The sequence below is a fragment of the Terrirhizobium terrae genome, assembly GCF_030323265.1.
GTDB lineage: Bacteria > Pseudomonadota > Alphaproteobacteria > Rhizobiales > Rhizobiaceae > Neorhizobium.
Genome location: NZ_CP104992.1, coordinates 2,730,407 through 2,960,271, shown reverse-complemented (window position 1 = coordinate 2,960,271; position 229,865 = coordinate 2,730,407). Strand labels below are relative to the sequence as shown.

Here is a 229,865-nt window from a genome sequence, read left to right as displayed (position 1 = left end):
CCGAAGACGTAGAGCCGCAGATCCGTGCCCGCATAACAGGCAAGGAAGAGGCTCCGGCCGACCCGACCGCTGATCCGACGCCAGGTCAGGAACTGCCGCCGGTGGGTGACGCACCTACAACAAATAATTGACGCAGTGTTGCGCTTGATGCAGCGCTAATCGTCACCATTTGTGGTAACATTCGAATTCAGATAGAGAGCGGGCTGGCTCCGGGAATGTTTTCCCGGCCGGCCTTTCCATTTTCCGAAAGGGCACGGGCTCACAATGGACCAGTCGGCTTCGCAGACTTTTGACGTCAACCTCTCCAACGAATGGGAGGACGACACGCTTCACGAAGAATGCGGCGTGTTCGGCATCCTCGGCCATCCGGATGCGGCGACGCTGACGGCGCTCGGGCTGCACGCCCTGCAACATCGCGGCCAGGAAGCGGCCGGCATCGTCTCCTTCGACGGTCTGCGCTTCCATTCGGAACGCCGCATGGGCCTTGTCGGCGATCATTATACCGACCCTGCGACGCTCGCCAAACTGCCCGGCAATATCTCGATCGGCCATGTCCGTTATTCGACAACCGGCGAAGTGGCGCTGCGCAACGTCCAGCCACTGTTTGCGGAACTCGAAGTCGGCGGCATCGCGATTGCCCATAACGGCAACTTCACCAATGGCCTGACGCTCCGTCGCCAGCTGATCGCCGGTGGCGCCATCTGTCAGTCCACGTCCGATACGGAAGTCGTCCTCCACCTCATCGCCCGCTCCCGCTATTCCTCCACCGCCGACCGCTTCATCGATGCGATCCGCCAGATGGAGGGCGGCTATTCGATGGTCGCGATCACCCGCACCAAGCTGATCGCCGCCCGCGATCCCACCGGCATCCGTCCGCTGGTCATGGGCGAACTCGACGGCAAGCCGATCTTCGCGTCGGAAAGCTGCGCACTCGACATCATCGGCGCGAAGTTCGTCCGTGACGTCGAAAACGGCGAAGTCATCATCTGCGAGATCCAGCCCGACGGCTCGATCTCGATCGACGCCCGCAAGGCCGGCAACGGCCAGCCGGAGCGTCTCTGCCTGTTCGAATATGTCTACTTCGCCCGCCCTGACTCGGTCGTCGGCGGCCGTTCGGTCTATGTCGCGCGCAAGAACATGGGCATCAATCTCGCCAAGGAAGCCCCGGTCGAAGCCGATGTCGTCGTGCCCGTGCCGGATGGCGGCACGCCGGCAGCGCTGGGCTACGCACAGGAAAGCGGCATCCCGTTCGAATACGGCATCATCCGCAACCACTATGTCGGCCGTACCTTCATCGAGCCGACCCAGCAGATCCGCGCCTTCGGCGTGAAGCTGAAGCATTCGGCCAACCGTGCGATGATCGAAGGAAAGCGCGTCGTGCTGGTCGACGATTCTGGTCGTGCGCGGCACCACCTCGCTGAAGATCGTGCAGATGATCCGCGACGCCGGCGCCAAGGAAGTACATCTGCGCGTCGCAAGCCCGATGATCTACTATCCGGACTTCTACGGCATCGACACGCCGGACCGGGAAAAGCTACTCGCCAACCAGTATGAAAGCCTGGAAGCGATGTGCAAATATATCGGCGCGGATCTGCTTGAATTCCTGTCGATCAATGGCCTCTACCGCGCCGTCGGCGGCGAGGATCGCAATGACGCGCGCCCGCAGTTCACCGACCATTACTTCACCGGCGACTACCCGACCCGTCTTCTCGACAAGGACGGCGAGGCCGTCGGCCGCAAGGTCTCGCTGCTCGCCAGCAACGGATAAGCCCCTGCGACGGGTTAGCCCGTTTCCAACCGGTGGCAAAAGCTTTAGAAGGCTGCGGAAACGCAGCCTTCTTTTTGGGCGGCCGTAAATACGGGAACGGGAAGAGAGCATGACCATCGATCTTAAAGGCAGGATTGCGCTGGTGACGGGCGCCTCGCGCGGCATCGGTTATTTCACCGCGCTGGAACTCGCCAAGGCCGGCGCGCATGTGATCGCCACCGCCCGTACGGTGGGGGGCTCGAAGAGCTCGATGATGCCATCCAGGCTGCCGGTGGTTCGGCCACGCTGGTGCCGTTCGATCTGTCCGACATGGAAGCGATCGATCGTCTCGGCGCTTCCATCTTCGAGCGCTGGGGCAAACTCGACATTCTTGTCGCCAATGCCGGCATTCTCGGCGTCATCGCGCCGGTCGCCCATGTGGAGGCCAAGATATTCGAACGGGTGATGACGACCAATGTCACGTCAATGTGGCGGCTGATCCGCTCGCTTGAACCGCTGCTCGTCAAGTCCGACGCCGGTCGCGCTCTGCTGCTCTCCTCCGGCGTCGCCACCAATCCGCGCGCCTTCTGGGGCGCCTATGCGATGTCCAAGGCAGCCGTCGAGACGATGGGCCGGATCTGGGCCGAGGAAATGGCCCATACGCCGCTCAAGATCAACATGGTCAATCCGGGCGCCACCCGCACGGCGATGCGCGCCCAGGCCATGCCGGGCGAAGATCCGGAAACCCTGCCGCATCCTTCCGAGGTCGCCCGGAAAATCCTGCCGCTTGCCTGTCCCGAGATGACCGAAAGCGGCCGGCTGTTTGTCGTGCGTGAAAACCGCTTCGTCGATTACCAGGTACCGGCCTAAGTCCTGACCAGATGAGCGCTTTCGGCATGACTTTGACCGCGGCTCCGCTAGTTTGACGACAATCGGTCATCGCGGAGCCTGCCCTTGTCGCCTGAACACCTGATTGCGCAATATGGCGTTCTCGCCGTCTTCCTCGGCGCTGCTTTCGAGGGAGAAACCGCCGTTTTTCTCGGCGGGGTCTTTGCGCATCGGCATTTCATGACATGGTGGGAGGCAGCGGCTGCCGCGACCTTCGGTTCCTTTGCCGCCGACCAGGCATGGTTCTTCGCTGGGCGCTATGCCAACCGGCTCACCTTTGTCCAACGCTTCCTCAAGATGGAGGCCGCCACCAAGGTGAGCCGCCTTCTCGAAGCGCATCCGACCGGCTTCATCCTGTCCTTCCGCTTCATCTACGGCATGCGCACGGTGAGCCCGGTGCTGATCGGGCTGTCGGCCGTTCCTGCCCTGCGTTTCGTCGTGCTGAATTTCATCGCCGCGGTCGTCTGGGGCACTTTGATCATCACGATCGGCTATCTGTTCGGCAATGCCGTGGAGGCGCTTTTCGGACGATCGAGGCTGCACATGCATCTTCTAATCATGCTGGTGCCGATCGCCTTTGCAGTCGTGCTCGCGGCTTTCGCCTCACGTCGATGGATGCATCACAGATTGAAGACAGTCGAAGCGCCTCAAGGGCAGAAGCATCCGCGGTAAAAAGGAGCGAGGAAAGCTCAGACTTCCGCCAGCCTTGCATGGGTATCGACCACGCGTTCGAGCAACAGGTCTTCGTCGCGAACACCCAACTGATAGAAACGAATGGCCATGGCTGCCAATCGCATGGCGGCAGGGTCATGCTGGGAGCGGCCCGTCAGCCCGCGGGCGATCTGATAGATATGCGCCAGCTTCCTGAGCTCGTGCGGCTCAAGCGGGGTACCAACGAAAGTGGGTCTTGGGTTCATGCCAGCCTCGGACCATTCATCAGATAAAACTAATATGTCGAATCACTAAAAGTCCGCCAAGCGCCTGCGAGAAGATTGCTTAACCAAAAGTTAAACCGGGAGTTTAACCCACAAGGAATTGCGCCTGCCCATCGGCCATCCGCCCTTGACCAAATCGGCGGGTCGCGCCATAAACCTTGCCATGAACACGGCGATTTCCATTTGTGGGAAGATTATCCGCTAGCGCTTGGCGCTGGTCCGGCCGTTTTCGTCTCTCGAAAAGCCTTGAAGACAAACGCTCCGGTCCGGTACCGGTCGATGCATGCCGTTTGCAGGTTGGGAGAATTTTTCTATGAGCGTCACGCTCAAGCTACACAATACCTTGAACCGCGAGAAGACGGCCTTCCGGCCGATCGATGCCGAAAACGTGCGCATGTATGTCTGCGGCCCGACGGTCTATGATTTCGCCCATATCGGCAATGCCCGCCCGGTCATCGTGTTCGACGTGCTGTTCCGCCTGCTGCGTCTTGTCTATGGCGAGGCGAAGGTGACCTATGCGCGCAATATCACGGACGTCGACGACAAGATCAACGCCCGGGCGCTGCGCGATTTCCCGCACCTGCCGCTGAACGACGCGATCCATGCGGTGACGGAAAAGACGGCGAAGCAGTTCCACGAGGATGTGGCGGCGCTCGGTTGCCTGGAGCCGACCGTCGAGCCCCGCGCCACCGACAATATCGCCCAGATGATCGACATCATCGAAAAGCTGATCGCCCGCGGCCACGCCTATGTGGCGGAAGGCGAAGTGCTGTTCGACACGAAGTCGATGACCGATTACGGCCAGCTTTCCAAGCGCCCGCTCGACGAGCAGCAGGCCGGCGCGCGCGTCGCAGTCGATGCCCACAAGAAGAACCCGGGCGACTTCGTGCTGTGGAAGCTCTCCTCTCACAACGAACCCGGCTGGGACAGCCCTGGGGCCGCGGCCGTCCGGGCTGGCATATCGAATGCTCGGCCATGAGCCAGCGTTATCTCGGCGAGGTGTTCGACATCCATGGCGGCGGGCTGGACCTGATCTTCCCGCACCACGAGAACGAGATCGCTCAGTCGCGCTGCGCCCATGGCACGCAGGTGATGGCGAACATCTGGATGCATAACGGCTTCGTGCAGGTCGAAGGCCGCAAGATGTCGAAGTCTGAAGGCAATTTCATCACCATCAACCAGCTGCTCGCGACCGACACGTTCGGTGGCCGCCAGTGGCCGGGCGAAGTGCTGCGCCTCGCCATGCTGATGACCCATTATCGCGAGCCGATCGATTTTTCGATCAAGCGGCTGGAAGAAGCCGAGCGCCTGATCGCCAAATGGCCGGCGGTCGATCCGTCCGAAATCCCGGCGGATACGGCCCCTGCCCGATCGTTCTCGATGCGCTGGCCGACGACTTGAATTCGGTCGCCGCCGTGCAGCGCATCCACGCGCTGGCGCAGGAAGCCAATGCCGACAGGACGTTGCTGCCGATGTTCGCGGCAAGCGCTGCCCTTCTCGGCATTCTCCCGAAGAAGACCGAGATCGATGAAGCGCTTGCCAATGCCGTCGACGCCCTGGTCGCGATGCGGCTCGAAATGCTGAAGGCGAAGAATTTCGCAGAAGCCGACAAGATCCGCGACGAACTTTCCGCCAAGGGCATCCAGCTAAAGGACGGCAAGGATGCAGCGAGCGGCGAACGGGTGACGACCTGGGAGGTCAAGCGGTAGGATGTTTTGGGCAGCGGCAAGAGTTACCCCCTCTGCCCTGCCGGGCATCTCCCCCACAAGGGGGAGATCAGCAAGACGCGGCCTCCCCGCCCAAAAAGAACGGTTGCTTTTTGGGGACTAGCCAAGCGTATGAGAACGGCAAACTCAGCCTTGGATTGAGATTGCGGCTTAGCTACTATCCGATCTCCCTCCTTGTGGGGGAGATGCCCGGCAGGGCAGAGGGGGTATCCGGCGCTCAGCGTTGATGACAAAGGAGCATGACTTGCCGCATGCCCCGATTTCACCAAAGCTTCGCACCAACGCCAAGCACATGCGCAAAGCCATGACCGAAGCAGAACTGAAACTCTGGAACTCCATCCGTGCTCATCGGCTCATGGGGCTTGGCTTTCGTCGCCAATTGCCCATCGGCGGCTATATTGTCGACTTCGCATGCTCCACTCACCGACTGATTGTAGAAGTCGATGGCTCGCAGCATGGCAACGACCGTGACCTTCGTTACGACGCCCTCAGAACACAACGACTGGAACAGGATGGCTGGACCGTTCTGCGCTTCTGGAATGACGATGTCGTCAAGGATATCGATAGTGTCTGCCTACATATCCTGACGGTGGCCGGAGAGGTTCGACCATGACAGCTTTCCACAACGGCGGGTGCCAGTGCGGCGCCGTGCGTTATCGGGCGGAAGGCGCGCTCGGGTTTCCGCATGTCTGCCATTGCCGCATGTGCCAGAAGGCGGCGGGCGGCTATTTCATGCCGTTCGGCGGCGTCATGCGCGAGAACTTTTCGCTCACCCGCGGCGAGCCGGCATGGTTTCAGTCGTCGGAAACGGTGCGACGCGGCTTCTGCGTCGAGTGCGGCACGCCACTCTTCTATGATGGCGGAGCGGATCACATCAGCATCACGCTAGGATCGCTCGATGAGCCCGAAAGCGTGAAGCCTGAGGTCCAGACGAACCTTGGGCGCAAGATGCCGTGGTTCGGCGAGCTGGATGTCCTGCAACACGACGGCAGCTTCGACATGAAGCCCGAGGATGAGGCCGCGATCGCGAAGAGCAGTCGCCAGCATCCGGATCACGACACCGAAACCTGGCCTCCACTTCCGTCCAAGGCACGGCCGGAGGAGCGGACATGACCCATCATCTCCATACCGGCGGCTGCCAATGCGGCGCGATCCGCTTTCGCATAGAGGGCAAGCCTGGACAGTCGTCGATCTGCCATTGTCGCATGTGCCAGAAGGCATTCGGCGCCTATTACGCGCCGCTCGTCTCGACCCGTGGCGCCACCTTCACCTGGACGCGGGGCGCGCCAAAATATTTCTCTTCGTCCAATCACGTGCGCCGCGGCTTCTGCGACAACTGTGGCACGCCGCTGACCTACGAGGCGGCGGACGGCTTGGCGATCTCGGCGGGAGCGTTGGACGATCCGTCGAGCCTGCCGCCGTCGATGCAATACGGCGTCGAGGCGAAGGTGCCGTTCGTCGATCACCTCGGCGCGCTGCCTGCGCATCACACCATGGATGATATCGCGGAAGCCCCTTCCTCGCCGATATCGTCTCGAACCAGCATCCCGACCACGACACGGAGACGTGGCAACCTGTTGCCGCCACCGGCGGCGTCACCAAGGAGGACAGCGCATGACGGAATCTGCAAGATCAGCACAAGAGAGATCCGGCGGCTGCCAGTGCGGCGCCGTGCGTTTCCGGATCCGCGGTGAACTCGGCCGTGCCTCGATCTGCCATTGCCGCATGTGCCAGAAAGCCTTCGGCGGCTTTTTCGGCCCGCTTGTCTCGACGTCGGAAAATGGGGTCGAGTGGACCCGCGGCGAGCCGAGATACTTCCAGTCCTCCGTCAATATCGATCGCGGGTTCTGCGAGAACTGCGGCACGCCGCTCACCTATCGCCACCCGCAGGGTCTGGAGATCGCCATCGGCGCCTTCGACGAGCGGGATGATCTGGCACCCCAGGTCCAGGTCAATCACGATTTCAGGCTGCCCTGGGTGGAGAAAATCTTCGACGCGCCAGTGCATCGGGATACCGATTATTACCAGCGCCAGGAACAGATCATCTCCTTCCAGCACCCCGACCACGATACCGAAAACTGGCCTGCAAAGGGCTTCACCTATGATGCCTACCGAAGTTCTGCGCACGCTCTATCCCGCCACGACGGCCTACGAGACGGGCACGCTCGATGTCGGCGACGGCCATGTGATCAACTGGGAGCGCCATGGCACAAAAGGCGCCAAGCCCGTCGTCTTCCTGCATGGCGGCCCGGGTGGCGGCATCACGCCGATCCAGTCTCGCCTGTTCGATCCGCACCTCTACGACATTCTTCTCTTCGATCAGCGCGGTTGCGGGAAATCGACACCCTATGCCGGCCTCGACAACAACACGACCTGGGATCTGGTCGCCGACATCGAGCGACTGCGCGAGATGGTGGGCGTCGAGAAATGGCAGGTCTTCGGCGGTTCCTGGGGCTCGACGCTGGCGCTTGCCTATGCCGAGACCCATCCCGAGCGCGTGACGGAGCTTCTGCTGCGCGGCGTCTATACCTTCACCAAGGCCGAACTCAGCTGGTACTATCAGTTCGGCGTCTCGGAAATGTTCCCTGATGCGTGGGAGGCCTTCGTCGCGCCCGTCCCGGAAAACGAGCGCCACGAGATGATGCTCGCCTATCACCGCCGGCTGACGGGTTCGGACAAGGCCGAGCAGATCCGCTGCGCCAAGGCATGGAGCACCTGGGAGGGCTCGACCATCACCCTTCTGCCCGATCCGGCAATGACGGCCGGTTTCGGCGAAGATCATTTTGCCCTCGCCTTCGCCCGCATCGAGAACCACTATTTCGTCAATGCCGGCTGGCTGGAAGAAGGCCAGCTTCTGCGCGATGCGACGAAGCTCAAAGGCATTCCCGGCGTCATCGTGCATGGACGCTACGACATGCCCTGCCCGCTGAAATATGCCTGGCAGCTGTCGAAGGTTTGGACCGATGCAGACTTCCACATCATCGAGGGCGCGGGGCATTCGGTGTCCGAGCCTGGCATCACCGACCAGCTCATTCGCGCGACGGACAGGTTCGCGGGAAAGAGTTAGCCTAACCCGAAAGAACGGGGAGGAGGAATAGATGAGTGAGCGTTTGAGCGGCGGCTGCCAATGCGGCGCCGTCCGTTATTCCGTTCAAGGCGAGATTGCCGAACGCGCCATCTGCCACTGTCGCATGTGCCAGAAGGCCGTGGGCTCGATCGTCTGGCCGTTCCTCACGGTCAAGGTGAAGGATGTCACGTGGACGCGCGGAACTCCTGCTCTCTACCGGAGTTCGGCCGCCGGTGAGCGCGGCTTCTGTGGCACCTGCGGCACACCGCTCAGCTTCCAGACTGTCGGCGGCACCGAAATAGACCTGTCGATCGGAAGCCTCGACGATCCGTCCGCCATCAAGCCCGACCATCAGTATTTTACCGGCACCCGCATGCCTTGGTTCGATGAGCTCGCCGGCCTGCCGGAGAAACCAAGTTCTGCCTCACCCGAAGATATCGAACGGCGACGCCCCTACCAGCATCCCGACCACGACACCACAGAATGGCCAAGACCATGACCTCCGCCCCGACCACCAGAGACCGCATCCACCTCTTCGACACCACGCTTCGCGACGGGCAGCAGACACCCGGCGTCGATTTTTCCGTCGAGGACAAGATCGCGATTTCGGCGATGCTCGATGAGTTCGGCTTCGACTATGTCGAGGGTGGATATCCCGGCGCCAACCCGACCGACACCGCCTTCTTCAGCCAGAAGCGGACGACACGCGCGAAATTCGTCGCCTTCGGCATGACCAAGCGGGCCGGCATTTCCGCCTCCAACGATCCGGGGCTCGCCACGCTGCTGCAGGCAAAGAGCGACGCGATCTGTTTCGTCGCAAAGAGCTGGGATTACCATGTCGCCGTCGCGCTTGGCTGCACCAACGAGGAAAACCTCGAATCCATCCGCGACAGCGTCGAAGCCGCAAAGTCCGCGGCCAAGGAGCCGCTGGTCGATTGCGAGCATTTCTTCGACGGCTACAAGGCCAATCCGGCCTACGCGCTTGCCTGCGCCCGCACGGCCTATGACGCCGGTGCCCGCTGGGTCGTACTCTGCGACACCAATGGCGGCACGCAGCCGAACGAGATCCGCGAGATCGTGGCTGCGGTCATCGCATCGGGCATCCCGGGCAGCGCACTCGGCATCCACGCCCATGACGATACCGGTCAGGCGGTTGCCAATTCGCTGGCCGCCATCGAGGCCGGCTGCCGGCAGGTACAGGGCACGCTGAACGGCATCGGCGAACGCTGCGGCAATGCCAACCTGATCACGCTGATCGCCACGCTCTGTCTCAAGGAGGCCTATGCCTCCCGCTTCGAGACCGCGATCGACCCGGAGCGGCTTACCGGGCTGACGCGCCTGTCTCATTCCTTCGACGAACTGCTCAACCGTTCGCCCAACCATCAGGCGCCCTATGTCGGCGCCTCCGCCTTCGCCACCAAGGCCGGCATCCATGCCTCGGCGCTGCTGAAAGACCCGCGCACCTACGAGCATGTGCCGCCTGAAAGCGTCGGCAATTTTCGCAAGGTCATGGTCTCGGATCAGGGCGGCAAGTCGAACTTTATCAATGCCCTGAAGCGCCGCGGCATAGAGGTCGCCAAGGACGATCCGAAGCTCGACCAGCTGATCTCGATCGTCAAGGAACGCGAGGCCTCGGGTTATGCCTATGAGGGCGCCGATGCGAGCTTCGAGCTGCTGGCCCGCCGCACGCTCGGCGTCATTCCGGACTTCTTCGACGTCGACGGTTTCCGTGTGATGGTCGAGCGTCGCTTCGACAGTTTCGGCCGGGTAAAGACGGTATCGGAAGCCGTGGTACGGATCGTCATCGATGGCGTGCAGCATATGTCGGTGGCCGAGGGCGACGGCCCGGTCAACGCGCTCGACCTCGCGCTGCGCAAGGATTTCGGCAAATACCAGAACGAGATCGACGACCTCGTGCTCGCCGACTTCAAGGTGCGCATCCTCAATGGCGGTACCGAGGCGATTACCCGCGTCCTGATCGAATCCACCGATTCGAGCGGCGTTCGCTGGTGGACGGTCGGCGTGTCGGAAAACATCATCGACGCCTCGTTTCAGGCGCTGATGGATTCGGTCATTTACAAGCTGATGAAGAACCGCCAGCTGGCGGGAAAGATCGCGGCGGAATAGCCTCCGCCGCGATACCATTTATCGACGGGATCGCCCGCCCCTCAGCCTTTGACCGACCGGTCGAGAAAATCCTGCATCAGCGGCGCAATCACGTCGAGCTTGTCCTCGAGAGCGAAATGACCGGTGTCGAGGATATGCAACTCGGCGTGGGGAAGATCCCTCATGTAGGGATGAGCCCCCTCTTCCGGGAAAATGTAGTCGTTCTTGCCCCAGACGATCAGGGTCGGCGGCTTGCGCTCGCGGAAGAAGGCCTGGAATTCGGGGTAGAGCGGCACGTTCGTGCCGTAGTCATGAAACAGGTCGAGCTGGATATCGCTGTTGCCTGGCCGGTCGAGCAGCGCCTGGTCCTGCAGCCAGTTGTCGGGGCTGATGCGCGACAGGTCCTTGACGCCGTCGGTATACTGGAACTTGGTGATATCGAGCGTGACGAGCTTGCCCAGTGCCTTGCGATCCTCATCCGAACCACTCTTCCAATAGGCCTTGATCGGATCCCAGAATTCCCGCAGGCCCTCCTCGTAGGCATTGCCGTTCTGCACGATCATCGCGGTGATCCGTTCCGGATGCTTGAGCGCCAGCCGGTAGCCCACAGGCGCACCGTAATCCATCACATAGATCGCATAGCGGTTCGCGCCGAGCTTCGTCACAAGCTTGTCGACCAGGTCGGCATAGTGGTCGAACGTATATTTGAACGTCTTGTGGTCCGGCGCATCGCTATAGCCGAAGCCCGGATAATCCGGCGCGATCACGCGGTAGCGATAGGCAAGAAGCGGGATGAGGTTGCGGAACATGTGGGACGAGGTCGGGAAGCCATGCAGCAGCAGCACGACCGGGCCGTCCACCGGCCCTGCCTCACGGTAGAACATGTTAACGCCGTCGATCGTGGCATTGCGATAATGCACGGTAACCGGTGCGGGGCGGACGCTAGCAATCTGATCCATTTCAGTTCTCCAAGTGGTTGACATTAAACCCAAAACTTTTGACGCTGAGGCGTATCTCCGGCCAGTGGCGCGAGCCCCTAGACAGGAAGACGAATGGACCGCCTCGAAGCCATGTCGATGCTGATCGAAGTTGCCGACACAGGCAGCTTTTCCGCTGCCGCACGCAGCCTCGACGTGCCGGTCACCACCCTGACCCGGAAGATCTCGGATCTAGAAGCGGCACTCGGCGCGAAACTCCTTCTGCGCAGCACCCGCCGGCTGGACCTGACCGATGCCGGGATCACCTATCTCACGGCCGCCCGGCGGATCGTCGAACAGGTGAACGAGGCTGAGCGGGAAGCCGCCGGCGAGTTTACCGCGCCGAAGGGACGGCTGGTCATCACCGCCCCGGTCCAGTTCGGCCAGCTTCACGTCCTGCCCGTCGTCGCCGACTTTCTGTCGCTGTTTCCCGAGATCGACGTCAGCCTCCTCCTCATCGACCGCAACGTCCAGCTCGTCGAAGACCATGTCGACATGGCCGTGCGGATCGGCCGGCTGCCGGACAGCTCGATGATCTCCACTGCGATCGGCACGATGCGGATGGTCACCTGCGCCAGCCCGCGGCTCCTGGGGGCGCACAGCATGCCCGCATCGCCGAAGGACCTCTTGCCGTTTCCTGCCGTCGCGGTGGACGGGCCGATGCCGCAATCGGGCTGGCAGTTCCGCGACCAACACACCAAGTCAAACCTTTCCGTTCCCGTCACCCCTCGCCTGACGGTCACCACCGTCGACGCCGCAGTTCGTGCCGGTATTCTTGGCGCCGGCGTCATCCGCCTGTTCCACTATCAGGTGGCCGAGGCCGTGGAGGCCGGCACTTTGAAGATCATCCTTCAGGACTACGAGCCGGAGCCTGTGCCGGTCAGCCTCGTTCACGCTTCGCGCGGCCAGATGCCGCTCAAGATGCGCAGCTTCCTGGATTTCGCCGCACCTCGCCTGCGCGCCGTGCTTGCGGAACTCCAGGCGCTCAAAGCTTAGCCTCATCCGGATTGGCCTTGCGGACGTCCAGCCGGGCGCGAAGCTCGGAATTTTCCCTTTCCAGTTCGGCAAGCCGCTCCTGCATCGGGCGAACTGCTGCCGCGACCTCCTTCTCCGTAAAGCGCGGCGTGATGTGCTGCGGGCAGTTCCAGTCGAAGGCTTCCAGCCGCAGCCTGAAAATCCGCTCCGGCTTGCCGCGATAGTCCGGTTCGTGGACGAGAGCCGCAAGCGCCGGATCAGCGTCGAGCGCGACCTTCTCGACATGGGCATAAATCTTCAGCCGGGCGCGGCGCGGATAATCCATCAGGAACAGGCAGGCGCGATCGTTGGCGGCCAGATTGCCGGTGCTGATATACTGGCGATTGCCGCGATAGTCGGCGAAGGCGAGCGTCCTGTCGTCGACCAGCTTGAGGAAACCGGCGGGCCCGCCGCGATGCTGCATGTAGGGCCAGCCGGTCTCTGAGACGGTCGCCATATAGAAACTGTCGCGCTCGGCGATGAAGGCTGCCTCGCTTTCGGTGAACCGGTCCATCTCCCGGTGGCCCCCAAAATTATCCCAGAACTGATCCGCGCCCATCTCGGCCTGTGCAGCCCTGACACTCGGTGTCGAGGCGATATCCAGAAATCCGTAGGTCATGATCTCCCTCCGTCGAGCGGGCCCGCATTACTATCTGCAAGTCCGCCGGTGTGTTGGAGAGAATATGCTTCCTTTCCGCGATAGTTATAATCGGGAAATTTTGGAGATCATCTCTCCGAAAATCGGTTAGATGATCTAGGTAAGGCTACTCACCATTGCCGCTTTGCCCTTGGCATTTGAGCAAGTCCTTCCATATCTCCTTAAAGGATTGGATTGCCGGATAGCCGTATGTGACTGATCAGCCTCTGCAACATCCCTCCCCTGCGATGACCGGTGCCCGCGTTGCCCGGCCCGCCATCGATGAAGAGATCAGCCGGAGCTATTTCGACGCACCCGTCTGCCGCAATTGCGGCAACTCCCTCCATGGGAAATATTGCGAGGCCTGCGGCCAGAAGAAGATCGACCGGCTGGGTACATCGCATCTGCGCGACGAGGCGTGGGAGAAGATCCGCGTATTCGAAGCGGATATGGTCAAGTCGGCGCTCAAGGTCGCGCTGAAACCGGGAACCGTGGCGCGGGAATATGTCTATGGCCAGCGCAAGAGCCACACCCATCCCCTGAAACTGCTGCTGACGGCGATCGTCGTGCTGCTTATCGTCATCGCGCAGACGGACTATCTCGGCACCGAGGACGAGACGCTGAGCAAGGCAATCGAACTGGTGAAGACCTATTCGAAATGGTCCTTCTCGCTCGGCCTCGTCGCGGTGCTCATCGCGTCGAATATCGTCTTCCGCTTCCGCCAGCCGTTCAACTTTTCAGAACATCTCGTGCTTGCGGCCTATACGCATTTCGTCATTCTCGTCGCCAGCATCCTCAACATGACGCCGTTGCTCTTCGGTGCCACGGCGGCCGAGGTCGCGGCACATCGGGGCTATTCCGGGCTCTATATGGGCTGGGTCGAGGCGGGCATCGTGTTTGTCGCCTTCGGCCAGTTTTTCGCCATCGACTGGCGGCAACAATGGTGGTGGCCGCTGATCGGCGCCGCCGTCTTCTACCTGGCCAAGCAAAGCCTGTTCTATCTCTACGCCCGCGCCGTCATCCGCATCGTCATGGCGCAACTGTCCTGAGGAGGGCAGAAAACCAAAGGGAGGTCGCATGAAAATCCTGTCTCTTACCGCCGGCGTCGCCGCGGTAGCACTGTTCGCGGTCCATGCTCAGGCGGCCGGTTCAAGTGGCCCGTCCGGCGGTTCCCTATGGCCGACGGCGCAGGACAAGGCGATCTGCGACCCGATCTTCTCCAGGCTACAGCAATCGGATCGCGGCATGCTGATGGCACAGGCCGAACTGCCTAAACCGGCAGCCGAGGAGAGGTCAGCAAAGACAAGCCGAGCGAGGAGGAATTGACCAAGGAGCTCTCCGCGATGCTGCAGGCCTGCTCCTACGACGGCAAGGCGCTGAAGGTGGATGCCAAGGCGATGACCGGCTCGACGGAGGCGGAAGGTACTGCCGCCGTCGGCAAGATCATGCGCTTTACCGGCCTGCCGCAGAATTTCACCGTCATGGAAAGCGACGTGCCGAATGCGGCGGCGATCATCGTCATGGGCGATGACGGCATCCCCAAGCGGGTGATTGCCTATAACCGGCAGTTCATGAGCGATGTCGCCAAGGCGACCGGCACCAGCGACTGGCCGGGCACCTCGATCCTCGCCCACGAGATCGGCCATCACCTGTCGGGCCACACCCTGATGCCGGGCGGCAGCCAGCCGCCGATCGAGCTCGAGGCGGACAAGTTTTCCGGCTTCGTGCTGTTCAAGATGGGCGCCACTCTGCCCGATGCGGAAAAGGCGATCGCGACTCTTATCCCGGAAGCCGACGGCCCGACCCATCCGGGACGGCAGAAACGGCTGAAGGCGGTGCAGGCGGGCTGGCTGCAATCCTGCGAGCAGCAGCAGGCCGACTGCGGTGACGACACGGTAGTGGCCGCTGCCGAGCCGCGAGCACCAATCGCCTCGCAATCGGCCGCGCCTCAACCGGCGGCTCCGACCATGGCCAGGGCGCCCTCACCCGCGCCTCAAGCCGCGGCGCCGGAAACGGCGGCGGCACAGATGCCCAAAATTCCCGGTCCGCTGGATATCGAAATGCCGAGCCCCAATGGTGGAAAGGTTATCGGCCCCGCCGTGATCGACCAGATCCCGAAGCTCGCCGCCGATGCAGTGCCATCGAAATTCGACCGGTTCGTCTATGACGATGTCGGTGTCTTCGACCCCGCCGTCAGAGAGAAACTGGAGACGATTGCCTACCAGTTCGCCGCCGCCGCCAATGTCGAGGTGGTCACGGTCGTCACCAAGGATCTGCAGGGCCGTGATCCGGATCAGTATGCGCTCGACTTCATGCACCAGATGCGCGTCGGCAAGATGGATGTCGGCAATGGCGCGGTTCTGGTCGTCGCGTCGAACGATAAGAAGGTCGGCGCGGCACTCGGCCCGGGCCTGCGTGTCCTGTTCGAGAACGACGATTCACCGAAGCGCCGCCTCAATGACTTCCTCAAGATCGTCGATGGCGGTGGCGAGCCGCAGCGGGTCAGCTCGACGATATCGGGCGCGGCCTACCGGATCATGAACCAGGCCAAGACCCAGCAATGGCAAATCCGCTATCCGACCTTCGCAGCCTATGACGCGGCCGACCGGAAGATCATGGAGGAACGCAGCAAGGCGACAACGCCCTATGATCCAGCCAAGGACCCGGTCTCGAACGCGCTTCTACGGTTGCAGGCGACGGTGATCAGCAAGAGCCCGGACATGAACGACAGCAGCTTGATGGTCAACGAGCCGCGCTCGCGTTATGTCGGCCCGGCCATGCAGGTGCGCACGGATGATGGCCGCGACATCGTACTCTACGTCAATCATGCGGTCCCTCAGCTGATGCCTCTGCCGCTGGAGGAAGGAAAGCGCTATTCCTTCATCGCCCGCGACACGATCCTGAGATCGGGTGCACCACAGCTGGACCTGCTCAGCTACGATAGGCTGGACTGAAGCTCGCGTCAGACCTCGTCGAAGGACAGCCCCCAGTCTTCCTCGCCGTACCATTCGTTGCCCGTCGGCGGCGTCTGCCAGCGAAAGCTCCGCACCCTGCGCAGGCCCCGGCCGCGAAAGGCTGTCTCCAGGGCTGCATGGCGGCCGGGCGGAGTTGCCTCCTGCCCCTCACCCCAGATGAAGCCGACGGGTTGCAGGAAGCGGGCGCCGAAGCCGCGCGCCTGGCGGTCGATCATCAGGAAAGCGGCATAGCGGGAAAAACCGCCGCGGCGACCGTCGACGACGGCGGGCGTGCCCAGCGGAAACAGCAGACGGCCGGAAACCGCCAGATTGTCGACCCAGCGGGCTGGCGGGTGGTCGAGGGCGAAATTGGCATAGACAACGTCGGCATCCTGCTTCGGCCAATCGGCTGCATCGCCCTGGATCACCTCGACATTGGGATATCCCGAGAGATTGGCCTTCGCCGTCTCGGCGAGCCCCGCATCGTATTCGATGGCGATCACGCGGCCCGAAGGGCCAACGAGTTCAGCCATGATCGCCGTATAATAGCCCGTGCCCGCCCCCAGATGCAGCGCCGTCTCGCCCTCACGGATGCCGAGCGCGTGGAAGGATGCCGCATGCAGCGATGGCATGCCGTTATTGATGCCGCGGGCAGTATCTAGGCCGACCAGGACATCTTGATAGAGAACGACGGGATCGGTCGACGACACCGCCTGATAGCGCGTGCCGTCGCTGAAGGACCAGGGCGGCGGGCCGACGAATTTTTCCCGCGGCACCCGCGCAAAGGCGGCCATCAGGCGTGAATTGCTCTCCGCGCCGATCCTAGCCAGAAGCTGCAGGGCATAGACCTGGCGATGCGCAGGCTGATCGTCGATATCCATGGCAGCCCCCAAGAGATGTTCCCGGCATGATGGCAGGATGGATGAGGCCGTTCAATGCAAGGTTCACGTAAATGAATTGGCGGCCGGGCGGCTAATCCTGTATTGCGGCAGCAAAATCACAACAGACTGCCGGAAACACTTCAGGATCCCAGCCATGGCCACCGACACCACCCAGCCTGCCGCCGCCCCTCCGGCGGCCCAGAACGAGGACACGCCGCGCGGCTTCGCATTCGGTCTCACGGCCTATTTCCTCTGGGGGTTCCTGCCCTTCTATCTGAAGGCCGTGGCGCATCTTCCGGCGATGGAAGTACTTGCCCATCGCGCCATCTGGTCGGTTCCGGTGGCCGGCCTCGTGCTGATCCTGCTCCGCCGCACGCAGGATGTGCTTGTGGCATTGAAGAACCCACGCATGCTTGGCATGGCCTGCGTCACCGCGGCCTTTATCACCGCCAATTGGGGCATCTATGTCTGGGCGGTCGCCTCCGGACACGCGCTCGATGCAGCCCTCGGCTACTTCATCAACCCGCTGTTCAGCATCTTCCTCGCGGCCGTCATCCTGAAGGAGCGGCTCGCCCCTCTGCAGATCGCGGCGATCGGTCTTGCGGTCGTCGGCGTGGCGATCCTCACCTGGGGTGCGGGCGGTCTGCCCTGGGTCTCGCTGGCGCTGACCTTCACCTGGGGCTGCTACGCACTGTTCCGCAAAACGCTGCCGATCGGACCGAACCAAGGCTTCTTCCTCGAAGTGCTCCTGATCAGCATTCCGATGCTGCCCTATGTCATCTATCTGCAGGTAAGCGGGCAGAGCCATTTCTTCGTTGGCAACGGCTTCGATACCACGATGCTGGCGCTCGCCGGCATCGTCACCGCGGGGCCGCTGATGATCTATGCAAACGGCGCCAAGCTCCTGAAACTCTCCACCATCGGCATCATGCAGTATATCGCGCCGACGATGATCTTCCTGATCGCAGTCTTTGCCTTCCACGAGCCTCTGAGCATGATCAAGCTCGGCAGTTTCGTGCTGATCTGGGCGGCACTCGCGCTCTATACCGTCGCGATGCTAAGGCAGCTGCGCGGGAAATAAGGAGAACCACCTTTGCAGATGAGCGACATTCCCTTCGGCACGACCGACTGGTCGGACATCGAGCCGACGGAACACAAGGGCGAGACCGGCCACTCCACCTGGCGGACCCGCCATTTCGGTGGCATCCGGGTGCGCGTCGTCGACCACTCCCCGGGCTATCTCGCCGATCACTGGTGCGAAAAGGGCCATATCCTCTTCTGCCTCGAAGGCGAGCTGCATACCGAGCTTGCCGACGGCCGCGTCTTCACCCTGAAGCCCGGCATGAGCTATCAGGTGGCCGACAAGGCCGAGCCGCACCGCTCCTATACCGAAGTCGGCGCGAAGCTTTTCATCGTCGACTGAGCATCCTCGGCGTCATCCTCGGCTTGTCCCGAGGATGACGACAGAGATCTCTCTACGGCTCTTCACTCGTCCAGAGGCGACATTCAATCATCCCCTCAAAGCTTTGAAATAACCGCCTCTTCGCCATCGGAAGAGGCTTTCGCCTCGTCGCGTTCCAGGATCGCCGGTACGATGTCGTCGACCTCGGAAATGACGAGCGGCTGGACCAGATGGGCGCGGTGGATGAAGCCCTGCTCGCGCATGTGGGTGACCAGCGAGAGCATCGGATCCCAGAAACCTTCGATATTGGCGAAGACCATCGGCTTCTCGTGACGGCCGAGCTGGCCCCAGGTCATGATCTCGACGATCTCCTCCAGCGTGCCGATGCCGCCCGGAAGTGTCACGAAGGCATCCGAGCGTTCGAACATCTTGTGCTTGCGTTCGTGCATGTCCTTTGTGACAATCAGTTCGTTGAGCTGGCCGAGCGAATGGCGCGTCGCCTCCATGTCGACGAGGAATTCCGGGATGATGCCGGTCACCTCGCCGCCGTTTGCCAGGACGCCGGCGGCGACCGCACCCATAATGCCCTTGGTGCCGCCGCCATAGACGAGCCTGATTCCGTGCGCCGCTATGGATTTGCCGAGAGCGCGGCCGGCCGCGATGAAGGCGGGATCTCGTCCGGGCTGGGAGCCGCAGTACACGCAGATGGATCGTATTGGCACAGTTTTCTCCATTGGGCATTTCAACGCGCGCGACGCAGGCGCCGCCAAACGCGAAATTGACGGGAAAAGCCCGCAAGAGCAAGGCTTTATGACGCGAAAAGCTTGTTAAGACTTGAGGAACAGGCTAATCGGGAAAGTAGCGGAAGATCCGCCTGAAGAGGCATTCGATGATGAAGAACCGTGCCGGCTGGCTCGCCCTGATTGTACTTGCCATTGCATCCCTGCTGATGATCTTCGTCGTCATGCCCAGGATCAACAATGACGGCAAGCCGATCGGTGAGGCGATCAATGCCGCCGGGGATGCCGTTAAGGATGCAGTAACCGAAGGCAAGGCACCGGACGCAGCCGAAAAACCGGCGGAGACCGCCAAGGCAGATCCGCAGGCCAGTGCACCAGCCGCGACGCCGGCCTCTCCCGCACCAGGCTCTTCGGCACCGACTTCCCCGGCATCGGCAAGCCCGGCGGCACCTGACGCTTCCGGCAATGGCGCTCCCGCCGCCAGCACGCCTTCCGACACAGCCACTGCCGCGGATGTCCCGACCTTCGATGTGCTGCGCGTCGAGCCGGACGGCTCGGCCGTCATCGCCGGACATGCTGCACCTAACTCTACCCTCGAAATTACCAACGGCGCATCCGTCGTTGCCAAGCTCGATGTCGGCCCGAGCGGCGATTTCGCTGCCGTGCTCGACAACCCGCTGCCGCCCGGAGACCATCAGCTTGTCCTCAAGGCTACTGCCAAGGATGGCAAGGTGACGACGTCGGAGGAAATCGCCACAGTTTCCGTCCCCGCTGACAAGAGCGGAAAGCTGCTCGCCATGGTCACCAAGCCCGGCAAGGCGAGCCGCCTGATCGCGGTTCCGCAGGAGCCCGGCCAGGCTGCCTCCACGGCACAGCCCACCACCACGCCGTCGACCGACGCCGCTTCCGCAGCTCCGGCTGGCGCCGAGACCTCTGCTCCCGCTGCCAACCCTGCCGCCACTGCCCCGGCGACCGCCGGCTCTCAGGATATTGCGTCAGCTGCGGCCGTACCCGCCCGCCCGACCACTGCCAGCGAAGTCCAGATCTCCGCCGTCGAAATCGAGGGCTCGAAGATCTTCATCGCCGGCGTGGCGAAATCCGGCATCCGGGTCCGCGGATCGGCGGACGGCTCGGTCGTCGGTCAGAGCCAGGCCGGAAATGACGGCCATTTCGTCATCGAAGGCAGCGCCAACCTCACGGTCGGCGATCACCGCATCGCAGTCGAAGCGCTCGGCTCCGCCGGACAGGTTCTGGTTCGCGTAGAAGTTCCGTTCAACCGCCCGGCAGGCGAACAGGTCGCCGCCGTCGCATCGCCCTCGCCGGCGAGCCCGGCCACCTCGACCGATGGCGGTGCGTTCGACAACCTGCGCAACGAACTCGCCAAGGCATTCTCGCTGCTCAAGGCCCTCTATGCCGAAGGCAAGGAACCGAGCCTGGAATCGATGGCTGCCGCCCGTTCGGCGACCGGCATCGCGCTGCAGTCCCTCTCCGAATATCGTCTTCCGGCCGGCGCGCCGGTCAGCGCAACCGATGTCGTTGGTGCGGCCGCCCGCAGCGCCGGCGCTGCGCGCCAAGCACTTGATGCACTGCCGCGCGATGTCGCAGCCGTCGGCGAAGCCCTCAACGACCTGACCCGGATGATCAGCGAAGCCATCGGACCGGCGCTTGCACGTCAGTTGAACGGCGAGCAGCCACTTGCCGACGCCTCCACCGGTGGCGCCCGGATGATCGAACAAGCTCCACTGACGCAGAGCGAGCGCAGCTCCGTGATCATCCGTCGTGGCGACACGCTGTGGCAAATCGCGCGCCGTGCCTATGGCCAGGGCGTGCGCTACACGACGATCTACCTCGCCAACGAGGCGCAGATCACCAATCCGGACATCATCCAGCCCGGCCAAATCTTCGGCGTTCCGAGCGACTACCGCCCGGATTCCGAGGAGCTGCACCGCGAACGGTTGATGCACCGCAAGGGCTGATCCGACAGGTGGATATCTGGCGCCACTCGGCGTCAGGGACGGGGACGATTCTAGGCTTTCGCGAAATTCTAGCCGAGATAAATCAACGGCTTGTCGTTTTTCGGCGCGAATTTCGTCCCCGTCAAAAAGCCTATCCCCATAATTGCCTCGTCATCGGATGGGAAACCGGGTTCGCGAGCCGGAAATGCCCACCCGGCTCGTCCCTGGCTTCAGGGGCGCGGTTTCCGATGATGGCTGTAGAGGTTTGACGGGAACTGACACCTCTCGAAAGACCTGAAAACGGCCGGGGCAGGCGGAAAGCCTATACATACCAAACCCATGACATCACCGCCTGCCCCTCCCTTTACACTGCACCGGACGATCGCCCGGGGCGCTGTGTCGGCGTGCCGTGAGCAAATTCAATGGGAGGCGGGACAGGCTTCCAGCGGCACCTGGCTCGCGGCTTTTTCACGCGCCAGAACCTGAAAACGGCCGACCTTGTCGAGCAGCTTCTTGCGGGCGAAATGCAGCCTGACATTGTTCAGCGACTGGCTCGCCGCATAGATCTTGAAGAAATGCTTCTCGCCCGTGCCGTCGATGCAGAAGATCTCCTCGCGACCGGATCGATCGGTGATGACGAAGTTGCCAGGATTGATGTCCATGAGCACGACGTGGCTCTCGCGGCATCGGTCGAAGAACTGGTCGACCAGCCGCAAATGAGCCTCGGTCAGGCGCCCCGAAAAGATCAGCTGAGTAAGGGTCGGTGAAAGCTTGCCGTCTCGATTGGCGATGCGTTCCACCAGCAGGCCGAGGCCGTTGGACGTATGGGTCAGGCCGAAGATGCGCGGAATGGGCAGGTCGAAGCTCTCGTCGCTGTTCACCTTGCGCGCCTGTTCCAGATATTCGTCGATCTCGCGGTGAAAGGTCATATAGGCGCCGAACCGCCGGAAACGGCGCAGCCACTGCATCTTGCGCGAACTTTTGCGCGCACCGCGCTCGCCGCGTCCATGCGCCTTGACCACCTTGACCAATACGTCGGGATCAGACGGGTTCTGGTAAATCTCGCGCTGACTGCCTTCGGCGCACTTTGTCCAGAAAGACAGATCAATGTAGTGCTGCATGGCACGCGTTCTCCTCACGCGTAATGGTAGTGGAGTCGCCCGAATTGTGAAGATCTCATGACCGTTTAATGACAATGGAAACGAGACTGCGTGGCATTGCCGACACAGAGGGCCGATGCCATCGGCATTTCAGAGGGCTTATGGTCTGATCCCGCATGGCCACTTCTCCCGTGATCACGGGAGCAGGACAGCCCGCGGTCTGATCGCAAGTCTCGCGCATGCCATGCCTGCAACCATCTCGCTATTGGCAAGAGTCTATTTCAACCGGCGCAGCACTTGGCAGACGAGGAAAAAATGGTTTCCAGCATCAATTCCGTCCGAGTCTGGACGCAACAGATTGCGCTCAAGGCGTTCAACGAAGCTTTGAGCGAGAAAGATAGCGGCACCTCCAGCTCGTCGCTCGGCTCTCTCGCCGATATGCTTTATGCCTCCAGCGACCACGATGATGAAGACGACACGGCGCTATCGTCTCTGATCACGAGGCTGCAGCAGCAGGCGATGACCGGTGGCGCGGAAGCTGCCGACGAGATCGGCGGCTCGGTGGAGGATATCTCATCCGACGCTTTCATGAAGGCACTGCAGCAGAAGATTGACGCACTGGCCACCAGCCCCGATACGAAGGCTATGGCTGAGGCGATGCAGGCGGCGCTTGAGGCAGGCACGCTGATCGTGACGGACGTTGTTGCCGGCGAGCAGATCAGCGGGCGCGACGTTTCCGATAAGAAGGACAGCACCGACAAGACGGCTTCCTCCGATAGACCATCGTTCGCCGACAAGACCACCGCCGCAGAGGAAACGGAAACCTCGCAGGACATCACCGCCGTGGAGACTTCCGACTGGAGCGCTTATCTGCGGGATCATCTGAAGCGCGATCCCTATGGCAAATACGTCCGCAGCGACAACGGTAGCCATATCGACAAGGTGAGCGGCGCCAGTTCCTATTTCGGCATGATCGGCGATACCTATTACTATCTGTCTTGGACCACGCCGAAGCCTGCTCCCGACGTAACGATCCAGATCTGACCGGGTTGAGCCTGCCAGGGTAATTTTGGAGAAGGCAGCTCGCCAGCGGCTGGACGCTCGCCGGACCTTGGCGTCCCTGCAGAAATCGGCGCATTGCAGGCAAACATCGCCCGCGATGCATTGCATCACGACCTTACGCCGCCTATGTCCCGGGAGCGCAAGCCTCTGCGCCCCGGAGTTCATTCATGGCAAGCAAGAAGAAGATCGTATCGGCGGATGACGGCAACCCGCTCGGTACCCTGGTCAACCTGTGGCCCTATATGTGGCCAACCGGTCGCGCGGACCTGAAGGCCCGCGTCCTTTGGGCCACCTTCTTCCTGCTTCTCGCCAAGCTCGTGCTGCTTTCCGTCCCCTATTTCTTCAAATGGGCGACGGATGCACTAAACGGCAAGCTGGACATGGCAGGCATCCTACCCGCCTTCCTTCTCGGCGCCGTCGTGCTGGTCATCGCCTATAACTTCACGCGCATCCTGCAGGTTGGCCTCAACCAGCTGCGCGACGCGCTGTTTGCATCCGTCGGCCAGTATGCGGTGCGCCAGCTCGCCAACAAGACCTTCATCCACATGCACCAGCTCTCCTTGCGCTTCCATCTGGAGCGCAAGACCGGCGGACTGTCGCGCATCATCGAGCGCGGCACCAAGGGTATAGAGACGATCGTCCGCTTTACCATTCTCAACTCGGTCCCGACGCTGATCGAGTTCGTGCTGACGGCGATCATCTTCTGGGCGGCCTATGGTTTCTGGTATCTCGCCGTCACCGCCGCAACGGTTGCTGCCTATATCTGGTTCACCATCAAGGCCAGCGACTGGCGCATCGCGATCCGCCGGACGATGAACGACAGCGATACCGACGCCAATACCAAGGCGATCGACTCGCTCCTGAACTTCGAGACGGTCAAGTATTTCGGCAATGAGGAGATGGAGGCCAAGCGCTTCGACGTCTCCATGGCCAAATACGAGAAGGCCGCGACGCAGGTCTGGACCTCGCTCGGCTGGCTGAACTTCGGTCAGGGCGTAATCTTCGGCCTCGGCCAGGCGATCATCATGATCATGTCGGCGCTCGCCGTGCAGCGTGGCGAACAGACGATCGGCGACTTCGTCTTCGTCAATGCGCTGCTGATGCAGCTGTCGGTACCGCTCAACTTCATCGGCTTCGTCTATCGCGAAATCCGCCAGGGCCTGACCGATATCGAGCAGATGTTCGATCTTCTGGAAGTGGAAGCCGAAGTCGTCGACCGCCCGGATGCGAAGGCGCTTGCGCTCAATCCGGCCACCACGGAAAAAGGCGCCATTGCCTTCAAGGATGTGCGTTTCTCCTATGATCCGGCCCGGCCGATCCTGAAGGGAATTTCGTTCGAGGTGCCGGCCGGCAAGACGGTTGCGATCGTCGGCCCGTCGGGCGCCGGCAAGTCGACCATCTCCCGCCTGCTCTACCGCTTCTACGACATCCAGGACGGGTCGATCACCATCGACGGGCAGGATGTGCGTGACGTGACCCAGAAATCGCTGCGCGCGGCGATCGGCATGGTGCCGCAGGATACGGTCCTGTTCAACGACACGGTCGCCTACAACATCCGCTACGGACGGCCTGGCGCCTCCGAGCCGGAGGTTCAGGCAGCGGCCGAGATCGCCCAGATTGACACATTCATCAAGCAATTGCCCGATGGCTATGACACGATGGTCGGCGAGCGAGGGCTAAAACTTTCCGGTGGCGAGAAGCAGCGCGTGGCGATCGCCCGCACCATCCTCAAGGCACCGCCGATCCTCATCCTCGACGAAGCGACCTCGGCGCTCGACACGACGACCGAGCACGAGATCCAGTCGGCGCTCGACCAGGTCTCGAAAAACCGCACGACGCTCGTCATCGCACACCGACTTTCGACCGTCATCGGTGCCGACGAGATCATCGTGCTGCGTGCCGGCGAGATCGCCGAGCGCGGCACCCATGCCGAACTGCTGGCGCAGGACGGCCTTTATGCCTCGATGTGGAACCGCCAGCGCGAAGCGACCCAGGCAGAAGAACATCTGCGGCAGGTGCGCGAGAGCGACGACCTCGGTGTCGTCACCCGCGGCAAGCCTGCTGCCGAATAAAATTGGAAAAACAGGGCGGAAGAACCAACGTGAAAAGACAGATCGACAAGCGCATGCTGATCCTGGGCGGCCTGGCGCTCGCCTATATGCTCATACTGATCTTTTGGGGTTCGCCACTATTGGCGTTGTCGACCTGGCTCGGATTGGTCGATCCGGCCAAGGTCTGATCAGGGGCCAGGGTCGGGGTACGTCTCAGGCGCCGCGGCAGCATTCTGCCACAGCGGCTTTCCACTGCGCGCATCGAGCCAAAAGCTCTGCGGTACCGTCAACATCCGTGTCCTTCGCACGCGGAACCATCAGCTCACCGGCGCCGACAGCGCGGTAGAACTGATCGGCATGCGGCTTGTGCAGCTTTCTGACCTTGCTCGCCCGGTAGCTTTCATGGGCGGACAGAAGGATGCGATTGAAATCCGGCGCGGACACGCCATCCGCCTTGCGCAACTGCGCGATCAGCGGATCTGAAATGATGTCGTCGAAAGAGAGGTCGCTGTACATATTCGTGCTCCTTGACGATTAGCTCTAGCAGCAACGTGCGACAGCCAAATTGCAAAATGAGGGCCAAAAGTGGGCACGCAGGAGGCATTTCGCAAGAAGACAGGTGTCAAAACACGACATCGGAGCGATTAAATCGCTGACGGAGCAATCCGCTTCAGGCGCGGGACAAGCCGCGCAACGTCTGTTACTCGCCGCTCAAGCCATCGACGAGTATGCGATACTGAAGGCCATCGGAAGATTATCTGCGGGGAGACGTATAGGGACGGCGTTCGCGATAACGCCGCTGGCTCCAGACTGTATAGACGACGGCTGCAATCACAATTGCAATGTCCACCATCGCTACGAGGCACCAAGTCACATCCATATGCACTATCCGCTTTCATGGCTCATTCAGGGCCACCCAGGTGCTGTTCGTCCCACTTATACTTTTCTTTGGGCTACCAGACCTTGATTTCGATCACGGGTCCGGTGCCACCCCTATGTAACAAGGATATGACACATACTGCAAGTCTTGAGCCCGGTCCTGGGGATAAATGCGGCCGATGTCGCGGCGAGCACAGTAAACGGATCTTGAACAAAGCCAAACAAAACAGGGCTTGCCGCCGGCAAGCCCCGCATTTGAAGTTTGATTTCAATAAAGCTCAGAGGCCAATCTTCAGGGTCGCACAAATGGAGAGCTTCGAAGCCTTGAAGCGCTCGGCGCGGATCGCAAGCTCGGCGAGATTACCTTCCGCATCATCAATCGGTTTGCCATGCTTCAGCAGACGATAGCCCTGCGGTGCCAGGATCGACCAGACGAATGCCGGCCATTCTGCCGTGTCCGTGTGACCTTCGCTGATCGCCAGCAGAAACAGCTGTTCGAAACGGTCGAACTCCAGACCACCTCCGGTGACCGGTGATGCGAGAAACTGCAGGTCGTCGCTCTCCTCGGCACGACGGCAGACCGCCCGGTTGAAGGCCTGGCAGGCGACAAGCCTTTCCTCTTCCCCATGCTCCGGCAGACAGGGCTGCAGAGAGCGGGCGCCGACCAGCACAATCAGCGCGCGGGTGAGCTGGTCCCAGGAAATAGCCGAGCCGATGCCCGGTTTTCCGAGCAGTTGCCGCACGGTCAGCGGGCCATCGGCAAACGCATCGAGGATCGGCTTGTAGATATGTTCGTGCAGCTCCGTGGCCCCCTTTCGGCCAAGGACGGTCATAGACACATATTCGCGTGCTACCGACAGCGCAAAGCGCGTCTGGAGCCAGACACCCGCCGCGCTGCGGAAGGAATGCGGCAGCGTACCCTTGGCAAAGATGTCGGAGCGGAAATGCTCATTGACGATGACATCCCTCAGGCCTTCACGCCGTACCGGATCGGGTTCCGCATTGAGAAACGCGGATTGCGTGTCGGTCAGTGACAGCTCATCAATATGATCGAGCAGGTTGATCGTGCCGACGTGGCCGAGCTTGGCCGCGGAAAGCTCGCTCGCCACATCCTCGAAATAGAAGGGCGTCCAGTCGCGATTGAAATATTCGTGGGCCAGGTAGTTGCGCGACATCGGCATCATCGTCGTCAGCCGCGACGCGACATTGGGGTTTTGCAGGAAATAGCCGGCATTCACATTGGTCAGGCTCTTGGCGAATTTCATCGCATCGTCGATCCCGAGAACAACGGGACCGCCAGTCCTGGCCGCCTGATCGACGAGGATGCGGCGCAGCGGCATGACCGGCGCCCAGCCCGGCATGGTGTTGTAGCTCAGATAGACGAAGCCGCCGGGTTTGAGCCTGCGGCGAATGAACTCGACCACCTGTGCGCGCGCTTGCGCCGACACCCAGCTGTAGATGCCGTGCAAGGCGATGATGTCGAAACCTTCGGCGGGCAGGGTCTGTTCATCGATGAAATCTGCAAAATCGTGCTCGTAGAAATGCACGTTCTTCAGTCCCGCCTCCTCGGCAAGCGCACGCGCACCGATGACATGGGCCGGATTGAAATCATTGGCATGGATCTCGATGCCGGGGTTTGCCGCCGCCAGCAGATTGGCGGAAAATCCCTGGCCGCAGCCCAGTTCGCAATAGGTCAGTTTATCGAGCGACGGGCCGAACTTACGACCTTGCGACAAGGCCGCAAGCGCCATGATGGTGGGGGTAAGTCCCCTGTAGAAGCCGTGCGTGTAATCAAGGCCTTCGACATAGCCGGATGTCCAATGGTTCAAACTATGAATCTCTCAAATTCCGCCGCCGGAAGCGGCTGCAGTTTCTCGAACCTCCCACCGCAGCCTTAGCCACTGCAGGGTCGATTCGCGCTTCAAGTCTGTCTTTCGAGGGGTCACTTCGCCGTGTTTGCAGGGGATAACCCACCTGCCGCCAAGCAAAGCGGCTGACATTTCCGGCATCGGCCTGCGCAACCATTTGCCGAAAAATGGGTTTTTCTGTAGTCAGTGCGCACTGACATTCAGGAGACACTCGCTTGATCAACCTTTTCGACACCATCCGCAACACGCTCGTGCCGATCCACAAGGAAGGCTATGTCTTCGTCGCGATCTTCTTCGTCGTGTCGCTGGTACTGGGCTATTTCGCCGAGCCGCTGTTCTGGATCGGCCTCGTGCTGACACTCTGGTGTGCCTATTTCTTCCGCGATCCCGAGCGCATGGCGCCGCAGGATGACGACCTGATCGTCAGCCCGGCCGATGGCCGCATCAGCCATGTCGCCATGGTCGTGCCGCCGCCGGAACTCGGTCTCGGCGTCGAACCGATGCTGCGCATCTCGGTGTTCATGAACGTGTTCGATTGCCACATCAACCGCGCTCCGGTGCGCGGCGAAGTGTCGGTCATCGAGTATCGCGCCGGCCAGTTCGTCAATGCCGAACTCGACAAGGCAAGCTCCGACAACGAGCGCAACGGCCTCGTCATCGACAGCCGTCATGGCAAGGTCGGCGTCGTGCAGATCGCAGGCCTCGTCGCCCGCCGCATCGTCTGCTGGGTCAAGCCCGGCGAGCCGGTCAATGCCGGCGAACGCTTCGGCCTCATCCGCTTCGGCTCGCGCCTCGACGTCTTCGTTCCGGAAGGCGGCCAGCCGCGTGTCGCGATCGGCCAGCGCGCGATCGGCGGCGAAACCGTCCTTGCGGAATTCGCATCCGCCAAGGGCCCATCGCTCGGCCGTCGTATCTGACGCACCGGACAAGGACGCACCCAGGACGCACACGGAGGAGAGCCCGTATGGACACGCCCGAAGCATCGCCCGCACCTGCGACCGAACAGAACCGTTCTACCGATGAGGCCCGAGGCCCGCGCCTGAGGGAAATTCCCTTGAGGCTTATGGTCCCGAACCTGATCACGGTTCTGGCGATCTGTGCGGGCCTGACCGGCATCCGGTTGGCCTTCGAAGGGCGCTACGAGCTCGCCGTCGCCATGGTGCTGCTCGCCGCCTTCCTTGACGGGATCGACGGTCGAGTGGCGCGCCTCCTCAAGGCGACATCGAAATTCGGCGTGCAGATGGATCTCGCTTGCCGACATCATCAATTTCGGTGTCGCCCCTGCCCTTGTCTCCTATGCTTTCCTGCTCGACGGCGCCCGCTCGCTCGGCTGGATCGCGGCCCTGCTCTATGCCATCGCGGCAGGCCTCAGGCTTGCCCGCTTCAACGTCATGGAGGATCGCGGCATCAAGGCGCCGTGGCAGTCGGAATTCTTCGTCGGCGTGCCGGCCCCGATGGGCGCCATGCTCGTTCTGCTGCCGGTCTATCTCGGCTTTCTCGGCGTCGAGCAGACGAAATTCTTCGTCTATGCCAGCGTCGCCTATACGGTTCTGATCGGCTATCTGCTCGTCAGCCGCCTGCCCGTATGGTCGGGCAAATCGACCGGCGTTCGCCGTGACCTGATGTTCCCGATCCTGCTCGGCGTCGTGCTCTACGTGGCGCTCTTGATGAGCTACACCTGGGAAGTCCTGTCGATTACCGTCGTTGCCTATCTCTGCGTCCTGCCGTTCAGCGCACGGGCGTGGAAACGGCGCTACGGCACCATCACCATCGAGGACGATGGTCCGGCTCTCTAAGAGCCTCGCCTGCCCACATGAAGCGTTTGCTGCATCGCACTGATTTTGCTGCGCTGCAGCCCCAGCTTGCGGCAAGTTGCCACGCCTAATCTTCTTCGATCGCAAAGGGTCCGGAAAGCCATTATTCCGCCCCGATTGCCGGCGAGATGCGCCGGCCCGCAGAGACGCGGGACAAGAGATTCGAGAGGGAACGAACGTGAGCAAGGAAACCAAGAAGCCTGAACCGGAAGCCAAGCAGGACATGAGCGTGCATTACCGCCCGCTCGGCCTGAAGGCCGTCGCCGCAGCGGCAATGATGCTGAAGCGCAAGCCGAAGCTCACCCCGGCTCGCTAAAAGGCCTCAGGCTCCGCGCAGGAAACTGACCAGCAGCCCCAGCGCCAGAAGCCCCATGACGATGCCGATCAGGCAATCCAGCACGCGCCAGGCCGCCGGCCTGGCGAAGAGCGGTGCCAGGAACCGGGCTCCATAACCGAGACCGAAGAACCAGACGAAGGACGCGATCGCCGCGCCGATGCCGTAGGCTACCCGATTCCCGCCCTCGTAGGCCGCCGACAGGCTGCCAAGCAGCACGACCGTATCCAGATAGACATGCGGATTGAGGAAGGTGAAGGCAAGGCAGGTCATCACCGCCGCCTTCAGCCCCATGCTTTCCGGCGTGCCGGCCACCATCGCGCCCGGCTTTGCCGCTCGTCTGAAGGCCATGGCCGAATAGGTCGCCAGGAACAGTGCGCCACCCAAGGTCACCACCGAGATCAGAGCCGGCGACTGCGAGACGATTGTGCCGAGGCCGCCGACACCGGCGGCGATCAGCAGCGCATCCGAGGCGGCGCAGATCAGGCAGAGAATGAAGACGTGGGAGCGGATCAGCCCCTGACGCAGGATGAAGGCATTCTGCGCACCGATCGCAATGATCAGCGAGCCGCCAAGGGCAAAGCCGGACAGGCCGGCCGACAGGAAATTCATGGGAAAAATCCGGAAAGGGAATGGAGGATAGATGAACGGGAGGCTCTGATCAGAAGAGCGACATCTGAGACGGGTCCTTCCCCGATTTAGGCGGCTTTTCCTCAGGCACCGCGACAGCCACCGGCTTCTGAACATCAGGCCCCATGTTGGAGACCTTGTTGACCAGATCCGAGACCGGGATCGCCTCGAAGAAATCGTCGTCCACCGGCGCCAGAAGATCGGCGACCTGACGCGGCTCCTGCGTCTTGCATTCCAGCCACCGCTCGAAGTCTTCCGGCCTGATCACCACCGGCATGCGCTCATGAATGCCGCGGATGGCACGATTGGCCTTGGTCGTCATGATCGCTGCCGTATCGACCTCGGAACCCTCCGCCGAAGACCAGGTTTCCATCAGCCCGCCAAAGGCGATGACGCCGCCATTCTTCGGCCGGATCCAGTAGGCCTGGGACTTCAAGCCGCTTTCCTGCGGTGGCCGCTTCCATTCGTAGAAGCCCGACGCCGGGATGAGAGCACGGCGATGGCGCATCGCGGCGCGGAAGGACGCCTTGTCGATCGCCGTCTCGGAGCGGGCATTGATGAGCAGCGGAAAGTCCTTCATGTCCTTGACCCAGCCGGGGATCAATCCCCAGCGAGCTAGGACCGCCTTGCGCTCCGGCAGATTTGAGCCCGGCTGACGGTCCGCCTGCGTGACGACGAGGATAGGCTGCGTCGGCGCGATATTGAACCGCGGCGGAAAACCGTCGTCGAAATCGGCGACACCGAGCGCGCCAAGTACATCCTCCGGCGTCTGGGTCAGGGCGTAGCGTCCACACATGGAATCTAGATGGCATCGGGCTTGAAGGCGGTCAAGAAGAGCGCCTGCCCGAAATCAGGCGCTACGCGGCCCGAACAGGATGATCGCGCCCCCAATCAGGCAAACGAACATGCCCGTGATATCCCAGCGATCCGGCGAACGCGCTTCAATGCCCCAGAGCCAGAGGACGGAGGCGACGATATAGATCGCACCATAGGCCGCATAGGCGCGACCCGCGGCCTCCGCCGGCACCAGTGCCAGAAGCCAGGCAAACAGCGCCAGCGACACCATTCCCGGAGCCAGCCACCAGACCGATCTGTCGAGTTTCAGCCAGGCCCAGAAGGCGAAGCAGCCGGCAATCTCGGCAAGGGCGGCGAAGGCGTAAAGGAGATAGGTTTTCATCGGTGGCCTTGTGGGTCTGTAGCTTAAGCGCTACATTTTCACATCATGGAGATCCGGGAAACCAAAATCTACGCGGCGTGATTTGCCAGGCTCAAAGACGAGCGAGCGAAGGCGAGGATCAACGCGCGGAGCCTCCGACTTTCTCTCGGCAATCCCGAGGACGTGAAGCCGGTCGGTGCCGGCGTCAGCGAAATGCGCATCGATTACGGCCCGGGCTATCGGGTCTATTTTGTCGGCCGAGGCCGGACGTTGGTCATCCTTTTGTGCGGTGGCGACAAGTCCAGCCAGTCGGCGGACATTTGCTTCCGCCAAAGCGCTGGCATCGGATCTGGAGGATGAGCTATGACTATCGAGACAAAAAAATGGGACATCGTCGAGCATCTCGACAGCGACGAAAAGATCGCCCTGTTTCTCGAAGCCGTCTTTGAGGAAGGAGATCCGGGGCTGATCGCCGCCGCGATCGGCGAAGTGGCCCGCGCCCGCGGAATGAGCCATGTGGCCAAGGAAGCCGGCCTGTCGCGCGAAAATCTCTACCGCGCCCTGAGCGATGGCGGCAATCCGGAATTCGCGACCATCCTAAAAGTGATGCGGGCTATCGGCTATGACCTGACCATCGTGCCCCACGCCGCCGAATGATGGATCACTTCACCATGCCCTCTCCCCAGGCCGCATCGTCGGCCATCCTCGAACGCGATGGCCGGTTCCTGCTGATCCGCCGGATGAACCCACCCTCGGCGGATCTCTTCGCCTTTCCGGGCGGGCGGGCCGAACCGGGCGAGACGCCAGCGGAAACGGCACTGCGCGAATTTCACGAAGAAACAGGGATCATGGCCCGCAATCCCGTCCTCTTCGCCACCTACGACCTGAACGGCGACAAGGACGACAAGCGCCACTTCTTCCTGTCCGTCTTCAAGGTCGAGGCAGATATCCACACCCAAGCAATAGCAGCTGACGACGCGGCCGATCCGGGCTGGTATACGGTGGAGGAGATTCGCACCCTGCCGGTTCCGGCCAGCGTGCTCGAATGCGCCGAGAGGCTGGAGAAGGAAAGACGCGCGGGGTAAAATCACATCCGACGCGTTTTACACTATCGCCGCCCCAAGGCCGCCTGTTAACTTTAATGCCCAAGGACTACCGTTTGAAATCTGTCGCCTGCCTTGCCCTGTACATGCTTCTCGCACTGAACGCGCCACTGGCCGCCCAGCAGTCGAAGAAGCCGGCACCTGCTGCAGACGCGACCACCGCGGCACCGGCAAGCCCTGCCCCGGCAGCGGATGCAAGCAAGCCCGCGCCCTACGACGCCCAATTGATGCGGCTTGCCGAAATTCTCGGTTCTATCAGCTACTTGCGCACGCTTTGTGGAGCGCCGCAGGAAGACTGGCGGGCCTCGATGCGGCAATTGCTTGATTCCGATGCCGGCAACGAACCGGCCCGTCGCGAGCGGTTGACCGCGTCCTACAATCGCGGCTATCGCTCGTTTGCGTCCCTCCATACCACATGCAGCGCCTCGGCGCGCACGGCGGAAGAGCGATACCGTGCCGAAGGCGCAACACTTGCGACCGAAATTGCCGCACGCTTCGGAAATTAGAGGATTATTTACCTCTTTCGCCGGGAGGCCGTGTCGTTTTGATAAAAGGCTGTTAGAGTCATTAACGGCGCAGTAATCAAAACACGCACCGAGGACAGTGAGTATGCAGACAGGCCGCAACGACATCGATGACATGATCGTCCACGAAAAGATGCAGGTTGCCCTGGAATACCAGAATGACGCCTGGGCCGACGGCCGCGCAGACGGTATCGAACCGGAAATCATCGCGGACGCCGCAATCGCCTTCGCCATGCGCGAGACGATCTCGCATCCATGGCGAACAGGGCGCAGAAGCCATGCTTGAAGCACTTCGCGATCGCATGCTGGCGGGCGAGTTCTCCCCAGAGCGCATCGTTCAGTAATATTCGGGCCTCCCATGAGGAACGTATTTCGACCGAAATTCCTTCTATCTCGGGCTCTGGCGTCGGCAGCCTTGCTTTGCCTTGTGCCACAGATGCTTTCATCTCATGCGTTTGCCTCACAGGAGATCGCTCTTCGTAGCCTGACCTCCGACAAGCTTGCTCTTTCCGATAACGCCCTGCGTCCGCAGGTCGATGATGGCGCGGCACCGGCAGAAGCTCCCCTGCGCCAGGCTTTCGAAGGCGCAACGACTCCCGACGCAGATACACAGACAGAGGGCGAGACCGGCGAGGAGACGCCAGCAGCTCCCGAGGCGCCTGCAACACAAGCTGCAGAACCGGCACCGGATGCAGCCGATGCACCCGCCGCTGAGATCATCCGCGATCTCTCCACTCTGCCCGAACCGGTGCGCCAGATGCGCGAGCGCCTTGTCGAGGCTGCCGCTTCCGGCGATATCGAGCGCCTGCGCCCGCTGATCGAAGGCACGCCGAAGCCGCCGCAGATCATGAGCAACGAGAGCGACGATCCGGTCGATACGCTCAAGAACTTTTCTGGTGATCCGGACGGCCAGGAAATCCTCGCCATCATGCTGGATGTCCTGTCCACCGGCGCTGCCCATGTCGACACCGGAACGCCCGACGAAGCCTATGTATGGCCCTATTTCGTCGGCAAGCCGCTCTCGTCTCTCACGCCCCCGAACGGGTTGAGCTGCTGCGCATCGTCACCGCCGGTGACCTGATGGGCATGGAAGAGACCGGCAACTACAATTTCTACCGCATCGGCATCTCGCCCGACGGCCAGTGGAAATTCGTCGCCGGCGGGGATTGAGCCCCACTTTTACGGCATCTCGCGCCTGTTCTTTCGTCATGCTCGGGCCTGTCCCGAGCATCTGCGACGCCGCAAAGTCTTCGACGTGATTGGATCCTCGGGACAAGCCGGAGGATGACGGCGTGGGCGGCGCCAGAACCTGACAGCCGCACTCTTTTCCTACTGCGCCATGGCGATCAGGCGGCCGCTCGACGGCTGGTGCAGGACATCCATCTGGACATCGTAGATCCGCGCCAGTTCTTCTGTCGTCATGATATCGGCGGGCGTGCCGTGGGCAATCATGCGGCCGCCGCGGAGCGCGACGATCTCGTCGCAGAAGCGCGCCGCCATGTTGATGTCGTGCAGAACGGTGATGATGCTGATGCCCTTTTCGCGGCACAGATCATGGGTCAGCGAGAGAACTTCCAGTTGATGGCCGATATCGAGTGCCGAGATCGGCTCGTCGAGCAGCAGGCAGGCCGCATCCTGGGCGACCAGCATGGCCAACCAGACGCGCTGGCGCTCGCCGCCGGAAAGATTGTCGACCATGCGGTCGGAAAAATCGCCGATGCCGGTCAGCTCGATCGCTTCCTCGACCTTCTTCCTGTCCGTATCGCCGAAGCGGCCGAGCGCGCCGTGCCAGGGATAACGGCCGAGCGCCACCAGTTCCTTGACCAGCATGCCGGGGGCAGCCGGCGTGCGCTGCGGCAGATAGGCGAGCCTGCGGGCGAAGTCGCGATTGCCCCAGTCATCCAGCGCCCTGCCCTCAAAGACGATCTTGCCGCCGGTTGGCGGCTGCTGGCGGCCGACCAGCTTGAGCAGTGTCGATTTTCCCGAACCGTTATGGCCGATCAACGCGATCGAACGGCCCGGCTGGAGGTCGAGCGTCAGCGGGTGAAGCAGGGTGCGGCCCTCAACAGCAAAGGTGACGTCGGACAGGGACAGAAGCGGCGCGGCAACATCCGCCGACTTTTGCTGGGCATTAGCGTGCATTTTGACTTTCCGAAGGGGCTTAAATTCGAATATGGAGAACTCGGCTCATGTTTGGCCAATTTATCGCAGGCGGTCAACCACAGCGCCGAAGCCTTCCAGAGAACCGATAATGCTCAGCCGTTTCTTCAATTATTACCGCCCCTACAAGGGCCTGTTCCTCCTCGATTTCAGCTGCGCGATCTTATCGGGTCTGCTTGAGCTCGGCTTTCCGATGGCGGTGAAACTGTTCGTCGACCGGCTGCTGGTGACGCAGGAATGGGTACTAATCGCGCTCGCCTCGGTGGCGCTGCTGATCTGTTATGCGGTCAATACCGGCCTGATGGTTGTCGTCACCTATTGGGGCCACATGCTCGGCATCAATATCGAGACCGACATGCGGCGCGAAGCCTTCAACCACATGCAGAAGCTTTCCTTCCGCTATTACGACAACCAGAAGACCGGCCATCTCGTCGGCCGGCTGACCAAGGATCTGGAAGAGATCGGCGAAGTCGCCCATCACGGGCCGGAAGACCTGTTCATCGCCATCATGACGTTTATCGGCGCATTGGCGCTGATGATCTCGGTCAACTGGCAGCTGGCGCTGATCACCGCCCTCGTCGTGCCGCTGACCGCCTGGGTGACGAGCCGTTACGGCGCGCGCATGAGCCGCAATTTCCGCAAGCTCTTCGAGCGCGTCGGCGATTTCAATTCCCGTATCGAGGAGAATGTCGGCGGCATGCGCGTGGTCCAGGCCTTCGCCAACGAGACCCATGAACGCACGCTTTTCGAGCGCGACAACCAGAATTACCGCAGCGTCAAGCTGGAAGCCTACAAGATCATGGCCGCCAGCGTTTCGCTCAGCTACATGAGCATGCGCCTGACGCAGATGATCGTGATGATCGCCGGCGCATGTTTCGTGCTGAACGGCGAACTGACGGCGGGCGGCTTTATCGGCTTCCTGCTGCTGGTCGGTGTGTTCTTCCGCCCGGTCGAGAAGATCAATTCGGTCATCGAAACCTACCCCAAGGGCATTGCCGGTTTCCGCCGCTTCACCGAGCTTGTCGATACCGAGCCGGATATCGCCGATGCACCGGATGCTGTCGCCGTCGACAATCTCAAGGGTGCCATCGAATACAAAAACGTCTCCTTCGGCTATGCGGAAGGCAAGCCGATCCTGAAGGATGTCAGCCTGACGATCAGCCCCGGCGAGACGATCGCCTTTGTCGGCCCGTCAGGTGCCGGCAAGACGACGATCTGTTCGCTCTTGCCGCGCTTCTACGAGATCGGCGGCGGCGCGATCACCATCGACGGCATCGACATCCGCAAGATGACCAAGGCGTCGCTGCGCCAGCAGATCGGCATCGTGCAGCAGGACGTCTTCCTGTTCGGCGGCACGATGCGGGAAAACATCGCCTATGGCCGGCTCGGTGCCAGCGATGCGGAGATCATGGAAGCGGCCCGTCGCGCGCGGCTGGAGGACATGATCGCCGCCCTGCCGGATGGACTCGACACGGTGGTCGGTGAACGCGGCGTCAAACTGTCCGGTGGGCAGAAGCAGCGCGTGGCGATCGCACGCATGTTTTTGAAGAACCCGCCGATCCTGATCCTGGACGAGGCCACCTCGGCGCTCGATACGGAAACCGAACGGGCGATCCAGCGTTCGTTGTCGGAACTGGCCGTCGGCCGCACCTCGCTGATCATCGCCCATAGGCTAGCGACCATCCAGGGCGCCGACCGCATCGTCGTCATCGACGGCAGCGGTATTCTCGAACAGGGAACGCATCAGGAGCTGATCGCCCGCCGCGGCGCCTATAATCGCCTTCATGCGGCGCAGGTCGGTGCCTGAGAGCGACATCTCCAAGGCCAAGGTTGAACGCGAGTCGAAAACTTGATAAAAGAAAGCAGGATTTCAAATGACCGAGGCGTGAGGGGCTGGAGCATGGCGTTTCAACCGAGTATGCGCAACCAGATCGAGGGCTTTTCAGTCATCGGCGGCCTGCGCAGACGGTATTGGAACGGCATTACCGCCGATCTGTGGGACGTGGAATGCGCCAGCTACGCTGGCGGCTACTATGTCGCCCGCGATCCGCGGCTCTTCATCCTGCTCGATCAGCGCGGCCGCGGCCGTCCTGCCATCAAGCGCACGGCGCGCGAAGCAGGCCTGCCGCAGGATTCACGGCTCAGCCCGATTTCCTATATTCCCGCCGAGATGGATCTCTGGGCCGATATCAAGGATGTCGAATTCGTCCGCCATCTCGATATCCATTTTCATGCCGATACGGTTGCACGCCGGCTCGGCGAGGATTTCGATCCTCAAAGACTGAAAGAGCCGCAGCTGCTTTTTGCCGATACACGAATCACGGCGCTGGCGGAGCTGATCGCCGCCGAGATCGACAACCCGGCGCCTCTCAACGACCTCTATGGTGACGGGCTGGCGATGGCGCTTCTCATCGACGTGATGAAGCTCGCCAAGGTCGAGCCGCGCAAGCGCGGTTGCCTGGCCCCCTGGCAGATCAGGCGTGTCACCGAATTCATCGATGCGCATTGCCTTCGCAATATCAGGCTCGAGGAACTGTCGACCCTTGTCGGCCTGTCGCAGTCCCATTTCAGCCATTCGTTCAAGGCTTCCACCGGCATGGCGCCGCACGACTGGCAGATGAATGCGAGGCTTGGCCGGGCCAAGGAACTCTTGAAATCCAGTGAGCAGCCACTGACGACAATCGCCACGGAGACGGGTTTTTCCGACCATGCGCATTTCAGCCGCGTGTTCCGCAAGCATGTGGGCGTTGCACCGTCGCAGTGGAAAAAGTCACAGTTCGCATAAAAGATGCGAGCAATCGCGCAAAGCAGTGAACTTTGCCCAAAATCATTCAAGTCTCGCGAATTAGAGCAAGCGAATAAGTCAAATCTGAGTTAACCACTCATCTTATTGTAGGCCGCATGAAAACGCGGCACGCGTGGGGCACAGAATGAAGAAATCGATCAAGTCTTCGGTAATGAGACGCGGCCTGTGGACGGGCGTCGCCATGGTAAGCCTTGCTGCGGCCTGGGCCGCGCAGGCGCAGGACGCAGCCACCGAGGGCCAGAACGGCACAACGCTCGCGCCGATCGTGCTCCAGGGCGAAGGCGAACAGGGCGGCACCGGTCCGGTTCGCGGCTATGTCGCCAAGGAAACGACCACCGGCTCCAAGACGGATACGCCACTGAACGAAATTCCGCAGTCGGTTTCCATCGTCGGCGACGAAGAAATGTCTGACCGCGGCGTGACGGACAAGGTCGACCAAGCGTTACTATATACGCCGGGCGTATTCGCACAACCTTACGGCTCCGATCCGGATACCGACTGGATCTATGTGCGCGGCTTCAATGCCAGCCAGACCGGCCTGTTCCTCGACAATCTGGCTCTCACCAACCACGCATTCGGCAACTTCCAGATCGATCCGTTCATTTTGGAGCGCGTCGAAGTGCTGAAGGGCCCAGCTTCCGTCCTGCTTGGCGGCGCCAATGCCGGCGGCGTCATCAACATGGTGCGCAAGCGCCCGACCGACGAGCCGTATTTCTACACGGAGATCGGTATCGACAGTAATGGCAACGGTTTCGGCGGCTTCGATTTCTCCGACAAGGTGATGGGCAGCGATGCCGTCAGCTACCGCCTGACCGGTAAGCTTTCCGGCGGTAACGGCTATTCGGACGAACAGGACGACATCCGTGGCGTCTTCATGCCGCAGGTAACGTTCCAGCCGGATGATGCAACCAGCCTCAACGTATGGGCCTATCTGAGCCACCTCGACCAGACCCATACCTCGAACGGCTTCCTGCCCTATTCGGGCACGGTGGTCAGCAACCCGTTCTTCGGCAAGCTGGACCGCGACGTCTATCTCGGCGACGAGGACTTCGATATCGGCCGCACGACCCAGGCCATGGTCGGCTACGAATTCGAACATGAGTTCGAAGGTGGCTGGAAATTCACGCAGAACCTGCGTTACGCCCATCTCAACAAGCATGAGCGCCAGCTTTATCCGTTCGACTTCGACTCGCAGACCGATGCGACCATCCTAATGTATGCCGACGACGTTCGTTCGAGCGCGGACTCCTTCAACGTCGACAATCGGGTTGAGAACGAATTCGATCTCGGCGGTGCGAGCCACAAGCTGATGGCCGGCATCGACTACCGCTACTACCGTCTCGACAACGACCAGTTGGCAACGCCCTTCGGCGCTTATCCGACGCCCGTTGACCCCAACAATCTGCCTTACAACTTCCCGCTCCCGCCACTGACGCCGTTCGTGCACCAGCTCTATACAATCCATCAGGTCGGCGTTTATGCCCAGGACCAGATCAAGTTCGGTGACGGTTGGATCGTGACCCTGAATGGCCGCTTCGACTATCTCGACAGCGAAGTCGATGACCTGCTGGGCACCAGCGACTCCTCGCTCGACGATACGGCATGGAGCGGTCGCGCCGGTTTGGCCTACGAGTTCGACAACGGCCTGACCCCCTATGTCAGCGTCGCCACCTTCTTCAGTCCGCTGGTCGGCACCAGTGCTGACGGTGCCTTGAAGCCGGAAGAAGGCGAACAGTACGAAGTCGGCGTCAAGTACGAGCCTACCTGGTTCGACGGCGTCATCACCGCCTCGGTCTTCCAGATCGACAAGGAGAACTACACGGTTTCCAACCCCGCAACCTTCCTCAGCAGGCAGCTCGGCGAAGTACGTTCACGCGGCGTCGAACTCGAAGGCAAGGTCAATCTCGACCAGAACTGGAAGATCATCGCTTCCTATTCCTACACGGATCTCGAGTTCACCGACAATCCGCTGGATCCGGCGCTCAACGGCAATACGCCGCTGCTCGTGCCGAATTCGCAGGCTTCGCTGTGGCTGGACTATACCGTTACGGATGGCCCGCTCGCCGGTCTCGGCCTCGGCGCTGGCGTCCGCTATCGCGGCAAGTCCTGGACTGACGACGCGAATAACTTCCGTGTCGATGATGCAACGGTCTTCGACGCCGCAATCCGCTACGAAAAGAACGACTGGAAGGCATCGCTCAATGTGACCAACCTGTTCGACAAGGAATATGTCGCAGGCTGCAACACGACCTCGTTCTGCGGTTACGGCGAAGCGCGTACCGTTGGCTTCAAGCTCAGCAAGGTGTGGTAAGTCGCCTGCCGGAAACGGTAAGTTGACAAGCCAACTCAAGCTTATAAGGAAGGCCCTTCGTGGGCCTTTCTTTTTGTCATCGGAGACCGACTTGCATCGTCCCTATCCGTTCTCCCATTTGGGGCTTTCCAGGCGGGCCTTCCTGATGACTGCCGCGACGCTGGCAGCCGCATCCACGACTTTGGGCCCATCCTTGGCGCAGGCGACATCCGCCAAGCCGACACCGCGGACGGCGACACTCGACTGGGCGCATCTGGAAACGCTTCTGGCGCTCGGCGCCAATGTCGTGGCCGCGCCTGAACTGCGACAGTTCCGGGACATAGCCGTCGAACCGGCCACACCCGACACCGTGGCCGATCTGGGTCTGCGCGGCCTGCCCAATCTGGAGACATTGTCCTTCGCCAAGCCGGACATGATCTTCAATTCCAACTTCTATGCCTGGGCCGATCCGCTTCTCTCGGGCATCGCGCCGACTTACAATTTCGGCGTCTATGTGCCGGGCGAGGATCCCTACCTGATGGCGCAGAAGGCGACGGTGGCGATCGGTGATCATCTCGGGACATCCGATGCGGCCGCATGTGTTGCCGAAGTCAACGGCCGGCTGGATGCGCTGCGGCGGCAGCTTTTCATCGGTGACGGGCGTCCCGTGCTGCTGATCAATCTCGGCGATGCACGGCATTACCGGGTGTTCGGAGCGGACAGCATGTTCGGCTCGGTGCTGACCCGTCTCGGCCTGGAAAACGCCTGGACCGGTGCGACCGCCTATTCCGCCTCGGCCCCCGTCGGCATCGAGACGCTCGCTTCCATGCCCGATGCGTGGATCGTGATGATACCGCCCCATCCGCTCGATGCCATCACGGCGCTGGAACGCGGCGCTTTCTGGAACGCGTTGCCGGCCGTGCGTGAAAAGCGCGTCATCACCGTCGGTTCGATCAATCCCTATGGCGCTCTGCCGGCAGCACGCCGGTTTGCCGAAGAAATTGCGAAAGGCCTGACTGATGGCTGGAACGGTTAGTCTGCGCGCTCCCAACAACGTTGCGGGACGGCCTGTCCTGTCGGCGGTTGCCATCAGTCTCGCCTGCGTCGTGATGCTGGCACTGCTCGTCGTCAGCCGTCCGACCGTACCCGGCGACCCCGCCACCGCCGCCATGCTCGGCGACATCCTCCTGTGGAACAGCCTCCTGCCCCGCGCGGTCATCGCGCTGATCTGCGGCGCGGCGCTCGGGCTTGCCGGGGCATTGTTGCAGCGGGTGCTGCGCAATCCGATCGCCGACGCCTCGACGCTCGGGATCGCTGCCGGTGCGCAGCTGGCTCTGGTTGCGGGGCTTGCCATCTCCCCGCTCCTCGCCGGGCTTTCCCGTGACGCCGTCGCTTTCGGCGGTGGCCTAGCCGCCGTCGCTCTTGTGCTCGCTCTCTCCTGGCGGCAGCGTTTCGATCCGGTGACCGTCGCGGTGTCCGGCCTGATTGTCAGCATGATCGTCGCCTCGGTTACCATCACGCTCATCCTCGCGCGCGGCGAATATGCGATGTCCGTCAGCATCTGGGGCTCCGGCTCGCTCAGCCAGCAGGACTGGCAGGGCGTGATTTCGCTTGCCCCCGCCTGCTGATCGGCGCGATCGCAGCACTCGTGCTCGTGCGACCGCTCAACGTGCTGGCACTCGACGATGCAAGCGCCAAGAGCCTCGGCATGTCGATCATGGCAATCAGGCTGGCAATCCTGCTGCTCGCCGTCTGGCTCGCCGCGTCGGTGACGGCGACCGTCGGTGTGATCGGTTTCCTCGGGCTCGCGGCTCCCGCTATTGCGAGGCTCTGCGGTGCGCGCACCACCGGCCAGGTGCTGATCGCGGCACCCTTTGCCGGCGCTGCACTGCTTTTCCTCACAGACGGGCTCAGCCAATTGCTCGGTCCCGGCTTCAACGATCTGGCGCCTGCCGGTGCCGCAACTGCGTTGATGGGCGGCCCGATCCTGCTTCTGCTTCTGCCACGGTTGCATGCCATGTCGCCCGTCACCGCCGATGCCAACCCCACTGAGCGACGCCTCGCCCGACCGAATGCCTGGGTCGTCGGCATGGCTGTGGTGATCGTCCTGCTGGTTCTCGCCGCATTGACCATCGGCCCCTCGCCTTACGGCATCGCCTTATCCTTCGGCGCGCAGCTTGCCGAACTCGCGCCCTTCCGCCTGCCACGCATACTGGCAGCAGGTGGCGCAGGGCGCTTCTTGGCGGCGCGGGCTTCATCATGCAGCGGGTGACCGGCAATCCGATCGCCAGCCCCGAAGTGCTCGGCGTTTCGGCCGGCGGCGGTGCCGGGCTGGCGGCAACGCTCTACACGTTCGGCGCCGCTTCACCCGTGGTGATGCTTCTCGGCATGGCAGCCGGAGCGCTGGTCGTCTTCGTCATCATGATCGCGATTGCCGCAAGCCGCGAGCTTTCCGCCGAACGGTTGCTTCTCTCCGGCATCGCGATGAGCGCCATCTCGATGGGCATCGTCTCGATCGTACTCGCGCAGGGCAGCATGAATTCCTTCATCCTGCTCATGTGGATGGCCGGATCGACCAACCGCGCCGGTGTGTTCGAGGCCTGGACCTCGCTTGCAGCGCTCGCCTTATTCACCGCGCCGCTGTTTTTCATGAGCCGCTGGCTGACCGTCCTGCCGCTCGGCGGGGTAATTTCGAAGGGTGTCGGTATCGGGTTGACCTCTTCGCGGCTGACGCTTGCCGTGCTGTCGGCGCTGATGACGGCGGTCGCCTCCTTCCTCGTCGGGCCGCTCAGCCTTGCAGGCCTTGTCGCGCCGCATCTGGCGCGGCTGATCGGGCTCACCGGCGCACGCCAGCAATTGCTTGCCTCGCTGATGATCGGCGCTGCGATGCTGATCCTCGCCGACTGGCTGTCGCGCGTGGTCATCTACCCCTATCAGGTGCCGGTCGGCGTATTTGCCGCTTTGATCGGCGGCCCTTATCTTCTATGGCTTCTCGCACGCATGGAGAAACGATCGTGAACGCTGTTACCTCGCCCTGGCCTTCACCCTCTCGGGCACCGCCGTTCCGGCTGATGCCAGCGAGATGCTGACCGAAATCTGCGAGCATTTCGTCGACCACGCGGAGGTATTTCGCGATGGCGATCATGTGACGCTGTCGAGCGAGATCGGCGAAGCGCATATATCCAAGGTCAGCGAACAGCTCGATATACGGCTTGCCTGCCCGACGGCCGACATGCTGTCGATGACGCGGGCTATCATCGCCGAGCATCTCTTCATGTTCGCCGGCGACGATCCGCTGACGCTCGAATGGGCCGACAAGCCGAAGCCGGCCAAGCTTTCGAACCTCAGCGAGATCACCGTTGTTTCGGCCGAGAACGTCACCCCGCGCATGCGCCGGCTGGTCGTGTCCTGCGAGGACGCCGAACGCTTCGACACGACCGACGGCCTGCATGTGCGCCTGCTCATGCCGCCGAAGGGCCGCGACCCGGTCTGGCCGGTGACGCTTGCCGACGGCCGCATCGGCTGGCCGGAAGGCGAGGACGAGATTTCCGTCCGCTACTACACGATCCGCAGCCTCGATCTCGAGCGCAAGCAGATGGCGATCGATTTCGTGCTGCATGACGACTGCGGCAAACGCATGCCGGGCGCTGAATTCGGACTGACGGCTCAGCCGGGCGATCGCGCGGCGCTGCTCGGCCCGGGTGCAGGCGGCATGCCGGTTGCCAAGGACCTGATCCTTGCCGGCGACGAGACCGCCCTTCCCGCCATTGCCCGAATGATCGAGTTGGCGACACCAGACGTGAAGGTTCATGCGATCATCGAAGTGGCCGACAAGGCGGAAGAACAGGCTCTCGCCTGCGCATCCGAAAACTTCTCGATCGAGTGGCTGCATCGCAACGGCACCGAGGCGAGCACGGCCGGACTGCTGGAGCCTGCGATCGCCGCGAAGCTTGACGGGCTCGGTCCGGACACGTTCGTCTGGGTTGCCTGCGAGAAGAACGAGGCTCAGTCGATCCGGGCGCGGCTGAAGGCGCATGGCCTCGAGCGCAACCGGATGAGCTCGATCACGTACTGGCGGCGCGGCTACACAGACTAATTGTTCGCGTTCTGTCGGCCCGCCGCTCGCGGCTTGCCTCGTCTCCCGCGAAGACTTATCTCGAGGCTAAGACAAAGGGATTCGGCTGCCATGACCAACGCCTATCTGCCGACACGGCGCTTCATCCGCATTGCGGGCGCCGATGCGCGGGATTTCCTGCATTCGCTGATCACCACCGACGTGGAAGGCCTTGCCGAAAACGAGGCCCGGCCCGGCGCGTTGCTGACGCCGCAGGGCAAGATCCTCTTCGACTTCCTGATCTGGAAAAGCGGGGATGGTTTCGTCATCGAGACCGAAGAGAGCCAGCGCGACGCGCTGATCAAGCGGCTCACCATGTACAAGCTGCGCGCGGCCGTCGAACTCGCGGCTCTCCCCGACGAGGGCGTCACGGTTTTCTGGGATGACGAGGCAACGAAGGGCACCATTACCGACAGCGGTTTCGCCAAGGCAGACATCGCGGTTTCCCGCACGCCGGGCCGACATGCCGATGGTGCGTCGGAAGCCTATCAGGCCCTGAGGATCGCAGCGGCGCTTGCCACGTCCGGCGACGACTACGCATTGCAGGACGCCTTTCCCCATGACGTGCTGCTCGACAAGAATGGCGGGCTCTCGTTCAAGAAAGGCTGCTATGTCGGCCAGGAGGTCGTCTCCCGCATGCAGCATCGCGGCACCGCACGTCGCCGCGTCGCGACGGTGACGGCCGAAACCTCCCTGCCCGCTTCCGGCACCGAGGTCACCGCCGGCGGCAAGCCGGTCGGGACGCTTGGCTCGGTCTCGGGCAACAATGGGCTTGCCATCGTGCGCATCGACCGCGTTGGCGATGCCATTGCGGCAGGCGTGCCGCTGATGGCCGGAGAGACCGCCGTCTCCATCGAACTGCCCGCCTGGACGGGCCTTGCCTTTCCGACCGAAGCCCAAGAGGCTGAGACGTGAGCCTGACACCCGGCACCCGTGCCTGGCAGCGGATGCTGTCGGGCCGCAGGCTCGACCTTCTCGATCCCTCGCCGCTCGATGTCGAGATTTCCGACATCGCCCACGGGCTTGCCCGCGTCGCCCGCTGGAACGGCCAGACGCGGGGAGATCACGCCTTTTCCGTCGCCCAGCACTGCCTTGTCGTGGAAGAGATCTTTCGCCGCTGCAATGCCGGCGCCGCAGCCGATGCGCTGCAGATGACGCTGCTGCATGACGCGGCGGAATATGTGATCGGCGACATGATCTCGCCGTTCAAGTCGGTCGTCGGCGGCGGGTACAAGACCGTCGAGGCGCGGCTGGAGGCGGCGGTGCATATCCGCTTCGGCCTGCCGCCGCACCCGACCAAAGAATTGAAAGTGCTGATCAAGAAGGCCGACACGATCGCTGCCTATTTCGAGGCGACCGAGCTTGCCGGCTTCACGGCGGCGGAAGCGCGAAAATTCTTCGGCCAGCCGCGCGGCATCACCCGCGACATGCTGCCGATCGAGCCGCTTGCGGCCGTAGAGGCGCAGCGCCTGTTCGTTGCGCGCTTCGAGGCGATCGAGGCCGAGCGGCTGGCGGTGAAGGTTTGATGACCGAGACATCCGCCCGCATCATCGTCTGCCCACTTGCCAGCATCGCCGAGACGGCGGTGCGCAATGGTGCCAGGGAAATGGTCAGCCTGATTGCCGAGAAGCAGGATTTTCACCGCCCGGGTGTCATTCGTGCCGATCGGCATCTCAAGCTTGCCATGAACGATATCGGCTTTGCCGGCACCGGCGGGCTGATTGCTCCGAGCGAAGCGCATGTGGCAGACCTGATCGACTTCGTGCGCGAGTGGGACCAGTCGGCGCCGCTGATCGTTCATTGCTGGATGGGCGTGTCGCGCTCGCCGGCGGCGGCGGCAATCAGCATCCTCGCACTCCAGCCGGATGAGGACGATTTCGCACTGGCCAAACGCCTGCGCAAGGTCGCGCCCCATGCGACGCCGAACACCCGGCTGATCGAAATCGGTGACCGCATGCTCGGACGCGGCGGACGGCTTGTCGAGGCGATGAAGACAATCGGCCGCGGCGCCGAGACGGATGGTCGCGCCTCTTTTTCGATAGAAGTGAAAGACTTTACTTCCCCGCAAAGTTGAAATTCTTGTTTTATATATAGAAATATAAAAAATACTGGCGATTTACCTTGACCTCTCCGCCCCATGCGCCAATTAGGGGCGCAACGGAAAGGAGCGGGTCAGGTATGGATCAGGCATCGGAATTCGTCGTCGCAACGAGAACGGCTCTCGCGCAGCTGACGGCCCTGGGGGTTCAGTATTCCTTCTCCGTCCTTGGCGCGATCATTCTCCTGATCCTCGGCTGGCTCGTGGCCGGACTTCTCAGCCGCTGGGTCTATAACGGCCTGTCGCGCGTCAGCGGCATCGACGCGACGCTGTCGCAGTTCTTCTCCAATATCGTCCGTTACGCGACGCTGATTCTCGTCATCGTCATGGTGCTCGGGCAGTTCGGCGTTCAGACGGCCTCGATCCTCGCGGCACTCGGCGCGATCGGCCTTGCCGTCGGCCTTGCGCTGCAGGGCACGCTGCAGAACATCGCAGCCGGCATCATGCTTCTGGTGCTTCGTCCCTTCCGCGTCGGCGAGACGATCGAGACAAGCAGCGTCAACGGCACGATCGTCGATGTGGGGCTGTTCGCGACGGAGTTGCGCACCGCAGACGGCGTCTATCGCCTGGCGCCGAACTCGACGCTGTGGAACGTGCCGATCACCAATTACAGCCGTCTTGCCACGCGCCGCCATGAAATCACCATTGCGATCGGCGCGGACGAGGATGTCGACGGGACGGAAAGCGAGCTGATGAAGCTTGCAGCCGCCAACGACAAGGTTCTGAAGACGCCGGCGCCGACCACCTATGTCTCCGAGTTCGATTCCGGCAGCGCCAAGGTCACTCTTCGCTACTGGATCAACGGCAAGCAGTGGTGGGATGTGAGCCGCGACATGACCAAGTCCGTCAAGCGGGCCTTCGATAAAACGCCGGAGGAAACGACGGCCTAAAAGATCCCTCTCCATCAGCCCCCGTATGGCGCGTCCCGGTAAGAGCGGACCTCCGCAGCTCCATTCGAGCGCGGACGAGCCGGGGCCAGACGGGCATGATGGCAAAGGATGTATCGGATCCGGTTTACGAGGAACCGGATCCGATACCAATACTCCGATTTGATTGAATGCCTGCCAAGCGGCGCCGGAATAGAGGGCATCCGCTGCAATTTCAGATGTAGGCCATATCGATACCGCCGTAGCCCAGCTGCAACGCACCTGCCCGATGACTTGAGCCCTCAGGCTGAACGTCACACAGGAGCAGAACATGCGCGTAAACCTCAACGGCACGGAAATCTTCTTCGAAATCGTCAATAGCGGCTCGCCTCTCGTCGAAAGGCCGGCGGCCAAGCCAACGGTCTTTGCGCTGCATGGCGGGTTGGGTTTCGACCACGGTTATCTGAGACCCGGTCTTGATCCGCTTGGCGGCATCGCTCGCATCGTCTATGTCGATCTCAGGGGCCAGGGGCGTTCCGGACGGCCACCGCTGGAAACCTGCACGCTGGAACAGATGGCCGATGACATCGTCGATCTGGCAGCACTGCTCGAGGTCGACAAGCCGATCATTCTCGGCCACTCCGCAGGCGGCTTTGTTGCGATGAAGGCTGCGGCGAGACATCCCGATCTCGTCGGCGGCCTGATCCTGGTCGGAACGGTGGCAACGCTGACGGCGTCCGCTACCACCGACTGCGCCTCCGACCCCAAGCTTTCCGACCGCGCCTCCGTCGAGGTGGTCCACATTGCGGAACGATATGCCAAGGCACCGCTGACACCGACAAGCGCGGAAGAATACCGGGCCTATGTGCGGCCCTATACCGGCGCTCCCGACTTCATGGATTCGGTGGCCGAACTGCTTCTGCTCAGCTCGTTCGAGTTCGGCATGCTCAAGCATTTCCGCGCCAAGCTCATCCCGACCTATGACGTGCGCGACGAGCTTGCCGCGATCCGATGCCCGACGCTCGTGCTTTCGGGGCGCTTCGACTGGGTTTGCCCACCGAGCGCGGGCCGCGATATCGCGCGTCGGATCAGGGGTGCGGAATTCGACGAGTTCACGAATTCCGGCCACTATCTTTTCTCGGAGGAGCCGCAGACGTTCCAGGCGACAACATTCAGGTTCCTCAGGAGCCTTACCGGGGCATTCCACGACGAAATGGCGTGAATGACGTGGTGCCGATGCGCGACGGGATCGGGCCGAGCACGTGATGGGCTGGGCTCGGGTGCGATCCGCTTCATCGTTACTACGAGGCGAGCCGCACCACAGGCAGAACGACTTTTCTGTTGGCAGATTTAATAGCCTGCACAAAGGCTTGAAAGGCTTCTTTCTTCCGACACATGTTCCTATACATTCATGAGGAGTGAATGCGGGGAGCAGGCGTGTATTTGATCGACATCCTTCTGGTCATACTTGTGTTTTTCCTTCTGTCGCAGAATCGCAAGGTTTCCGCGCGCGTCGACGGGCTGGAGAAAGAGCTCGGCGAGGTTAAGCGGCTGATGGCCGAAGGAGTAATCCCGGCTGCAGCGCCGGCAAGCGCCCTGCCCACGGCTTCGGAGATTGAGGCTCAGGCCGCGGAAAGCGCCACGGCCGATCAAGTGCAGGCCGAGGCCGCGACAGAGGGCGATGGCCGCGAGCCGATCGCGGAGCCACCCGAGACCACGGACGCACCTGTTGCGCCGTCTGCGCCAACGCCAAAACCGCGCCCGACACGGGAAAACCTGGAAAGCTATCTCGGTGCCCGCTGGCCGGTCTGGGTGGGCGGCGTGGCACTCGCCTTCGGCGGCATTTTCCTCGTCCGTTACTCGATCGAATCCGGCCTGCTCGGACCCGGCACGCGGCTGACGCTGGCTGCCCTGTTCGGCCTGCTGCTGATCGGTGCCGGCGAACTCGTGCGGCGCCGGGCGATGCCCAAAATCTCCGAACTGTATGCCAATGCCATGATCCCTGGCGCGCTGACGGCGGCCGGCAGCGTGACTTTGCTAGGCACGGTCTTCGCGTCTTACGCCTTCTACGGCTTCATCGGCCCCGGCACGGCTTTCGTGCTGATGGCGCTCGTGTCGCTCGCCACCGTCGCCCTGTCGCTGCTGCATGGACAGGCGCTTGCGGGTCTCGGGCTGCTCGGCTCGCTGATCACGCCGCTTCTCGTCGCGACCGAAGATCCCAACCCCAACGCGCTGTTCCTCTTCCTTGCCGTCACCTGGATGGCGGTGAATGCCGCCTCGCGTTTCCGCCGCTGGACGGTGGTGCCGATGCTCGCCAATATCGGCACGGGGCTTTGGGTCCTGCTTTATGCCGCCGCCGGCACCGACTTCGACCCCGCACCTCCGACGCTCACCATGCTGGCGATGATCGCCGGTACTATCTTCCTGTGGCCCGGCAAAGGATATGCGAAGACCAGCCAGCCCGGCTGGCGGGCGCTTCTGGCGCGGCCGCCGCTGAAGATCACGCTGTCGCTGTCGATCATGATCATGCTCGGCGCACTCGCGACTGTCGCATCGCAATCGGTCTATGGCGTGCAGAACGGGCTCGATCCACTCTTTGCCTTCCTGGCCGTGACGGCGGCGCTGGCGGCACTCGGCGCGGCTCGTGCCTATGCCATCTGGCCGGCGCTGATCGCCGCCGGCGGCGCAGTGCTCGGCATTCTAGTCACTGCGCTGTCGCTGCTCGACTATGTCGCGCCGGAGGGACCGGACGGCACGCCCGTGCCGCTACCTCTTTCCGGCAACGAGATCGCGGTCAGCCTCGGACTCGGTGCGGTCTTCACCCTGCTCGGCTTCGGCGCGCTGAAACGCTTCCGCGACGGGGAGAAAGAATTCTCGATCGTCTGGGCCGTGCTGATGGGCGCCATGCCGGTGACCCTCGCCTTCATCTCCTTCCTCAACTTCGGCAATTTCTTCCGCGACTGGACGCATGGGCTCTACGGGCTCGGTGTCGGTATCGCGATGCTTGCAGCGACGGAATGGCTGTTCCGCAAGAGTGGCGAGGCAGCCGAGAGCCAGATCGACTGGCCGGCCAATCTCGCCGTGCTCGGTTCCTTCGCAGGCTTCACGCTGGCGCTGCATACGCTGACCAACGGCATCGTCACGACGATCCTCGTCTCGACCCTCGGCTTCGTCTATCTGCTTGCCCTGCGCGTCCGCTCCTGGCCCGCCCTGCCCTGGGCGATGGTCGCAGCAACCGTGATCGTCTTCGGCCGCATCGCCTGGGAGCCGACGCTGATCGGGCCGAACAGTCTCGGCACCACGCCGTTCTTCAACGCACTGCTGCCCGGCTACGGCATTCCGACGTTGCTCGCCGTACTCTCGGCCTGGATGCTGCGCAACTCGCCCGACTTCCGAGTCCGCAACGTGATGCAGGCGCTTGCCTCGCTGTCGGCGCTGATCACCATTGCGGTGCTGGTCCACCATGCGATGAATGGCGGAAAACTGTCCGGCGACACGCCGACGCTCGGCGAGCAGTCGATCTATACGCTGATCACCATCGGCTTCTCGGGCATCCTGATGACGCTCGACCTGAAGCAGCCTTCGCCGGTCTTCCGCTTCGGTTCGATGATTGCCGGGGTGATCGCAACGGTGAACGTGCTGTCGCTGCATGTCTTCGCTTTGAATCCATTCATCTCCGGCGAAGACACCGGGCCGTGGCCTTTCGTCAACCTGTTGCTGCTTGGCTATCTGCTGCCGGCGCTCGCCTATGCGCTTGTTGCCTATCTCGCCCGTGGACGACGGCCGGTGCCTTACGTGGCGATGCTGGCGGTCGCTGGCGCGGTGCTCGGCTTCCTCTGGGCAACGCTTTCGGTGCGCCGTTTCTGGCAGGGTACCAATATCGCCGACTGGAAGGGTTTCATTCCGGGCGAGACCTATACCTACTCGGTCGTCTGGCTCATCATCGGCGTCGGACTTCTGGCGCTCGGCTCCAGGCTCGATGCCAAAAGCCTCAGGCTCGCCTCGGCCGGGCTGGTGCTGATCGCGGTGCTGAAAGTGTTTCTGGTCGATATGTCGAACCTCGAAGGCATCCTGCGGGCGTTGTCCTTCATCGGGCTCGGCGCGGTGCTGATCGGCATCGGGCTTTTCTACCAGCGGATATTGGTGAAGAAGAACGGGGAACCCGATGCTGATTCTCCGGATGCCACGACATGACGCTTCCCCTCGCCGACGCTTTCGCTCCCTGTGAGGAGCTTGCCGGGCAGCTGATCCCGCATGCGACGGATAGCGATGACGGCAGCCACGACATCGCGCATACCCTGCGCGTGTTCAAGAATGCCATGCGCATCCATGCGACGGAGGGCGGTGACGGCAGGGTTCTCGCCGCAGCGGTCCTGCTGCATGACTGCGTTTCGGTGGAGAAAAATTCGCCGCTGAGAGCCCAGGCCTCGCGGCTGGCGGCGGAGAAGGCTTCCGCCATTCTCGGCGACATGGGCTGGGACAAGGCGGCGGTCGAGGCCGTCGCCCATGCAATCACCACCCATTCCTTTTCCGCCAACCTGCCGCCGGAAACGCTGGAAGCAAAGATCCTGCAGGATGCCGACCGGCTGGATGCGATCGGCATGGTGGGTGCTGCCCGCTGTTTCTACATCGCCGGCCGCATGGCGTCGGGCCTCTACGATCCGGTCGATCCGCTTGCCAAGGAGCGGCCACTCGACGACAAGAGCTTTGCAATCGACCATTTCGAGGTCAAGCTGTTCAAGCTGGCCGACGGGTTCCAGACCGCAGCCGGCCGGGCCTTTGCCCAGGAGCGGCACGAACGGCTGGTAAAGATCCGCGATATGTTTCTGGACGAAATCTGAGGGCTGTCTGATGCGTGTGTCCGAACTGAATTTCTATCCGCTGAAGAGCGGCCGCGGCATTCCGCTGACGGAGGCCACGATCACCGCGTCCGGCATTCCCGGCGACCGGCAGATGATGATCGTCGATCCGTCCGGCCATTTCATCACGCAGCGGGAACTGCAGGCGCTGGCCCAACTCGTCGTCGAGCCGAAGGATATCGGCGTGCGGCTGGCGATCGAGGGCAAGGGCGAGATCATGGTCGCCGTGCCGCCGAAGGACCGGCGGATGGATGTGGCCGTGTGGAAATCGATCGTCAACGCGGCGGTGGCCGATGATGGAGCGAACGAGATCCTGTCGACATGGCTTGGCCGTGAGATCAAGCTCGTGTTCTTCGACGACAAGGCCGCACGTACCGCGAGCCCGGAATGGGCGGGACCGGATACGCCGGTCACCTTTGCCGACGGTTATCAGGTTCTCGTCACCACGACGGGCTCGCTGGCCGCGCTCAACGCCGACATGGACAAGCATGGCGAAGGCGCAATCGGCATGGAGCGGTTCCGGCCAAACATTGTGCTCGACCATGGCGAGGCCTGGGCCGAGGACAATTGGGACGGCATCGAGATCGGCGGCATCCGCTTCGATTTCGTCAAACCCTGCGCCCGCTGCATCATGACCACGCAGGACCAGCAGACCGGTTCGCGCGATGTCGCGAGCCCCATGCCCGCGATGGGCCGCATCCGCATGTCGGCCGACCGGCGCGTGCCGGGCCCACTGTTCGGCTGGAACGCCGTGCCGCGGAGCGAAGGCACGATCAGGCTCGGCGACGAGGCGAGCATCACAGCCACGCGCGATGCCTGGGCGATCAAGCGCAGGGCGTGACAAAATCGCCGCGGCGCGGCTGATTTAGCAGGGCAAGTACCGCGCGGCGTTTACCAGACCTTGACGCAAATCAGCCAAAGCCATTGCAGTTAACAACCATCAAAACCTCTGGCCGAGGGTGAGGACGGCCGGACAACACCGCAAGAGCATCCAAGTTTATGACACCACGCAGCCAGGGCCTCATCTTCGCACTCACCGCGGTGTCGATCTTCGCCATACAGGACGGCATTTCCAAACATCTGGGCCAGGCCTATCCGCCGGTTCTCGTCGCGATGATCCGCTACTGGTTCTTCGCCGCCTTCGTGCTCGCACTGGCGACCCGCAATCCGGGCGGGATCAAGGAAACGGCAAAGAGCAATCGGCTCGTGCTACAGATCATCCGCGGCACGCTGCTCGTCTTCCAGATCTGTATCTCGATCTATTCCTTCGCCTATGTGGGCCTGGCGCAGACACACACGATCTTTGCAGCCTCGCCGCTTGTCGTCGCCTGTCTTTCCGTGCCTCTGCTTGGCGAAACGGTGGGCTGGCGCCGGTGGTTGGCGATCGGCGTCGGCTTCCTCGGTATCCTGCTGATCATCGACCCCACCCACGCGACCTTCAACAGCAACATCATCATCCCGATCATCTGCACCGTGATGTTCGCCCTCTACTCGGTGCTGACCCGCATGGCGAGCCGCAGCGACACGTCGAAGACCAGCTTCTTCTACACCGGCATCGCAGGCGCGGTGGCGATCACCTTCGTCGGCCCCTTCTACTGGTCCAATATCGCGCCGGAATACTGGTTCTGGATGGCGGCGCTCTGCGTCACCGGCATGACCGGCCACTACCTGCTGATCCGCGCCTTCGACGTGCTCGATGCGGTCGTGGTGCAGCCGATCTTCTATCTGCAGACGGTTCTGGTCTGCATCATCGGCACCTTCGTCTTCCATGAGGTGCTGAGCTGGAACATGATCGCCGGCTGCGTCATCGTCATCGGCGCCGGCCTGTTCACCATCCTGCGCGAGGCGCAACTCGGCAAGCGCCGCCCGCCGGTGCAGCCGCCGGGTTCGCTGTAAGCTCTTCTCCATCAACGGGAATGATGGATTGCTTTAGCAAAAGTCGTTTCACCAAGGGTCGCAGAAACGATATGAGTTTTCTCCATAATCTGGAGGAGCCCCATGCCCGCAAACGCGTCGTCATCGGCAAAAACGCCGATGCCCTGGCTGATCATCGCCGCCGGCGCGCTTGTCGCGCTTCTGACCTTCGGGCCGCGCTCGGCCATGGGCTTTTTCCAGCTGCCGATGCTGGCCGATACCGGCTGGGACCGGTCCACCTTCGGTCTCGCCATGGCGATCCAGAACCTTGCCTGGGGCCTCGGCCAGCCGATCTTCGGCGCCATCGCCGATAAGTGGGGCACGGGCCGGGTCCTGACCTTCTCGGGCCTGCTCTATGCGGCAGGCCTCGCGCTCATGTCGACGGCGCATTCGGAAAGCATCCTTTATCTGTCCGGCGGCGTCATGGTGGGGCTTGCGGTCGGCGCCGGTTCGTTCGGCACGATCCTGTCGGCTTTTGCCCGCAACGTAACGCCAGAGCAGCGCTCCTTCGCCTTCGGCATCGGCACGGCAGCGGGTTCGGCCGGCATGTTCCTGTTTGCGCCGCTCAGCCAGGCGCTGATCAGCGCCTATGGATGGTCCGACAGTCTCGTCATCATGGCGGTGATGATGCTCGCCATCCCCTTGCTGGCGATACCGCTACGCGGCAATTCCTCATCGGGCCGCCAGCAGCAGTCGACGTTCCCACAGACTGCCGGCGAGGCGCTGCGCGAGGCCTTTGGCCACAAAAGCTACCTGCTGCTCACCAGCGGCTTCTTCGTCTGCGGTTTCCAGGTCGCCTTCATCACCGCGCATTTTCCCGCCTATCTCGGCGATATCGGCATTGACGCGCGCTATGCGGTGATCGCCATGGCGCTGATCGGCTTCTTCAATATCATCGGCTCGCTGTCGGCCGGAGTGATCGGCCAGCGTTATTCGAAGCCCTATTTCCTCGCCTATATCTATATCGGCCGCTCGATCGCCGTGACCGCCTTCCTGCTGCTTCCGCAGTCTCCGGCATCGGTGATCATCTTCGCCATCGTCATGGGCCTCCTGTGGCTCTCCACCGTGCCGCCGACCAACGGGCTGGTGGCCATCATGTTCGGCACCCGCCATCTCGGCATGCTGGGCGGAATCGTCTTCCTGTCGCATCAGGTCGGCTCGTTCCTCGGCGTGTGGATGGGCGGATATCTCTACGACCGGCTCGGCTCCTACGATGCCGTCTGGTGGTTCGGCGTGGCGCTCGGGCTCTTCGCCGCCATCGTCCACTGGCCGATCAAGGAAAAGGCGATTGATCGGCCTGCAGCGATGCAGCCGGCGGAATAGGCAGCAACTAGCTCAGCTCGCCTGGCGATCCGCAGACTTGCTCAGCGCCTTCAAGGCCGCCTGAACGAAGCCTTCGCGGGCGTCATTGGCAGTCAGGCCGCGTGGCTCGTAAACGTGTCGGTGCAGGAAGAACTGGGTGAGCTTGAACGCCGCCGCCATGCTCTCGCGGTCAGCCGATGGAGCCGGGCCTTCGCGCAGGAAGGCAGGCAAAGCCAGCATGCGATCGGCATAGGGTGCCGCCGCCTCGCCGCAGACGGCACGGCCGCTTTTCGGCGAGACATGGGTGAGATTGTTGCGCGTGCCGGTTGCCGCGCATTCGGTGAGATCGAGCCCGTAGCCAAGATCGTTCAAGACCGCGAGTTCGAAGCGGACGAAAAGCTCGCCGGCATCGGCCGGGTCGTCCATCGCCTCGAGAATGATGTCGAGCGCATCGAAGAGATGCGGATGGGGATCGCGTTCGGGAAGCAGGCGCAGCAGCGCGCCCATGGCCTGCACGCCGTAGACGGCGGTCGCCGTCTCCATCAGCTTGGCCGCCCGCAGGCGCACCGGCTCGAGCTTCAGGTCGCCGAGATGTTCGTCGAGCCTGGCGCGCCAGACAGCCTCGACCCGGTTTCCCGGCTGCAGCACCGGCTGCATGGCACGCGAGCGGCCCGAGCGGACGAGCCCGAGGTGGCGGCCGCGCTCACGGGTCATCAGCTCGGCGATGACGCTGGTTTCGCCATGCCGCTTGACGCCGATGATGATTGCCTCGTCCTGCCACTGCATCGATGCGTGAAGACCCTTCCAGAGTGATTCAGTTTTAGCGCATAAGTCGTTCAGACTGAATCAGTTTTGCACTTTTGCCACGCAATGCCGAAAACTGCGATCAGGTATCATCTCGGCTGGAACAAATTGCCCCGCAGCGGAATTCTCTCGCCACATATAATGTCGCCATAGGGAGTTCCCATGAGATACGTCCTCTTCGCTGCAGCCGCTTTGTCCGCCACCGTGGTCGGGTTTATCCAGGCGCCACCGGCCGCCGCCCAGTCGCCGCAGCTGGAACAGGCCTGCATGACGGTCGCGAAGAATTTCCTGCTGGTGCCGACGCTGAAGACCGGCATCGTGCAGTCGTTTCCGGAACTCGATCCGCCCGGCGCGCGCCTGACCTACTCTACGCGCGACGACGCAAAGCCGACGGATTTCACCAACGAGATCGATTGCGAATTCGATAAAGCCACGCCGCCGTTTACGCTGCAGCGTTTCTGCATTTCGCGCACATGCTACGGCCCGAACGAACAGGAGCCGGAAAACCGCCGTCGCTTCCTGGAAGTGAAGGCGATCATGGATCGCCAGAAGTAAGGCAAACTGAAACGGCACGCCAGCACACTAAAGCCCCGCGAGCCGGGGCTTTCGCATGGCAAGGGCCGCGATCAGCCGCCCTTGCCGTAACAAATCATGCGCTCATTTGTCGCCGCGTCGACCGAGTGCGCCGAGCGCAGATGTCAGGTAGCGTTCGGCAAGCGCATGACGGCGGCGCTTGGCGAGCTTCAGTGCTTCAAGGCAATGGGATGCCAAAGGGTCGGTCTCGGCCGGCATTTTGCCGAACTCCTCGGCGGTGACGGATCCCGTATAGATGGACGGCATGCCCTCGCCATTGCGCAGGCAACGCCCCTGCCCTGTCACGAGCATATCGCGACCGGTAGGATGCTTGATCTTGTAGGTCTGGTGGCATGGCTTGCCCGAGATGATCGTCTCGTGCAGTGCCTTTGCGACACGCGGCATGTCATCCTCCGTGACATGCTTTATGACATCCTCGATCGGCGCCCCTACCTCAAGGTCTCGGGGTGCCAGACCATAAATGTAGGCGAAGACAGGGTCGGCGAAGACCTTGTTCTCACTGAGGTCCCAGCTGAAGAAACCGACGGATTCCTTCAGGTCGACCTCCTTGCGCCTCGAATACATGCTGCTTCCCATGCAGTCTCAATCCCCCTCTTCCCCGGTTTCATGACCTCTGCAAAAGCCGTTGAATCGCCCGACTTGCTAATATGATCAAATGTCCGGAGTAGCGGCGTGTCAAGTCCGCCGCACAAAGTTGCACAACCGGAGGAAGGATAAAGGCCGCCAATTACCTCTTAAGAGTGGTTTTGGTCAGCTCTTTGGGAAGTCCAGCCCCATTTCGCGGAAGCGCTCGGGATCATCGCCCCAGTTCTCGCGAACCTTGACGAAAAGGAAGAGGTGTACCGGCTGCTCGAGGATTTCCGAGAGCTCCTTGCGGGATGCGGTGGAGATCGCCTTGATCGCCTCGCCGTTCTTTCCGAGCGCGATCTTCTTCTGGCTTTCGCGCTCCACATAGATGACCTGTTCGATGCGCACCGAACCGTCCTTGCGCTCTTCCCACTTTTCGGTCTCGACATGCGAGGCGTAGGGAAGCTCCTGATGCAGGCGCAGGAACAGTTTTTCGCGGGTGATCTCGGCTGCGAGCTGGCGCATCGGCAGGTCGGAGATCTGATCCTCCGGATAATACCAGGGACCTTCCGGCAGGGTCTTGGCAAAATAGTCCATCAGATCGTCGCAGCCGGAACCGGTCGTCGCGGAGATCATGAAGGTGCGCTCAAAGGCGACGGTCTCATTGGCCTTTGCCGCCAAGGCCAAAGATCCTCACGCTTGACCTGGTCGATCTTGTTCAGAAGCAGGATTTTCGGCTGGTGGACGTCCTTCAGGCCTTCGAGGATCGCTTCGGCGTCACCGCGAATACCGCGTTCGCTGTCGATCAGAAGCGCGATCAGGTCGGCATCCTTGGCGCCGCCCCAGGCGGACGTCACCATGGCGCGGTCGAGCCTGCGCCGCGGCTTGAAGATGCCGGGGGTGTCCATGAAGACGATCTGGGCGTTGTCGTGGATTGCGATGCCGCGCACGATGGCGCGCGTCGTCTGGACCTTGTGGCTGACGATCGAAACCTTGGCGCCGACCAGCCGGTTGACCAGCGTCGACTTGCCGGCATTGGTCGCGCCGATGAGGGCCACGAAACCGGAATGGGTCGGGCCTGCGGCGGTTTCGTCTGCTGCGCCGGCAATGTTCTCGTCTTCAGTCATACTGGTCCAATCAATCCTGGCTCTTCTGCCAGATGCCCTCGCGTTCGAGGAGCTTCGTTGCGGCAACCTGTTCGGCCGCCCGTTTCGAACGGTCCGTGCCCGTCTCCGGCGCGCAGCCGGCAATTTCCACCGTCACCGTGAAGCGCGGATCGTGATCCGGCCCCGAGCGGTCGTCCACCCGGTAGGATGGCGTCAAGCCGAACTTGGCATGCGCCCATTCCTGCAGCTCGGTCTTGGCATCGCGCCGTGCAGCATTCGGCTGGGTGGCGCGCTCTTTCCAATAGCGCAAAACGAAGGCCCGCGCGACTTCCAATCCGCCATCGAGATAGAGCGCGGCGATCAGGCTTTCCACGACGTCGGCGCGGACGTTGAGCATACGCTTGCCGGTAAGCTTCTTGACGTCGGCGCCGGTGCGGATGAAGCGGTGCAGCTCCAGTTCGTCGGCGACGATGGCGCAGCTTTCGGCGCTGACCAGCTGGTTCAGGCGGACGGAGAGCTCGCCCTCCTCCGCCGACCGGAAGGTGCAGAACAGAAGCTCGGCGACGCACAGACCGAGCACCCGATCCCCCAGAAACTCGAGGCGTTCATAATTGGCATTCTTGGCCGTTCCGGTGCTGGCATGGGTCAGCGCCCGGTCAAGCCATTGCCTGTCGGCAAAGCTGTGACCGATCGCCTTTTCCAGTTGGCCCATTTCATCAGCCGAGAGCGGCCGCGGCTTCATCAGTTGACGCCCTTGAACAGGCGGTCCCAACGCATGTTGGCCGGCCACTTCCAGATCTCGCGGAACGAGGTGTCGTTGCCGAGCGAGAAGAAGATGACGCTGGCGCGGCCGACCAGATTTTCGGCAGGCACGTAACCGACGTCGAAACGGCTGTCGAGCGAGTTGTCACGGTTGTCGCCCATGAAGAAGTAGTGGCCTTCCGGCACGACGAATTCCTGGGTGTTGTCGCCACGCGAGACAGGAGACTGGTCGAGCGTGTCGTAGCTCTTGCCATTATCCAGCGTCTCGCGGAAGACCGGCACGTTGGCGCCCGGATCGAGGCGATAATCCGAGGTGAAGCTGCCGTCGGCCTGTTTTGGCACGGCCGTGCCATTGACGTAGAGCACGCCTTCGCGAACTTGGACGCGGTCACCCGGCAGACCGATCAGGCGCTTGATGTAGTCGATGTCCGGCTGCTGCGGCAGGCGGAAGACAATGACATCGCCGCGCTTCGGCTCGCTGAATTCGAGGATGCGGCCGTCGAAGAGATCCGGCGAAAAGGGCAGCGAATATTTCGAATAGCCGTAGGCGAACTTGTTGACGAAAATGTAGTCGCCGACGAGCAGCGTCGGCATCATCGAGCCAGACGGGATAGTGAACGGCTGAAACAGAACGGTACGGATGACCATGGCGAGCAGCAGGGCCTGAATGATGACCTTGATGTTTTCCCAGAGCGCATTCTGCTGCTTCGTCTCGGCTTTATCGGACACGTTTCAATTCTTTCTATCTTGGCGGGTGGCCGCCTTGTCTAAACTCTTCCAAATGCCACGGCAATGGAAATGGAAACGGGAATGTTGTCGCGCCCCAGGTTAATAAGCCTGTTTGTCTTGCCGCAGGCGCCTCGCCCCGTCACGCGGTTGCGACCGGGCGTGCCTCGATGATGACGAAGGCCTGGGCATAAGGGTATTCGTCGGTGATGGTAATGTGGATCACAGGTTCGTGGCCCGCCGGGATCAGCTCCGCCAGCCGCTCACCGGCACCGCCCGTCAAGACCATGGTCGGCTTGCCGCCCGGCAGGTTGACGACGCCCATATCCTTCCAGAACACGCCGTTCGCCAGCCCCGTGCCGAGCGCTTTCGAACAGGCCTCCTTGGCGGCGAAACGCTTGGCGTAGGATTCTGCCCGGTTCTTGCGACGCTCGGACTTGGCCCGCTCTATCTCGGTGAAACAGCGGTGGGTGAACCTTTCGCCGAAGCGTTCGATGGATTTCTCCACCCGCCTGATGTCGATGAGGTCGCTGCCCATGCCGATGATCATGCCTGTCCTTCCAACTGTTCGCGTCTGGTCCCGACTGACTTGATGGCTTCGCCCCGTGCCGTCAAGCGGTCCAGCCGCCGATTGCGGAAACTGCGTATACCCAAATAGGTGACACCGTAGAAGACGAGACCGCAGAGGAGGCCGAGCGGCAGCGAGCCGAGCAGCATCGGCTCCAGGATCGGCCGCCAGAGCTGCGAGACGTCTAAATGGGAGAGAAGGCTTTCAAGGTCGACATGGCGGGACGTCGCCTCGCCGCCGAGCATGACCTGGCCTAGCTCCCAGGTGAGCGGCCAGATGATGGGACAGGTCAGCGGATTGGCAAAAGCGGTGCCCAGTGCCGCAGCAACCATGCTACCGCCGATCAGCCAGGCGACCGGCAGCGCGAACAGGAGGTGAAAACCGAGAAACGGTGTCCAGGCGCTCAGCACGCCGACGGCGAGACCCGCGGCAACAGCATGGGGCGAACCACCGATGCGCATGACCTTCAGACGATAATAGCCGAGCACGCGCCTGAACCCTTTCGGGGCACAAGGGCGGCATGAACTTTCTGGCGAAAGGAGAGAGGCGTGCGGCGGCGAAACGTCATTTCAAGGGAACCTGGCCAAGCCATCCCGGCAGATACCGGCACCGCTTCGGCGACTTCGTTCAAAGATCAGCTAGCCGATACGGAAAATGATGGCGAAATTGGGCCCTAGGCACCCGGCAACGGCCCATTAGACCAGCGCCGCAGCAGGAACATTCAAGCGCAGCCTCGCGCCAACCCTGCATCGACGCCCCTAATCAAAGGGCGTCGTAGACAATCGAGCTCTTGGCTTAGAACTGGGTCTTGCGGAACATGCCGCGATCGACCTGGCGCATGCGATATTCGAGATCGATGCGATCACGAGCTTCGTTGAGATATGCCATTTCGCGGTCCTGAGCCGTGGGGACGCGGAGCGCGCGGGCGAACTTGCGAACGGTAGTGAACATGGTCTTTTCCTTGGTGGTCAGTGTCTTTCTGTTGACCAATACATACGATTTCGCGGGGTGTTTTACCAACGCCGGCATGGATGGCCAGCCCTGCGTTTCGCGCATAGCAAGCTGCATGACAGGCGGGTGACAGGTCACAAAACGTGCAACTGGCACGGAATGCACCTCCATCCGCGCAAAGAAAAACCGCGGAGGCCATTACAGCCTCCGCGGTTGTCGAATGATGATCGCGTGGTGGACGAGGATACTACCTCATGCCACCCGCGGCAGAGAAGGGATCAAAACTCTTCCCAGCTCTCGTTCTTGACGGCAACGGCGGCGTTGCCGGAGAAGGCGGTCGCCAGCTTGCGGCCGAGGGCGCGGGCGGGAGATGCAGCCGGAGCGGCATCGGCTTGGGCAACGCGAACATTCGCCTTGTAGGTCTGGACCGACAGCTTGAACTGGGAGAGCAGAGCGTTGAGCGCTGCTGCGTCGCGGGCCAGACCGTGGCTTGCAGCCGTCTGTTCCTCGACCATGGCCGCATTCTTCTGAGTGTCCTGGTCCATCGTGTTGACCGCGGTGTTGATCTGCTGGAGGCCGGACGACTGCTCCTGCGCCGATTCAACGATCGCGTTGACGTTGCGGTTGATCTCCTGGACTTCGCCGACGATCGTCTCCAGCGCCTTGCCGGTTTCGCCGACGAGATGCACGCCGTTCTGGACCTGCTCGTTGGAGGCGTTGATCAGCGCCTTGATTTCCTTCGCGGCGTTGGCGGAGCGCTGGGCGAGTTCGCGCACTTCCTGTGCGACGACCGCAAAGCCCTTGCCGGCTTCGCCTGCACGCGCGGCTTCGACACCGGCGTTCAGCGCGAGAAGGTTGGTCTGGAAGGCGATGTCATCGATGACGCCGATGATGTTGCCGATCTCGCCCGAGGACTTTTCGATCTGCTCCATGGCCTTAACGGCGTTCTGGACAACTTCGCCCGAACGTTCGGCGCCCTGACGGGTGCGGGCGACGAGTGCGCCGGCATCCTGGGCACGACGTGCGGCATCCTTCACCGTGGTGGTGATCTCTTCCAGAGCGGCTGCGGTTTCCTCGACCGAGGCTGCCTGCTGTTCTGTGCGCTTGGCGAGATCGTCGGCGGCCGCCTTGATCTCGGCAGAACCTGCCTCGATGCTGCGGGCGTTTTCAGCGACCTGCTCAAGAGCGGCCTGCAGCTTCGACGCGGATGCGTTGAAGTCGTTCCGGACGCCGTCGAGAGTGGCCGTGAACGGACGCTCGATGCGGTAGGAGACATTGCCATCGGAGAGCTGGCTCAAGGCCTGAGCGAGATTGTCGACGGCGAACTTGACGTCGGCGGCTTCGCGGGTCTTCAGCGCTTCGCGCTCGATGCGCTCGCTTTCGGAAAGGCTGCGGTTATCTTCGGCTTCCTGTTCCAGACGCTGACGCTCGAGGGCGTTGTCGCGGAAGACGGCAACGGCTTCGGCCATCTGGCCGATCTCGTCCTTGCGATCGAGACCGTCGATCTCCGCCTGGGTCTCGCCGGCTGCCAGCGACGACATACGTTCACGCAGGCGCGCCATCGGAGCGGTGATGCCCTTCTGGGCGATGGTCATGGAGATGACGACCGCGATCGCGATGCCGGCCAGCATGCCGATGATGGCGTACTGGATGGTCGAGGACACTTCGGCCGACAGACGATCGGCGCCGTTCTTGATGATCTCGGCCATTGCGCCGTTGTTGGCGCCGAACTTCGGCGACAGCTCGACGATCGCCTTATCGAGATCAGCCGAAAGAGTGGTTACCTTGGCGGCGTCGCCGGCAGCGTGGGCGGCGAGCAGGCCTTCACCGATCGCCTTCAGCGTGTCGGCACCGGCAACCAGTTCGTCGATGGCGGCTTTGCGGCTCGGTACGATGCCCGGGATCTGCGAAAGACGGTCACGGGCGCCGGAGATTTCCTTGCCGAAGCGGCCGGACAGATCCTTGAAGGCTTCCGACTTCGGGTCCTGCGCCATCGCGCGGCTGAGCCAGGTCGTGGCCGTCCACATGCCGGCGGCACCGCGCGGACCGAAGGTCGCGGCATTGCTCTCATTCATCAGGAAACTGGAATAGGCATCGTTGGCGGCGCTGAAGCGCTGCGTGACAAAAAGCAGGCCGGCGAGCGAAATTACGCCGAGGATGGCGATTGCCATCAGAAATTTGGTCTTGATCTTCAAATTCTTGAGCATCGGAAAGCCTCAGATATGCGCCGTCCGGGCGGACGCGCATTGCGAAGGGGAAAACAGGAATCGTCACGGAGACGGCGAACATCATGCACGCACCGCGATCGAACCCGACCGCATGTCCTCAGGCTCAGACCCTAAGCGCAGTTAGGATAAGAAAATCTTACACTTGCTGCAGCGCGTTACGATTTTTGACAAAATGCCGCAGTGCAGCATTATTTTGCCGCAATCTTCATAAGCGCGTAACCATCGGGGGCTAATCGGGGCCGGCTCTTGTTGCGACGCACAACGCGCTGCGCTTAACAGGACGCAAGGGCCATGATCCGGCCAGCCCGCAGCGCGGGCCGTTTGATATGAAGTCAGCACACCATCACCGAAGGACCCTCCCCTTGGATCTATCCCGCCGTAACATCATGACGCTCGGCGTTGCTGCAGCAGCGACCGCCGTCACCACCAAGATCGCCTCCGCGCAGGCGATCAGCTTCACCCCTCGCCGATCTATCCGGATCCGGCAATCCAGGTTCTCGACCCGAGCTTCGCCAAGTACCGCGTCGCCAGCGCCTCGCTGGAACAGGTCGCTACCGGCGCCCGCTGGCTCGAAGGCCCGGTCTATTTCGGCGACGGCAAGTATCTGCTGGTCAGCGATATCCCGAACAACCGCGTCATGAAGTTCGACGAAACGAACGAAACCTGGAGCGTGTTCGACGCCAACTCCAACTACGCAAACGGCCATTGCCGTGACCTGCAGGGCCGCCTGATCTCCTGCGAACACTTGACGCGTCGCGTCACCCGCACCGAGCATGACGGTTCGATCACGGTTCTCGCCGACAACTACAAGGGCAAGAAGCTCAATTCGCCGAACGACATCGTCTGCAAGTCGGACGGTTCGCTGTGGTTCACCGACCCGCCGTTCGGCATCGGCGGCGAATGGGAAGGCGAAAAGGCTGAAGCCGAATTGCCGCACTCCGTCTACCGGATCTCGCCGGAGGGCAAGCTAGAGCTCATCGCCGACGACCTGAAAGGCCCGAACGGCATCGCCTTTTCCGAAGACGAGAAGAAGCTCTACGTGGTCGAAGGCCGCGCGCAGCCCTATCGTATCGTCTGGTCCTACGATGTTTCCAAGGACGGCAAGACGGTTTCCAACAAGAAGGCCTTCATCACCGCCGACGACAATGGCGGCCTTGACGGCTTCAAGGTCGATGTCGACGGCAACCTGTGGTGCGGCTGGGGCTCTTCGGGTGCGGCCGGCGCCAAGCCGGAAGACCTGAACGGCGTGAAGATTTTCAATAAGGACGGCAAGGCGATCGGCTTCATCAAGCTGCCGGAGCGCTGCCCGAACCTCGTCTTCGGCGGCAAGAAGAAGAACCGCCTCTACATGGCCTCGAGCCACTCGGTCTACGCGCTCTTCGTCGAGACACGCGGCGCGGTTTGATATCGTCATATCGTGAGCCGAACATGAAGCGGGCCGGAGAAATCCGGCCCGCTTTCGTTTTGTGTGCCGGGCATGTTTGCCAATTCGTTGCGAAAGCCTGATGATGCCGATGAGGAAACTGCGAGAAATCGTCGGCATGCATCAGTGGGGGCGGCGGCAAGCAGTTCGCTTACAGAAGGGATTGAGGTGTCGTGCCCTGCGCGCATACCGATGGCCTACCACGAGCTGCGCGGACGAGTTGGCATGTCACATACTATTGCGGCAATCGAGTTCAAAGAAGCAATCCATGCGCTCTATAAGAACGATAGATATTTCAAGTTCCTAGATCTTGAGTTCAGAGACCTTGATGACACCGACTTCCGTTTCGGCGGCCTTTATCGGTGCATTCAGGATTTTTGCGCCAATGACACTGGGCCTCACGACATGCCGTTCGGTTGCGCCAATGCAGGTGAAACCATGTGGTTCATCGGCGTCGATTATTTCGCATATGACGGGCTCCAAGCCCTGTTTTTTTCACGACGGCGAAAGACTGCGAGAATTCGTCTTTACGGATGTCCGACCGGAAGAGGAAGGTCGCATCAACAAGGCTTTCAAGGCTGCGCCTCAAACCTATTTTCAAAAGGTAGGGGATAACAGTGATATCGGCATGGCGCTCGCCACATTGCGCGAAGATCTTCTTCAAGAGAAGCGTGCAAGGTGGCCGCGATTTCTAGAGCTCAAGCAATTCCGTTCCCGCCCCTAGCGCGATGCCCTCAGTCATAAACCCGCTTCAAATTCGCCACGCAGTCGAGGTCCTTCAGCTGCGATAGGAGCTGGTTGAGCTGACGCAGATCCCAGACCTCGACTTCCATGGTGATCTCGGAAAAGTCGTCGGCGCGGTTCGACCCCATGGAAAGGGTGCGGATATTGATGTCGAGCCCGCCGATGGTCTTTGCCACCGTCGCGAGCGTGCCCGGCTCGTTGATCGTGTTGACCGCAAGCTTGGCGAGGAAGCGGGACTTATTGGCCTCGTCGAGATCCCATCGAACGTCGATCCAGCGTTCCGGCTCGTCATCGAATTTCTGCAGTGCCGGTGCCTGGATCGGGTAGATGGTTATGCCCTTCCCTCCTCCATGATGCCGACGATGCGATCTCCGGGGACTGCGCCGCTCTTGGCAAAGCGCACCTGCGTGCTGGAGGACAGGCCACGGATCGGCAAAAGCGCTGAGCCGAGGCCTGCGGCCTGGGCGTTTTCCACTTCCGTCTGGGATTTGGCCGGCAGCTTGAACATCATGCCCGAGGCGCTCGGCATGTTGAACCAGCCTTCGTCGGCGGACGGCTTTACCGTGACGCGCTCGTCCTTGTAGTCGGGGAATACGGCGCGCAGGACGTCGAGCGAGGAAAGCTCGCCGCGGCCGACGGAGGCGATCGCGTCCTCGACATCCTTGTGCGCGAGACGGTAGAGCGCCGGCTTCAGCGCATCGCGAGAGAAAATCTTGCCGGCGCGCTCGAAGGTGCGCTCCAGAATGCGGTGGCCGAGGCCGGCATATTGCTTGCGGATCGCCATGCGGGTGGCGCGACGGATCGCAGAACGCGCCTTGCCGGTGACGACGATCTCTTCCCAGGCGGCCGGCGGCACCTGCACGCCTGAGCGGATGATCTCGACCTCGTCGCCGTTGTTCAAACGGGTGACGAGCGGCATGATGCGACCGTTGATCTTAGCGCCGACCGTAGTGTCGCCGATATTGGTGTGGACGGCATAGGCGAAATCGATCGGGGTCGCGCCGCGCGGCAGCGCAATCAGCTTTCCCTTCGGCGTGAAGCAGAAGACCTGGTCCTGGAAGAGTTCGAGCTTGGTGTGCTCCAGGAATTCTTCCGGGTTGTCGCCTTCGGCAAGCGATTCGATCGTGTGGCGCAGCCAGGAATAGGCGTTGCTTTCCTTCGGCAGCAATTCGCCGCCGCCGACCGGTCCCTGCCCGTCCTTGTAGAGCGCATGGGCCGCGATGCCGTATTCGGCGATTTCCTGCATCAGCTGGGTGCGGATCTGCAGCTCGATACGCTGGCGGGACGGGCCGACGATCGTCGTGTGGATCGAGCGATAATCGTTCTGCTTCGGGTTGGAGATATAGTCCTTGAAGCGGCCAGGCACGACGCGCCAGCGGGTATGGACGATGCCGAGCGCCTTGTAGCAGCAGGCGACATCGTCGACGATGATACGGAAGCCGTAGACATCCGAAAGCTGCTCGAAGGAGAGCGACTTCGACTGCATCTTGCGGAAGACCGAATAGGGCTTCTTCTGGCGTCCCTTGACGTAGGCATCGTTGAGGCCGTTAGCGATCAGGAGGTCGCGCAGCTCGTCCTCGATCTTCTTGATCAGGCCTTCGTTGCGCGCCGAGAGATCGGCGAGACGCTGGGTGACGGTCGCATAGGCTTCCGGGTTGATGTGGCGGAAGGACAGGTCCTCCAGCTCGTCGCGCATGTCCTGCATACCCATGCGGCCGGCGAGCGGCGCATAGATGTCCATCGTCTCTTCGGAGATACGCGCCTTTTGCTCGGGCTTCATGTGATCGAGCGTGCGCATGTTGTGCAGGCGATCGGCGAGTTTGACGAGCAGGACGCGAACGTCATCGGAAATGGCGAGCAGAAGCTTGCGCAGGTTTTCAGCCTGCTTGGCTTTTTCGACACGAGGTCGAGGCGCTTCAGCTTTGTCAGGCCTTCGACCAGACGGCCGATATCCTCGCCGAACAGTTCGTCGATCTCGGCGCGGGTCGCGGTCGTGTCCTCGATCGTGTCGTGCAAAAGCGCGACCGCGATGGTCGACTCGTCGAGATGCATGTCGGTGAGGATGGCCGCCACTTCGAGCGGATGGGAGATATAGGGGTCACCCGAGGCGCGCTTCTGCTGGCCATGCTTCTGCATGGCATAGACATAGGCCTTGTTGAGAAGAGCTTCGTTGGCGTCGGGCTTGTATTTCTGCACCCGCTCGACGAGCTCGTACTGCCTCATCATTCCCGAATTTGTCCCTCGATCGTCGCGGCCACAGGATATGGCACGAAAGAAAATGGCGCGCCAACCATCGGTTAGCGCAGCCATCATAATTGAGACAACCAGATTAGGGCGATAGAATGAACGATACCTTGCCGGAAAGCGGTATCGTTACGGTCGGAACCATTATTCCGAACATTTCCGGGCACACGAGCGGATTTCAGGCGAAACCGCTCGTGCACTCAGCATTCAAATCAGTAGTCGTCGCTCTTTTCCGGTGGAACCAGGCCTTCGATACCGGCCAGCAGTTCCTCTTCCGACATCTGGTCGAAGTTGATGGCTTCCGGCGCATCTTCCTCTTCGGCATCGGCCGCGACGGAGACGCCGCCGGCTGCGATGAGCGAAGCCGGATCGGGCTCGGGCTCGTCCACTTCGACATGCTTCTGCAGCGAATGGATCAGGTCTTCCTTCAGGTCGTCGGGAGACAGGGTCTCGTCGGCGATCTCGCGAAGGGCGACGACCGGGTTCTTGTCATTGTCGCGGTCGATCGTGATCGATGCACCCTGGGAAATCTGGCGCGCGCGGTGGCTCGCAAGGAGTACCAGCTCGAAACGGTTGTCGACTTTGTCAATGCAATCTTCTACTGTGACACGGGCCATCGCCTGTCCTTTGCGGTCGTGATTTCTGGAATTGATACGCCCGATACAGACATTGGGCGGCAAATTCAAGTTTTTCCTGTCCGTACACCCAATCTGCTACGAAAGTGGGCGGGGACAAAGACGCACATTCTATCAAAGCGTGCTTGGCTTATCGCAGAATCGTGACATACATGACATGTATATGAATAGTTCTTAATGTAGAGAATTATTCCAGGTTGCCGACACAACCCTACGTTTTGTAAGAAGCGTCTGCACCAGAGACTGCAAAGGGATGGAGACAGAATGTTTGACCCAAGAGAGAAAATCGCTCTCTTCATAGACGGCGCCAACCTGTACGCCGCGTCGAAAAGCCTCGGCTTCGACATCGATTACAGGAAGCTCCTGAAGGCGTTCCAGAAGCGCGGCTATCTGCTGCGCGCCTACTATTACACGGCCCTCATCGAGGATCAGGAATACTCCTCCATCCGCCCCCTGATCGATTGGCTGGACTATAACGGCTACAAGGTCGTTACCAAGCCGGCGAAGGAATTCACCGACAGCCTCGGTCGCCGCAAGATCAAGGGCAATATGGATATCGAACTGGCCATCGATGCGATGGAACAGTCCGAAACCGTCGATCACCTCGTCATCTTCTCCGGCGACGGCGACTTCACCACGCTGGTGGAAGCGCTGCAGCGCCGCGGCCGCAAGGTTTCCGTCGTTTCGACCATGGCCACGCAGCCGCCGATGATCGCCGACGACCTGCGCCGCCAGGCAGACCATTTCATCGACCTCGTCTCGCTGAAGGCCGAGGTCGGACGCGACCCGAGCGAAAGGCCGGTACGCCCAGCCGAGCCGGCGGAACCTGCAGATACCTGATTGACGCAATGACATCGATGAAAAAAGGCGCCGGAGACGGCGCCTTTTTCATTTCCGCAACGGCTCTCCGTCAGGCCGGTTCGGCTGCGGCTCGCACATTCGGGCTGTTGCCGGCGCTGCCGCCGTTGCGACCCTTGCGAGCCTTAAACACCGCCTCCACGACAAGCGACAGCGGCAAGCCGATGAACAACGGGATGAAGAAATAGATGACCCGAAAGGCGACGAGCGAACCGATCGAGGCCTGATCGCCCATCACATGGCCGACAGTCGCCTCCAGCACGCCGAGACCGCCCGGCGCATGGGTGATGAGGATCGCGACATTGGCCAGCACGAAGGCGGTGGCCGCCTTGAGATAGCTGACATCGGCGCTGGCGGCCATGACCTCGCGCAGGCAGGCGGAGACGAGCGCGAAGTTGATCGTGCCGATGACGACCTGGGCGATGGCGATCCTCAGCGTCGGCATCTGGAAGGTCCAGCTGCGGATTTTCAATGGTGTCCGCAGGAAGGCGGCCAGCGACAGGTAGAGCGCGGTGGCAGCCAGGCATCCGGCGCCGACGCCGATCACGGCCGTTTCACTCATCCGCAGGACACCGGCGGCATCCTGCGGATTGATGATCATGACGATGCCGGCAAGCACGGCCATGCCGATGCCGACGGTTACGCCGGAGAGAAGCACGATCTTGGCCACATCCTCCGTGCTCATGCCCCAATGGGCATAATAGCGATAGCGCAACGCGCCACTGCTCAGGCCCGACAAGCCGACGCTCTGGCCGATCGAAAGGGCGATGAAGGAAGCGAGCGCGATCTTCGGGTAAGGCAGGTCGTTCTTCACGTACCGGACGCCGCACCAGTCGAAGCCGGTGAGGCAGAGATAGGAGCCGAAAGCGAAGAGCAGCGCGAGTGCCAGATTGGCGAGCGGGATATCGCGGACGGACTGGAGGATTTCGGAGGGCGAATGCTCGCGGAATACCTGGTAGAGAAGATAGGCCGCAAGGCCAAAGCCCACGACCAGCATCGCATAGGTAAAGATCTGCTTTTTCGTCATCGTCCGTTCGCCCGCATTAAGGTGAAATCAAACGGTGATGAGGGGAATTTTGTTCCGGAATGGGAGAGTCTCGCGAGACCTCAGCCCGTCTTCAGCAACCGCGACTTCTGGCGGTTCCAGTCGCGTTCCTTCTCGGTCTCGCGCTTGTCGTGCAGCTTCTTGCCCTTGGCGAGTGCCAGTTCCAGCTTCGCCCTACCCTTGTCGTTGAAGTAGATCTTCAACGGCACGAGCGTCATGCCTTCGCGGTTGATGCTGTTGCGCAGGCGGTTGATCTCGCGCTTTGACAGAAGCAGCTTGCGGCGGCGGCGGGGCTCGTGGTTGAAGCGGTTAGCCTGCAGATATTCCGGCAGATGGCTGTTGATCAGCCAGATTTCCTCGCCTTCATCGGAGGCGTAGGATTCGGCGATATTGGCCTTGCCCTCGCGCAGAGACTTGACCTCGGTGCCGGTCAGCACCAAGCCTGCCTCATAGGTATCGACGATTTCGTAGTTGAAACGGGCCTTGCGGTTTTCCGCCACGACCTTGTTCACCACGCGCTGGCTGCCTTTGGGTGCCATTCTCTTCTTCCGTACGCCCCTATCTAACGATTATTCCCCGCCTGCGGGCCGCAGACGGGGTTTGATGAGGCTTATGTAATGCGGCAGAGGCCGAAAGTGAAGCTTGGCCGCTTCAGTTCAGCAAGCCCGCATGGCGGAGTGCTGCGTCCATTGCTGCTTCGGTCGCAGGCTCGAGCGTCGACATCAGCGGCGAGCGCACCGTGCGGTTCATGCCACGCAGCTTGTGCAGACCATACTTGGCGCCGCAGAGGCCGGGCTCCATGAAGATTGCCTTGTGGAGCGGCATCAGGCGGTCCTGATATTCGAGCGCCTTGGCAAAATCGCCGGCGGCCGCTGCTGCCTGGAATTCGGCGCAGAGGCGCGGCGCGACATTGGCGGTGACCGAGATGCAGCCGACGCCGCCATGTGCGTTGAAGCCGAGGGCGGTCGCATCCTCACCCGAGAGCTGGACGAAATCCTTGCCGCAGGCGATGCGCTGCTCGGAAACGCGCTCGATCTTGCCGGTGGCATCCTTCACGCCAACGATGTTCTTATGCGCCTTGACCAGCGCGCCCATCGTATCCGGTGTCATGTCGATCACCGACCGCGGCGGGATGTTGTAGATGATGATCGGCAGCGAGGTCGCATCGGCAATCGCGGAAAAATGCGCGAAGAGGCCCTTCTGGGTCGGCTTGTTGTAATAGGGCGTGACGACCAGCAGCGCATCGGCGCCCGCTTCTTCGGCATGCTGGGCAAGCTCGATTGCTTCACGGGTATTGTTGGAGCCGGCGCCGGCGATGACGGGCACGCGCTTATTCGCAACCTCAATGCAGAGTTCCACCACCCGCTTGTGCTCGTCATGGGAAAGCGTGGGGATTCGCCCGTGGTGCCGACCGGAACGAGACCGCTGCTCCCCTCGGCGATCAGCCAGTCGACATGCGCGGCAAACGCCTTTTCGTCGACGGCCCCTCCTGGTCAAAAGGGGTGACGAGTGCGGGGATGGATCCCTTGAACATGCATAAACTCCCATGGCCGCAGTCCACGCTTCGGCCGCAATCAATAGATAAGGTTGCGCACCATAAAGCGGTGTCAGATCGCCGACAAGCGCAAAGCTCACGGGTTTATGATCACGCTCACGTGCCGAAAATGCACCATTGCTGAAATGTGGTAAGGTTCCGTTAACTAAGGCGGAGCGTAATGGGGGAGCCCGATAGGGGTTAATGTCTTTCTCGCGAGTTGCCGGATGAAGAAGCCAGCGCTGGTCCTCACTTTGGGATTGGGTGCAGCATGCATAGCGAGCCTGGCCTCGGCGGCCGGCGACGGCATCGTGCCGCTGCCTTTCGCACGGCCGGACGCGCCTGCCAGCGTGCCTATGCCGATCCAGCCTCCCCACAATTCACACGCCCACCCGGCCACGCCCGTGCCGGCTGCAATGCCGGTGCCGGATATAACCGGCTCCATTCCGCGCATCGACAGGCCGCTTGCCTCGACCGCGCTGAAATCCGGCCTCGATGCCCTGTCCGACAATGACGCCGACGAAGCGCTTGCGGTGCGCAACCAGCTTCCCATGGGCTCGATCGACCGGCGCATCCTCACCTGGGCGATCGCCAATTCCGGCCTCCGGGACGTGCCCTATCGCGAGATCGCGGCAGCACAGCAGGAACTGACCGGCTGGCCCGGGCTCGGCGGACTGCGGGAGAAGGAAGAGCGGGCGCTCTACCGCGAAAACCCGCCGGCTGCGGCCGTGCTGTCGGCGCTTGGCCCGTATAAGCCGCAGACGCCGGAAGGCGCGGTCATCCTTGCACGGGCGCAGGTTGCAAGCGGCCGCGCCGCGGATGCCGCTAAGACGATCCGCGGGCTTTGGACCTCGGACGCGCTGGATATTTCGACCGAAGACAAGGTGATGGCGGAGTTCGGCAGCCTGCTCGGCGCCGCCGATCACAAGTCGCGCATGGACTATCTCATGTATCGCGGCCGGACCGCGCAAGCGAAACGCTTCTCCGGCTTCGGCAATGCCCAGTCGCTCTACAAGGCCTGGACTGCGGTGGCGGGGGCGCGCGCAATGCCAGCGCGCTGATCGATGCCGTGGATAAATCATGGGCGAGCGACCCGGCCTATCTGTTCATCCGCATCGAATATGCCCGCCGCCTCGACAAATACGAGGAAGCGGCGAAGCTTCTTGAGAAAGTACCGCGCGACCCGGCCAAGCTGATCAATTCCACGGAATGGTGGAACGAGCGGCGTATCGTCGCCCGTGGGTTGGCGGATCAGGGTGACTTCAAGGCTGCCTACCGGCTGGTTGCCGCCCATGTGGCGCAGACCTCCGTCGACAAGGCGGATGCGGAATTCCACGCCGGCTGGTATGCGCTGCGCGCCCTGCATGACCCGACCACAGCCGAGACGCATTTCCGAAAGATACAGGAGGCGTCCAGCCGACCGCTTTCGGCTTCCCGCGCGCTCTACTGGCTCGGCCGCTCGGCGGAGGCCGGCGGTCCGGGCCAGGCGCGGTCCTTCTATGAATCCGCCGCCCGCTATTCCGGCACGTTCTATGGCCAGCTCGCGGCGGCAAAACTCGGCAAGTCGACGCTCGACGTCAGCTACCCCTCCCCTCGGCGGCGGACAGGCAGCGGTTCGAGAACCGCGACGTGGTGCGCGCCATCGCGCGGCTCGACGCCGTCGGTCACGACCGACGCGCGGCAGCACTTTATGCGGCGCTCGCCGAGCAGATCGACAGCCCCGGTGAACTGGCGCTCCTGACGGCGCGTGCCGAGGCTCAAGGTGACCATGCTCTATCCCTGAGGATCGGCAAGTCTGCTTTTTCGCGCGGTGTCGACGTGGCCGCCCTCGCTTATCCGATCGGCGTGATCCCTGCCGGCGCCAATATCGCCGGATCTGGCAAGGCACTCGCCTATTCGATCGCGCGCCAGGAAAGCGCCTTCAATCCGGCAGCCGTCTCGCCCGCAAATGCCCGCGGCCTGCTGCAGCTTCTTCCGGGAACGGCAAAGGGCGTCGCCAAGCGTCACGGCATGAGCTTCAAGGCCGACATGCTGACCAGCGACGCAGGCTATAACGCGACACTCGGCGCCCATTATCTCGGCGAGCAGATCGACACGTTCGGCGGCTCCTACGTACTGACCTTCATCGCCTATAATGCGGGGCCGAAGCGGGTGCCGGAATGGATCGCGCGCTATGGCGATCCGCGTGGGAAATCGCTCGACGAAGTGATCGACTGGGTCGAGCGCATCCCCTTCCCTGAGACGCGCAACTATGTGCAGCGCGTTCTGGAGAATTATCAGGTCTACAAAACCCGGCTCGGGCAGAAGTCCGATATCGTTTCGGACCTTCGATACGGGCGCCAATAGGCCGGCGAAGACACAGCGTTCTTTTGTGCGTGGCAACGGCTCCCTTGCGATTGAAGGGCGCGAAGCTCAGGCGCGACCACTTGAAAAACGCCAATCCCATATATCCGCGATAGGATGAGGCGCGCCTCAACGGCAAGAGCTTCGGGCGTGCCTACGCCATTTTTTCGTATGTATCTGCCGCGCTCCACGGCTGAAGATCGAACCAGCAGGCCAAATGCAAGAAAGGCCCGGCAATGCCGGGCCTTTCCAGAATAATCCTCGGATAAGGATTAGAACGTGCGCTGGAAGCGCAGCATGCCCGAGAAAGCGTCGTCGTTGACGGTCGCGGTATCCCAGTTCGTGTAGGCGATTTCCGGCTGGATCAGGAGGCCCGAAACCGGGGTCCACTGAAGGTTAGCCGCTGCAGAGAATACGTCGATGTCGGCGTAGGAAACCTGCACGTTGGCAGCCAGCGTGTCGGAGAACTTGTAGCCGGCACCAGCCCACAGAGCATAATCGCCCCAGCCTTCGCCGTCCGTACCGGAAACTTCCGGAGCGTAGTCGTTAAAGCTGTCGCCGTCGGTGTTCCAGCCGCCCATGACGAAGGCGTTGAACGCGCCGAAGTTACCGGAGATCTTGGCCTTGATGGCGCCTTCTTCCATCGACTCGTCATAACCGCCGGTCAGGCCGATCATGAGGGTGCCGGTGTCGTACTTAACGCCGCCCGATACGTTGACCCAGTCACTTGCGTGACCCGGGACGTCGTTATCGTTCTCGCCGTCGTCCTCGAGAGCGACGAATGCCGAGAAGCCGTTGCCGGCGTCGTAGGTGTAGGAGAGCTGGTTAACTTCGCTCGGGCCGTAGTTGATGACGTCGTCGTTTTCGACGTCGCCAGCGTAGTTGATGAAGGATTCATAGAGGAATCCTGCAGACCGGCGGTGAAGCCGCCGAGGCTGATGGTGGCCTGCATCAGACGGGTACGGGTGTTTTCCTCGTAACCGCTGGCCGGGTTGTGCGGATCATAGTCGAAGCGAGCGACGATGCTCGTCTTCAGGGCGCCCCACTCGGTGTCCGAAGCGGAATCGAGGTAAATCTCAGCGCGGGTGTTGGTGTAGGTGCCGTCGGCATCCGCATCGTAGACGCTGCCGTACATGGCGTCGAAGCGGACGCGGCCGCCGACCTTGAGGCACGTCTCGGTGCCTGGAATGTAGAAATAACCCGTACCGAAGGCGTCGCAAACGCGAACGTATTCCATCGGCTCCGGCTCAGCGGCTACGATTGCGTCAGCGGCTTGAGCTCCGGAAACAGCGGCAAGCGCTGCGGCCGAACCAAGAAGAAGGCTCTTCATGTTCATAAAATTCTCCAATCGACATTGATTGGGTGTGCCTCGGCTAATGGCCAAGTGAGGTAACCCGTAGGAAGAAATGCTCGGGGTCTCTGCCTCGACATTTCGAGTCTCAATTTAGCTCCTGATGACAAATATAACAGATACAATGAGCCTGGCGCTGAGGCCGGTGGCGCAATCTGCGACCGCGTGTTGCAGACTTTCCTCACTCGATCACGAGGGCGTGTTCGCAAATAAAGGGACCGTTAACGCATTAGCCCTGACGCGTGCTGCCGCAATGCAAGAGTGCTCACCTGGATTAAAGGCAACGGCGCGGAGCCAGCCGAAATCGACGCGTAAACGGACATGAAGAGCAGAGACGCTCCACTTGGGAAGTCCGGCTTTTCCGCGAGCATGTGCGGGACCGCCAATACAAAAAGGCCCGGCGATGCCGGGCCTTTCCGATTAATCCTTTTACAAGGATTAGAAGGTGCGCTGAATGCGAACCATGCCAGACCACATGTCTTCATCAGCAACAGCGTTGTCGATGTTCGTGTAGGCAACTTCCGGCTGGATCAGGAAGCCAGAAACCGGCGTCCACTGAACGTTTGCAGCAGCCGAGAACACGTCGTTGTCGGTGTATGCAACCTGCATGTTGGCAGCAACGGTGTCGGTGAACTTGTAGCCAGCGCCACCCCACAGAGCCCAGTCGCCCCAGCCGATGGTCGTGCCGGTGCCGTAGCTGCTGCCCGGAGCGTAGGAGTTGACGGAGTCGCCGTCAGTGTTCCAGCCACCCATGACGAATGCCGAGAACGCGCCGAACTTGCCGCCGAGGCGAGCCTTGATCGCGCCTTCTTCAGCCGATTCGTCGTAACCAGCGGTTACGCCAGCCATGAACGTGCCGTTGTCGAACTTCAGACCGCCGGCTACGTCAACCCAGTCGCTGGCGTGGCCAGGTACGTCGTTGTCGTTAACGCCATCGTCTTCAAGAGCGACGAAAGCGGAGAAGCCGTTGCCACCCTTGTAGGTGTAGGCAACCTGGTTGCGCTCGCTCGGGCCGTAGTTGACGACGTCGTCAGCGATGACGTTGCCAGCGTAGCCGATGAAGGATTCATAGAGCGAATCCTGCAGACCAACGGTGAAGCCGCCGAGTTCGATCGTGGCAACCATCAGACGGGTACGGGTGTTTTCTTCGTAGCCGTTGCCCGGGTTGTGCGGGTTGTAGTCGAAGCGAGCCGTCATGTTCGTCTTAAGAGTGCCCCACTCGGTGTCCGAGGCAGACGACATGTAGATTTCGGCGCGGGTGTTGGTGTAGGTGCCGTCGTTGTCAACGTTGTAGACATCGCCGTACTGAGCGTCAAAACGAACGCGGCCACCAACCTTGAGGCAGGTTTCCGTGCCCGGGATGTAGAAGTAGCCCGTGCCGAACGCGTCACAGACGCGTACGTATTCCATCGGCTCCGGCTCGGCAGCAACGATGGCGTCGGCAGCCTGAGCGCCGGATACTGCTGCGAGAGCTGCAGCGGAGCCGAGAAGAAGGCTCTTGATGTTCATAGAATTCTCCAATCGAACTTCGTGAGGCGAACCACGGGCTAGATCGCCGGGTCAACCAAAAACAGAAAGCCGAAGCAAGGTAATCTCGGCTTCGGGCGGAAACTATGCGGCACCTCTGACCGCCGCAAGCGGAGGCGGCTACGCAAATCGCTTATGACAGCACAACGAGCATGGGCTGTTGCAAAGACAGCGCAGTTTATGACTGGAGAATGACATATGCGCACGCAGAAGAAGCGCGACAACGAGGGGCACATCCCTTGCGCGCACAAAAAAGGCCCGGCAATGCCGGGCCTTTCCAAAAGTGATTCCCTGAGGAATTAGAAGGTGCGCTGAATGCGAACCAGACCACCGAACTGGTCGCCGCCGTCTTCCCAATCCGTGTAGGAGAGTTCCGGCTGGATCAGGAGACCGGAAACCGGGGTCCACTGAACGTTACCCGTAACAGCCCAGGTACCGAAGTCGGTTACAGAACCCTGGATGTTGGCAGCGATCTTGTCCGAGAACTTGTAACCAGCGCCAGCCCAGAGAGCCCAGTCACCCCAAGGATTGCCCTGGCTGTCGCCCGGTGCGTACTTGTTGAGGGTATCGCCGTCGGTGTTCCAGCCGCCGAGGATGAAGGCGGAGAATGCGCCGAAGGTGCCGCCGATGCGAGCCTTGATCGCGCCTTCTTCAACCGATTCGTCGTAACCACCGACGAGGCCAGCCATGAAGGTGCCGTTGTCGTACTTGACACCAGCGGTTACGTCGACCCAGTCGCTTGCCGGACCCGGGATGTCGTCGTCGTTCACGCCGTCGTCTTCAACAGCGACGTAGGCGCCGAAGCCGTTGCCGGCGTCGAATACGTAGGCGATCTGGTTCAGTTCGAACGGACCGTAGGAGATCACGTCGTCGTTGATGACGTCGCCGGCGTAGTTGATGAACGAAGAGTAGTAGGAGTCAGCGAGACCGACGAGGAAGCCGCCGAGCTGGATGTTGGCGCCGATCAGACGGGTACGGGTGTTTTCTTCGTAGCCGTTGCCCGGGTTATGCGGGTTGTAGTCAAAACGAGCGACGATGCTCGTCTTCAGAGCGCCCCACTCGGTGTCCGAAGCGGAATCGAGGTAGATTTCAGCGCGGGTGTTGGTGAAGGTGCCGTCTTCGTTGTCGTAGACGTCGCCGTACCAAGCGTCGAAGCGAACGCGACCGCCAACCTTAAGGCAGGTTTCGGTGCCCGGGATGTAGAAATAGCCAGTGCCGAAAGCGTCGCAAACGCGAACGTATTCCATGGGCTCCGGCTCAGCAGCGACGATAGCGTCGGCAGCCTGGGCGCCGGATACTGCTGCCAGGGCAGCAGCGGAGCCGAGAAGAAGGCTCTTAATGTTCATTTTTGACCTCCAGTCAAAGTTAAAGGGATTTGGCTCAGCTTTGCCAGCGCTCCCCGAACCACATCCACGAACTAAGAAAACCGACGCAAACGCCGCGCTTCCGAAAATGAAGCTATCGGGGCGGAGCAATTGTGACAAGAATGTCAACACGCATTGCGCGCGGTTCATGCGTAGTTTCTTGCAAAGTGTTGCAATCTTTCCGCTATCAACCATTGCGTGGGGTGTTTTCGTTTACGCTTCCTTTACGAATGAAGGCCCGCACGCCAATCCGTTTCATACCAGCGCATCCGGCGCACCGAATCGGTTCACGACACAACCGGAGATTCATGCAGGTCAATGAATGAGCATTTGCTCAAGCATTAGTCAGACGCCGCTTTTTCAACCCTGAGATGGGCCGCTACGCATCCGCCATGGGCTGGCACCGCACATCTCGAGGTTTGTAATCTGAGCCCCACGACATCGCACCGCCAGTCGCCCTTGGCCACGCGATATGTCTCAAGACATCCAATAGAAGCAGACCCCGCGGAAAGAGATAGCCTCCAAGAACGAGGGCGCCTGTTTTGCGTAGATGCAGAGGCCGACGGCGGACTGCCGCAAGCGCCAGGCGATTAAACATCGTGCGCAGGATTGAAGGCGCAAGATCGCCATTATGAAGACTGCCGCATCTCCCCATCGGCCGCTCCACATGACAGGAGGCCAAGCAAAAAGAGCGGCAACCTCATCCGCCATCCACAAACGCAAAAAGGCCCGGCAATGCCGGGCCTTTCCACAATAATTCCTTGCGGAATTAGAACGTGCGCTGCAGGCGGATCATACCACCCCACTGGTCTTCGTCGATCGTGCCGTGATCTACGCTCGTGTAGGAGACTTCCGGCTGGATCAGGAGGCCCGAAACCGGGGTCCACTTGACGTTGGCAGTTGCTGCGAGCGTCTTGTTGTCGGTGTAGGCAACCTGCAGGTTACCCTTGACAGCGTCCGTGAACTGGTAGCCGAGGCCACCCCAGACAGCCCAGTCACCCCAGCCGATTACGCCGGTAGAAGCTGCAGAGTAACCGTAACGGCTACCCGGAGCGAACTTGTTGACGGTGTCGCCGTCGGTGTTCCAGCCACCCATGATGAAGGCGGAGAGAGCGCCGAACTTGCCGCCGAGGCGAGCCTTGATCGCGCCTTCTTCAGCCGATTCGTCGTAACCACCGACGAGGCCAGCCATGAAGGTGCCGTTGTCGAACTTGACACCAGCAGTTACGTCGACCCAGTCGCTCGCGCCGCCCGGTGCGTCGTTGTCGTTAACGCCGTCGTCTTCAACAGCGACGTAGGCGCCGAAGCCGTTGCCAGCGTCGTAAACGTAGGCAACCTGGTTCAGTTCGAAGGAGCCGTAGGAAACCACGTCGTCGTTGATGACGTCGCCGGCATAGCCGATGAACGAGGAGTAGTAGGAGTCAGCGAGACCGACGAGGAAGCCGCCGAGCTGGATGTTGGCGCCGATCAGACGGGTACGGGTGTTTTCTTCGTAGCCATTGCCCGGGTTGTGCGGGTTGTAGTCGAAGCGAGCCGTCATGTTGGTCTTCAGCGCACCCCATTCGGTGTCGGAAGCCGTCGACATGTAGATTTCAGCGCGGGTGTTGGTGAAGGTGCCTTCGCCAGTCGGGGAAACGTTGTAAACATCACCGTACTTGGCGTCGAAGCGAACGCGACCGCCGATCTTGAGGCAGGTTTCGGTGCCCGGGATGTAGAAATAGCCAGTGCCGAAAGCGTCGCAAACGCGAACGTATTCCATGGGCTCAGGCTCAGCAGCAACGATAGCGTCGGCAGCCTGGGCGCCAGATACTGCTGCGAGGGCAGCAGCGGAGCCGAGAAGAAGGCTCTTAATGTTCATTTTTGACCTCCAGTCAAAGTTTAATTCGAGGTTGGGTTTCTTTGCCCAGAGGCGTTTGTTCCCTGCCCATCCCCACGACTTTGAAAACTGACGAACCACCGCCGTTTCCGAGGCCGAAAATACAAAAGGCGACTGATCATGCAATCGTGAAGTAGTAGTCCGCATCAATGTCCAACCTGCTTATGAAATTCATGTTGCGGAAAAGACACAAAGCGGTCGTCGCCGATCTGTAAAATTTTACCTTCCGTTAAGAAAGCGCTTAATAAGCAGCGATTTAGACATTTGCCGGCAATCCGATATGGCAAGTGTATTCCGTTGCAAAAACACAACAACGCCATGGCCGGCAATCTTTGAGGGAACGGTCGACCCGCAGCGCAAACAGCAGTAGGTGATGGCGGACTGGAAATTCGACCACAAGAGATCTTGAGACCGGCACCGCGCTTCCAGAGTTAGACTGGCCGTCGCGGAGCGAGCGTCGATTCGCTTCGGATGCATCGAATGACATTGAATTTCTGGCCCATAAGACGGCCGACTATTGGGGGGCAGAGCGAGTGGTAGACACATCGTCTGCAGGGACGGCAATCAGACCGAACACAGCCGGATTTTCCTCTCCCCTCAAGACGAGAAACGCACGCGTGCCTCGGCGATGCATTCGGCAAGCAGATCCTCGTTTGGGGAGCTGCTGCGTTTATTTATAATGAGGATCAGAAGCTCCCGCTCGGTCACTGCGTTTTGCTTGAACCAAGCTGCTTCAGTGATTTCGATAAAAACATCCCTGATAAGCAGCCGGTCCCCTTCACTCAAATCCTTCATCGGCCCTATTCGCCCATATCGCGGCATTGGAGGCCGACGTAAGGAATTCGGCCTCCAAGCTCCAACCTCAAAGGGCCTCCGATATCAGAAATCCCAGTCCTCGTCTTCGGTCGCCACGGCCTTGCCGATGACATAGGACGATCCCGACCCGGAAAAGAAGTCATGGTTTTCATCCGCGTTTGGCGATAGCGCCGACAGGATCGCGGGATTGACCTTGCAGGCGTCTGCAGGAAACAACGCCTCGTAGCCAAGGTTCATCAACGCCTTGTTGGCGTTGTAATGGAGGAATTTCTTGACGTCCTCGGTCAACCCGACGCCGTCATAAAGCGCCTCGGTATATTTCGCTTCGTTGTCGTAGAGCTCAAGAAGAAGGTCGAAGGTGAAATCCTTGATCTCCTGACGCTTCTGTTCCGGCAAGCGCTCAACCGCGCGTTGGAACTTGTAGCCGATGTAATAGCCATGCACCGCTTCGTCGCGAATGATCAGGCGAATCATGTCGGCCGTGTTGGTAAGCCTCGCGCGGCTTGACCAATACATTGGCAGATAGAAGCCGGAGTAAAACAGGAAGCTTTCGAGAAAAACCGAGGCAACCTTCTTCTTCAGCGGATCGCCAGAGGCATACTGCTCCATGATGATCTGCGACTTCCTCTGCAGGAACTCGTTTTCCTCCGACCAGCGATAGGCGTCGTCGACGTCGGGCGTCAGGCAGAGCGTCGAAAAGATCGACGAATAGGAGCGTGCGTGGACAGCCTCCATGAAGGAGATGTTGGAGAGCACGGCCTCCTCATGCGGCGTGGCAGCATCCGCCATCAGCTTCACCGAACCGACACCGTTCTGGATCGTGTCGAGCAGCGTCAAGCCGGTGAACACACGAATCGTCAACTGCTGCTCTTCCGGCTTCAAGGTTGCCCATGACTGGATATCGTTCGACAGCGGCACCTTTTCAGGAAGCCAGAAGTTACCGGTCAGTCGGTTCCAGACCTCAAGGTCCTTGTCGTCCTCGATGCGGTTCCAGTTGATCGCGCGGATGGCGGCTGCGGCCTTCGGGTCTTTTATCTTTATGTTCATGTCGGTCACCGGAGTTAGAGCGCACACGATACGCAACCCTGCACTTCCGTGCCGGTCAGCGCCATCTGGCGGAGGCGGATGTAGTAGATGGTCTTGATGCCCTTCTTCCAGGCGTAGATCTGGGCGCGGTTGATGTCCCGGGTGGTTGCGGTGTCGCGGAAGAATAGCGTCAGCGACAGGCCCTGGTCGACATGCTGGGTAGCCGCCGCATAGGTGTCGATGATCTTCTCGGGGCCGATCTCGTAAGCATCCTGATAGTAGTCGAGATTGTCGTTGGTCATGAAGGCGGCCGGATAATAGACGCGGCCGATCTTGCCTTCCTTGCGGATCTCGATCTTGGACACGATCGGATGGATCGAGGAGGTCGAATGGTTGATGTAGGAGATCGAGCCGGTCGGCGGCACGGCCTGCAGGTTCTGGTTATAGAGCCCGCCTTCCATGACTTCGGCTTTCAGCTGCCGCCAATCGTCCTGCGTCGGGATGTGGATCCCGGCCGTCTCGAACAATTCGGCGACGCGCTCGGTCGCGGGCAGCCATTCGGCTTCTGTATATTTGTCGAAATACTCGCCCGATGCGTATTTCGAGTGTTCAAACCCCTTGAAGCTCCGGCCCTTTTCGACCGCTAGCCGGTTTGAGGCGCGCACGGCGTGATAGGCGACCGTGTAGAAATAGATATTGGTGAAATCGACGCCTTCCTCAGAACCGTAGAAGATGCGCTCGCGGGCGAGATAGCCGTGCAGGTTCATCTGGCCGAGGCCGATCGCGTGGCTGTCGTCATTGCCCTTGGCGACGGATGGCACCGAAGTGATGTTGCTCATCTCGGAAACGGCCGTCAGCGCCCGGATCGAGGTTTCGATCGTCTGGCCGAAATCGGCGCTGTCCATGGCGGCTGCAATATTCAGGGAGCCGAGGTTGCAGGAAATGTCCTTACCCATTTTCGAGTAGGACAGGTCGTCGTCGAACTCGCTCGCTTCGCTGACCTGCAGGATTTCCGAGCAGAGATTGCTCATGCTGATGCGGCCGGCGATCGGGTTCGCCCGGTTCACCGTGTCTTCGAACATGATGTAGGGATAACCGCTTTCGAACTGTATCTCGGCGATCACCTGGAAGAATTCGCGCGCCTTGATCTTCTTCTTCCGGATGCGGCCATCCTCAACCATCTCGTGGTATTTTTCGGTGACGGAGATCTCGGTGAACGGCACGCCATAAACCCGTTCCACGTCATGCGGCGAGAACAGATACATGTCGGCGTTTTCGCGCGCGAGCTCGAACGTGATGTCGGGAACGACGACGCCGAGCGACAGCGTCTTGATGCGGATCTTCTCGTCGGCATTCTCACGCTTGGTATCGAGGAAACGCATAATGTCGGGATGGTGGGCATTCAGATAGACGGCCCCTGCCCCTGACGCGCGCCGAGCTGATTGGCGTAGGAGAAGCTATCTTCCAAGAGCTTCATCACGGGAATGACGCCGGACGACTGGTTCTCGATCTGCTTGATCGGAGCGCCCATCTCGCGCAGGTTGGTCAGTGAAAGCGCCACGCCACCGCCACGCTTGGACAGTTGCAGCGCCGAATTGATCGAGCGACCGATGCTCTCCATGTTGTCTTCGACGCGCAGGAGGAAGCAGGAAACGAGCTCGCCGCGCTGTTTCTTGCCGGCATTGAGGAAGGTCGGCGTTGCCGGCTGGAAACGACCGGCAATGATCTCGTCGACTAGATCACGGGCAAGCGTCTCGTTTCCGCGCGCAAGCGCCAGCGCGACCATGCAGACCCGATCCTCGTAGCGTTCGAGGTAACGCTTTCCGTCGAAGGTCTTCAGCGTGTAGCTGGTGTAATATTTGAACGCTCCGAGGAAGGTCGGGAAACGGAACTTCTTGTCATAGGCGTGATCGAACAGGTCGCGGACGAAGTTGAACGAATACTGGTCTAGCACCTCCTGTTCATAGTAGCCCTCGGTGACGAGATAATCGAGCTTTTCGCGAAGGTTATGGAAGAAGACCGTGTTCTGGTTCACGTGCTGCAGAAAATACTGCCTCGCCGCCAGCCGGTCCTTGTCGAGCTGGATCTTTCCGTGCTCGTCATAGAGGTTCAGCATGGCGTTGAGCGCATGGTAATCCAGCGCGGATTCCGATGTCTTCATCGGAGTTTCGAAGGTTGTCGCGTCCAAAATCGTTCCAATCCGTTAGTGACATTGGCGACGTCTTCCTCGGTGCCCAGAAGCTCGAACCGGTAGAGGTAAGGCACCTGGCACTTCTGCGAGATGATGTCGCCGGCGATCCCGAAGGTCGCGCCGAAATTGCTGTTGCCCGCAGCAATCACGCCGCGGATGTTGGATCGGTTGCCCGCCTCATTGAGAAAGCGGATCACCTGTTTCGGAACTGCACCCCTGACACCCCTGGCCCCCGTCACCGCAATAGGTCGGGACGATAAGAATGAAAGGATCCTGCGCCTGAAGCGTCTCGTCGCCGCCAATCGGGATGCGCCGGGCCGCGAGGCCCAGCTTTTTGACGAAACGGTGGGTGTTCTCGGACTTGGTGGAGAAATAGACGAGCCCGCCCATCGCCCTCAGGCCATGGCGGGCGAAAGGGTACCGATCATGTCCGGACGGAAACCAGCCCAGTGCTGCTCTCCGGCAACGACCACCGGCACCTGGCGATAGCCGAGACCCTGGACGAGTTCATAGGCGGCCGCATCTGTGGAAACGTCGATCACGTTATAATCGATGCCCTGACGGTCGAGGGCGCGAGTGGTCGCAGTGCATTGGACGCAGGCGGGCTTGCTGTAGACGGTAATGGTCATTGGTTATCCTCGTGTGGAACAGGCGTGCAAAAGCGATCGGACATCCGCCGATGTCCGGGCAAAGGAACTGAAATGAAAGACAGACGCGAGCGGTTGCCGGACGCTAGACGTCCGTCATTCGCGTTGACGTATCTGGATACTCGAACTCATAAGACTTCACCCCGAAGTGGCTCATGCGGACTGTTCGGGGAAGCGCGCGCGCGGAAACATCCCGCACACATACGCGACCTTCCGGACACCCCGCCCGTGGACGTTTCGTTTTGAGGCAGGTCTCCTGGCTCACGGGTCGTCGCATCCGATCTGCCTTCCCAATGCGTTGCTGCATCAGTGGACCGTCGATCGCATGCTAACCGCTCACAGTTGCGGGGGCAGCTGCGGCATTGATCCGCCCATCATGGGCTTTTCGCACCGCATTCCCATCTTAGCTCCCGACTCGAATCGGAAGAACCTCGAACACAAGATATAGTAGACGAGGTGAAAAATTCGTCAACGGGTGCCCAGGGTTATCCTCAGCTTCCGCAAGAAAGCTGTATGAGGGCCGGGTTGTCTTCGGCGCCTCCCCGGGGAAGTCGTACACCCGGGCCTCCTTCGTCACGTCTATGACGTCGAAAGCGCTGTCCAGCAAGACGTGGACGGTTGTGTCGGGGTCCAGATCGACAGCGCAATGGCCGAAAGGTCAGAACGATATTCAGGAAAAGTGGATAAAGCTCGCTCCAAACGTCGCGCAAGCTATGGCCGAACACTGGAAAGGTCGAGTCCAACGGTTCAACATCGAAATTAAGGAATTTGATGAGGGAGCATATGATGGCGGAGAGGAAGGGATTCTGAACCCTCGATACGCTTTTGACGTATACTCCCTTAGCAGGGGAGCGCCTTCGACCACTCGGCCACCTCTCCGGTCCGGCCTGATTATTGCGAAAGATTCCCGAAGGCAAGGTCTTTTAGAAAAAGAAAGCCCCTGCCCACGATGTTTGTCGGGAAAGGTTGTTGGCGCGCTTCAGTAGCCCGCTCCAGAAGGCCCTGCCCCGGCCCCGCGGCCATAGCGACCCGCCAGAGCCCTCAAGGCCGAGCCCAGTTCGTTAACGTCGGCACCGACCGCAACGAACGTTGCGCCGAGGTCCAGATAACGACGATTGAGCGTCTCGCTGAAGGTCAGAATACCGGCGGGCTTACCGGCAGCGATGATCTCGGCCGATCGCACCCTCGATCACTTCCTGGACTTCCGGCGCCTCGATCCGGCCAATGAAGCCCATGTCGGCGGAAAGGTCGGCCGGGCCGATGAAGATACCATCGATTCCATCGACGGCGGCGATCGCCTCGAGATTGGCGATCGCCGTCTTCGTCTCCGCCTGAACGAGGAGGCAAATCTCGTCGTCGGCGGTTTGCGCATAGTCGGGGATCGCGTTGAAACCGGATGCTCTGGCGACGGCAGCACCGAGACCGCGGCTGCCGCGCGGGGGATAGCGAACGGCCTGAACCAGAGCCTCAGCCTGCTCAACCGTATCGACCATGGGGATCAGCAGCGTGCGTGCGCCCAGATCAAGCAATTGCTTGATGAACCAGTTTTCGCCGGAAGGAGGACGCACGACCGGCTCGGAAGCGGACGGGGCAATGGCGCGCATCTGGTCGATAATGCTGCGCAGGTCGTTGGGGCCATGCTCCGCATCGATAACGAGCCAGTCGAAGCCGGCACCGGCGGCGAGTTCGGCCGGCAGCGCCTCTCCGGTGTTCAGCCAGAGGCCGATCTGCGGGCGACCGGCCTTGAGGGCAGCCTTGAACGCGTTCTTCGGTGCGGGCATGTCTTCTTCTATCCTCTTTCCATTCTCATGTTCTCGGGAGTTCGTGCGGCCGTCAGACGAGCAGCTGCTTGAGATCGGCCGCCGGATCCGCCAGCACGGACTTGTCCGGATTGATACCGGTTTCCAGCATCTTCTTGCCCGTGACATAGGCCTTGGCGTCGTTGATGGCATCGACGGCGATCAGCCTGCCCTCACGAAAATACCAGACCGACACGCTGCCTTCGCGAGCGCCGGGTCGCACCAGCGTTTCGTCATAGCCGAGATTGAAGCCGGCGATCTGCAGCTTGACGTCATACTGATCGGACCAGAACCATGGCTTCGGTTCGTAAGGCTCACTTCCGCCAGCAAGCGTGGCAGCCACCGATTCGGCCTGGTCGACGGCGTTCTGCACCGATTCCAGCCGAATACGGCCACCCTGCCAGGGCAGCATGGCGCAATCACCCATGGCAAAGATTGCGGGATCGGAGGTGCGGGCGAACTCATCGACGGTGATGCCATTGCCGACTTCGAGGCCGCAATCCTGCGCCAACTGGTCGTTCGCCGTCACGCCGATACCGACGATGACGAAATCGACATCGATCACCGTTCCGTCCGAAAGCTCGGCTGCACGAACCTTGCCATCCTCGCCGATCAGGCGGGTCAGGCCGGTTTTCTCGCGGATCACCACGCCGCGCGCATCGTGGATGGCGCGCATGATGTCGGCGGTATCCTTGGATGCGACACGCGCAAGGATGCGATCGGCCATTTCGATAAGCGTAACTTCGAGACCGAGATGGCGCGCCACGGCCGCGGCCTCCAGACCGATGTAACCGCCGCCTATAATAAGAAGTCGGCGGCCGGCCTTCATCTCTTCGGCAAGCCTGTCGGCATCGCGCTTGTCGCGCACGGTGAAAACGCCATCGAGATCACCGCCGATGCTGGCAGGAAGCGTCCTCGGCGTCGAGCCGGTGGTCAGCGCCAGCGTTTCGTAATCCAGCGTCGAGCCGTCCTGCATGCGGATGCGTTTGGCCTCCCGGTCGATTTCCTCGACATAGGTTGCGAGCCTGATCTCGACGTCGTTCTCGGAAAACCAGGTGTCCGGCCGGAAGGTCAGCCGGTCGAAGCTCATTTCACCGAGAAGATATTTCTTCGACAGCGGCGGCCGCTGATAGGGAATGACCTCTTCCGAGCCGATCATCGTGATCGGACGCGTATCCTTCAAAGCCCGCAACTTGGCGGCCAGCGCAAACCCCGCCTGCCCTGCCCCGACGATAACCAGCCTGCCTGCCACGTGACACTCCCATTCCAAACTCACTCCCACCGGCATAGCACCGATCGGGAGGTTTGAAGGGGTATCGCCGCGACGCCGAACCGTCAACAACGCGACATCTCTGCTGGATGTCGTCTACGCGTCCCATTTGAGCTACGCCAAAATGTCGCGGCTCGATAAAAATTTACCAATCCGTTTCAGAATGCGTCAGCGGAGGAAGGAATAAAGTCACATCCATGGGAGAGAAAGAGGAGGAAAAAATGGCCCCGGCATTGCAGAAGACCGATACCGAAACAGACCCCAAGACGGGAGCAGCCGCCGAGCGCCGGTTCGAAAAGTTCACGATCGATCGCCCCGGCAAGGTCGTGCTCGTCGGCCACCACCTCAGCACCACGACCTCGATCCGCTGCCTCATTCGCACGATTTCGCTTCAGGGCGCCGAACTGGATGTCAGCCCGCATGTGCCGGTGCCGACGAACTTCTTCCTCAACATTCTCGGGATTCGCGACGATATCGGCTGCACGGTCGTCTCACGCGAGGAGGAGAAGGTGACGGTCAGCTTCAACATGCTGATCGACGCGGAATTCCTTCATCACGTCATCCGACTAAGTTTCGAGACGAGCCATTAAGCGGGCAGGACAAGCCGAATGCCCTATGTCCGCGAGCGTCGCCAGCCGGCGGCGCGAGCCTCCGCTTCGGTGCAGAACCATCGCTCGCCGTATTGAAAGCTGATCCTGGTATCGTCGTAATAAGTCTGTCCCGGGACGTGGTAGATTCTCTCGCCGGTATTGATGGAGACATTGCCCTTTATACGGCAGGAGGAGCTGACATTCGGCTTAATGTATTTCGCGGCGACAGGAAGCACCGTATGCCCCCGGTTGCCATGAACGCGGCCAGACTTGCACCAATCACGATAAGCGGAAACTTACTCATCGTCTGATCTTACAGGCAGATGCTTGCTCTATGATTTTCACATTCGTTAAAGTTGCATCATCCTTGATTTGCACTCACTGAATTTGTCGACTGTCTCACAAGGCATCGTGAGCGAAAAAGCTTTTGCCGGTCGAACCGAGAAGGAAAAGGCCGCACTTGCACTGCGGCCAAAGCTTTCTATTGTGTGCCGGCTTTCAACCGGACACGCCTGCCATGCCTGCATTTTCCCGTTTCACCCCACTTATCGCCTCCCTCCCCTCGACCGTTCCCTTCGTCGGCCCCGAAGCGCTGGAACGCAGCAGCGGTTCTCCCGTCAAGGCGCGGATCGGCGCGAACGAAAACGGTTTCGGCCCCGCGCCTTCGGTGATCGCGGCGATGGCGGAAGCGTCGACGGGAACCTGGAAATACGCGGATCCGGAAAATTTCGATCTGAAGGCGGCGCTGGCGGTGCATCTTGGATGTCGGCCGGGAAATCTTGCGATCGGCGAAGGCATAGACAGCCTTCTCGGCCAGATCGTTCGGTTGGTCATCGATCCGGGCCTGCCGGTCGTGACCTCGTTCGGCGCCTATCCGACCTTCAACTTCCATGTCGTCGGCCATGGCGGCCGGCTGGTGACGGTGCCTTACGTCAACGACCGCGAGGATCTCAACGGATTGCTCGATGCCGTGCGCCGGGAAAACCCGCCGCTGGTCTATTTCGCCAATCCGGACAATCCGATGGGCAGCTGGTGGGATGCCGACAGCATCGTCTCCTTCGCCAAGGCCCTGCCGGAGACGACGCTGCTGATTCTCGACGAGGCCTATTGCGAAACCGGACCGGCCGGTGCCATGCCGTCGATCGACGCGCTGATCGACATGCCGAACGTCATCCGCACCCGCACCTTCTCCAAGGCCTACGGGCTTGCCGGCGCGCGCGTCGGCTATGCGATCAGCACGGAAGGCACGGCAAAGGCCTTCGACAAGATCCGCAACCATTTCGGCATGAACCGCGTCGCCGTCGCGGCGGCAACCGCTGCCATGAAGGACCAGGCCTATCTCACGGACGTCGTCGGCAGGATCCAGGCGTCGCGCGACCGGATCGCCGCGATTGCCTCGGTGAACGGACTGCAGGCCCTGCCGTCTGCCACCAATTTCGTCGCCGTCGACTGCGGGCGCGACGCGGTTTACGCGCGCGCCATCGTCGATGGCCTGTTGAAGCACGGTGTCTTCATCCGCATGCCGGGCGTCGCACCTCTCAACCGCTGCATCCGCGTCAGCGCCGGACCGGAAGCAGACATGGCGCTTCTCGAAGCGGCCCTGCCCCAGGTACTGAAGTCGCTCTAAGGATAAAGGCCGGGCACATAAGCGCCCGGCCTCTTTCGTTCCGTGGCAGTTCTGCCGTCAGACGACGCCGCCATTGGTGTAGAGCGTCTGGCCGTTGACCCACCAGCCGTCCGGGCTGCAGAGGAAGGCGACGGTGGCGGCGATATCCGTCGGTTCGCCGATGCGGCCATGCGGGGTGCGCTGGGCAAAGCCCGCGACCTGCTCGTCCGTCTTGCCATCGAGGAAGAGCGAGGTTGCGACGAGGCCCGGCGCGATCGCATTGACGGAAATCTTCCGGCCGGAAAGTTCCTTGGCCAGGATGTTGGCGTAGATTTCCATCGCGCCCTTGCTCGCGGCATAGGGGCCGTAGGTCGGAGAGCGCAGCTGCACGATGCTCGACGAGGTGGCGACGATGCGGCCGCCGTCACGCAGACGCCTTGCCGCTTCGCGCAGCGTGTTGAAGCTGCCCTTCACATTGGTATCGACCATCACGTCGAAAGCCTCGTCGGTCATCTCGCCGAAGGGTGCGAGGTTCATGACGCCGGCATTAGCGACGGCGACATCGATGCCTCCGAAATTCTGCTCGGCCACATCAAATAGGCGACGCACGGCGGCCGGATCGCGGATATCGGCCTGTTCCCAGACGGCCTGACCACCCTCTGCCTCGATGTCACGGACGACGCCGGCTGCGAGATCCCGGTTGACCCGGCAGTTGACGACCACCTTGAAGCCATCCCTGGCGAGGCGCTTCGCCGTCGCAGCACCGATGCCGCGTGAGGAGCCGGTGACGATCGCGACCTTATCCACCGTCTCGAACTGTTGAGCCCGCGCGGTGCCGGCGGAAGCAGCCGCGACGACGGCCGGAGCGATTGCGGCGGCCGAAAGAACCGTCCTGCGCGAGAGAACCGATTTCTGAGTCTTATCGTCCATCATTACCTTCCCTGGTGTTTTTCAAGAACAGCCGCCACCGTTCCGGCGGAAAGGGTTCCCGCCGGTGCGTGACGCCTGCATTTTTCGTGTTTGCCGCGCTCGATGAGCCGACCCTGTACTTCTCGCCTGTTTTTCGTGAGAGACAGTACGCACAAACTATTGTTGACTAACTCTCCTACGGAAAGTAGGCACTTCGAAGTATCGTACTTACCTGCGGGGAAGAAATGGGAAAACCGAACGAGATCCGTGTTCACGCCCGAGGAACTTTTTCGTGCGCAATCCTACAAGGCGCGCGATTACCCCAAGAATGTCGATCCCGGCGTCGAGGATATGGTTCGGGGAATGATCTCCGGATTTGCCGACAAGTGGACCGTCGTGATCCTCGATACCCTCTGGGATGAAGGCACGCTGCGCTTTTCCGAACTGGCGCGCCATGTCGAGGGCATCAGCCAGAAGATGCTGACCCAGACGCTGCGCCGGATGGAGCGCGACGGGCTGGTCATCCGCACACTCTATCCTTCCGTCCCGCCGAAGGTCGAATACAGACTGTCGCCGCTCGGCCTCACACTCGGCGCCGCCTTCTGCAACGTCTGGATCTGGGGGTGGAGAATTACGATGCGGTCCGCGCCGCGCGCGAAGAGTTCGATCGCAAGGACTAAAAGCAAAAGACCGCGCCGGCCTTGTTTCTGCCGGTCGCGGTCTCGAATTGTCGTCACGCCCGGTCGGACGCGCGCTTCCTCTTTGATTGGCTTTCCGCTCTCTTTTCGGAGCGGATGAATAGTCACTGCGTGCTCAGTGCACGGTCATCCATTCGCGGGCGGCGCGCAGCGCCTCCGCCAGCTGCATCTTGCTCATCGTCTGGGCGAGATCGGCGCGCAACTCGGCGGCGCGGTCGGAGCCCTTGATCGCGGCAATGTTCAGCCACTTGTGGGCGGACACGAGGTCGACATCGACCCCGCGGCCCGTTGCATACATCAGACCCATGTCGCAGAGAGCTTCTGCGCGGGCATCGCCACCCATGGTGGCCATTTCAGTCATCGAAATTTCAAAGCGTGCCATCGGTTTTGATCCCTGTTTAAGACTTGTTCTTCTGCCCTGTTCATCTCCCTTGGGACCACCGTCTAACGCGGTTTGTTTCAGTCCTTCGGGTCGGCGGTTATTCCGCTCGTTTGATGAGCCCAATGTGCCGCAAAGGTTCGAAAATCCCGCTAAAAAGAATGCTTAACTTGCGGAAAACAAAGTTCAAATGCTTCGTAAATTTGAGTTTTCGTTAAGCACCACGTCCCCTGCCTGTTAAGGGTTTTGCGAACTTGTTCACGAAACATTAGGATTTGGATCTAAACCCTTTGTTCAGCATGTTTTTCGCTTCATTTGCTGCTGCCGTTTAAATTGCCGGGCATTTCCGTCGCCAAAGTAAGGCTCGACCACCTTTACCTTTACGTGCAGGTAAGCTAGCGTTCGCGTAGCCACCTTCTCGGGAGGACGGTGGCCATATCGACGTGTTTTGGATCTGAGGAGGAGATCTCATGAAAATGACACTGGCCGCCGTGGCGCTGTTGCTGACAAGCGCGGTTGGGGCGCTTGCGGCCGAGCCGATCGAGGGAGCTGGAAGACCCAGAGCGGCGCGACCGCCGAAATCGGCAAATGCGGCTCCGCCTATTGCGTGACGCTGAAGAGCGGCAAGCATGCGGGCAAACAGATCGGCCGCATGTCCGGCAGCGGCGACAGCTATTCGGGCGAGATCACCGACCCGGAAACCGACAAGACCTATAGCGGCTCGGGAGAAGTGACCGGCAACGCCCTGAAGATGAAGGGCTGCGTGTTGAAGGTTCTCTGCAAGTCGCAGACCTGGACACGGCTCTAGGCCGCATATGGCGGGCGGTTTGCCCGCCATATATACCGTCCCACGCGTCGCGCCCGACGGTCGCCGTGTTTCAGCGGTGACTGAAAAGATTGTCGGCGAGGTGGAACAGGCTGCACCCCTATCGTTGGGATCAGGCAAGCTCCGATGTCTGCACGAGGCGGCACCGGAGACCATGCCAACGCACAGGAGGCAGACATGATGTCCAAGCTCTTCACCGTTACCGCCCTATCCATCGGACTTGCCGCCGGCGGCGCAGCTTGCGCAATCCGGAAGCTCGGGCGGCGGATCATCATCCGGAACTGCGACAGGAACCGGCACGACCCAAGGCACCGGTGCGTCATCGATGGGCAATGCGGACGGCACGAGCGGCAGCCCGACGCATCTCGACGGCAGCACGACCAACAGCATCAATGGCAATTCCGGCATGAGCAATCAGGACAGTCAGGATATGCAGGGCGATAAGCCGGGCACGAACTGCGGCACCACCGGCAGCATGAGCGGCTCGTCAACCACGACTTCGCCTGACAGGATGGCGAATGGCACATCCTGTTAACGGGGCCCTCATCTGACCACTATCTCGACTGCCGGGCCTTGTGTCCGGCAGTTTCCTTTTGTCTGAAGGGTTTCACCGACGTTTCAACCCGAAGTATCGGCGCTCCCTGAACAGACAATGAATTGAGCGCTCAGTCTTCATACAGCTCAACGCCATTATTCTGCCCCTATTGAAACGGGGACAAGATCATGCCGACCATCGCCCGCCGCCTTACCATTCTCACGCTGATGATGTCGATCTTCGCGATCTCCTTCGCCGCGTTGGCAATACATAACCCGCGCAATATGGCCTGCCCCGCCGGGAGCCTTGGCCTCAGCCTCTCCAGCCAGTGTGTCACAGTGTTTTAAGGCTGGCTCGACGTGGGAAAACCCGGCCGCTAGGCCGGGCTTTGTGATGTGGGCGCGGCGCCGTCCAGGATTTACCTGACGTAAACGACCCTGTCGCCGTTTCCGGCTGTGCTGATGGCGACGACATTATCCGTCTGCACATCCTGCGCCTCGAGGCTGGCGTAAAGGGCTGCGTCCGACTGGATTTCGTCCTGAGCCTCGGAGATCATCTGGGGAGAAGGATTGCGAACCTGATAGGGAACCGCATTGTCCGACGCGTCATCTGATGCCGGCGGGAGGAAAACGACTGAAACATCCTTGGCTACCGGTGCCATCTCGAATGCGGATTGCGCATAGGCGGCACCTGCCAAGGACGAGCCCGAGATAAAGGTTGCGAGAGCAAGAACGAGTCTATTTTTCATCTTTGGTCCTTTCCTGACAACTTCTGCTCACAGGGAGCGATAGGGCAACCCCGCACAGCCAAAGATCGTTCCAGAAAAAACATTAAAAACAACATTTTAGCGTTCCAACACAATCAACAGCCATTTCATCAATGCCTCGTGATAGCGATCGTTACCGGGCCCGCCGATGCCAGCACTTCGGCAAATCTCCCACGAAATCCGGTTACGGGTTAGCCAGAGAAACGCGATCGCGAGCCACTTCCGTGGAATTGGGTACTACTGGCAAGGACGCCACCGTGATGCATGTTATCGTCGATTGATTGTCATGAAGTTCCACCTATAATGGCGCATGAACACGCAGAATCTCTTCCCTTTCCCCCTTTCCTTCATCAGCCCTAAGGCCGTCGAGCCGCAGGTTTTCGACAATGCGGTCGATGCCGTGGATGCACTGACGGCGCTTTACGAGCGCAATACCGGCTTCCTCATCGAAGCCTTCGGCGCCCTTGCCAAAGGTGCGGCCGTGACCGGTCGCTACCGGGCCTGCTATCCGCAGGTCTCGATCGAAACGACCTCTTTCGGTCACGCGGATTCACGCCTCTCTTACGGCCATGTGACCGCGCCAGGCGTCTACACGACGACGATTACGCGTCCGAAACTCTTTCGCCATTACCTGATCGAGCAGCTCGATTTGTTGATGCGCAATCACAGCGTTCCGCTGATCGTGTCGGAATCGGCGACGCCGATCCCTTTGCATTTCGCCTTCGGTGAAGGTGCCCATGTCGAGGCTTCGGTCAGCAATGCGATGGCCGACATCCCGATGCGCGATCTGTTCGACACGCCGGATCTCAACAATACCGACGACCTGATCGCCAATGGCGAATACGAGGCGCCGGCCGGCGAGCCGGCACCGCTCGCGCCCTTCACCGCGCAGCGCATCGACTATTCACTGGCCCGCCTCAGCCACTACACGGCGACGGGTGCCGAGCATTTCCAGAATTTCGTGCTCTTCACCAACTACCAGTTCTATATCGACGAGTTTGCCGCCTGGGCACGCAAGATGATGGCGGATGGCGGCGAAGGCTACACGGCCTTTGTCGAACCCGGCAACGTCATAACGCTTGCTGGCAGCGACAAGCCCGAGACCGCGCCGATCACGCGCATGCCGCAGATGCCGGCCTATCACCTGAAAAAGGATGATCATTCGGGCATCACGCTGGTCAATATCGGCGTCGGCCCCTCAAACGCCAAGACGATCACCGACCACATCGCCGTGCTGCGTCCGCATGCCTGGCTGATGGTCGGCCACTGCGCCGGCCTGCGCAACAGCCAGCGGCTCGGCGACTATGTGCTCGCTCATGCCTATGTCCGGGAGGACCATGTTCTCGACGACGACCTACCGGTATGGGTGCCGATCCCGGCACTCGCCGAGGTGCAACAGGCACTGGAAAGCGCCGTGGAGGAAGTCACCGGTTACGAAGGCTTCGAGCTGAAGCGGATCATGCGCACAGGTACCGTCGCGACCATCGACAATCGCAACTGGGAACTGCGCGACCAGGCAGGCCCGGTGAAGCGCCTCTCCCAGTCCCGCGCCATTGCGCTCGACATGGAATCGGCGACGATTGCGGCCAATGGCTTCCGCTTCCGCGTGCCCTACGGCACGCTGCTCTGCGTCTCCGACCGGCCGCTGCATGGCGAACTCAAGCTGCCAGGCATGGCGACCGCCTTCTACCGTAGCCAGGTCAGCCAGCACCTGCAGATCGGCATACGCGCCGTGCAGAAGCTCGCCGCCATGCCGACGGAGACGCTGCATTCGCGCAAGCTCAGAAGCTTTTACGAGACGGCGTTCCAGTGACGTTGTGAGAAAACCCGAGTTAGTGTATGAGTTTCGCGCTAATCACCGAGGTTTTCCGATGCGCATCACGATTGATATCGATGAGTCAGTACTCAACGAGGCGATGGCATTGTCTGGGCTTTCGACTAAAAAGGCTGTCGTCAATGAAGCCTTGAAGGAGTTGGCTGCTCACTATGGCCGCCTACAGGCATGGGAAAATCTGAGGGGCATAGGCTGGGAAGGCGATCTGGACGAAATGCGTCGTGATATCGATCCGGACGAGCCGCTTCTTCCCGATCACCAAGACGCGGCGGAATGATCGTCGTCGACAGCTCGATCTTAATTGACAGATTCCGAGACATGGAGACGCCTGAGACGGTTGCACTTCAGGAAAACCTGAAGGCGCGCACCCCCATCTTGATCGGCGACATCGTACTTCTGGAAGTGCTACGCGGTGCGCGAAACGAGCGGCACGCGGAAAATGTCCGTCGGGAGATCGAGAAATTTTTCTTGGTACCGATGCTCTCCACCGATCTCGCCATCAAAGCTGCGCGGCACTATCGGATACTGAGGGAGCGCGGCAAGACCGTCTACAAGACGCCTGACCTTATTATCGGCACCTATTGCATCGAGCACGGGTACAGTCTTCTTCAAAGGGACAAGGACTATCTGCCGATGGCCGAGCATCTAGGCCTGAAGCTCGCATAGCCCCTACCCCTTCCCTCTCGCCGTAAACAGCGACAACGCGGTGCCGATCAGCGATGACACGATCACCAACAGGTGCGTGTTGACCGCCGCCTGGCCGAGTTCTTCCAGTGGCAGGCCGGTTGCGGGGGCGCCGAAAGCGATGGCGCCGGCGCTGATGCCGGCGGGATAGGTGCCGACGCCCGCCGGTGCATGGACCGGCAGGACGGAAGATAACTCGCCGCCGAGCGCACCGCCGAAGCCCGGACCGATCGAAAGTCCGCCCAACAGGGCGAGCACCCAGGCGAGTACGGCGATCTTTGTGAACCAGTTGATCAGCGTGGCACCCCAGGCGCGGGCAAAGGCCTTGGCATCGTTGGGCAAACCCGCCTCGATTTCGGCCAGCAGCTTGTCCGCCTTTGCCGGGAGCATCCTGGCCCCGAGCTTCAACGCCCAGCCGCGCAGCGCAAATCCGACTGCAGGCAGGATAAGGAAGAGCAGCCACAGCCCCTGGCCCAAAGTGCCCCACCCTGGTCACCGGTCTGCAGCACGAGACCGATGCCCGCTGCAGCGAGCAGCGCGTGCAGGTCAAAGAGCCGCATGACGAAAAGCGCTGCCGTGCCGCGGGCGAGCGGCAGGTCGAATTCGCGTTTCATCAGCAACGGGAAGCTCGCTTCGCCTGACCGGAAAGGCAGCATGATGTTCAAAAGATTGTGGACCTGGGTCAGGCGCAGCAGCGTGCCGAAACGTCCGCCGGTCTCCTTCGGGAAGTAATCATAGATACGCCAGGTGCGCAAAACATAGGTGGCAAGAAGCGCAAGAAGGGCCGCAAGCGCGGAGCCGAGACCGGCCGCCTCCCACAGTGCCAGCACACTTCCCCAGCCCCATACCCACTGGATGAAGGCGGCGTAGAGGATAACGATCGCGAGCGTCAGGAGCGTCATAGCATTACGAATTATCCATGCTCTGCGGCTGGCAACGGGATAATTCTTCATATACTAGGAGCCCCAATACGATATTTCGGGTCGATCAACATGAAACGGGCATCCTTTTCGATGCCGCTCTGCGACCCCGCTTCTAGGAGAAACACAAGGTGCGTACAACAGCAGAGTCGGTCACCCGCCTCGTCGAGACGCCCAACCCGGTCGAACTGTCGCTGGTCGTGCCGCTCTTCAACGAAGAGGAAAGCGTCGGCCCGCTGATCGAGCGGATCGTCGCCTCGATGGCCGCCTATCCGCAAAGCTGGGAACTGATCCTCGTTGACGACGGCAGCACGGATGCGACCGTCGTCAATGCCAAGACGGCCATAGGCCGGCCGGGCCTCGACCTCAAGATCGTCGCACTTCAGCGCAATTTCGGCCAGACGGCCGCCATGCAGGCCGGCATCAACCAGGCCCAGGGCCGGCTGATCGCGACGCTCGACGGCGACCTGCAGAACGATCCCAAGGACATTCCCACCATGGTGGCGGAGCTCGAGCGCCGCGAACTCGACCTGCTGGTCGGCTGGCGCAAGAACCGCCAGGATGGCCTGTTGCTGCGCAAGGTTCCCTCGTTCATCGCCAACCGGCTGATCGGCCGCATCACCGGCGTGCGCCTGCACGACTATGGCTGCTCGCTGAAGATCTATCGTTCGGCGGTCATCAAGCAGGTGAAGCTGATGGGCGAGATGCACCGCTTCATCCCGGCCTGGGTAGCGGGCGTCGTGCCGAGCTCGCGGATCGGCGAAATGCCGGTGACCCACCACGCGCGCCAGCACGGCGTGTCCAAATACGGCATTTCCCGCACATTCCGGGTCATTCTCGATCTTCTGTCGGTGATGTTCTTCATGCGCTTCAAGGCGCGGCCGGGTCATTTCTTCGGCTCACTGGGCCTTGGCCTCGGCGCGCTGTCGGCATTGATCCTGTTCTATCTGTTTATCGACAAGTTCATCATGGGCAACGACATCGGCACCCGTCCGCTGTTCATGATCGGCGTCATGCTGTTTTTGTCCGCCGTTCAGATGATCACCACCGGCATCCTGGCCGAAATGATCGCCCGCACCTATTACCGGGAAGACACCGCCCTCAGCTACATCGTTCGAGAGGTCTTCGAGGGCGATGCGTCGCATTCGTGACGCGCTCATAGCCCGACCGGAGCGCGTGCTCTGGCTGATCGCGGCCTATTATCTGGTCGCGATCCTCGTGCGCGTGCTGCGCACCGATGGCCTGCAGAGCGACGAGGCAGAACAGCTCTTCCAGTCGCAGTTTCTGCTCTGGGGATATGGTCGCCAGCCGCCGTTCTACAACTGGCTGCAATATGGCGTCATCCACCTGATCGGCCCATCGATCTTCGCGCTCTCGCTGGTAAAGAACGGTCTGCTTTTTCTCGCCTGCCTGTTCTATGGGCTTGCTGCCCGGCAACTCAGCGAGCGGAAGGAGCTTTCCGCCGCCGCCATGCTAGGCGTGCTCGCGCTGCCGACCGTGACGATACTGGCTCAACGCGACCTCAGCCATGCGGTCGCCACCCTGTTTGCCGTCTCCTTCTTCCTGTACGCTTTCTTCGGCGCCCTGACGCGGCCAACCCTCTGGCGCTATGCGCTGACCGGTGTGGCGATCGGCATCGGGGCGATCTCCAAGTATAATTTCGTCGTTCTGCCCGTAGCGGCCCTGCTCGCCATCCTGCCGGAGGCGGAGCTGCGCCGTCGGCTGTTCGACCGTCGGCTGTTTGTAACGATCGTGATTGCCGGACTGATCTGCCTGCCGCACGCACTCTGGGTCCTCGGCAATTTCCAGACGGCAACGGCTGGAACGGTCAGCGCCCTGCGCGACGAGGCAACCGGCAATGTCGTACTGGATCGCCTGAGTGGCGTCCTGGAACTCGGGTCTGCGGCCGTCACCGGATCGCTGGTGCTGATCGCATTCCTGTTCATCGCATTCGGGCGCAGCCTCATCGACGGATGGAATATCGAGACCGTCTGGACACGGGTGACCGGCCGCATGTTCGTCATCTGCCTTGCTGCCATCGGCTTGATCGCGGTCGGCATGGGAGCGACGACAATCAGCCAGAAGTGGCTGTCGCCGTTCCTGTTGCTTCTGCCTCTTTACCTTTGCCTGAAGATCGAGGCTGCCGGCGGCTTTGCAAGACGCGTCGACGGTGTAGCGCGAATGGCGCCGCTGTCACTCGCTCTCGCCTTCGGCTTCCTGCTTTATCTTACGGCCGGCAACGTGCTCGCGCCCGTCATCAACCGCTATTCCAAGGACAGCCTGCCTTCGGTCACCTTCATCAGGCAGGTCCTCGCCGAGCCCCGTCAGCCAGAAGGGCCCGACTTCATCGTTGCAGGGAGTGCGGCGCTTGGCGGCGCGGCACGGATCGCAGCGCCCGAGGCCGAGGTTCGCCTGTCGAGCTTCGTCCAGGCAAACAGCATCACCGGGAAGACAGGTCTGGTCATATGGCCCACGTCTGATGCCGTGACGCTACCTGCCGCGCTCGCAGCCTATCTGCAGGATCAAGGTGTCGATACCCGCGACATTTCGCCGAAGGTGATGGATGTCCCCTATGCCTATTCGCGCGGCCAGAAGACGGAAGCCTTCAGCTACGCATGGGTGTCCCGCCCGCCAGCCCAAGACTGATCGCCGGAGAACCCCTTGCCCAAGTCAGCCAAGTCCGTTGCACCCCATACCCCGTTGCAAGCGCGCTGGGCCGCCGACCGGCTGGGCGAAGGACGCACGCTCCTTGTCGTTCTGGCAATCTATTTTGCCGTCAATATCGCGGTACGTCTGATCCTGCCACACGGGCTCGAGCTCGACGAGGCGGAACAGACTTTCATGTCGCAGTGGATGCTGGCCGGTTACGGCTCGCAGCCGCCCTTCTACAACTGGCTGCAGCACGGGGCGATCAATATCTTCGGCATGTCGCTCCTGACGCTGGCGGGCCTCAAGAACGTGATGCTGTTTGCCGCCTACGCCCTCTACTATCTTGCCGCGCGGCAGGTGATGGACGACAAGCGGCTGGCGGTGATCGCCGCACTTGGCCTTCTGACCATTCCGCAGGTTTCCTTCGAGGCACAGCGCGACCTGTCGCACACGGTCGCGGCGATATTCGGCTCCTCTCTTTTCCTCTATTCGCTGCTCAGGCTGCTTTCGGCGCCGTCCTTCGTCGCTTTCCTGCTGTTCGGCATTGCGACCGGCATCGGCGGCATCACCAAGTATAATTTCACCATCGTGCCGATCGCTGCCGGTCTCGCCGTGCTGATGGACCGCGACATGCGCAGGGTCGCGCTGAACTGGCGCCTGCAGCCGGCCGCTGTACTGGCACTCGCCATCATCGCGCCGCATGCCCTCTGGCTTCTCGACAATTTCCAGGCTGCCGGCGGTCATACGATGAAGAAGCTCGTCGACGAGGATACCGGCTTCCTTGCAGGCCTCGCGCATGGTTTCGGCTCGCTTATCCTTTCCACGCTGGGCTTTCTGGCCCTGACGCTCCTCGTCTTTGCGGCCGTCTATCGCGAGCATCTGATGGTGATCGTTAAAGCCGGCAGCCCCTGGACGCGTCTTGTCGGCCGCATTCTGGCCCTGTCACTGGCGCTGATCGCGCTGATGATCGTGTTCGCCGGGCTGGAAAACGTGCGCGACCGCTGGCTCACACCGATCCTGCTGGTCGCTCCGCTCTATCTCGCGCTCAAGATCGATGCCGCCAAGGTGCCTGCCATGCCGGGGCTGAAGCGTCTCTGGATCGTGGCAGGAATCATCATGGTCCTGATCCCTTCCGTGCTGTTCGGTCGGGCGGCGATGGACCGGATTGGCGGCAAGTACGGATACGTCAACATCCCCTTTCCTCGTTGGCTCGGGCAGTGGCCGAAAAGGCGGAAGGCGCCAATACCGTCATCGTCGCTTCCGATGGCCAGCTGGGCGGCAACATGCATTACAACCTGCCGGACCTGCCGGTGCTCACACAGCGGCCGCCGACCGGCATGACACCGCAGTCGCTGAACGATTTCGACCGGATCGTGCTCGTGTGGCGCAAGACCGATGGCAGCCCGCCGCCGAGCTTCGACGAGGAATTTTCCGACTATCTGCGCCAGCAGGGCATCACGGTCGAGCCGCAGGCTATCGCGATCGTCGGCTACCCCTATCAATGGGGCCGCCCGGGCGACCAATATCGCTTCGGCTATGCAGTTATAGACCTCAAGAAGTGACGATCACTCCTTGACCGTATCACGCAAATGATCCAGCGCGTGCCGCAGCTTTTCTGCCATCTCGTCGATTTCCGAACGGCTGATCGTCAGCGCCGGTGAGGCCAGCATGCGGTCGCCAGTGGCGCGCATGATAAGGCCGTTCTCGACGCAGTGATTGCGCACCAATGAGCCGATATCGTCCGGCTTGGCGTAGCGCCTGCGGGTGGATTTATCGGCGGCAAGCTGTAGCCCGCCGATCAGGCCGATGTTCTCCGCCTGGCCGACGATCTCGTGGTCTTCCAGGCTCTTCCAGGCGGAAGCGAAATACGGACCAATATCGTCGCGTACGCGCTCGACAAGGCCCTCTTCCTCGATGATGCGGAGGTTTTCGAGCGCTGCGGCGGCGGCTACCGGATGGCCGGAATAGGTAAAGCCGTGGGCGAAGTCACCGAATTCGTTGATCATCACCTCGGCCACGCGATCCGACACCAGCACGCCGCCGATCGGCAGATAGCCGGAGGATAGGCCCTTGGCGATCGGCGCAAGATCCGGCTCGACACCAAAATGCTGGTAGCCGAACCAGCAACCGAGGCGACCGAAGCCGCAGATCACTTCATCGGAAACCAGAAGGATGTTGCGGGCCTTGCAGATGCGGGCGATCTCCGGCCAATAGGTCTCCGGCGGAATGATGACGCCACCCGCGCCCTGGATCGGTTCGGCAACGAAGGCGGCGACGCGATCCTCACCCAGTTCGTCGATCTTGGCTTCCAGCTCACGGGCGACCTTCAGGCCGAATTCGGCAGGCGAAAGATCACCGCCCTCGGCATACCAGTAGGGCTGGCCGATATGATGCACGCCCTCGATCGGCAGGTTGCCCTGTTCGTGCATGTGTTTCATGCCGCCGAGCGAGGCGCCGGCGACGGTGGAGCCGTGATAGGCATTCTTTCGCGCAATGATTTGCGTCTTTTCCGGCTTGCCGAGCGCCTTCCAGTAGACACGGGCGATGCGGAACCATGTATCGGTCGCCTCGGAACCCGAATTGGTGAAGAAGACGCGGCTCATCTTGCCGCCGGTCTTCGAGGCGATCTTCTGGGCGAGCAGCGTGGTCGGCGGCGTCGTGGTGCCGAAGAAGGAGTTGTAATAGGGCAATTCCTGCATCTGCCGGTAGGCGACTTCGGCAATCGACTTTCGGCCGTAACCGACATTGACGCACCAGAGGCCGGCAAAGGCATCGAGATATTTCTTGCCGGTGGAATCGAAGATGTGGACGCCCTCGGCCCGTTCGATGATGCGGGTGCCCTTGGCATTCAGCTCCTTCATGTCCGAGAACGGATGAAGGTGGTGGGCGGCATCGATGGCGGCGAGATTGGAAAGGGCGGGCTTATCGTTCATCGCAGTTCCTCAGGCCTTGATTGTATGCGCAATTCTTATCGGTTACGAACGAGGTTCCGCAACCATCGAGATGCCCATTGATGACCGATAGCATTGAGCCCCACATCGAAATCCTGCTCGTCGGCATGAATGGAGACCTGCGCGGCAAGCGCATTCCGATCTCGAAGGAAAAGAAGGTGTGGGACGGCACCGTTCGCCTGCCCTCCTCCACCCAGTCGCTCGACATATGGGGCGACGATAATGACGATATCACGGGCCTGTCGCTTTCCGTCGGCGACCCGGACGGGCAGTGCATTCCCGACCGGCGCAGTGCAGCGCCGATGCCCTGGGGGCCGGAGGGTTCGACCCAGGTGCTCGCAACGATGCACGAGTTTTCCGGCGAGCCGAGCTTTATGGATCCCCGCGCGATTCTGGCCGGCCTGCTCAAGCGCTTCGACGACAAGGGCTAACGCCGGTCGTGGCGACGGAGCTGGAATTCTATGTGGTTCAGGACGACTGGCGCGAGACGGGCCGCCCGACCCCGCCGGCGAAGCTGATGTATCGCGGCGAGCCGAACGGTTTTCAGCTCTACGACATGGGCGCTGTCGATGCGCTGGACGACTATCTGCAGACGGTGCGCCACTGGGCGAAATTGCAGGATATCCCGGCCGACGCGACCACCGCCGAATTCGGCCCCGGTCAGTTCGAGATCAACCTTCTGCACCGGGCTGACGCGCTGGCGGCGGCCGACGACTGCATCTATCTGAAGCGGATCGCCGAACAGGCGGCGCGCAAGTTCGGGATGAAATCCACCTGCATGGCCAAGCCCTACGCCGATCACGCGGGCTCCGGCCTGCATGTGCATGCCAGCATCATCGATCGGGACGGCAACAATATTCTCGACGCCAGGGACGGCGATCCGTTGAAGCTGAAATCGGTCACGGCGGGTATGCTGAAGACGATGCGCGATGCGCAGCTGATCTTTGCGCCCTTCGCCAATTCCTACCGCCGTTTCCAGCCGGGATCATTCGCGCCGGTCGATATCGACTGGGGTTTTGGGCACCGCGGCACGGCCGTGCGTATTCCCGACAAGGATGGCCCGGCCGCCCGTATCGAACACCGCGTCGCGGGCGCGGATGCCAATCCCTATTTGCTGCTCACGACGATCCTCGGTGGCATGCTGATGGGGCTCGACGAGACGCTCGATCCTGGCCTGCCGACCGAGCCAGGCCAGGAGCCACCTGCCGGCACGAAGCGGCTCACCCATGATTTCCTGACCGCGGTGGATGACTTCTCCGCCTCGCCCTTCATCCGCGACGTCTTCGGCGAGCGCTACCAGAAGCTCTACGGCGACACCAAGCGCAAGGAGGCGATCACCTATCTGCGCACGGTCAGCGACTTCGACTACCAGACCTATCTGCCGCGGATCTAAGCGGACATCAGAGTTAGTACGCCGAAACTCCCGGAATGGTTACAGCTGTCACAGTCACATCTGACGCGCGACAAGCTTATTCGCCAGCTGTAATCTTCTGCTATAGATTGCAGGCGCAGCCTGTTTCACCGGCATGACTGGTGATGCGGCCAGCCTTGCTTGGGACGTCGGCCATGAGAACGATTTTTGCATTCCTTCGCGCCAGCCTTCTCGCGGTCGCGATGACTATTGCCTGGGGCTCGGCAACACAGGCGCAGGACGCGCCGCTGAAGATCGTCATCCATCCCGGCCAGAGTGAAGCGGATGTGCAGAATATCCTCGATCTCGCTACCCGCAGCAGCCGGGCCGTGACGGTGGAGGTCGGGACAGCCGCCGATGTTACTCCCGCCGCCGTTCCCGTATCGTCTCCAGCAGGCAAACAAGGTGCTGCAGCGCCGGTGCAGACAGCACAGGCAGCTAGCTCACCTTCGTCAACTGCCACAGCAAGCCCTTCGCAGACTGCCGCATCTCAATCGCCGGCACCCGTGGCAGCAGCGCCCTCGCCTGCGCCGATGATGCCGACACCGGAAATGATGGCCACAGACATGGGCATGGCCAAGTGGGGCCAATTTTCCGCGGCTTTCCTGCGTGGCGCATCGACGGCCCTTTCCAGCATCGACGACATAAAGCCGGCACTCTCCATGGCAGACGACCGGTTGATTGCGGAGGGCAGCACCTACGGCAAGACACTGGCCGTCACGCTTGCAAGCGTCGGCGCCGCTGCTGCGGCAACGCTTCTGTTCCGCGGCATTGTTTCCGGCCTGCTGTTCAGAGAGGCGTCGTCGCACATCGGCACCGTCCGTCCCTACCGCCACAGCCTGAAACGACTGGCTGGCGACATAATCTCGATCATCGTTTTCCTGGTCGTGGCGTGGTTTGCAATCAACACGATCGGCACTGCCGGAGCAACCACGTCGAAGGTGGCGCAGGGCGTCGTCACGGCCATCATCGTCGCCTCGCTCTACATCATGCTCGCTCGCCTGCTGTTCAAGACTGATCGTCAGGGACAAAGCCTCGTGCCGATCCGCCGGCCGCAATGGCATTTCCGCATGCTGGTGACCTACGGCGTGATCAGCGCCCTGCTGACGGAGACGGCGCGGCTGGCCGACAGTCTCGGAGTAGACCGGCTGATCATCGACGGCTGGTTCCTCAACGGAAACACGCTGCTGACGGTATTGAAACTGGTCTGGTTCATCGGTGGACGCAGCGAGATAAGAGACGCATTCGTCGGGCAGAACCCAGGGGTAATCCGCCGTGTGGCCGGAAACCTGCTGCCGGATTTCTACATCATCACCGCGCTTGGCCTCTGGCTGATCTGCGTGCTCTTTGCCGGCACTCCCAATAGTGCGCGCTGGGTGTTTGCTGCCGGCAGCACGCAGATCGCCCTGCTGGCGCTGCCGATCCTGGCGCTCGGTGCCCATTCGCTGATCGACGACCTGACCCGCCATCAGGAAAGCATCCACGGCCCCGGCCTCGGCTCATCGCTGCTTGCGAGCCTGCGCGTTCTTTGCGCCGGTGCGGTGTGGATCGGCGGGCTGCATCTGATCGCTACCATTTGGTGGCCATTCCTCGGTGGCGAGGCCGTGATGGCGACGAGCTGGGTCAGCTGGGTGGAACAGCTCAGCCTCGCAATCGTCATCAGCTGGGCGGTGGCAAGTTTCATCTGGCGCTATTCGGAGGCGCTTGCCCCCTCGCCCGCCGTGATGCTGCCGGGCCATGAAGACCAGAACGAAAAGAAGCAGACCAGCCGCCTTTCGACCGCCATGCCGGTCGTGCGCAACCTCGCGCTCGGCGGCGTGCTTGCTGTCGGTTCGCTGATCATACTCGGCTCGCTCGGCATCAATGTCGCGCCGCTTCTCGCCGGTTTCGGCGTGCTGGGCCTGGCACTGTCCTTCGGCTCGCAGGCACTGGTGAAGGATGTGGTCTCCGGCATCTTCTTCATCGCCGAGGATGCCTTCCGCATCGGCGAATATATCAGCACGGGCAACCTGCAGGGCACCGTGGAACAGATCGCCATCCGCTCGGTCAGGCTTCGCCACCACAACGGGCCGGTCCATACCGTGCCTTTCGGTCAGATCAGCTCGGTCAGCAATTTCAGCCGCGACTGGGGGACGATCAAGTTCCAGCTCAAGTTCGAGCGGGACAGTGATCCCGAGTTGATCCGAAAGACCGCCAAGAAAGTCGGCCTCGCCATGCTGGAGGATCCGGAATACGGAGCGGATTTCCTCGTGCCACTGAAGATGCAGGGCATTCAGGACATCAACGAGAACTCGATCGTGGTGCGCTTCAAGTTCACCTCGGTGCCGGGCAATCCGAGCATCATCAAGCGCGAGGCGATGAAGCGGCTGATCGCGGCCTGCAAGGCCGCCGGTCTGGAGTTTGCGTCGAATGCGGTAACAGTCAGATCGCGTGGAGACGGGATGCCCGACGATATGGCAGCCGCGGCGCAGGTGTTGCCGCTGGCGCCTGTTGCGACCGCGTAACGAAAGCGCGCTCGGTCAGATACCGCTGCCGTGCTGTTCCGTCAGCGTCTGCGGCGGCGCCTGATCGACGAGTACCTTCAACTCGCCGGCATGAATCTTGAGCAGGATGTCGCGCTCCATCGGCAATAGCTCGCCGTCGATGACGCAGCGGACATCCTTGCGATGGCGCGGGAAATGAAGCTCGAGTTCCGTCACGGTCATCGCGGTAACCGCCTCGTTGTCCTTAAGCCGGCCGCGCAGAATGTCGAGGGTGAGTTTCGCCACGCCGGCAGACGTCAGCGGATCGGCGATATAGAAGCCGAGATGGCCACGGGTGACGTCGTCGGCATACATCAGCGCGTCCTGGCCGAACTCGTTGTTGGAGACGGAGATCGCCGACACCTTGCGGTGGCCGGTCCTGCCCTCTGCGTTGAACTCGACCTCAAAGACCGGCGGGTTCAGCATGACGCCGATCGCGGCGCGCGTGCTGGCGCGGATCTTGCCGAGACGCGAGGCGAAATGCATGGAGTTGCGATAGCGCACCATGCGGGCGTGAAGACCGGCGGAAAACTGATGCACGAAGCTGCGGCCGTTAGCGCTGGCGATATCGACATCACGCACCTGGGCCTTGGCAAGGAAATCGAGTGCCTGCCAGATATCGAGCGGGATTTTGAGCGAGCGGGCGAAAAGGTTCATCGTGCCGGCTGGCACGATGCCGAGGGCGATGCCGTTCTTCCAAGCAATTGCAGAGGCGGCCGAGATGGTACCGTCGCCGCCGCCGGCGATCAGCCCTTCGACGCCGCGCATAGCAGCTGCCTTTTCCATCGTCTTGACGACCTTGTCGCCGGCCACGACATGGCATTCGATCTCGTGACCGGCACTTTCGAAGGCACGCAAGGCATGGGCGCAATAGGCGTCCATGTCGGTGGTGCGGAAGGTACCGCCATCGCGGTTGAATACGGCATAAAGGTTCATGTCAAAGGCTCGGATAATCTGGGCCGCGGCGGGATGAAAACGATTGTTCCAGCAAATGGTTGCGATGCTCACTATTATCAATGGGTGCACTGCAACATGATGACGGATGAGAAAATTGGCCGCAGGCAAATCCGCCCCTACCGCAGTGCACAATGACATGCTAACTTGACGATCATCACCTGACATCCGGCTGACGCGGTTCGTTCCCGCAGCCACTCCGCTTTCAAAAGATTTGACTTCATGACCGACAGCGCACCTTCGATCGATGCCGCACGCCGTGCATCCGACCATCAAACCCTTACGCCCCTCGCCATCCTTCTGATCGAGTTTGCCCTAGCCGTCGGCGGTTTCGGGATCGGCACCGGCGAATTCGTCATCATGGGCCTCCTGCCAGATGTCGCCGCAAGCTTCGACGTCAGCATCCCGATGGCCGGCTACGTCATCAGTGCCTATGCACTCGGCGTCGTCATCGGCGCTCCGGTAATAGCGGTTCTCTCGGCGCGGCTGCCGCGGCGGACGCTGCTTCTGGCGCTGATGAGCGTGTTTGCCATCGGCAACATCCTGTCGGCCATGGCGCCGGATTTCTGGTCCTTCACCATCCTGCGCTTCATTACCGGCCTGCCGCACGGCGCCTATTTCGGCGTCGCCTCGCTGGTCGCCGCCTCCATGGTGCCGCCGAATAAGCGGGCGCGCGCCGTCGGCCGCGTCATGCTGGGTCTCACCATCGCAACCCTGCTCGGCACGCCGCTCGCCACCTTCATGGGCCAGGTCCTCTCCTGGCACGCCGCCTTCTATCTCGTCGGCTTCATCGGCGCGCTGACCGTGGCGCTGGTCTGGTATTTCAAGCCGAAGGACAAGGTGCAGGAAGGTGCCAGCATCCGCCGCGAACTGAGCGCCTTCAGCAAGACGCAGGTCTGGCTGACGCTCGGCATCGCCGCAGTCGGCTTCGGCGGCATGTTCTCCGTGTTCAGCTACATCGCCTCGACCACGACGCAGACTGCCGGCCTTCCGGTGGCCCAGGTGGCCTTCGTGCTGGCGCTGTTCGGCATCGGCATGAATGTCGGCAATATCGTCGGCTCGCGCCTCGCCGATGTTTCGCTGAAGGGCACGATCGGCGGCTCGATGGCCTTCTATACGGTCGTCATGCTGGTCTTCGCCACCTTCGCCCATATTCCGGTCATGCTCTACATCACCGTCTTCCTGGTCGGCTGCGGCTTTGCCTGCGGACCCGCACTGCAGACGCGGCTGATGGATGTCGCAGCCGATGCCCAGACGCTGGCCGCCGCTTCCAACCATTCGGCTTTCAACATCGCCAATGCGCTCGGCGCCTGGCTCGGGGGCTGGTGATTTCCTGGGGCTGGGGCTTTGCCGCGACCGGTTACGTCGGTGCGGTTCTGTCCGCTCTCGGCCTCGTCGTTTTCGCGATCTCAGTCGCACTGGACAAGAAGCCGGCCTACTGACCGGCTCCCGACGGCAAGCAACAGATCAGGCCGCCCTCAAGGCGGCCTTTTCTTTTGATGACATCGTCCGGAGAGCGGCATGTCATCTCAGCCCGCGATGCCGGATGGGGCGTCTTGGCGCAATCCTTTCGGGCGCAATGGCTAAGAGGCGCATCCTTGCCCTCGATGCTTTTTGGCGCCATCTAGCGTTCCAGTACTGCAACGAAGGAGACATCCATGCGCGCCGTCGGCTTCAACAAACCGCAGCCCATCACCGCCGAGACATCGCTTCTCGACATCCAGCTTCCGGAGCCGGAAGCGAAGGGCCGCGACCTGCTGGTGGAGATCAAGGCCGTGTCGGTCAATCCGGTCGATACCAAGGTGCGCATGCGCACGACGACTGAACCCGGCCAATATGCGGTCCTCGGCTATGACGCGGCGGGCGTGGTCAAAGCGGTCGGTCCAGACGTAAAGCTGTTCAAGCCGGGCGACGAGGTCTACTACGCCGGCGCGGTCAACCGTCCAGGCACCAATTCGGAATACCATCTGGTCGACGAGCGGATCGTCGGCGCCAAGCCGAAGACACTGAGCTTCGAGGAGGCGGCGGCCCTGCCGCTGACCTCGATCACCGCCTATGAGGCGCTGTTTCACCGCATGAAGGTGCAGGACAAGATTACCGGTGCCTGGAACGCCGTGCTCGTCATCGGCGGCGCCGGCGGGGTCGGTTCGATCGCGATCCAGCTGTTGCGCGAGCTGTCCGACGCGACCGTGATCGCCACCGGCTCTCGGCCGGAGACTTTCGATTGGATCAAGCAACTCGGCGCCCATCATGTGCTCGACCATTCCAAGCCGATGGCGCCGCAGCTTCAACAGATGGCGATCGGTGCACCGGCCTTCGTCTTAATCACCACCCACACGGACGAGCATGTGAAGGACGTGATCGAGCTGATCGCGCCACAGGGCCGGATCTCGCTGATCGACGATCCGAAGGAGCCGCTCGACATCCGCCCGTTCAAGAGCAAGTCGCTTTCCGTCCATTGGGAAATGATGTTCGCCCGTCCCGTCTGGCAGACCGGTGACATGATCGAGCAGCACAAGCTTCTGAACCATGTGGCGGAACTGGTCGATTCCGGAAAGATCAAGACGACGCTTTCCGAGACGCTCGGCAAGATCAACGCGGCCAACCTGAAGAAAGCCCATGAAATGATCGAGAGCCAACGGACCAAAGGCAAGATCGTATTGTCCGGATTCTAGACTGTATTACACTTGAAATCCCTCTATGCGTGCAATTCTGCGGGATACTCCCTAAGAACCCGCGGAGTTGCAGCCGCCAGATGTATAACGGCTGCGCCAACATCAAGCGTACATTCAGGGGGATATGATCATGGCATCTGTCGAAACCGCGTCATACAGCAATCCGATCCATGCGCTGACGAGCTCGAACTGGTTCGGCCTTCTGGCGCGCATCGTGCTGACATTCGGCTTCTGGGGAAGTGGGCTCTCCAAGCTTATCGACTTTCAGGGCGGAGTTGCGGAGATGGCCCATTTCGGTCTCGAACCGGCCGTGGCCTTCAACATCGCGACGATCATCACCCAGCTAGGCGGCTCGGCGCTCATCATTCTCAATCGCTGGACATGGCTCGGCGCCGGCGCGCTCGGCGTGTTCACGGCGCTGACCATCCCGCTCGTGCACCATTTCTGGACCATGGAAGAGCCTTTCCGAACCATGGAATTCCACGTGGTGATGGAGCACATCACCCTGATCGGTGGCCTGATGGTCGTGGCGTGGAAATCCCGCTGAGAAAACATGAAAAAGCCCGCCGAGGCTGAAACGGCGGGCTTTCAATCGACCCGATCAGCTTCGCTAACCGGATCTGAATTGGATTGATCAGGCCTGGAGAACGACGACCTTGGCGCCGACCTGGATGCGATTGTAGAGGTCAATGACGTCGTGGTTCATCATGCGGATGCAGCCGCTCGACATGGCGTGGCCGATCGATTCCGGCTGGTTCGTGCCGTGGATGCGAAAATGGGTGTCATTGCCGCCACGGTAGAGATAGATGGCGCGTGCGCCGAGCGGGTTGTTCGGGCCGCCCGGCAGACCGCCGGCGAGCTTGCGGTAACGCTCCTCGCGGCGCTGCATGTTGAGCGTCGGGGTCCAGCTCGGCCATTCGGCCTTGCGGCCGACATAGGCATTGCCGGAGAGCGCCATGCCGGCGCGGCCGACGCCGACGCCGTAACGGATCGCCTGACCACCGCCGAGAACGTAGTAGGCGCGCTTGGCCGGTGTGTCGACGACGACGGTGCCCGGCTCGTAAGAACCGGCGAAAGCGACCTGCTGTCGGCGCAGCTCCGGCTTGATCTTGTCGAGCGGCACGCGGCGCATCGGGAACTCTTCGTCCGGGAGCGCGGCATAATTCTGCTGGTCATTATAGGTGGAGGCGCAACCGGCCAGCAGAAGCGGCAGGCCGGCCAGGAGGCCGCGGCGGGAAATCGGCATGAATCTGTCCTTGGTGCGTCGAAATAATGACGCAAGCTAAGGAGGTTATGGTTAATGCTTTGCTAACGGCGGGCGATGGAAATGACGTCCGTCAATACCTGTGGCAGTAAAATCAATCGTCTTCGCATGGCCATTGCGTCGGCTTCTGCAGGCCGGCAGGCAGCTTCGTATTGTCGTCGCCGCAGGACAAGGCAATCTGGTCCTGAGTGAGGCCGGTTGCCGCGGAAAGGTCGACACCCTCGATCCGTGTCAGGAAGAGGAAAGCGCTGGTAAAGTCGAGAGGCCCGGTGATTTCCGCCGTGTGAAACGAGGCGCGCGACAGATTGGCCATGGCAAAACGGACATTGCCGAGCTTTGCCTTGAAGAACAGGGCCCTGCCGAGTTCCGCCTTGGTGAAGTCGACATTGCTGAGCTCGGCCTCGGAGAAATTCGCCCGCTGCATTTCCGATGAGACGAAATTCGCTCCCGGTGCGGAAATGCCCGACAGGTTGCTGCGATAACCTTCCGCCCGTTCGAAATCGGCACCTTCCGCATCGGCGCCCGCAAGCGAGGCGCGCACCAGCATGGTCTTGTTGAAATTGGCCTTCTTTATATTGGTGCGGCTAAGATCGGTCATGCTGAGATCGGCGCCGGACAGGTTGGCGCCTTCGAAATTACCGCCATCGAGCATCAGCAGACGCTTCTTGCAGCCGCTCCAATCAATGCCGGGGCGCGGGTCGGCGCGGCATTCCACGGCGGAGGCCTCACCGGCGTAAAAGGCACCAAGAGCCAGCAAGGCGGCAGTCGAGCAAAGCCCAGCAATCCGCCCGCTAGCGCGCAAACGCCGTCTCGCGATGTCTCTGATCTCGTTTGCAACTCGTGTCATGGTCCAGCACAATCCCGAAGGTTCCCTCTGGAACATTAGCCCCCTTTCCTGTCCGGTTAAAGGGGAAGCTCAGTGACTTGATCATCTTAGCGATCAAGGATCAATGAAAGCGAGGCAAGGATCAACCCGGCCAGCTAGCAGCTACGCTGGCGGCCTCGGCATCTGACGGTAGCAAAGCCAACAAAATGCCCGGCGCCGCCGCCGGGCATCTGTCGCATTAGGCAATCGCAGGCGCGATCACATGTTCGGATAGACCGGCCCCTCGCCGCCCTGCGGCGGTACCCAGTTGATGTTCTGATTGGGGTCCTTGATGTCGCAGGTCTTGCAGTGGACGCAGTTCTGCGCGTTGATCACATAGACCTCCTCGCCGTCCTGCTCCCGCCATTCGTAGACGCCGGCCGGACAGTAGCGTGTCGAGGGCCCGGCATAGACGTCGTGTTCGGAACGCCGCTGCAGGTCCATGTCCTTGACCTTGAGATGGACCGGCTGGTCTTCCTCATGGTTGGTGTTGGACAGGAAGACCGAGGACAGGCGGTCGAAGGTCAGCACGCCGTCCGGCTTCGGATATTCGATCTTCTTGTGCAGCTTGGCGGGCTCGAGCGACTGCGCATCCGTCTTGCCATGCTTCAAGGTGAACGGAGACGTGCCGAAGATCTGGTTGATCCACATATCGAGGCCGCCGAGCGCGACGCCGATTGCCGTACCGAACTTCGACCACAGCGGCTTGACGTTGCGGACACGCTTCAGGTCGGTGCCGATGGCGGTCGAGCGCCATTCGTTCTCGATCTCGACAGGCTCGTCATTGGCGCGGCCGGCGGCGATCGCGGCGGCGAGTTTATCGGCAGCGAGAATGCCGGACAGCACTGCGTTATGCGAGCCCTTGATGCGCGGCACATTGACGAAACCGGCCGAACAGCCGATCAGCGCGCCGCCGGGAAAGGAAAGCTTAGGCACCGACTGGTAGCCGCCCTCGGTGATTGCGCGGGCACCGTAGGAAAGACGCTTGCCGCCTTCGAACGTGTCGCGGATCGCCGGATGGGTCTTGAACCGCTGGAACTCCTCGAACGGGTAGAGATAGGGGTTCTTGTAGTTGAGGTGCACGACGAAGCCGACGGCGACCATGTTGTCTTCGAGATGATAGAGGAACGAGCCGCCGCCGGTCTTCATCCCGAGCGGCCAGCCGAAGGAATGCTGGACGAGGCCTTGGCGATGGTTCCCGGGCTTGACCTGCCACAGCTCCTTGATGCCGATGCCGAACTTTTGGGGCTCGCGATCCTTCTGCAGATCAAATTTCGCGATCAGCTGCTTGGCGAGCGAGCCGCGCACACCTTCGCCGATCAGCGTGTATTTGCCGAGCAGTTCCATGCCGCGCGTAAAGTTCGGGCCGGGCTCGCCGTTCTTCTCGATGCCCATGTCGCCGGTGGCGACACCGATGACCGCACCATCCTCGTTGTAGAGCACTTCGCTCGCGGCGAAGCCCGGATAGATCTCGACGCCGAGTTCCTCCGCCTTGGTCGCGAGCCAACGACAGACATTGCCGAGGGAGACGATGTAGTTGCCGTGATTGTTCATCAGCGGCGGCATGGCGAAGTTCGGCAGGCGGATGGACCCGGCAGGGCCCAGTAGCAGGAAGTGGTCGTCGGTGACCTCCGTTTTGAAGGGGTGGCCCTCCTCTTCCCGCCAGCCCGGCAGGAGAGCATCGATGCCGACCGGATCGACGACGGCACCGGACAGAATATGTGCGCCGACCTCGGCACCCTTTTCGAGCACGACCACGGTCAAATCGGGGTTGACCTGTTTCAGCCGGATGGCGGCAGAAAGACCGGCAGGACCAGCTCCTACGATCACCACGTCGAATTCCATCGATTCCCGTTCGGGAAGGTCGTTTACGTCCATGTCCTGCTCCGCTGGCCGGTCCCTTCCGGCTTGTCGTTCTTTCCTACCCGTCTTGGCAAAAGCCAATCGGCTTGTCGAGGCACGAATACGCCTTCAAGAGTGTCAATCGCGCATCTGCATGTGCCGTTTGCTCATATTACGTTTACGTTCACGTAAATAAAGAGTCTTTGTCAGAAGGCAAGTTCGATCTTTCGCGAGTGGTATACCAAAGCTATAACGCTCTCCGCACCCTTTCGATATCGCCCCCGGCGCAGCGCGATCCGCACGTCCAGTGGGGCTCTCAGGCAAAAAGGATAAGTCAGTCATGGATTTCGGCATTACCGGCAAACGCGCATTGGTGCTCGCCTCGTCACGAGGCCTCGGGCTCGGCATTGCCGAAGCGCTGGCGGCCGAAGGCGCCAATGTCCTGCTCGTAGGCCGTTCCGGCGAAAAGCTGGCGGAAAACTGCAAGGCGATCAACGCTCGCGGCAAGGGCAAGGCCGACTGGGTCTGGGGCGATCTCGCTGAGGATAACTTCGTCGAATCCATGGTCGCGGCAGTCAAGGAAAAGCTCGGCGGCATCGACATTCTGGTCAACAACACCGGAGGGCCGACCCCGGGTTCGACCGAGGACATGAGTGCCGACAAGCTCGACACCTTCTTCCAGTCGATGGTGCTGCGGGTGATCTCGCTGACCAACGCCCTGCTGCCGCAGATGAAAGAACAGCGCTGGGGCCGCATCCTGACGGTTGCATCGTCCGGCGTGGTCGAACCGATCACCAACCTGGCGCTGTCCAACACCCTGCGCGGTGCGCTGGTCGGTTGGAACAAGACGCTGTCGAACGAGGTCGCCGGCTTCGGCATCACCGCCAACATGCTGCTGCCCGGCCGCATCCATACCGATCGTATCGAAGAACTGGATGCCGCAAATGCCAAGCGCCTCGGCAAGAGCGTCGAGGATGTGCGCGAGGCTTCGGTCAAGACCATTCCGGCCGGACGGCTGGGCAAGGTGGAAGAGTTTGGCGCAGCCGGTGCCTTCCTGTGCTCGGGCCCGGCGAGCTACATCACCGGCTCGATGCTGCGCATCGACGGCGGCGCCGCCAAGTCCTTCTGAGCGAAGCGCGCTCAATCAAAAGCCCGGCAGTGCCGGGCTTTTTTGTTCCCGCCCTCCATTGCTGGACGGCAGCGGGCGCCTTATTCTCGAAAGGCTCCGTTACCAAAGCAAAAGGCAGGACGATGCGTCTGATCAGAACCGCGACGGGAATATTCGGCGTGATTGTCGTCGTCATCGGCCTTGTCTGGATCGGCCAGGGCACAGGCGTGTTTCCCTATCCCCGCTCCAGCTTCATGATCAACCAGAGCCCCTGGATCTACTGGGGACTGCTGACTTCCCTGGTCGGGCTGATGATCGTGTGGGCATCGCGGCGCTTCCGGATATGATTGCATGCCCCGCTATCTGGCAAGTGCAGGCAGGTCCGCAATCAGGCTGTCGCGAACTGTGTAGCTGATCGGTGTATCGGTGTGGCGCTTGGTGTCCACCAGCAGCCGCGCAAAAGCCACCTTGTGTCCATCCTTTTCCGCCCAGCCGACGAACCAGCCGAGCGGCCGGCCACGATCGGGCTTGCCGGCCTTGTCGCGCAGCCAGCCGGCGCCCGTCTTGCCATGCACGGTCCAGCCGTCGGCGGCCGGAAACGCAGGAACGATCGACTGGGTCAGCTTCACCGCCTCCGGCGAGATCGGCAGTCGGCCGGTCAGGAAGCGACGCAGGAAGTCCACCTGCTGATCGCCCGAAATCTCAAGTGACGAACTCAGCCAGGATTCGGTCAGCCCATCGGTACCGCCCGGACCGCCGGAAACGTCGCGATTGCCATAGTCGAAACGGCGGACATAGTCGGCGAAAGCTTGTCTGCCGAGCTTGCGGGTGATCTCCTGAGAATACCAGACGATCGAATCGCGCTCCCATATGGTCGGGTCGGTCGCCTTCTGCTCGCGCTTCGAGCGATTGAACTTCGCCTGATATTCCCAGCGCGGATTGTGTTCATCGGTCAAGATGCCGGCATCGTAGCCCATCATCGCGATCGGCAGCTTGAATGTCGATTGCGGATAGAAGCCGACGTCACAGGTGCCGCTGCGATGCAGGGACTTGCCCGTCTCGACGTCAAGCATGACCGTGCAACGGACCGGCTCGGCGGCGCGGGCCTGCCCGGAATGAACCAGAAGCCCCGTGGCGAGCGAAAGTGGCAGATACAGATTAAGAAGAAAAAGACTGCGTTGGGCCAAAGGCTTCCTCCATTCGATTCGCCGATATCGTAGAGCGAAGACGCGCGGCGAAAACATGGCCTGTTGGAATCGTCATCTTCGCCGCGCGTGACATCGCTCACTTTTCATTGTTGCCCTCCGGATCAGCAGGCTTCGTGCCGAAGCTCCGCCTATCACGCTGTAGGCGCGACTATCGCGGTCACCGCATTTCCGCGACAACCAGAAGGCGACCATCGTCGTACACCTAAGCCAAATCATGCTTAAATATTGAATTTATTTGTCATTCCGACTTTGAGACTGCGTCAATTCGCGGCTGCTAAGGGCTCGCTACATTAGTCAGTAATGGAGTGAAACTTGTTACTCGAAGGCATTTTTGGAGGCGGCAAGCAGTCCACCGCCCCCAGCCAGCAGCCATCCTCTAGCCAGTCGTCCGGCACCACGCCGACGAGTGGCGAAGCGGACAACAACGACCCGGCCTCGGCGGACAACAGCCAGGCCGACCCGATCTATGACGAAGAGCCGGGCAATACCAACGACGGGACCTATACCGACGTGCCGCCCGCAAGCTCCGAAGAGACCGTTCCGGTGACCGAAGAGACGTCTGCGGCCACGCCTGACACGGAAGAGGCAGAAAACGAAGCCGGCACTCAGCCGCAGCCTACCGACCAGCCGGACGCCCCGGTCGCCTCGTCGCCGAGCGAGCCTGTCCCGGAAGCGGCAGAGCCTGCTCCTTCCGCCGGCACGCCGTCTCCGCCGGAGCCAAGCCAGCCTGAAGCAGATGAGCCTGTCGCCAGCCAGCCGGTGGCTGGTCAGCCAGCTGCATCCGCACCGGAAGACACGGTGTCCGCGCCGGTTCCGACGTCGCCCGCACCTTCTTCGGTCACGACCACGCCGTCGCCGGTTGCCACGAGCCCTGTCGTGGACGAGGCAGTGGCTCCGGTTGAGGAAGAAGCCGAGGAGCCGAAAGACTTCCTCACGCCGTTCCTGGCCGACCTTGAAGAAATCCGCCAGCGCCAGGCAAGCAACACGAGCGATGCGCGTGCGGAAAGCCGCAACCGCGCCGTAGCTGCAATCCAGGAACAGCTCGCCAGCCGCTTGCTGGATTCGCTGTCGTCCGAAACGGCACCGACGACGGCCAGGAGCGCTTCGGTTCTCGACGACAGCGCCGAGACGGCCGAGAGGCCGATGTCACTGGTCGATCGATGGTATCGGGAAGCCTGATCCCGTCATGGGCTTTGGTTCCAAGGGGCGCGAGCTGATCGCGCCCTTTTTCGTTTCTGCCTCGAAGCTCGACCGCTTCCGCCGGTCCGGCCTTCGCCCCTTGCCTTCCCGTCTCTCCTGTGCGATCACGCGCGCTCTCAAATCGGCGGGCGCCTTGAGCGTGCTGCCTTCAGCGTCCGGGAGCATCCCGGGTCCAACATTATCGGCAGACTAAAGGAGCACGGCCATGGCACGGGCGCTCGGGCTTGACTTCGGCACGACCAACACCGTTCTGGCGCTGGCGGATAGCGGCAGCACCACCCATTCCATGCATTTTTCCTCGAGCGCCGGCGAGACGGATTCGATGCGCACCGCGCTGTCCTTCATGAAGGATGCGCAGCTCGGCGCCCAGGCATTGAAGGTCGAGGCCGGACAGGCGGCGATCCGCCAGTTCATCGACAATCCCGGCGATGCCCGCTTCCTTCAGTCGATCAAGACCTTTGCCGCGAGCCCGCTCTTTCAGGGTACACTGGTCTTTGCCCGCCGGCATACGTTCGAAGACCTGATGGAAATCTTCCTCAAGCGCCTCAAGGCCTATGCCGACGGTCACTGGCCGACGGAAATCTCGCGCCTCGTAGCCGGCCGTCCGGTGCATTTCGCCGGCGCCAGCCTGACCCCGCCCTCGCCACCCAGCGCTATAACGAAGCGCTAACGCGGCTCGGCTTTCCCGAGATCCACTATGTGTATGAACCGGTCGCGGCCGCCTACTATTTCGCCCAGACGCTGAAGAGCGATGCGAACGTCCTGGTCGCCGACTTCGGCGGCGGCACGACCGACTATTCGCTGATCCGTTTCGAGCGCGCGGCGGGCAAGCTGACGGCAACTCCGATCGGCCATTCCGGCGTCGGCATCGCGGGAGACCATTTCGACGCCAAGATGATCGAGCATCTGGTGGCGCCGGAAATCGGCAAGGGCACGTTCTTCCGGAGCTTCGACAAGGTGCTGGAAGTGCCGTCGAGCTATTACGCCAATTTCTCGCGCTGGAACCAGTTGTCGATCTTCAAGACGACGCGCGAGTTCAACGATCTGAAGTCGCTGGTCCGGTCCGCGGTCGATCCCGACAAGCTAGAGCTGTTCATCGATCTGGTGGAGCATGACGAGGGTTATCCGCTCTACCAGGCGATCTCGGCGACCAAGATGGCGCTGTCGGGCGCCGAAGAGGCCGAGTTCAACTTCTCGCCGCTCGGCATGGCAGATCGCAAGATGGTGAAGCGTAGCGATTTCAACAGCTGGATCGCCGACGACCTGTCGCGCATCGAAGGCGCGCTCGACGATGTCCTGACCAAGACCAACACCGCGCCTGCCGACGTGGACAAAGTGTTCCTGACCGGCGGCACGTCCTTCGTGCCGGCGGTGCGCGACATCTTCACCCGCCGCTTCGACGCCTCGAAGATCGAAAGCGGCGGCGAGCTTCTGTCGATCGCCCATGGTCTGGCACTGATCGGCGAGAGCGGCGACGTGGAGCAGTGGGCTGCTTGAGGTGATCCGGCTGCTTGGGGAGCGATCCCTCACCAACAAAATCTAAGACTTAGCTAAAGCTAAGATCTTGATTTTGTAACCTCTCCCACAAGGGGAGAGGCAGGCCGCCGAGCTTGCCTCTCCAGTATCTCTCCCCTTGTGGGAGAGAAAGCGATTTCAACATCTTAGCCGAAGGCTAAGTGTTAGAAATCGCAAGTGAGGGATAAACGCCCTCCAAGAACGCCACTAGCCCAAACAATTTCCCACTTCCATCTTACATGCTGTAAGAACGGATTCATGAACGCCGCTTCAGATCTTCACCCAGCCGAGCTTGCCGCGCTTCTGCAATTTTATGCGGATGCCGGTGTCGAGTGGATGCTGGAGGATGAGCCGGTCGATCGGATCGCCGAATTCGAGGCCCAGAAAGCTGCCAAGGCGCAGGGCAGGATGCCAGCTGACCGTTCTGCTCCGTCGCAGGATATGTCCGGCCAAGGATCGCAAGGTCAAGTTGGCTCCGGCAATGCTCCCGCGCCGCGCCGTGCGGCCGCCGCCCCTCGCCCGCCCCGATGGTCGCGGTGCCGGATGGCGAAGCGGTTGCCGCAGCCCGCTTTGCCGCCGAAAGCGCCCGCTCGCTCGCCGAGTTGCAGACGGCGCTCGAGGCCTTCGGCGGCTGCAATCTGAAGAACAGCGCCCGCTCAACCGTCTTCGCCAGCGGCAACCCCGCATCCGGCATCATGGTGATCGGCCCGATGCCGAATGCCGATGACGACCGGGACGGCGCGCCGTTTGCCGGTCGCGCCGGCGAGCTGATGGACCGGATGCTGGCTGCCATCGGGCTTTCCCGTGACGGCGTGCTGATGACCAATGTCATTCCCTGGCGGCCGCCCGGTAACCGCATGCCCTCCCAGGCCGAGATGGATATCTGCCGGCCGTTCATCGAACGCCAGATCGCGCTTGCGGAACCGAAGCTGCTGCTGCTGCTCGGCAATTTCCCAGCCCGCGTCTTCCTTGGCGGCACGGGCACGATCCACACGATGCGCGGCGAGTGGCGCCCAGCCACGTCCGGCAGCCTGGAAATACCTGCTCTTGCCACCTTCCATCCGCAGGAATTGCTCGCCGTCCCTGCAAACAAGGCACTCGCCTGGCGCGACCTTTTGACCTTTAAGAGCCGCCTACAACCCGGCTGATGCCCAGATTTGCGGCAAATGCGCCTGCAAAACGATTTAAGTTACACTTTTATGAAGCAGGCCATGCATTCGGCGCATGGCAGTGCGGCGTTTGCACGCATTGCTAGAATCGATTGTGCGTCGCAATATAAGAACTGTCTTGGGAGGAACATGCTAAGGAACCAAGGCAATGACCACCCGCTTCCGCCCGATCCATTCGGGTTTTGAAACTCTCCGCGCTGCAGGCATCGGGCCACGCTCGACGCAGGGCTATCACCGTTTCGGCTCGGCAACCAACGAGCAGATCACGTCGCGCGCCATGGCTCGCCCGCTCGGGATTACCCGTCCGGCCGCCGTTTTCGCCGACTTCCGCGACCGCTGAGAGACACCGCGATGACCATGATCTTCCGGCCGATCCGCGCCCTGCGTGAAAACCTTCGCCAGATCGGCGCGGCAGTCAACGCGTCGCGCGAATACTCCAAGGCAAGCCAGACGCGCTGCGAAATAGAAGCGCCGTCTTCCGGCATTCCTCTTTAATAAATCGATCCTGCCGCGTCATGCGCCCGGAGGCGAAGCCTTCCGGGCTGCTTTGCGTTCCAGACCCAGCTGGTGCTCGCGGTAGATGATGAAGATGCCGGCCGAGACAGTGATCGCAGTTCCGATCAGCGTGCTCATCGTCGGCACATCACCGAACAGGGCATAGGCGATCGCGATACCGAGAATGATCGAGCTGTATTCGAAGGGCGCGACGGTCGAGACATCGGCCTGCCGATAGCTTTCGGTCAGCAGGATCTGGCCGAGCCCCCGCAGAAACCCGAGGCGATAAGACAGAAGCTCTGGAAGCCGGTCAAAGGCGCCCAGCCGAACGGGATGCTGATCAGCGAGAAGACGGCGGCGGTCAGCGAGAAGTAGAGAACGATCGTCGCCGTCTTCTCGGTTCGCACCAGCTGACGCACCTGGATCATGGCGAAGCCGCCCATGACCGCTGAGAGGAGCACCGCCAGCGCCCCGATCGCCTGCTCCGACCCTGCGCCTGCCGAACTGAACAGGGTCAGCTTGGGCCAGGAAATGATGACGACGCCGACCATGCCGACGGCGACCGCGCTCCAGCGGTAGAGGCGCACGGTCTCCTTCAGGATGAGGGCAGCAAAGACAACAGCGACCAACGGCATCGAGTAGCCGATGGCGATCGCATCGGCCATGGGGAGGTGGATGAGGCCATAGAAGCCAAGCGCCATCGCCATGATTCCGAACGTGCCGCGCTTCAGGTGGCCAAACAGACTGTTGGTGTGGAAGGCGTGCACCAGTTCCTTGCGAAAGGCGAGATAGGCAATGATGGGAACCAGCGCGAAGGCCGACCTGTAGAATGTTACCTGACCGGCGGGAATGCCTAATCCCGCGGATTTGATGCAGGCCTGCATCATGACGAAAACGACGACGGACAAGACTTTCAACGTGATCCCGCGGAGGGGATTCAAGGCTTCGGGGGCCATTGTAAACTCATTGTGGACCGACCTTGGGCGTCGATCAGAAACGGAGAGCGGCGGGGAATCATTGGCAGGGTAACGGAAAATTGGCCCACCGTGCATGAAAACTGATGATCACCCTATGACGGTGAGGAATAGGTTAACCGCAAGTATTCCGTCCGCTAATCGCGGAGAAACTAAACCAGAGGGCGAAACTCATCACGAAACGCAACGTATCAGGCAAAGGATGGGCTATCGGAAACAGCTCGAAGCTCGGACACACCTTCCCAAGCAACTTCGATTGAGACAAAATTTGTTAAATTAATCGGATACTCACCTTAAAATCACGCAGTGACCGAAATTGGATCACTATACTGACGGTGGGGCGGTTTATTTTAGAGCAGGTTCAACAATCGTTTAGCATTGGGTGCAATTATGCGCTCGGCAAATGGGGATTGCCGGTCTGATCGGGGGCAGAAAATCCCATAGCCGTCTATTTGGAAGCCGGTTCAGGATTCACTATGCGAACAGATATGGGCCAGATCGTACATCTGGCAGATTACCGCCCCACCGACTTCGTCCTGGAACGGGTGGACCTCACATTTGAGCTAGATCCGACCAATACGAAGGTCGACGCGCGGCTGATCTTCCACCGCCGCGAGGGCGTCGACACGTCCGCTCCGCTGGTGCTCGACGGCGATGAGCTAAAGCTCTCCGGCCTGCTGTTCGATCAGAGGGAAATGCCGGCCAGCCAGTATGATGCGACCCCGGATAAACTGACGGTGCGCGATCTGCCGGCCGAAACGCCTTTCGAGCTGACCATCACCACCTATATCAACCCGGAAGCCAATACGACGCTGATGGGTCTCTATCGCACCAATGGTGTCTATTGCACCCAGTGCGAGGCAGAGGGCTTCCGCCGCATTTCCTATTTCCCGGACCGTCCGGATGTGCTGGCGCCGTATACGATCACCATCATCGGTGACAAGGCGGCCAACCCGGTCATGCTGTCCAACGGCAACTTCCTCGGCGGCGCCGGTTATGACGAAGGCCGCGCTTTCGCTGCGTGGTTCGACCCGCATCCAAAGCCTGCCTATCTCTTTGCGCTGGTCGCCGGTGATCTCGGTGTCGTCGAAGACACGTTCGAGACCATGTCGGGCAACGAAGTCGCGCTGAAGATCTATGTCGAGCACGGCAAGGAAGCCCGCGCGGCCTATGCCATGGACGCGCTCAAGCGCTCGATGAAATGGGACGAGGAGCGCTTCGGTCGCGAATACGACCTCAACATCTTCCAGATCGTCGCCGTGTCCGACTTCAACATGGGCGCGATGGAGAACAAGGGCCTCAACGTCTTCAACGACAAGTATGTCCTTGCCGACCCGGAAACCGCCACCGACCAGGATTATGCCAATATCGAGCGCATCATCGCGCATGAATATTTCCACAACTGGACCGGCAACCGCATCACCTGCCGCGACTGGTTCCAGCTTTGCCTGAAAGAAGGTCTGACGGTCTATCGCGACCAGGAATTTTCCTCCGACATGCGTTCGCGCGCCGTCAAGCGCATCGCCGATGTGCGCGGCCTGAAGTCGGAGCAGTTCCCGGAAGATGCCGGCCCGCTGGCGCATCCGCCGCGCCCGGACACCTATCGCGAAATCAACAATTTCTACACGACGACGATCTACGAGAAGGGTGCCGAAATCACCGGCATGATCGCGACCGTTCTCGGACGCGACGCCTTCCGCAAAGGCATGGATCTCTATTTCGAGCGCCATGACGGCCAGGCCGTCACCGTCGAGGACTATGTGAAGTGCTTCGAGGATGCGAGCGGCCGTGACCTGACGCAGTTCTTCCGCTGGTATATCCAGGCCGGAACACCGCTCGTGACCGCCTCGGGCAGCTACGACCAGGCGGCCGGCACGTTTACGCTGTCGCTCGAGCAGATGACGCCCGCGACGCCCGGCCAGCCGAACAAGGAGCCGCTGCATATCCCGCTCTCCTTCGCGCTGATCCTGGATAACGGCTCGATCGCGACCCCGGCTTCGGTCGAAGGCGGCGAAGTGACGGGCGAGGTGCTGCATCTCACCGAGCGCAAGCAGACCTTCACCTTCACCGGCATTTCCTCTCGCCCGGTCCTGTCGCTCAACCGGTCCTTCTCGGCGCCGATCAACCTGCATCTCGATCAGACGGAAGCCGATCTCGCCCATATCGCCAAGCACGATACGGATCTCTTCTCCCGCTGGCAGGCCCTGACCGACCTCGCCATGCCGAACCTGATCCAGGCGACCCGCGACGGAGACAAGGCAACCGGCAACCCGGCGCTGATCTCCGCCCTGCTGGAATGCGCCGCCGATGCATCGCTGGAACCGGCCTTCCGCGCCCAGGTTCTGAACCTGCCGAGCGAAGCCGATATCGCCCGCGAGATCGGTTCGAACAACGATCCCGAAGCGATCCATGCCGGCCGCAAGGCGGTGCTGAAATCAATCGCGGAGGCCGGCGAGGACATCTTCACCGCTCTCTTCGACGAGATGAAGGTCACCGGCGCGTATTCGCCGGACGCCGAAAGCGCCGGCAAGCGCTCGCTGCGTAACGCCGCCCTCATGTATCTGACCTATGCCGAAGAAACGCCCGCCCGCGCAGCCGAGGCCTTCGGTTCCGCCGACAACATGACGGATCTCGCCCAGTCGCTGACGCTGCTTGCCCATCGCTTCCCCGATGCATCGGAGACGACGGCTGCGATCGCCAGCTTCCTGACGCGGTTCGACGGCAATCCTTTGGTCATCGACAAGTGGTTCTCGATCCAGGCGACCATTCCGGGTGCCGATGCGCTGACCCGTGTCAAGGAACTGATGGAAAACCCGCGCTACAACGCCGGCAACCCGAACCGGGTACGCTCGCTGATCGGCGCCTATGCCTTCTCCAACGCGACGGGCTTCAACCGCGCGGATGGCGCAGGATACGAGCTTCTGGCCGACCAGATCCTCTCGATCGATCCGAAAAACCCGCAGCTTGCGGCCCGTATCCTGACTTCGATGCGCTCCTTCCGCTCGCTCGAGCCCGGCCGCGCGGATAAGGCACGTGCAGCGCTTACCAGGATCGCAGCAGCAAAGGGCCTGTCGACCGATGTCAGCGACATCGTCGGCCGCATGCTGAAGGACTGAGCAAAACCTGCCGGCTGCGTCAGCGGCCGGCATTCTTCCCAAGAAAATCCGATATCAGCGCCCGGCAATAGTCGGGCGTGACCTCCCGGTCGCGAAACATGATGTGATAGACGATCGGCGCCACGACCTTGTCCATGGCGGCGGAAACGTCGAAGATCGCTTCACCTCTCTGCTCAGCCCGTTCGCGCAGCGTCTCTAGGTGATGGATCGTGTAGTGGCAGCATTTTTCAGCAGCGCCACCGGACGAACTGCCGAGAATATCCGACAGCATTTCCCGCCCGACATCCGACGACATTTCCTCGGCATATTCGATAATGAAGGTCTCGACATCCGATCGCATATTGCCGGTATCCGTCGGATCGGCGATCGGCCGCATATGGGCCAGTGCTACATCCGCCAGAAGATCGCCGATATCCCCCAGCGCCGATAGATCGTCGACGGCGTCACACCAGCCTTCTCCGCGATCATCGGCACGGTAATGGCACTGCGATCCGTGGTCTTGAGAAGCTCCCGCGTCGCCTCATGCACCGCCGTCTGAATGCGCGCACTGCGCCCACCCTGCCGTAACATCTCCCGTGCCATCATCTACTCCTGCCGCTCTGCGGCATCTGTTTTTATCTGTGAGGGATCGGTTTCCCGATCGCCGTCCGGCTCGCACCATGTTTTCCACATCTCGCATCGAAAACGCGAGTGTCGATCTTCACGATAAGCCTTAACGCAAATATATTGCATTAATCGCAGATCGCAATTATATGCCACTAACGCTAATAATTTGCGTTAAGGTGATTTCATGAGCAAGACCGCTGTTCCCGCCGCATCGTCCGGCCCTACCCGCATGACCGTGTTCAGCTTTCTCGGTGCGGTGATGATCTCCGCATGCAGCAGCGCCCCGACGCCGCTCTACCATCTCTACCAGGAAACGCTGCATCTCACGCCGGGCATGATCACCCTGGTGTTCGGCTCCTATGCCTTCGCGCTCCTCGCGGCACTGCTGACGGTCGGTGGACTGTCCGACTTCCTTGGACGGCGCCCGCTCATCCTTCTCGCGCTTCTTCTGAACGCCGCGGCGCTCGCCATCTTCCTGATCGCCCAGTCCGGGCCGACCTTGCTGATCGCCCGCATCGTGCAAGGTTTTGCGACAGGCGTCGCCTTCCCCACCTTCGGCGCGACGATCCTCGATACGAACCGCGAGAAGGCACCGCTGCTCAACGGCATTACCGCCTTTCTCGGCCTGACGGTCGGCTCGCTGCTGGGCGGCATACTGGTCGATTATGCACCCTACCCCACCCATCTTGTCTATGTCGTTCTGCTGGGTCTGACCGGACTTGCCATCGTCACGCTCTTCTTCATGCCGGAGACGATCACGCGGCGACCCGGTGCCATTGCCTCGCTTCGCCCGCATGTCAGTGTGCCGCGCCGGGCACGGTCGACGCTGCTGCGGGTCACGCCGGTCAATGTCGCCGGCTGGTCGCTTGGCGGCTTCTACCTGTCCCTGATGCCGACGCTGGTGACGGTTGCGACCGGCATCGTCTCGCCCTTCGTCGGCGCCTCGGTCGTCGCCACCCTGATGCTGAGCGGCACCGCCTCCGTCCTGATCTTCCGCAAGCTGCCGCCCCAGCGCGTGCTGCTCACCGGAACCATGGCACTGATCGTCGGCGTCCTCGTCACGCTCTCCGGCGTGCACTTCCAGGCCGTCGGGCCGATCTTTGCCGGCACCGCGATCGCCGGGCTCGGCTTCGGCTCGATCTTTTCCAACATCCTGCGCATTCTCCTGCCGCTGGCAGAGACGCATGAGCGGGCGGAACTCTTCGCCGCCTTCCTGGTCGAGAGCTATCTTGCCTTTGCGCTACCGGCCATCGTCGCCGGCTTCGCGGCACCGGTCATCGGCCTGCAGGCAACCGTCTATGTCTATGGAACGGCCGTCGTCCTGCTCGCCCTGATCTCGATGATGGTGACGAGGGCGAGCCCGTCCCAAGCTCCTGCTCCCACCTGAAGTCGACGCGAAAGAGAGCCGTCAATCGCCCGGATTACGTGGGTCCGCGCCGCCAGAGTGCCGGCGCGGACGACGGACCTCACGGATTGACACATTTTGAAACAACCTGCTTGACGGGCGCCCATTTTTCAAAGTCGAAATCTGCACAGCACGCCAAGTGATTTGCCGCTGACAAGCAGGTAAAAATCACTGAAATTCATATGGTTAACAAATTATTACCAACCCTCTGGACACAGAGAATCACTCTATGATTCATTAGGTCAGATTCGGGCGGGCGGCGTTCCGAATCATCACGAGGGACCAGATGAACACGATATCGGACGTGCGGCGGGCAACCGCTGCCGGGGATCGGCTGCGCTTTAAATTTCCGAAGCTTGGCGGCCTTAAAAAAGCGATTTCAGAAGACAGTCATCTGGCGGTCCGCCCGATCACGCGGCAGGTACCGCGGGTGGAGATGGTCCTCAAGCGATCGATCCCTCTACTGATCATCGCCTTCCTGATGGTGGTCGCGGCCTCCCGCGGCGTCGGCATCATCGGCGAACACGGTCGGATGGAAGATGCCGCGCGGCAATCGACGGCTCTGATGGCGGCGACCGCGAGCGCAGTCTTCGCCGGGCAAGAAGCACTGTTCAATCCCGGCGATCGCGCCAGCGCGGAGGCCCGCCTCGGTTCCTATCTCTCGACAGCCGGCCGCCAGCAGGGCTCGTTCACCCTTCTCGTCAACACCGCCGGTATCGTTTTCGGCGCGTCCGAAGGTGCTGCGTCCTATATCGGACGCCGGCTGACCTCGCTTCTTCCGGAAACGGCTGCGCTGCGTCGCTTCGGCGGCCACAGCGGCGTCATCCAAACCAATCTCGACGACATCTCCCACTTCGCCTCCATCCAGCCGATCGGCACCGATGGCGCGCTCATCGTCGCTGCCCATTCCATGGAACCGACGAACCATTTCCTGCGCAGCGAAGTGTCGCTCAACGTGACGATCTTCACCGGCATTTCCGCCATCCTGCTCGTCATCCTGTATGCCTATTACGTCCAGGTGAAACGGGCGCGCGACGCCGACGAGATCTTCGTCGAATCCAATCTGCGGATCGAGACCGCTCTGTCGCGCGGTCGCTCGGGCCTTTGGGACTTCGACGTCACCAACCGCCGGCTTTTCTGGTCCGGCTCGATGTATGAGATGCTCGGCCTGCCGGCGACCGGCAGCGTCATTTCCTTCGCCGATGCCGCCCGCATGATGCACCCGTCGGACGGCAACATCTTCGCGCTTGCCCGCGCCATCGGCCGCGGCAATGCCAAGCAGGTAGACCAGATTTTTCGCATGCGTCATGCGGCAGGTCACTATGTGTGGATGCGCGCCCGCGCCCAGGTGGTCCGCAACGCTGCAGGCCGCACCCATGTCATCGGTATCGCCATGGACGTTACCGAACAGCACCGTCTTGCCCAGCGCTATGCCGAAGCCGACCAGCGCCTCGCGGACGCGATCGAATGCACCTCGGAAGCCTTCGTGCTCTGGGACAAGAACGATCGGCTCGTCATGTGCAACACCCACTTCCAGGAAGCCTACGGCCTGCCGGACAATGTGCTGGTGCCCGGCACCGAGCGTGTGGTCGTCAATGCAGCCGCAGCCCGCCCGGTCATCGAGCGCCGCGTCGCCGATGCTGACGGCAGCGGCTTCTCCCGCACGACCGAAGTGCAGCTTGCCGACGAACGCTGGTTGCAGATCAACGAGCGCCGCACCCGCGACGGCGGCACGGTCTCGGTCGGCACCGACATCACGCTTCTGAAGCGCCACCAGGATCGCCTGCGCCACAGCGAACGCCGCCTGATGGCGACGATCGGCGACCTTTCCGCTTCGCAGAAGACGCTGGAGCGCCAGAAGGCCGAACTCTCGGCAACCAATGCCGCCTATCAGGTGGAAAAGGAACGCGCCGAGGCCGCAAACAAAGCGAAGTCGGAATTCCTCGCCAACATGTCCCACGAGCTGCGCACGCCGCTCAACGCCATCCTCGGCTTCTCCGAAATCCTGATGAACGGCATGTTCGGCCCGCTCGGCTCGCCGCGCTACGGCGAATATTCCAAGGACATCCACGACAGCGGCAAGCACCTGCTCAACGTCATCAACGACATTCTCGACATGTCGAAGATCGAAGCCGGCCACATGCGCATCCAGAGCGAGCGCGTCGATCTCGCACCGCTGGTCGAAGAAACGCTGCGCCTCACCGCCATTGCTGCCGAGGAAAAGCACATCGCCATCCGCCAGAGCCTGCCAACCGCGCTCGACATGGTCGGCGATCGCCGTGCGCTGAAGCAGGTCATGCTCAACATCCTCTCCAACGCCGTGAAGTTCACCAACGAAGGCGGCACGATCGAGCTCAGGGCAAAGAAGCTGAAGAGCGGCCTGATGCTGACCATCGCCGACAGCGGCATCGGCATCCCGCGCGACGCGCTCTCCAAGATCGGCCAGCCCTTCGAACAGGTGCAGAGCCAGTACGCCAAGAGCAAGGGCGGCTCGGGCCTCGGCCTCGCCATCTCCCGCTCGCTCGTCGCGCTCCATGGCGGCAAGATGCGCATCCGCTCCAAGATGGGCAAGGGAACTGCCGTGTCGATCCACATCCCGGATCTGCCGATGCCGGTTTCGACGGCACGCAAGAGGGCGGCGTGACGCTACGTAAAAATTGAGTTTCGATTGACTACAACCAAAGCGCTTGCAACATATCACACGGTCACGATGGGGAGTTGATCGGTGAGCGCAGCTGGAGCATCGCAGGCGAAAGATCAGACATCATTGAAGTCGGGCGATGGCGGCGGTATATTTACCGATATGGAAACCCGTCTGACCAAGCTCGAAGAAGCTTACGAGGATACGCGTTCAACCCTGAACACGATCATGGGGCATTGGCGCGCTTGGATGCGAAACTGGATTCCAAGCCCGATCAAGGTTGGATCGTAAACATGATCTGCGTTGTGCTCGGTGTCGTTCTGGCGTCGATCGCGGCAACGGCCGGCATTATTGCCCTGATGCGCTGATCGCACGATCGCTTATCACGCTACGCTCCGACCAACCGCCCAAACACCTTTCGCACGTCCTCCGACAACCGCCTGACCTCACCTTCCAGCGTGCCGAGATCCGGGCAGTCCCCCGCCCGGCAGATGCGCTCGACCAGTCCTGCCGGAGCATCCTCGGCCTCGAATGCTCCTTCGACACACAGCCGGATGATCTGGGAGAGTTCGGTGAAAAGGCGCAGCGCCTCAAGGCAGGTTTCGAGATCGGCGGGCGGCAGAAGCCCGGCGCCCAATGCCTTCAGCGCCTCGGCCGTTGAAAACCCATAGGTATCAGCGGCGACACCCTTGGCGGGCGCAACCAGCCGCAGATATTGGGCAATGAACTCGATATCCACCAGCCCGCCCGGAATGAGCTTGAGGTCCCAGCTGTCGCGCGGCGGCTTTTCCGTCTCGATCAGCGCCCGCATCTCGGCGACGTCCTTGGCGATATTCTTGACGTCGCGCTTCACCGACAGGACCTCGGCGATAATGGCCTTCGCCTCGCCGGTCAGGCTCTCGTCACCGCAGACGAGCCGTGCTCGTGTCAGCGCCATATGCTCCCAGGTCCAGGCTTCTTCCCGCTGGTATTTGCCGAAGGCATTGATGCGGGTTGCGACCGGCCCCTTGTTGCCGGAAGGGCGCAGACGAAGGTCCACCTCGAAGATCACGCCCTCGGCCATCGGCGCCGAGAGTGCCGCGATCAGCCGCTGCGTGACGCGGGTGAAATAGCGCTGCGCGTCGAGCGGCTTTGCACCATCGCTTTCCAGCGCCTCGCTGTCATAGTCGTAGAGGAGAATGAGATCGACATCCGATCCCGCCGTCAATTCGAACGAACCGAGCTTGCCCATGCCCATCACGGCAACACGGCCGCCGGGATAGGCCCCGTGCGCCGCTTCGATCTCCGCCAGCACCGCACGCAGCGCAGCGTCAATCAAAAGGTCCGCGAGATCGGTGAAGGCACGGCCGGCATCCTCGCCGGAGATTGCTCCTGTTAGCAATCGGATGCCGATCAGGAACCGCTGCTCGGCGGCGAAGATGCGCAGCCGGTCCAGCCTGTCCTCGTAGTGCCGCGAACTTGAAAGAAACGTATCCAACCGCTTGGCGAGGTAATCCCGGGTCGGAATTTCCGCCATCAGACCGGGGTCCAGCATACCGTCGAAAACATGCGGCTTGGAGGCGATGATATCGGCGAGTCTCGGCGCCGAGGCCATGATGGTGACGATGAGGGAGAGCAGCGGAGGATTGTTGCCGATCAGCGAAAAGAGCTGGATACCGGCCGGCAGTGCCTTCAGAAAACTGTCGAAGCGCAGCAGCGCCTCGTCGGCCCGCCGGCTCTCGCCAAAGGCCTTCAAGAGCGCCGGCATCATTTCCGTCAGCCGCTCGCGGGCTTCGACCGAATGCGTCGCCCGGTAGCGCCCGGAATGCCATGTGCGGATCATCCGCGACATGTCGGCCGACCGTTCGAAGCCGAGCTCGGCGAGCGTCTTCAGCGTATCTGGATCGTCCTTCTGGCCGGTGAAAACGAGATTGCCCTCCCCGCCGGACAGCAGCTCCTCCTGCTCGAACAGCCGCGAGTAACGACGCTCGACCGTCTTCAGCACCGCCTCCAGCCGGGTGGAGAAACCCGCGACATCGGCGTAGCCGAGCATGAAGGCGATGCGCTTCAGTTCTTCGTCGCTGTCCGGCAGTTTATGCGTCTGCTCGTCATGCACCATCTGGATGCGGTGCTCGACATCGCGGAGGAACCAGTAGCCCTCGGTCAGCGCCGTCGCGATCTCCGGCTTGATCCATTTGGCGTCGGCCAGCGCCTGCAGCGCCACTTCCGTCTCGCGGGTCCGCAGAGGCGGCATGCGACCGCCCGCGATCAGTTGCTGGGTCTGGGCGAAGAACTCGATCTCGCGAATGCCGCCACGCCCGAGCTTGACGTCATGGCCCTTAACGGCAATCGCGCCATGCCCCTTGTGCACATGGATCTGGCGCTTGATCGAATGGATATCGGCGATCGCCGCATAGTCGAGATATTTGCGGAAGACGAAGGGCGTCAGAAGCTTGAGGAAATTCTCGCCGGCTGCGATATCGCCGGCCACCGGCCGCGCCTTGATATAGGCGGCCCGCTCCCAGTTCTGCCCCCTGCCCTCGTAATAGATCAGCGCCGCGTCGAGCGAGACGGCAAGCGGCGTCGAGCCCGGATCGGGACGGAGCCGAAGGTCGGTACGGAACACATAACCGTCGGCAGTGCGATCCTGCAGGATGCGGATCAGCCGGCGCATCATCCGGCCATAGGTCTCCGACGCATCCAGCGGGTCGTCGAGAATGCCTGTCTCGGGATCGTAGAAGACGACGATATCGATATCCGAGGAATAGTTCAGCTCGCGCCCGCCGAGCTTGCCCATGCCGAGCACGATCAGGCCGGAACCTTGGCTGGGCTTCTCGGGGTCGACAAGCTTCACCTTGCCGCTGCCATGAGCCGACAGAAGGAGATGATCGATCGCTGCGGCAACCGAGGCCTCGGCGAAGTCGCTCAGCCAGCGCGTCGTCTCCTTCGCGGTGAAGATGCGCGCAAGATCGGCCAGCGCGATGATGAAGCTGGCAGCACGTTTCGCGGCCCTCAGCGTCGTCATCACATCGTTTTCGGAAGGCGTTCTGTCGCCTTGCGGCCGCCAGGCATTGCGTGCCTCATCCGTGAGTGCCGCCAGCGCCGGCTCGATCGGCTCGCTGATCGCGTCCACCAGTATCTTCGGAGAAACGACCGCCACGTCGCGCAGATAGGGCGAGAGCGAGAAGGCCGCGACGAGAAAAGCCTTGAGGGCGCCATCCTGCTTCAGAACATCGGCGACCGCCGGTTCCGACTTGGCGATGTCCTTCAGCACGCCGAGTGCCACCTTGGCTTCCGCCTGGTTGAGCGGGCGGATCACGTCCGCCGCCACGGTATCGAGCCGTCTTGCGCCTTCCATCAGCTTCCTCCTCCACACAGCTTCTAGTTTGCGAAGCGGGAGAAGACAAACGGGAATGCCCGAAACCACAACCCACGAATGATTGCGGCCCGCGAACCGGAGGAATTTAATTAGGGCCCTATCTTTTGGAGCCGTTCGTGCTCCAGCCCTCACGCGGGCCGTATCCAGCAATTCCGGTGAATGGGGTCACCCGGCGGCAGGTGCTCCCGCGTTTCGTCACTCGGGAGAGAAAATGAGTTCGTCCGATATTGCCCTTCTCGCCACCGCCGTCGGTGGGGTGGTCTTCCTCGTCGTCCTGATCGTCTCGCGCATCAGGCTGCACCCGCTGCTCGCGCTGATTATCACCTCGATCGCCGTCGGCCTCGTCGCCGGCATGCCGGGCGACAAGCTGATCAAGTCGATCGAGGCGGGTGCCGGCCATACGCTCGGCGCGGTCGGCCTCGTGGTGGCGCTCGGCGCCATGCTTGGCAGGATCCTGGCGGCAGGCGGCGTGACCGACAGCATTTCCAACCTGATCATATCCAAAACCTCGACACGCCTCCTGCCCTGGGCGATGGCCGGCGCCGCCTTCATCATCGGCATCCCGATGTTCTTCGAGGTCGGCCTCGTCGTGCTCCTGCCGCTGATCTTCAGCGTCGCGCGCAAGCTCGATGCGACCAAGAGCATCAAGGGCTCGGCTTATGTCTATGTCGGCGTGCCGGTCATTGCGGCACTCGCCTCGATGCATGGCATGGTGCCGCCGCATCCCGGCCCGCTGACGGCGATTGCCTCCCTCAACGCCAATATCGGCGCGACCATGCTCTACGGCTTCATCGCCGCCATCCCCGCAATCATCATCGGTGGCCCCATCTATGGGGCGATCATCACGCCGCGCCTGACGGTCAAGCCGGACCAGAGCCTGATCGACCAGTTTTCGGAGGATACCGAAAACGGCCTGTCCACAGACCAGGCACCGCCCGGCCTTGGCCTCAGCCTGCTGACCGCGCTCCTGCCCGCGCTGCTCATGCTCTTCCACGCGATCGCAGAACTGGTCCTGCCGGAAGGCTCGGCAATTCTGTCGATCACCGACTTCCTCGGCGATCCGGGCATCGCCATGCTGATCGGCGTCCTGTTTGCCGCCTGTACGCTCATCTACGCCCGCGGCGGTAACAGCGAGCATCTCCGCTCGTCGCTCTCCGCCAGCGTCAAGCCGATCGCCAATGTGCTCCTGATCATCGCCGGTGGTGGCGCCTTCCAGCACGTCCTCGGCGATGCCAAGGTCGGCGAGGCGATCATGCACTTGAGCCAGCAGTTCTCGCTCTCGCCGCTGCTGCTCGGCTGGATCATCTCGATGCTGCTCTCGGTCTCGACCGGTTCGGCGACCGTCGGCATCGTCGGCGCATCCGGCCTGCTCGCCCCGCTCGTCGCCGCCGACCCGTCGCTCAATGCCTCGCTCCTGGCGCTCTCGGTCGGCTGCGGCTCGCTGTTCTTCAACTATGCCAACCATGCCGGCTTCTGGCTGGTGAAGGAATCCTTCGGCATGAGCATGGGCGAAGCTACCGCGACGATCTCGATCATCCAGTCGATCGTCTCGGCCGTCGGGCTGATCATGGTGCTGCTGATGAACCTGGCGCCGCCGCTGGTATGAGGGGTAAGTGGCAGAAACACCCCTCTGGCCTGCCGGCCATCTCCCCCACAAGGGGGAGAAAATGCGCGGCAACCTCATGCCCCAATTGGGCTCTGATGACGCGGCTAGGTTAAGCCGTCCCCCTTGTGGGGAGGGTTTGGGAGGGGTCTTTGTGACGGATTTGAGAGCAGCTGTTTGCTCCCCTCAGCCCTTCATAACCGGAAACACCATCGTCACAGTCAGCCCAGGCATCTCGACATTCGCCTCGTCGGTGGCGGAAAGCTCCAGCCTGCCGCCATGCAGCTCCATCACCGCCTCCACAAGGGAAAGCCCCAACCCGGTCCCCGGCTTCGACCGGCTGGCGTCAAGCCTGAAGAACCGTTTCGTCACCTCGCCGCGCTTGTCGGCGGGCACGCCCGGGCCATTGTCGGGCACGGCGAGCTTTACCGCGCCTGCCTCCGTAAACAGCTTCACCCGGATGATGGGAGCCTCGCTGCCCTCACCCGCATATTTGATTGCATTGTCCAAGAGGTTGAAGATCGCCTGGCCGATGAGTTCGCGATTGCCGTTGACGGCAATGCCGGGCTCGATCTCGGTCACCAGCGAAATCCCGGCCTCCTCGGCCACCGGCTCATAAAGCTCGGCGCTGTCGGCGGAGACTGCGGAGAGATCGACATTCGACATTTCGGCGGCAATCGATCCGGCCTCGACGCGGGAGATCATCAGCAGCGCATTGAAGGTGCGGATCAACTGGTCGGATTCTCCGATAATCCCCTCCAGCGCCGTCTTGCGCACCTCTTCGCGGTCCTCGGCCAGCGCATCGGCCGCCTTGTTGCGTAACCGCGTCAGCGGCGTCTTCAGGTCGTGGGCAATGTTGTCGGAGACCTGCCGCAGGCCTTCGTTGAGCTTCTCGATACGGCCGAGCATGGCGTTGAGCGAACTGGACAGTCGATCAAACTCGTCGCCGGAGCGGCCGACCGGGAGGCGCTGGGACAAGTCACCGGCCATGATCTTCCGGCTTGCGGCCGACATTCGGTCGATGCGTTTCAGCGCATTGCGGCCGATACCGAACCAGATAATCAGCGCCCCGAGCCCCATGATCGCCAGCGCCACCATCAGCGCCTGGCGCACGATGTAGCGGAAGCGGCTCGGGTCGCCGAGATCGCGGCCGACCATCACCCGCAGGCCGTTTTCGAAAACGAGTACGTTGGCGATCGCGAGGTGCTTGCGCGGGCCGCCGACCTCCGCATAGGGCTCGTAGATGAAGGGCATGTCCGTCCAGCCCTGCCTGTCCAGCACGCCCGGCTGGACGGAAGCTACGTTACCCGCCAGCATCTCGCCATTCGGGCCTGCAATCACGTAGAGGTTCGCTCCCGGCTGGCGGGCGCGGCGTTCCATGATGCGCAGCAGAAGATTGACGCCACCGCGATTATAGGCGCGCTGGATATCCTCCACTTCCTCCTGGATCGTCTGGCGCGTCTGCTGCACCAGCGTCTTTTCGGAGAGCGCGGTCACATAGAAGACCAGAAAGGCGGCGCAGATGGCAAAGAGAAGGATATAGAGTGCCGACAGCCTCACGGCCGTCGAACGGAACATGAGGCGGGACCGCTGGATGATGCGGGAGGGCATGAAAACTCTATCCCTCGTCCTTGATCATGTAGCCGGCGCCGCGAATGGTCTTCAAGAGCGGCTTGTCAAAGTCCTTCTCGATCTTCGAGCGCAGGCGCGAGACATGCACGTCGATGACATTGGTCTGCGGGTCGAAGTGATAATCCCAGACGTTTTCGAGCAGCATGGTGCGGGTCACCACCTGTCCGGCATTCTTCATCAGATATTCCAGCAGGCGGAATTCGCGCGGCTGCAGCAGCACGTCCTTGCCGGCGCGCTTGACCTCATGGGACAGGCGGTCGAGTTCGAGATCGCCGACGCGGTAGACCATGTCCTGTTCGGGCGTGCCCTTGCGGCGGCCGAGAACCTCAACGCGGGCGAGAAGCTCGGAGAAGGCATAGGGCTTCGGCAGATAATCGTCGCCGCCGGCGCGCAGGCCGGTCACGCGGTCATCCACCTGGCCGAGCGCCGAGAGGATCAGGACCGGCGTGTTGACGCCGCGCTTGCGCAACTCGCTGATGACGGAAATGCCGTCGCGGCGCGGCAGCATGCGGTCGATGACCATCACGTCATAGGAATTCTCGCTCGCCATGAACAGGCCGCTTTCGCCGTCGCTCGCATGGTCGACAACGATGCCGACCTCGCGAAAGGCCTTGGTCATGTAGGCTGCCGCCTCGAGATCGTCTTCGATAACCAGAATCTTCATGTGCGGGACAATAGCGTCGCCGGAGGCATTTGCACCATCTGAATTGTTCTGGGCGGAATTGTCCGGTGCGGAATTGTTTGCGGCGGTGGATTGTGAGGACATAGTCGGCATTGAGAACTCCATCGACGAGACGGACAAACAAGACGGGGCGCCGACGTTGCCGGCGGCGCCCTCTTCGGTTCGGATCCTGCGGTCAAGCCTGGAGGTGCCACTCCCGCGGGATCACTCGGATGGTCGGGGCTTAAACCCGGCCGTTAGCCTTCGTTGATCGGCAGGGCCACGAAGCGGCTCGCACCGTTGGCTTCGACCTGGAAGAGCGCACGGGTGCGGCCGTCCTTCTTGGCCTGGTCGAGAACCTCGCCGACATCAGCGGCGGATCTCGACCTTCTTGTTGTTAACCGAGACGATCTTCTCGCCGTTCTTCAGGCCGCGGGCAGCGGCTTCCAGATCCGGGTCCACGTCGGTCACGGCCAGGCCGGAACCGTCTTCAGCCGGAGCGACCGTGATGCCGAGGCTCGTCAGGGCCTGCTCGCTTGCCGGAGCCGGATCATCCGGCTGCTCGGTTTCGGCGGAGGCCGCTTCGTCGCTTGCCATGTTGCCGAGCGTCACCGGAAGGGTCTGCTCCTTGCCGTCGCGCCAGAGATCTACGTCTACCTTGGTGCTGGGGCCGAAGGCCGCGACACGACGTGCAAGGTCACGGGCGTCCTTGATCGGCTGGCCGTTGACGGCGCGGATGATGTCACCCTGCTTGATGCCGGCTTTCTGGCCAGGCGAACCTTCCTGCGGAGCAACCACCAGCGCACCGGAGGCATCCTTCAGGCCGAGCGAGTCGGCAATGTCCTGGGTGACCGGCTGGATCTGAACGCCGAGCCAGCCGCGCTCGACCTTGCCGTCCTTCATCAGGTCGGCGATCACGTCCTTGGCGGTGGAGGCCGGGATCGCGAAGGCGATGCCGACATTGCCGCCGGAGGGTGAGAAGATCGCGGTGTTGATGCCGACGACCTGACCGTTGAGGTTGAAGGTCGGGCCACCCGAGTTGCCGCGGTTCACGGCCGCGTCGACCTGGATGTAATCGTCATACGGGCCGGAGCCGATGTCACGGCCGCGGGCCGAGACGATACCGGCTGTCACCGTGCCGCCGAGACCGAACGGGTTACCGACGGCAACGACCCAGTCACCGACGCGAACCTTGCTGTCATCGGCGAAGTCGACATAGGTAAACTTGCGGGCCGGGGCGTCGACCTTCAGGACGGCAAGGTCGGTACGGCTATCCTTGCCGACCAGCTTGGCGTCAAGCTCGGTGCCGTCGTTGAGCACAACCGTATAGGCCTGGCCATCGGACACGACGTGGTTGTTGGTCACGAGGTAGCCGTCTTCGGAGATGAAGAAGCCGGAGCCCTGGGCGGTCGGGCGCAGGTGATGCGGGCGCGGACCGCCGCGCTCGGCGCGATCCTGATTACGGCCACCGGGAGCCTGTCCGCCGAATTCCTTGAAGAAGCGCTTCAGCGGATGATCGTCCGGCAGTTCGTCAAAGCCGCGACCGCCGAAGTTAAAGGAGAAATTGCTGCCGCTGTCATCGGCGACCGGCTGGGCGTCGGACTGGACGCGCACGGAGACGACGGCGGGGAAACGGCGGATACGACATCCGCGAAGCTCGGTGCCTGCGGCGCAGTCACGGCGACCGGCGCGGCGAAAGAGGACATGACCTGGGCCGGAATACCGGTCGAAAGCATCACGGCGGCGAGGCCGGCAACGGTCGAAGTCTTCAGCACTGTCTTGAGGGAGGGACGTCCAATTGTGCTCATAGTGAAAGCTACCTTCTTTCTTCGTCACTCAATCTTGCCGGCTTGTCCGGCGTCGTTGGGATGACTGAGATATAGGAGCCGTCACCTTAACTGCAGGTGGCTAGAGCATGAAATGTTCGTAATATTTGGAAATGTTCGAGACACAAACGCCCGCCGAAAAGCAAAAAGGGCGAGCCGATGGCCCGCCCCTTTGAAGATCTCGTGCCGGCTATCAGGCAGCCTGCTCGGCGTCGAAATGACCGCACCAGTCGTTCGAGGCAACGACCGGCCACAGACCGCGGGCGTTTGCTTCCGGCTGCGAAACCGGCGGGTTGAAACGACAGAGACCAGCGTTCTCGACGGCGGCGCCGCCGTTTGCAGCGTGGTCTTCGTAGAACGAGCAGGCCTTGCAGGATGCGCTCTTCGACATGAGAAATCTCCTTTGGGGTTATTCCGGACCCAAAACTTGAGACCCGAATTCATAATATTAGAATTATTCTAAACTGATAATCCATTGTTTGGCAATAGGAATTCGGCGTGGCAAGTGAAAAGCCGCGTTTCTGCTGAAAACGCTCGAGAACGATGCCCATCAAGGCGACCGGATCAGGGAGATGTCACGGGAGAGTCGAAGCTGCGCCGGCAAGGGCGTGCGCAATTTTGCTCGGGCAGGAAAAGCACGGCGCTTCGAAACCGAATCACGGCCGACCGAAATCAGCCCTTCGAGAGTTCCTCGATACGGGCCTTCTCTTCATCCGACAGAGGCGCGACCACCTTCTGCGACGGCCGGCTGCGGACGAACAGGATGATCGCCAGAACTCCAATCAAAAGAAGCCCGATCGGTGCTGCCCAGAGAATGATCGTCTTCAAGCTCAGACGCGGATTGAGGAGCACGAACTCGCCATAGCGCGAGACGACGTAATCCATCACCTCAGCATCCGTATCCCCATCCGTCAGGCGCTCACGCACGAGAACACGCAGGTCCTTGGCAAGCTCGGCATTCGAGTCGTCGATCGACTGGTTCTGACAGACCATGCAGCGCAGCTGCGCCGAAATCTGCCGCGCCCGATGCTCCAGCGCAGGATCTTTGAGCACTTCGTCGGGATTGACGGCGAAGGCGTTGATGGGGGTGAGGAATGCGAACAGGACAGCAAGGACGAACGCAATCCGCCCCCTCTGCCCTGCCGGGCATCTCCCCCACGAGGGGGAGACCGGCCAGACGCGCTGCCTCGCGCAAATCGCCCTCTGTATCGCAATCGGAATTCGACGCCGAATAACCGGGCGACAATCGCGCCCTTGTGATCTCCCCCTTGTGGGGGAGATGGCCGGCAGGCCAGAGGGGGTGCCGCAGCAACCGGGCGAACATCTTCATTCCGCCGGCTCCATGACAGGCTTGCCCGCCTTGACCGGCTTCGCCTTGCGGCTCGGAGCACCGACCCGCAGCCTGCGATCCGACAGCGACACGAAGCCACCGAACATCATGATCAGCGCGCCGCCCCAGATGCAGACGATCAGCGGTTTCCACCAGATGCGCACGACGATGCCGCCGCCATCCATCGGATCACCGAGGGAAACGTAAAGCTGGCTCAGCCCGAAGGTCAGAATGCCTGCCTCGGTGGTCGGCATGCGCCGCGCCGTATAAAGCCGCTTCGACGACCAGACATCGGCCACCGTGGCACCGCCCTGCCGGACGGTAAAGTGTCCGCGATCCTCGGTATAGTTCGGGCCGATCGCCTCGCGGAAACCGTCGAAAGTCAGCGAATAGCCGCCAGCTTCCGCAGTCTGCCCCTGCTTCATCTCGACCACCGTCTCGGTGCTGAAGGCCGAGGCGGCGACGATGCCGATCACGGTCACGCCGAGGCCGAAATGGGCGATCGCCGTGCCCCAGGCGGAGCGCGGAAGGCCTTTCAGGCGCGAGATCGACGTCTTCACAGGCACCTTGCCGAAATTGCCGCGATACCAGAGGTCGGCGACGGCGCCGAGCATGCCCCAGCAGCCGAGCGCCAGGCCGAAGACCGCCATGACCGGACCGCCATTGCGCATGTACCAGAGCGCCAGACCGGCAAGCAGCGCCAGCCCCGCGAATACCCACAGCCGCTGCAGCGCGCCATAAAGATCGCCACGCTTCCAGGCCAGCATCGGGCCGAGCGGCACCGCGATCAGCAGCGGCAGCATCAGCAGGCCGAATGTCATGTTGAAGAAGGGCGCGCCGACGGAAATCTTTTCACCGGTCAGCGTCTCCAAAACCAGCGGATAGAGCGTGCCGGTCAAGACGGTCGCAGTACAGACGGTCAGGATCAGGTTGTTGAGAACGAGCGAGCCCTCGCGCGAGATCGGCGCGAACAGACCACCGGCCTTCAAGGTTGGCGCGCGCCAGGCAAACAGCGTGAAGGCGCCGCCGATGAAGATGGCGAGAATGCAGAGAATGAAGATGCCGCGCGACGGGTCGGTGGCAAAGGCATGGACGGAGGTCAGCACGCCGGACCGCACGAGGAAGGTGCCGAGCAGCGACAGCGAGAAGGTCATGATCGCCAGAAGCACGGTCCAGATCTTCAGCGCCTCACGCTTTTCCATGACGAGCGCCGAATGCAGCAGCGCCGTGCCGGCGAGCCATGGCATGAAGGAAGCATTCTCGACCGGATCCCAGAACCACCATCCGCCCCAGCCGAGCTCGTAATAGGCCCAGTAGGAGCCCATGGCGATGCCGGCGGTGAGGAAGGTCCAGGCGGCGAGCGTCCAGGGCCGCACCCAGCGCGCCCAGGCAGCATCGATACGCCCTTCGATCAGCGCCGCGACGGCGAAGGAGAAGCAGACCGAGAAGCCGACATAACCGAGATAGAGAAGCGGCGGATGGATGGCGAGGCCGAAATCCTGCAACACCGGATTCAGATCCTCGCCCTCGGCCGGTGCAGGCGAGAGGCGCAGGAACGGGTTGGAGGTGAGCAGGATGAACAGCATGAAGGCGAGCGAGATCCACGCCTGCACGGCAAGCACCGTCGCCTTCAACGTTTCAGGCAGGTTGCGCCCGAAGAGTGCCACCAGCGCGCTGAACAGGACGAGGATCAGCAGCCAGAGCAGCATGGAGCCCTCGTGATTGCCCCAGACGCCGGAATATTTGTAGACGAGCGGCATCAGCGAATGGGAATTCTCCCACACGTTCTTCACCGAGAAGTCGGAGACGACATAGGCCCATGTGAGCGCCGCGAACGAAATCACGACCAGTGCAAACATGACGAGCGAGCCGGTCGTCGCCAGCGCCATCATGTTGGCGTCGCGGCGCCTTGCGCCGATCATCGGCAGGGTCGAGACGATGATCGCTGTCGCGAGCGCCAGAACCAGCGCGTAATGGCCGATTTCGACGATCATGGCGTTGTGCTCCCCACGACCTGCCCCTTTTCATCCATCTTGGATACCGGTTTTGTTTGCTGGCCGCCCTTGGCGCCATCCTTGGCAGGCGCCATGCCCTTGCCGGTTCCGTCTTCCCATACACCGTCCTTCTTCAGGCGGTCGGCGACTTCCTTCGGCATGTAGTTCTCGTCGTGCTTGGCGAGCACGCTGTCGGCCACGAAGCCGTGGGTCGCGGCATCGAACGACCCTTCGGTCACCACGCCCTGCCCTTCGCGGAACAGGTCCGGCAGGATGCCGGTATAGCTCACCGGCACCGTCGCCTTGCCGTCGGTCACGGTGAAGCGCACCGTCGATCCCTGCCCGCGCTCGACCGAGCCTTCTTCCACAAGACCGCCGAGACGAATGCGGGTTCCGGGCTGCAGGTTGGCAGCCGCCAGATCGCCGGGCATGAAGAAATAGGCAACCGACTGCGAGAAGGCGAACATCACCAGGAACACGGCGACGATGATGAAGCTCATCCCGCCTGCGATCACCGCCAACCGTTTCTGTTTGCGCGTCATTGCGTAACTCCTTGGGGCGTGACTTGAGGTGCATCGCCCTCCGTCGACAGCCCCATTTCCTGGGCAAGCGCCACAAGCTGCCTGCCTTCCTGTCCGTCGGCCGGGAAGTGGCCAAGCCCGCTCTTCAACGCGACCTGCGCCTTATCCTTGTCGCCCAGCACCATGTAGGATCTTACCAGTCTCAGCCAGCCTTCGATATTCTTCGGATCGCTTTCAAGCTTCGCAGCTAGACTGTCGACCATGCCGCGGATCATGTCCTGCCGATCGCCCTGCGACATGCCCTGCGCCGCCGCGACGTCCTCGGACGTCGGGCCGCCCAACGTCGGGGGTGCGGCAGGCGCGGTCGCCAGCGGGCCGGCGGGCGCGGCCGGAGACGATGCCGTGCCGCCATTCTTGCCGATATGCTCGTTGATCAGCCCCATCCAGGGCGCATCGGGCGGCGAAGCCTTGGCGATTTCCTCGAATGCAGCCTTCGCTTCTTCCGCGCGGCCGCCCTGTTCGAGACCGAGACCGACATAGAAGCGGGCCCGTACGTCACCGGGCTCCAGCCGCACGGCTTTCTCGAAGGCCGAGCGAGCGTCCTCGGTGACGATGCCGTCGCTGGCTGCCACCAGCGTCTCTCCGAGACCGGAGAGACGGGCGGCACTCGGGCCACTCAGGCGAATGGCGTTGCGATAGGCAAGCTCGGCATCGCCGAGCCTTGCCGTGCGGAAATAGATCGGCGCGAGCACGTCCCAGCCGGCGCCGTCATTCGGGTTCTGCGCCAGATGCCGCTCGGCCTTGGCCACCAGCAGCGACAGGTCGTTGCCGGGGTTTTCCAGCCGCGCTTCCAGCGGCTGATCGGGCATGCCTGGGCTGCCCAGCATGATGTAAAGACAGAGCCCGATGGCAGGGGGCGCGACGGTCACGGCGCCAATCGCGAATTTCGTCAGGCGGCCGGCACTTGCGCGCGCTTCGGCGTCGGGTTTTCCGGCAGCGGCCAGCAGGCGCCGACCGATCTCGGCGCGGGCATATTCCGCCTCGCTGTCGCTGATCAGGCCATCGGCCCGGTCGCGATCAAGCTCTTTCATCTGGTCGCGATAGACTTCCACCTCGCCCGCGTGGTCGGAGGCCGGGGCCTCGCTACGCCGGGAAAGCGGATAGAGAAGCGCCGTCGCGACCGCAGCGGTCAGGAGCGCGAGGAGTATCCAAAGAACCATGTTCGCCAATTACTGCAACGGCAGTCACATTCCAACAAGCCGGCCGCAGTTGACGTGAATTTGAGGCGTTTGGCCGCGGCCTGCCCCCGCTCTAATGGACCGCGGCCCAAAAAGCGACCATGATTTATATCAAAATAACCGTGATCGTCGGACGAGCGTCAAATCAACGGCGTCCAGGTTCCGTCCGAATTGCGGCAGGCCGCCCCCGCGCCAGCAGTTCCCGCCCACCGACGGTGACAGTGTGACGATATTGCCGGCAATTCTGCGCACCGACCTGATACGGCGCGCTGGCGGTCACCTCGCCCGAAGCATCATTGCCCTTCCAGCTGATCGCCTGGCCGCCGGACGCCGCTTCAAGCGCGCGATATTCCGCTTCCAGCGCGCGTGCACTATCGCTTGAGGACAGGTCTGCGCCGCTGCGCGAAATAATGCCGCCTTGCAGCGCCGTGATATAGGCGGCCGAAGACGAGGGCCTCGGCGAAAGAAGCCCGCGGGATGCCGTGGACGAGTTGGAAGCCGTCGTGCAGCCGGAGGCGACGGCAAGGCATGAAAGGGTCAACAGCACGGTCGAAAATCTTGAGGATCGCATCGGTTGCTAAACAGTCTCCGGCTGAATTCTTCATGAAGGACAGTCAATCATCGACTGTCGGGGCAGCACAGACAAACACGGGAAATCCCCTTCCCCGATCGGCTGCATTCCTGCTGCTGTCTCAGAACCCGTCTGTCCGCCCTGGCTCCCAAAGATATAGCAGGCGATGCAGGCGTCTAGCGCCCAATGACAGCAACTCTTTAGCCGTTGCTTATCCGCCACATGTCAGCTGCCGTCCTTGACGACGCCCGGCAGCAGAAGAGTTGCCCTCAGACCACCGCGCGGACCACGGTCGAGGCGCAGGACGCCCTGGTATTCTGACGTGATTTCTGTGACGATGGAAAGACCAAGCCCGGCACCAGGCTTACTCTCGTCAAGCCGCCTGCCGCGTTTCAGCGCCTCGACGATCTGCTCAGGCTCCAGCCCGGGACCATCATCCTCGACGACAAGCTGCACCCAGGCGCGGCGGGCCGCGTCGCCCTCGGCCCCCTCAGGCGCACTGGCCGGCATGGCGGAGACATTGACGCCCGTCTTGCAGAAACGGGATCCATTCTCCAGAAGGTTGCCAATCGTCTCCTCCAGGTCCTGCTGCTCCATGCCGATGGCAAGCGTCGACGGGGAGACCGACAGGTTGAATTCCCGCTCGGGATTGAGCCGGCGCATGACCCGCACCAGCCGTTCGAGAACGGGCTCGACCTCGCTGCGGGCCAGAAGAGACTCGCGCTGCGCGGCAATACGGGCGCGGTTCAGATAGGACTGGACCTGGCTCTGCATGGCTTCCGCCTGCGAGCGGACGAGGTCGGCCTGCACCTTCTCGCCGAGCCGCGCCTCGTTGAGCAACACCGCCAGCGGCGTCTTCAACGAGTGGGCCAGATTGCCGACCTGCATGCGCGCGCGCTCGACAATGCGGCGATTGCTTTCGATCAGCGCATTGATGTCGTTGGCAAGCGGCATGATCTCGCGCGGAAAACGCCCCTCCAGCCGCTCCACCTCGCCGCGCCGCACCCGCTCCAGCGAGCGGCGCGCGCCTTTCAGCGGCAGGAGGCCGAAGAGAATGGCCACACCGTTCACCACGAGGCTGCCGAGGCCGAAGATGACGAGCGCGATATAGAGATTGCGGGAAAAGCTCTGGATATCGTCCTCGACGACCGCAAGATTGCCCGACACACGGAAACGCGCCGCACGCCCTCGCCGTCCAGAACCACTTCCGTCTCGGCCACCAGCACATGGTTCCCGAAAGCATCATAGGTCTGGTAGAACCGCTCATAGCGATTGTTGAAGGGCACGCTCAGGATCGTCGGCACCTTGATGTTGGAGGTGCCGAGCGACGACGAGGAAATCGGGCTTGCCGCAAACGTGCCGAGCGGCTCGATGATCCAGTACCAGCCGGTCTCGGGCTGCGAGAAGCGCAGGTCGCCGAGCTGCGGGCTGCCGGAAAGCTTGTTGTCCTCGCCGATCGTCATCGAATTGATGACGTTGTAGAGCTGGGCGCGTAACAGATCGGTGAAGGCGCGTTCGGCCGACTGCCGGTAGAGCGCCGAGATGACGATCGCGATCACCACCAGCGCCACGGCCGACCAGGCGGTCGCCAAAAGCAGAACGCGTGCCGTAAGTGATCTTACTCCCCCATGAAAACTCCTTGGGGTAAGCGCTAGCGGGCATCGGCCGGCGCTTGCATCCGGTAGCCGAGGCCACGCACCGTCTCGATTAGGTCGACGCCGAGCTTCTTGCGCAGACGTCCGACAAACACCTCGATCGTATTGGAATCGCGATCGAAATCCTGATCGTACATATGCTCGACGAGCTCGGTGCGCGACACGACCTCGCCCATGTGATGCATGAGATAGGAGAGAAGGCGGAACTCGTGCGAGGTAAGCTTCAGGGCCACGCCGTCGACGGTCGCCTTGGAAGCCTTGGTGTCGAGCCGCACCGGCCCGCAGACGATTTCCGAGGAGGAATGACCGGCGGCGCGGCGGATCAGTGCGCGCACACGGGCAAGAACTTCCTCGACATGGAAGGGCTTGGCGACATAGTCGTCGGCACCGGCATCGATACCGGCCACCTTGTCGCTCCAGCGGTCGCGAGCGGTCAGCATCAGCACGGGCATGCCCTTGCCGTTTCCGCGCCATTTCTCGACCACGGTGATCCCGTCCATTTCCGGCAGGCCGATATCGAGAACCACCGCGTCATAGGGTTCGGTATCGCCGAGGAAGTGACCTTCCTCGCCATCGAACGCGGTGTCGACGACGTATCCGGCTTCCTTCAAGGCGTCGGAAAGCTGGCGATTGAGATTGACGTCGTCTTCGACCACGAGAATACGCATGAACCGTCCCTTATCTGCTGTGCCTGCGAGCGTCCGGGCTTATCACATTGCCCGATTCATCGCATGGGCCCGGTCTATCACATGGGAACACGGACGGTAACCTTGCGCGGCCGCTCGCCATTGCCCTGAACGAGCACGGTGACGATGCAGGTCTGGCCGTCGGAAGACGGCTGGGCGGACAGGAGCTGACCACCCGTCTCGCGCACGACGCGCGAGGCGGCCGTACCGCAGTCGCCCGCGACCAGAATGAGGTAGTCGCGAGCAACCGCGGACGACGTCGGCGGCAGCGTCGAAAACGCTGTTCCGGCAGCCAAAATCGCGATGATCGGCAGTCGCGCCATATTCCTGCTTCCACTCAATAGACCAACAAGATCATGCCCGAAGCATGTGACGGACTATGTAATGAAACACGGCTGAATGGCAAATGAATGCTCGGTAATGCTGCCGTTAAGCTGCCCCTATCCACTGATCGAGCTCGTCGCGACGAGACGTCCGTAGAGCGCCAGAAGACCGCCCACCGCGCCGGCCAAAGTGACCGCGATATCGGCCAACTGCCCCTGTTCGGCAACGCCGAAATCAACGCCCGCCACCTGCAACACAGAGGCTGCCACGGCAATCAGCGCCCCCAGACCGTCTTCGACTGATACCAAGCCTTGAAACCGTCGACCGGGCCCGAAACCCCGCCATTCATCTGCTCATTCATATGTTCATCTCCTTGTTATCAAAGATTGATCACGGTCCGCGCGGGAATGCCGAACGGCACCGCACGTCCCATCTGCCTCACCCTCACGTCGAGCACCTTCTCACGAGCGCCGAAATCGGCCAGCTCGTCCGCAGCGGAATAGACGAAAGCCGGCGTACCGACTTCCGCGCTCCGCCTCACCTGTCCACCCGCCATCACCTCGACCAGATAGCGTTCGTCCGGCTCGTCCATCGGGATATCCAGCGCATCCCAGCTGTCGGCATCGATCCGGCCACGCCGGATCCAGCTCACCGCGATATCGCCATCCGCCTGCCGCACCGCCTCGACATGCACCGGCGCTAACGGCGTCTGCGCCCGCACGCCCCCGGCAAAGACATAAGGCCCGGACCGACCGGCACCCTGCCCAAGACTTTCCGCCAGCCAGTTCAGCGGGCGGCCCCGTTCTTCACTTCTCAGCCCCAGCGACACGACGGCATCGTCCAGCACGACGCACGCGCTCCCAGCGACGGCACCGGCCGCATTCGCGTCCTCCGTCCCGGCAAGGCCGCGCAAAAGCCCGGACAATCGCCAGCGCTTTGGTGTGATCTCCTCGGCGGTCAGAAAGCCGATGATCTCCCAGACCCCATTGCCTGCCATAACGGCAATCCGGTTTTCACCGGCCAGCACCGTCTCTTCCTCGGCCGAGGAAAGCCCGCCGAAGTAGAGATCGATCTCCAGCACGTTCGCATAGTCGAAACGCCCGACATCACGCGGCGGCAGCGGTGCAGTCAGCACGCCCACCCGCCCCGGCCGCTCCGCGATAACCCGTGTCCGATACCCTTCGTTCGTCGTCGAAGAAGAAACCGCGATCCGCTTCCACGGCCGGCAATAGGCAGCGACGCAGGCGAAGCTTTCCGGCGCGGCATCGGTCAGCCGTGGCAGGTCCATGAAGTGCAGGATCGGCTGGAAGGCATCGGACACGCCTCCGCCCCCCGTCGTATCCCTTGGACCACTGGCCGGCACCCCATGCGAAGGCGGCAGCGGCACATGCCGCCGCGCCTCGATGCGCCGCACCGCCCCTTCCTCGATCCTCTCCACGACGAAGACGCCACTTGGCCCATCCTTCAACCGAAGCGCATCCCCGGTCTCCACAGACTGATCACCCGGCGAGATTGCAAAACTCAGTGTCGTTCGCGCTATCCGCTCCGACCGCAGCGCCGTGTCGACGACGCCAAGCGCCGTCTCTTCGGCCAGCGTCGCCGGCAAGTCATAGCTCAGCACACGCCGGCTTTTGGCGGCAACCGGCCGCGATCGCACGCTCGCCTGCTCGTAATCCAGAACCGGATTGTAGGAGGTCAGCACCGCTTCGGCGGCAAAGTCGCTGTCATGACCACGGTTCTCACTCCACAGCGGCTCATCCTCGATATCGGCCAGAACCGTAATTTCGCGCGGCGCCATGCTCGCCCCCAGCCGCGAGCGGAACCGCAAGATCCCGCCATCCTCGACCGCATCTACCTGAAACGCCGCCATCAGCGGTTCCAGCAGAGCCCGCGCCGAGTTCAGATCTGCCTGAACATAGCCCATAAGTTCACCGGTGACCGCCGAGACATCAAAGTCCTCGATGCCATGGTCAGTCAGGATCGCCGCCATCGCATCCGCCAGCGTCGTCCCGCCGAGCCGACCATTCAGCCAATGCCCGGTCCGCCAATTCCCGCCATCACGCCAGACGGAAAGATCGTCGGGAAAGGCCGGCACCGGCCGCGCATCCCACGTCCAGACGAAGACATGGTCTGGATCGACCATGCCGGCCGGCGCGCCGCCACCCTGCCAATGCTCATGATGCGCTTCGAGAAACCGCCGCTGCTGGCTGTCCGACCGACCACCGGAGGAGAAATAGGGAAGATTGCTCTCCACCGATTTCGGATCGACGAAGACATTCGGCTGGTTCGCCCCCTTGTCCACCGCCGGGCAGCCCAATTCGGTAAACCAGACCGGCTTCATCCCCGGCACCCAGCCCGTCGGCGCCGATCGCTCCGCGCCGTTCACCCGCTCGAAATGCCGGTTCGCCCACCAGCTTTCGATATCCTTGTAGCGAAACACCCAGGGCTTGCCCGCCAGCCCGTCGGTGATCGGCGAGCGTACCCGGTTCAACCGGTCGGCGTCGCTGGCATAATACCAGTCATACCCTTCCCCCGCCGCGATCTGCCCCGCCATGGCTAGGGCATCATCGCGCGAGCCAAACCCATCCGGGTTCGGTCCAGCCAGATCCCCGTCCCGCCAGTCGGAGAGCGGCATGTAATTGTCGATGCCGACAGCATCGATATCCGGTGAAGCCCACAATGGATCGAGATTGAAGAACACGTCCCCCGACCCATCCTGCGGGTGATAGCCGAAATACTCGCTCCAGTCGGCGCCATAGGTAATCTTAGCCTCGGCCCCGACCTTCGCCCGCACATCCCCGGCCAGCTCGACCAGTTCCTCGACAAACGGAAACCGATCCGCCTCATCACGTATCTGCGTCAGCCCGCGCAGTTCCGACCCGATGATGAAGCCATCGACCCCACCCGCATCGTCGACAAGATCCGCATAATGCAGAACCATGCGCCGATAACCGTCTTCTCCCGCACTGAACGCCTCCACCTGCGCCCGCGCCGCAGCACTTCCATCGACCGACCCCGCCCGCCCCGCAGCCGGATGACAGGTGATCCGCCCGCGCCATGGATAGGCCGATTGCTCAGCCCCGCCATAGGGATCGGCAAGTTGATTGCCCGGCGGAACATCCATCATCACGAACGGATAGAGATAGACCTTCAATCCTCGCGCCTTGAGATCCGCAATCGCCGCCTTCACACTCGCATCGCTCGGCGTCCCGCCATAGGCCGGCCCGCCATCCCGCCGGCTGATCAGATGCGCCTCGCCACGCCCCATCCCCGCCACCGACCACGGATCGCTCTCCTCCTGCCGCGCTTCCACCTCGGCACCCGGCACGATGCGGCAATGGCCCGCACGCAGATCGGTCCCGAACCAGGACACGACCAGCGCCACGCGTTCAAGGTTCGGGCAAAGCGCCTGCAACTCATCAAGAGAAGCCTGCCAGTCCGTCAGCGCGGTGGTCGTATGCCGGTTGATGATCCGCCCGCTGCCCTCCCCGGTCTTTTCCGTCACCTGTCGCGTCTGATAACCATGCTCGGTAGCGCCGGGAATGATCGTCACCGCGCGGATCTGGCTCTCCAGCCTGCCAACCGGCCGCAGCACTTCGAACTGCAGGAGCGGAATACGATTGCCGAAAGCATCCAGCGGTAGCCGCTCGAAAACGACATAGGCCAGCCCCCGATAGGCGGGCGCCAAACCCTCGCCCTGCTTCGCCTCGATCAACGGATCGGGCAACTGCTCCTCATCGCCCCGATAGACGCGCATCTCGATCCCGGTCAGGTCGAGCTCCCGACCATCGGCCCAGACGCGCCTGACCGACGCGATCGGCCCTTCGCACAACCCGACCGCGAAATTGGCGAAGTAGCGAAACGTCTCGACCCGCGGCCCCGTCGCCTTGCCGCCGGTCCGCTCGCGCGTCACCTCCTCCTCGAAACGCGTCGCCCAGATCAGCGTCCCGCCGATCCGCGCCGTCCCGTAAAGCCGGTTGATCCCAGTACCTTCATCCGCCCCCGGAATACGCGCCGTCCCCAGCCTTGCGCCCGACATCGTCTGGCTTCCGCCGAGCAGTGCCCGATCAACCGCGCTACCGGCCAAGGCGCCCGCCGCGCGACCGACGATCGCCCCGATCGTACCGAAAACGCCGCCAAGGGCCGCACCCGCAGCCTGAAACAGAAGAGTGGCCATAAGCTCTCCCCACGCGGCCGTGTCTCACCACTGGATGCGCGCAAAAATTGTGATAGCGTGTCGATGTTTGGGAGCAAAGCAGGATGCGCCGAGCCAGCCCGGCGCATCAGCGAAGATAGGCTACGCTGACTTTGGCAGAAGCCCTGCTTTCAAACCTGGAGGTAATGTTATGAGGCTCACGCCGATTAGCGTTGCGCTTATCTTGAGGGTGACCCGGACGGGCTGGTCTGTCTCCGTCCGGATCTATTTCGCTAGATAAGTCCACGGTGGGCGGGGCTGCAACCCCGCTCACCACTTCAGCAATATACCCCAACCCGCCGCCGTTTTCAATCAATCCGTGCCGCCGGAAACCGGTGCACGGCAGCAATCCGTCGACGCCAGGACGGCACCAACGCCGAGCGCGTCACCGCTGCCTGCTCATAGGCATGGATGAAATGCGTCGGCCCGACGAGAATACCCACATGCTTGGCCACGCAATCAGCCCGCCAGCGAAACAGCAGCAGATCACCCGGTTCCGCCGAGGCAAGCGGCATGGGCTCTCCGAACAGCCTGCGAGCCACCTCCACCAATCGATCCTCGCCGCTCCGCTCGGCCCAGTCCGGCGCATAGGGCGGCACCGCTTCCGGCTCTTCGCCATATAGCTCCCGCCAGATCCCCCGGATCAGGCCGATGCAGTCGCAGCCGATCCCCTTCGCCGCTCCCTGATGCCGATAGGGAGTGCCGATCCAGCCCTCCGCCAGCGCAACGATCCTGTCACCCATCCCGCTCATTCGAAGATCGGGTCACCGTCATGGACCCGCTCCCCGTCGGCATAGGAATAGGCGAAGTCTGCGCCCGGCACATGCGGGAAGCCGCAAAAATTCAGCTGATTGGCAAACCGCTGCCGGCAGGTGGCAAATGTCTTGTCGCACCCCGCCGTCACGGCAAAGGCCCTGCCCGCCTCAACATCCTCCTCCAGCGGCAACCACAGCGATAATACCGCCGACCCGTCCGATCGCCGCTCATGACCATCGACTTCAACCGACACCCCACCCAAAAACTCGATCCGCCCCTCCCGAAAGAACCCGCCGACGAAACCCGCCAGCCCTGAGACGAGCAACCGGCTACGGTCGATCATCTCAACCACAGTGCCCTCACCCCGCCAGGCAGCCAGATCCACCCGGCAGCGCCCATCGCCAAGGCTCGCATCGCAGCGGCGATTATAGAGCCTGCCCTGCGGCTGGTTCAGACGATGCGCCAAGCTGCGCAACTCGGCGCGAAATTGGCCACCGGCGCGCACCACCTCGCCGATCTCCCGCACACCGAGCCGCATATGCTGATCCGGCGAAGCCCAGTTCACCAGAAACAGCTCGACCCGCGCACCATCATACCGCCCCGCCGCCAGATCCGCCTCGTCGATCGCAGCACTCGAAAAGCCGCCCGCTACCTCGTCAGCCTCGGCGCCCAGCCCTGCCGCCTGCGCGCTCTCGCTCGCCGCAAACCCGCTCGCCGCCAGAAACGTCGTGCCATCGAAGGCCAGATCGCGGTCATGGTCGGTAAATCCGATCACCACGCCATCACGCCGCGTCACCCGCCAGCAATGGCAGGTTGTCGTCGCCTCGCCATCCAGATGCGCTTTCAGCCCAGCCGGTATCGTCCTCATGCCAGCACCTCCGTGAGCGGAATGGTCGGAATACGCCCGGCATCGAAATGCGCGAGGTTCACGTCGATCCGGTCGATGTCGAAGCGGACCGGCACGTCGAATTCAAAGCCTGCCTGCACCAGCGCTCCAGCGCCCGGCACACGGTCCGCAACGAAGGTGATGACCCCGGTCGCCGCATCCACGACGTAACTCGTCTCGGGCATCATCATCCCATCCACCGCAACCACCACCGTCCCGGCAACCGGCTTGGCAATCCGCCGCTTCCAGCTTCCGCCCGCATCCTGATAGGTCTTCATCAGCGGAAACACCGCCGTCTCCCCGTCACCGGTCCCGATCACCTGATCCACAGCCGAAACCGCACCACCCGGTGCACAGGATGCCCAATCCACCGGATCGCGAAACCGGAACCCATAGAGCTGCCCCCGGCGCGCCTCGAAGAATTCCAGCACCGCATAGAGATCGGCCAGCGAACGTACCCCCGATCCGGCATCATAGTTGCGGCGGCTGTCGCGCCAGCGCTGGTTGCGCTGCTCGCGTCCGTTTGACAGGTTGACGATCTCTGTGCGCCGCACCGGCCCGCCACTCGCGCCCAGCGCCACCCGAAGCGGGAAGCGCACTTCATGAAATCCGCTCATCTCGCCTTCCCTTCAAAAGCCCGCGCACCAAGCTGCCGCGCGCCCACAGTCCGGACCGTTAAAGCCCGCCTGGTCGCAGGCCAGCCTGGTAAAACCCGGTTTCCCAAAGACTGCTCGTCAAAGCCCGCGCCGCCCCCGCATGACGCTGCGCGCCAGCATCGCCGAGACCTGACCTTCGCTCTTCCGAAAACTCGCAGCATCGGTCGCCGTCACGTTGAACACGATCTGCGGCATCGCCCCGCCGCCACCGGCAGATGCGACGCCCAGCGCACCATCCGCGCCGCGCTTCAAGGGCAGGATCGCCTCCGGCCCTGCCTCGCCCATCAGGCCGGTACCGCCCGCCATCGGAAAATAGTTCGGCGCCCGCACCACGCCGCCATCGGCAAACGGCGTCACCGAGCCCAAGGCAGAGCCGACGGCATCGCCGATCAGCCCCTGCAGCGGCTTCAGCCCGGCCGACAGCGCGATATCCGCCAGCCGGTTGCCGAGCCCGCGCAGCACATCCTCCAGCCCCTTGCCGCCCGCTGTCGCCGATCTGAGCGCCCCGGTCAACGCCGACCCGAACCGCTGCGACCGCGCCTCCAGATCCGCCATCACCCCGGACAGCGCCTCGGCATTGGCAAGCGTTTCGGACATGTTCGCGTCATCGTTTTCCATTGCTTCCGTTCCTCTCGAGCCCGCGCCTGCCTATGGAGCGGAAGTTCGCCGGCCCTCCGGCCCTCTTTGCCCTCATCCGCGGAGGCGAGTTCGCGTCTGGAATTGTGCCGGTGCCGCATTCCTATTCTCCCCTCGGGGAGAAGTGCCGGAGCGACAGCGAGGCGATGAGGGGGCCACACGGCACGACCTGCAAACTAGGCCCCCTCATCCGACCCTTCGGGCCACCTTCTCCCCGAGGGGAGAAGGAAGTACCTCCCTCACCCATCCGGAAACGCCCGCATCAACGCCTCCAGCCCATCCCGCGCCATCGTCGCATCCCGCGGCCTTGCCCCGCCCGCCATGGCAAAAAACTCCACCGGCGTCAGCGCCCAGAAATCCCGTGGTGAAAGCCGCAGCCGGCAGAGGCCGACATGGATGACCGCATCCCAGGGAAAGGCACTCGCCTCTCCCTCCCGCGCGCCATCCTGCCCGTCACCCGCATATCCGCCCGCTGCGGCCCTCAAGGGTTTGCCGCGGCCGCTCCTTTCGACGTGTCCTCAGGCCCGCCGAACGTCGCCGTCAGCAAATCGCCGACGATCGCCGCATAGGTGACTATCCCGCCGTCGACGCTCATCGCCGCCACCTCGTCGTCCGAGAGCAGATTGCCACCACCCCGCAGCCCTGCGCCGATAATGCGGATCATGTCGGCCGCCTTCATCCGGCCTGCCGAAAACCGCGCCGCAAGCCCCGTCAGATCATCCACGGCAAAAGCCGTCTCAAGCTCCGCCAGCGCCCCGAGCGTCAGGCAGAGAATGCGGCGCTCGCCGTCCATCACCGCCTCCACCTCGCCACGCCGCCGGTTGGCCCGTCCCAACGCCCCGATAGCCGCGCCCATCAGATCGCTCCGAAGCTCAGCGCGCCGGCACTTTCCAGCGCCAGTTCGAACCGCACTTCGCCATTATGCTCGCCGGAATATTCGAGCGCCGTCACCTGAAACGGCCCGGTGATCACCCCGAAGCCCGGAATGACGACCTGCCAGGCGAGAATGCTCGCCGAAAAGAACGCTCCGCGCACCGTCTCGTCGCTCGCCTGATCCTTGAAGATACCGGCCCCCGTCAGCGAAGCCCGCTGCACGCCGGCCCCGCCCAAGAGCTCCCGCCAGCGCCCGGCGCTTTCCGCGTCCGTCACGTCAACGGTCTCGGCGTTGAAAGCGAGCCTCCGCGACCTCAACCCCGCAACCGTCACGAATGTCCCGCCATCATCGACCTTCAGAAGCAGGTCCCTGCCCTTTTGCGCTACCATGCCGTGATCCCTTCTTGACCCAATGTCATCTTTTTCGACACGCCCACTTCTCCCCGACCACCCGGCCTGATACAGCCGTCAGCAGCTTCACCCGCGACGCATCCGCTTCATGACCATGTCCTCCCGCTCAGCCCAGACCGTGGGTGTCCTTGCCGTCACGCAATTGATCGGCTGGGGCACGACCTTCGAATCCATCGGCGTGCTTGGCCGCAAGCTGGCGCCGGATCTCGGTCTGCCGAACGAGATCGTCTATGCCGGCCTCTCGGTGATGATGATGGTCAGTGCGCTGGCAAGCCCGCTCGTCGGCCGCATGCTCGATCGCCACGGCGCCGCCCGCGTTATGGCCGCCGGCTCCCTGTTCTTCGCAGCCGGCCTGCTTGTCCTCGCGACATCCGTCGGCGTCGTCACTTATGCGGCGGCCTGGATCATCCTTGGCCTCGGCGGCGCCTTCGTCCTCTCGGCGCCGGCCTACACTGCAGTCGTTGAGCGGGAGGGCGCCAACGGCAAGCGCACGATCGCCATCCTGATGCTCTTCACCGGCCTGTCGGCCACGATCTTCTGGCCGCTGCTCAGCCTCGTCTCCGGCATGGTCGGCTGGCGCACGACGTTTCTCGCAGCCGCCGCCCTGCACGCCTTCGTCTGCGTCCCGCTCTATCTTTTCTGCCTGCCGAAACCGATCGCATGGTCCGCATCGGGCGATGGCGCCGATCTCGCGCCGGTTCCGCTCACGCCCGGCAGCCGCAAAACCGCCTTCGTCCTCGTCGCCATGACCACGGCAATCGCGTCCTTCGTCACCTTCGGCCTGTCGCCTTCGCTCCTGGAAATCCTGCACCAGTTCGGCGCCACGCCGGAATTCGCGCTGCAGCTTGCCGCCGCGCGCGGCGTGATGGGCATTTCGGCCCGCGGCATCGACATGCTGCTCGGCAAGCGCGGCAACCCGTTCATGACATCGGTCGCCGGCTCAAGCCTCATGCTTCTCGCCTTCGGCTGCCTGCTCATTCTTCCCGCATCGAGCTTCAGCCTCTGGGTCTTCATCGTCCTCTACGGCTTCGGCGCCGGCATTCTCGTCGTTGCCCGGGCACTCCTGCCGCTCGCCCTGTTCTCCCCGCGCGAATACGGCCGCCAGGCAACCCGGCTGGCCATGCCGCAGAACATCGCCAACGCGCTCGCCCCGATCATTTTCACGGCGCTCATCGATCGCACCGGTGTCGCTACAGCCCTCGTCTTTTCGATCGCACTCGCCGGCGTCGCCCTGACTGCCATCATCATGCTGATCGGACTGGTGAAAAAGGCGCATCGGTCGAACGCAGCCGTCATTCCGTCACTGCCCTGAACCTCAGCTCGACCAGATAGGCCTTCGTCTTCGGCTCGCGCCGCGACCGGCTTCCGGTTTTCAGCAGGCTCACCAGCACCGCGTCCTCCAGCGCCAGTTCCACATCATCCAGCAGCACCGCCACCCGCCCGGCAATCTCCTGCGCCTGCCGCCGCCCTTCGCCTTCCGACCAGATTTCCAGCGTCAGAAAATGCTCCTCACCGGCCTCATTCACGGTCGAGAGATCGCGTGTCTCCAACTCACCGAACACGATCGCCGGCAGCTTTTGCCGCGGCAGCAGCCGATCACGAATACCATCCACACCGATCAGCGCCGTCAGCCCGGCGTCCCCGGCGAGCCTCGCATGGATCGCCTGCATCAGCGCGTTTGCCGCCGTCATCGCGCATCCTCCTCGCAGAGACAGGTCAGATAACGTCCGGTCTCGTCCGGGTCCTGCACCAGCTTTACCGCAAACAACCGCGCGCCCTTGCGAAACCGCTGCCCGGCGACAACACCTGCGCGAAACCGAATCCAGATCCGATGGGTAATGGTGCCGACCTCAGCGCCGGCCCGCTCGGCAAGCGCCGAAGACACCGGCTCGACCTTCGCCCAGAGCGCGGCGATCTCGGTCCAGGCCAGCACCGCGCCTCCTGCCCGTCCGGCTCCGGCATGGCCTCTTCCAGCGCAAGCCTTGCCGTCATCTGGCCGGGATCGAAGAACACCACCATCAGAGCCTCCGCATGCGGAAGGACGCGATCAGACGCTCGTAGCCGTCAGGAATGCCGGCCGGCTGCTGGTCGGGCGAAATCGCGCCGCGAAAGGCGAACATGTGACCGACATGGATCAGCATCGCCCGCTTCAAGGTGTCGGGAACATCCGTCCCCGCCTCGCCATAACCGGCTGCAAAGTCGATCTCGATACCATTCACCGTCCGCCCCGTGACGGGCGCATTCGCAAGCCAAAGCCGTGCAGGCCGCCCCACCCCGTCGAGCAGATGGCCTTCAAGCGACACCTGAAGCGGTGCGCCATCGAAACTGTAAACCGTAACGGATTGAACCGCTTGCACCGGCGACTTCAGGATGCGGATGACACCGTCCCTCGGCCAGCGATCGAGATAAAGCCGCCAGCCCTGCGCGATCAGGCACAGTCCCGTCTCGCGTTCGAGAAACTGCCGGGCAGTCTTGATCAGCGAGACCAGCAGGGCATCTTCCTCGCCGCCATCCAGACGCAGATGCGCCTTCACCTCGGCAAGCGTCAACGGCTCCGCGACAGGCGGAGTAATCAGGGCATAGGTCATGAGGATCCTCGGAGACGTATTTTTAACTCGATCGCGGCGTCGATCCCGCAGCGCCCCCTCTGCCCTGCCGGGCATCTCCCCCACGAGGGGGAGATTGGAAAGGGGCGCCGCCTCGCCGGCCAGCTAACCAAGCCGTGGATGAGATGCTGGCGTGACACGAAGGTCGGGTCACATGTGATCTCCCTCCTTGTGGGGGAGATGCCCGGCAGGGCAGAGGGGGTATCCCACACTCCGTTCCTGACGGGCTCGCTACCTCTTAACCAGCAGCAAACTTCACCAGCTTGATCGCCTCGAAATTCTGCACCCCGCCGCCGACGCGCTTGGTCGTGTAGAAGAGCACATACGGCTTGGCCGAATACGGATCACGCAGAATACGCACGCCCGCCCGGTCGACGACCAGATAGCCCGAGCGGAAATCCCCGAAGGCGATCGACAGCGAACCCTCCGCCACATCCGGCATTTCCTCCGCCTCGGCGATCGGAAAACCCATAAGCGATGCCGCCTGTCCGGCACTTGCCGGCGGGCGCCACAGATAGTTGCCGTCGGCATCCTTGAACTTGCGGATATCGGCCTGCACCTTGCGGTTCATCATGAAGGTGCCGTTCTGCCGGTGCCCCGCCTTCAGCGCGTAGATCACGTCGACCAGCGTGTCGGAGGGACCGGTGGTTTTCCAGGCGCCGGCAGAACCGGTCGCAACATAACCGAGATTACCCCAGCTCCAGTCCTCGTCGGCCACCGCGGCGTAAGACAGAAAACCCTTCGGCTTGTTGATGCCGTCGCCGCGAATGAAGGCGTCGCCCTCCTGTTCGGCAAAGACGATATCCACCTCACCGGCAATCCAGGCCTCGATATCGACCGCCGCATCGTCCAGCAGCGCCTGGGTCGCCGCCGGCATGGCATAGAGTTCCATGGTCGGGAAGGAGAGTTCGGCAAGCTGCGGCGTATTGGTCTGCGGCCGTGCCGCCGTCTCCGCCACCCAGCCGGTCGCAAGTCCCGTCGTGGCGAACGGTTTCTTCAGCACGGCCGTCGAAACGGTCCGCACCGTCGAAAGCGCTCGCATCGGCGAGACGACCGACACGCGCCGGCCGATCTCGGTATCGGTCTCGTCCGGCACCAGATAGCCGCCATCCGCCCCACTGCCGGCCGACATGGCCTTGGCTTCCAGCTCGCGCAATCCCGCCTCGTCGCCACGGCGGACATAGGCATCGAAAGCCGCCTTGTGCTCCATCGCTTCGGGCGAAAGATCCGTACCACCGCGAACCGATCCGAGCTGCGGCCGCGCCTTCTTCAGCACCAGCTGGTCCAGCACCTTCTTCTGGTCGTCCATTGCCCGGTTGATGCGGTCCATCTTGTCGCGGGTCACGACGTCGGAGGTCAGCTTCTGCTCGATCTCACCGAGCCTGCGGTCATTGACATCCTTGAAGGCCTCGAAGGCCTCCATGAATTCGTCGAAGGCCGCCGTCATCGTCTCCGGCACGGCCTTCACTTCCGGCGCCACTTTCATTGCCTGCATCACCTGCTCCGTCATATCGATCTTCCCTTGAAGCTTGAGGTCATCATCATCTTCGCCGCCCGCTTCATCTGGCGGACGAGCTCGGTTTCCCGGTCGCGAAAAAACCGCGCATGCTTGACGTCGGAGACCCTTGCCGATGGCAGCATCGGAAAGGTCACGACGGAAATTTCCCAAAGATCCGCTTCGAGGATGCGCCGCACCCCGGTCTTGGCATCGGTGCGCGCCTTGACGGTGCGAAACCCGATCGACAGACCGTCGAGCGCACCGGACTTCATCAGCGAAAACACTTCCCGGGACCGCCCGACATCGGGCGCCAGAACACCCTCGACATAAAGCCCCCGCGCATCCTCGCGGATCGTTTTCCACGCGCCGATCGGCTCGTTCGGATCATGCTGATAGAGCATCCGCACCCCCGGCGCGCCGCGGGCAACGAGCGAGTTCAAAAACGCCCCCGCTCGATCCGGTCCTTGCCCAGATCGACCTCGCCGAAGACGCTGGCATAACCGGAAAACACCCCATCCCCGGTAATGCCGGCCAGTTCCAGATTGGCGAATTTTCGCGCGGTGGGGCGCGCGGCGAAGCGCTCGCCGGAGCGCATGGGGGCGCGAGGCCCGCGGGAAGCGTGCATGATAGTCTCCTGAATTTTATGAGATCGTCGGCCCGTCACCCGGCAGGCCGGGCATTGAGCACCCGCGCCGGACAGGCTATCCTGCCCGTCGACGCCCTTTGACATGGCTTTGATGGAGGACGCCATGCAGACACTGTTTCTGGTCGCACTCGGCCTCTTGTCCGGATCGGCCGTCATCGCCGGCGCTGTCCATCTCGCCCTCTACCCGCCCAGCCTCTTTAAGAAACCGATAATGGCAGATCCGCTCGACCGCTCCGACACATCCGAAGGCACCACCGTCTATGTCGGCAGCGATTCCTCGGGTGGCGGCGATGGTCATTGCTGACGCTGCTCAGTGTTCAGCGCGCGATTGAGGAACTCGATGACCTGCAGCAACTGCGAGGAATTCCACGAACCCCGCCCGATCCGCGTGCCGGCGGACCTCACGGCGGCCATCCTGTCCCTGCAGGCCGCCGTCGCCGACAACCGCCTTGCTGTTTTACCCGTCCATAGCATCCATGCCGGTGCGGATTTCTCGACGCTGGAAATCCATGGCCCTTGGGAGGATCTCATCCAGAATGCCTTCCAATGTGTGCGATGCGGCCAGCGCTATCTGCTGACCGCTGAAACTTATCACGGCCGCGGCGGCAGCCTGAAAGCTGTGAGCCACGTCTGACGTGTTCTCAGCGCCGCCCACCATACCGATCAGCCACCCGCGACAACGCGCCCAGCACCCACCAGGCACACAGGCTCGCCGCAGCGGAACCGGCAAGCATCGTCTCCGGTCCCGACAGCGAGCCGCCGATCCCGAGCCGCTCCACCAGCCACAGCCCCGTCGGCCCGCCGAAGATCAGCCCGCAGGTCAGGCCCGTCGCAAACCGGCTCGCCGCCTCGCGCCTGCTCTTCGGCAGAAGATAGATCAGCGAAACCCCGGCACCCGCACAGGCGCCAGCCGTCTTCGCCGCCCAGACGCCGAGAAGCGCCCCCGGATCCTGTCCAAGGTCAGCCATTGTTAATCCCTCCCGGGTTATTGTCGGTAAAGTTGGAGGCCAGACGCTGCCCCACGAGCAGCCCACGCCCCTCCGGCGCACACCTTTTTCAGGCCGCGCAAGGACCGCGCAACGGTGCCGCTTGGCGCCCGCGCCCCGCTTGATAATCGTCAATCGCCTGAATCGCTTGGCCGCAAACCTTCGCAAGTTGAATCCGGCCGTTCAGAAGTTGAGTGAGGTCGCCCTCGCTCTATTCGCCGATATCCTTGTCGTCGTCAGGATCGGGCGGCAATTGCCGTCCGTGGCGGATATGCGAGACCTCCAGCATCGAGCCTCGGATCCTGTAGTCGATCACATAGTCGCCTGAAACAAAGCGCCGCCGGCCATCCAGCGCCGCATGCGGACTGCCCGCCTGCGGATAATCCTTCAGCAGCCGAAGTGCCGCCCGCAATTGCCGCAACACGGCTTCTGCGGCACGCGGATTGAAATGCTCAAGATAGTCCCGCTCGCTCTTCAGGAAGAGCCCGGCATTCTTCGAGAGCCTGACGCGCATCAGGCAGCATCGCTCTTCGTCTCGCCAAGCAATTCGGCGAAGAACTCCTCGGCATCGACCGTCTCGCCATTGGCAATCTGCTCTTCGCCCAGGCGGATCTGCAGGATGTCATTGCCCTCGGCCATGAGATAATATTTCAACGCCCGGACGATCACCCAGCTGCGGCTGCGATCGGCCGTTTCGGCGATCTTTTCGATATCGTCGAGAATATCCTGCGGCACCCGCAGCGTGATCGGATCGGACAACGCGGGCTTTTCAGACCCCTTCTTCTCGGCCATGGCAGATCTCCAATTTGTAATACGACGTATTACAAATTACTCCCGCGCACGATCACAGGCAATCCGGAACTTGCGCCCACTGCCACATCCTCAATACCCCACCGCCTCACGCTTCTCCTCATCGGTCAGGAACCCCGCGGCCCCGACCCGCGCCCACAGCGCCTCGCGCTCGCCGGCCAGCCCCGCGATCCGGTCGAGATCCGGCTCCAGCCGCAGCGCCTCGCCATAGGCATCCGACAGCCAGGCGGAAAAGCTCGCCGCGGTCCGCGCGATCAGCGGCAGCACAGTCAGCCGGTAGAAGGCACGATTGGCCTCCTGGTAATTGGCATAGGTATTGTCGCCGGGAATGCCGACCAGCATCGGCGGCACGCCGAGTGCGAGCGCGATATCCCGCGCCGCACCGTTCTTCGCCTCGATGAAATCCATGTCCTTGGGCGAGAGCCCCATCGCCTTCCAGTCGAGCCCGCCTTCGAGCAGCAGCGGCCGCCCGGCGTTGACGGCGCCGGAATAACCGGCCTCCAGTTCGTCCTTCAGCCGCTGATACTGGTCGGCGGAAAGATTGCCGCCATCCTTCGGCTGGTAGACGAGCGCGCCGGAGGGCCGCGCCGAATTGTCGAGCAGCGCCTTGTTCCAACCCGCCGCCGCATTGGAAAGATCGAGTGCTGCCCCCGCCGCCGAGAGCGGCGAAAAGCCGGAATGGTCGTCGAGCGGATGAAACAGTTTCAGATGCAAGAGCGCCGGTCGCCCGTCCTCATGCTCCACCGGCAGCCGTCGCGTACTGCCCCCGGCTCGGTAATCATACCCCGCCACCCAGCCGTCACGCCCCTCGACGACGCTTACGCGGTCCGGCCGCAGGAGATGCAGTTCGCGCAGCACCCCGCCGATCGAAAGCGGCTCGACATAGGCATTGCCGGACAAAAGCAGATGCCCATAGAGCGCCTCGAAGAAATCCGGCCCGCCCTGCCGCCCGTTCGGCCGCGAAAGAAGCGAGAGCGCCGCATGATCCGCCACTTCGGCCGCCCCCTCATAGGCCAGCCACGGCACCGCCGCCGCAGCCTCTGCAATCATCCGCATGGCCCTATGCGCCACCGGGTTGCGCATGAACCCTGTCCGCGCCAATGCCCCATAGGACCGTCCCGACCAATGCGCCGCCCCTCCCCGGAAAGCACGGCGAAAGCCGATGCCACGCCTCCCGCCACACCCGAAGCCATCTTCGTCTCGCCCGCCTCTGCAGCAGACACGGCTTTGCGTTCCCCGTGGACGACCACGGCAGGCGAAAGGGAGATCTCATCTCGAAAGGATCCTTGTGCTTGGGCGAAAGCCCGCTGACGTCCTGAGGATCAGGCCCGTCCATTCAGGGCCAATCTATTAAAGCCGGCCTATTTCGGTCCCGCCAGCTCCGGCCCGGCCCTCACCCATGTCAGGCCGAACCCGCTCAGCGCAACGGCGTCTTCACAGCCTTATCACTGTCATAATCGGCGGCGATCCGAACCTCGCGGATCGGGCGCACGGCGTCGATCGACTGCTGGTAGGTCGGATGCGCCTTGTAGGCGGCAAGCGCCGCTTCATTCTCGAATTCGCCATAGACGACGAGGTCGATATCGGTGCCCAGCTGGTCGGTCTTCACATTGGTGCCGATTTCCAGCACCGAGGCATGCGGATTTTCGGTCAGAAGCGAAAGCCCCGCCCGCACCTCGTCGACATTGTCAGGCGTCGCCGTGAAAAACACGATATGGCGTATCATCGAAACTCCGCAGCAGGCACGTTCAAACCCGGGCCTGCTATCATGCGGATCAGCGCGCTTCAATGCATCTGCTTCACACTCCGCAGGTCGGCAGCTTCACAGCGGATATTTTGCCGCCGTTCCGTTTCTGCGAATGTCGGCACATATCAGGTCGTATAGCTGATGCAGCTGTAGAAGGCGCGGCCGTAGTCGGCGATCTGCAACGCCTTGTCGAGCTTGTTGATGATCCGCCGTGCGTTTACCCAGTCCTCCTTCGGCCCATTGAAGAATTGGGCGAGATGGGCCTTGGTGAAAGATCCTCTCTCCATGCCGACGAACATGATCTGCAACGCGACCTCCATGTTCATGGCCACCGACGGGTCGGTCACCAGGTCGATGCCGAGTACGTCGCTCATTTCCTTATAATTGTCGAAATGGGTCAGTTGCACCAGCCCGCGGCCAAGCCAGGTCTTGCCGTTTTCGTCCCGGCGCCAATAGGGATTGCTCACCCAGGGCAGTTGTCCACGAGCCCAGGCATTTTCCAGCACCCTGATCGCATCCTCATCCGTCGTACGGAGCGTTTCGCGAACCGGTTGCATCGTCCTTGCGGTCTCGTGATAGGCCGTCGCCAGCATATAGGCGAGCCAACGGTCGTCCTGACCGGCACGGGTTGTCTCCCAAAGGTCGAGTATCTGCCCCATTCCATCGACTTGGCCGGTCTTCAGACTTCCAGCAAAAAGCCTCATCCGTGCCGTTTCGAAGAAAAATTTTCGGTTGATGGTCATGTGTTCCCCAGTCGGACGAAATTGTATGACCGAATAAATAAACTATCTATGCGCGACACTGAACAAATCTAAATCAATCATAGATTGTATTCTGAGAAAAATTCCGACAACCTCACAACATTCAATCGGTTTAGAAAAACTAAATCGTTTTAACGCCTTAGGCGTAGATTTACTTTTCATCCGGGTTGTGGAACCAATCTCATCATCCGACGTTCATGTCGGCGCCTCCATGATGGTGCGGCGCAATAAAACAGGAGATCATGACGATGCAGCAGCCAGCCCAGGCAGCCCCTCCAAGCCGATCCCACAGCATGTCGCCGAGCGTCTGGAATCCGAATGGAAGCAGATGCAGGACAACAATTCCCGCCAGCCGAACCAGCGCTGAGCCGCAATTGGGCCGCGCATTCGGGAGGTTCAAATTCCCCTCACCCGCGGCTCGCCCTGAGCCTCCAGCACCAGCGCCGTCAGCGCCCAGACCAGCGCATCCAGCCGGTCGGGCGAGCGGCCCGATGACAGCCCATCGGGGCCGAAATCGCACATCTGGTCTTCCAGCTCCGTAAAATGTCCCGCATGGACAACACGCCCCTGCTCGTAGAGTGCCGCCACCGGCTCGGCGCGGGTGAATTTGCCGCGCGTCGCCCTGACTATGGTCAGCGGCAGCGCCACGTCGACGCTTCTCAGCATCGCTGCCACCATCTCGCCGCCCTGGTTGACTTCGGCCACCACCCGGTCGGCCTCGAAGCGCCGATAGGCCTTCACCACCGCCGTCGCCCATGCGGCGGGCGTCGCCCCTCCACCGAACAATCGGCGAGAACCACCGCCCGCCCCGACACGTCCAGTCCGGCCACGACGATGCCGCAGCAGGAACTGGCCCCGATCCCCGCAGGCGGATCGACCGCCACGACGATGCGCCTCAGCGGCGCGACCTCACGAATGATACAGGCCTCGATTTCGGCGCGGCGCCACAGCGCGTCGTCACGATCCTCGATCAGCTCGCCATCCAGTTCCTGCCGCCCGAGCCTCGTCCCGCCATAGCGGCGCCGCAGCGCATCGATGAAGCCCGGCGCCAGATTGCCCGCATTGCCGCCGGTCGAAATCTTCACCAGCGCGGTGGAAGGATCGGCGATCAGCCGTTTCAGCACCGGCACCGGCCGCGGCGTCGTCGTCACCAGCTGGCGCGGATCACGCCCCAGCCGAAGCCCGAACTGCAGCATGTCGAAGGTCTCTTCCGCATGCTTCCATTTGCCGATCTCGTCGCACCAGGCATAGTGAAACTGCGGCCCGCGCAACGCCTCGGGGTCTTCAGACGAAAAGATCTGCGCTACCGCGCCATTCGGCCAGATGAGCCTGCGCCGCGAAATCTCGAAAGCCGGAAAATTCTTCCGGGCAACCCGGCAGATGCCGGACACGCCGTCGATCATCACCTCCCGCGCATCCCCCAGCGTCTCGGCCACGAGAGCAATCCGAAGATCGGAGCGCACATCTGCCGAAGCGATCGCATGCACCCACTCGGCGCCTGCCCGCGTCTTCCCCGACCCGCGCCCGCCCATGATCAACCACGTCCGCCAGTCGCCGTCCGGCGGCTTCTGCTCGTCCCGGCCGTTGAGAACCCACTCGCGGCCGTGGCAGATCTGGAAGCCATGGAACGGATCGGTGGCAGGCTGCTCCGGGCCACTCTCCCCTTGCGGGGGAGATGTCATCGGAGATGACAGAGGGGGTGGCGCAACGAACTCAATATCCGAGGAGTGTGTAGAAACACCCCCTCTGTCCTGCCGGACATCTCCCCCACAGGGGGAGATCGACCCGCGGCCACCGTCCTCGCCAACATCCACCGAACCCACCGGCTTGGTCAGCGCAGAGACACTGGAAGCTGCCGCAGCCTCAGCCGCGCGGGCCTTCTCGATGTTGCTGAAAAGCTTCGCCTTCTTGGTGGAAGTCTTCGCTGCCTGTTCCGCCATGGACGCCGTTGCCCGCCTATTCGTCCGCTGGGCCTTTCCCTTCACGCCCAGCGTCAAATACGCCGGCTGGTGGCCCTGTCCGCTTCCACTCCTCGAAGAGTTTATGCGCCCGGTCATTCGCCTTCTCCTCGATCATCCTGACGAAGCGGGCCTTGGCCTCCTCGTATCCGCCCTCATCGGCCACACGCTCGGCTTCGAGCTCGCGGTCCCGCGCCAGCTGCCGCTGCAGGCTGTCGACCTTTTCGAGCGTGCGGATGATCAGGCTCATCGCATCGGTCGCGGCCTTCACATCGGCGCGGGCAAGCTTCTGCGCCGCCTCGTCGCCACCCTCGAGCGCAGCCGCAGCACTCTCGCGCATCTTGCGGAAGGTGGAAAACTGCTCGCGCATCTCCATCGTCATCTCGTTCAACAGCCTGCGCAGTTCGTTCGCCGGATCGCCCAGCCCTTCGGCCGATTTCACCTCCAGCACCGCGCGCACATCCGCCGCCAGCCCCTCGTCTTCCATGGCGATATCGTCGCCATAGACGGGTGCCGTCCGCCACGTCCCGAACAGCCCCGGATCGAACCGGTCAAACTCGTCTGGAATAGGCTCGGTCATGACTATGCTCCATCGGCGCAAACGAAAACGCGCCGTCAGCGTTTCAGCTCACAGCGCGCGTCCCCATGCGGAAATATCGAACTAGAATGGATTTATCGGTCACCGCCCTCGGCGCAGCTCTTCGACCATGCACAAACCCTACCAAACCACCGTCACGCCGTCAAGGATTATTTTCCTATCTACGTGACTTTCTGTGATCTCGTTGTGGGGAAATATCCCTCACCAACAAAATCTAAGACTTAGCCATCAGCTAAGATCTTGATTTTGTAACCTCTCCCACAAAGGGAGAGGTATGGCGTCGAGGGTGAGGCACCGGTATCTCTCCCCTGTGGAGAGAAAGCGATTTCAACATCTTAGCTTTAGCTAAGTGTTAGAAATCGCAAGTGAGGGGATCCTTCCCTCGCCGAAATCGATCCTTCTCACCTCAGATCACCTGCCCACCCGAAACCTCGATCCGCTGGGCATTGATCCAGCGATTGTCCTCGGTCAGCAGGCCGGCGATCATCGGGCCGATATCGTCCGGCATGCCGGCACGGCCAAGCGCGGTAATGTCGGCGAAGAACTTGTTCATGTCCGGCTGATCGCGCACCGCGCCGCCGAGGAAATCGGTCTCGATCGCGCCCGGCGCCACGGTGTTGACGGCAATGCCGCGGGCACCCAGTTCCTTCGCCATGTAGATGCTGAGGATCTCGATCGCGCCCTTGACCGCCGAATAGGCGGAAAAGCCGGGAGCGGAAATGCGCGTCAGACCGGAGGACAGGTTGACGATCCGGCCGCCATCGGCAATCAGCGGCAGAAGTGCCTGGGTCAGGAAGAACACACCCTTCAGGTGAACATTCACCAGCCCGTCGAACTGCGCCTCGGTCGTATCGGCAATCATGGCATATTCGCCATGGCCGGCATTGTTGACCAGATGGTCGAAGGTGTCGCGCTGCCACTTGTCCTTCAGCACCTTGCGAAGCGTTTCGACAAAGGCCGGAAAGGTCGAAATGTCGGCGGTATCGAGCTGGAAGGCGGCGGCCTTGCGCCCTTGGCCTCGATCTCGGCGACGACGGCATCGGCTTCGCCCTTCCTGCTACGATAGGTGATGATCACGTCGCTGCCCTTGTCGGCAATGTGAAGCGCGGTGTTGCGGCCAAGACCGCGGCTGGCACCGGTGATGATGGCAATCTTCGTCATGAAAGCTCTCCATTGATTGGGCCGGCTCTCAGGCCGGCTGTAGCTTGGGATCGAGCCGGCCCTAAAGACCGATCCGGTGATTGGACATCGGGGTTTTCACCGCCCCGGTCGCTGGACGCCGACCTTCCTTCAGAACCCTCTGTTGAGCTCCGCTGGCGTCGTCCCGTCGACGCACCGAATATGCCCATCACCGCCGTGCCCCGGTTGCCGGAACCTCGGCGATCTTTGCCTAATCCTCCGAATGCCGTTTACGCCCTCACCTCAAGCGTGTAGTGTGGCTCCCATGAACGACACGCTGCTTGACGCCGTCCGCCGCTATTCCATGGCCCATGCCGACCATACCGGCGTGGCATCGACGCCGATCGCCGGTCTGACCGTCATCCGCACGACGGCGCCGAGCGAGCTGCAGCACCAGATCCCCTCGCCGCTCGCCTGCCTCATCCTCCAGGGCACGAAGCTGGTGACGATGGGCAATCAGACCTTTACCTTCGAGGCCGGGGATTCCTGCTGATCACCGCCGACGTCCCAACCGTCAGCCAGATCACCAGGGCAAGCGTCGTTGAACCCTATTTTTCCATGGTGATCTATCTCGATCCGGCCATCATCGCCGAGCTTTCAGCCGAGATGGAGCCGATCGGGGAATCCGGCAGCGCCCCGGTGCGCATCGAGCCGACCAACCAGGAAGTCGCCGACAGCGCGCTGCGCCTCATGCGTTTGCTCGATCGTCCGACGGCGATCCAGCACCTGCACGGCTCGCTGATGCGGGAGATCCATTACTGGCTGCTCGCCGGCCGCCATGGCGCGGCGATCCGCCGCCTCGGCGTCACCGACGGCCATGTCCAGCGCATCGGCCGGGCGGTCAATGTCATGCGCACCGATTTCGCAAAACCCCTGCCGGTCGAGGAACTCGCTTCGGTCGCCGGCATGAGCCCGTCCTCCTTCCACCAGCATTTCCGCTCCGTCACCTCGCTCTCGCCGCTGCAGTTCCAGAAGCAGCTCAGGCTCATCGAGGCGCGGCGCATGATGCTCGCCGAAGGCGCCAATTCCAGCAGCGCCGCCTTCTCCGTCGGCTATGAAAGCGTCCAGCAGTTCAACCGCGAATACCGCCGCATGTTCGGCCTGCCGCCGGTCAAGGAAATCCAGACCGCGAAGTCGAGGCAGTTGGCTGCGGCGTGAGGCTCCACCACCCCTTCTCCCCCTTGCGGGGGAGATGTCACGAAGTGACAGAGGGGGTGGTGCCGCGAACTCAACTGGCAAAGGAGTGTGTGGAACCACCCCCTCTGCCCTGCCGGGCATCTCCCCCACAAGGGGGAGATCAGCCAGAGGCCTCCGAAACAATCCCGCTTGCGAACCGTTTCTATCCATTCATAGTGCACGACATCGCATCCGGAGTTCTCAATGCCTGCCCTCACCCCCGCCGACATGCCGACCAAAGCCCCCGTATTCACCGGCCTTTCCGCCTTCCCGCTGACACCCGCGGACGAAAACGGTCGTATCGACACAGACGCCCTGCAGCGCCTCGTCGCCCGTATCGTCGAGGCGAAGGCGGATTCCATCGGCCTGCTCGGCAGCACCGGCGCCTATATGTACCTGACGCGGGAAGAGCGCCGCCGGGCGGTGAAGGCTGCGGTCGAATGCGCCGCCGGCAAGGTCCCGGTCATCGTCGGCATCGGCGCGCTTCGAACCGACGAGGTCCAGGCGCTCGCCCGCGATGCCGCCGCCTCCGGCGCCGATGCACTGCTCTTCGCACCCGTCTCCTACACGCCGCTGACGGAGGAAGAAGCCTTCCACCACTACGAGGCCGCAGCTTCGGCCACCGACCTGCCGCTTGCCATCTACAACAACCCGTCGACCACGCATTTTTCTTTCAGCGAGGGCCTGATCGCCAAGCTCGCCGGCCTTGCCAATATCAGCGCGATAAAGATGCCGATCGCCAAGGAGTTCGATTTTTCCGGCGAGATCGCAAGGCTGCGCGCGGTGACGCCAAGCAGCTTTGCGATCGGCTATAGCGGCGACTGGGAATGCGGCAAGGCGATGCTGTCGGGTGCCGATTGCTGGTACAGCGTCATCGGCGGCCTGTTTCCGAAACCGTCGCTTGCGCTTACCCGCGCCGCAATGGCCGGTGACGAGGCGGAGACCGCCCGCCTCGACGCCCTCTTCCATCCACTCTGGCAGATCTTCAAGACCCATGGCAGCCTGAGGGTCGTCTATGCCGCAGCCGATATTTTAGGCCTCAAGACCGGCCTACCGCCCCGCCCGCTCCTGCCGCTCCGCGGCGACGTCCTTCTCGCCATCGAAGCAGCGATTGCAAATCTGCGGGACTAGGTATCAGGTCCCGCAGAAGGTCCGCGTCACCCGCTCGTCGGGCTTCGGCGGGGTCATGTAATCGGCAAATTCCGGCCGCTCCTGATAGGGTGTTTCCAGCGCTTCCAAAAGCTGCTCGAAGAAGGAGAAGTCGCCGTAATTGGCAGCCGATATCGCCTCCTGGATGCGGTGATTGCGTGGAATGATCGCCGGGTTGACGCCCCGTATCGCCGCCGCCCGTTCCGCAGCGTCCCGAGGCTCGGCGGCTAACCTTTCACGCCACGCGACCAGCCATTCCGCAGCCTTGGCGGGATCGGCAAAGCAGGATAGGAACCGTTCGTCCGACCCTTCCGCCGCATCCGCCAAACCACGGAAAACAAGTGTGAAATCGGCCTCCGCCTCCTGCATCGCGGTCAGCAGGTCCTGCACCAGCTGCCCGTCGCCATCAGCCGGCGTCGAAAGCCCGATCTTGGCGCGGAAAACCGCGATCCAGGCGCTCTGGAACCGCTCGCCGAATTCCTTCAAAACGCCATTCGCCGCATCCACCGCCTTGTCCTGATCCTCATCGAGAAGCGGCACGAGGCATTCCGCCAGCCTTGCGATATTCCACTGGCCGATGCCCGGCTGGTTGCGATAGGCATAACGCCCGCCCTGGTCGATCGAGGAAAACACCTTCATCTGGTGATATTCGTCGAGAAAGGCGCAGGGGCCGAAGTCGATCGTCTCGCCGGAAATCGTCATGTTGTCGGTATTCATCACGCCATGGATGAAGCCGACGCCGAGCCAGCGGGCGATCAGGTCCGCCTGCCGGAACGCTACGGCCCGCAACAGCGCGGAGTAAGAATTTTCTGTAGTCTTCAGATCGGGATAATGCCGTTCGATGACGTAATCCGAGAGCGTCTTCACACCCTCATTGTCGCCCCGCGCGGCAAAGAACTGGAACGTCCCAACCCGCACATGGCTTGCCGCGACGCGCACGAAGACCGCCCCCTGTTCCGGCATTTCGCGATAGACCTGCTCGCCGGTCGCCACCGCCGCCAGCGCCCGCGTTGCCGGGATGCCGAGCGCATGCATGGCCTCCGACACGATATATTCGCGAAGCACCGGCCCGAGCGCCGCACGCCCGTCTCCCCTTCGCGAAAACGGCGTCGGGCCTGCGCCCTTCAACTGGATGTCGCGGCGCAGACCATTGGCATCCACGACCTCGCCGAGCAGGATCGCGCGCCCATCGCCGAGCTGCGGCACGAACGAACCGAACTGGTGGCCGGCATAGGCCATGGCGATCGGCATTGCCCCCTGTGGCACGACATTGCCGGCAAGCGTCGCCGCCAGCCGGTCGGGGTCCGTAAAGTCGGCCTCGACGCCTAGCTCCTTCGCCAGTGCCTCGTTGAATTTCAAAAGCTTCGGCCCTTCGACCGGCTCGGGATAGGCCGACGCATAGAATTTTTCCGGCAGGCGGGCATAGGAATTGTCGAAATGGAACACGGGAAACTCCCTCGGGCCTCGACAGCGTCCCCGGCCGTCACTTGCCCTTCTCATCAATCATGGCCCGGATCGGACCGTTGCGCCCAATATGGGAAATCGGCGCGCCCGGACAAGCCGCAATGCGCCGTGCAGCGATCACCATCCGGTGCAAAGCCGAACCACAGCGCAGCAAGATCGATCCAAAATATTTTCCTGATGGATGAAATATCACCCGAACGGGTGAAGCGGATCGTCGCGACCTGTGGTTTCATCATCCCTGAGGCGTCGTCAGCCTCGTTTCTGACTATCCAGCCTTATTTTGCGAACCCCTCGCGTTTCCCTCGCGAGGGGCTTTTTTTTGTTTGGGTTGTTGGGACGGGATGGCGCTGCGGGCTCGGGCCAGTCTCCCCCTTGTGGGGGAGATGTCATCGGAGATGACTGAGGGGGTGGCGCGGCGAGCTCTACCGACGAAGAGTTTGCGGCTCCGCCCCGCCCTTCGCTTTCGCTACGGGCGTTCGTTGCTGCAATCGATTCACTGGATCGATTGCTCCGCTGCGCGGACCGCGCCTCACCCCCTCTGCCCTGCCGGGCATCTCCCCCACAAGGGGGAGATCAGCCAGCCGCCAGCTCACCGCCCCCTTTGCGCCGCCTCGATCGCATCGGCCATGATCTCCACGCCGCGGTCGATCTCGGCATCCGTTACCGTCAGAGCCGGGGCGATGCGGAAGACGCCGCCCATGTCGGGGAGTTTGACGATGTTCATGGAGAGACCGCGCAGCATCGCTTCCTCCATGATCTTTGCGCCGAGTTCGAAGCCGGGCGCCTTGCTGTAGCGGTTGGTGACGACTTCGAGACCGAGCAGAAGCCCGCGACCGCGCACGTCGCCGACGCATTCGAAACGTTGCTGCAGCGACAGAAGACCATCCTTGAGGCGTTTTCCGCGCGTTACCGCCTGTTCGACGAGATTGTCGCGCGCCACGACATCCAGCACCGTGACGCCGACAGCGGCCGGCAGCGGGTCGGAAACGTGGGTCGTGTAGAACAAAAAGCCCTTTTCGAAGGCTTTTTCTTCCACCGCCGCGCTGGTCATCACGGCCGCCAGCGGCAGGCCGGCGCCGAGCGTCTTCGACAGGGTCATGATATCCGGCGTCACGCCATCGCGCTGGAAGGCGAACATGTGGCCGGTGCGGCCCACGCCCGACTGCGCCTCGTCGAGGATCAGCAGCATGCCGCGCTCCTCGCATTTCTTCTTGAGCGCCGCGAGATAGCCGACCGGAAGCTCCAGAATGCCGCCGGAAGACAGGATCGGCTCGGCGATGAAGGCGGCGAGATTGCCGGTCGACTGGTTGTCGATCAGGTGGAAGGCATCGTCCAGTTCCGCCTGCCAGTCGTTCGATCCATCGGCATGCTTGAAGCGCGGGCGATAGGCATTCGGTGCCGGAATGACGAAGGAACCCGCCGAAACAGGACCATAGCCCTTACGGCCGGCGCTGTAGGTGGCCGAAGCCGCCGCTCCGGTCATGCCGTGCCAGCTCTGGGCAAAGGCGACGATCTCATGCCCGCCGGTGACGAGCTTTGCCATCCTAATCGCCGCCTCGTTGGATTCCGCACCGGTCGTCAGAAGCTGCACCCGGTCGAGCCCCGGCGCCAGCGCCGCAAGCCGTGCCGCCAACTCCACCACCGGCCGCGACAGCATGCCGGAAAAGAGATGCGCGACGGAAGCCATCTGGCGGTTCACGGTCGCCACGATATCCGGGTGGGTATGACCCAGCACGGCGCTCATCTGGCCCGACGTGAAATCGAGAATGGCACGGCCATCGGCATCGTAGACGTAAGCGCCCTCGGCACGTTCGATGATGACCTGCTCGAAGGCCGGCCCGTAACGGGTCAGGTGCTTGTTGGCATCGGCCCAGAAGGCCTTGTCGTCGTTGAGAGAGACGGATGGCTTGGCGGAATTGTCCATGGCAGCTTTCCCTTTTTGATCTGATTAGGGCAAAGCCTGCGGGCATCTGGCGCGAAAGTCCAATTGATAGTATTTCAATCCGATATTGAAAAATCTGATATCGCCACCATGCTCGACATCGCGCTTCTGAAAAACTTCGCCATCGTCGCCCGGACCGGCTCGATCAGCCTTGCAGCCGCGCAGGTCGGCCGCACCCAATCGGCGCTCAGCATGCAGATGCAGCGGCTGGCGGATGAGGTGGGGCAGGACCTGCTGCAGCGCACCGGCGCCGGCGTACGCCTGACGGCGGCGGGCGAGCGGCTGCTTGCCCATGCCGAAAGCCTGATCGCCCGGCATGACGAGATCCTGGCCGACATTGGCGGCGCAGCACTCAAGGGCGCGGTCAGCCTCGGCTGCCCAGAGGATTATTCGATCGCCTTCCTGCCGGAACTGTTGCGCGGCTTCTGTGCGGTCCATCCGGAGGTCGAACTGCGCATGGTCTGCGCGCCGACGATCGGCCTGCGCCCCCTCCTCCAGCGCCGGCAGGTCGACCTCGCGCTCGTCTCGCTGCCCGACCCCGACCATGCGCCCCATCGTGCCGATGTCATCCGCCGCGAGGATTTCGTTTGGGTGGCGGACAGGCCCGAACCCGACGTGCTTTCCAACCCCGTTCTGCCGCTCGCGCTGTCTGCGCCGATGACGCTCGACCACCGCGCCGCCTGCGATGCGATGGCTTCGGTTAACCGGCGCTACCGGGTTGCCTTCGCCAGCGACAGCCTTGCCGGCCTCATCGCGATTGCCCGCTCCGGCCATGCCGTCAGCGTGCTCACCCGCACCGCCGTGCCGCCTGACCTGCATATCGTGGCCCAGGGCCTGCCGCCGCTGCCGACCATCGGCATCGCACTGGAATTTGCCGAACATCAGCCGTCATCGGCGGCGAAGGCACTGGGCGAGCATATTCGGGCGGTGCTGCCGGGGCTGGATGATGCGGGCGGGGCGGAGCGGTTGTGAGTGGGTGGGCCTTGCAGAGTGGAGATGTCTCGATATGCAGATCGCAAATCAGGATAGCGTCGACCGCTTCCGGTCCAAGGCCGTAATTGACATTCAGTGCACCCCAATTCATCCGATATGCCATCGGAGATAGGTGATCGCCATGCAAGTCGAACTAGCCGAAACCTACGATATCAAGGCGTGGATGGATTTGGCCCAAGAGGTGGCTCCACTCTTTGGCCCGATGGATGGTTTCGAAACTGTATTGCGACGGAAAATCTGGCAAAGACAAGCTTACTGCGTTCGCTCGCCAGATCAGCGCCTTATGGGCGCCATGCTTTTTGGTGGGGTCGGCAAGGAGTTCTGGATTAGATGGCTGGCTGTTAGCCTTGACGCTAGGCGTCAGGGTGTCGGAAGGTCTCTAGTGAATACCGCCATTCTTATAACTCCTCTGGACTCGACACTCAGCGTCGATACGTTTGCGGAAGGCGAACCCGGCGCGATGGAAGCGGGTGGATTGTACCGATCCTGTGGATTTGAGCCTACCGAGAGGTGGCAAGAAAATCAGATCGTGCGCGACAGGTATAAGTGGGCGTCAGTATCCTCGGATCAGGATCAATGACAGCTTATGGCGCTTTCAGCCATTGCCGGCTTCAAGCCTCGGATGTTTGATTCGGCCAGACTGCTCAACCCAATTCCCATCCGGCACGTCCTTCGCCAGGTACGGCTACCAGCAGGTACGGGTATCAGCAAGAGACAGGGAATAGCCGGGAGAGAGAGCCAATCACCGACAGGCGACAACGCCCGCCGGTTTCGTTACTTAATCTTCCTCGCCTGATCGCGATGCCATTTGATGGCGAAGAACATGCCCGTGCCCAAGGCGAGAATCTTCAGCGGAAAGAAGACTATAGGGAACCAATCTACCCAATCCATGACGTCGGATCTTTCCAGGCGAGCGCCTGATACCATTTATCGTGAAGGTAGCACTACGCCGAAACGGCCGCATGCGACATCGGCCATGTTGACGCAGATCAAGTGACGCCGATCCCGTCACCCCGCAAAATTTCACGGGCCCCTCTAGTGCTCTCCGCACAAAGGCTCTAGCGTCCGGCCTCCCAGTTTTCTCATTGCCAGAGGCACCCATGGCCGCGCCTTCCTCTTTTGCCCGTTTCATCGAGTTCATCAGCAAGGGCATCGTTGCCGTTCGCCATTCCGGTGACGCCCCGCGCTCGCCGGTCTATGGCACGACGCCGGCCATTCCGCAGGCCAAGGCGCAGGGAATGATACCCACCCTGAAAATGCCGACGGCCAAGGGCTGGGAGGGCGACCACAAGCCGACGGCCGCGGCCGGACTGAAGGTCAATGCCTTCGCCCGCGGGCTCGTTCATCCGCGCAACATGCATGTCCTGCCGAACGGCGATGTCCTGGTGGCGGAATCGATGGGCGAACGCGGCAATCCGCAGAGCCTGTTCGACCATGCCATGTCGGCGACAATGCAGCGGGCACGCGCCGCCGGCGACAGCCCGAACCGCGTCACCCTGCTGCGCGATGCGGACGGCGACGGCGTGGCCGAGCAGAGCCATGCCTATATCGAGAATGTGCGCCAGCCCTTCGGCATCGCGCTTGTCGGCGAGACGCTTTATGTCGGCGCCAGCGACGCGTTGCTCGCCTATCCCTATGACGCCGGGTCGACGAAGATCACCGCGCCGGGCAAAAAGCTGATGGACCTCATCCCCGGCGGCCACTGGACGCGCAACCTGATCGCCAGCAAGGACGGCACCAAGCTCTATGTCGCTGTCGGCTCGCTCAGCAATATCGGCGATGCCGGCATGGCGGCGGAAGAAAACCGCGCCTGCATCTTCGAATACGACATCGCATCGGGCCAGCACCGCATCTTTGCCGGCGGATTGCGCAATCCGGTCGGTATGGCATGGGAGCCGCAAGGCGGCATGCTGTGGACCGTCGTCAACGAGCGCGACGGGCTGGGCGACGAGACGCCGCCCGACTATCTGACCTCGGTGCGCGACGGCGGCTTCTACGGCTGGCCGTTCTGCTATTGGGACCGGGTGGTCGACGACCGCGTGCCGCAGGATGCCGCCAAGGTCGCCTCCGCCCTGCAGCCCGATTATGCGCTCGGCGGCCATACCGCCTCGCTCGGGCTCTGCTACTTGCCGGAAGGCACGCTTCCCGGTTTTCCGGCCGGCATGGCGATCGGCCAGCATGGCTCGTGGAACCGCTCGAAACTCTCCGGCTACAAGCTCGCCTTCGTCGCCTTCGAGAACGGCAAGCCCGTCGGCATGCCGCGCGAAATCCTCACCGACTTCCTCTCGCCGGACGAGAAACACTCCTATGGCCGCCCGGTCGGCGTGGCGCTTGCCGCAGACGGCGCGGTGCTGATGGCGGATGACGTGGGTGACGTCATCTGGCGCGTGACGGCGGCGTGAAGGCGGGCGCGGGCAAAGCCTATTCCGGATAATCCTCCATGAGGCGGGAGAGCGTGCTGCGGCCGAGCCCACTCATCACCGGGTTCGTGTGCCTGTAGTACCAGACCAGTCCCATCGCCTGCTGGAATGCCCAGGCGGCACCCCGGTGCCACTCGAGATCGTCGGCCTGCAGGGCCTCGCGGAACATGGTCCGGGCTTCGCGATCCAGCAGATGCCATGCGGCAACGAGATCGAGCGACGGGTCGGCAGGCCCGAAGCTGCCCGTATCGAGCACGCCGACCAAATGCTCGCCATCGACCAGGAGATTTGCCGGAATAAGATCCCTGTGGCTCATGACCTCGTGCTTCGGTGACGGCAATTCCCGAAAGCCCGCCCACATGAAGCGCATGCGGGTGACATCGAGGAGCTGTTCGCTTCTGGAAAAACATTCCTCCATCCAGCCGTCATGATCGGGCAGATGCCCGCCCCGGCCGCGGCCATCGAAGGTGCGCCCGCGCAAATCCGCCTTGCGCAGCGTAGTGATCAGCCGGGCAAGGTCGAGCGCGAAGACGGATGAGCCCGACAATCCGGCCGGCGTCGCAACCTCTCCGTCAATCCAGGTCTGTATAAGCCACGGCAGCGGATAGCCGGTGCCCGGCCGCCCGAGACCGACCGGCTTCGGGCTGGCAAACGGGCAGCAGTCGTGGAACTCCGCGCTGGCTTTGGCCTCCGCCTCCAGGAGACGGGTGCATTGGTCGGGGTCCATCATCCGCAGCGGAAAGCGAGCAGCATGAGACGCGCCGATGCGGAAGATCGCATTGGTGGTGCCGGCCGTGGCCAGCTCGACGATCTCCTCGCCTTCGAGCTGCGGAAACTGGTCGGCGATCAGGCGTGCGACCTGGGCTGCTTTGATCTCTATCTGATCGCTGTGCATATCGCCCCTGAAAACCTGCGTCTGATAGACGCTCGTCCGAAACCCGCCGGGCTGGCAACGGTTGAACGTCATGAAAGCATGGTATCATCGCCTTCAGGTTGTGCGATTAATCTAGGCAGAACGAGAGCGGACGTTTGGCCGCAGGCCGTCACTCCGCAAAAGCATCGGAACGGTCGCGACCTACGGCTTTGTCCAGCTCTTATTCGCAAACACCACCGCATTGAAGAGTTCGTTTGCCACGCCCCTGCAGGCGGCTTTGTGAACGTAAGAAGTAACTTTGCGCCATTCGTGGCCGTCAGCAGTACCGGTTGCACCATCGACCATTTCAGGCTTTCCAGTATGCTTACGCCAGTCCCGCCATTCATTCCGATATGCCGCAGCGAGACGGGCAACATCTCGTGTGGACCCAATCTCTTTGTCGGTTTTTCTGGGGTCGAAAAGCAAGTCGTACGTGTCTGAATAATCCCTTTCGTCCCATCGGACATCGAAGGAATCGTTGAACCAGATAGCCACACCGTCACGGAACCAAGTATGCCGTGGCCGCAGTCCGCGCCCCTTCTCTTTCACAAGCGACTTGCATGTCCCATAGGAGTTCGAAGAGTTGCAGTAGCTTTCGACCACACTGCCTGCCACGGGAAACTGCGCACCGTTTCCTTTAACGACCTTTATTCGCAATTTTTCCAAGCAGTTGGGCATCGCCGCGTCTTCCGCACCATTGAGCCGGCACGCATTGATGCTCCAGGCCGCAAGTTGCTTTGCCGAAGGATTTAACACGATGACCTCAGCGGCCAAAGCCGGGAATATGCCCGCCCCGGCATCGGCATTTTCATATTTGCAACGCTTGGTCGGAAAGCCTTCATAGCCGGGAACCTCGACGTCCCCGCATGCATCTTTCGTCGCGCCTTCCATGTAGCGCGCACGGGTCGTCTTCGACCATGCGGTAACTGCTTTAGCAAAAAAGCGATCCTTTTCCGGAAAGGACACTACAACGTCAACGGGCGCACAACTGAACTCGGCGGACGCTGGCGACGTTGCACCAACTAATATCGCTATGACGACGGAGCAGGCGGTCACGATATCTGCTTTTGTCATGCTTCAAGGCCCCAAGCGCCAGAGGGTGCGGCTACCGTCGCCAATCGGATCCTCGACCATGTTGCTGACATCCGGAATATACTGTTCCGGCCTCCAGTTGTATTTCGGCGCAATGGTGCGCAGCCACTTCCGCGCAGCGGTCTTGCGATCGACGCCGTTCTTCAGGTCGACTCCATAGGTTACCGTCGCTGCCTTGTAATGCGAAGCAAATTTCAACCGCGAGGCGACGAAGTCGATCGCCTCGGCACGAGTTTTAAACGCCGGATAGATATTACCTTTATCCTCGAGCGGCTGGCACCACAGCTTAAATTTCTTACGGCCGGCAGCAATTGTGTCGCCTGGCCATTTGAACGCCAGGATGTTGTTAGATTTAATAGCAATACGGGTAAATCCATATCCGGATTCTACGATCGCCATCGCTGCAAGGATTGGGGCTGGCACACCCCACTTGCGTTCGGCATCAACGGCAGGCGCCGATACCTCCTCGACAAAGGAGACTTTTTCTGCTGACGTTGGAGATCGAACAGGGTTGTAGCACCATGGACCAATGCCCTGTCGATCTACTTGCTCCGAATTTGCGCTCGTCGGGAGAAATATTGACATTGCTATAAGCCACAAGGCTAGAAGTCGCATACTCTACCCTACGTGTTTGGGGTGACTTTCGTGCTCTACTTTATCGTGTAAATGGAAAATGACAAGGCACCTCGGTCTTCGTCGACCATTGCAGAGCGAGAACCGATAGTGGTGGCTAGTTTCCGTTATATAGTGGGCCAAACCTGGCAACGCATTATTGACCTCACCGCATCAGTTCCGACAACTCCAAGCAGCAGACATCCTCCAACTCAAACTCGGAGAGATCGTTTCTCGGCAAACTTGTCCTTTTACCGCCATCCAGAATCGGATGGCGCATCACCTGAAGCGAATGTCTGGCGTTAGCGCCATGCGAGCGCCATTCCTTGACGGGTCCTACCGCCACTTTTTACCGTCATCCCTCACCAACCCGCAACCTCCCCGCGAGCCCGTTTCCGCTTCACATAGGCCGCCGGCCATTTGCGGGTGTCGCGCATGGTCGGTCCGCGGACATAGTGTTCGATCCAGGGTGTTTCGAGCCAGAAGGAAGCGTATCCGGCGCCTGGCGGAGACGGTTGGCGACGGCGGCCTGGAACAGGGTATGGCCTGAATTCTCGTAGCCGTCATAACCGCCCGCGCCGACGCCCTTCACCAGCCAGCCTTCGGCCAGCATCGTCTGCAGCACCGGCAGGCGTTCGGGCGTGTGGATCAGGAAGAAGGCGAGCCGCGCGCCCTTGGCAAGCGCATAGTGCTGCAGACCGTCGAGATACCAGTCCACCTGCGGATGGGTGTTGGAATAGATATGCAGATTATAAGTGGCTAGCGCCTGCGACATGGCCTCGGCGAAACGGGGATTGTCCTCGCCGAACCCGGCAAGCGTAAGGACGTCATCAAGAGACAGGCGGGACTGGAATGCGATGTCGATCAACTCCGGCAGGGTGTCGAGGCCGAAATGGGCGGCCGCCGCCTTGCGGCAATCACCGCGGTCGAAGGTCGCCAGCATGGCGAAGATCGGATCGGCGATCGCGCGGTCTATCTCCGACAGGCGCCGAAGGATTTCAGGTCCGAAGCCGCAGCGCAGCATGATCCAGGTCAGGTTGACGTAGTCGCCGGCATGGGCGTCGTTCACATGCGGCCCATCCTCAGGGCAATGAAGATAGTCGAATTTGCCGCGGATCCACTCGAACCGCATGGGAAAGACCTTCGGCCTTGCGATGCAGGCGATGAAGGCATCGACATCGAAGGCTGCCCCTTCGATCAGGTCGAACAGAAAGGCGGCGGCCGCCGGCGCATCGAAGAACTGGCCGGCATGGGTAGGGGCCGAAGGCCTAAAATCCGCCGGAACATAGCCGTCGCCCACATGCTTGCCGTACCACTCCATCAGCGGCGATGCCTCGAAGGCCGCCTTGGCGACGATATGGGCATCATCGCCACCGCCGCGGAAGGGACGGACGCGATAGATGGCGTCACCCGGCGCAATGAGCTTGCGGCTGAGCGCGCAGCGCTTGCCGGCGCGGCCGGAAAGCTGCGTTTCCTCGACGGAGGCGAAGGGTTCCGGCTGCGGGCCATCGTTGCTGCGCGGGCGCGGCGTCATGTAGCGTGCGTTCACCTCCTGATAGGCGGCAACGTCTTCGAGCGGGGCGAGCCAGTCGAGCTGCCCCATCTTCTTCGTCCACCACATGGCTTCGGCCCGGTCGCGGTCGAAGCGCCACAGCATGTCATAGCCGCGGCGCACGAGGTCGCGTATGCCGGCAACCGCATCGTCGATGCGCCCCGCATGGGACAAAGCGCAGATGGCGTTGAAGCTGTAGTGCTGCCGGTTCTCGATCGGCCATGCCGCTTGCGCCCTGGCGTCCACGAAGGAAGCTGCCTCCGCGGTCCTGCCCGCCTTCAGCGCCGCGACCAGATATTCGGCATAGGCCCACCAGGTGATTTCCCGCGTCTCGTCCAGCCTGCTAGGCTCGACGAGTTCGTGCAGCATGGCATATGTCCAGTCGATCGCAGACGGCACATTCGGGAGCGTGACGGGCCCGAGACGATGATCCGCGGCAAGTGCGGCAAGCAGCCCCAGCGCGTCTTCGGTAAAGGTGTCGGGCAGGAGATCATGCGGCTTTGCCGCCTTTTGCAGGTCGCGCAGCGCGGTTGCCGCATCCTGCCACTGGCGGGCGGAAAGCAGCGCTTCCACCACGATGATGCGCAGGTTGGGATAGGAGGAGAGCGCATCGCCCAGAGCCGAATGGCGCACATACATGCGATGCCCGCGCAGATGCGCCGCGGCATAGGCCGCCAGTGCCGCTTCGATGAAGACCCAGGCTTCATCCCCCGGCGCGGAACGGATTAGCGCGCGGGCGCCGAGAAAGATGCCGAGTGCTCCCTGCGGCGGCAGCGCCGGCTGGTCGGCTTTGCCGCCCTCCAGTCGCGGCGACATGGAAGTCAGCCATGCGAAATCCACCGTCAGTGCCCCGGCAATGCGCCGGTCGTCGCCATCGGCGAGCAGTCCTTCCAGCAATGTCATGCGTTCATCCGTGTCGATGCGATGTGATCAGTGCCGCGGCACTATTCCCGATCGGCATCGCGATCACAACCGGCGAAAGGCTGGCCGCCCTTTCAATCCGCCCCCTCACCCGGCCATGTCCACCGGTCCCAACCTCACCGTCGGGTCGAGGCTGATCTGGTCGCGGCCGCGCATCTTGGCGGCGTAGAGGGCAAGGTCGGCGCGGCGGTAGAGATCGTCGGCCTTGTCGCCGGCCTCGCCGCAGGTAATGCCGGCCGAAAACGTGTAGCGGAAGCTGATCTGCTCGGGCAGCGGGCGCGACTGGCGCACGGCATCCAGCATGCGGCCGACCACGCCTTCCGCCTCCTCCGGCCCGGTATGGGGCAGTACGAGGATGAATTCCTCGCCGCCGACACGGCCGAGCACGTCGGTCTTGCGCACGAGGCGCTGCAGCGTGCCGGCAAAATCCTTCAAGACCGCGTCGCCCACCGAATGGCCGAAGCGGTCGTTGATATATTTGAAATTGTCGATATCGAGCACGGCGATGCAGCCGAACGCACCCCATTGGCCGGTGCCGGCCTCCAGGAACTCGTGCAGCTTGGCCATGACGAAGCGGCGGCTCGGAATGCCGGTCAGTTCGTCGGTCTGCGAGGCCTTGATGGCGTCGTCGCGGTCCTGCCTCAGCGTGCGCTCGTCGGATCGGATCGAGGTGATGTCGCTTGCCACGCACAGCATCCAGCCGTCGGCCTGCATGGTTTCGGTCATCCACAGCCAGCGGCCGTCATGGAGATCGGTCTCGAAGGCGCGGAAACCCGCCTTGCCGCGCCGTGCCGTGGTCGAGATGAGCCAGGCCTCGAAATCCTTGGCCTTGACCACCGTGCCGCGCTTTTCGCGGTGGTTGCGCCGCATCAAGTCCGGCCAGAGCGGCTGCTCGCCCTCGGCCACGAACCACGCCGCGCGAAAAGCGCGGTTGGCATAACGGAGCCTGTCCTCCTGGTCGTATACCCCGACCAGGACGCCTGCCGTCTCCATCAGCCGGGCAGCCTGCAGCATCGCTTCACTATCGTCCAAGGGCTTCATGTCCTCAAGGAAAGGGATTTCCTTGTATCAGCATGTAAGCATGAGTTGTGAAGGATATGTTAGAGGAATTGTTCCAAGCCGAGGGAAGATGCGGGATTTATCGGGGTACACCGTGACGAGGCGGCTCCCGCATAGTGGTTCGCGGCAAAGATCGCTAAGGTCAGGGTGCCACTACGTCAGCGTCAAGAGACAGGACATGGGATGATAAGATATTTTGCTAGTGCATCATGGCCGGGACCCTGTGTCGCCCTGCTACTCCTGTCCGGCATTTCGACCGTCGGTGCCGAGGAGGTATCTGCGTGGATAGGAGAAGCTGAGGGCTTCAAGGCCACGTCCCTGTGCAGCAATTCTGAACTCGAAATCGTCTCACCACCCTATTCGACGGAAAACCGCCTTGCTGATGAGGGGATGTGCGGCAAGGTCTACGTCTTCAACGACAGCGACTCCGGCGATCGGGTAGCTTTCGCTGGAGCACTGTTGTTCGATCCTGTCATTACCGCGCAAAAGCGCCCTGTCGCTCGCCGGCAGCTGATCGAAGCTCGCCAAGGCGGGAGGCGGCGAAAATCTTCGGCTAGACTTCACGGATATTTCGACCAGTGTTGCCGAGGGCTTTTCGTTCGAACGGATCCGCATGCGGTCGAACGGCGTGGAAGGCCCCGCAGGATCGATGTCATGGCATGTCGGCATCCGCGATCTGGGTCGGCGGACAGTTATAATATTCAACGGCATCACCGATCTGGCAGAGCAGCAAGATACGTTGTCTGACGAAGAGAAGAAGTCGGCGACCGAGCTTCTGGCCGAGCTTTCTCGATGGCAAGCGGAAAGCCTCGGACGTATCAAGCAGACGGCACAAGCTCCCTGAAGCTGTACCCCAAGCCGCGTTCATCCGATTTCGTCAGATAGCATAGGCCGGTGCCGGCAGCGTGGTCGGTTTCGGATTTTGCGCCACCCATTCCACCGAGAGTTCGCAAAGCCGCCGGGTGTCTCCGAACTTGCGCTTCACCTCGCTTATGATCGCGGTCGCTTCCTTCAGATCGTCGGCCGGCAGGGATTTTGCCGAGCCGAGATGGGTAAGCAGCGCATCGGCCATCCGCTTGTAGTCGTCGCCCCAGTTGATGCCGCCATTGCCGTCGAGTTCGCGTGCGATGCGGCCGGAAATGCGGATGACCTCGCCCTGGACGGTGTCGGCTGCACCGCTCGATGGCACGAGCAGTTCCCACAGTTCCTGGTGCCGGTCCTGCCAGGTATCGGCCTTCGCCACGATCGGCGACTTGCCGTCATGCATGCTGCGGCGCGGCACCGGCGGCACGCCGAACAGTTCATAGAGCCGGTCGAGCGCGGCACTTGCGACATCCCGGCTTTCCGGGTTGTAGCCCTGGCGATGGAACTCGAAATTTTCGCCTATGCGCGTCACGAAATCCCGCATCTGATCGGTGATCCGGTCGTCACTCTTCTCCCTGCACCAAACAGGCGGGAGGCGAATTTGCGAAGGGCGGATGGCTCGGGCGGCGATGGCGGCAGGAGAAGCGCCGCCATGTCCGCCATCGCCTCGATCCGCGCGGTGATGCAGCGGCGTCTCGCCATAGCTGTCCGGGGCAGAAATATCCGCGCCGTTTTCGACCAGCCAGCGCGCCACCTCATCCGGCAGGTCGTTGAAGGCGAGCGCGGTGCGCTTGGTCGCGCCGCCATAGGCATTGACGTCGCATGTGTCGAACACCGCCCTTACCGCTGCGACATCGCCTGCCTCCAGCAAAGCTTCGAAATCCTTGGGCAACGTCTTCTTCTTCTTCGGCTTGGCCATCGCGAAAGGAGATCCGTTCGAAAAGCGGGCGGGACGCCCTTTGTGGAGACAAGCGACAAATGTCGCGAAGGATGGGCAATTTCAATGGGGGCTATGGCAGCAGCGACGAGGCGGATGATGGTGTGCTGCAGGCGCGGCTCGAAGGCGAAATCGGGCACGATAGCCCCTCCGGCCCAATGCCTGCTATGGGCCGGAGGCGGTCATCAGGACCAGCGGCGATTACGCTTCAGCAACTCTCTCCAACAGCAGCCCGTAAGCGAGCTTGGCTCGCTCGAATGCCTCAACACGGTAAAACTCATCCGGCGCGTGGAGGTTTTCATCCGCGTGGGCGAAACCGAACATAGTCGCATGGACCCCGGTTGCCTGCTGGAGTGTGGTCATGACCGAGATCGAGCCTCCCAATCGGGTTCGATAGGGCTTCTTTCCATAGATTTCCTCGAGGACTTCAGCGGCGATTTCGGTCGAGACGTGTCCACGCGGTACTGAGAAGGGATCACCCCAACTGCTGTTTCTTCTGACCTCGGCGCTCAGCCCGGCCGGGCAATGCTTTTCGACGTGCGCACGGACGGCGTCGAGAATTTTGCCCGGCTCTTGTGCTGCTACGAGACGGCATGTCAACTTTGCTCTTGCCCCTGCGGGCAGGACGGTTTTACCTCCATCGCCTTGCCAGCCGGAAGTCAATCCATTGACGTCGAGTGTTGGCCTTGCCCATAGACGTTCGCGGGTGGAGTATCCGGGCTCTCCAAAGGTCGCTGACGCGCCAGTTTCTGCCAGATAATCGATCTCATTATATGGGACGCGGGCGATTTCGACGCGGTCCTCATCGGTGAGAGCGATCACGTCGTCATAAAAACCATCGACGGTTACGACGCCATCGACAGATTTCATCGACGCCAGCAATTGAGCCAATCCCATTGCCGGATTGGCTATGCCACCACCATGAAGGCCTGAATGCTGATCCGATCGCGGGCCGCGCACGATGATCTCGAATGCGATGATGCCCTTCAGTGCCTCGACCAATTGTGGTTGGTCCGGCGCCCACTGGAGGCCGTCGGCGGAGAAGATCATGTCGCAAGCCAGGCGGTCTGCATGCCGGTCGACGAATTTCGGCATATCGGGAGAGCCGATCTCCTCCTGACCTTCGAATAGAAATTTGACGTTCACCGGCAAACTGCCTTTGGTCTTGAGCATGGCTTCCACCGCCAGGATCGGAGCCAGCATATTGCCTTTGTCGTCGGTCGCCCCTCGCCCATAAACGCGGCCATCACGCACGTCCGGTTCAAAAGGCGGCGTGGTCCACAGCTCGAAAGGTTCCGCCGGCTGGACGTCGAAGTGACCGTAGATCATGACAGTCGGCCTGCTCGGTCCGGCATCCAGCCATGAGCCGAAGACGACCGGATGCGCATCCGTCTCAAGAATTTCAGCATTGCCGATACCAGCGGATTTCATGCGATCGACAACCCAGTCAGCTGCACGGCGTATCTCCGGCATGTGATCAGGGCGGGCAGACACAGAAGGAATTCGGATGAAGTCGAGAAGGTCTTCGAGATGGGCTTCCTGCCGTTCGCGCAGGTAAGTCCGCCAATCGTCTTCGTTCATGACCATAATGCGTCTCCCTCTATTCTCGGCGTAGGCTATTGAATGATATCTCGCTCGGGCGCAACCGCGGGAAGGAAGGTTGAGGCGTGCCTGGGCATTTGGGAACCAAGTGCCATTTTGGACTACTCGCGTTCACGAACATGATCGGCTAAATGCTTCAGCTTGAAGTGGGAGAGAGCTGTTGGCTGCGACGAAAAACGTACAATACACCGTATTCCAGGGGCGCGCTGGCGACCATAATGACCTGGCTATCCCCGGCGCTAAGGCCATTGCCGACGAGTTGGAACGCCGAACCGGTGTAGCTTCGGTCGTCATCGGAACGCCTGAGCCAGCTTTAAACGTCGGCTGGCGTGAGGAGCTTGATGCAGCCTTGCCCTCTCTCAAGCAAATGCAGTCTCGGCTCGACGATGTTTTGGCAGCAGGCTCCGTGCCTATCTCCGCGACCAGCCGCTGCGCTGTTTCACTTGCTACGCTTCCTGCCGTCGCCAAACATCACCCCGACGTGACCATCGTCTGGTTCGATTCACACGGCGACCTCAATCCGCCCGAAGCCAGCACCACCGGTTATCTGGGAGGCTTGGCCTTCGCGGGACCTCTCGGCCTGTGGGATTCAGGCTTGGGGTCCGGTTTGAACCTCGATCAGGTTGTTCTGGTCGGGCAACGTGACCTTGATCCGTACGAGGTGGAACTGATCGAGCAGCACGGCATCCCTCACATCAAACAAGGCGCTGACTTTGCCGTCGAGCTAAAGGAAGCCATCGCAGGTCGCTCGATTTATGTGCATCTAGACTGCGATGTTCTCGAACCGGGGATCGTTCCCACCGACTACAAACACGAGGGTGGTCTCTCGCTCGGAGACCTCCACACATGCTGCGAGATTATCGCGGAGCAAAATTTCGTCGGCATGGAAATCGCCGAGTTCCAAAACTCCTGGGAGATCGATGGCCCACCAGTTTCGCCAACCGCCCTGATCGACGCATTGGAGCCTCTTTTGAAGTCACGATCGCTTTAGCCCACCAGCCCGCTTTGGGCCGAAGACGGTCATGTCGCCAAAGCGCCAAAATCGGCCATCACGGCTGTTCTCCGGCAAGACGGCCCTCATCCTCGTCACGGAGTTTAGTCAGATAGTCCCGCAACATGGATGCTCGTCTGGGTCTGAAGCTCTTACCTGTCATTCGGACCGACATAGTCCTGTCGACCCTGAACATTCGGAAATCGTCTCGAAGGCAACACCAGGAAAGCACCGTCAGCGTCCTGCCAGTGTAGACGATGGCAAGTGGTAGGATTGCGCGTTCGCTGATGGTTTGATCCTTGTCCTGATAGCGGATTTCCAACACCTCCTCCTGCCATGTTGCCTGACGGATGGTGTCAATGTGGTCCGTCGCCACATCACGCGCATCTGGATGATATACCTGTGATATGGCATGGAAGAGGTTCTGTTCGCGATCGTCGGGCAGAGAAGCCCCAACTTTTCCCATCACCGATGTGGCAGCCTTTGCCAAGGTCGGATCGCCCATGTGCCTTACTTGTGCCATACCGAGAGCGATCGCTTCGATCTCTTCGCGACTGAAAGTCTGCGGCGGCAGCGCAAAGTCTTCCGTCAGCCTGTATCCATAGCCGCGCTCCCCTCAATCCTTGCCCCGGCAGCCCGCAGGCTATCGATATCCCGATAGAGCGAACGAAGCGACACACCCGTCTCATCGGCCAATCGCATGGCCGTGATCGGTGCGGACATCGTCCGCATTGCCTGGAGAAGTCGCAAAAGTCTGTCTGCCCGCGCCATAACTCAACTGCCGTAAACTGTCAGTTGGCTGACACTACATGAGCACCATCGAAACTGCATCAGAAAAGGATACGTTATGCTCGCAGCCTTCGCCGATATTCACTGGATTGCCGTGATTGCGGGAACACTAGTCTTCACCGTGCTCGGTGGTCTATATTTCATGGTGCTGGTGCCGAAGCAGTATCTTTACGTGACTGGTCGAGAGAATTTGCCGAAGGAAAAGCAGGCAGTTTCAGGCTCGATTTTCATCGTTGGCCCTATGCTGTGCTCCTTGGTGGTTGTCATCGCAGATGCCTACCTTATTGCAGTAGTCGGAATTGTGTCCGTCGCAGATGCAACGCTCCTAGGGCTAATTGTCGGGCTTGGGTTCCTCGTCCCTATGACTTTCAACATTGCTATCAACCCGCTGTTTCCCCGCCCCATCCAATACGGCCTATTGAACGCCCCCTATTTTTTGTCAGCGAACCTGATCGCCTGCATCCTGATCGTCACCATCCCGTTCTAGCCAGCTGCTAAACGCCATGGTGTGAAGCTTGTCATCAGATTGGAAGAATGCTGAGTGTGCCCGCTAACGGATGGTCTGCTTCGGGCCGATTGCCGTCATGACGCAGAAGCGCCAAAGGGGGCATGGCGCTGAAGCGCCACAGGCGGTCGTCTGGCGAGCTAACGATTTCAACGGGCTCTAGCAATCGATCTGCAGACGAGGATGAGTATGGGAATGCCCAGCATAGTCAAGCTCCAAGGGAAGAGTGCGACTATGAAAGCGAAAAGGCTTCCAACGAACGCGATGGAAGCCATGATGACTAGATATGGAACAGCCCAGCGCATCTACGGTTCAGCCCACGACTTGAGAACAAGAGGAGCTGACGGCTCTTGGCCAGGCCAAAGCTGGATGAGGTACCGGTCGCTTCCATCAAGGCCGTCTCCGCTGATCGTATCCAAGCCCGACATGTTCGCGCGGATACCAAGTGGTCCAGCTTCTACGGAGAGCCTTTGAGCTGTCGGCTCGTAGTCTGTCATGCCAGCCAAGACCAGAACTCCAGAGGGGCAATTGAAGCTCGCTTCTACTACATGCTGGTACCGCTCGATCTCTGGCTGTGGCCGCACATCATGCCACTCCACTATGATCGGCACGGTCATGTTGCGAGCTGTGTGAACGATGGCGGCGTGAGGACCCGTCATCAAGCGGCTGGCGATTGCCTCTTCCCGATAGTCGGAAGGCAAGTTTGGATAGCTTTGGTCTCTGACGTAAATTTGGAAATAGTCCGCTAAGAGCTTACCTTTGAACAGGGATTTGGGTTCGTTCTGGCCGGAGGTTGCTGAAACCGCCATTGTCCACCCTCCTAGAATCAACAAAGTACGACGTTTTAAGCGCATGTTGTTCCGTGCCTGCTCCGACGGAGTAGCCGCTGTTTCCACCCCTTCCACAGAAACCTAGCAACAACCACGTTCGAGACAAGCCACAGGTCCGCTTTTGCGATGATGATCAGCAACCTCAACACCCCGCACCTGTGCTCCTGACTCCACCGTTTCTGGACGGCCCGCTCCACGCCCCTCAAGCGCCAGAAGCGGTCGTTGCGGGCTGCTCATCACGGAACTTGGGACTTCGCAACGTTGCCCCATGTACAAGTTCCGTCTAGCCTGCGAACGCAAGACAGTCCGCTGAGGTCAAAATTCATTGAACCCGATCGACGTTATAATTGACGTGATATGGCGGTCCGTCGAGCGCCGAAACCGCAAGGACTGGCTGATGTGGTTCGGATGTGTTGTTGTCTTTTGCCTTGTCGGACTCAGCATTTTCCTGGCGTTCCGCTAACTGTGAAAGCCTCGCACAACGAAGGCCGGTTTGGGCCGACGGCCGTCATGACGCATAAGCGCCATTAGGAGACATTGCGCATTGGTGGTTTGCAGTGTTCAGTGAGGTTAAGGTACCTCCGCCCCTTACGAGATTGCCATGAGAGATTTGTTTCTGGTCACGCATGCCCAGTCCGTCCACCATATCGAAAAGAGGGTCGGAGGCTGGTACGACACGGAACTCACCGAACGCGGGCAAGCGGATGCCAGTTCGATTGCTGAAAGGCTTTTCACCCTGATTGGCCACAGCGAGATCGAGATTTTCTCGTCCGACCTGAAACGAGCCTCCCAAACAGCAGACCCTATCGGGCAGCGCTTTGAGCGACCAGTGGCACAAACACGGTCGTTAAGGGAAATAAGTTACGGCGTAGCGGAAGGTAAGCCACAGGAGTGGCTTGATGCGAGGTACACACCCGCGCCCGATACCGACAGACTTGATCATCGAGGTAATATCGAGGAAGCGGAGTCGCGTCGAGACGTGGCGGATCGAGTTTATCCCTTTATGGAAGCGTTGCTGGAACGGGACTGTGAGGCGCAGATCATCGTCACCCACGGTTTCACCCAGAGTTTGGTGATCTCAGCTTGGATGAAGGTACCCATCGATGCCTGTGGCTTTGTTTCCTATGCCGCGCCAAGCGGAAGCATCACCCACCTTCGGCAGGACGACTTTTTCCGCAACAGGGCGATGATCAGTTTCGCAGATACCTCTCACTTGGATCGATGACCGCTTCGGGCCGAAGGCGGTCATCGGCGATAGCGCGGAATGCGCTTCCCTGTCCTCATATCCCTCCTCTGCAATCTCGAAGAGATGCGAGACCGCCGGGTTCCTTGCCGCGACAGGCGCGCAGAGGACGACGTCGAATTCGGGGGCGTTTTCCAGCGGGCGCGAGATCACGCCGTTGCCGAGATCCGTGCAGAGCGATTGCGGGATGAGGCCGACGCCGAGGCCTTCGGCGACGAGGCGGATGATCGTGTGCTGCAGGCGCGGTTCGAAGGCGAAGTCGGGTACTGTGCCGCCGGTGGCGCAATAGACGCCGATTGCAGAGCGGAGCGTCGGGGCGACCGAGGCGGGTGCGGCGATCAGGCGTTCCCCTGCAGATCGCGAGGCCCGACCTCAGTGCGCTGCGCCAGCCTGTGGCCGGCAGGCGCGATCAGTTGCAGGCGGTCGCGGGCAAGCAGCGTGGTGCGCAGATGCGGCGCGTGGACGAGGCCGAAGGTGACGGCGGCGTCGAGCCTGCCCTCGATCAGCTGCTCGTCGATATCCGTCGGGATGCGTTCTTCGAGGATCAGCCTGATATCGGGCCGTGACTGGTTGTAGCGGCGCACCAGCGAGGGCACGACGCCATGGGCGGCATGCATCATGAAGGCGAGCCGCAGCTCGCCCTTCATGCCGCTCGCCACAAGCCGCACGTCGCGGCAGGCGGCGTCGAAACCGGCGATGACGCGGCGGCAGTCCTCCAGAAAATGCTTGCCGGCCGGGGTCAGCGCGACATTGCGGGAATTGCGCTCGAACAGCTTGACGCCGAGCGTCTTCTCGATCGCGGCGATCTGCCGGCTGAAGGGCGGCTGGCTCATGTTCATGCGCGCCGCCGCCCGTCCGAAATGCAGGGTCTCGGCCAGCGCCAGAAAATACTGCATGTGCCGCGTGTCCATTCAATACCCTCGAAGCACCGATCAAAGCCTCAGATCGCATTGGATTATATCGATCGACTGGCTTAGGCAAATTAAGACCGATACTTTCGAGCCCAGACCTCCGAGCCAAACACATGCTGACCAATCTTCTCATCGTGCTGCCGATCTTCGCCCTCATCCTTGCCGGCTGGATTGCCCGCAAGACCGGCGCGCTCGGGCCGAATGCGACGCGCGAGGTCAACCGGCTGGTCGTCTATCTGGCGCTGCCGGCGCTGCTCTTCGACATCATGGCCAATGCGAAAGTGGAGGATATCTGGCAGCCGCGCTTTACGCTTGCCTTCGCGCTCGGCTGCGCCGTCATCTTCGTCTTCACGCTCATCTGGCGGATGGCGAAGGGCCGGCATCTGGCGGATGCGGCGATCGACGGGCTGAATGCCAGCTATGCCAATACCGGCTTCGTCGGCTTTCCGCTGGTTCTGGCGCTGATCGGCGAGAGCGGCATGGGTGCGACGCTGATCGCGACGATCCTCACCGTCTGCGTGCTCTTTGCCATCGCCATCATCCTGATCGAAGGCGGGCTGCAATCGGAAACGCGCCGCCGCGACATTGTCACCAAGACGGCGATTTCTCTCGCCAAGAACCCGCTGCTGGTGGCGCCGGTACTCGGTGCGGTCGTGCTCGTGTCCGGCTGGCACCTGCCGGCGCCGGTGCATACTTTCCTGAAACTGCTGGGCGGCGCCGCTTCCCTTGCGCGCTCATCGCCCTCGGCCTGTTTCTCGCCGGCACGCAGTCGGACAAGGCGGGGGAGCGGCTGTCGACGGCGGGCATTCTGGTGGGGTTGAAACTGATCGCCCACCCGGCCGCGACCTGGGTGATTGCCGGGCCTATCCTGGGATTGCCGCCGGTCGCCACCCATACGGCGGTGCTGCTGGCCGCCCTCCCCACCGGCACCGGCCCCTTTATGCTGGCTGAGTTCTATAACCGGGAAGCCAGCCTCACCGGCCGCGTCGTGCTGGTCTCGACCGTGCTCTCCATCGCGACGATCTCGATCTATCTGGCACTGAACGGCTGATCAAACCGACGATCATGCCGCTGCGAGACTAGCCGGCCTTGATCAATGGCGGCTGCCATGAGCCGTTCAATATGGCGTCCTTGCCCCAATAGGCGCGGATATAGAGCGAGAAGCGACCGTCCGGAGCGGGAAGCCAGTTGCCTTCCCTGTCGCCGCCGGGAGATTTCACACCAGCATAAAGCGTCAACGATCCGTCGGAATTGCGCTTCAGGTTCTTGTTCTTGGTTCCGAGCGAATAGCGTTTCAGGTCATTGGCGTGGAAGAGATGCTTGTCGTTGTAAAGCGTCAGCGACCAGAAGCCGTTGACCGGCGGTTCCTCACCCGCCGCGAAGGTGATCTCGTAGCTGCCGCTTCCCGTCAGTTGCTTCCCGTTCCCGTCGAAATCCGTATAGAAATACTGGGTCTCATTCGGCCGATTGTCGAACATGTTCGACTTCGATGTGCCCGTGCGGTTGAAATAGTCGAGGCCGAACTGGGCGTTGTTGGTCGAGCGGTTCCAGCCATTGCCGGCCTGCCGGCCGTTGTGCCGCCATTCGAAGAACGGCGCGATGACGGTCTTCTCCGTTTCCACGGCCGTCTCCACCAGCAATGCCTTCAATTCGGGATCATTCTGCGCCGCATCGAGCAGCAGCCGGAACTGGCCATACATCGCCTCCTCTCCCGGCAGGGGATCGGCGGCGGCTACGGCATCGGCGAACTGGTCGAAGAATTTTTCCGGCACGACCCATTTGGTCTCTCCACCACCACCATCAGGGTCGGAGGACTGCGGAACAGGGATATCCTTCACCTTCGCCCATTCGATCGCCTTCATCTCACCGGTGAAATCCTTGAGAGGATAAAACACGACCTGATTGATGACGGACTGGATCGCCTTCCTGTCCTCAGCCGTGTCGTCCTGGAAGATGCGGGGGATGGCATTGGCAAGCGATGTCGGGCAGCGGATGATTTCGGTTATGCCGTTCGGCTTCAGGCCGTTCCATCGCGGGCCGACGAGCAGATAGTGACCGGGCCTCGTGCCATAGGGTTTGCCGATATGACCGAACTGGTCCGTGCGCGCGTCATAGAGCGCGTAGACCCAGAAGCGATCACCAAAATCCGGCACCTGCGCCACTACCGGCTCTTCGTCCAATGAGAAGAAGCCGAGACCATACACGACGTCCTGATTGGGGCAGGTGACGAAGGTTTCGGATGGTTCGATATAATCGTGCAGCATGCCGACATGGCCGCGCGGCGCAGCCGGCAGGATGCCCCCGAGCAGGCCCGGATAAGGAGCCTGGGTTATTTTCGCCTTGCGGTTCAGCATGTTGACGATCGGCCAGCCCCAGACATAGGCCATCTGCGCGATCGTCCGGGCATAGCCGGGATGCATCATGATGCCGGTGGCCGGCATGGTGATCTCGCCTTGGGCGGGGGCCGTTTGCGCGATTGTCTCACCGGATGCGGCGACCAGCGGAATGGTCGAGATCGCCAGCGGCAGCACCGGCCGAGCGGCGAACGCCGCGAATGCCGTGGCTCCTAGACTGCCTTTCATGGCATCGCGGCGGGAAATTTCTCTCTGGTTATGGGACGTCATGTTGATAATCCTCTCCCCGTTTTTGTGATTGTCGTCACCGTCACTTCAGCTTGACGAGATCATCCGGCTTCCAGGTCTGGTCGAAGAATTCCGTGCCGGTGCCGTAGAGGCGCAGGGCGGCCAGGAAGTTGCGGCCCTCGACGGTCTGGATCCAGTTGCTTTCCGGCGCATCGGCCGGCTTGCTCGGGCCGAAGAACAGGTCGACCGAGCCGTCGCCATTGGTCTTCACCTTGTTGAAGCCGTTGATCGACGGCATGAGCTGTTTTGCCGAGGTCATCGTGCCATCGGTGATGTTGTAGGCCGTCACCGCCCAGAAGAGCGCGGCCGGCGGATGGGGCGGCAGGTGCAGGCGGTAGGAATTCGAGCCGTCGAGGAAATCGCCATCGGCATCGCGGATGGCGAATGGGTATTTGGAACCCGCATCGAGCGTACGCATGACCATGGCAGGTGCCGAGGAATAGGCGATCTGGAAATAGGAGGCTCGCTGGATCACATCGAGATAGCTGTCCTGCATCCAGTCGGCGGTCGCACCTGCCCAGGTGTTCACAAATTGCCGATCCTTGAAATAGAGGTCCCGTTTGTCCGGGCGCCCGAGCTGGCGGCCGGCGAGGATCATCTTCGGCGCGGTCTCGACGGCCCGCTGAAGTGCCGCGTTCTGCTTGTCCGTCGGCTCAAAGGGCTGGCCCCTGACGATGCCGATCGAGGCCAGCACGCCGCGCGTGACGGGGTCGATCGAGGCGACCGGCTCATAATCGACAAAGGCCTTGAGCTTGGTCCAGTAGGTAGCACCCGTCGGATACATCATGTTGATGTGCTTGCCGCTGGCGTTCGGAAACTCCATCGGCTTCACGTCCTTTTCCGATGCCCAGAGCGGATAGACGCGGGTGCGCTCCGCGTTCGCCACGGCGGGCGCCGGGTCGGGCCCGTTCTCGCCCTTGCCCATGATCGTGCGGAAAAAGAGGAAGACATTGTAGGTCGGCGAGCGGAAGGCGAAATAGCCCTTGGGGATCTCGCCGTCATAATCGGGCGGCAGCAGCAGATAGAGCCCGCCGCGTGCCCGGTCGGGACCGATCGCGCCGACATCGGTGATGGTGCGCTGGTAGAAGTCGGTGAACATGCCGATGACATTGGGCGGTGCCGCGACAACCAGCGGCCCGTCGGCCTTCAGATCGAGATAGCTCATCGAATAGATGACATCGGCATTGGGCGTCGGCACCCAGGTGCGGCTGTCCATCCGCTCCTTCCAGATGGGCAGCACGTTATAGCCGGCGCCGAAGGTAGCCTCTGAGCCATCCTTCATGCCAATCGTGTTGAGGATTGGGATCGTCAGCATGTAAGCCTGGATGGCATTCTGGTAGTAGAAGGCGTCGCGCAGGGCTTCGGCCTCCGATTGCGGCAGCCAGTTGCCCTTGTTGATCTGTTCCATCAAGGGCGGGATTTCGGCTTCATTATTTTGGGCGATGGCGGGCGGCGCGGTTGCCGCCAGAAATGCTGCAAGGGTTAGGACGGCTGGGCGCAAAGGCGATGTCGACATGATCTGCTCCTGTCTGACGCGAGGTGCGGAAGGTCCGGACAGGACAGATCGAACGGGAGGCGAATGGAAGTACGCAACGGTAAATCGTGGTGTAAACGGCAGATGGACGAACGACGGGGTGGCGCGGTCAATGCGTATGAAACGCCTTATTCACGCGTCTCCGGGATCTCGCGCAGATGCGGGAAACGCCCGGCGGCGACATAATCTTCCTCCTCCGGTGTCGAGACCCGGCCAAGCACGGCATTGCGGTGCGGGTGGCGGCCGAAGGCGGCGATCACCTTGTGCACCTCGACCGGCTGCTGGGCGGCAAATGCGTAGGCATCCTTGAGGAAGGCCGGCGCTGCAGCCTCGATATCGCGCGCCAGCCGGATCGCATGCTCGACCCGGGCAAGATGATCCGGCCCTTCGCAATGGGCGAGCGGGATGATGTAGATCGTCTTCTCCCAGGGGTTTTCGAGCGCATCGTAATGACCGTTGGAAAAGCCTTCCGTGGAGAACGCCAGCGCTTTGCCGTCCTGGGCGAAGGCACGCGGCGTATCGCGCCAGAGCGAGCGTGGAAACTGGTCGAGCGCGATGATGAGGGCGAGACGGCCTTGAGGGTCCCGCGACCAGTGATCGAGCTCGCCGCGGGCGGCTTTCTCGGTCTCGTCGGAAAAGCGGGCAATGATCGCCTCGTCGGCGCCGCCGCGCATGCGCCAGATCCAGTAATCGCGATGCGCCGCCGCATCGAAATCCGGGTTCCGCCTTTCGGGAAACCAGAAGTCGAGCACCTCTTGCCATTCCGGCTTTTCGGCAGGGTTGGTCATGGTCGGGTCCACCTGAGACGGATGGTCCGCCCGGAGGACCTTACTGTCAATGGGTGAAAGCCGGGGTAGCGCGTGCCCGATCTTCCATTATCGTTTTCAGTTGGACATCTACGCCCGCATCTGCCAGAAGCGCCGCAAGGACGCGACTGCCGTTATCTTTAGAACGGGGTCGGGCGACCGATTGACGTCACGTTGCTGCCGCGAGATCACGCAGGCCGTCCTTATTTCCTGCCTTCGACCACCTTGATCAGATCCTCGCGCACGGCGACGATATGGCTCGCCAGCAGCTCCGCCGCCTTGTCGAAACGGCGGGCACGGATCAGGCCGATCAACTCCGCATGCTCGAACATCGCCTTTTCCATCGCCGCCTCGTTGGAGAGTTGCAGGCGGGTATAGCGATCGCTGGTCTGCAACAGCGAGGCGACGATCTGGCGCGACCTCGGCATGTCGGCGCGATGGTACATCGCCATATGCAGATCGGCATTCAGGCGGCCGTAGTCATCCCGTTCTCCGGCCGCGATCGCCTTGATGTATACCGCCTGTCGCTCGTCGAGTTGCGCCAGGTCGGCATCGTCGAGGATCGGAGCCGAGGCCAAGAGCAGACGCGGTTCCAGCATGATGCGCAGATCGAAGACGTCGTCGATTTCGGCGCGCGACAGCTCCGACACGATCGCGCCCTTCTGCGGCGAGATTTTTACCAGTCCCTCGGCTTCCAGCTGAAAGAGGACTTCGCGGACGGGAATGCGGCTGACGCCATAGGCTTCCGCCAGGGCATCCTGCCGGAGCTGGGTACCGGCAGCATACTGACCGGACAGGATCGCCTGGCGGATTTCGGTGATGAGCGCGCCCGAAAGCGTCTTGTGTTTCAATTTTACGGCCATGCCACCCCGCTACACGAAAACCACGGAAAAGCCAGTTGACTCTCAAAATGTATAAAATCTACATTATACCCAATAAAAGGGAACAGCAATCATGCCGAGTGCCGCATCGAAACCGGGGCCGCCGCAAGGTGCCCTCTCCTCCTCTCCCGCCTCAAGGGGACCGGCGGGCACGCCCGTCGGCCCCGTGCGCTGGCTGATCGCGCTGTCGGAAGGCGTGCTGTGCGTCGAGAAACTGGTGGTCGCGGTCTTCATGGCGCTGGTGCTGGGACTGATCCTGCTCAACGTTGTCACGCGTTACGCGGGCACGCCGCTCTATTGGGTGGACGAGGCGGCGGTCTATGCGATGGTGTGGCTGACCTTTGTGGGCGGTTCGGCGCTGACGCGGCTGCGGCTCGATTTCGCCGTGACATTGCTGAGCGAAAAGCTGTCGCCGGCGAATGCCGAGCGGCTGCAGGCGCTGGCGACCTTCATCGCCTTCCTGTTTTCCGTCTCGCTGCTCGTCATGTGCTGGAACTGGATGGACCCGTTGGGCATTGCCGCGGCCGGTTTCGATGCCCGCGACTATGCCGGCGAGAGCTTCAACTTCCTCTATACCGAGCGCACCCAGACGCTGAACTGGCCGACATGGATGGTGAGCCTCATCGTGCCGATCTTCGCGCTGACCATGTCGCTGCACACCGCCGCCAATCTCGTGGAGGAGCTGGGATTTGCTGACAAGAAGGTCCGTCGCGACTTCAATTCCGCCGAAGGAGTGAACTGAGATGGTGACGACCGCAGCCTTTCTGATCGTCATGCTGGTCGGGGTGCCGATCGGACTTTGCCTGTGTATCGCCGCCGCAATCTACATCTGGTCGACCGGCAATGTGCTTCTCTTCCAGAGCTTCCCGGTGCAGCTGTTCGGCGGAGTGGACAATTACGGACTGATCTCCATCCCGCTCTTCGTGCTGATCGGCGAGGTCATGAATGGCGGCGGCATCACGCGGCGCATCATCGACATGACCATGGCCATGGTCGGCGCGATGAAGGGCGGGCTTGCCTATGTGAACCTGATCGCCAACATGTTCGTTTCCTCCATTCTCGGCTCTGCCACCGCGCAGGTGGCGATCATGGCGCAGATGATGGTGCCCGAGATGGAGAAGAAGGGCTATGACAAGACATTTGCCGCAGGCCTGACGGCTTACGCCGGCATGCTGGGGCCGATCATTCCGCCCTCGATCATGTTCGTCGTCTATTCGGTTCTGGCGCAGGTACCGGTGGGCGACATGCTGGCGGCGGGCATGGTGCCGGGCGTGCTTCTGACCATCATCTTCTGCCTCGTCATCGCCGGCATGGGCTGGTTCGTCTACGATTATCCGCGCGGCGAGCGGCGCACGCTTACCGAACGGGGCAAAATCATTCTCGGCGCGCTGCCGACGCTGTCGATCCCGATCATCATCGTCGGCTCGATCCTTGCCGGCATCGCCAACCCGACGGAAGCGGCCGCCGTCGGCGTCGTCGCCGCCGTTCTGGTCGGACGGTTCTGGATCGGCGAGCTTTCCTTCTCGCAACTGCCGAAGATGTTCTTGCGCGCCGGCATCTATTCTGCGGTCGTGCTGCTGCTGGTGGCGGCGGCTGCGGTGTTTTCCTGGGTTCTGGTCTACGGCATGGTGCCGCAGAAGGTGGCGGAATGGGTGCAGACGATCGCATCCGACCCGATCACCTTCATGCTGCTGGTCAACGTGATCCTGCTGATCATCGGCACGGTGATCGACGGCGCGCCGGGACTGATCATGACGGTGCCGATCCTCCTGCCGATCGCGACCGAGGTCTACGGCATCGATCCGGTTCATTTCGGCGTGGTCGTCGTCATCAATCTCGTGCTCGGCTTCCTGTCGCCGCCAGTCGGCCTCTGCTTCTTCGTCGCCTCGGCGGTGACGGGGGCAAAGCCCGGCAAGATGTTCATCGTCACCCTGCCCTTCTTCTTTGCCGCATGCGGATTGCTGGTGCTGCTTTCGATCTTCCCGGCAATCTCCACCTTCTTCGTCAAGTAACTGCCATCACAACGATAAACTCCAGAGGAACAGACAATGACCATTTCCCGCAGATCATTCCTTCGCACCACGACGCTTGCCGCAGCGGGTGCCGCTGCCGCGACGACGCTTTCCATGCCGACCGTGCTGCGCGCGCAGGAGGCAAAGACCTTCCGCCTCGGCATCACCACCCCGCCCGGCCACCCATGGAACAATGCGGCGCTGAAGGTGGGCGAGATGCTGAAGGCCGAAACCAAGGGCCGTCTCGATCTCGCCGTCTTCCCGGCCAACCAGCTCGGCACGGAAGCCGTGATGCTGCAGCAGATGCAGGCCGGTTCGCTCGATTTCGGCTGGATCATGACCGCCGAGCTCGGTTCGCGCATTCCCTCGATCGCGGCGATCAACGCGCCCTACCTGGTCGATTCCACCGCCAAGGTGGCCAAGCTCGTGCGCGATCCGCTGGCGATGAAGATGCTCGACGTGCTGCCGAAGGAAACCGGCACGCTGGGGCTCGCCTGGGGCATTACCACGATGCGCGTCGTCTTCACCGCCAAGGAGATTGCAGGCCTCGACGATCTCAACGGCATGAAGCTGCGCATCAACACGACGCCGGCCTATCGCGACTTTTACCAGCTGCTGGGCGCGGCGCCGACGCCGATCCCGACGCCGCAGGTGTTCGACGCGATGTCGAACGGCCAGGTGGACGGACTGGAAGCCGATCTCGACCTCTCGTGGAACCAGCGTTTCGACAAGGTGTCGAAGACAATGCTGAAGATGAACGCGATCTTCATGCCCTGCGTGGCGCTCGCTTCCGGCCGCGTGTGGAAGGACGTCTCTTCCGCCGACCGCGAGCTGATCACCAAGCTCACCAAGGAAGCGCTCGACGCGCAGATCGACGCCACCGTTGCGAACGAGGCCAAGCTGCTCGACGAGTTCGGCAAGGTGATCTCGGTCAAGGAAGTCCAGGTTGCCGACGCCGGCAAGGTGATTTCCGAATACGACAAGATCTGGCTGCCCAAGGCCCCGGTCCTCGCCGACCTGCGCAAGCTGGGTGCAACGCTGTAAAGGTGTATCTTGGGGCCCTTTCAAAGGGCGATGCAGCGGTGCGTCCCTACACTGGGGACGCGCCGTTTCTTTTATTCTGGCGGTCAAGACTCGCAAGGAGGCAATACTACCTTGCAAACCGCCTAGCCGCCGCGACGCAGGCGATGACGCCGAGGGTGACGGCGAACATGGCGGGTGTCACGGTTTCGCCGAGCAGGACGGCTGCGAGCGCCAGGCCGAAGAAGGGCTGCAGCAGCTGCAGCTGACCGACGGAGGCGGTGCCGCCCTGGGAGAGGCCGCGATACCAGAAGATGAAGCCGATCAGCATGGAGAAGAGCGAGACATAGGCGAGGCCCGCATAGGCCGGGGCGCTGACGCCTTCAAAGCTTGCCGGCATGAAGGCGAAGGTCGCCACCAGCATGACCGGGAGCGCGATGACCAGAGCCCAGCAGATGACCTGCCAGCCGCCGAGGCGTTTCGACAGGGCCGCACCCTCCGCATAGCCATAGCCGCAGGCGACGATGGCGCCGAGCATCAGCCAGCCGCCGAGGGACAGGCCGAGCACGGTTGCTTCCGTGCCGTCCGAGCCGCCGCCGCGCACCAGCGCGTAGCCGGTAACGAGGGCTGCGCCGATGACGGCGAAGAGCCAGAAGGCGGGCTTCGGTCGCTCGCCGCCGCGCAGCACGCCGAAGATTGCGGTCGAGAGCGGCAGGAGGCCGATATAGACGATCGACTGGGCGGACGTGATGTGCTGCAGGGCGATGGCGGTCAGCAGCGGAAAGCCGACGACGACGCCGAGCGCGATGACGGCAAGGGCCGCGATATCCCGCCCCGAGGGGCGCTTTTCGCGGAAGAGCATCAGAAGGCAGAGCGCCAGCAGGCCGGCGATCGTGCCGCGCGCGACCGTCAGGAACAGTGGATCGAAGCCGATCACCGCCATGCGCGTCGCCGGCAGCGAGCCGGAAAAGATCAGGACGCCGATAAAGCCGTTAATCCAGCCTGACAGTCCGCGGTCCATGGTATGCTCCAGTGTTTTGGTCGGCGAGGTGGGCCGGTGGTGCGTCTGGCTGATCTCCCCCTTGTGGGGGAGATGCCCGGCAGGGCAGAGGGGGTGTTTCCACACACTCCTCATCAGTTGAGTTTGCAGCGCCACCCCCTCTGTCACTTTCGTGACATCTCCCCCACAAGGGGGAGATTATCGGGAGACCGACGCACGCCCCTTATCCTCCCTCCCCCATGGCCTCGCCAGAAACAGTCTGGTACAATTTCCTCAAACTGTTATGGCTCATACGCCAATACGGATGGAGCAACTGATGGATCTCGGCTCTAACGCCACCAAGGCGGAGATGGTGATGGGCACCATTCGGCAGCGGATTGCCGGGCGGGCGTTGACGCCCGGAGCAAAACTGCCTTCGGTGCGGTCGCTGGCCTCCACGCTTGCCGTTTCCACCTCCACGGTGGTCGATGCCTATGAGCGGCTGGTGGCGGAGGGCGCGATCGTGTCGCGGCCGGGCTCGGGCTTTTATGTGGCCAATCAGGCGGCGCCATTTTCTCCAGCAGAAGCCGGGCCGAAGCTCGATCGAGCGGTCGATCCGTTCTGGATCTCGCGGCAATCGCTGGAAAGCGGCGGAGACAGTTTCAAGCCCGGCTGTGGCTGGCTGCCGCCCTCGTGGCTGCCCGAGGAGGCGATGCGCAAGGCGCTGCGGATGCTGTCCCGCGCGGACGCTTCCGCGCTTGCCGATTACGGAACGCCACTCGGACTTGCCGCGCTGCGCCGCCTGATCTCGCGGCGGATGGCGGAGCGCGGCATGGAGGCGTCACCCGAGCAGATCATGCTGACGGAATCCGGCACCCAGGCGATCGATCTTCTCTGCCGCTTTCTGATCGAGCCCGGCGATATTGTTCTGGTCGACGATCCCTGCTATTTCAATTTCCACGCCCTTTTGCGGGCGCATCGGGCAAAGATCGTCGGCGTGCCCTATACGTCAAACGGGCCGGATCTTGCGGCCTTCGCGGCGACGGTTTCCGAACACCGTCCGCGGCTCTACATCACCAATTCGGCGATCCACAATCCGACCGGCGCCGTGCTGTCGCCCGTCACCGCCCATCGGGTGCTGAAGATCGCGGAAGAATTCGACCTGACGATCGTCGAGGACGACATCTTTGCCGATTTCGAAAGCCCGGCGGCAAGTGGTGCCGCCCCTCGCCTTGCGGCCTTCGACGGGCTGGAGCGGGTCATCCATATCGGCAGCTTTTCGAAGACGCTGTCGGCCGCCGCGCGCTGCGGCTTCATCGCCGCGCGGCCGGACTGGATCGAGGGACTGACGGACCTGAAGATCGCCACGAGCTTTGCCGGCGGGCATCTGACGGAGGAACTGGTGCATGCCGTACTCTCCGACGGCGGCTATCGCAAGCATATGGAAGGCCTGCGGGCGCGGCTTGCCAAAGCCATGGCGGAAGTGACTGGGAAGCTCGCAACGCTCGGGATCGAGCCGGTGCTGAAACCGCAATCCGGCATGTTTCTATGGTGCCGGCTGCCCGACGGAAAGGATGCGGCCGAACTGGCGCGGGCCTGCCTCAAACGCAATATCGTGCTGGCGCCCGGCAATGCATTCAGCCTGTCGCAGACGGCGCATTGCCATATGCGCTTCAACGTTTCGCAGACGCTGGACCCGCGGATATTCGAGGCATTGAAGGAGGCGCTTCGCTAAAGCTCGGTCAGAGCGTACATGTAGGCGAGTGCGACAATGGCCGACGCGAGAAAGCTGCCGATCACGACCGGGCCCATCTGCCGGGCCGACAGCTTCAGCCCGAAGCGACCGCCGATGAGGCCGACAAACAACAGAAAAACGAGGCACTGCAGGATGACCGAATGGATATCGAGCAGCGCTGAAACCACCACCTGCAGCACCGCTGCGGAAAGCGCTATGACGCCGCCCTTCCAGGCGGCGACGTGGGCCAGGCGCGCGCCGAGCGACCCACCGGCAACCAGCGCAAGGGCGAGAAGGATGTACAGGACGAGAAGAGTGATAGCCGTATCCTCCTTTTCACCACCATAAAAAATGGCCGCCGGTCAAAGTGTTTGAGGGCAGCGACGAATGCGCCGCCCTCGGGCCGGTCATCAGATTTCGATTTTGAAGGTAATCCCGAAATTGCTGTAGTCCTCGAACGGAACCACTTCATCCTTCGAGAAGGTCTTGGGCAGCGGCGCCTGGGTCGGCGGACGGACATTCGGCTTCCAGTAGACGCCGAGCCTGGCGTTCCTGCCGACCTTCATGCCGGCATTGACTTCCAGGTTGCTGTTGGCGCCGCTCTGCGACCGCTTGGCCCCGACATCGTAACGGCCGTCATTATAGGCCGCTTCGAATATCTGTGTCGTCGCGCCGCCGGCGCGTTCCATGCGGCCACCGGCCGAGAAGGCATCGTAACGCCCCTTCACGCCATAGACCTCTTTCTTCAGATTGCCCTTCCAGTCGAGTTCGACGCTGGTGTCCGTATCGATGGACCACTTGTCGTCGGCAATGGTGAAGCCGAATTCGAAGATCATTTCCTTGTTGGAAGCATAGGCCGCGACACGCGGGTTGGTGCCGTTGAGCTTCACGCCGAGCGGGCCGGTCTTGCTCTTGGCATCCAGGATGATGATCTTCTCGGCCTTTGGCACGAAATTGAACAGGATCTTCTGCTGGTCCGCGGTCGGGACGATCGGCGTGCCGAAGCGGTCGAAACCACCCACGGAAACGAAGTTCTTGCCGGCGAAATTGCTGTGTACGGCAAAGATCGAACTGCCGTCCGGTGTCAGGCCGGCAATGCTCTGGTGCTGGGTGTTGCGCAACGTATAGCGGCCGCAGCAATCCATGGCGTCGTCGATCGAACGGAGTTCGGGCGTCGTCATGAAGATGATGCCGGGAGGGTCGGACGCTGCGGGTCCAGGATGGGGGAAGAGCCGATCTTGACCGGCCAGAAGTCAGATTGGGGCTTGGAGGGTTCTCGTCTCGCCGCTTCACCCAGCGAGCGCGTCTGTGGGGCTAATCCCATGATCTACCTGCCTTATCTCTATGAAATGAAATTCTCGACTAAACTTTCTGAAGGGCCGCGGCGAAAAATATGCCGGGCGAAACGAATGGGTGGCGGAAGGTTTCCGACGGGGCGTAAACTAAGCGGCAAGCCCGGTTTGTCCACCCCAAAAACGCAACCATGTCGCGATCGGGATAGGTGCCAGGAGCCTCACGGATAGGCGGGAGCGCGCGCGATCACCCTTTCAGCCGCACACCGAAGCCGAGGATGAAGCTGACCAGAGCGCCGACGGCAGCCGTGCCATAGAGCCAGGTCGCGGTGTCGCCGGCCGTGCCGGCGCCGAGGCTGGCCGAGAGCCCGGTTGCGGTGGCGATGGTGCCGGAAAGGGCCGCACCGACCGCATAGCCTGCCGTCGACATGGTGGGGAGCAGCGCGCTGGCGCGGTCGCGTTCGCCCGCATCCGCCGCCTCCATGGCGGCCTTGTTGACGTTTGCCCAGGCGAGCCCGAAGCCGGTGCCGATCAGCATCTGGCCGGCGATCACCAGCGGCAGCCATTGCAGGCCGATCGCGGCCGCGATCGCCAGAAAGCCCGAGACCTGGAACAGCGGCCCCGCCCGCATGACCACATGGCGACGGGCGAGCGAACCGATGCGGCTTGCGACCATGGCGACGGCACTCCAGGTGACCGCCATGGTGACGACGACATAGCCGACCGCCGCCGGCCCGAGACCGAAGACCTCGCGCACCAGAAGCGCCAGATAGGTGCTGCCGGCGGAATGGCTGGCCGACATCAGGAACAGGATAAGGAAGCCGCGGCCGAGCACCGAGCCGCGCCGAAACGTGCCGGCGGGAAACAGGGACACGCCGATGCGGCCATCGAGACGGATGCCGATGATGAAGATTGCCAGCCCGGCGACGAGGGTTGCGGCCTGCCAGCCTGCATCGCTGCTTGCCGACGAGAGCGCCAGGACGAAGGCTGCGGCGACGCAGAGCGTGATGGTCAGTGGCGGGAAGGCGGCGGCTCCGTCGCCGCCGACCTTCGGCCGCGCAAGCGCAGTGAAAAGCGCAAGCGCCGCAATCAGCGGGACAACCGCGAGGAACGAGGCACGCCAGGAAATGCTCTCGGCAATCAGCCCGCCGACCAGCGGCCCGAGCAGAGCGGTGACGGCCCAGACGGTCGCTTCCACGGCAAAGACACGGGCGATCAGAGCCGAGGGAAATTGGCCGGGATGAGGCTGTAGCAGATCGCCACGATCAGTCCGTCGGCAACACCCTGCATCAGCCGGCCGGCGATGATGAAGCCGAAGGCAGGTGCGAGAAGCGCGACCAGCCCGCCGGCGGCAAACAGCAGCGAGGCAAGGCCGAGGCTCAAGCGCACGCCGAACCGGTCACGTAGCGAGGCGGCCGTGGTGCCGCCGGCAATCGAGCCGATGAAATAGAGACTGTAGACCCAGCTGAACCAGTCGCGCCCGCCGAGCTCCGCCGCAGCCAGCGGCATGGCGGCGACGATGGCAAACTGGTTGAAGGCATGCAGGCCGATGCCGCTGGAGATCAGCCCCAGCATGAGGCCCTGACGCCCGGTCCAGAGGGCCTGTCTGTCGCCCGCCGCCTGCTGATCCATGTGCCCTCCCCGCTGCGCAGTAATCCACCCATCCATTGCAGCCGGGCGGCGAAAGGTCCAATCGAAATTGCAGTCGATCTCCTAACGGCAAAACGACGCAAGACTCAAGTTTCGCGGCTGCACCGGGGTCGCCGCAAAAACAAGCGGAATGATAGGAATTTCGGCCATCCATGATCGATTTTTATGCATGTGATATTTTTACTACAGCCTTTTTAGCAATCGCTCCTACATGACCCTTCATCACGCACTACGGAGGTTCACCCATGAAGGGTCTTTTCATTCTCGCCACCACTGTCGCCATGACGGCGTCGACCGCAGTATTCGCAGCGGATGCGGTCGAGCAGATCCCGACGGCGCCGGTCGCCGTGGAAACCACGCCGCCCTTCACCTGGGATGGCGCCTATATCGGTGCCCATACAGGCTATGGCTGGGGCAATGGCGATCTGGAAGGTTTCAGCGACGACAATTTTGACGGCTGGAGGCTCGGCGCCTTCGTCGGCTATAACTGGCAGTTCTCCAGCGGCTTCGTCGCCGGTATCGAAGGCGACGCCAACTACGACTGGGGCGATGCCAATTATGGCGGCGGCGTTTCCGTCGAAAACGGCTTCTCCGGTTCGGTTCGTGGCCGTGTCGGTTACGCCTTCGACCGCACCCTGATCTTCGCAGCCGGTGGTTACACCGCCACCAATGTCGACCTCAACGCGCCGGGCGCCGATGACGACGACACGCTGCATGGCTGGACGATCGGCGCCGGCGTCGACCACGCCTTCACCGACAACGTCTTCGGCCGCCTCGAATATCGCTACAACGACTATGGCGACGGCAACCTCAGCGGTGCCGATTTCGACCTCGACCAGCACGTCATCCAGGTTGGCGTGGGTGTGAAGTTCTAAGGAACAGCGCCTGTTTCAGGCACGAGGAAAGCCGTCCGCGAGATTTTTCGCGGGCGGCTTTTTCCATGGCTGCTTCTCGCCTGCTCTACCCCGATCCGACACTCCTTTTGCGTGCCGATCAGCGTATTGACCTCGCGTTTTCGTTGAGCAAGATTTGCACCGGGATGAATAGGGGCCGATCATGCATGCCGCAACGATGGAATGTGGGTGGACGGGTGACGCGACGTCGGGCAGGTGTCGAAGATCTCCAATGACGCGGCGGGTTTTGGCCTGCGCCTCCGCGCTCCTTCTCTCAGCCTGCGTCAGCATCGATTATGACAGCCTGAAGCCGGGCGGCTTTACCGGCAGCCTGATCGTCATGTGGGTCGGGCCCGGAACCACGGGGAGCGGCGACGGGCAATTCGTCTTCGTGCCGGATCCCGCCGCTCCTTTGACCTTCACCCGGCCTGGCAACGGCGCCGGCAAGGTGATCCGGCCCGGCGTGATGTATACCGATGGCGGCTCGATCCCGCGGGTCGCGCAGGTGTTCAAGGGGTTCAACCCGTGGGGCTATGCGCCTGCCTATATGATCCACGACTGGCTGTTCACCGCCCGCCACTGCATCGTCGATGGCCAGAGTAATGCCGAATATGACCGGCTCAAGGATGTGACATTCGAGGATTCGGCGGTCATTCTGGGCGAGGCCATCCGGGGGCTGGTCGCGGCAAACCAGGTCGACAAGGACGATGTTGCGGGCGGCACGATCACCTGGGCGGTCGGCAGCGGCATCGCGAAAAACCTCTGGGACAGCCAAGGCGCTTGCGCGGCCGAGAAGGTCAGCGACCAGCATCTCGCCCAGATCGAGCTTGCCGTTCCCGGCAGCACTACGCTTTCGGTCACGCAACAGGGCGTGCGGACGATGCGGGCGATCCGTCGGGCGGCACCGGGTATCGCGCCTGCACAGGTGGTTTCGACCGTGCGGTTCTGAGCCGATGCCATTGGGGAACATCGAAAGCCGCCCCGAGGTCTTCGCGGGCGGCTTTATTGATAGCTCAACCTCAACCGCGCCGGGCGGCCTCGATCGTGGCGACGTCGATCTTCTTCATCGTCATCATCGCGTCGAAGGCGCGCTTGGCTTCCGGGCCGCCGATCACCAGCGCTTCCATGAGAATGCGCGGGGTGATCTGCCAGGAGACGCCCCATTTGTCCTTGCACCAGCCGCATTCGCTTTCCTGCCCGCCATTGCCGACGATGGCGTTCCAGTAGCGGTCGGTCTCCTCCTGGGTTTCGGTGGAAATCTGGAAGGAGAAGGCTTCGTTGTGCTTGAAGTGCGGGCCGCCATTCAGCCCGACGCAGGCGACGCCCGCGACGGTGAATTCCACCACCAGAACGTCGCCCTCGACACCGTCCGGATAATCGCCCGGCGCGCGGATGACGGCGCCAACGGCGCTGTCTGGAAACGTCTCAGCATAAAACCGCGCCGCCGCCTCGGCGTCCTTGTCGTACCAGACGCAGATCGTGTTTTTCGCGATTGCCATTGCCTGCTCCTTCTACCGTTGCGAGATCGCTCGTTGCGAACCTATGGCTGGAAGACGCACGGGCGAGAGGCGATCCGACATGGAGAGGAGATTTTTCTTCTCACCCCTCCTCCACCAACTCACCCAGATGCTGGCGGACCCACTTTACCTCTTCCGAGGCCGTGCGTCTAAAATGGCGTTTGAAGTCGCGGCTGAACTGGGCGGGGCTGACATAGCCGACGGAGAGCGCCACCTCGGCGATGGTGCGGTCGCCGCGGGCCATCATCAGGCGTGCCTCGTGCAGGCGCATGGCTTTCACATATTGCATCGGGCTGCTGCCGGTGAGCGCCTTGAAATGGGTGTGGAAGGACGGGACGCTCATGCCCGCCTCGCTTGCCAGTGCCGGCACCGAGACGTCGGAACAATAGGTTTCCCGCAGGCGCGCAAGGCTCTGGATGATGCGGCCCGACGTGCCCTTCTTCTGCAGGGCCGAGATCATCGCCGCGCCTTGCGGTCCGACGAGGACCCGGTAGTGCAGTTCGCGCAGGATGGCGGTGCCGATCACGGCCGTTTCGACCGGATCGGCGAGCGCCTTCAGCAACCGCAGCACGACATCCTCGATTTCGGGCTCCATGCGGCTGGAGACGAGGCTTTTCGCCCGCGCATCCGCTGACGTTCCGCGGCGTGTCTCGACTTCCGTGGCGATCTCGGCGGCGAGCGGCAGGTCGAATTCGACATAGACGGCCAAGAGCGGACGGTCGGCGCTGGCGACGGATTCCATGCGGAAGGGAACCGGCACCGAGACCGCCAGATAATGATCCTCGTCATAGAGATAGACCTCGCCTTCGAGCATGCCCTGCTTGCTACCCTGAAGCACGAAGACGGTGCCCGGACGGTAGAGGACCGGCACGTCATTGAGCACTTCCTCGCTTCTCAAAATGCGCACGGCGGCAAGCCCGGTCGGGTTGTAGCCCGGACGGGGCGCGAGAGATGCCGCGAGATCAACCAGCATGTGCCGCATGCCGGGCGCTCGCTTCACACTCATAGGATTTGGCAAAATGTTCATAGGTTTTACGATCGTTGCGAATGGCTCTGTATATTATCTGACAAAGGCATCATTCAGACAAGAACGGAGAGCCATGATGTCAGCTAAAACCTTTTTCATCACCGGTGCCAATTCCGGCTTCGGTTTCGCCATCGCCTCTGCCGCCATTGCTGCCGGCCATACAGTGATCGGCACCGTGCGGTCGGAGGCCTCGCGGGCAAGCCTTGTGGAACGCCTTCCGGCGGTCCATGCCGTTCTCTGCGACGTTACCGAGTTTGACCGGATCGAGACCGTGGTCGAGCAGGCGGAGGCGGAGCACGGGCCGGTGGATGTGCTGATCAACAATGCCGGTTTCGGGCATGAGGGCGTGCTGGAGGAATCCCCGCTGGACGAGATGCGGCGGCAGTTCGACGTCAACGTGTTCGGCGCGGTGGCTGTGGCCAAGGCGTTCCTGCCGCGGTTTCGTGCCCGCCGGCGCGGCTTCATCGTCAATGTCACGTCGATGGGCGGGATCATCACCATGCCGGGCATCGCCTATTACCACGGCAGCAAGTTCGCGCTGCAGGGCATTTCGGAAGTGATGCGGGCAGAGATGGCGCCCTTCGGCGTGCATGTGACGGCGCTCTGCCCCGGTTCCTTCCGCACCGACTGGGCGGGGCGTTCCATGGTGCGCACGGAGCGCTCGATCGAGGATTACGACGCGCTGTTCGATCCGATCCGCGCGACCCGGCAGGCGAAGAGCGGCAACCAATTGGGTGATCCGGCCAAGCTTGCCGAGGCGGTGCTGACATTGATCGAAAGCGACAACCCGCCGCCGCAGCTGCTGCTCGGCAGCGATGCGCTGAAGCTCGTTACCGACCGGATCGAGCGGATGCGGGAGGAGATCGAGGCGTGGACGCCGGTTACCGTGTCGACCGACGGGTAAGGATCAGCCGAGCCGCTTTTCGAAGAAGACGCGGTTGAAGCCATCCTCGGTGCGGCGGTCGGTCTCTACATAGCCGAGCTTCGGGTAGATCGACAGGTTTTCGACCATCTTCTCGTTGGTATAAAGAGTGACGGCGGCAAGCTTGAGCCGCCGTGCTTCCGCCTCGCAGAAGGCGATCAGAGACTTGCCGATGCCCTTGCCGGCAGCACTCGGCTCGACAGCAACGTTTTCGAGGAACATGGCACCGTGTTCCGGGAAGAAGACGATGAAGCCCTGGAAGTCTCCAGCATCGCTCACCGCGACATGCACATCGCCTTCGGCGATCTGGGTAGCGAAATCGGCAACCATCGGCGCGGGCTTGCGGCCGATCGCGGCGACATAGCGCGTATAGGCCCGCTCTGCGCAGGCGCGGATTGTGGCCTCGTCGATGGCGACTGCTTTTCTGATCATTGTCCCCTCGCACATAAAGATATCCGCCCGCTGTCCGAGAGGCCAGATATCGATGGTTCAACCTAGCGAAGATATGCGCCATTTTCCAGAAACGAGCGTAGCCGCGGATGTATGAGGCAACCTCGCGCGAAGTGCGGAAACAGGCGATAGTAACGCCTTGAACTCCGGAGTGCTTGGGAGATGCCGATGATCGTGTTCGATGTCAGGACCAATATCCGTGGCTCGAAACTTCAGATGCTGGTCGAGGACCTCAGCGCGGAGGCCGAGACGATCGGCTTCGTCATTCAAGGAGATATCCTCTATCCGCAAGTGGAGCAGCTGTTGCTCCATCTGGCTGACGAGAAGACAAGCGACGCCTCGGGTGGCATCTGGCCCGGCACGGACCTCTTATCCGGGTCTGCAAGGATACTCGAATACCACTCGACGCGGCAGGTAATAGACGCTCTATGCGGATTTGCCGGAGGGCTGTTCGATACGGGAAGAGACCCCGCGCTGCCTCAAGACTTCTTCATGCGCTCCCGGGACACGGTGGTGCTTGAAACCGTAAGCCACGAACAGCTTGGCTATATACGCGTGCCGCAGTCTACGCCCATTCTCGATAAACTTCTTGCCGAAGGGCTTATCGAACGCTGATCGGGTCGGGCGTTCTGGACGATGAGCAAGGCGATAGGCGTCGCTAACCGAGTTGCGCCCGCACCGCCTCCTTGTCGATCACCGACCAGACGCGGGCGATCCTGCCCTCCTCGAATTCGTAGAAGACATTTTCAGAAAACGAAACCCGGCGGCCATTGATGGGCAGGCCGAAGAATTCGCCGCGCGGGGTCACGTCGAACTGGATACGGCTTGCAACGGTGGTTCTGTCGGCGACGACCGAGCGGACGTCGAAATGGAGATCGGGGATCTCGCGGTGGTCGTTTTCCAGCATGGCGCGGTAGCCGGAAAGGCCGATGCGCTTGCCATTATAATGAACATCCTCGCCGACGAAATCGCTTAAGGCGTCGAGATCCTTGCCGTTCAGGCAGTCGATATAGCCGGCATAAAGATTGCGCAGGGTTTCGGGTGTCTGTTCCACCTCGGCGACCGGGCGGCCCTCGAAATAGTGTTCGGAAATCTTGCGGCCGTTATCGAGGATCGCGGCGGCAAGCGTCGGATCGCCGCCCTTCATCGTCTCTCGGTCGGCGCCGGTGAGGGTCAGGAAGAGGTTATGGTGCGCGACGGCGGCGAAATACTGCCGATGCGGCGGGGGATCGCGCCATTCTGTCTTTTCCAGCTCTTCCGCCGCTTTACCGGCGGCCTCGTCGAGCGCCTTGTCGAGGGTCTCCAACAGCTTCCGCTCGGCGCGGCTCTGGATCTCCAGATATTGACGTTCGACCGGGGACGGGACGGGGCAGCTGTCGTTCATGGCGGTGTCTCCTCTATGCGTATGGTTTGGCGGATCGGGCGCAGATGCTTGCCACGGGAATGTGCCGGCTTTGCGTCGTCACCACTGGCAGTTGAATATGAGCAGTGTTTCATTTTCTTGCCGGCCGACCGGTTGATTTTTGTCGCCGCCGGTCGAGATACCGCCCGGGCAATAACGGACGACCTTTTTACTTCGGCATAGCTTTCAAATCATGAGAATACTTAGGGAGACACACGGGAATGAATTTTTTCAAGCGCATGTTGGGCCTTGGCGGCAAAGAGCAGGAGCCTGAAACGCCGCAATCCCACTCCATTCTCGTCAATGCCTATTGCACGGTGCGCGACACCCCGCCTCTCGACTTTCCCTATGAACTGCATGGCCAGCGCGATCTTTCCGATCCGGCGCTGGCGCCGCATGTGCACGGCTTCATCGGCTATGTGATGAGCCTTGGCGACGGGCAGATGACGGCGACGCGCTATCACCTGTGGCGGCACCTGCAGCGCGTGCGCAACCACCTGAGCTTCGAGGTCATGTCCGATGATCTGGCCGATGTCGAGGCCTGGGGGCGGGCGGCGAATGCCGTGTTCTTTCTGCCGGACGGTTCGGTCCGGGCACCGGATTTTGCCGTGCTGATCGGCTCTGACGGGCAGAGCGATCCCGCCGCCGCCCTGCCCTACCAGCCGGATGCGGAGGAGCGGAAGGCGCGGACGCTGGCGCTACTTTCTGCCGTCGAACCCAAGCCGCCGGCCAGCATGCCGCCCGCCGTCAGTGCCGCCGAAGTGGTCATGAAGACCCCCGCCGAAGTGCTGGAGCGGGCGCTCGGCCTGTTTTACGTCGCCGCCCGGGCCGAAAGCCGCCATGGCGGCCGCGAGCCGATCGCCGCCGGCCAGAATGCATCGAATCCGATCGGCTTTGCCGCGCTGACGCCGCAGGAGGCGGCCTTCATCTCCGCCGCACCGGGCGACGGCGCCGAGGTCGCCGATGCATCGGCCATGACCTGGCGCTACGAGGCGGCCAATACGCTGTTCTGGGCCCTCGGCATCGAGGAGCGACGATTGCCGACAGCGAGGCGCAGGCGGATGTCAACGCGCTGTGGGACGCGGTCGCGCATCTGGCGGGCGATGCCGGTGCGGCGGCCGGGCTGCAGCTGCGGCCGGTGGAGGAAATTTTGGATGCGCTGGACCGCACCTGGCGCGAGCACTGGATCATCCGCCAGGCGCGCGGCAAGGGCATGTCGGTCGAGACGATCGACGGCGACGTGGTGGCGGAACGGCATATGGCGCTGAACTGGCTGACGAGTTTCCACAACCCGTTCGGGACGCCATGGGACGAGGTGGATACGCCGAGCTGAGGTGGAAGTTGGTTAGGCTGGGATGCAGAGGGCGCCGCTGGTTCCCGATCTCCCCCTTGTGGGGGAGATGTCACGAAAGTGACAGAGGGGGTGGCGCGGCGAGCTCAACTGGCGAGGAGTATGGCGATACACCCCCTCTGCCCTGCCGGGCATCTCCCCCACAAGGAGGGAGATTAGCAGGCGTCACTCGCCTCGCTCCATTTCCAAACCACAATCAGCTAGATCGACCGTGTAGCTAGGCCACGATAAACCTACGCCGCTTCCGGAGAATACCCCGCCTCGCGGATCGCCTCTTCGGCAGTGGCCTTGTCGCCCTCCACCGTGACCTTGTGGGACGCCAGATCGACGGTAACAGTGGCACCCGGCAAAGCTTCGGCGAGTGCAGCGCGGACGGTCTTTTCGCAGTGGCCGCAGGTCATGTCGGCGACGGTGAAGGTGGCGGTCATGGTGGTCTCCTGATGTTTTGGTTACGGGTGTTCAGTTATGCGCGGGCGCCTTGGGGCCGGCACCCGCCAGATCGTCCAGGATCGGGCAATCGGGGCGGTTGTCGCCGCCGCAGCAATGGGCGAGGTGTTTGAGCGTCTTCACCATGGACTGCATCTCCGTGATGCGGCGTTCGAGATCAGCGATATGGCCGGTGGCGATGTCCTTGACGGCGGCGCTTGTCCGGCTCTTGTCCTGCCAGAGTTTTAGCAGCGTCTCGGTCTCCTCCAGCGAAAAGCCGAGCGAGCGGGCGCGCTTGATGAAGCGCAGGACATGCACCTCGTCCTCGCCATAGACCCGGTAATTGCTTTCCGTGCGCCCCTTCGGCGCGATGAGACCGATCTGCTCATAGTAGCGGATCATCTTGGCCGAAACGCCCGAGGCGCCGGATGCTTCGCCTATGTTCATCGGGTTTCCTCCACGTTGAATGTTTTCAATCGCAGCGCATTGCCGAGCACGAAGACGCTGGACACCGCCATGGCACCGGCGCCGATCATCGGCGAAAGCGTGATGCCGAAGAGCGGATAGAGCGCGCCGGCCGCAACCGGGATCAGCGCCACGTTGTAGCCGAAGGCCCAGAACAGGTTCTGGCGGATGTTCTTCATCGTCGCGCGGCTGATGGCGATGGCCGAGACGACGCCCGAAAGCTCGCCGCCGACCAGCACGACATCGGCGCTTTCGATCGCCACATCCGTGCCGGTGCCGATGGCAATGCCGATATCGGCCTCGGCGAGTGCCGGGGCATCGTTGATGCCGTCGCCGACGAAGGCTAGTTTGCGGGAGGCAGTGTTTGAGGCGTTGCCCCTCACCCTAACCCTCTCCCCGTAAACGGGGCGAGGGAACGTGCCACGCTCCAGACCCGAGGATGAGGTAGCCTGCTCGACGCTAGAGAAGGCTGCTCCTCGCTCGGCATCAATTGGGGCTGAAAGGTTGCGTCTTGCGTCCTTCTCCCCGCCTGCGGGGAGAAGGTGCCGGTAGGCGGATGAGGGGCCGTCGCCGTCCTCACCCATCCGCAGCCCGTGCACCGCCTCCACCTTGCCCTCCGGCAGGACCTCGGCGATGACCTTGTCGATGCCGACCTGGGCGGCGATGGCTTCTGCCGTGCGGCGGTTGTCGCCGGTGACCATGACGACTTCGATGCCCATCGCCTTCAGCGCGCGGATGGCCTCGACGCTTCCAACCTTCAGCGGATCGGCGACGGCGATGATGGCGGCGAGCTTGCCGTCGATCGCTGCATAGAGCGGGGTCTTGCCTTCATCGCCCAGACGGCTGGCGACTTCCGCGAAGGTGTCCACGGAGAAGCCGAGTTTTTGCATGTAGCGATCGGCACCGACGGCGACGTCGTGCCCTGCGACCTTCGCGCGGATGCCGTAGCCGGTGACGGACTGGAAGTCCTCGGCGTTCGCCACGGCAAGACCCTCGCCTCGGCAGCCCGAACGATCGCGTCGGCGATCGGGTGTTCAGAGCGGGCCTCGACGGCGGCAACCAGCGCCAGCGTATCGGCCTCGTCGAAACCTTCAGCGGTGATAAAATCGGTGAGTTCCGGCTTGCCCTTGGTGATGGTGCCGGTCTTGTCGACGACGACGGTCGAGACGTCCTGCAGCCCCTGCAGTGCCGCGCCCTTGCGGAACAGCACGCCGAGTTCGGCCGCACGGCCGCCGCCGACGACGATCGAGACCGGCACGGCGAGCCCCATGGCGCAGGGGCAGGCGATGATGAGGACGGCGACAGCCGAGATCAACGCATGGGTGAGTTTCGGCTCCGGCCCGACCAAGTACCAGACGGCGAAGGTCAAGACGGAAAGCGCGATGACGGCGGGCACGAACCAGGCCGTGACGCGGTCGACCAGCGTCTGGATCGGCAGCTTTGCACCCTGCGCCTGCTCGACCATGCGGATGATGCCGGCAAGCATCGTGTCGCGGCCGACCCTGGTTGCGGTGAGGCGCAACGCGCCGGTCGTGTTGATCGTGCCGCCGATGACGGTGGCGCCCGTTGTCTTGGCGACCGGGATGGGCTCGCCGGAGATCATGGATTCATCGATATTGGACTGGCCATCGATGACGGTACCGTCGACGGGGATGCGTTCGCCGGGGCGGATGACGACGGTATCGCCGAGCACGACTTCGGCAGTCGGGATGTCGGTCTCGCGGCCGTCGCGCTCGACGCGGGCGGTTTTCGCCTGCAGGCCGGCGAGCTTTTCGATCGCCGCACCGGTGCGGCCGGTGGCGCGGGCCTCCATCAGCCGGCCGAAGAGGATCAGCGTGACGATGACGGTGGCGGCCTCGTAATAGACATAGCGGGCCGCTTCCGGCAGCAGGCCGGGGGCGAAGGTGGTGACGACGGAATAGCCGTAGGCGGCGGCCACGCCGACGGCAACCAGCGAGTTCATTTCCGGCGCGCCGCGCAACAGTGCAGGCAGGCCGATGCGGAAGAAGCGCAGGCCGGGCCAGAAGATCACCGCCGTGGCAAGGACGAAGTAGAGGTAATGGAGGTTCTGCGTGTCTATGACGCCCATCAGCCAGTGATGGAACGGCGCGTAGATATGGCCCGCCATTTCCAGCACGAAGAGCGGCAAGGTGAGGATGAAGGCGATCGCGAGGTCGCGCTTGAGGTAAGCCTCCTCGCCCTGGTGCATGTGAGCATGGTCGTGGGCGGGGTGGGCGTGATGCGGCACGCTCCCTCTGTTCTCCCCCTTGTGGGGGAGATGTCACCGGAGGCGACAGAGGGGGGGATCAGCGGGCTCAACCGACGAGGAGTATGCGGACCTACCCCCTCTGCCCTGCCGGGCATCTCCCCCACAAGGGGGAGATTGTTACGCCGCGCCGCCTCCGCTCGACCGCCACCGCATTGTCGTCTGCAAAATTCGCAACCATCCCCGCCTCTCTCAGCGCATGGTCCATAGCCCCAGCAGGAATTTCATAGCCTAGCTTGCGGATCGCCTTGTCGAGCGCTTCGGGATCGAAGCCCTCGCCCGTTTCCACTGTCAGCTTCTTCGTCGCGAAGTTCACCGCACTCGATGTAACCCCGGCAAGCTTTGCCGCTCCGGTCTCGACGCGGCGCACGCAAGAGGCGCAGTGCATGCCTTCGACGGGGATGGTGAGCGGTTCAGACCTGCCTGATAGGGCGCGAGAGGAGCCGGGCGGAGACGTGTGATGATTCATGGCGATGCGATCCTTTCGCATCCGCATGTAAGGCTTCCCATCATGGGAAGGTCAAGGGGTGTCCGATGATTGCGACAATAAAGACGGTCGCTACTGCTTTTCGCGGTGGAACATCTCCTCACGACGTATCCCATCGCGGCAGGTGGTGACCAAGTCAGGAGCAGGCGATCAGGCGAGGCCGTCTACCCCTCGACGGCCTCGCCATCCCCCTTAACGCCCGCTCACCGGCCTCCTGGGCCCATGCCGGGGGCGTTGAGGCCTGAAAGGAGAAGAACAAGTTCGGCCTGACGTGTCGTGCCGGTCTTGTGCATGATGCGCTTGAGGTGGGAGCGAGCCGTTTCCAGCGAAATGCCGAGCGAGGCGGCAACCATTTCCGGCGTTTGCGCCATGGCGATGCCGCGTGCGACGCGGGCTTCGGCGGGCGTGAGATCGAAGAGGCCGCAAAGGACGCGCATGTCGGGCGGGCCGACCTGGCCGACCTGGGTGACGGCGAGAACCGCCATGGAGCGGGAGAAGATGTCGCGGGCGGCACGGCGCACAGGCATCAGATGCAGGATCAGCGGCGGCTGGCCATCACGCCCGATCATCGGCACCGACTGAACGGTCGGCACCGCCTGCGCCTTGAAGCGCATGATCGCATCGTCCATGAGGCCGCGAGCGCCGGAAGTCTCCAGGATCAGCCGGTCGCCGGCGCCGGTGCGGATGCGGGGCGCCAGAGCCTCCAGATCCGGGTTGGCGGCTATGACCTGGCCGTTTTCGCCAAGGATGGCCGCCGGCAGGCCGAGCATGGACAGGGTCTCCGTCATCGAGCGCGCCTCGTTGAAGGCAAGCCGCGACGACATATAGGCAGCGCGGGCGAGATCGGGTTTCAGCGCATTGAACTTCGCCAGAACATCATCGGAGAAATTGCCCTGCCCCTTTGCACGCATCAGGCTGATGACGATCACATGACCGGTCGGCTCCTGAAAGGCCCATCCGGCCTCCCAGTCGATGCCGTAGGGCCTCAGAAACTGAGTGATGACATCTGCCTCCATCGCCTGCGGCGTCATCAGGTCCGACGTGCGGACAAAAGAAAATGGAGACTGCTGCATGGCAAGCGTCGGACGCGCGTTGTTCATCCTGTGCTCACTCTGCACGAAATCGGCAAAGGCGTCGGCGAAGTTGGGCGTCGTCACATAACGATGGGTGCCGCGCTCGTCGACGGTGAATATCGAAGCCGTCGTCGAGCCTGCGGCTTCAGCCAAACGCTCGCAGGTTTCGGTCCATAGTTCTGGAACGAGTGCTGCCTCATATAGGCGATCCGCTAAAGTCCCTTGAGAATTCATGAAAGTAATTCGAGATTTCTAACGTTATAATAGACGATATCACCGCCGAGCGGCGGAGTATACGCGTCAAACGACGTATCGAAATCTTTATGCGGTATCAAGATACCATTCGTACGGTATCGTACAAAGAGCTAATAGAACGGTGCCTCAAGTCATATCGAAACGGAAATTATTCTGTCCGTATCAGCGCGTGGCGGACGCGTTGCGGCCGACCGTCAGCGGCCAGTCCACGAGGTACTCCTCGAAATCGTCGACATCGACTTCCGTCTCGCTGACGGTGCGGCCGCGGGCCGAAATGCCGGCCTGATGGACCGTATCCGGGTCGCCAGAAACAAGCGGATGCCACCAGTATAAATCCTCGCCGTCGCGCACAAGGCGATAGCCGCAAGTCGGTGGCAGCCAATGGATTTCATGCACCGCCTCAGGTGTCAGCTGGATGCAGTCGGGCACCGTCTTCTGGCGGTTCGGATAGTCGGAACAGCGACAGCTTTCCCCGTCGAGCAGCCGACAGGCAACCGAGGTGAAGACGACCTCGCCGGTGTCCCAATCCTCCAGCTTGTTGAGACAACAGAGGCCGCAGCCATCGCACAGGCTTTCCCATTCGCCCTGGCTCATTTGCTCCAGCGACTTCAGCTTCCAGAAAGGCAGATCGTTCATCATCACTTTTGCGGCACGAGGATACAAATCGTGTCGGCCGCCCTTTTTCTGTTGCGATTTTACAATCGCGCATCAACCATTTGTCAGCTAATGCTGAATAACCGTGGCCGACTTATGCTCTTGATCCTTGTCAGGGGCGACGTCAAGCCAAGCATCGCCCTTATGGGCGCGGGAGGACCAGGTTGCAAGACGAGCGCGAGCCATCCGAAGAGCGGTCCAACACCGCCTCCGACGCGCCGAAGGGCAGGGTACGCAGGAAGCGCCACTTCTTCCTGCGCATCGACAGCTGGATCGATTCCACCGTCTGGAACCTCGGCTTCAAGCTGACCGAAGCCTGGGAAGAGATCACCATCTTCTTCCGCCGGTTCCGCGTGCGCGGCTGGAAAAAGCTCGGCTTCGAGATCGCCGGCGAGGCGATGACATTAGGCACCGCCGGATCGGTCGTGCTTCTGGCGCTTGCCCTTCCCGCCTTCGAGGAAACCAAGGAAGACTGGCGCAATCGCGGCGACTTCGCCGTCACCTTTCTCGACCGCTACGGCAATGTGGTCGGCCATCGCGGCATCATCCATGAGGATTCCGTTCCGATCGACGAACTGCCCGATCACCTGATCAAGGCAGTGCTGGCGACTGAGGACCGGCGCTTCTTCGACCATTACGGCATCGACTTCATCGGCCTTGGCCGGGCGCTCACCGAAAACGCCAAGGCCGGCGGCGTCGTGCAGGGCGGCTCGACGCTGACCCAGCAGCTGGCGAAGAACCTGTTTCTCACCAACGAGCGGTCGATCGAGCGCAAGATCAAGGAAGCCTTCCTGGCGGTATGGCTTGAAGCCAACCTGTCGAAGAAGGAGATCCTCTCCTATTATCTCGACCGCGCCTATATGGGCGGTGGCACGTTCGGCGCTGCTGCGGCAGCACAGTTCTATTTCGGCAAGAACCTGACCGAGGTGAGCCTTGCCGAAAGCGCCATGCTGGCCGGCCTGTTCAAGGCGCCGGCGAAATATGCGCCTCACGTCAACCTGCCGGCGGCGCGCGCGCGCCAACGACGTGCTCTCCAACCTCGTGCAGAGCGGCCTGATGTCGGAAGGTCAGGTGATCGGCGCACGGCGCAACCCGGCGACCGCGATCGACCGCGCCGACGTGAAGGCGCCCGACTATTTCCTCGACTGGGCCTTCGACGAGGTTCAGCGACTGGCCAGGAAGGCAAGATCAAGGAGCATTCGGTCGTCGTGCGCACGACGATCGATACCGGCCTGCAGCAGGCGGCCGATGCGGCGATGGAATCGAGCCTTCGCGAATTCGGCGAGGGCTACAAGGTCAAGCAGGGTGCCATGGTGATGATCGAGAACGGCGGCGCCGTTCGCGCCATGGTGGGCGGCCGCGACTATGGCGAAAGCCAGTTCAACCGCGCCACCAAGGCCCTCAGGCAGCCGGGCTCGTCATTCAAGCTGTTCACCTATTCGGCGGCGATGGAGCACGGCATGAAGCCGGAGACGACGATCTCCGACGCGCCGATCACCTGGCGCGGCTGGTCGCCGCAGAACTATGCCCGGTCCTACAAGGGCAAGGTGACGCTTCTGACCGCGATGGCGCAGTCGCTGAACACCGTGCCGGTGCGTCTGGCCAAGGATGTGCTCGGCACGCAGGTGATCGCCGATACGGCGAAGGCAATGGGCGTCGAGACGCCGCTTCGCACCGACAAGACCATCCCGCTCGGCACGTCGGAAGTGACCGTGCTCGACCAGGCGACGGCCTATGCCGTGATGCCGGCGGGCGGCATGCAGTCCCACCGCCACGGGATCGAGCAGGTGCTGGGTTACGGCGGTGATGTGCTCTACGACTTCAACCGCGATGAGGCGCCGGCGCATCGCGTGCTGTCCGAGCAGGCGACATCGTCGATGAACAGCATCCTGACGCAGATTCCTATATCGGCACGGCGCGGCGCGCAGCACTCGACAACGGCATCGTCACCGGTGGCAAGACCGGCACTTCGCAGAGCTATCGCGACGCCTGGTTCATCGGCTTTACCGGCAATTACACGACCGCCGTCTGGTTCGGTAACGACGACTTCACCTCGATGAACAACATGACCGGCGGCGCGCTGCCGGCGATGACGTTCAAGAAGCTGATGGACTATGCCCATCAGGGCATCGAGATCAGACCCATCCCCGGCATAGACAACCCGCTGCCGGCAAAGGAACCCAAGGGCAAGCAGAAGCCGGGCGACGCCGTGGCCGAGAAGAAGGAAGGCGACCCGACCCTGATGGCGCTCACGCGTCCGCGCTCGCTCTCGGCCGAATCCACCCGCGTGCTGAAGCAGATCGCCCAGACGCTGAAGGTGGCCACACCGCTGACGCCCGGCATGCCGAAGGTCGCGGATGCGATGACGACGGGAGCGACGCCGGGGGTGGCGTGAAGAACGAGGGACGTTCGCCGGAGCAGCCGGGGCGCAGGCCGGCGGTGGTGAGTAAGGTGCGGACGGATACGCCGTGAGCACTATCTTCGGCAACTATGGAGAAATATCCCCTCACCAACAAAATCTAAGACTCAGCCTAAGATCTTGATTTTGTAACCTCTCCCACAAGGGGAGAGGTAGGCGGCAGAGCTTGCGGCACCGGTATCTCTCCCTTGTGGGAGAGAAAGCGATTTCAACACCTTAGCTTTAGCTAAGTGTTAGAAATCGCAAGTGAGGGGACCAGCTACCTACCCGACACATTAGACCTTGCCGCTTACAACTTCACTGTTATCCTGCGCATGTTCCCGGGAGAGATCATGCGTCACGACCCTCCGCCCATCAATCGACGGCGTGCCCGCGACATGCGACTGGACTCGACTAAGGCCGAGAACCTGCTCTGGCAGGAAATTCGCGATCGTAGGATCGAGGGCTTCAAGTTCCGCCGCCAGGTGCCGCTCAACAACTACATTCTCGACTTCGTCTGTTTCGACGCGAAACTCATCATCGAAGTCGATGGCGGACAGCATGCGGAGAGCCGGTCGGATACGATCCGTGATGCGCTCTTCCAAGCACAGGGATTTCGCGTGCTGCGGTTCTGGAATGACGATGTGGTAAAGGGGCTTGATGGGGTGGTTCTGATGATCAAGGCGGAGTTGCGCAATCGTGGGGAATGATGAGCGTGGAGCTGTCCCCTCACCAACAAAATCTACGACTTAGCTAAAGCTGAGATCGTGATTTTGTAACCTCTCCCACAAGGGGAGAGGTAGGCCGCCGAGTTTGCCTCCCCGGTATCTCTCCCTTGTCCGAGAGAAAGCAATTTCAAAATCTTAGCGCAGCTGAGTTTCAGAAATTGCAAGTGAGGGGAAATCTGCGCCGATTGCAGCCCTCTCCACATCGGCAGAACATCCCGCCGGTTCCCCCACAATGGAATCAATGTTATCCCTCCCTCACATTCATGCCGAGGACCAAAGCAGACCGTGTTCCGTGTCCCCTTTCTCGTTGCTATAGCGCTTGTCATCGCCTTCGGAGGCGGGATCTGGTCGACGCGGGTTGCGCTCGATGCCACGATCGGCTTCGGCGCGATCAAGCTTGGGCCTTGGGAAGCGTTTCCCGAAGCGCAGACGGAGAAGGCCGATCCTTACGCGAAATCGCACCGGGCCAATGCGGGGCGCATTCTCTATGCCTCGGCGGAAGGTTTGAGCTTTACCGCGCAGACCGACGACAGCGGCCAGCGGCTTTCCGGCAACTGCAGCTACAGGCTGACCGGCCAGACGCCGACGGCGCGTTTTTGGACGCTGTTTGCCTCCGCCCCGAACGGGCAGCCTCCTTCCGCCAGTGCGGACCTGCCGGTGGCGCTCAATTCCCGCGCGGTGCTGCGCCAGCCGGACGGGTCGCTCGACATCACCATTTCGCAGAGGGCGCGGGCCGGCAATTGGCTGGCGATCTCGGGCGCCGGGTCGTTTCGCCTGACGCTGACGCTGCTCGACACGCCGGCGGCCGGTAGTTCCGGCCTGATCGACCTTGCCATGCCGGGCATCCAGAGGATCGGCTGCGGCAATGCTTAAGGCGCTTTTCGGCAATTTCTTCTGGCTGAAGATCCTGTTTGCGATCCTGACCGGGCTCGTGGGTGCAGCCCTGCTGCATCTCGTCATCGTGATTTCGCTGCCGCAGTTTTCCGAGCGGGATGCCTATACGCGCATCATTGCAGAGGGTGAGAGCCAGCGCTTCTACCGCCTGGGCGAAAAGCCGGATCGCGCCGGGCTGATGAAGGACGATCCGATGGTGGAGATGACGGTCTGCGCCTTCGATATCAGCGAGGCCCCGGTGCGGCTGACGGCACCGAATGGCGGCGTGCCCTTCTGGTCGCTCGGGGTCTATGACAGCGCGTCGAATGAAGTGTTCTCGATCAACGACCGGACATCGGCCGATGGCGTGGTCGACGTCGTCGTCGGCACGCCGGCGCAGCTGACCGTGCTGCGCAAGAGCCTGCCGCGCGGTTTTGCCCAGACGGTGCTGGTCGAGACGCAGCAGACGGAAGGCTATGCGGCGCTGAGAAGCCTTACCACCCACAAGAGTTTCGGGCCGCTCGTTTCGCAATTCTTGGACCAGGCCACCTGCGCGCCGTTCCAGTGGCGCTCCAGAAGCCAGTTCTAGTCAGTTCTGCTCTTACCGAACGGCGTGGTTTTCGGCCGCACGATCCGTGCGGTCGTCGTAGCGTTCATAGCGCACGCCGGTGAACAGCACGACTTCGCCCGTGCCTTCGGACGCGCCGATCGACATGCGGTTCGCTTCCAGTTTGCGCCTGTTCCTGTCGCGCCAGACAGTCATTACAACGATCTCTGCCATTGCTCGTCTCCATTCAGGGGATCGAGACGGATGAAGACGGTTTCAGTTTCACCCTGCCCTGCCCGGGCCGACGCGCCTCCCATGATCGGAGACATCCGCGCCTTTCTCGTCAAAGCGCCCGTGTTGCGGAACGCAGCGACATTTCATCCATCGGCTCCGCCATGGCCGACAGGTTGCGGCGGCTTTACGCCTTCCGCCTCTTGTCCGGCATTTCGCGCCGGTCCTGCGTCGAATTCAGCCATAGCAGGGTAAACAGTCCGTTAATGCTAAAATAGAGCTTGCTTCAAATGCGCCTTCGTATCCCACGGAGAAACGCGGTGTTGCAGATTTGGTTCACACGGGCGGCGCAGATTAGATCTTGGTCAAACGTAACGGAGCGCGGCATTCACACAAGCCTGCAATAACCAGCCTCAGGCCGGCATGAGCGATTTGCGCAGGCCATCGAAGTGCGGCCAGACGGCATCGCCGATCCGGGCGCCACGCTCGGCAGTTTCGGAGAGCGACCAGAAGACGAAGACGACCGGCATGACCGGGACGATCAGCCAGAACGGCCAGGACGGCGCATCGACGGACGCCACGCTCGTCACATAGCCGATGAAGATGACGGTGTAGAGCAACCATGCCCCGACGGCGGCCCTGAACCTGGGCGAGGCCGGCAGAAGCTTCCATGCGCGCGGCGATACCGTGATCTCACCGCTGTCGAGATTGCCGACAGCCACCGTCCTCGTCGAACCATTCCTGCTGGCCTGGTAGCAGACGACATTCGAGCCCGGCCGCCAGATGACGTCACCATGCAACTGGAAGCGCTTCTCGCCACCCTCTGAAAGGCGCACATGAAGCGTGTGATGCATGATCGACATCTTGTGGCGGGTGGCGGTGTTGCCGTGGATCCTGATTTCGTCCTTGTGAACATGCTCCTCGGAGCTTGCCTGCATTACCTGACCACGAAATGCCGTGATGCCATAGTCATTCGGAAACTGCTCGCCCTGCAAAATACACTCCAAATACTGCTCAAAAAAGGAACGACGCCCGCAATGCTTCCTAGCGTCCTATCAATCTGCATTTTCTCTTGCTGAGCAATTTCTGGATCGCCGCCGAAAAGGCAAGAGCAAGAGGAATGAAAATCGACTACCGCACCCCGCCCAAGCGAACCCGGAAGAGACGTCGGACTGCGCGACGGGAAGGCGGCGGGCTCCGCCGCCTGCCGCAAGATCATCGGCTGGCTCTGGGGGCCGAGAGGCTTTGCATCACCTGATCCAGATTGAAAGTCGCGGGCCTTTGCCGGATCGGGAACTCCTTGAAGCTTTCCAGCCATTTGGCGACGACAGCTTGGGAGGGGACGAGCAGGAAGGCACGATCGAACAGCCATTTGTCGTATTCGATCGATGTGTCGCCCCTTTCGAAAGGATCCGAGCGCAGGTTGTAGATCTTGGGTATGCGCAGGTTAGTGAATTCGTTGCGCCACACGCCGATGCCTTCGTGTTCCTGCGCCTTGAACACCATCTTCCAGTCAGAGACCCTCACGGCGACGAGCTCACCGTCGTCGTTCCAGTACATGAATTCCCGGCGCGGCCCCTCGTTCACTTCGCCTCGGAAAAGCGGCAGCAGGTTGTTGCCGTCGAGATGCACCTTGAAGGTCTTGCCGCCCGCCTGGTAGCCGGCCTTGCACTTCTCAACGATGTCCGGCTCACCGCCCGCCGCGCAGAATGTCGGGATCAGGTCGTAATGCGAGAACACGTCGTTGTAGACGGTGCCCGGCTTGATCACGCCCGGCCAGCGGATCACCGTCGGCACCCGGTAACCGCCTTCCCAATTGGTCGCCTTCTCGCCGCGAAACGGGGTGTTGCCGCCATCCGGCCATGTCATCACCTCGGCGCCGTTGTCGGTGGTGTAGACGACGATCGTGTTTTCCGTGACGCCGAGATCATCGAGCTTCTTGAGAAGCTGGCCGACGATGCCGTCATGCTCCACCATGCCATCGGCATAGACCCCCTTGCCGGTCACCCCTCGGATTCCGCCTTCAGATGCGTGTTGACATGCATGCGGGTGGAATTGAAATAGCAGAACCACGGCTTGCCGCTCCTGTTCTGCCGGTCCATGAAATCCACCGCCGCATCGCAGAATTCCTGATCGATCGTTTCCATCCGCTTCCTGTTCAGCGCGCCCGTATCCTCCACCCGGCCGTCGGCAAAGGAATGGATCACGCCGCGCGGCCCGAAGCGTTTGCGGAATTCCGGATTTTTCGGATAGTCCGAATTTTCCGGCTCTTCTTCGGCATTGAGGTGGTAGAGATTGCCGAAGAACTCGTCGAAGCCGTGATTGGTGGGCAGGAACTCGTCCTTGTCGCCCAGATGGTTCTTGCCGAACTGGCCGGTATTGTAGCCGAGCGATTTCAGCAGTTCCGCCACCGTCGGATCCTCGGGCCGGATGCCGATATCGGCGCCGGGCAGACCGACTTTCGTCAGGCCGGTGCGGATGGGGGACTGGCCGGTGATGAAGGCGGCGCGCCCCGCCGTGCAACTCTGCTCGCCATACCAGTCGGTGAACATCGCCCCTTCATTGCCGATGCGGTCGATATTCGGGGTTTTGTAGCCCATCATGCCGCGATGGTAGATGCTCGGATTGTACCAGCCGATATCGTCGCCCATGATCATCAGGATATTGGGCTTGCCGCCCGTCGAGGCGGGCGACTGCTGCGCCCGTGCCGATCCGGCAAGGGCCATGCCCGCCAGCGCCAGCGAGGTGCCGCCCAGCATCAGATCGCGGCGGCTGACCGCCAGGCTCTCATCATTGGTGTTGTCGACCGTGCGTGCCATGATCCCGCTCCCTGTCTTGCTCGGGCAAAGTGAGTGGGAGGACTGAAGGCCGGAATGCAGACAGACGGAAGTACGCAACGGTAAATGGTGACGTAAACGCTTCAGATCTATCGCGCTTGCTGCGGAGGGATGCTGGAGACCGTCTGTTTCCGGCATTCAGAGACTTCTCTCGAAATGTACCAGAACCAGCCCCATTTTCCCCACCTCTCCTGTGTCAAAACGGGGCCATCTTCACCATGCATTAACCGTAACGGGCCTAGCATGGATTACCTAGGCATGCGGGCGGGAGTGTTGTCCGTTCGCGGGCCACCGGGAGTTCCCCAGGCAGGGTAGATGAAGCGTCGGCTGCCTTGCGGCGGTTCAACCATTTGTCAGCGCCTCCTTTTGTATTGCGTATGTGAGATTGCCGTGACGAGTGAGTTTCGAGAGCTGGAAAGACCGCAGGCCATGCGCAAGAAGGACGTGGTTTTGTTGGCGACGGTGACGAGTTTCGAAGGTCTTTCGCATCCGTCCAAATCGGAGCTGCGTCAGTTCGCCGAATTGTTCGCCCCGCTCTACACCGGCTCCTCCAACGAAGCCCGCCGCCAGGCCGTGGCGGCTCTTTCCCAATCGCCGAACGTGCCGGCCGCCGTCGCCTTCTTCATCGGCTGCCAGCCGATCGCCATCGCCGCGCCGTTCCTTGCCGTTT

The 229,865-nt window shown here is 61.9% G+C and carries 194 protein-coding genes, 1 tRNA gene, 41 pseudogenes and 1 riboswitch (2 of these 237 running past the window's edge); of the genes and pseudogenes, 113 read left to right on the top strand and 123 right to left on the bottom strand.

Features of this window, described 5'->3' with window-relative positions:
* From N7E02_RS22435 to N7E02_RS22420, 4 genes and pseudogenes are all read left to right on the top strand, one after another.
* Positions 1-131, top strand: partial view of a CvpA family protein gene (locus N7E02_RS22435; protein ID WP_286579806.1) — the 3' portion only. The gene continues 469 nt to the left of window position 1, outside the view; only the last 131 of its 600 coding nucleotides appear in the window; its start codon lies beyond the left edge, outside the window; it ends in the stop codon at positions 129-131.
* 133 nt (positions 132-264) lie between these two features.
* A pseudogene (gene purF, locus N7E02_RS22430) lies at positions 265-1,768 on the top strand (amidophosphoribosyltransferase).
* 109 nt (positions 1,769-1,877) lie between these two features.
* A pseudogene (locus N7E02_RS22425) lies at positions 1,878-2,617 on the top strand (SDR family NAD(P)-dependent oxidoreductase).
* An 84-nt stretch (positions 2,618-2,701) separates the two neighbouring features.
* On the top strand, positions 2,702-3,307 hold the full coding sequence (locus N7E02_RS22420; protein WP_286579805.1) for a DedA family protein: 606 nt from the start codon (positions 2,702-2,704) through the stop codon (positions 3,305-3,307).
* Positions 3,308-3,324: 17 nt separating this feature from the next.
* Here the strand turns inward: N7E02_RS22420 and N7E02_RS22415 are convergent, their stop codons facing one another.
* Positions 3,325-3,552 carry a hypothetical protein gene (locus N7E02_RS22415; RefSeq protein ID WP_286579804.1) on the bottom strand — a complete coding sequence of 76 codons (228 nt, stop codon included), beginning with the start codon at positions 3,550-3,552 and terminating at the stop codon, positions 3,325-3,327.
* A gap of 331 nt (positions 3,553-3,883) precedes the next feature.
* Between N7E02_RS22415 and cysS the strand changes: the two are divergent.
* The 8 genes and pseudogenes from cysS to cimA all read left to right on the top strand — a co-directional run bounded on the left by cysS (position 3,884) and on the right by cimA (position 10,491).
* Positions 3,884-5,279 (top strand): annotated as a pseudogene (gene cysS, locus N7E02_RS22410) (cysteine--tRNA ligase).
* Positions 5,280-5,541: 262 nt separating this feature from the next.
* On the top strand, positions 5,542-5,910 hold the full coding sequence (locus N7E02_RS22405; RefSeq protein WP_286579803.1) for an endonuclease domain-containing protein: 369 nt from the start codon (positions 5,542-5,544) through the stop codon (positions 5,908-5,910).
* The gene (locus tag N7E02_RS22400) at positions 5,907-6,410 is read left to right on the top strand and encodes a GFA family protein (protein WP_286579802.1); all 504 of its coding nucleotides are present in this window, start codon (positions 5,907-5,909) and stop codon (positions 6,408-6,410) included. Before N7E02_RS22405 ends, N7E02_RS22400 begins: the two co-directional genes overlap by 4 nt.
* A pseudogene (locus N7E02_RS22395) lies at positions 6,407-6,915 on the top strand (GFA family protein). Before N7E02_RS22400 ends, N7E02_RS22395 begins: the two are co-directional and overlap by 4 nt.
* Positions 6,912-7,391 (top strand): annotated as a pseudogene (locus N7E02_RS22390) (GFA family protein); the annotation flags it as partial. The pseudogenes N7E02_RS22395 and N7E02_RS22390, both read left to right, overlap by 4 nt.
* A 10-nt stretch (positions 7,392-7,401) precedes the next feature.
* Positions 7,402-8,364, top strand: coding sequence for a prolyl aminopeptidase (gene pip, locus N7E02_RS22385; RefSeq protein ID WP_286583985.1), 963 nt, complete (start codon positions 7,402-7,404; stop codon positions 8,362-8,364).
* A 31-nt stretch (positions 8,365-8,395) separates the two neighbouring features.
* Positions 8,396-8,863 (top strand): GFA family protein, encoded by a 468-nt coding sequence (locus N7E02_RS22380; protein WP_286579801.1) that lies wholly within the window; start codon positions 8,396-8,398, stop codon positions 8,861-8,863.
* On the top strand, positions 8,848-10,491 hold the full coding sequence (gene cimA, locus N7E02_RS22375) for a citramalate synthase (RefSeq protein WP_286579800.1): 1,644 nt from the start codon (positions 8,848-8,850) through the stop codon (positions 10,489-10,491). The genes N7E02_RS22380 and cimA overlap by 16 nt, the downstream gene beginning before the upstream one ends.
* Before the next feature lie 41 nt (positions 10,492-10,532).
* Here cimA and N7E02_RS22370 read toward each other — a convergent pair whose 3' ends face one another.
* The gene (locus N7E02_RS22370; protein WP_286579799.1) at positions 10,533-11,429 is read right to left on the bottom strand and encodes an alpha/beta fold hydrolase; all 897 of its coding nucleotides are present in this window, start codon (positions 11,427-11,429) and stop codon (positions 10,533-10,535) included.
* Between the two features lie 93 nt (positions 11,430-11,522).
* Here N7E02_RS22370 and N7E02_RS22365 point away from each other — a divergent pair, with 93 nt between their 5' ends.
* Positions 11,523-12,443 carry a LysR family transcriptional regulator gene (locus N7E02_RS22365; RefSeq protein WP_286579798.1) on the top strand — a complete coding sequence of 307 codons (921 nt, stop codon included), beginning with the start codon at positions 11,523-11,525 and terminating at the stop codon, positions 12,441-12,443.
* Here the strand turns inward: N7E02_RS22365 and N7E02_RS29900 are convergent.
* Together N7E02_RS29900 and N7E02_RS22360 are read right to left on the bottom strand one after the other, a co-directional pair.
* Positions 12,375-12,521, bottom strand: a pseudogene (locus N7E02_RS29900) (hypothetical protein); the annotation flags it as partial. The gene N7E02_RS22365 and the pseudogene N7E02_RS29900 sit on opposite strands and share 69 nt — an antisense overlap.
* Positions 12,472-13,080 (bottom strand): annotated as a pseudogene (locus N7E02_RS22360) (pyridoxamine 5'-phosphate oxidase family protein); the annotation flags it as partial. The pseudogenes N7E02_RS29900 and N7E02_RS22360, both read right to left, overlap by 50 nt.
* Positions 13,081-13,310: 230 nt before the next feature.
* Here N7E02_RS22360 and N7E02_RS22355 point away from each other — a divergent pair.
* The 3 genes from N7E02_RS22355 to N7E02_RS22345 are packed head-to-tail and all read left to right on the top strand — an operon-like array spanning position 13,311 to position 16,052.
* Complete coding sequence (locus tag N7E02_RS22355; protein ID WP_286579796.1) at positions 13,311-14,147, top strand: DUF3667 domain-containing protein; 837 nt, start codon at positions 13,311-13,313, stop codon at positions 14,145-14,147.
* Between the two features lie 28 nt (positions 14,148-14,175).
* Positions 14,176-14,424, top strand: a complete 249-nt coding sequence (locus N7E02_RS22350) for a hypothetical protein (protein ID WP_286579795.1) — start codon at positions 14,176-14,178, stop codon at positions 14,422-14,424.
* Positions 14,421-16,052, top strand: coding sequence for a TPM domain-containing protein (locus N7E02_RS22345; protein WP_286579794.1), 1,632 nt, complete (start codon positions 14,421-14,423; stop codon positions 16,050-16,052). The genes N7E02_RS22350 and N7E02_RS22345 overlap by 4 nt, the downstream gene beginning before the upstream one ends.
* A gap of 8 nt (positions 16,053-16,060) precedes the next feature.
* On the opposite strand, the gene N7E02_RS22340 is transcribed toward N7E02_RS22345, so the two are convergent.
* Complete coding sequence (locus N7E02_RS22340) at positions 16,061-16,933, bottom strand: protein-L-isoaspartate O-methyltransferase family protein (protein WP_286579792.1); 873 nt, start codon at positions 16,931-16,933, stop codon at positions 16,061-16,063.
* A gap of 154 nt (positions 16,934-17,087) precedes the next feature.
* Here N7E02_RS22340 and rarD point away from each other — a divergent pair, with 154 nt between their 5' ends.
* The gene (rarD, locus tag N7E02_RS22335) at positions 17,088-18,014 is read left to right on the top strand and encodes an EamA family transporter RarD (protein WP_286579791.1); all 927 of its coding nucleotides are present in this window, start codon (positions 17,088-17,090) and stop codon (positions 18,012-18,014) included.
* A gap of 18 nt (positions 18,015-18,032) precedes the next feature.
* Positions 18,033-18,356 (top strand): DHCW motif cupin fold protein, encoded by a 324-nt coding sequence (locus N7E02_RS22330; protein ID WP_374730655.1) that lies wholly within the window; start codon positions 18,033-18,035, stop codon positions 18,354-18,356.
* 95 nt (positions 18,357-18,451) lie between these two features.
* On the opposite strand, the gene N7E02_RS22325 is transcribed toward N7E02_RS22330, so the two are convergent.
* A complete protein-coding gene (locus N7E02_RS22325; protein WP_286579789.1) occupies positions 18,452-19,069 on the bottom strand; it encodes an LOG family protein in 618 nt (205 codons plus the stop codon).
* Between the two features lie 155 nt (positions 19,070-19,224).
* Between N7E02_RS22325 and N7E02_RS22320 the strand changes: the two genes are divergently transcribed.
* Positions 19,225-21,051, top strand: coding sequence for a LysM peptidoglycan-binding domain-containing protein (locus N7E02_RS22320; protein ID WP_286579788.1), 1,827 nt, complete (start codon positions 19,225-19,227; stop codon positions 21,049-21,051).
* 398 nt (positions 21,052-21,449) lie between these two features.
* Here N7E02_RS22320 and N7E02_RS22315 read toward each other — a convergent pair whose 3' ends face one another.
* Positions 21,450-22,151, bottom strand: coding sequence for a YrbL family protein (locus N7E02_RS22315; RefSeq protein WP_286579787.1), 702 nt, complete (start codon positions 22,149-22,151; stop codon positions 21,450-21,452).
* A 294-nt stretch (positions 22,152-22,445) separates the two neighbouring features.
* Here N7E02_RS22315 and N7E02_RS22310 point away from each other — a divergent pair, with 294 nt between their 5' ends.
* The 3 genes from N7E02_RS22310 to N7E02_RS22300 all read left to right on the top strand — a co-directional run bounded on the left by N7E02_RS22310 (position 22,446) and on the right by N7E02_RS22300 (position 25,431).
* On the top strand, positions 22,446-23,174 hold the full coding sequence (locus tag N7E02_RS22310) for a type 1 periplasmic-binding domain-containing protein (RefSeq protein WP_286579786.1): 729 nt from the start codon (positions 22,446-22,448) through the stop codon (positions 23,172-23,174).
* Between the two features lie 185 nt (positions 23,175-23,359).
* Positions 23,360-25,264 (top strand): ABCB family ABC transporter ATP-binding protein/permease, encoded by a 1,905-nt coding sequence (locus N7E02_RS22305; protein ID WP_286579785.1) that lies wholly within the window; start codon positions 23,360-23,362, stop codon positions 25,262-25,264.
* A gap of 29 nt (positions 25,265-25,293) precedes the next feature.
* Entirely contained in the window at positions 25,294-25,431 is a 138-nt protein-coding gene (locus N7E02_RS22300) for a hypothetical protein (RefSeq protein ID WP_286579783.1), read from the top strand.
* A 25-nt stretch (positions 25,432-25,456) separates the two neighbouring features.
* On the opposite strand, the gene N7E02_RS22295 is transcribed toward N7E02_RS22300, so the two are convergent.
* On the bottom strand, positions 25,457-25,759 hold the full coding sequence (locus N7E02_RS22295; protein WP_286579782.1) for a hypothetical protein: 303 nt from the start codon (positions 25,757-25,759) through the stop codon (positions 25,457-25,459).
* Positions 25,760-26,400: 641 nt separating this feature from the next.
* On the bottom strand, positions 26,401-27,951 hold the full coding sequence (locus N7E02_RS22290) for a class I SAM-dependent methyltransferase (RefSeq protein ID WP_286579781.1): 1,551 nt from the start codon (positions 27,949-27,951) through the stop codon (positions 26,401-26,403).
* A gap of 257 nt (positions 27,952-28,208) precedes the next feature.
* Here N7E02_RS22290 and N7E02_RS22285 point away from each other — a divergent pair, with 257 nt between their 5' ends.
* The 3 genes and pseudogenes from N7E02_RS22285 to N7E02_RS22275 all read left to right on the top strand — a co-directional run bounded on the left by N7E02_RS22285 (position 28,209) and on the right by N7E02_RS22275 (position 30,120).
* Positions 28,209-28,907: a phosphatidylserine decarboxylase gene (locus N7E02_RS22285; protein ID WP_286583983.1), complete on the top strand. Its 699-nt coding sequence runs from the start codon at positions 28,209-28,211 to the stop codon at positions 28,905-28,907.
* Positions 28,908-28,954: 47 nt separating this feature from the next.
* Positions 28,955-29,786: pseudogene (gene pssA / locus N7E02_RS22280) on the top strand (CDP-diacylglycerol--serine O-phosphatidyltransferase).
* Positions 29,787-29,982: 196 nt separating this feature from the next.
* Positions 29,983-30,120 (top strand): hypothetical protein, encoded by a 138-nt coding sequence (locus tag N7E02_RS22275; RefSeq protein WP_286579780.1) that lies wholly within the window; start codon positions 29,983-29,985, stop codon positions 30,118-30,120.
* Between the two features lie 6 nt (positions 30,121-30,126).
* On the opposite strand, the gene N7E02_RS22270 is transcribed toward N7E02_RS22275, so the two are convergent.
* The 3 genes from N7E02_RS22270 to N7E02_RS22260 are packed head-to-tail and all read right to left on the bottom strand — an operon-like array spanning position 30,127 to position 31,945.
* Positions 30,127-30,750, bottom strand: a complete 624-nt coding sequence (locus tag N7E02_RS22270) for a LysE/ArgO family amino acid transporter (protein ID WP_286579779.1) — start codon at positions 30,748-30,750, stop codon at positions 30,127-30,129.
* Positions 30,751-30,799: 49 nt separating this feature from the next.
* Complete coding sequence (locus N7E02_RS22265; RefSeq protein ID WP_286579777.1) at positions 30,800-31,564, bottom strand: SOS response-associated peptidase; 765 nt, start codon at positions 31,562-31,564, stop codon at positions 30,800-30,802.
* Between the two features lie 54 nt (positions 31,565-31,618).
* On the bottom strand, positions 31,619-31,945 hold the full coding sequence (locus N7E02_RS22260; protein WP_286579776.1) for a YnfA family protein: 327 nt from the start codon (positions 31,943-31,945) through the stop codon (positions 31,619-31,621).
* A 117-nt stretch (positions 31,946-32,062) separates the two neighbouring features.
* Between N7E02_RS22260 and N7E02_RS22255 the strand changes: the two genes are divergently transcribed.
* The 6 genes and pseudogenes from N7E02_RS22255 to N7E02_RS22230 all read left to right on the top strand — a co-directional run bounded on the left by N7E02_RS22255 (position 32,063) and on the right by N7E02_RS22230 (position 34,632).
* Positions 32,063-32,284, top strand: a complete 222-nt coding sequence (locus tag N7E02_RS22255; RefSeq protein WP_353622925.1) for a type II toxin-antitoxin system RelE/ParE family toxin — start codon at positions 32,063-32,065, stop codon at positions 32,282-32,284.
* Between the two features lie 3 nt (positions 32,285-32,287).
* On the top strand, positions 32,288-32,581 hold the full coding sequence (locus N7E02_RS22250) for an addiction module antidote protein (protein WP_286579775.1): 294 nt from the start codon (positions 32,288-32,290) through the stop codon (positions 32,579-32,581).
* Between the two features lie 14 nt (positions 32,582-32,595).
* Complete coding sequence (locus N7E02_RS22245) at positions 32,596-33,009, top strand: NUDIX hydrolase (protein WP_286579774.1); 414 nt, start codon at positions 32,596-32,598, stop codon at positions 33,007-33,009.
* A gap of 104 nt (positions 33,010-33,113) precedes the next feature.
* Positions 33,114-33,533: a TIGR02301 family protein gene (locus tag N7E02_RS22240; protein WP_286583982.1), complete on the top strand. Its 420-nt coding sequence runs from the start codon at positions 33,114-33,116 to the stop codon at positions 33,531-33,533.
* A gap of 103 nt (positions 33,534-33,636) precedes the next feature.
* Positions 33,637-33,895, top strand: a pseudogene (locus tag N7E02_RS22235) (hypothetical protein).
* Between the two features lie 92 nt (positions 33,896-33,987).
* Positions 33,988-34,632 carry a hypothetical protein gene (locus tag N7E02_RS22230; protein ID WP_374730654.1) on the top strand — a complete coding sequence of 215 codons (645 nt, stop codon included), beginning with the start codon at positions 33,988-33,990 and terminating at the stop codon, positions 34,630-34,632.
* 248 nt (positions 34,633-34,880) lie between these two features.
* Here N7E02_RS22230 and N7E02_RS22225 read toward each other — a convergent pair whose 3' ends face one another.
* Entirely contained in the window at positions 34,881-35,693 is an 813-nt protein-coding gene (locus N7E02_RS22225) for an ATP-binding cassette domain-containing protein (protein ID WP_286579773.1), read from the bottom strand.
* Positions 35,694-35,802: 109 nt separating this feature from the next.
* Between N7E02_RS22225 and N7E02_RS22220 the strand changes: the two genes are divergently transcribed.
* The 17 genes and pseudogenes from N7E02_RS22220 (at position 35,803) to N7E02_RS22145 (ending at position 55,981) form a co-directional block, all read left to right on the top strand.
* Positions 35,803-37,518, top strand: a complete 1,716-nt coding sequence (locus N7E02_RS22220; RefSeq protein ID WP_286579772.1) for an ABC transporter ATP-binding protein — start codon at positions 35,803-35,805, stop codon at positions 37,516-37,518.
* 93 nt (positions 37,519-37,611) lie between these two features.
* A complete protein-coding gene (locus tag N7E02_RS22215; RefSeq protein ID WP_286579771.1) occupies positions 37,612-38,496 on the top strand; it encodes an AraC family transcriptional regulator in 885 nt (294 codons plus the stop codon).
* A gap of 145 nt (positions 38,497-38,641) precedes the next feature.
* Entirely contained in the window at positions 38,642-40,828 is a 2,187-nt protein-coding gene (locus N7E02_RS22210) for a TonB-dependent siderophore receptor (protein ID WP_286579769.1), read from the top strand.
* A 145-nt stretch (positions 40,829-40,973) separates the two neighbouring features.
* Positions 40,974-41,843: an ABC transporter substrate-binding protein gene (locus tag N7E02_RS22205; RefSeq protein ID WP_286583980.1), complete on the top strand. Its 870-nt coding sequence runs from the start codon at positions 40,974-40,976 to the stop codon at positions 41,841-41,843.
* A pseudogene (locus N7E02_RS29895) lies at positions 41,827-43,079 on the top strand (iron chelate uptake ABC transporter family permease subunit). Before N7E02_RS22205 ends, N7E02_RS29895 begins: the two are co-directional and overlap by 17 nt.
* Entirely contained in the window at positions 43,067-43,825 is a 759-nt protein-coding gene (locus tag N7E02_RS29890; protein WP_353622843.1) for an iron chelate uptake ABC transporter family permease subunit, read from the top strand. The pseudogene N7E02_RS29895 and the gene N7E02_RS29890 overlap by 13 nt, the downstream one beginning before the upstream one ends.
* 64 nt (positions 43,826-43,889) lie before the next feature.
* Positions 43,890-44,903 carry a siderophore-interacting protein gene (locus tag N7E02_RS22195; protein WP_286579768.1) on the top strand — a complete coding sequence of 338 codons (1,014 nt, stop codon included), beginning with the start codon at positions 43,890-43,892 and terminating at the stop codon, positions 44,901-44,903.
* 90 nt (positions 44,904-44,993) lie between these two features.
* Complete coding sequence (gene ygfZ, locus N7E02_RS22190; RefSeq protein ID WP_286579767.1) at positions 44,994-45,836, top strand: CAF17-like 4Fe-4S cluster assembly/insertion protein YgfZ; 843 nt, start codon at positions 44,994-44,996, stop codon at positions 45,834-45,836.
* Between the two features lie 32 nt (positions 45,837-45,868).
* Complete coding sequence (locus N7E02_RS22185) at positions 45,869-46,447, top strand: YfbR-like 5'-deoxynucleotidase (RefSeq protein ID WP_286583979.1); 579 nt, start codon at positions 45,869-45,871, stop codon at positions 46,445-46,447.
* Complete coding sequence (locus N7E02_RS22180; protein WP_286579766.1) at positions 46,447-46,995, top strand: tyrosine phosphatase family protein; 549 nt, start codon at positions 46,447-46,449, stop codon at positions 46,993-46,995. Before N7E02_RS22185 ends, N7E02_RS22180 begins: the two co-directional genes overlap by 1 nt.
* 104 nt (positions 46,996-47,099) lie before the next feature.
* Positions 47,100-47,909, top strand: coding sequence for a mechanosensitive ion channel family protein (locus tag N7E02_RS22175; protein WP_286579764.1), 810 nt, complete (start codon positions 47,100-47,102; stop codon positions 47,907-47,909).
* Between the two features lie 307 nt (positions 47,910-48,216).
* A complete protein-coding gene (locus tag N7E02_RS22170; protein WP_286579763.1) occupies positions 48,217-49,107 on the top strand; it encodes an alpha/beta fold hydrolase in 891 nt (296 codons plus the stop codon).
* A gap of 200 nt (positions 49,108-49,307) precedes the next feature.
* Entirely contained in the window at positions 49,308-52,079 is a 2,772-nt protein-coding gene (locus N7E02_RS22165; protein WP_374730653.1) for a DUF2339 domain-containing protein, read from the top strand.
* A complete protein-coding gene (locus N7E02_RS22160) occupies positions 52,076-52,726 on the top strand; it encodes an HD domain-containing protein (protein WP_286579761.1) in 651 nt (216 codons plus the stop codon). The genes N7E02_RS22165 and N7E02_RS22160 overlap by 4 nt, the downstream gene beginning before the upstream one ends.
* A 10-nt stretch (positions 52,727-52,736) precedes the next feature.
* Positions 52,737-53,585, top strand: a complete 849-nt coding sequence (locus N7E02_RS22155) for an MOSC domain-containing protein (protein ID WP_286579760.1) — start codon at positions 52,737-52,739, stop codon at positions 53,583-53,585.
* A 158-nt stretch (positions 53,586-53,743) separates the two neighbouring features.
* Entirely contained in the window at positions 53,744-54,640 is an 897-nt protein-coding gene (locus N7E02_RS22150; protein ID WP_286579759.1) for a DMT family transporter, read from the top strand.
* A gap of 102 nt (positions 54,641-54,742) precedes the next feature.
* Entirely contained in the window at positions 54,743-55,981 is a 1,239-nt protein-coding gene (locus N7E02_RS22145) for an MFS transporter (RefSeq protein WP_286579758.1), read from the top strand.
* A gap of 12 nt (positions 55,982-55,993) precedes the next feature.
* Here the strand turns inward: N7E02_RS22145 and recO are convergent, their stop codons facing one another.
* Entirely contained in the window at positions 55,994-56,746 is a 753-nt protein-coding gene (recO, locus tag N7E02_RS22140; RefSeq protein WP_286579757.1) for a DNA repair protein RecO, read from the bottom strand.
* Positions 56,747-56,926: 180 nt separating this feature from the next.
* On the opposite strand from recO, the gene N7E02_RS22135 reads away from it, so the two are divergent.
* Positions 56,927-57,319 carry a hypothetical protein gene (locus tag N7E02_RS22135; RefSeq protein ID WP_286579756.1) on the top strand — a complete coding sequence of 131 codons (393 nt, stop codon included), beginning with the start codon at positions 56,927-56,929 and terminating at the stop codon, positions 57,317-57,319.
* A gap of 102 nt (positions 57,320-57,421) precedes the next feature.
* Here N7E02_RS22135 and N7E02_RS22130 read toward each other — a convergent pair whose 3' ends face one another.
* From N7E02_RS22130 to N7E02_RS22095, 8 genes and pseudogenes are all read right to left on the bottom strand, one after another.
* Positions 57,422-57,922 carry a PAS domain-containing protein gene (locus tag N7E02_RS22130; protein ID WP_286579755.1) on the bottom strand — a complete coding sequence of 167 codons (501 nt, stop codon included), beginning with the start codon at positions 57,920-57,922 and terminating at the stop codon, positions 57,422-57,424.
* A 186-nt stretch (positions 57,923-58,108) separates the two neighbouring features.
* Positions 58,109-59,052: pseudogene (gene era, locus N7E02_RS22125) on the bottom strand (GTPase Era).
* Between the two features lie 10 nt (positions 59,053-59,062).
* Positions 59,063-59,773 carry a ribonuclease III gene (gene rnc, locus N7E02_RS22120; RefSeq protein ID WP_286579754.1) on the bottom strand — a complete coding sequence of 237 codons (711 nt, stop codon included), beginning with the start codon at positions 59,771-59,773 and terminating at the stop codon, positions 59,063-59,065.
* Positions 59,773-60,522 carry a signal peptidase I gene (gene lepB, locus N7E02_RS22115; protein WP_286579753.1) on the bottom strand — a complete coding sequence of 250 codons (750 nt, stop codon included), beginning with the start codon at positions 60,520-60,522 and terminating at the stop codon, positions 59,773-59,775. The genes rnc and lepB overlap by 1 nt, the downstream gene beginning before the upstream one ends.
* Positions 60,523-60,661: 139 nt before the next feature.
* Positions 60,662-61,069, bottom strand: coding sequence for a holo-ACP synthase (acpS, locus tag N7E02_RS22110; RefSeq protein ID WP_286579751.1), 408 nt, complete (start codon positions 61,067-61,069; stop codon positions 60,662-60,664).
* The gene (locus N7E02_RS22105) at positions 61,066-61,575 is read right to left on the bottom strand and encodes a DUF2062 domain-containing protein (RefSeq protein ID WP_286579750.1); all 510 of its coding nucleotides are present in this window, start codon (positions 61,573-61,575) and stop codon (positions 61,066-61,068) included. Before N7E02_RS22105 ends, acpS begins: the two co-directional genes overlap by 4 nt.
* 307 nt (positions 61,576-61,882) lie before the next feature.
* Entirely contained in the window at positions 61,883-62,038 is a 156-nt protein-coding gene (locus N7E02_RS22100) for a DUF3563 family protein (protein WP_286579749.1), read from the bottom strand.
* Between the two features lie 278 nt (positions 62,039-62,316).
* Positions 62,317-64,245 (bottom strand): methyl-accepting chemotaxis protein, encoded by a 1,929-nt coding sequence (locus tag N7E02_RS22095; RefSeq protein WP_286579748.1) that lies wholly within the window; start codon positions 64,243-64,245, stop codon positions 62,317-62,319.
* A gap of 383 nt (positions 64,246-64,628) precedes the next feature.
* Here N7E02_RS22095 and N7E02_RS22090 point away from each other — a divergent pair.
* Together N7E02_RS22090 and N7E02_RS22085 are read left to right on the top strand one after the other, a co-directional pair.
* A pseudogene (locus tag N7E02_RS22090) lies at positions 64,629-65,671 on the top strand (SMP-30/gluconolactonase/LRE family protein).
* A 346-nt stretch (positions 65,672-66,017) separates the two neighbouring features.
* A complete protein-coding gene (locus N7E02_RS22085) occupies positions 66,018-66,413 on the top strand; it encodes a hypothetical protein (RefSeq protein ID WP_286579747.1) in 396 nt (131 codons plus the stop codon).
* A 10-nt stretch (positions 66,414-66,423) separates the two neighbouring features.
* Here the strand turns inward: N7E02_RS22085 and N7E02_RS22075 are convergent.
* A pseudogene (locus N7E02_RS22075) lies at positions 66,424-68,659 on the bottom strand (RelA/SpoT family protein).
* 230 nt (positions 68,660-68,889) lie between these two features.
* Positions 68,890-69,294, bottom strand: a complete 405-nt coding sequence (gene rpoZ, locus N7E02_RS22070; RefSeq protein ID WP_286579746.1) for a DNA-directed RNA polymerase subunit omega — start codon at positions 69,292-69,294, stop codon at positions 68,890-68,892.
* Between the two features lie 282 nt (positions 69,295-69,576).
* Here rpoZ and N7E02_RS22065 point away from each other — a divergent pair, with 282 nt between their 5' ends.
* Positions 69,577-70,152, top strand: coding sequence for a LabA-like NYN domain-containing protein (locus N7E02_RS22065; protein WP_286579744.1), 576 nt, complete (start codon positions 69,577-69,579; stop codon positions 70,150-70,152).
* Between the two features lie 70 nt (positions 70,153-70,222).
* On the opposite strand, the gene N7E02_RS22060 is transcribed toward N7E02_RS22065, so the two are convergent.
* The 3 genes and pseudogenes from N7E02_RS22060 to dapA all read right to left on the bottom strand — a co-directional run bounded on the left by N7E02_RS22060 (position 70,223) and on the right by dapA (position 72,749).
* A complete protein-coding gene (locus N7E02_RS22060; protein ID WP_286579743.1) occupies positions 70,223-71,197 on the bottom strand; it encodes a lysylphosphatidylglycerol synthase transmembrane domain-containing protein in 975 nt (324 codons plus the stop codon).
* Positions 71,198-71,277: 80 nt separating this feature from the next.
* Complete coding sequence (gene smpB / locus N7E02_RS22055; RefSeq protein WP_286579742.1) at positions 71,278-71,754, bottom strand: SsrA-binding protein SmpB; 477 nt, start codon at positions 71,752-71,754, stop codon at positions 71,278-71,280.
* A gap of 112 nt (positions 71,755-71,866) precedes the next feature.
* A pseudogene (dapA, locus tag N7E02_RS22050) lies at positions 71,867-72,749 on the bottom strand (4-hydroxy-tetrahydrodipicolinate synthase).
* A 227-nt stretch (positions 72,750-72,976) separates the two neighbouring features.
* On the opposite strand from dapA, the pseudogene N7E02_RS22045 reads away from it, so the two are divergent.
* Positions 72,977-75,095 (top strand): annotated as a pseudogene (locus N7E02_RS22045) (lytic transglycosylase domain-containing protein).
* A gap of 269 nt (positions 75,096-75,364) precedes the next feature.
* On the opposite strand, the pseudogene N7E02_RS22040 reads toward N7E02_RS22045, so the two are convergent.
* The 12 genes and pseudogenes from N7E02_RS22040 to N7E02_RS21985 all read right to left on the bottom strand — a co-directional run bounded on the left by N7E02_RS22040 (position 75,365) and on the right by N7E02_RS21985 (position 88,977).
* Positions 75,365-76,428: pseudogene (locus N7E02_RS22040) on the bottom strand (porin).
* A gap of 453 nt (positions 76,429-76,881) precedes the next feature.
* Complete coding sequence (locus N7E02_RS22035) at positions 76,882-77,952, bottom strand: porin (protein ID WP_286579741.1); 1,071 nt, start codon at positions 77,950-77,952, stop codon at positions 76,882-76,884.
* Between the two features lie 317 nt (positions 77,953-78,269).
* Complete coding sequence (locus tag N7E02_RS22030; RefSeq protein WP_286579739.1) at positions 78,270-79,316, bottom strand: porin; 1,047 nt, start codon at positions 79,314-79,316, stop codon at positions 78,270-78,272.
* Between the two features lie 787 nt (positions 79,317-80,103).
* Positions 80,104-81,192, bottom strand: coding sequence for a porin (locus N7E02_RS22025; protein WP_286579738.1), 1,089 nt, complete (start codon positions 81,190-81,192; stop codon positions 80,104-80,106).
* 615 nt (positions 81,193-81,807) lie between these two features.
* Positions 81,808-82,005 (bottom strand): hypothetical protein, encoded by a 198-nt coding sequence (locus tag N7E02_RS22020; protein WP_286579737.1) that lies wholly within the window; start codon positions 82,003-82,005, stop codon positions 81,808-81,810.
* An 84-nt stretch (positions 82,006-82,089) separates the two neighbouring features.
* A complete protein-coding gene (nrdF, locus tag N7E02_RS22015) occupies positions 82,090-83,073 on the bottom strand; it encodes a class 1b ribonucleoside-diphosphate reductase subunit beta (protein WP_286579736.1) in 984 nt (327 codons plus the stop codon).
* Positions 83,074-83,087: 14 nt separating this feature from the next.
* Positions 83,088-85,213, bottom strand: a pseudogene (gene nrdE / locus N7E02_RS22010) (class 1b ribonucleoside-diphosphate reductase subunit alpha).
* Positions 85,210-85,633 (bottom strand): annotated as a pseudogene (gene nrdI, locus N7E02_RS22005) (class Ib ribonucleoside-diphosphate reductase assembly flavoprotein NrdI). Before nrdI ends, nrdE begins: the two co-directional pseudogenes overlap by 4 nt.
* A gap of 5 nt (positions 85,634-85,638) precedes the next feature.
* Entirely contained in the window at positions 85,639-85,872 is a 234-nt protein-coding gene (nrdH, locus tag N7E02_RS22000; protein ID WP_286579734.1) for a glutaredoxin-like protein NrdH, read from the bottom strand.
* A 247-nt stretch (positions 85,873-86,119) separates the two neighbouring features.
* Positions 86,120-86,339, bottom strand: a riboswitch (cobalamin riboswitch).
* 338 nt (positions 86,340-86,677) lie between these two features.
* Positions 86,678-86,769 (bottom strand) — tRNA-Ser (locus N7E02_RS21995).
* A 100-nt stretch (positions 86,770-86,869) separates the two neighbouring features.
* Positions 86,870-87,671 (bottom strand): annotated as a pseudogene (locus N7E02_RS21990) (aldolase/citrate lyase family protein).
* A 52-nt stretch (positions 87,672-87,723) separates the two neighbouring features.
* The gene (locus N7E02_RS21985) at positions 87,724-88,977 is read right to left on the bottom strand and encodes an NAD(P)/FAD-dependent oxidoreductase (protein WP_374730652.1); all 1,254 of its coding nucleotides are present in this window, start codon (positions 88,975-88,977) and stop codon (positions 87,724-87,726) included.
* A 203-nt stretch (positions 88,978-89,180) separates the two neighbouring features.
* Between N7E02_RS21985 and N7E02_RS21980 the strand changes: the two genes are divergently transcribed.
* Positions 89,181-89,549: a PilZ domain-containing protein gene (locus N7E02_RS21980; protein ID WP_286579732.1), complete on the top strand. Its 369-nt coding sequence runs from the start codon at positions 89,181-89,183 to the stop codon at positions 89,547-89,549.
* 23 nt (positions 89,550-89,572) lie between these two features.
* Here the strand turns inward: N7E02_RS21980 and N7E02_RS30235 are convergent, their stop codons facing one another.
* Positions 89,573-89,785: a sunset domain-containing protein gene (locus tag N7E02_RS30235; RefSeq protein WP_445344460.1), complete on the bottom strand. Its 213-nt coding sequence runs from the start codon at positions 89,783-89,785 to the stop codon at positions 89,573-89,575.
* A 281-nt stretch (positions 89,786-90,066) separates the two neighbouring features.
* Here N7E02_RS30235 and N7E02_RS21975 point away from each other — a divergent pair, with 281 nt between their 5' ends.
* Positions 90,067-91,176, top strand: coding sequence for a pyridoxal phosphate-dependent aminotransferase (locus N7E02_RS21975; protein ID WP_286579730.1), 1,110 nt, complete (start codon positions 90,067-90,069; stop codon positions 91,174-91,176).
* Between the two features lie 57 nt (positions 91,177-91,233).
* Here the strand turns inward: N7E02_RS21975 and N7E02_RS21970 are convergent, their stop codons facing one another.
* Positions 91,234-92,085 carry an SDR family oxidoreductase gene (locus N7E02_RS21970; RefSeq protein WP_374730651.1) on the bottom strand — a complete coding sequence of 284 codons (852 nt, stop codon included), beginning with the start codon at positions 92,083-92,085 and terminating at the stop codon, positions 91,234-91,236.
* 246 nt (positions 92,086-92,331) lie between these two features.
* On the opposite strand from N7E02_RS21970, the gene N7E02_RS29880 reads away from it, so the two are divergent.
* A complete protein-coding gene (locus N7E02_RS29880) occupies positions 92,332-92,862 on the top strand; it encodes a winged helix-turn-helix transcriptional regulator (RefSeq protein ID WP_353622842.1) in 531 nt (176 codons plus the stop codon).
* A gap of 15 nt (positions 92,863-92,877) precedes the next feature.
* Here N7E02_RS29880 and N7E02_RS21960 read toward each other — a convergent pair whose 3' ends face one another.
* Positions 92,878-93,144, bottom strand: a complete 267-nt coding sequence (locus N7E02_RS21960; RefSeq protein ID WP_286579728.1) for an SEL1-like repeat protein — start codon at positions 93,142-93,144, stop codon at positions 92,878-92,880.
* Positions 93,145-93,611: 467 nt separating this feature from the next.
* Between N7E02_RS21960 and N7E02_RS21955 the strand changes: the two are divergent.
* From N7E02_RS21955 to N7E02_RS21945, 3 genes and pseudogenes are all read left to right on the top strand, one after another.
* Positions 93,612-93,949, top strand: a pseudogene (locus tag N7E02_RS21955) (DUF2147 domain-containing protein).
* A 343-nt stretch (positions 93,950-94,292) separates the two neighbouring features.
* A complete protein-coding gene (locus tag N7E02_RS21950) occupies positions 94,293-94,502 on the top strand; it encodes a hypothetical protein (protein ID WP_286579727.1) in 210 nt (69 codons plus the stop codon).
* Between the two features lie 188 nt (positions 94,503-94,690).
* Positions 94,691-94,849 carry a hypothetical protein gene (locus tag N7E02_RS21945; protein ID WP_286579725.1) on the top strand — a complete coding sequence of 53 codons (159 nt, stop codon included), beginning with the start codon at positions 94,691-94,693 and terminating at the stop codon, positions 94,847-94,849.
* 71 nt (positions 94,850-94,920) lie between these two features.
* Here the strand turns inward: N7E02_RS21945 and N7E02_RS21940 are convergent, their stop codons facing one another.
* Positions 94,921-95,250, bottom strand: coding sequence for a hypothetical protein (locus N7E02_RS21940; protein WP_286579724.1), 330 nt, complete (start codon positions 95,248-95,250; stop codon positions 94,921-94,923).
* 328 nt (positions 95,251-95,578) lie between these two features.
* Here N7E02_RS21940 and amn point away from each other — a divergent pair, with 328 nt between their 5' ends.
* Genes amn through vapC form a run of 3 tightly spaced genes read left to right on the top strand, consistent with a single transcriptional unit; the run spans position 95,579 to position 97,768 of the window.
* Positions 95,579-97,081 (top strand): AMP nucleosidase, encoded by a 1,503-nt coding sequence (gene amn, locus N7E02_RS21935; protein WP_286579722.1) that lies wholly within the window; start codon positions 95,579-95,581, stop codon positions 97,079-97,081.
* A gap of 58 nt (positions 97,082-97,139) precedes the next feature.
* Positions 97,140-97,379, top strand: coding sequence for a type II toxin-antitoxin system VapB family antitoxin (locus N7E02_RS21930; RefSeq protein WP_286579720.1), 240 nt, complete (start codon positions 97,140-97,142; stop codon positions 97,377-97,379).
* The gene (vapC, locus tag N7E02_RS21925; protein ID WP_286579719.1) at positions 97,376-97,768 is read left to right on the top strand and encodes a type II toxin-antitoxin system VapC family toxin; all 393 of its coding nucleotides are present in this window, start codon (positions 97,376-97,378) and stop codon (positions 97,766-97,768) included. The genes N7E02_RS21930 and vapC overlap by 4 nt, the downstream gene beginning before the upstream one ends.
* 3 nt (positions 97,769-97,771) lie before the next feature.
* Here the strand turns inward: vapC and N7E02_RS30120 are convergent.
* Positions 97,772-98,739, bottom strand: a pseudogene (locus tag N7E02_RS30120) (lysylphosphatidylglycerol synthase transmembrane domain-containing protein).
* 98 nt (positions 98,740-98,837) lie between these two features.
* On the opposite strand from N7E02_RS30120, the gene N7E02_RS21910 reads away from it, so the two are divergent.
* From N7E02_RS21910 to N7E02_RS21895, 4 genes are read left to right on the top strand one after another with little or no spacing between them, the layout of a single operon-like run.
* Positions 98,838-99,857 carry a glycosyltransferase family 2 protein gene (locus N7E02_RS21910; RefSeq protein WP_286579715.1) on the top strand — a complete coding sequence of 340 codons (1,020 nt, stop codon included), beginning with the start codon at positions 98,838-98,840 and terminating at the stop codon, positions 99,855-99,857.
* Complete coding sequence (locus tag N7E02_RS21905; RefSeq protein ID WP_286579714.1) at positions 99,841-101,352, top strand: ArnT family glycosyltransferase; 1,512 nt, start codon at positions 99,841-99,843, stop codon at positions 101,350-101,352. The genes N7E02_RS21910 and N7E02_RS21905 overlap by 17 nt, the downstream gene beginning before the upstream one ends.
* A 15-nt stretch (positions 101,353-101,367) precedes the next feature.
* Entirely contained in the window at positions 101,368-102,696 is a 1,329-nt protein-coding gene (locus tag N7E02_RS21900) for an ArnT family glycosyltransferase (protein ID WP_286579713.1), read from the top strand.
* Entirely contained in the window at positions 102,666-102,917 is a 252-nt protein-coding gene (locus N7E02_RS21895) for a hypothetical protein (RefSeq protein WP_286579712.1), read from the top strand. Before N7E02_RS21900 ends, N7E02_RS21895 begins: the two co-directional genes overlap by 31 nt.
* A gap of 3 nt (positions 102,918-102,920) precedes the next feature.
* On the opposite strand, the gene N7E02_RS21890 is transcribed toward N7E02_RS21895, so the two are convergent.
* On the bottom strand, positions 102,921-104,288 hold the full coding sequence (locus tag N7E02_RS21890; protein ID WP_286579711.1) for an aspartate aminotransferase family protein: 1,368 nt from the start codon (positions 104,286-104,288) through the stop codon (positions 102,921-102,923).
* Positions 104,289-104,368: 80 nt separating this feature from the next.
* Here N7E02_RS21890 and N7E02_RS21885 point away from each other — a divergent pair.
* Both N7E02_RS21885 and N7E02_RS21880 read left to right on the top strand, forming a co-directional pair.
* Positions 104,369-105,699 (top strand): annotated as a pseudogene (locus tag N7E02_RS21885) (glutamine synthetase family protein).
* 173 nt (positions 105,700-105,872) lie between these two features.
* Positions 105,873-108,221 carry a mechanosensitive ion channel family protein gene (locus tag N7E02_RS21880; protein ID WP_286579710.1) on the top strand — a complete coding sequence of 783 codons (2,349 nt, stop codon included), beginning with the start codon at positions 105,873-105,875 and terminating at the stop codon, positions 108,219-108,221.
* Between the two features lie 15 nt (positions 108,222-108,236).
* Here the strand turns inward: N7E02_RS21880 and N7E02_RS21875 are convergent, their stop codons facing one another.
* Positions 108,237-109,175 (bottom strand): diacylglycerol/lipid kinase family protein, encoded by a 939-nt coding sequence (locus tag N7E02_RS21875; RefSeq protein ID WP_286579709.1) that lies wholly within the window; start codon positions 109,173-109,175, stop codon positions 108,237-108,239.
* Positions 109,176-109,415: 240 nt separating this feature from the next.
* On the opposite strand from N7E02_RS21875, the pseudogene N7E02_RS21870 reads away from it, so the two are divergent.
* From N7E02_RS21870 to N7E02_RS21860, 3 genes and pseudogenes are all read left to right on the top strand, one after another.
* Positions 109,416-110,635, top strand: a pseudogene (locus N7E02_RS21870) (MFS transporter).
* Between the two features lie 216 nt (positions 110,636-110,851).
* Positions 110,852-111,868, top strand: a complete 1,017-nt coding sequence (locus N7E02_RS21865; protein WP_286579708.1) for a zinc-binding alcohol dehydrogenase family protein — start codon at positions 110,852-110,854, stop codon at positions 111,866-111,868.
* Between the two features lie 130 nt (positions 111,869-111,998).
* Positions 111,999-112,415, top strand: a complete 417-nt coding sequence (locus N7E02_RS21860) for a DoxX family protein (protein ID WP_286579707.1) — start codon at positions 111,999-112,001, stop codon at positions 112,413-112,415.
* 87 nt (positions 112,416-112,502) lie between these two features.
* On the opposite strand, the gene N7E02_RS21855 is transcribed toward N7E02_RS21860, so the two are convergent.
* From N7E02_RS21855 to N7E02_RS21845, 3 genes are all read right to left on the bottom strand, one after another.
* Complete coding sequence (locus N7E02_RS21855) at positions 112,503-113,114, bottom strand: L,D-transpeptidase (RefSeq protein WP_286579706.1); 612 nt, start codon at positions 113,112-113,114, stop codon at positions 112,503-112,505.
* Positions 113,115-113,226: 112 nt separating this feature from the next.
* Positions 113,227-113,889 carry a pentapeptide repeat-containing protein gene (locus N7E02_RS21850; protein ID WP_286579705.1) on the bottom strand — a complete coding sequence of 221 codons (663 nt, stop codon included), beginning with the start codon at positions 113,887-113,889 and terminating at the stop codon, positions 113,227-113,229.
* A 327-nt stretch (positions 113,890-114,216) separates the two neighbouring features.
* On the bottom strand, positions 114,217-115,875 hold the full coding sequence (locus tag N7E02_RS21845; RefSeq protein WP_286579703.1) for an electron transfer flavoprotein-ubiquinone oxidoreductase: 1,659 nt from the start codon (positions 115,873-115,875) through the stop codon (positions 114,217-114,219).
* 304 nt (positions 115,876-116,179) lie between these two features.
* Between N7E02_RS21845 and N7E02_RS21840 the strand changes: the two genes are divergently transcribed.
* A complete protein-coding gene (locus N7E02_RS21840) occupies positions 116,180-116,968 on the top strand; it encodes an SDR family oxidoreductase (RefSeq protein ID WP_286579702.1) in 789 nt (262 codons plus the stop codon).
* A gap of 122 nt (positions 116,969-117,090) precedes the next feature.
* A complete protein-coding gene (locus N7E02_RS21835; protein ID WP_286579701.1) occupies positions 117,091-117,294 on the top strand; it encodes a hypothetical protein in 204 nt (67 codons plus the stop codon).
* 12 nt (positions 117,295-117,306) lie between these two features.
* On the opposite strand, the gene blaOXA is transcribed toward N7E02_RS21835, so the two are convergent.
* Positions 117,307-118,104 (bottom strand): class D beta-lactamase, encoded by a 798-nt coding sequence (gene blaOXA / locus N7E02_RS21830; RefSeq protein WP_353622924.1) that lies wholly within the window; start codon positions 118,102-118,104, stop codon positions 117,307-117,309.
* A 363-nt stretch (positions 118,105-118,467) separates the two neighbouring features.
* Here blaOXA and N7E02_RS21825 point away from each other — a divergent pair, with 363 nt between their 5' ends.
* The 5 genes and pseudogenes from N7E02_RS21825 to N7E02_RS21805 all read left to right on the top strand — a co-directional run bounded on the left by N7E02_RS21825 (position 118,468) and on the right by N7E02_RS21805 (position 122,534).
* On the top strand, positions 118,468-119,334 hold the full coding sequence (locus N7E02_RS21825; RefSeq protein ID WP_286579698.1) for a hypothetical protein: 867 nt from the start codon (positions 118,468-118,470) through the stop codon (positions 119,332-119,334).
* Positions 119,335-119,560: 226 nt separating this feature from the next.
* A pseudogene (locus tag N7E02_RS21820) lies at positions 119,561-120,852 on the top strand (Hsp70 family protein).
* Between the two features lie 276 nt (positions 120,853-121,128).
* Positions 121,129-122,018 (top strand): annotated as a pseudogene (locus N7E02_RS21815) (uracil-DNA glycosylase).
* 169 nt (positions 122,019-122,187) lie between these two features.
* Positions 122,188-122,379, top strand: coding sequence for a hypothetical protein (locus N7E02_RS21810; RefSeq protein WP_286579697.1), 192 nt, complete (start codon positions 122,188-122,190; stop codon positions 122,377-122,379).
* Positions 122,380-122,390: 11 nt separating this feature from the next.
* Positions 122,391-122,534: a hypothetical protein gene (locus tag N7E02_RS21805; RefSeq protein ID WP_177231022.1), complete on the top strand. Its 144-nt coding sequence runs from the start codon at positions 122,391-122,393 to the stop codon at positions 122,532-122,534.
* Positions 122,535-122,552: 18 nt separating this feature from the next.
* Here N7E02_RS21805 and N7E02_RS21800 read toward each other — a convergent pair.
* Positions 122,553-123,490 (bottom strand): annotated as a pseudogene (locus N7E02_RS21800) (DMT family transporter).
* A 494-nt stretch (positions 123,491-123,984) separates the two neighbouring features.
* Here N7E02_RS21800 and pepN point away from each other — a divergent pair.
* Positions 123,985-126,624, top strand: a complete 2,640-nt coding sequence (gene pepN, locus N7E02_RS21795; protein ID WP_286579695.1) for an aminopeptidase N — start codon at positions 123,985-123,987, stop codon at positions 126,622-126,624.
* Positions 126,625-126,643: 19 nt separating this feature from the next.
* Here pepN and N7E02_RS29875 read toward each other — a convergent pair whose 3' ends face one another.
* Both N7E02_RS29875 and N7E02_RS29870 read right to left on the bottom strand, forming a co-directional pair.
* A complete protein-coding gene (locus N7E02_RS29875) occupies positions 126,644-127,000 on the bottom strand; it encodes a TetR-like C-terminal domain-containing protein (protein WP_353622841.1) in 357 nt (118 codons plus the stop codon).
* An 11-nt stretch (positions 127,001-127,011) separates the two neighbouring features.
* Entirely contained in the window at positions 127,012-127,206 is a 195-nt protein-coding gene (locus N7E02_RS29870) for a TetR family transcriptional regulator (protein WP_353622840.1), read from the bottom strand.
* Between the two features lie 208 nt (positions 127,207-127,414).
* Here N7E02_RS29870 and N7E02_RS21785 point away from each other — a divergent pair, with 208 nt between their 5' ends.
* The 3 genes from N7E02_RS21785 (at position 127,415) to N7E02_RS21775 (ending at position 131,567) form a co-directional block, all read left to right on the top strand.
* The gene (locus N7E02_RS21785) at positions 127,415-128,617 is read left to right on the top strand and encodes an MFS transporter (RefSeq protein ID WP_286579694.1); all 1,203 of its coding nucleotides are present in this window, start codon (positions 127,415-127,417) and stop codon (positions 128,615-128,617) included.
* Positions 128,618-128,930: 313 nt separating this feature from the next.
* Positions 128,931-131,279, top strand: a complete 2,349-nt coding sequence (locus tag N7E02_RS21780) for a PAS domain-containing sensor histidine kinase (RefSeq protein WP_286583977.1) — start codon at positions 128,931-128,933, stop codon at positions 131,277-131,279.
* Between the two features lie 81 nt (positions 131,280-131,360).
* Positions 131,361-131,567 (top strand): hypothetical protein, encoded by a 207-nt coding sequence (locus N7E02_RS21775; RefSeq protein ID WP_286579693.1) that lies wholly within the window; start codon positions 131,361-131,363, stop codon positions 131,565-131,567.
* A gap of 97 nt (positions 131,568-131,664) precedes the next feature.
* Here the strand turns inward: N7E02_RS21775 and N7E02_RS21770 are convergent, their stop codons facing one another.
* Positions 131,665-134,613 carry a bifunctional [glutamine synthetase] adenylyltransferase/[glutamine synthetase]-adenylyl-L-tyrosine phosphorylase gene (locus tag N7E02_RS21770; protein ID WP_286579692.1) on the bottom strand — a complete coding sequence of 983 codons (2,949 nt, stop codon included), beginning with the start codon at positions 134,611-134,613 and terminating at the stop codon, positions 131,665-131,667.
* A gap of 232 nt (positions 134,614-134,845) precedes the next feature.
* On the opposite strand from N7E02_RS21770, the gene N7E02_RS21765 reads away from it, so the two are divergent.
* Positions 134,846-136,240, top strand: coding sequence for a GntT/GntP/DsdX family permease (locus N7E02_RS21765; RefSeq protein WP_286579691.1), 1,395 nt, complete (start codon positions 134,846-134,848; stop codon positions 136,238-136,240).
* Between the two features lie 183 nt (positions 136,241-136,423).
* On the opposite strand, the gene N7E02_RS21760 is transcribed toward N7E02_RS21765, so the two are convergent.
* From N7E02_RS21760 to N7E02_RS21660, 21 genes and pseudogenes are all read right to left on the bottom strand, one after another.
* A complete protein-coding gene (locus N7E02_RS21760) occupies positions 136,424-137,848 on the bottom strand; it encodes a sensor histidine kinase (RefSeq protein ID WP_286579690.1) in 1,425 nt (474 codons plus the stop codon).
* A 7-nt stretch (positions 137,849-137,855) separates the two neighbouring features.
* Complete coding sequence (locus N7E02_RS21755) at positions 137,856-138,635, bottom strand: response regulator transcription factor (RefSeq protein WP_510185316.1); 780 nt, start codon at positions 138,633-138,635, stop codon at positions 137,856-137,858.
* 152 nt (positions 138,636-138,787) lie between these two features.
* A pseudogene (locus tag N7E02_RS21750) lies at positions 138,788-140,338 on the bottom strand (Do family serine endopeptidase).
* Between the two features lie 211 nt (positions 140,339-140,549).
* Positions 140,550-140,747, bottom strand: coding sequence for a hypothetical protein (locus N7E02_RS21745; protein WP_286579689.1), 198 nt, complete (start codon positions 140,745-140,747; stop codon positions 140,550-140,552).
* A 281-nt stretch (positions 140,748-141,028) separates the two neighbouring features.
* A complete protein-coding gene (locus tag N7E02_RS21740; RefSeq protein ID WP_286583975.1) occupies positions 141,029-141,481 on the bottom strand; it encodes a cytochrome c-type biogenesis protein in 453 nt (150 codons plus the stop codon).
* Positions 141,482-141,682: 201 nt separating this feature from the next.
* Positions 141,683-143,680, bottom strand: coding sequence for a heme lyase CcmF/NrfE family subunit (locus N7E02_RS21735; protein ID WP_286579688.1), 1,998 nt, complete (start codon positions 143,678-143,680; stop codon positions 141,683-141,685).
* Positions 143,677-144,222: a cytochrome c maturation protein CcmE gene (gene ccmE / locus N7E02_RS21730; protein WP_286579687.1), complete on the bottom strand. Its 546-nt coding sequence runs from the start codon at positions 144,220-144,222 to the stop codon at positions 143,677-143,679. Before ccmE ends, N7E02_RS21735 begins: the two co-directional genes overlap by 4 nt.
* A complete protein-coding gene (ccmI, locus tag N7E02_RS21725) occupies positions 144,219-145,421 on the bottom strand; it encodes a c-type cytochrome biogenesis protein CcmI (RefSeq protein WP_286579685.1) in 1,203 nt (400 codons plus the stop codon). Before ccmI ends, ccmE begins: the two co-directional genes overlap by 4 nt.
* Before the next feature lie 158 nt (positions 145,422-145,579).
* A pseudogene (locus N7E02_RS21720) lies at positions 145,580-146,010 on the bottom strand (RT0821/Lpp0805 family surface protein).
* A gap of 225 nt (positions 146,011-146,235) precedes the next feature.
* Positions 146,236-147,608: pseudogene (locus N7E02_RS21715) on the bottom strand (ATP-binding protein).
* A 53-nt stretch (positions 147,609-147,661) separates the two neighbouring features.
* Positions 147,662-148,333, bottom strand: a complete 672-nt coding sequence (locus tag N7E02_RS21710; RefSeq protein WP_286579683.1) for a response regulator transcription factor — start codon at positions 148,331-148,333, stop codon at positions 147,662-147,664.
* 77 nt (positions 148,334-148,410) lie between these two features.
* On the bottom strand, positions 148,411-148,674 hold the full coding sequence (locus tag N7E02_RS21705) for a hypothetical protein (protein WP_286579682.1): 264 nt from the start codon (positions 148,672-148,674) through the stop codon (positions 148,411-148,413).
* A 117-nt stretch (positions 148,675-148,791) separates the two neighbouring features.
* Complete coding sequence (locus tag N7E02_RS21700; protein ID WP_353622839.1) at positions 148,792-148,983, bottom strand: hypothetical protein; 192 nt, start codon at positions 148,981-148,983, stop codon at positions 148,792-148,794.
* A gap of 71 nt (positions 148,984-149,054) precedes the next feature.
* Positions 149,055-152,852 (bottom strand): baseplate multidomain protein megatron, encoded by a 3,798-nt coding sequence (locus N7E02_RS21695; RefSeq protein ID WP_286579681.1) that lies wholly within the window; start codon positions 152,850-152,852, stop codon positions 149,055-149,057.
* Positions 152,853-153,178: 326 nt separating this feature from the next.
* Complete coding sequence (locus tag N7E02_RS21690) at positions 153,179-153,622, bottom strand: NlpC/P60 family protein (RefSeq protein WP_286579680.1); 444 nt, start codon at positions 153,620-153,622, stop codon at positions 153,179-153,181.
* A complete protein-coding gene (locus tag N7E02_RS21685; RefSeq protein WP_286579678.1) occupies positions 153,619-154,494 on the bottom strand; it encodes a phage/gene transfer agent baseplate hub protein in 876 nt (291 codons plus the stop codon). The genes N7E02_RS21690 and N7E02_RS21685 overlap by 4 nt, the downstream gene beginning before the upstream one ends.
* Complete coding sequence (locus N7E02_RS21680; protein WP_286579677.1) at positions 154,491-155,129, bottom strand: DUF2460 domain-containing protein; 639 nt, start codon at positions 155,127-155,129, stop codon at positions 154,491-154,493. The genes N7E02_RS21685 and N7E02_RS21680 overlap by 4 nt, the downstream gene beginning before the upstream one ends.
* Before the next feature lie 117 nt (positions 155,130-155,246).
* Positions 155,247-155,786 carry a phage tail tape measure protein gene (locus N7E02_RS21675; RefSeq protein ID WP_286579676.1) on the bottom strand — a complete coding sequence of 180 codons (540 nt, stop codon included), beginning with the start codon at positions 155,784-155,786 and terminating at the stop codon, positions 155,247-155,249.
* 257 nt (positions 155,787-156,043) lie between these two features.
* Positions 156,044-156,289, bottom strand: coding sequence for a rcc01693 family protein (locus N7E02_RS21670; RefSeq protein WP_286579674.1), 246 nt, complete (start codon positions 156,287-156,289; stop codon positions 156,044-156,046).
* A complete protein-coding gene (locus N7E02_RS21665; RefSeq protein WP_286579671.1) occupies positions 156,286-156,660 on the bottom strand; it encodes a gene transfer agent family protein in 375 nt (124 codons plus the stop codon). Before N7E02_RS21665 ends, N7E02_RS21670 begins: the two co-directional genes overlap by 4 nt.
* The gene (locus N7E02_RS21660) at positions 156,660-157,067 is read right to left on the bottom strand and encodes a phage major tail protein, TP901-1 family (RefSeq protein ID WP_286579669.1); all 408 of its coding nucleotides are present in this window, start codon (positions 157,065-157,067) and stop codon (positions 156,660-156,662) included. Before N7E02_RS21660 ends, N7E02_RS21665 begins: the two co-directional genes overlap by 1 nt.
* A 109-nt stretch (positions 157,068-157,176) precedes the next feature.
* Here N7E02_RS21660 and N7E02_RS21655 point away from each other — a divergent pair, with 109 nt between their 5' ends.
* Positions 157,177-158,400: an MFS transporter gene (locus N7E02_RS21655; RefSeq protein ID WP_286579668.1), complete on the top strand. Its 1,224-nt coding sequence runs from the start codon at positions 157,177-157,179 to the stop codon at positions 158,398-158,400.
* Here the strand turns inward: N7E02_RS21655 and N7E02_RS21650 are convergent.
* The 5 genes and pseudogenes from N7E02_RS21650 to N7E02_RS21630 form a co-directional block, all read right to left on the bottom strand.
* Positions 158,381-158,779, bottom strand: coding sequence for a DUF3168 domain-containing protein (locus N7E02_RS21650; RefSeq protein ID WP_286579667.1), 399 nt, complete (start codon positions 158,777-158,779; stop codon positions 158,381-158,383). The two genes, N7E02_RS21655 and N7E02_RS21650, sit on opposite strands and share 20 nt — an antisense overlap.
* Positions 158,776-159,021: a phage head closure protein gene (locus tag N7E02_RS21645; protein ID WP_353622838.1), complete on the bottom strand. Its 246-nt coding sequence runs from the start codon at positions 159,019-159,021 to the stop codon at positions 158,776-158,778. Before N7E02_RS21645 ends, N7E02_RS21650 begins: the two co-directional genes overlap by 4 nt.
* 85 nt (positions 159,022-159,106) lie before the next feature.
* Positions 159,107-159,676 (bottom strand): head-tail connector protein, encoded by a 570-nt coding sequence (locus N7E02_RS21640; protein WP_286579666.1) that lies wholly within the window; start codon positions 159,674-159,676, stop codon positions 159,107-159,109.
* 256 nt (positions 159,677-159,932) lie between these two features.
* Complete coding sequence (locus N7E02_RS21635) at positions 159,933-161,204, bottom strand: phage major capsid protein (protein WP_286579665.1); 1,272 nt, start codon at positions 161,202-161,204, stop codon at positions 159,933-159,935.
* A pseudogene (locus tag N7E02_RS21630) lies at positions 161,201-161,817 on the bottom strand (HK97 family phage prohead protease). The gene N7E02_RS21635 and the pseudogene N7E02_RS21630 overlap by 4 nt, the downstream one beginning before the upstream one ends.
* A 124-nt stretch (positions 161,818-161,941) precedes the next feature.
* Here N7E02_RS21630 and N7E02_RS21625 point away from each other — a divergent pair.
* Positions 161,942-162,142 (top strand): hypothetical protein, encoded by a 201-nt coding sequence (locus N7E02_RS21625; RefSeq protein ID WP_286579664.1) that lies wholly within the window; start codon positions 161,942-161,944, stop codon positions 162,140-162,142.
* Between the two features lie 36 nt (positions 162,143-162,178).
* On the top strand, positions 162,179-162,472 hold the full coding sequence (locus tag N7E02_RS21620) for a hypothetical protein (protein ID WP_286579663.1): 294 nt from the start codon (positions 162,179-162,181) through the stop codon (positions 162,470-162,472).
* Between the two features lie 7 nt (positions 162,473-162,479).
* On the opposite strand, the gene N7E02_RS21615 is transcribed toward N7E02_RS21620, so the two are convergent.
* The 6 genes from N7E02_RS21615 to N7E02_RS21590 all read right to left on the bottom strand — a co-directional run bounded on the left by N7E02_RS21615 (position 162,480) and on the right by N7E02_RS21590 (position 166,124).
* A complete protein-coding gene (locus N7E02_RS21615) occupies positions 162,480-162,806 on the bottom strand; it encodes a DUF6107 family protein (protein ID WP_286579662.1) in 327 nt (108 codons plus the stop codon).
* A 229-nt stretch (positions 162,807-163,035) separates the two neighbouring features.
* A complete protein-coding gene (locus N7E02_RS21610) occupies positions 163,036-163,338 on the bottom strand; it encodes a type II toxin-antitoxin system RelE/ParE family toxin (protein ID WP_286579661.1) in 303 nt (100 codons plus the stop codon).
* Entirely contained in the window at positions 163,338-163,616 is a 279-nt protein-coding gene (locus N7E02_RS21605; RefSeq protein ID WP_286579660.1) for a CopG family ribbon-helix-helix protein, read from the bottom strand. Before N7E02_RS21605 ends, N7E02_RS21610 begins: the two co-directional genes overlap by 1 nt.
* 90 nt (positions 163,617-163,706) lie before the next feature.
* On the bottom strand, positions 163,707-164,798 hold the full coding sequence (locus N7E02_RS21600; RefSeq protein ID WP_374730740.1) for a phage portal protein: 1,092 nt from the start codon (positions 164,796-164,798) through the stop codon (positions 163,707-163,709).
* A gap of 253 nt (positions 164,799-165,051) precedes the next feature.
* Entirely contained in the window at positions 165,052-165,360 is a 309-nt protein-coding gene (locus N7E02_RS21595) for a Dabb family protein (protein ID WP_286579659.1), read from the bottom strand.
* A gap of 146 nt (positions 165,361-165,506) precedes the next feature.
* Positions 165,507-166,124, bottom strand: coding sequence for a lysozyme family protein (locus N7E02_RS21590; protein ID WP_286579658.1), 618 nt, complete (start codon positions 166,122-166,124; stop codon positions 165,507-165,509).
* Between the two features lie 229 nt (positions 166,125-166,353).
* Here N7E02_RS21590 and N7E02_RS21585 point away from each other — a divergent pair, with 229 nt between their 5' ends.
* On the top strand, positions 166,354-166,509 hold the full coding sequence (locus tag N7E02_RS21585) for a hypothetical protein (RefSeq protein ID WP_286579657.1): 156 nt from the start codon (positions 166,354-166,356) through the stop codon (positions 166,507-166,509).
* A 29-nt stretch (positions 166,510-166,538) separates the two neighbouring features.
* Here N7E02_RS21585 and N7E02_RS21580 read toward each other — a convergent pair.
* The 3 genes and pseudogenes from N7E02_RS21580 to N7E02_RS21570 form a co-directional block, all read right to left on the bottom strand.
* A pseudogene (locus N7E02_RS21580) lies at positions 166,539-167,824 on the bottom strand (DNA-packaging protein).
* A gap of 274 nt (positions 167,825-168,098) precedes the next feature.
* A complete protein-coding gene (locus tag N7E02_RS21575) occupies positions 168,099-168,680 on the bottom strand; it encodes a hypothetical protein (RefSeq protein WP_286579655.1) in 582 nt (193 codons plus the stop codon).
* A 424-nt stretch (positions 168,681-169,104) separates the two neighbouring features.
* Positions 169,105-169,859 (bottom strand): annotated as a pseudogene (locus N7E02_RS21570) (SDR family oxidoreductase).
* A gap of 241 nt (positions 169,860-170,100) precedes the next feature.
* On the opposite strand from N7E02_RS21570, the pseudogene N7E02_RS29865 reads away from it, so the two are divergent.
* The 3 genes and pseudogenes from N7E02_RS29865 to N7E02_RS21560 form a co-directional block, all read left to right on the top strand.
* Positions 170,101-170,603 (top strand): annotated as a pseudogene (locus tag N7E02_RS29865) (AraC family transcriptional regulator); the annotation flags it as partial.
* 15 nt (positions 170,604-170,618) lie between these two features.
* Positions 170,619-171,035 carry a helix-turn-helix domain-containing protein gene (locus N7E02_RS29860; RefSeq protein WP_353622923.1) on the top strand — a complete coding sequence of 139 codons (417 nt, stop codon included), beginning with the start codon at positions 170,619-170,621 and terminating at the stop codon, positions 171,033-171,035.
* A gap of 222 nt (positions 171,036-171,257) precedes the next feature.
* On the top strand, positions 171,258-172,184 hold the full coding sequence (locus N7E02_RS21560; RefSeq protein ID WP_286579654.1) for a dihydrodipicolinate synthase family protein: 927 nt from the start codon (positions 171,258-171,260) through the stop codon (positions 172,182-172,184).
* A gap of 3 nt (positions 172,185-172,187) precedes the next feature.
* On the opposite strand, the gene N7E02_RS21555 is transcribed toward N7E02_RS21560, so the two are convergent.
* Both N7E02_RS21555 and N7E02_RS21550 read right to left on the bottom strand, forming a co-directional pair.
* Positions 172,188-173,702 (bottom strand): protein adenylyltransferase SelO, encoded by a 1,515-nt coding sequence (locus N7E02_RS21555; protein ID WP_286579653.1) that lies wholly within the window; start codon positions 173,700-173,702, stop codon positions 172,188-172,190.
* 553 nt (positions 173,703-174,255) lie between these two features.
* Positions 174,256-175,590: an aspartate aminotransferase family protein gene (locus N7E02_RS21550; RefSeq protein WP_286579652.1), complete on the bottom strand. Its 1,335-nt coding sequence runs from the start codon at positions 175,588-175,590 to the stop codon at positions 174,256-174,258.
* A 108-nt stretch (positions 175,591-175,698) separates the two neighbouring features.
* On the opposite strand from N7E02_RS21550, the gene N7E02_RS21545 reads away from it, so the two are divergent.
* The 3 genes from N7E02_RS21545 to N7E02_RS21535 all read left to right on the top strand — a co-directional run bounded on the left by N7E02_RS21545 (position 175,699) and on the right by N7E02_RS21535 (position 179,003).
* Positions 175,699-176,580, top strand: coding sequence for a LysR family transcriptional regulator (locus N7E02_RS21545; RefSeq protein WP_286583974.1), 882 nt, complete (start codon positions 175,699-175,701; stop codon positions 176,578-176,580).
* Between the two features lie 142 nt (positions 176,581-176,722).
* Positions 176,723-177,181 carry a GNAT family N-acetyltransferase gene (locus N7E02_RS21540; protein WP_286579650.1) on the top strand — a complete coding sequence of 153 codons (459 nt, stop codon included), beginning with the start codon at positions 176,723-176,725 and terminating at the stop codon, positions 177,179-177,181.
* 520 nt (positions 177,182-177,701) lie between these two features.
* Positions 177,702-179,003 carry a PQQ-dependent sugar dehydrogenase gene (locus tag N7E02_RS21535; RefSeq protein WP_286579649.1) on the top strand — a complete coding sequence of 434 codons (1,302 nt, stop codon included), beginning with the start codon at positions 177,702-177,704 and terminating at the stop codon, positions 179,001-179,003.
* Between the two features lie 19 nt (positions 179,004-179,022).
* On the opposite strand, the gene N7E02_RS21530 is transcribed toward N7E02_RS21535, so the two are convergent.
* The 5 genes from N7E02_RS21530 to N7E02_RS21510 all read right to left on the bottom strand — a co-directional run bounded on the left by N7E02_RS21530 (position 179,023) and on the right by N7E02_RS21510 (position 185,152).
* Entirely contained in the window at positions 179,023-179,988 is a 966-nt protein-coding gene (locus N7E02_RS21530) for an aminoglycoside phosphotransferase family protein (RefSeq protein ID WP_353622837.1), read from the bottom strand.
* Positions 179,989-180,096: 108 nt separating this feature from the next.
* Complete coding sequence (locus tag N7E02_RS21525) at positions 180,097-181,008, bottom strand: hypothetical protein (RefSeq protein WP_286579647.1); 912 nt, start codon at positions 181,006-181,008, stop codon at positions 180,097-180,099.
* Positions 181,009-181,011: 3 nt separating this feature from the next.
* Positions 181,012-181,611 carry a glucosaminidase domain-containing protein gene (locus tag N7E02_RS21520; RefSeq protein WP_286579646.1) on the bottom strand — a complete coding sequence of 200 codons (600 nt, stop codon included), beginning with the start codon at positions 181,609-181,611 and terminating at the stop codon, positions 181,012-181,014.
* A gap of 427 nt (positions 181,612-182,038) precedes the next feature.
* Positions 182,039-184,093, bottom strand: coding sequence for a hypothetical protein (locus tag N7E02_RS21515; protein ID WP_286579645.1), 2,055 nt, complete (start codon positions 184,091-184,093; stop codon positions 182,039-182,041).
* A 105-nt stretch (positions 184,094-184,198) separates the two neighbouring features.
* A complete protein-coding gene (locus tag N7E02_RS21510; protein WP_286579644.1) occupies positions 184,199-185,152 on the bottom strand; it encodes a GGDEF domain-containing protein in 954 nt (317 codons plus the stop codon).
* A 631-nt stretch (positions 185,153-185,783) separates the two neighbouring features.
* Between N7E02_RS21510 and N7E02_RS21505 the strand changes: the two genes are divergently transcribed.
* Positions 185,784-186,014, top strand: a complete 231-nt coding sequence (locus N7E02_RS21505) for a hypothetical protein (RefSeq protein ID WP_286579643.1) — start codon at positions 185,784-185,786, stop codon at positions 186,012-186,014.
* Between the two features lie 33 nt (positions 186,015-186,047).
* Here the strand turns inward: N7E02_RS21505 and N7E02_RS21500 are convergent, their stop codons facing one another.
* Together N7E02_RS21500 and N7E02_RS21495 are read right to left on the bottom strand one after the other, a co-directional pair.
* Positions 186,048-186,953: an ankyrin repeat domain-containing protein gene (locus tag N7E02_RS21500; protein ID WP_286579642.1), complete on the bottom strand. Its 906-nt coding sequence runs from the start codon at positions 186,951-186,953 to the stop codon at positions 186,048-186,050.
* Between the two features lie 219 nt (positions 186,954-187,172).
* The gene (locus tag N7E02_RS21495) at positions 187,173-188,558 is read right to left on the bottom strand and encodes a dipeptidase (protein WP_286579641.1); all 1,386 of its coding nucleotides are present in this window, start codon (positions 188,556-188,558) and stop codon (positions 187,173-187,175) included.
* Between the two features lie 175 nt (positions 188,559-188,733).
* Between N7E02_RS21495 and N7E02_RS21490 the strand changes: the two genes are divergently transcribed.
* On the top strand, positions 188,734-189,564 hold the full coding sequence (locus N7E02_RS21490; RefSeq protein ID WP_286579640.1) for an arginase family protein: 831 nt from the start codon (positions 188,734-188,736) through the stop codon (positions 189,562-189,564).
* Between the two features lie 58 nt (positions 189,565-189,622).
* Here N7E02_RS21490 and N7E02_RS21485 read toward each other — a convergent pair.
* Positions 189,623-190,335 (bottom strand): annotated as a pseudogene (locus N7E02_RS21485) (helix-turn-helix transcriptional regulator).
* Between the two features lie 76 nt (positions 190,336-190,411).
* On the opposite strand from N7E02_RS21485, the gene N7E02_RS21480 reads away from it, so the two are divergent.
* Positions 190,412-190,840, top strand: a complete 429-nt coding sequence (locus N7E02_RS21480; RefSeq protein ID WP_286579639.1) for a DUF1761 domain-containing protein — start codon at positions 190,412-190,414, stop codon at positions 190,838-190,840.
* Between the two features lie 323 nt (positions 190,841-191,163).
* Here N7E02_RS21480 and N7E02_RS21475 read toward each other — a convergent pair whose 3' ends face one another.
* A complete protein-coding gene (locus tag N7E02_RS21475) occupies positions 191,164-191,667 on the bottom strand; it encodes a hypothetical protein (protein WP_286579637.1) in 504 nt (167 codons plus the stop codon).
* A gap of 622 nt (positions 191,668-192,289) precedes the next feature.
* Between N7E02_RS21475 and N7E02_RS21470 the strand changes: the two genes are divergently transcribed.
* Positions 192,290-192,913: a histidine phosphatase family protein gene (locus tag N7E02_RS21470; RefSeq protein WP_286579635.1), complete on the top strand. Its 624-nt coding sequence runs from the start codon at positions 192,290-192,292 to the stop codon at positions 192,911-192,913.
* A 123-nt stretch (positions 192,914-193,036) separates the two neighbouring features.
* Here N7E02_RS21470 and N7E02_RS21465 read toward each other — a convergent pair.
* A pseudogene (locus N7E02_RS21465) lies at positions 193,037-193,827 on the bottom strand (LysR family transcriptional regulator); the annotation flags it as partial.
* Between the two features lie 128 nt (positions 193,828-193,955).
* Between N7E02_RS21465 and N7E02_RS21460 the strand changes: the two are divergent.
* Positions 193,956-194,893 (top strand): annotated as a pseudogene (locus tag N7E02_RS21460) (AEC family transporter).
* Between the two features lie 28 nt (positions 194,894-194,921).
* Here N7E02_RS21460 and N7E02_RS21455 read toward each other — a convergent pair.
* From N7E02_RS21455 to N7E02_RS21440, 4 genes are all read right to left on the bottom strand, one after another.
* Complete coding sequence (locus N7E02_RS21455) at positions 194,922-196,283, bottom strand: DUF1254 domain-containing protein (RefSeq protein ID WP_374730739.1); 1,362 nt, start codon at positions 196,281-196,283, stop codon at positions 194,922-194,924.
* A 223-nt stretch (positions 196,284-196,506) separates the two neighbouring features.
* The gene (locus tag N7E02_RS21450; RefSeq protein WP_286579632.1) at positions 196,507-198,000 is read right to left on the bottom strand and encodes a DUF1254 domain-containing protein; all 1,494 of its coding nucleotides are present in this window, start codon (positions 197,998-198,000) and stop codon (positions 196,507-196,509) included.
* Positions 198,001-198,146: 146 nt separating this feature from the next.
* Positions 198,147-198,806 (bottom strand): DUF924 family protein, encoded by a 660-nt coding sequence (locus N7E02_RS21445; RefSeq protein WP_286579631.1) that lies wholly within the window; start codon positions 198,804-198,806, stop codon positions 198,147-198,149.
* A gap of 221 nt (positions 198,807-199,027) precedes the next feature.
* Positions 199,028-199,687: a GntR family transcriptional regulator gene (locus N7E02_RS21440; protein ID WP_286579630.1), complete on the bottom strand. Its 660-nt coding sequence runs from the start codon at positions 199,685-199,687 to the stop codon at positions 199,028-199,030.
* 91 nt (positions 199,688-199,778) lie between these two features.
* Between N7E02_RS21440 and N7E02_RS21435 the strand changes: the two genes are divergently transcribed.
* From N7E02_RS21435 to N7E02_RS21425, 3 genes are read left to right on the top strand one after another with little or no spacing between them, the layout of a single operon-like run.
* Positions 199,779-200,447, top strand: coding sequence for a TRAP transporter small permease (locus tag N7E02_RS21435; RefSeq protein ID WP_286579629.1), 669 nt, complete (start codon positions 199,779-199,781; stop codon positions 200,445-200,447).
* Between the two features lies 1 nt (position 200,448).
* Positions 200,449-201,717 carry a TRAP transporter large permease gene (locus N7E02_RS21430; RefSeq protein ID WP_286579628.1) on the top strand — a complete coding sequence of 423 codons (1,269 nt, stop codon included), beginning with the start codon at positions 200,449-200,451 and terminating at the stop codon, positions 201,715-201,717.
* Between the two features lie 36 nt (positions 201,718-201,753).
* On the top strand, positions 201,754-202,761 hold the full coding sequence (locus N7E02_RS21425; RefSeq protein ID WP_286579627.1) for a TRAP transporter substrate-binding protein: 1,008 nt from the start codon (positions 201,754-201,756) through the stop codon (positions 202,759-202,761).
* Between the two features lie 106 nt (positions 202,762-202,867).
* Here N7E02_RS21425 and N7E02_RS21420 read toward each other — a convergent pair whose 3' ends face one another.
* Positions 202,868-203,758 carry a DMT family transporter gene (locus N7E02_RS21420; RefSeq protein ID WP_286579626.1) on the bottom strand — a complete coding sequence of 297 codons (891 nt, stop codon included), beginning with the start codon at positions 203,756-203,758 and terminating at the stop codon, positions 202,868-202,870.
* A gap of 295 nt (positions 203,759-204,053) precedes the next feature.
* Here N7E02_RS21420 and N7E02_RS21415 point away from each other — a divergent pair, with 295 nt between their 5' ends.
* Positions 204,054-205,451, top strand: a complete 1,398-nt coding sequence (locus tag N7E02_RS21415) for an aminotransferase-like domain-containing protein (protein ID WP_286579625.1) — start codon at positions 204,054-204,056, stop codon at positions 205,449-205,451.
* On the opposite strand, the gene N7E02_RS21410 is transcribed toward N7E02_RS21415, so the two are convergent.
* The 4 genes from N7E02_RS21410 to N7E02_RS21395 all read right to left on the bottom strand — a co-directional run bounded on the left by N7E02_RS21410 (position 205,448) and on the right by N7E02_RS21395 (position 208,375).
* Positions 205,448-205,642 carry a hypothetical protein gene (locus N7E02_RS21410; RefSeq protein ID WP_286579624.1) on the bottom strand — a complete coding sequence of 65 codons (195 nt, stop codon included), beginning with the start codon at positions 205,640-205,642 and terminating at the stop codon, positions 205,448-205,450. The genes N7E02_RS21415 and N7E02_RS21410 overlap by 4 nt on opposite strands.
* Before the next feature lie 219 nt (positions 205,643-205,861).
* Positions 205,862-206,632 carry a hypothetical protein gene (locus tag N7E02_RS21405; RefSeq protein ID WP_286579623.1) on the bottom strand — a complete coding sequence of 257 codons (771 nt, stop codon included), beginning with the start codon at positions 206,630-206,632 and terminating at the stop codon, positions 205,862-205,864.
* 358 nt (positions 206,633-206,990) lie between these two features.
* Positions 206,991-207,941, bottom strand: a complete 951-nt coding sequence (locus N7E02_RS21400; protein ID WP_286579622.1) for an MFS transporter — start codon at positions 207,939-207,941, stop codon at positions 206,991-206,993.
* Positions 207,942-207,958: 17 nt separating this feature from the next.
* Positions 207,959-208,375, bottom strand: coding sequence for an MFS transporter (locus tag N7E02_RS21395; RefSeq protein WP_286579621.1), 417 nt, complete (start codon positions 208,373-208,375; stop codon positions 207,959-207,961).
* Positions 208,376-208,638: 263 nt separating this feature from the next.
* On the opposite strand from N7E02_RS21395, the gene N7E02_RS21390 reads away from it, so the two are divergent.
* Together N7E02_RS21390 and N7E02_RS21385 are read left to right on the top strand one after the other, a co-directional pair.
* Positions 208,639-209,268 carry an outer membrane protein gene (locus N7E02_RS21390; RefSeq protein WP_286579620.1) on the top strand — a complete coding sequence of 210 codons (630 nt, stop codon included), beginning with the start codon at positions 208,639-208,641 and terminating at the stop codon, positions 209,266-209,268.
* A 250-nt stretch (positions 209,269-209,518) separates the two neighbouring features.
* A complete protein-coding gene (locus N7E02_RS21385) occupies positions 209,519-210,235 on the top strand; it encodes a hypothetical protein (RefSeq protein ID WP_286579619.1) in 717 nt (238 codons plus the stop codon).
* A gap of 70 nt (positions 210,236-210,305) precedes the next feature.
* Here N7E02_RS21385 and N7E02_RS21380 read toward each other — a convergent pair whose 3' ends face one another.
* Together N7E02_RS21380 and N7E02_RS21375 are read right to left on the bottom strand one after the other, a co-directional pair.
* A complete protein-coding gene (locus N7E02_RS21380) occupies positions 210,306-210,779 on the bottom strand; it encodes a VOC family protein (RefSeq protein ID WP_286583972.1) in 474 nt (157 codons plus the stop codon).
* 106 nt (positions 210,780-210,885) lie between these two features.
* The gene (locus N7E02_RS21375; RefSeq protein ID WP_374730738.1) at positions 210,886-211,824 is read right to left on the bottom strand and encodes an AraC family transcriptional regulator; all 939 of its coding nucleotides are present in this window, start codon (positions 211,822-211,824) and stop codon (positions 210,886-210,888) included.
* 82 nt (positions 211,825-211,906) lie between these two features.
* On the opposite strand from N7E02_RS21375, the gene N7E02_RS21370 reads away from it, so the two are divergent.
* Positions 211,907-212,734, top strand: a complete 828-nt coding sequence (locus N7E02_RS21370; RefSeq protein ID WP_286579618.1) for an oxidoreductase — start codon at positions 211,907-211,909, stop codon at positions 212,732-212,734.
* A gap of 3 nt (positions 212,735-212,737) precedes the next feature.
* On the opposite strand, the gene N7E02_RS21365 is transcribed toward N7E02_RS21370, so the two are convergent.
* Complete coding sequence (locus tag N7E02_RS21365; protein WP_286579616.1) at positions 212,738-213,184, bottom strand: GNAT family N-acetyltransferase; 447 nt, start codon at positions 213,182-213,184, stop codon at positions 212,738-212,740.
* Positions 213,185-213,370: 186 nt separating this feature from the next.
* On the opposite strand from N7E02_RS21365, the gene N7E02_RS21360 reads away from it, so the two are divergent.
* On the top strand, positions 213,371-213,817 hold the full coding sequence (locus N7E02_RS21360; RefSeq protein ID WP_286579615.1) for a hypothetical protein: 447 nt from the start codon (positions 213,371-213,373) through the stop codon (positions 213,815-213,817).
* Positions 213,818-213,860: 43 nt separating this feature from the next.
* Here the strand turns inward: N7E02_RS21360 and N7E02_RS29855 are convergent, their stop codons facing one another.
* Entirely contained in the window at positions 213,861-214,586 is a 726-nt protein-coding gene (locus N7E02_RS29855; RefSeq protein WP_353622836.1) for an ester cyclase, read from the bottom strand.
* Between the two features lie 239 nt (positions 214,587-214,825).
* Here N7E02_RS29855 and N7E02_RS29850 point away from each other — a divergent pair.
* Positions 214,826-215,590, top strand: a pseudogene (locus N7E02_RS29850) (DUF4272 domain-containing protein); the annotation flags it as partial.
* A complete protein-coding gene (locus N7E02_RS29845) occupies positions 215,482-215,937 on the top strand; it encodes a DUF4272 domain-containing protein (RefSeq protein WP_353622921.1) in 456 nt (151 codons plus the stop codon). The pseudogene N7E02_RS29850 and the gene N7E02_RS29845, both read left to right, overlap by 109 nt.
* Before the next feature lie 251 nt (positions 215,938-216,188).
* Here the strand turns inward: N7E02_RS29845 and N7E02_RS21340 are convergent, their stop codons facing one another.
* From N7E02_RS21340 to N7E02_RS21315, 6 genes and pseudogenes are all read right to left on the bottom strand, one after another.
* Complete coding sequence (locus N7E02_RS21340; RefSeq protein WP_286579614.1) at positions 216,189-216,383, bottom strand: heavy-metal-associated domain-containing protein; 195 nt, start codon at positions 216,381-216,383, stop codon at positions 216,189-216,191.
* A gap of 31 nt (positions 216,384-216,414) precedes the next feature.
* A complete protein-coding gene (gene cueR / locus N7E02_RS21335) occupies positions 216,415-216,828 on the bottom strand; it encodes a Cu(I)-responsive transcriptional regulator (RefSeq protein ID WP_286579612.1) in 414 nt (137 codons plus the stop codon).
* A pseudogene (locus N7E02_RS30115) lies at positions 216,825-217,199 on the bottom strand (HAD-IC family P-type ATPase); the annotation flags it as partial. The pseudogene N7E02_RS30115 and the gene cueR, both read right to left, overlap by 4 nt.
* Before the next feature lie 225 nt (positions 217,200-217,424).
* Positions 217,425-219,500 (bottom strand): annotated as a pseudogene (locus N7E02_RS21330) (heavy metal translocating P-type ATPase); the annotation flags it as partial.
* A 302-nt stretch (positions 219,501-219,802) separates the two neighbouring features.
* Positions 219,803-220,825 (bottom strand): helix-turn-helix transcriptional regulator, encoded by a 1,023-nt coding sequence (locus N7E02_RS21320; protein ID WP_286579609.1) that lies wholly within the window; start codon positions 220,823-220,825, stop codon positions 219,803-219,805.
* 264 nt (positions 220,826-221,089) lie between these two features.
* Complete coding sequence (locus tag N7E02_RS21315; RefSeq protein WP_286579608.1) at positions 221,090-221,563, bottom strand: YcgN family cysteine cluster protein; 474 nt, start codon at positions 221,561-221,563, stop codon at positions 221,090-221,092.
* 272 nt (positions 221,564-221,835) lie between these two features.
* Here N7E02_RS21315 and N7E02_RS21310 point away from each other — a divergent pair.
* From N7E02_RS21310 to N7E02_RS21295, 4 genes and pseudogenes are all read left to right on the top strand, one after another.
* A pseudogene (locus N7E02_RS21310) lies at positions 221,836-223,976 on the top strand (transglycosylase domain-containing protein).
* Positions 223,977-224,332: 356 nt separating this feature from the next.
* Positions 224,333-224,689 (top strand): endonuclease domain-containing protein, encoded by a 357-nt coding sequence (locus tag N7E02_RS21305; RefSeq protein ID WP_286579607.1) that lies wholly within the window; start codon positions 224,333-224,335, stop codon positions 224,687-224,689.
* Between the two features lie 303 nt (positions 224,690-224,992).
* Positions 224,993-225,580: a DUF1214 domain-containing protein gene (locus N7E02_RS21300; RefSeq protein ID WP_286579606.1), complete on the top strand. Its 588-nt coding sequence runs from the start codon at positions 224,993-224,995 to the stop codon at positions 225,578-225,580.
* The gene (locus tag N7E02_RS21295; RefSeq protein ID WP_286579605.1) at positions 225,573-226,169 is read left to right on the top strand and encodes a DUF1254 domain-containing protein; all 597 of its coding nucleotides are present in this window, start codon (positions 225,573-225,575) and stop codon (positions 226,167-226,169) included. Before N7E02_RS21300 ends, N7E02_RS21295 begins: the two co-directional genes overlap by 8 nt.
* 12 nt (positions 226,170-226,181) lie before the next feature.
* Here N7E02_RS21295 and N7E02_RS21290 read toward each other — a convergent pair whose 3' ends face one another.
* The 3 genes and pseudogenes from N7E02_RS21290 to N7E02_RS21280 form a co-directional block, all read right to left on the bottom strand.
* Positions 226,182-226,361, bottom strand: coding sequence for a hypothetical protein (locus N7E02_RS21290; RefSeq protein ID WP_286579604.1), 180 nt, complete (start codon positions 226,359-226,361; stop codon positions 226,182-226,184).
* Between the two features lie 410 nt (positions 226,362-226,771).
* On the bottom strand, positions 226,772-227,353 hold the full coding sequence (locus tag N7E02_RS21285) for a hypothetical protein (RefSeq protein WP_286579603.1): 582 nt from the start codon (positions 227,351-227,353) through the stop codon (positions 226,772-226,774).
* 220 nt (positions 227,354-227,573) lie between these two features.
* A pseudogene (locus tag N7E02_RS21280) lies at positions 227,574-229,177 on the bottom strand (arylsulfatase).
* A gap of 408 nt (positions 229,178-229,585) precedes the next feature.
* Here N7E02_RS21280 and N7E02_RS21275 point away from each other — a divergent pair.
* Positions 229,586-229,865: the beginning of a DUF2336 domain-containing protein gene (locus N7E02_RS21275; RefSeq protein ID WP_286579602.1), read on the top strand. 773 nt of this gene lie beyond the right edge of the window; 280 of the gene's 1,053 nt are visible here — the first part of the coding sequence; its start codon is at positions 229,586-229,588; its stop codon lies off the right edge, out of view.

Bases quoted from the DNA above. Each gene is read 5' to 3' on its own strand.
- N7E02_RS22415 (WP_286579804.1), bottom strand. From the start codon at position 3,552: ATGAACCCAAGACCCACTTTCGTTGGTACCCCGCTTGAGCCGCACGAG.
- N7E02_RS22400 (WP_286579802.1), top strand. From the start codon at position 5,907: ATGACAGCTTTCCACAACGGCGGGTGCCAGTGCGGCGCCGTGCGTTAT.
- pip (WP_286583985.1), top strand. From the start codon at position 7,402: ATGCCTACCGAAGTTCTGCGCACGCTCTATCCCGCCACGACGGCCTAC.
- N7E02_RS22380 (WP_286579801.1), top strand. From the start codon at position 8,396: ATGAGTGAGCGTTTGAGCGGCGGCTGCCAATGCGGCGCCGTCCGTTAT.
- cimA (WP_286579800.1), top strand. From the start codon at position 8,848: ATGGCCAAGACCATGACCTCCGCCCCGACCACCAGAGACCGCATCCAC.
- N7E02_RS22370 (WP_286579799.1), bottom strand. From the start codon at position 11,429: ATGGATCAGATTGCTAGCGTCCGCCCCGCACCGGTTACCGTGCATTAT.
- N7E02_RS22365 (WP_286579798.1), top strand. From the start codon at position 11,523: ATGGACCGCCTCGAAGCCATGTCGATGCTGATCGAAGTTGCCGACACA.
- N7E02_RS22350 (WP_286579795.1), top strand. From the start codon at position 14,176: ATGAAAATCCTGTCTCTTACCGCCGGCGTCGCCGCGGTAGCACTGTTC.
- N7E02_RS22340 (WP_286579792.1), bottom strand. From the start codon at position 16,933: ATGGATATCGACGATCAGCCTGCGCATCGCCAGGTCTATGCCCTGCAG.
- rarD (WP_286579791.1), top strand. From the start codon at position 17,088: ATGGCCACCGACACCACCCAGCCTGCCGCCGCCCCTCCGGCGGCCCAG.
- N7E02_RS22330 (WP_374730655.1), top strand. From the start codon at position 18,033: ATGAGCGACATTCCCTTCGGCACGACCGACTGGTCGGACATCGAGCCG.
- N7E02_RS22325 (WP_286579789.1), bottom strand. From the start codon at position 19,069: ATGGAGAAAACTGTGCCAATACGATCCATCTGCGTGTACTGCGGCTCC.
- N7E02_RS22320 (WP_286579788.1), top strand. From the start codon at position 19,225: ATGATGAAGAACCGTGCCGGCTGGCTCGCCCTGATTGTACTTGCCATT.
- N7E02_RS22315 (WP_286579787.1), bottom strand. From the start codon at position 22,151: ATGCAGCACTACATTGATCTGTCTTTCTGGACAAAGTGCGCCGAAGGC.
- N7E02_RS22310 (WP_286579786.1), top strand. From the start codon at position 22,446: ATGGTTTCCAGCATCAATTCCGTCCGAGTCTGGACGCAACAGATTGCG.
- N7E02_RS22305 (WP_286579785.1), top strand. From the start codon at position 23,360: ATGGCAAGCAAGAAGAAGATCGTATCGGCGGATGACGGCAACCCGCTC.
- N7E02_RS22295 (WP_286579782.1), bottom strand. From the start codon at position 25,759: ATGTACAGCGACCTCTCTTTCGACGACATCATTTCAGATCCGCTGATC.
- N7E02_RS22270 (WP_286579779.1), bottom strand. From the start codon at position 30,750: ATGAATTTCCTGTCGGCCGGCCTGTCCGGCTTTGCCCTTGGCGGCTCG.
- N7E02_RS22265 (WP_286579777.1), bottom strand. From the start codon at position 31,564: ATGTGTGGACGCTACGCCCTGACCCAGACGCCGGAGGATGTACTTGGC.
- N7E02_RS22260 (WP_286579776.1), bottom strand. From the start codon at position 31,945: ATGAAAACCTATCTCCTTTACGCCTTCGCCGCCCTTGCCGAGATTGCC.
- N7E02_RS22250 (WP_286579775.1), top strand. From the start codon at position 32,288: ATGACTATCGAGACAAAAAAATGGGACATCGTCGAGCATCTCGACAGC.
- N7E02_RS22245 (WP_286579774.1), top strand. From the start codon at position 32,596: ATGCCCTCTCCCCAGGCCGCATCGTCGGCCATCCTCGAACGCGATGGC.
- N7E02_RS22240 (WP_286583982.1), top strand. From the start codon at position 33,114: ATGCTTCTCGCACTGAACGCGCCACTGGCCGCCCAGCAGTCGAAGAAG.
- N7E02_RS22230 (WP_374730654.1), top strand. From the start codon at position 33,988: ATGCTTTCATCTCATGCGTTTGCCTCACAGGAGATCGCTCTTCGTAGC.
- N7E02_RS22225 (WP_286579773.1), bottom strand. From the start codon at position 35,693: ATGCACGCTAATGCCCAGCAAAAGTCGGCGGATGTTGCCGCGCCGCTT.
- N7E02_RS22220 (WP_286579772.1), top strand. From the start codon at position 35,803: ATGCTCAGCCGTTTCTTCAATTATTACCGCCCCTACAAGGGCCTGTTC.
- N7E02_RS22215 (WP_286579771.1), top strand. From the start codon at position 37,612: ATGGCGTTTCAACCGAGTATGCGCAACCAGATCGAGGGCTTTTCAGTC.
- N7E02_RS22210 (WP_286579769.1), top strand. From the start codon at position 38,642: ATGAAGAAATCGATCAAGTCTTCGGTAATGAGACGCGGCCTGTGGACG.
- N7E02_RS22205 (WP_286583980.1), top strand. From the start codon at position 40,974: ATGACTGCCGCGACGCTGGCAGCCGCATCCACGACTTTGGGCCCATCC.
- N7E02_RS29890 (WP_353622843.1), top strand. From the start codon at position 43,067: ATGCAGCGGGTGACCGGCAATCCGATCGCCAGCCCCGAAGTGCTCGGC.
- N7E02_RS22195 (WP_286579768.1), top strand. From the start codon at position 43,890: ATGCTGACCGAAATCTGCGAGCATTTCGTCGACCACGCGGAGGTATTT.
- ygfZ (WP_286579767.1), top strand. From the start codon at position 44,994: ATGACCAACGCCTATCTGCCGACACGGCGCTTCATCCGCATTGCGGGC.
- N7E02_RS22185 (WP_286583979.1), top strand. From the start codon at position 45,869: ATGCTGTCGGGCCGCAGGCTCGACCTTCTCGATCCCTCGCCGCTCGAT.
- N7E02_RS22180 (WP_286579766.1), top strand. From the start codon at position 46,447: ATGACCGAGACATCCGCCCGCATCATCGTCTGCCCACTTGCCAGCATC.
- N7E02_RS22175 (WP_286579764.1), top strand. From the start codon at position 47,100: ATGGATCAGGCATCGGAATTCGTCGTCGCAACGAGAACGGCTCTCGCG.
- N7E02_RS22170 (WP_286579763.1), top strand. From the start codon at position 48,217: ATGCGCGTAAACCTCAACGGCACGGAAATCTTCTTCGAAATCGTCAAT.
- N7E02_RS22165 (WP_374730653.1), top strand. From the start codon at position 49,308: ATGCGGGGAGCAGGCGTGTATTTGATCGACATCCTTCTGGTCATACTT.
- N7E02_RS22160 (WP_286579761.1), top strand. From the start codon at position 52,076: ATGACGCTTCCCCTCGCCGACGCTTTCGCTCCCTGTGAGGAGCTTGCC.
- N7E02_RS22155 (WP_286579760.1), top strand. From the start codon at position 52,737: ATGCGTGTGTCCGAACTGAATTTCTATCCGCTGAAGAGCGGCCGCGGC.
- N7E02_RS22150 (WP_286579759.1), top strand. From the start codon at position 53,744: ATGACACCACGCAGCCAGGGCCTCATCTTCGCACTCACCGCGGTGTCG.
- N7E02_RS22145 (WP_286579758.1), top strand. From the start codon at position 54,743: ATGCCCGCAAACGCGTCGTCATCGGCAAAAACGCCGATGCCCTGGCTG.
- recO (WP_286579757.1), bottom strand. From the start codon at position 56,746: ATGCAGTGGCAGGACGAGGCAATCATCATCGGCGTCAAGCGGCATGGC.
- N7E02_RS22135 (WP_286579756.1), top strand. From the start codon at position 56,927: ATGAGATACGTCCTCTTCGCTGCAGCCGCTTTGTCCGCCACCGTGGTC.
- N7E02_RS22130 (WP_286579755.1), bottom strand. From the start codon at position 57,922: ATGTATTCGAGGCGCAAGGAGGTCGACCTGAAGGAATCCGTCGGTTTC.
- rnc (WP_286579754.1), bottom strand. From the start codon at position 59,773: ATGAAGCCGCGGCCGCTCTCGGCTGATGAAATGGGCCAACTGGAAAAG.
- acpS (WP_286579751.1), bottom strand. From the start codon at position 61,069: ATGATCATCGGCATGGGCAGCGACCTCATCGACATCAGGCGGGTGGAG.
- N7E02_RS22100 (WP_286579749.1), bottom strand. From the start codon at position 62,038: ATGTTCACTACCGTTCGCAAGTTCGCCCGCGCGCTCCGCGTCCCCACG.
- N7E02_RS22095 (WP_286579748.1), bottom strand. From the start codon at position 64,245: ATGCTCAAGAATTTGAAGATCAAGACCAAATTTCTGATGGCAATCGCC.
- N7E02_RS22085 (WP_286579747.1), top strand. From the start codon at position 66,018: ATGACACCGACTTCCGTTTCGGCGGCCTTTATCGGTGCATTCAGGATT.
- rpoZ (WP_286579746.1), bottom strand. From the start codon at position 69,294: ATGGCCCGTGTCACAGTAGAAGATTGCATTGACAAAGTCGACAACCGT.
- N7E02_RS22065 (WP_286579744.1), top strand. From the start codon at position 69,577: ATGTTTGACCCAAGAGAGAAAATCGCTCTCTTCATAGACGGCGCCAAC.
- N7E02_RS22060 (WP_286579743.1), bottom strand. From the start codon at position 71,197: ATGACGAAAAAGCAGATCTTTACCTATGCGATGCTGGTCGTGGGCTTT.
- smpB (WP_286579742.1), bottom strand. From the start codon at position 71,754: ATGGCACCCAAAGGCAGCCAGCGCGTGGTGAACAAGGTCGTGGCGGAA.
- N7E02_RS22035 (WP_286579741.1), bottom strand. From the start codon at position 77,952: ATGAACATCAAGAGCCTTCTTCTCGGCTCCGCTGCAGCTCTCGCAGCA.
- N7E02_RS22030 (WP_286579739.1), bottom strand. From the start codon at position 79,316: ATGAACATTAAGAGCCTTCTTCTCGGCTCCGCTGCTGCCCTGGCAGCA.
- N7E02_RS22025 (WP_286579738.1), bottom strand. From the start codon at position 81,192: ATGAACATTAAGAGCCTTCTTCTCGGCTCCGCTGCTGCCCTCGCAGCA.
- N7E02_RS22020 (WP_286579737.1), bottom strand. From the start codon at position 82,005: ATGAAGGATTTGAGTGAAGGGGACCGGCTGCTTATCAGGGATGTTTTT.
- nrdF (WP_286579736.1), bottom strand. From the start codon at position 83,073: ATGAACATAAAGATAAAAGACCCGAAGGCCGCAGCCGCCATCCGCGCG.
- nrdH (WP_286579734.1), bottom strand. From the start codon at position 85,872: ATGACCATTACCGTCTACAGCAAGCCCGCCTGCGTCCAATGCACTGCG.
- N7E02_RS21985 (WP_374730652.1), bottom strand. From the start codon at position 88,977: ATGCCGGTGGGAGTGAGTTTGGAATGGGAGTGTCACGTGGCAGGCAGG.
- N7E02_RS21980 (WP_286579732.1), top strand. From the start codon at position 89,181: ATGGCCCCGGCATTGCAGAAGACCGATACCGAAACAGACCCCAAGACG.
- N7E02_RS21975 (WP_286579730.1), top strand. From the start codon at position 90,067: ATGCCTGCATTTTCCCGTTTCACCCCACTTATCGCCTCCCTCCCCTCG.
- N7E02_RS21970 (WP_374730651.1), bottom strand. From the start codon at position 92,085: ATGGACGATAAGACTCAGAAATCGGTTCTCTCGCGCAGGACGGTTCTT.
- N7E02_RS21960 (WP_286579728.1), bottom strand. From the start codon at position 93,144: ATGGCACGCTTTGAAATTTCGATGACTGAAATGGCCACCATGGGTGGC.
- N7E02_RS21950 (WP_286579727.1), top strand. From the start codon at position 94,293: ATGGGCAATGCGGACGGCACGAGCGGCAGCCCGACGCATCTCGACGGC.
- N7E02_RS21945 (WP_286579725.1), top strand. From the start codon at position 94,691: ATGCCGACCATCGCCCGCCGCCTTACCATTCTCACGCTGATGATGTCG.
- N7E02_RS21940 (WP_286579724.1), bottom strand. From the start codon at position 95,250: ATGAAAAATAGACTCGTTCTTGCTCTCGCAACCTTTATCTCGGGCTCG.
- amn (WP_286579722.1), top strand. From the start codon at position 95,579: ATGAACACGCAGAATCTCTTCCCTTTCCCCCTTTCCTTCATCAGCCCT.
- N7E02_RS21930 (WP_286579720.1), top strand. From the start codon at position 97,140: ATGCGCATCACGATTGATATCGATGAGTCAGTACTCAACGAGGCGATG.
- vapC (WP_286579719.1), top strand. From the start codon at position 97,376: ATGATCGTCGTCGACAGCTCGATCTTAATTGACAGATTCCGAGACATG.
- N7E02_RS21905 (WP_286579714.1), top strand. From the start codon at position 99,841: ATGCGTCGCATTCGTGACGCGCTCATAGCCCGACCGGAGCGCGTGCTC.
- N7E02_RS21890 (WP_286579711.1), bottom strand. From the start codon at position 104,288: ATGAACGATAAGCCCGCCCTTTCCAATCTCGCCGCCATCGATGCCGCC.
- N7E02_RS21880 (WP_286579710.1), top strand. From the start codon at position 105,873: ATGAGAACGATTTTTGCATTCCTTCGCGCCAGCCTTCTCGCGGTCGCG.
- N7E02_RS21875 (WP_286579709.1), bottom strand. From the start codon at position 109,175: ATGAACCTTTATGCCGTATTCAACCGCGATGGCGGTACCTTCCGCACC.
- N7E02_RS21865 (WP_286579708.1), top strand. From the start codon at position 110,852: ATGCGCGCCGTCGGCTTCAACAAACCGCAGCCCATCACCGCCGAGACA.
- N7E02_RS21860 (WP_286579707.1), top strand. From the start codon at position 111,999: ATGGCATCTGTCGAAACCGCGTCATACAGCAATCCGATCCATGCGCTG.
- N7E02_RS21855 (WP_286579706.1), bottom strand. From the start codon at position 113,114: ATGCCGATTTCCCGCCGCGGCCTCCTGGCCGGCCTGCCGCTTCTGCTG.
- N7E02_RS21845 (WP_286579703.1), bottom strand. From the start codon at position 115,875: ATGGACGTAAACGACCTTCCCGAACGGGAATCGATGGAATTCGACGTG.
- N7E02_RS21840 (WP_286579702.1), top strand. From the start codon at position 116,180: ATGGATTTCGGCATTACCGGCAAACGCGCATTGGTGCTCGCCTCGTCA.
- N7E02_RS21835 (WP_286579701.1), top strand. From the start codon at position 117,091: ATGCGTCTGATCAGAACCGCGACGGGAATATTCGGCGTGATTGTCGTC.
- N7E02_RS21810 (WP_286579697.1), top strand. From the start codon at position 122,188: ATGACCACCCGCTTCCGCCCGATCCATTCGGGTTTTGAAACTCTCCGC.
- N7E02_RS21805 (WP_177231022.1), top strand. From the start codon at position 122,391: ATGACCATGATCTTCCGGCCGATCCGCGCCCTGCGTGAAAACCTTCGC.
- pepN (WP_286579695.1), top strand. From the start codon at position 123,985: ATGCGAACAGATATGGGCCAGATCGTACATCTGGCAGATTACCGCCCC.
- N7E02_RS29875 (WP_353622841.1), bottom strand. From the start codon at position 127,000: ATGCGGCCGATCGCCGATCCGACGGATACCGGCAATATGCGATCGGAT.
- N7E02_RS29870 (WP_353622840.1), bottom strand. From the start codon at position 127,206: ATGGCACGGGAGATGTTACGGCAGGGTGGGCGCAGTGCGCGCATTCAG.
- N7E02_RS21785 (WP_286579694.1), top strand. From the start codon at position 127,415: ATGAGCAAGACCGCTGTTCCCGCCGCATCGTCCGGCCCTACCCGCATG.
- N7E02_RS21770 (WP_286579692.1), bottom strand. From the start codon at position 134,613: ATGGAAGGCGCAAGACGGCTCGATACCGTGGCGGCGGACGTGATCCGC.
- N7E02_RS21765 (WP_286579691.1), top strand. From the start codon at position 134,846: ATGAGTTCGTCCGATATTGCCCTTCTCGCCACCGCCGTCGGTGGGGTG.
- N7E02_RS21760 (WP_286579690.1), bottom strand. From the start codon at position 137,848: ATGCCCTCCCGCATCATCCAGCGGTCCCGCCTCATGTTCCGTTCGACG.
- N7E02_RS21755 (WP_510185316.1), bottom strand. From the start codon at position 138,635: ATGTCCTCACAATCCACCGCCGCAAACAATTCCGCACCGGACAATTCC.
- N7E02_RS21745 (WP_286579689.1), bottom strand. From the start codon at position 140,747: ATGTCGAAGAGCGCATCCTGCAAGGCCTGCTCGTTCTACGAAGACCAC.
- N7E02_RS21735 (WP_286579688.1), bottom strand. From the start codon at position 143,680: ATGATCGTCGAAATCGGCCATTACGCGCTGGTTCTGGCGCTCGCGACA.
- ccmE (WP_286579687.1), bottom strand. From the start codon at position 144,222: ATGACGCGCAAACAGAAACGGTTGGCGGTGATCGCAGGCGGGATGAGC.
- ccmI (WP_286579685.1), bottom strand. From the start codon at position 145,421: ATGGTTCTTTGGATACTCCTCGCGCTCCTGACCGCTGCGGTCGCGACG.
- N7E02_RS21710 (WP_286579683.1), bottom strand. From the start codon at position 148,333: ATGCGTATTCTCGTGGTCGAAGACGACGTCAATCTCAATCGCCAGCTT.
- N7E02_RS21705 (WP_286579682.1), bottom strand. From the start codon at position 148,674: ATGGCGCGACTGCCGATCATCGCGATTTTGGCTGCCGGAACAGCGTTT.
- N7E02_RS21695 (WP_286579681.1), bottom strand. From the start codon at position 152,852: ATGGCCACTCTTCTGTTTCAGGCTGCGGGTGCGGCCCTTGGCGGCGTT.
- N7E02_RS21690 (WP_286579680.1), bottom strand. From the start codon at position 153,622: ATGAGCGGGATGGGTGACAGGATCGTTGCGCTGGCGGAGGGCTGGATC.
- N7E02_RS21685 (WP_286579678.1), bottom strand. From the start codon at position 154,494: ATGAGGACGATACCGGCTGGGCTGAAAGCGCATCTGGATGGCGAGGCG.
- N7E02_RS21680 (WP_286579677.1), bottom strand. From the start codon at position 155,129: ATGAGCGGATTTCATGAAGTGCGCTTCCCGCTTCGGGTGGCGCTGGGC.
- N7E02_RS21675 (WP_286579676.1), bottom strand. From the start codon at position 155,786: ATGGAAAACGATGACGCGAACATGTCCGAAACGCTTGCCAATGCCGAG.
- N7E02_RS21665 (WP_286579671.1), bottom strand. From the start codon at position 156,660: ATGGGCGCGGCTATCGGGGCGTTGGGACGGGCCAACCGGCGGCGTGGC.
- N7E02_RS21660 (WP_286579669.1), bottom strand. From the start codon at position 157,067: ATGGTAGCGCAAAAGGGCAGGGACCTGCTTCTGAAGGTCGATGATGGC.
- N7E02_RS21655 (WP_286579668.1), top strand. From the start codon at position 157,177: ATGACCATGTCCTCCCGCTCAGCCCAGACCGTGGGTGTCCTTGCCGTC.
- N7E02_RS21650 (WP_286579667.1), bottom strand. From the start codon at position 158,779: ATGACGGCGGCAAACGCGCTGATGCAGGCGATCCATGCGAGGCTCGCC.
- N7E02_RS21640 (WP_286579666.1), bottom strand. From the start codon at position 159,676: ATGACCTATGCCCTGATTACTCCGCCTGTCGCGGAGCCGTTGACGCTT.
- N7E02_RS21635 (WP_286579665.1), bottom strand. From the start codon at position 161,204: ATGACGGAGCAGGTGATGCAGGCAATGAAAGTGGCGCCGGAAGTGAAG.
- N7E02_RS21625 (WP_286579664.1), top strand. From the start codon at position 161,942: ATGCAGACACTGTTTCTGGTCGCACTCGGCCTCTTGTCCGGATCGGCC.
- N7E02_RS21620 (WP_286579663.1), top strand. From the start codon at position 162,179: ATGACCTGCAGCAACTGCGAGGAATTCCACGAACCCCGCCCGATCCGC.
- N7E02_RS21615 (WP_286579662.1), bottom strand. From the start codon at position 162,806: ATGGCTGACCTTGGACAGGATCCGGGGGCGCTTCTCGGCGTCTGGGCG.
- N7E02_RS21610 (WP_286579661.1), bottom strand. From the start codon at position 163,338: ATGCGCGTCAGGCTCTCGAAGAATGCCGGGCTCTTCCTGAAGAGCGAG.
- N7E02_RS21605 (WP_286579660.1), bottom strand. From the start codon at position 163,616: ATGGCCGAGAAGAAGGGGTCTGAAAAGCCCGCGTTGTCCGATCCGATC.
- N7E02_RS21595 (WP_286579659.1), bottom strand. From the start codon at position 165,360: ATGATACGCCATATCGTGTTTTTCACGGCGACGCCTGACAATGTCGAC.
- N7E02_RS21590 (WP_286579658.1), bottom strand. From the start codon at position 166,124: ATGACCATCAACCGAAAATTTTTCTTCGAAACGGCACGGATGAGGCTT.
- N7E02_RS21585 (WP_286579657.1), top strand. From the start codon at position 166,354: ATGATGGTGCGGCGCAATAAAACAGGAGATCATGACGATGCAGCAGCC.
- N7E02_RS21575 (WP_286579655.1), bottom strand. From the start codon at position 168,680: ATGACCGAGCCTATTCCAGACGAGTTTGACCGGTTCGATCCGGGGCTG.
- N7E02_RS29860 (WP_353622923.1), top strand. From the start codon at position 170,619: ATGCGGGAGATCCATTACTGGCTGCTCGCCGGCCGCCATGGCGCGGCG.
- N7E02_RS21560 (WP_286579654.1), top strand. From the start codon at position 171,258: ATGCCTGCCCTCACCCCCGCCGACATGCCGACCAAAGCCCCCGTATTC.
- N7E02_RS21555 (WP_286579653.1), bottom strand. From the start codon at position 173,702: ATGAGAAGGGCAAGTGACGGCCGGGGACGCTGTCGAGGCCCGAGGGAG.
- N7E02_RS21550 (WP_286579652.1), bottom strand. From the start codon at position 175,590: ATGGACAATTCCGCCAAGCCATCCGTCTCTCTCAACGACGACAAGGCC.
- N7E02_RS21545 (WP_286583974.1), top strand. From the start codon at position 175,699: ATGCTCGACATCGCGCTTCTGAAAAACTTCGCCATCGTCGCCCGGACC.
- N7E02_RS21540 (WP_286579650.1), top strand. From the start codon at position 176,723: ATGCAAGTCGAACTAGCCGAAACCTACGATATCAAGGCGTGGATGGAT.
- N7E02_RS21535 (WP_286579649.1), top strand. From the start codon at position 177,702: ATGGCCGCGCCTTCCTCTTTTGCCCGTTTCATCGAGTTCATCAGCAAG.
- N7E02_RS21530 (WP_353622837.1), bottom strand. From the start codon at position 179,988: ATGACGTTCAACCGTTGCCAGCCCGGCGGGTTTCGGACGAGCGTCTAT.
- N7E02_RS21525 (WP_286579647.1), bottom strand. From the start codon at position 181,008: ATGACAAAAGCAGATATCGTGACCGCCTGCTCCGTCGTCATAGCGATA.
- N7E02_RS21520 (WP_286579646.1), bottom strand. From the start codon at position 181,611: ATGTCAATATTTCTCCCGACGAGCGCAAATTCGGAGCAAGTAGATCGA.
- N7E02_RS21515 (WP_286579645.1), bottom strand. From the start codon at position 184,093: ATGACATTGCTGGAAGGACTGCTCGCCGATGGCGACGACCGGCGCATT.
- N7E02_RS21510 (WP_286579644.1), bottom strand. From the start codon at position 185,152: ATGAAGCCCTTGGACGATAGTGAAGCGATGCTGCAGGCTGCCCGGCTG.
- N7E02_RS21505 (WP_286579643.1), top strand. From the start codon at position 185,784: ATGCGGTCGAACGGCGTGGAAGGCCCCGCAGGATCGATGTCATGGCAT.
- N7E02_RS21500 (WP_286579642.1), bottom strand. From the start codon at position 186,953: ATGGCCAAGCCGAAGAAGAAGAAGACGTTGCCCAAGGATTTCGAAGCT.
- N7E02_RS21495 (WP_286579641.1), bottom strand. From the start codon at position 188,558: ATGGTCATGAACGAAGACGATTGGCGGACTTACCTGCGCGAACGGCAG.
- N7E02_RS21480 (WP_286579639.1), top strand. From the start codon at position 190,412: ATGCTCGCAGCCTTCGCCGATATTCACTGGATTGCCGTGATTGCGGGA.
- N7E02_RS21475 (WP_286579637.1), bottom strand. From the start codon at position 191,667: ATGGCGGTTTCAGCAACCTCCGGCCAGAACGAACCCAAATCCCTGTTC.
- N7E02_RS21470 (WP_286579635.1), top strand. From the start codon at position 192,290: ATGAGAGATTTGTTTCTGGTCACGCATGCCCAGTCCGTCCACCATATC.
- N7E02_RS21455 (WP_374730739.1), bottom strand. From the start codon at position 196,283: ATGCCGGCCACCGGCATCATGATGCATCCCGGCTATGCCCGGACGATC.
- N7E02_RS21450 (WP_286579632.1), bottom strand. From the start codon at position 198,000: ATGTCGACATCGCCTTTGCGCCCAGCCGTCCTAACCCTTGCAGCATTT.
- N7E02_RS21445 (WP_286579631.1), bottom strand. From the start codon at position 198,806: ATGACCAACCCTGCCGAAAAGCCGGAATGGCAAGAGGTGCTCGACTTC.
- N7E02_RS21440 (WP_286579630.1), bottom strand. From the start codon at position 199,687: ATGGCCGTAAAATTGAAACACAAGACGCTTTCGGGCGCGCTCATCACC.
- N7E02_RS21435 (WP_286579629.1), top strand. From the start codon at position 199,779: ATGCCGAGTGCCGCATCGAAACCGGGGCCGCCGCAAGGTGCCCTCTCC.
- N7E02_RS21430 (WP_286579628.1), top strand. From the start codon at position 200,449: ATGGTGACGACCGCAGCCTTTCTGATCGTCATGCTGGTCGGGGTGCCG.
- N7E02_RS21425 (WP_286579627.1), top strand. From the start codon at position 201,754: ATGACCATTTCCCGCAGATCATTCCTTCGCACCACGACGCTTGCCGCA.
- N7E02_RS21420 (WP_286579626.1), bottom strand. From the start codon at position 203,758: ATGGACCGCGGACTGTCAGGCTGGATTAACGGCTTTATCGGCGTCCTG.
- N7E02_RS21415 (WP_286579625.1), top strand. From the start codon at position 204,054: ATGGATCTCGGCTCTAACGCCACCAAGGCGGAGATGGTGATGGGCACC.
- N7E02_RS21405 (WP_286579623.1), bottom strand. From the start codon at position 206,632: ATGACGACGCCCGAACTCCGTTCGATCGACGACGCCATGGATTGCTGC.
- N7E02_RS21395 (WP_286579621.1), bottom strand. From the start codon at position 208,375: ATGGATCAGCAGGCGGCGGGCGACAGACAGGCCCTCTGGACCGGGCGT.
- N7E02_RS21390 (WP_286579620.1), top strand. From the start codon at position 208,639: ATGAAGGGTCTTTTCATTCTCGCCACCACTGTCGCCATGACGGCGTCG.
- N7E02_RS21385 (WP_286579619.1), top strand. From the start codon at position 209,519: ATGACGCGGCGGGTTTTGGCCTGCGCCTCCGCGCTCCTTCTCTCAGCC.
- N7E02_RS21370 (WP_286579618.1), top strand. From the start codon at position 211,907: ATGTCAGCTAAAACCTTTTTCATCACCGGTGCCAATTCCGGCTTCGGT.
- N7E02_RS21365 (WP_286579616.1), bottom strand. From the start codon at position 213,184: ATGATCAGAAAAGCAGTCGCCATCGACGAGGCCACAATCCGCGCCTGC.
- N7E02_RS21360 (WP_286579615.1), top strand. From the start codon at position 213,371: ATGATCGTGTTCGATGTCAGGACCAATATCCGTGGCTCGAAACTTCAG.
- N7E02_RS29855 (WP_353622836.1), bottom strand. From the start codon at position 214,586: ATGAACGACAGCTGCCCCGTCCCGTCCCCGGTCGAACGTCAATATCTG.
- N7E02_RS21340 (WP_286579614.1), bottom strand. From the start codon at position 216,383: ATGACCGCCACCTTCACCGTCGCCGACATGACCTGCGGCCACTGCGAA.
- cueR (WP_286579612.1), bottom strand. From the start codon at position 216,828: ATGAACATAGGCGAAGCATCCGGCGCCTCGGGCGTTTCGGCCAAGATG.
- N7E02_RS21315 (WP_286579608.1), bottom strand. From the start codon at position 221,563: ATGAACGATCTGCCTTTCTGGAAGCTGAAGTCGCTGGAGCAAATGAGC.
- N7E02_RS21305 (WP_286579607.1), top strand. From the start codon at position 224,333: ATGCGTCACGACCCTCCGCCCATCAATCGACGGCGTGCCCGCGACATG.
- N7E02_RS21295 (WP_286579605.1), top strand. From the start codon at position 225,573: ATGCTTAAGGCGCTTTTCGGCAATTTCTTCTGGCTGAAGATCCTGTTT.
- N7E02_RS21290 (WP_286579604.1), bottom strand. From the start codon at position 226,361: ATGGCAGAGATCGTTGTAATGACTGTCTGGCGCGACAGGAACAGGCGC.